Source organism: Sphingomonas sp. NFR04, from assembly GCF_900114095.1.
GTDB lineage: Bacteria > Pseudomonadota > Alphaproteobacteria > Sphingomonadales > Sphingomonadaceae > Sphingomonas.
Genome location: NZ_FORV01000001.1, coordinates 455,337 through 684,993, shown reverse-complemented (window position 1 = coordinate 684,993; position 229,657 = coordinate 455,337). Strand labels below are relative to the sequence as shown.

Below are 229,657 nucleotides of genomic sequence, written 5' to 3'. Positions count from 1 at the left end.
CGTTGGCAGCGCGAATCGTTGCGCATGCGCCGGACGTTCAACTGGTGGGCCTTGGCCGGGATCTGATCGAGTTCCAGCTCGCCGCCGCGCATGGCGAGGAAGCCACGGCGCGCTTGCGGTCGCTGCGACAGGCGCTCGACGCGCACCAGCGGGATGCCCTGCCCGAGGTGCGGCTGGAATTCGCGGTCGGGGCGGCCTGTGCCGCTGTTGAGGAAGGCGACACGCTGCGTCTGCTCGAGGTCGCCGAAATCGCTCTTGATCGCGCGGGCGAAGCCGGCGGGTTCGAGATGATCGACCTGTCGCTGGCCGACCACGCGGTCGATCGCCTGACGCTCATCGCCGATCTGCCGCGCGCGATCGCGGCGGGCGAGATGTTCCTTCACTACCAACCCAAGATCAATGTGCGCCAGCAACAGGTGTCGAGTGCCGAGGCACTGATCCGCTGGCAGCATCCCGAGCGCGGCCTGATCATGCCCGGCGACTTCATCGCGGCAGCGGAAGATTCGGGCCTGATCGGCCCGCTGACGCTGTGGACGCTGCGCCAGGTCATCGCCGACCAGCGCCGGCTCGCGGCACTCGGGCACGATATTCCGCTGTTCCTCAACATCTCGGGCATGCTGCTCGCGAATGCGGGCTTCATCGATGAGGTCTGCGAGATCATCACTGCCAATTCGGCGGCGAAGCTTGGTTTCGAGATCACCGAGACGGCCGTGATCCGCGACCCGGAGAGCGCCATCCGCCATCTGCAGCGGTTCGCAGACCACGGCGTGGTGCTGGCGATCGACGATTATGGCGCGGGCCTTTCCTCGCTTGCCTATCTCAAGCAGCTCCCGGCGAAGGAGCTGAAGATCGACAAGATGTTCATCACCCAGCTGACGTCGAGCCATCGCGATCCGCTGATCGTTCGCTCGACCATCGATCTTGCGCACGCCCTCGAGATGGAGGTTACCGCAGAGGGCGTGGAGACGCCGGCGGCGCTTGCCCTGCTGAGCGTGATGGGCTGCGATCTGGTGCAGGGCTATCTGATCTCGCGTCCCGTGCCGTTTCCGGCGCTGTGCACCTATCTGGGCGAGCAGGACCAGCTTGCCGAGACCATGGCGAACCGTCCCGTGTTTCTCCGGTCCGGAAGTTCGTGGACGCGCGCGTGAACCGCTCCGGGCGCCTGATCGCTCGCGCTGTCCCGCTACTTCTGATCGTCGCCTTGCCTGCAGCGCTGCATGCGCAGCAGTTGCCGTCCAACGTCGCGGGGCTCGTGGCACAGGCGCGCGATCGCATCGTCGATCAATCGGCAGATCCGAAGCCGCTGATCGACCGGATCAACACTGCCGCCGATCGAGCCTCCGACCCCAGCCAGCGCGCGCTCATCCGCGGCACCGCCCTTTGGCTGCGTGCGGAGCTGCAGCTGCGCTCCGACGACATCAATGCGGCCCGCGCTTCGATCGAGGAAGCGCAACGGGCGGTCGCGCCGATCGCCGCACCGGTACGGGTTAAGGGCGATCTGCTGCTCTCGCTCGGCAACCTGTACATGATGCGCGATCAGGCTGCCGAGGCGCTATCTGCATTCCAGCGCGCCTATCGCATCTTCGAACAATTGCACGAGGTGCGCAGCCAGGCACTGGCGCTTCAGTCGATCGGCTCCCTCTATGTGGTCGCGCACGACGATCACCGGGCCGAACGCTATTTCCGGCAGGCGTCCTTGCTCTATGGCGGAGACGACATTCTGTCGCTCAGCCTGCACAACAGTCGCGGCAACGTGCTGCTCATTCTGGAGCGCTACCGCGAAGCCGATGCCGAGTATACCGAAGCCGTGCGCCTGGCGCGGAAGCTCGGCAAGCCGGTGCTGGAAGCGCGCATCCTGGACAATTTGGCGCGAAGCCAGATCGAAGCGCGCGATCTGCGTGACGCGCATGCGACGCTGGATCGCGCGTTTGCGCTCGCCAAAGGGGTCGATGTGGGCGGCTTGGAGCGCCTGCTGAAGTCAACCGCCGCCAAGCTGGCGAAGGACGAGGGCAATCTCCCGCGCGCGGCGGCACTGATCGGGGAGACGTTCGAGGGTATCGACCTGAAGACGACCACCCAGGATTTTCGCACGCCGCACCTGTTCGCGTACCTTATCTATCGCAAGCTCGGCGAGGATCGGCTGGCGCTGCGGCACCTCGAGGCGCTCAAGCGGCTGAGCGACGAGGCGGCCAAGGTGGCGACCACCAACAGCGCCGCGCTGATGGCGGCCCGGTTCGACTATGCGAACCAGGAACTGACCATCCAGCGGCTCAAGACCGAGCAACTGCAAAAGGCCGCACATTTCCAGCGCGTGCTGTTCCTCTCGCTCGGTCTCGCCACCCTGGTGGTGATCCTGCTGCTCAGCGTCGGGCTGTTCACCATCCGGCGCAGCCGCAACCAGGTGCGCGCGGCCAACCGCGTGCTCGCCTCCACCAATGCCGCGCTCGAAAAGGCCCTGCGCGCCAAGACCGAGTTCCTGGCGACCACCAGCCACGAGATCCGCACGCCCCTGAACGGCATCCTCGGCATGACCCAGGTGATGCTGGCGGACGACGCCATCGCCGGAGACGTGCGCGAGCGGCTGGAAGTGGTGCAGGGCGCGGGGCTGACGATGCGGGCGCTGGTCGACGACATTCTCGATGTCGCCAAGATCGAGAGCGGCAATCTCAGCGTCGACCCCGTGCCGATGGACTTCCGCACCCTCGCCGAGGAAGTCGCGCGGCTGTGGACCGATCCGGCGCACGCCAAGGGGCTCGCCTTCGACGTCCAGCTGGACGGCGCGCCCGGCTGGATCGTCAGCGATCCCAGTCGGCTGCGGCAGCTGCTGTTCAACCTGCTGTCGAACGCGCTCAAATTCACTTCGGCCGGCGCGATCGGGCTGAAAGCGGAGGCGGTGCAGGGCGAAGGCGATGCCGGCGAACGCCTGCGGATCGCGGTCTCCGATACCGGCATCGGCATTCCGGCGGACAAGCTGGGCGAGATTTTCGAGAGCTTCCGCCAGGCGGATTCGAGCACCACGCGCCAATATGGCGGTACCGGGCTGGGCCTCACCATCTGCCGCAACCTCGCCGAGGCGCTGGGTGGCGTCATCCGCGTGGCGAGCACGCCGGGCGAGGGGTCGACCTTCACGCTGGACCTGCCGCTCCTCCGTGCCGAGCCGCCGACGGCGCTGCCCAGCGCTGCCGATGCAGGTACCGGCGTGCTCATCCTAGAGCGCAATCCGATCACCCGGGCGATGCTGCGGACCCTGTTCGAGGCCGAGGTCGATCGCGTCCGATTCGCCAAGGACGGCGATGAAGCCCTGCAGCTACTCGAATTGGAGCAGTTCGATGCGCTGGTGATTGACGAAGCCGCACTCGCCACCCCAACGCAAGATCTAGTGGAGGGGATTGCTATCCTGTGCAGGATACAGCCCAATCTGTGCACTACCTTGCTCTGGAGCGGTCAGGACGCCGAACAACATTCGCAATTTCTGGACGCCGGCCTAACACAGGTGATAGAAAAGCCGGTGGCTGGGACGGAATTGGTAACAGCGGCACTGCCCGCGTCCGCGCGGAAAAAGAACAAACTGGGGAACGACCCGCTTGTCTCGCAGGCGGCTTAGGGCGATAACACACCTAGACATGCACAACGTGGCCAGAACGCCGGTTTCTGCCCAGAAGGGCCAGTGTCGATGAACGTCCTGTTCATCGAGGACGATCCGATGAATCGGCGCGTCGTCAAGGACATGCTCGACGTAGCTGGCGCGACGATGGCCGAAGCCGCCTGGGCGGAAGAAGGTCTCGCCCGAATCGATGGCGAGACCTTCGATATCGTCCTGGTCGATCTGCGCATGCCCGGCACCGACGGGTTCGAGACGATTCGCCAGATCCGGGCGCGTCCCGATGCCAAGGCCGAGTTGCCGATCATCGTCGTGACCGCCGATACCGCGCTCGACCTGCGCGAACGCTGTCTGGCGACCGGTGCGGACGATGTGCTGTTCAAGCCGGTGGCGATGGACGCACTGTTCGACGCAATCGGCCGGGTGCTCGCAAAGCGCGGCGGCGCGATTCTCGCCTGAGCCTCAGTCCTCGGCGATGCGGCTGGTGCGGGCGGTGTCCCGCATCGTCGCATAGGTGACCAGCGAGATGCCGATCATTGCGGTGACATACCAGTAGAAGCCGCGCTCCCAGCCTTCCTGCTTGAACCATAGCGCCACCGAGGGCGCGGTGCCGCCGAAGATCGCGTTGGCCATGGCATAGGGCAGGGCAACGCCCAGCGTGCGGATATGCGCGGGGAACAGCTCCGCCTTCACCACCGCGTTGATCGCGGTGTAGCCGGTGACGATCAGCAGCGCCGCGGTCATCAGCCAGAAGGCCGAAAGCCCGTCGCGCACCCCCTCCATCGCCACGAAGATCGGGTAGGTGCAGCAGACGCCCAGCACCCCGAAGCCGATCATCAGCGGCTTGCGGCCGATCCGATCCGACAGCGCGCCGGCCAGCGGCTGGACCAGCATGAACACAAAGAGCGCCGCCGCATTCACCTGCGTCGCAGCCGCATCGGAGAAGCCGGCGGTCTTCTTGAGGAAGGTAATCGGGTAGATGGTGTAGGCGTAGAAGGCGAGGGTGCCGCCGGCGGTGAGCAGCAGCACCAGCATCGCCTCGCGCGGATGCTGGCGGAACAGGGCCAAGCCACCCGAGGCGGCCTTGCGGTCGCGCCTGGCGAAGCTCTCGGTCTCGGCAAGGCGGCGGCGGAGCCAGTAGACGAGCAGCGCCAGTGCGCCGCCCAGCGCGAAGGGCAGCCGCCAGCCCCATTCGCGCAGGCTCCCTTCGGGCAGCACCGCCTGCAGCGCGAGCAGCGCCACCAGCGCGGTAAGCTGGCCCGAGATCAGCGTGACATATTGGAAGCTGGAGAAGAAGCCGCGGTGCCGCCGGCCCGCCATCTCCGAGAGATAGGTGGCGCTGGCGCCATATTCGCCGCCGAGCGACAGGCCCTGCAGCAGCCGCGCGATCACCAGCGCCGCCGTCGCCGGCCAGCCGATCGCGCTGTAGCTCGGGGTTGCGGCGATCAGCAGCGAACCCGCGCACATCAGCGTCACCGACAGGCTCAGCCCTGCCTTGCGGCCGTGCCGGTCGCCATAGACGCCCATCAGCCAGCCGCCGATCGGGCGCATGAAAAAGCCGATGGCGAAGACGATCCAGGCGTTCAGATCCTGCGCGGTGCCGGGCGCGAAGAAATGCGGGGCGAGATAGCTCGCCAGCGCCGCATAGGCATACCAGTCATACCATTCGACGAGATTGCCCGCCGATCCGCCGAGGATTGAGCGAAGGCGGGTGCCGCGATCGAGCGGTGCATCGGGAGCATGGGCCATGCCCCGGTCTATAGCAAAGCGCCGCCAGCCGGAAAGGCGCATGCAGGGGGATGCTGCCCCTCGGCTGGCGGCGCAGATCGCGCGGCAAGCCTAGCGCGCGATTCCGATCACCGCGGTCGCGGTGTAGCCGGCGTCGATGCTGCCGCTCATTATGGGTGTCTGCTGGGCAATCTGAGCGGCACTGTTGTCGCCGAAGACATTGTCGCGGGCGATCGACACGCCCGACAGATTGCTCAGACTCGAGCTGTAGCCGGTTGCCGACGCGTAGACCGTGCTGCAGGTTTCAGCCGGCATCGCCAGCTGGGAGATCAGCGTGGCGTAGCGGCCGCTCGTGGCGGTCGCCAGGCTCGAGAACACCTCGAAATGGATGTGCGGCCAGCGGCCGGCATAGCAGCCGGGGAAGATGGTGGTGAAGCGCACCTGGCCGTTGGCGTCGGTCACGCCGACTCCGCGCAGATAGCTCTCGCTCGGCAGATCATAGAGCGAGTATTTTCCGTCCCGGTCGCAATGCCAGATGTACACCGCATAGCCTGCCAGCGGCGCGCAAGCCGTGTTCACGTCCACCACCGTCAAGGTAAGCGTCAGCTGGACGCCGGCGGCGACGGCCGTCGAACTGCCGATGAAGCTCGAACGAATGTCGCTGCGGACGACATTGCTCGCGGTCAGCGCGTTCGAGGTGAGCCCCGTGGCGGTGTTGGTGCCGTCGGCCGGGTAGGGGCCGTTCGTCTCGGTCGGGTCCACGACGCAGCTGCCGCTGCTCGAGGCGGACGGAGTCGGCGTGGGGGTAGGTGTGGGAGTCGGGGTTGGTGTCGGCGTCGGTGTGGCGCTGACACTGGTGGTGCCGGCGGCGTTGCTGCCGCCGTCGCATGCGGCCAGCACGGCCGCCGTGCCCGCGCCGGTGAACCAGCGAAGCGCGCGGCGCCTGCTGGCGAGTGCGTTCATGGCACGCAGATCCTGCGTGAGGCCGTGATCGTGTTGATCGGTATCGCTCAAAACCTGCCCTCCTGTCTGAAAGGATCAGGTGCCCGGGCTAAATCTCATGCCGATTTCACGCTGGTTTCATTGTTGCTTCATGTTGCAAGCGACAGCCATGGCATGATGCCCTCCGCCGGTTGAGGTGTCATGCGGGTTGGCGCTCCATGGGCTTGCTGGCGGATCCGCCGCAGCTGGATGCCGCGGCCAAGCGGGCCCGACACGACCAGGGGCCATCGGCCGGCTGTACGGCAAAGCTCCGCCCGCCGGAAAGGCACGCACAGGGGGCGGCGTGCCGCTCGGCAGGCGGAGTTGCGATCGCGCGGAAAGCCGTACGCGCGACGCGGAGCCGCCGTTGGGGCTGCGGCTTGGGCTTACCCTGGGGCAGGAACGTCGCCGGCCAATGTCGCGGCGTGACGGCGTGTTGCGGTCAGGTTGCCAGCGGCAGGCGGACCCGCACCCGACCACCGGCGCCGCTGGGCCGGTTGGCGAGCATCACCTCGCCTCCGTGGAGTTCGACGATCGAGCGCACGATTGCCAGGCCCAGCCCCGTGCCACCCGTCGCACGATTGCGCGAGCTTTCACCGCGCACGAATGGCGCGAACAGATTCTCGGCGCGCGAAAGATCGAACCCGGGACCCTCGTCATCGACGTGGATCTCGCCGTGCCCGCTCCGGATGCTCCAGTTGATCCGCGCGACATGGCCGTAGCGGACCGCGTTCTCGATCAGGTTGCCGAACAGCCGCCGCAGCGCCTGCGCGTCCCCGATCAGCACCATGCGCGGGCCGGGCTCCACCGTCACCGGTGTGCCCGCCGTCGCCAGGTCGTCGGCCAGGCTGTCGATCAGCGTGCCCAGGTCGAGCCGCACCATCTCGCCATGCGTGCGATCGTCGCGGGTGAAGCGCAGCGTCGCGGCAAGCATCGCGCGCATCTCGCCGATATCGGCCACCGCGCGTTCGCGGGCGGTATCGGGCAGCTGCTCGATCCAGAAGGCGAGGCGGGAGAGCGGCGTGCCGAGATCGTGGGCCATCGCTGCCAACATCACCGTGCGGTTCTCCGCCTGTTGGAGGATGCGGGCCTGCATCGCCTCCATGGCGCGGCCGAGTTCGCGAATCTCGCGCGGGCCGTCGAGCGGGATCGCCTCGGGTGCGCCGAGCCGCGCGCGCTTCGCCGCCTCTGCCAGCCGGCGGATCGGCCGAGAGATTCGCCGCGCCGCCGCCCAGGCGAGCAGCGACAGGATAGCCAGCGTGAGCAGCATCCATTGGAGGATCGCGACTCGCCAGCGCCCCAGCGTCGGTGCCCGGCTGACCGATGCGACCAGCCAGCCCTTGTCGGTGCGCCGCCCGATCGTGAAGCTGCCATGGATGTCTTGGTCGGGATCGCTGGTCGGCCATTCATAATAGCCGCGTACGCTGTCCGCCGGCGCAGGGATCAGCGCGGCGATCGCCTGGTCGCGCTCCGGAAAGGCGCGTTCGTCGCTGCGGCCGAAGCGATCGGTGTCGGCGAAATAGAGATGAATCGCCTCGCCATGGATGCGCGCAGGCGCGTGGCCGCTGCGCAGCGCATCGGCCACGCGCGCGATCGGGATCGGGCCGAAGCCGGGGGGCGGGCCGCGAAACACCATGGCGAACTGCACCAGCATCACCACCGCCGCCGAGGTGATGGCGAACAGCATCATCGGCACCACGATCGATGCCGGGCGTCCGATCACTTGGTGGAGACCTCGGCGACGAACATATAGCCTTCGTTGCGGATGGTGCGGATCAGCTCGTCGGCGTCGGAACGGGCGAGCTTCTTCCTCAGCCGGCTCATCTGCACGTCGATCGCGCGGTCGAAATGCTCGGCATGCGCGCCGCGCGAATAATCGAGCAGGGCGTCGCGGGTTAGTACCCGGCGCGGGCGCTCGACCAGCGCGAGCAGCAGCCGGAACTCCCCGTCCGAAAGGTTGATCAGCACGCCTTCGGGATCATAGAGCTGCCGGCCGACCGGATCGAGCCGCCAGCCGGCGAAGCGCAGGAAGCTGCGCTCCAGCGTGCCGGTCACGGCTGGCGTGGCGACGGCGCGACGCAGCACCGAGCGGATCCGCGCCAGCAGTTCGCGCGGGTTGGCGGGCTTGGCGATATAATCGTCGGCACCCATTTCCAGCCCGACGATGCGATCGATATCCTCGCTCAGCACCGAGTGGAGAATCACCGCGGGGCCTGCCTGGCGGTCCATGGTGCGCAGGATCGAGAGACCGTCCTCGCCAGGCATCATCAGGTCGAGCACCACCAGCGCATAGCTGTTGGCCGCGATCGCCGCGCGCATCGTGGTCGCGTCCTCGGCCGTGTCGACGGCATAGCCGTGCTGCGCAAGGAACGCGGCGGTGAGCTCGCGGATGCCGGGATCGTCGTCGACGATGAGGAGGCGGGTCTCTAGGTCCAATGCGGGGGCTGACTGCATCATGAAGTGGGTATTGCGACCCGAACCTATCGGCCGGGTTGCAGCGCTGCAATCTGCTGTAATCCGGTTTTCGGCGATGGGGCCAATCTATTCGTCGGACGGGCAGCCGCCACGCACGCTTTTGCTTGAAGAATCGAACAGGCGCTGATAGGAGGCCCGTTCGACGCCGTACCTTTGGTTTCGGCGGCCCCTTGCTATTGAGTTTGATCGGAGCTGTACGACTTTATGCAAATCATCGTTCGCGACAACAACGTCGACCAGGCGCTGCGGGCGCTCAAGAAGAAGCTGCAGCGTGAAGGCGTCTATCGCGAGATGAAGCTGCGCCGTCACTATGAAAAGCCGAGCGAGAAGCGCGCTCGCGAGCGTGCCGCCGCCGTGCGTCGCGCCCGCAAGCTGGAGCGCAAGCGCATGGAGCGCGACAGCGCCCGTTGAGGCCTGTCCGGCGCGCGTTGAATCAGCGCGCGCCGTTATTTCTGTTTCCTACATAAACGGGGATGCCTTCCCCGCCGGAGTCCGATCATGTCGGTGACCGCCGTTCCGCTCCAGCCCGTCAAGGGCAGCTACAAGCTCTGGATCTGGTTGGGGGTGCTGGCAGCGGCTGCTATCGCCGCCGCACTTGCCTGGACCGGCACGCGCACGCCCGCCGCGTCGCATCTCGATGCCGACGCGTTCATGGCGTGGCACAAGAACCAGTCGGGCATCCAGACCACCCCGTCGGGCCTGCAGTATCAGGTGATCGAGGCCGGAAGCGGCGCCACCCCTGCCGAGCAGGATGGTGTCGTCACCGAGATCCGCGGCGTGCTGCGCAGCGGCAAGGAATTCCAGCCGAAGACGCCGATGCGCTTCCAGATTGGCCAGCCGATGATCCCGGGCTTCACCGAGGGCGTGAAGCTGATGAAGAAGGGCGCCCATTATCGCTTCTGGCTCCCGCCGAAGCTGGGTTACGGCGCCGAGGGCGGCCAGCAGAACGAGCTGTCCGACCAGGTGCTGATCTTCGACGTCACCATGCAGGAACTGGTGCCTGCCGCGATCATCCGCCAGATGATGATGCAGCAGCAGCAGGGTGGCGGCATGCCGCAGGGCGCAGGCGAAGCGCCGGCCCAGTAAGCAGCTTCCGATTGCCGTAGTTCGAAAAGCCCGCGAGTGATCCTCGCGGGCTTTTTCGTGTGCGCGTCAGGCGGCGGTGGCGAGGAAGCGGCGCTCGGTGCCGTCAAGGCAGAGCGCAGTAAGCCGGCCGGTGGCGCTGGCCCCCGTGTCGATTGCGATTCGGTTCGGATGGATTTCGGGCTCGCCGACGACCGTGTGGCCATGGACGACGAGCACGCCATGATCGGCGGTGCTGCGTAGGAACGGCGCGCGGATCCAGCGCAGGTCCTGCGGGTCCTGCGCGTCCAGCGCAACGCCCGGCCGGATCCCGGCATGGACGAACAGCACGTCACCGACCCGGAGCGAGTCGGGCAGCGCGCGGAGCAGTGCCGCATGCGCGTCGGGAATCGCTGCCCGGAGCAGCCGCGGCGCTTCTGCGGGATCGGCGAGCAGCGCGATCGGATCGAGCCCGTAGCTGACGGCGCATTCCTCCCCGCCGAAGTGCAGCCAGCTTTCGAGATCGCGCAGATTGCCGTCGAGCATCGCGACCAGCATCGCCTCGTGATTGCCGCCGAGGATCGTCAGGCTCGGGTCTGCGGCTTGTCGTTCGAGCAGCAGGTCGAGCACGCCGCGCGAGTCCGGGCCGCGATCGATCAGGTCGCCGAGCAGGATCAGATGCTCGCGGGGGCGGGGATCGGCGGCCCGTTCCGCATCGATCCGCGCGAGCAACGCGTCGAGCAGGTCGCGCCGGCCGTGGGCATCGCCGATCGCATAGGCGCGGGTGTCGGCCGGCAGCGCATAGGCCGGCGGCTCGGCGCGGCGGAACAGCGCGGTGAGCCTGTTCACCCGGCGAGGCGCAGGCCGGCGGCGATGCTCTCCGGCGCGGGCTGGTCCGGCCAGATGCCGCGCGTGTCGTAGACCAGCTTGCCCGCGCGCTCGTCGATCGGCACCGACTTGAACAGGTCGTGATCCACCAGCACGATGAAGATCGGGCAGCTCTCGATCGCGCTGTCGATGTCGGTCAGCGATGCGCCCGTCGCGGCAAGGGCAGGGGGCAGCGCCTGCGCATAGGGCTCGACGATGCGGACGCGGGGGCCATGCCGCTCGGCGATCGCTTGCGCCACCTTGAGCGCGGGGCTCTCCCGGAAATCGTCGATATTGGCCTTGAAGGCGAGGCCCAGGCAAGCGATCGGCGCGCCCGGTAGCCGCGCGATCAGCGCATCGGCCCGGGCAATCGTGTGCATGACCTTGCCGTCGTTCACTTCGCGTGCGGTGCGGATCAGCGGGCTCTGCGCGGGATTCGAGTGGACCAGGAACCACGGGTCCACCGCGATGCAATGGCCGCCGACGCCCGGGCCGGGCGAGAGGATGTTGACGCGCGGGTGGCGGTTGGCGAGGCGGATCACCTCCCACACGTCGACGCCCATGCCCTCGGCCAGGATCGACAGTTCGTTGGCGAAGGCAATGTTGACGTCGCGGAACGCATTCTCGGTCAGCTTGGTCATCTCCGCCGCCCGCGCGGTGGTGGTGACGCAGGCACCGCGCACGAAGCGGCGGTAGAAATGCAGCGCCTTGCGTGCGCAGCGCGGGGTGATGCCGCCGATCACCCGGTCGTTGTCGATCAGCTCGACCAGGATGCGGCCGGGCAGCACCCGCTCCGGGCAATAGGCGATAGCGATGTCCGCGCTGCCGCTGCTCTGCCCGGGTATCTTGAGGTCGGGACGCAGCTGGGCGAGCAATTCGGCCACCTTCTCGGTGGTGCCGACGGGGGAGGTGGATTCGAGGATCACCACGTCGCCCGGCTTGAGCACCGTCGCGATGCTGGTCGCCGCCTGCAGGACATAGCCGATGTCCGGCGCATGGTTGGCGCCGAACGGCGTTGGCACCGCGATGACGAAGACGTCCGAAGGCTCGATCGCGAGCGCCGCGCGGAGATTGCCCCGCGCGACCACGCCCGAGACGAGGCCGTCAAGATCGATTTCCTCGATATGCACCCGGCCGGAGTTCACGGTCTCGACCACGCCCGCATCGACATCGATGCCGAGCACCTGCGCCCCGGTCCGCGCGATCACCGCTGCGGTGGGGAGCCCGATATAGCCGAGGCCGAGCACTGCGACTTTCGGCTCCGTGGTGACAAGCATCGCAAACTCCGCGCGAAATCAGGAGCCGCGACCATGGCAGAGAGGCGTTAAAATATCGGAAGACGGCTCAGGCGAGGCCGAACCCCGCGCGGATGATGTCGGCGATGCGGGCGGCGGCATGGCCGTCGCCGAACGGGTTGTGCGCGCGGGCCATCGCGGCATGGGTCTCGCGGTCGTCGAGCAGGCGGGAGACCTCCTCGACGATGCGATCGGCATCGGTGCCGACCAGCCGCGCGGTGCCGGCGGTGACGCCCTCGGGCCGCTCCGTGGTCTCGCGCATCACCAGCACCGGCTTGCCGAGCGCGGGGGCTTCTTCCTGTACCCCGCCCGAATCGCTGAGCACCAGATCGGCCATGCCCAGCGCGCGGATGAAATGGGGGTAATCGAGCGGATCGATCCGCGCGATGTTGGGCTGGTCGCCCAGCGCCGCATCCATCACCGCGACGACATTGGGATTGGGGTGCACCGGAAAAAGGATGGCGACGTCGGGTCGTGCTGCAATGCGGCGAAGTGCATCGGCGATCGCGGCCATGCCCCCGCCGAAATTCTCGCGGCGATGGGTGGTGACGAGCACGATTCGCTTGCCCGCGAAGCGCGTGGCGATCGGATCGAGGCCCGCGGCCATGTCGGGCGCAGCCGCGATCCGCTCTTGCGTAGCGAGCAGCGCGTCGATCACCGTGTTGCCGGTGACATGGATCGTGGTGGCGGGCACATTCTCGTCGCGCAGTGCGTTGGCCGCGGTCTCGGTCGGGGCGAAATGCTGGTCGGCGATCGGCGCGACGATCCGACGGTTCACTTCCTCCGGCCAGGGCTGGTAGATGTCGCCCGAGCGCAGCCCCGCCTCGACATGGCTGACGGGGATCTTGCGATAATAGGCGGCCAGCGCGCCTACCATCGCGGTGGCAGTGTCGCCCTGCACAATCACCCGGTCGGGCCGCACCGAATCGAGCGCGCCGCCGATGCCGGTCAGCAGCCGCACCGTCAGCGCGTCGAGCGACTGGCCCGGGGTCATCAGGTCGAGATCGATGTCCGGGGTGATCCCGGCGATCGCCAGCACCTGGTCGAGCAGGCCGCGATGCTGCGCGGTCACGCAGGTGACGACCTCGAATTCCGCTATGCTCTGCAGCGCGCGGATCACCGGGAACAGCTTGATGGCTTCGGGACGTGTGCCGAAGACGACGAACAGCTTTTTGCGGACCTGTGCCATTTTCATCGATTAGCGTAACTGCCTAACCGAACCATTACGGAACCCGCGCGTTTGCCACCCGCGCGGGATAAGGTTATGCCGCACTGCACCCAAAATTAACCACGAGGGGGGTTATGACGATCAAGCCGCTGCGTAAGGCCGTGTTCCCGGTTGCGGGTCTCGGCACCCGGTTCCTGCCCGCCACCAAGGCGATGCCGAAGGAGATGCTGCCGGTCGTCGACCGCCCGCTGATCCAGTACGCCGTCGACGAGGCGGTGGAAGCCGGCATCGAGCAGATGATCTTCGTCACCGGTCGCGGCAAGTCCGCGCTCGAGGACCATTTCGATATCGCCTATGAGCTGGAAGCGACCATGGCCGCGCGCGGCAAGTCGCTCGAGGTGCTGGACGGCACGCGGCTGAAGCCGGGCAACATCGCCTATGTCCGCCAGCAGGAGCCGATGGGCCTCGGCCACGCCGTGTGGTGCGCCCGCGACATCGTCGGCGACGAGCCCTTCGCGGTGTTGTTGCCCGACGACTTCATGTTCGGCCAGCCCGGCTGCCTGAAGCAGATGGTCGACGCCTATAACAAGGTCGGCGGCAACCTGATCTGCGCCGAGGAAGTGCCCGATGACCAGACCCACCGCTACGGCATCATCACGCCGGGCACCCAGGACGGTGCGCTCACCGAAGTGAAGGGCTTGGTCGAGAAGCCGGCGCCGGGCACCGCGCCGTCAAACCTGTCGGTGATCGGCCGCTATATTCTGCAGCCCGAGGTGATGCGCATCCTGGAGAACCAGGGCAAAGGCGCTGGCGGCGAGATTCAGCTGACCGACGCGATGCAGAAGATGATCGGCGACCAGCCGTTCCACGGCGTGACCTTCCAGGGGACCCGCTACGACTGCGGCGACAAGGCCGGCTTCATCCAGGCCAACCTCGCCGTCGCGCTGTCGCGTCCGGACCTCGAGCCGGCGGTCCGCGCCTTCGCGCAGAAGGCGCTGGGCTGAGTCTATCGGGCGGTGCGCCGGCCTGTCCGGCGTGCCGCCTCAGGCGCGGGCGATCTTCTCGCCGGTGACGCCCGCCTTGCCGCACGCGTTGCGCGTATCGATCACCAGCTTGGCTGACGCCACCAGCGCGGCATAGTCGACCGCGTCGTGATCCGTCGCGATCAGCACCGCGTCGTACCCGGCGATCGCCGCTTCGTCCCATGCCACCCCGTGCCGGAAGTTGAGCGTCGGATGCTCGCGCGTGCCATTGATCTGGGCGACGTGGGGGTCGTGGAAATCTGCCGTCGCCCCGCGCGCCTCGATCAGCTCCATCAGGCGGAGCGACGGGCTCTCGCGGATGTCGTCGACATTTTTCTTGTAGGCCACCCCCAGCACCAGGATGCGCGCGCCGCGCAGGCCGCGGCCGAAGCGAGCGTCGAGCGTGTCCGCCAGCACGCGGATGACGTGCTGCGGCATGTCGGCGTTGATCTGGCCGGCGAGCTCGATGAAGCGGGTGTGCTGGTTGTACTCGCGCGCCTTCCAGGTGAGGTAGAAGGGGTCGATCGGGATGCAGTGCCCGCCCAGGCCGGGGCCGGGATAGAAGGGCATGAAGCCGAAGGGCTTGGACTTGGCCGCCTCGATCACTTCCCACACATCGATGTCCATCGCGGTGAAGATCAGCTTGAGCTCGTTGACCAGCGCGATGTTGACCGCGCGGAACACATTCTCGGTGATCTTCACCGCCTCCGCCGTCGCCGCCGAGGAGACCTGGATCGCCTCTGGCACAATGTGGCCGTAGAGCGCCATCGCGAGCCCGGCCGAGGCCGGATCGTCGGCACCGACGACCTTGGGGATCTTGGTGGTCGAGAAGGTCGGGTTGCCGGGGTCCTCGCGCTCGGGCGAATAGGCGAGGAAGAAGTCCTTGCCGGCGGTCAGGCCGCCTTCCTCCAGGATCGGCTGCATCACCTCGCGCGTGGTGCCGGGATAGGTAGTCGATTCGAGGATCACCAGCTGGCCCTTGCGCAGGCTGTGGGCGATCGCGCGGGTGGTGTGCTCGACATATTTCAGGTCGGGTTCGAGGTGGCGGGTGAGCGGCGTCGGCACGCAGATCAGCAGCACATCGACTTCGCCCAGCCGGTCGAGATCGGCGGTGGCGGCGAGGCGCTTTTCGCCGACCAGGGGGGCGATGCGATCGCCGGGGATGTGCCTGATGTAGCTCTCGCCACGATTGAGCGCCACGACCTTCTCGGGGTCGAGATCGAAGCCGAGCACCGAGCAGCCCGCCTCGCCGAACGCCACCGCCAGCGGCAGGCCGACATAGCCCATGCCGATCACGCCGATCGTCGCCGCGCGCGTCTCGATCCGGGTCTGCAGCTTCAATCCGTGCGCCGGCCACTCGAAGGTCATCTTGTCCGCTCCAATCGGGAGCGGTTCTCATGCACCAGCGCGGGTTTCAGCTTCGATAATGCTCCAGATACCAGCGCACGAACCGCGCCACGCCTTCCTCGGGTGTGGTGGACGGCGCATAGCCGGTCAGGCGGCGCAGCAGCTCGGACGAAGCCTCGGTAGCAGGCACGTCGCCGGCCTGCATCGGCAGGAAGTTCTTGATCGCAGTGCGCCCCAGCGCCTTCTCCGCCGCGCCGATATAGTCCATCAGCGGGGTCGGGCGGCCCGCACCGATATTGACGATGCGGAAGGGGGCCGCGGGGGAGAGGCTGTCGCCTTCCACCGGCACGTCGCCCGGCACGGCGTCGACCAGCCGCACGATCGATTCGGCGAGATCGTCGATGAAAGTGAAGTCCCGCACCATCTCGCCGTTGTTGAACACGTCGATCGGCTCGCCGGCGAGGATGGCGCGGGTGAACTTGAACAACGCCATGTCGGGCCGACCCCACGGGCCATAGACCGTGAAGAAGCGGAAGAAGGTCATCGGCGTGCGGAACAGGTGGGCGTAGCTATGGCCCATCAGCTCGGTCGCGCCCTTGGTGGCGGCGTAGAGGCTCATCGGGGTGGCGGTGCGCTGGGTTTCGCCGAACGGCATGTCGGTATTGGCGCCGTAGACCGAGCTGGTCGAGGCGGCGAGGAAGTGGCGCACCGGCTGGTGCCGGGCGAGTTCGAGCAGGTTGAACGTGCCGACGATGTTCGCGCCGATATAGCTGGCGGGCTGCTCGATGCTGAAGCGTACGCCGGCCTGCGCGGCGAGGTGGATCACCACGTCGGGCTGGAACTCGGCCCAGGCGGCGGCAAGCGCGGGCTGGTCCTCGATCGACAGGCGCGCCACCCGGAAGTTCGGATGGTTGGACAGCATGTCGTTGCGCGCTTCCTTGAGCGCGACGTCATAGTAATCCGAGAAATTGTCGATGCCGAGCACCGTGGCGCCTGCCTGGAGCAGGCGGCTGGCGGTATGGGAGCCGATGAACCCCGCCGATCCGGTGACGAGCACGCGCGGCGGCTTGGCGGTGGGATCGGTCATCATGGCTCCTGTGCTGCGGGGTCGGTGCCGCTCCTAGGCCGCTTCTCCTTACCGGAGCGTTCCCGTGCCGCAAGCGGGGCAGCCGGAATCCTTGGGCAGCTGGAGGGTACGGAAGCGCAACGCCAGGGCGTCGACCAGCAGCAGCTTGCCGGCAGTGTCGTCGCCGAACGGCGTGATCGCGCGGATCACCTCCAGCGCGGCGAGGCTGCCGAGAATGCCGGTCAGCGCCCCCAGCACACCCTGTTCGGAGCAACTGATGCCCTCGCGCTCGGGATCGTGGCCGACGAAGCAGCGATAGCAGGGCTTGTCCGCCTCCCAGCCGCGGAAGGTGCCGAGCTGGCCCTCGAACTCGGCGACGGCCGAAGAGACGAGCGGCACGCGGGCGGCAAGCGCTGCGTCGGCAACGGCGAGGCGCGTGGCGAAATTGTCGGTGCCGTCGAGGACGACGTCGTGCCCGGCGATCAGCGCAGGAGCGTCGGCGGCGGAGAGCCTGCGGGCCTCGACTTGCACGGTCACGTTAGGATTGATCGCGGCGACGCGGGCGGCGGCGGTCTCCGCCTTGCCGGTGCCGATATCGTCCGTGCCGAACAGCACCTGCCGCTGAAGATTGGAGCGATCGACCACGTCGTCATCGACGATCGTCAGCGCGCCCACGCCTGCGGCGGCGAGATACTGGATGGCAGGGGCGCCGATGCCACCCGCGCCGATCACCAGCACCCGCGCAGCCTTGAGCTTCGCCTGACCCGCACCGCCTACTTCGCGCAGGATGATGTGACGGGCGTAGCGTTCCAGCTCCTCGTCGGTGAGGGTCATTTCGGCCAGGTGAAGGTGACGGTCGCGCGGTACCATTGGTCGGCATGGGCCATGCGCGGCAGCAGGTTCCCGCGCGCGGCCCCCGCGACCATCGCAGCGGCATATTGCTCCACGGTCGGGCACTGGATCGCGCGCGGCACGGTCGTGCGGATATTGTCCTGCGCGTCGACTAGCACGGCGACGTCGACGCTCAGCGTCAGGCCCGGGCCGACCGCCAGCGGGCATTTGCGCGTCGTCACCTCATTGGCGACGAAGGCGGCCATGTCGGGCGTGATCTGCGGCTCGGCACGATAGGGCAAGGGCGCAAGCGACGGCCAATCGATGCGCGGCGGCGTCGACTGCAGGGCCAGGGCCAGTGCGAAGGCAGCGATCATCGTCCGGTAGAGCCGAAGCCGCCGGCCCCCCGTGCCGTCTCGTCGAGGGTGGAAACTTCGTCCAGATCGGCGCGCTGGACCGGGGCGGGGACCAGCTGGGCGATGCGGTCACCCCGCGCGATGGGGAAATCCTCGCTGCCAAGATTGGCCAGGATCACCTTGATCTCGCCGCGATAATCGCTGTCGATCGTGCCGGGCGTGTTGAGGCAGGTGATGCCGTGCTTGAGCGCCAGGCCGGAGCGCGGGCGGACCTGCACCTCATAGCCGGCGGGAATCGCCATGGCGAAGCCGGTGGCGACGGCGTGGCGCGCGCCCGGGGCCAGCGTCAGGTCTTCGGCGGCGACCACGTCCATGCCCGCTGCACCGTCGGTGGCGTAGCGGGGGAGGGGCAGGTTCTCGCCATGGGGCAGGCGCTGGATCGCGATGCGGATCGGCGGCAGCAAGGTCAGCCTTTCGTGGGAAGCGCGGTCGCCAGCCGGGTGGTTGCCGCCAGCACTTCGGGATCGTTGAGCAGATCATGTCCCCGTCCGGGGACGATCCGGAGATCGGTAGCAATGCCGCGAAGTGCAAGGGCCTCGGCATAGGCACGCGACAGCGCAGGCGGCGTGATCTTGTCGTCGAGACCAACGAGCACGGCAGCGCGCATGCCGGGCATCACCCCGCCCGCGGTCTTGAGGGGGTCGAGGCTGGCGACCGGGGTCGCCCAGGCGGCACCGTGACGCTGCTTCTGCATGCCCTTGCGCCATTCGGGCAGCGCGCAGGGGCAGCCGACCAGCACCATCGCGTCGACCAGATCGGGGCGGATGCCGGCGATGTCGGCGGCGATCGCAGCGCCGCCCGAATCGCCGACCAGGATCAGCCGGGCGGACGCGAAGCGGCGGCGCAGGATGCCGAGCGACTCCGCGATCGCGTCGATCCGCTCCTGCGTATAGTCGTCGCCGAAGCCCAGCCCGGCCTGGCCCGGCGAGCGGTTACCCGCGGCATCGCCATAGCCCGGGCGGAGCAGCGCGACGGCGGCGCTGTCGGGGATGCTCTGCGTCGCGGCCTCGGCGAAGCGATAATGGTCGCTGCGCGATTCGGGGCCGCCGTCGCCGTGGAGGACGACGATCAGTGTGCGCACTGTGTCCGGCGTGGTGGCGCCGAAGTTGCGCGCGTGCAGGTTGAGCGCGGGTTCTACCTTGGCGACGGTGTGCGTTCTCGTTGCCACGGGCGCGGTGCAGCTGGCGAGCAGGGCGATTGGCGCCAAGACGGCAAGCGCAGCACGCTTCCGCGATCCTCCCCCGGAGGGGGAGGGGGACCGCCCGAAGGGCGGGGGAGGGGTGTCCCGGTGCGTGCGGAAGGGCTGCCCCCCCAGCGGAGACACCCCTCCGTCAGGCCTGCGGCCTGCCACCTCCCCTTGCAGGGGAGGATTGTGCGTGATCTCAAAGCGCATCGGCGATCCGTTCGGCGAGGCGGCGGGCGACGTCGGCCTTGGACGCGCGCTCCCAGCTTTCGATGCCCTCGGCGGTGACGAGATGGACGGCATTGGCTTCACCCCCCATCACATCGCCCGAAACATCGTTGGCGACAATCCAGTCCGCGTTCTTGCGCGTGCGTTTCGCGACGGCATGTTCGATCACTCGTTCGGTTTCCGCCGCAAAGCCCACCACGAGCCGCGGCCGGCGCGATCCCTGCGCCACCCCGGCGAGAATATCAGGATTCTGGGCGAGGTGCAGCAGCGGCGCGGCGTCGCCCTTCTTCAACTTCTGGCCGGCGGGTTCAACCTGCCAATCGGCTACGGCGGCAACCATCACGGCGGCGTCTGCGGGCAGCGCGGCGTCGACGGCCGCAGCCATTTCGCGCGCCGTCTCGACATCGACTCGCGTGACGCCCGGCGGGGTGGGGAGCGTCACCGGCCCGGCGACCAGCGTGACGCGCGCACCGAGCGCCGCGAGCGCACCGGCAATGGCGAAGCCCTGCTTCCCCGAGGAGCGGTTGGCGATGTAGCGCACCGGATCGATCGGCTCGTGGGTCGGGCCCGCGGTGACGAGGACATGCTTGCCGGCCAGCCGCGGCTCGATCGGCGAGAGCGCCTGCTGGATGGCGGCGAGGATCGCCTCGGGCTCGGGCAGGCGACCGGGGCCATATTCCCCGCAGGCCATCGGGCCCTCGTCGGGCTCCAGCACGGTCACGCCGTCGGCGCGGAGCTGCGCGACATTGCGACGGGTGGCGGCGTGGCTCCACATCCGCACATTCATCGCAGGTGCTGCGAGCACCGGCTTGTCGGTGGCGAGCAGCAGGGTGGTCGCAAGATCGCTGGCGATGCCGCCGGCCATGCGGGCGAGCAGATCGGCGGTGGCGGGCGCGACGACGACCAGATCGGCCTGGCGGCTGAGCTGGATATGGCCCATCTCCGCCTCGTCCTTCAGGTCCCACAGCGTGGTGTAGACCTGATTCTCGGACAAAGCCGCCAGGGTCATCGGTGTGACGAAATGCTGGCCGCCTTCGGTCAGCACGCAGGTCACGCCGATGCCGGCCTTGCGGCACAGGCGGACCAGCTCGCAGGCCTTATAGGCAGCGATGCCCCCGCCGACGATGAGCAGGATGCGCTTCATGGCGTCACCGTTGTAACCGTGATCCGGCGCCTGTCGAGCGCACGGTGCCACAGGTCGGCCAGCGCATCGGGGACGAACACCAGCCCGACCAGCGCGGCGGGGGCGATCATCAGCGCCCAGTAGAAATTGTCGAGCCGCGCGAAGATCGAGATCACCACGCCGTACGCGATCAGCAGCGCGAACATGCGCAGGCCGAGCGGCTCGTCCCAGCTCGCCCAGCCAAGCATCGCCAGGACGATCAGGATGGCACCGACCACCACCGGCAGGGCCTGGAGCGCGGTCGAGGTGACCAGCGCGCGAAGGAAGAAGCCGGGGCCGTTGAATGCCGACCAGCCCGGCGATGCGGCATCGAGCGGCCCGGTCACGCCCGCCACGGCATGGGCGTGCAGCGCCAACACGCCGGCGAAGACCAGCAGCGCCACGCCCCAGCCCAGCGCCTCGCGCCGCCGGCCCTCGCCCCAGGCGAAGAGCAGCATCACGATCGCGTAGAGCGCCGCGGTCTCGCGGATCAGCATCGCGGCCAGGCCGAGCGCGATCGCCTCCAGCGCGCGGCCGGGGCGGCGGAGCGCCAGCGACAGCGCGACGAGCAGCCCTGCCCAAACCTCATGGAACAGCACCAGCCCAGGCTGGAAAAAGGCCAGCATCGAGACCGCGAGCAGCAGCATCATCACCGCGCGCGGAAACAGCCCGTTCAGCGCGACGCCGACGCGCGATGCCCAGGCAAAGGCGGTCAGCGCGGCGAGCGCGAGCAGCAGTGCGATACTCGCCCAGCCGGGAATCAGCGCCTCGAATGCCGCCAGCGCGGGCAGGCGCATGGTGAAGAACGGGCGCAGCGGATAGCCGCCGGCGCGCATCGCATCGCTTGCCGCGACATAATAGGTGTCGCCGCCCTTCATCGCCGCCACGACGCGCTCGTACAGCCCGACATCGGTCATCCGGTCGGCGGTGGCGACGGAAGTGGCGCCATCGCCGGTGAGCGACGGCACCGCCAGCGCGGTCAGCGAGGCGAGCACCAGCAGCAGCACCGCCAGCCAGGCCAGCCGCGCGCGACCCCGCGACAGGGCGGCAAAGCGGCTCGGCTGGAGGGTCCAGAGGCGGCGCGTGCGCCCGATCATTTCAGCAGCAGCGTTCCGGCCACGCCGGCAAGCGCGGCGACGATGCTCACCAGCGCATAGCGCCACCCGCCGCCGACGCGCACGACCTGGATTTCGCGGAGCGGCGGCTCGGGCGGGGCGCCGCCAGGCGCGGGGAAGCGGCGCTCGATGTTGCGGACCAGCTCAGGGAGTCGGGCGAGGGTCCGCAGATCCTCGATCAGCCGGTCGGCGACCTTGGCCTCGGGCCCAAGCTCGGTGCGGATCCACTCGCGGACGAAGGGCGCCGAGACTTCCCACAGGTTGATGTCCGGATCGAGCCCGCGCGCGACGCCTTCCACCATCACCATCGTCTTCTGGAGCAGCAGCAGATGCGGCTGCGTCATCATGTCGAAGTCGCGGGTGATCGAGAACAGGCCGTCGAGCATGCCGCCGATCGACATCTCCTTCACCGGCAGGCCGCGCATCGGTTCGCCTACCGCACGCAGGGCCGTGGCGAACTCGGCGACATTGTGGTGGGCGGGGACATAGCCGGCCTCGAAATGGATCTCGGCGACGCGCTTATAGTCGCCGGTGATCAGGCCATAGAGGATCTCGGCGAGCCACACCCGCGCGCGCCGATCGATCCGGCCCATGATACCGAAATCGATCGCGGCGATGCGGCCATCGGGTAGGGCGAACAGATTGCCCTGGTGCATGTCCGCATGGAAAAAGCCCTCGGCGATCGCCTGGCGGAGGAAGGCCTTGATCAGCTTGCCGGCAAGGCCGGGCATGTCGTGCCCGGCGCGGACCAGCGCGTCGCGGTCGCTCAGCTTGATGCCGTCGATCCACTCCAGCGTCAGCACCTTGCCGGTGGTGCGCTGCCAGTCGATGGCGGGCACCATGAAGTCCGGCTCGGCGGTCATCGCCTCGGCGAGTTCGGAGGCCGAGGCGGCTTCGCGGCGGAAGTCGAGCTCGCGCACGGTCCAGCGCTTGAAGCTTTCGATCACCAGGCGTGGGCGGAGGCGGCGTGCCTCGCCGCCATAGGCCTCGAGCTGGGCGGCGGCCCATTCATAGGTGTCGATCGCGCGGGCGAAATCGCTTTCGATACCCGGGCGCAGGACCTTCACCGCGACGCGGCGGCCGTCGGTGGTCACCGCGCGGTGCACCTGCGCGATCGAGGCGGCGCCGATCGGGCGCTCCTCTACTTCCGCGAACATCGCGGAGAGCGGACGGCCATAGCTGGTCTCGATCCGCTCGCGGATGATGTCGAAGGGGACGGGGGGCAGCGCGTCCTGCAGCCGGAGCAGGTCGTGCGCGGCTTCCTCGCCGACGAGATCGGGGCGGGTGGCGAGCGTCTGGCCGAGCTTGATCGCGGCCGGGCCGATCGCCTGGAAGGCATCGGCATAGGCAGGCACGGCGGGGACGCGCGCGCCGAGTCGGGCGATGCGCGCGAGGCGGCGCACCGGACGCGGGGTGTTGGCGTCGCGCTCGATGCCGCGCAGCGCGCCGTGGCGCGCGAGGATGCGGCCCCATTTGAGCAGGCGCCAGAGATGGACGGCGGGTGCGGTCATGCTTCTAGCCCCTCCTCCTCGGAGGAGGGGTTGGGGGTGGAGGGATTCCAGAACGCCCGTTGGTCTCGGTGAGACACGGCCCCACCCCAAACCCCTCCCCTGAAGGGGAGGGGCTTACATGCGCGCGCCATCAAATCTTCCAGCCGCTGTGGATCGCGACGAGCCCGCCGAGCAGCGGCTCCACCTTGGTCTGCTGGAACCCCGCCTCCGCGATCATCCGCTCGAAGCTCGGCATGTCGGGGAAGCGGCGGATCGATTCGATCAGGTAGCGATAGCTGTCCTCGTCCTGCGCGAGCAGCTTGCCCAGCTTGGGGACCAGCTTGTGCGAATAGGCGTCGTAGATTTCGGCGAAGCCCGGCCACTGGGTGGTCGAGAATTCGAGCACGAAGAAGCGGCCGCCGCGCTTCAATACGCGGTGCGCCTCGCGGAGCGCCTTGGGGATGTCGGTCACGTTCCGGATGCCGAATGCGATGGTGTAGGCATCGAAGAAGCGATCGGGGAATTGCAGCGTCTCGGCATTGGCCTCGGTCCATACCAGCCCGTCGATGCCGCGCTGGGCGGCGCGCTCGACGCCGACGCTCAGCATTTCCGAGTTGATGTCGGCGACCGTGATCGCAGCACCCGTCTCCGCCATTCGGAAGGCGATGTCGCCCGTGCCGCCGGCCATGTCGAGGATGTGCTCGCCCGCGCGCGGCTTCACCCGGCGGACGAAGCGATCCTTCCACAGCCGGTGCATGCCGCCCGACATGGCGTCGTTCATCAGGTCGTAGTTGCGGGCGACATTCGAGAACACCTCGCCGACGCGGCGGGTCTTGTCCTCAGGGGCGACGTCTTCGTAACCGAAGGAGACGGTATCGGGCATGGGGGTGCCTTAGCGGCAGGCGGCGGCCAAACCAAGGGGGCTGAGGGGGCATCATCCAACTCCTCCCCGGCACGGGGAGGGGGACCGCGCGGCAGAGCCGCGTGGTGGAGGGGCTGCGCCGCAGGCGCGGTGCGGGCGGCGCGCGCGGGACGACCGCCGCTCGCGCGGCGGCCCCTCCACCATTCGCTGGCGCGAATGGTCCCCTTCCCGTGCCGGGGAGGATCTTGGGGGGTGGTGACATTCTGCCTGCCGCTTCCTAGCTGTAGCGCCAGATGCCTGAGCTTCCCGAAGTAGAAACCACCGTTCGCGGTCTCGCCCCCGTGCTGGAGGGGCAGCGGATCGAGCGCGTGCTGCTGAACCGCGCCGACCTGCGCCGCCCGTTCCCGGTCGATCTCGGCCAGCGGCTGACCGGGGCGACCGTCACCGGCCTGTCCCGCCGCGCCAAATATGGCCTTATAGATACGGACCGCGAGGACACGCTGGTCTTCCACCTCGGCATGTCCGGGCGCTGGCGGATCGATCCTTTGGAACTCGGCAAGCACGACCATGTCGTGATCGAGACGGCGCGGCACCGCTTGTCGCTCAACGATCCGCGGCGTTTCGGCTCGATGGATCTGGTCCCCACCGCCGAACTGGCCGAGTGGCCGGCGTTCAAGGCGCTGGGGCCGGAGCCGCTGGGGCCGGACTTCACCGCGGCCCATCTGGTGACGGCGTTCGCGGACCGAATCGCGCCGGTGAAGGCGCTGCTGCTCGACCAGCGAATCGTCGCCGGGCTCGGCAATATCTATGTGTGCGAGGCGCTGTTCCTCGCCGGCATTGCGCCGACCAAGCCGGCCGGGTCGATCGGCCGCGCCAAGCTGGAAAAGCTGGTCGATTCGGTGCGCGAGGTACTGGAGGCGGCGATTCGCGCCGGCGGCTCCACCTTGCGCGATTATGCCCGGCCAGACGGCGAACTCGGCTATTTCGCCAAGGAGTGGCGCGTCTATGGGCGGGAAGGGGAGCCATGCTCTTGCGGTCGCCCCGTGCAGCGTCGCGTGGATTCGGGGCGCTCCACCTTCTATTGTGGAAAATGCCAGCGCTGAAAGGATTGACCCGAATCGCTACAGCCGATAAAGGGCCCGTCTTTCCGGCGTGGGCTCGCTTCCGCGCCTCACCCATTTCGAGCAGGAACAAGACCGAATGGCGAATACGCCGCAAGCGAAGAAGCGCATCCGTCGCAACGACCGCCGCGCCGAAATCAACGGTGCACGCGTCGGCCGCATCCGTACCTTCGTGAAGAAGGTGGAAGCCGCCCTGACCGCCGGCGACAAGGCCGCTGCCACTGAAGCGCTCGCCGCTGCGCAGCCGGAAATCGCACGTGGCGTCGCCAAGGGCGTGCTTCACAAGAACACGGCAGCGCGCAAGTTCTCGCGCCTCAACAAGCGTCTTCAAGCGCTCGCCTAACCGTAACTATTCGGTAACGAAAAACCCTGCCGGACTCTGTCCGGCGGGGTTTTTCGCGTTTGCGCGGCAACAAATGGTTAAAATTTGAGCAATGCAAGCGAATCGCGCAAATCCACGAGTCGTATCGATTCGGTCTCCGATGACTCTGATTTTACCTTGTTAACTATCGGGAATATTTAGACAAATCCGGTGGCCCCACGGTTTTCCTAGGGGTTCGGGCTGTCAACAAAACTATTTCAGAAAGTTTACATGGCAGGCCCTTGCTCGACTCAGTTCGAGCTTCCTACAACAAGCGTCCCGGCCACGTTGCTGGTCGGGGACAACGAGTTCATCGCGCGTCTCCGGGGGCATGACCGGCTGCGATGGGCCTCATGATCCACAATGGTTTTAGAACGCGGGAATCGTGATTCCCGCGAAGGAAGGGTGCGTCACAGTGACTCAGGTTCAACCGCTGGAACGTGAGGAAGGCCGCGACGTCGCCAAGGCTTGGGCGCATGTGCGCACCAACCTGCGCCGCTCGGCCGGCCAGCGGCTGTTCGACCAGTGGCTGAAGCCGGTGGTGCTGGTCGAGGGAAGCGATTCGCTTGCCGTGCGTCTGGGCCTGCCGTCCCCCTTCCTCACCCAGTGGGTGAAGAATCACTACGCCGAGCGCCTGCTGCTCGAATTCCGCGCGGTGCTGCCGAACGTGCGCAGCGTCACGCTGGAGACGCTGCAGGACGCCGAGCAGCGCGTGCTCAGCGCCGAGCCGGCGCCCGCGCCGCGCAAGGAAACGCTGGTCGAGCCGGCCGAGCGCCCGACGTTCGATCCGCGCTTCACCTTCGATCGCTTCGTGACGAGCACGACCAACCGCGTCGCCTTCAACGCCGCGCGCACCGTCGCGCAGCCGGGCGTGCCGATGTTCAGCCCGCTCTACCTTCATGCCGGCACCGGCCAGGGCAAGACGCACCTGATGCACGCGATCGGCCACGCCTTTCTCGAAGCGAATCCGGGCGCGACCGCGATCTACTCGACCGGCGAGCGCTTCATGTTCGAGTTCGTGCAGGCGCTGCGCAACAAGGACACGCTGGCGTTCAAGACCCGGCTGCGCTCGGTCGACCTGCTGATGATCGACGATCTCCAGTTCATCGGCGGCAAGGACGCGACCCAGGAAGAATTCTTCCACACGGTCAACGAGTTCATGAGCGCCGGCAAGCGGCTGGTGATCGCCGCCGATCGCGCGCCCCAGGCGCTGGAAGGCTTCGAGCCGCGTCTGGTCGGTCGCCTCGGCGCCGGGCTGGTGGCGGATATCAAGCCTGCCGAGCTCGACCTGCGCCGCGCGATCGTCGAGCGCAAGCTGAAGGACATGCCCGCCGTCGACATGCCGGTGGAAGTGGCTGACCTGCTCGCCGCGCGGATCACCACCAATGTTCGCGAGCTGGAAGGCGCGCTGAACCGCCTCGTGGCCTATGCCAGCCTGTCGAACGAATCGATCACCATCGACTTCGCGACCAGCGTGCTCGGCGAAGTGCTGCGTACCAGCCAGCGCCGCATCACGATCGATGAGATCCAGCGTGCGGTCTCGACGCATTTCGAAGTGAAGCAGCTCGACCTGATTTCGGCCCGCCGCGCGGTGGCGATCGCGCGCCCGCGCCAGATCGCCATGTACCTCGCCAAGCGGCTGACCACGCGCTCGCTGCCCGAGATCGGCCGCAAGTTCGGCAACCGCGATCACTCGACGGTGATCCATGCGGTCAAGCGGATCGAGGATCTGCGCAGCAAGGATGTCGAGATCGACGGCGCGGTTCGCGCGCTGATGCGCACCCTGGAGGGGTGATCCCGGTGATTCGCCTCGCCGTGCCCGAAGACGGCGCGGCGATCTGGGCGATCCTCGAGCCGGTGCTCCGCGCCGGCGAGACCTACGCACTCGACCGTGACCTCTCGCGCGAGGCGGCGCTGGCCTATTGGCTGGGGCCCGATCGCGAGAGCTTCGTCGCGGAAGCGGAAGCGCGGGTGCTCGGCACCTATTATCTCCGTGCCAATCAGGCGGGCGGCGGCGCGCACGTCGCCAATTGCGGTTATGCGACGCATGAGGCCGCGCGGGGCCGCGGCATTGCACGGGCAATGGCCAAGCACAGCTTTGCCGAGGCGCGGGCGCGGGGCTTTCGCGCGATGCAGTTCAATTTCGTGGTGAGCAGCAATGCGCCTGCGGTGCGGCTCTGGCACGCGCTCGGCTTCGAGACGATCGGCAGGGCGCCCGAGGCGTTCGACCATCCAGCGCTTGGCATGGTGGACGCGCTGATTCTCTACCGCCGGCTTTGATCGCCAGGGCCCGTCGGTTGACCGCCGGGCCCTGGGTCACGTCACTTACACTTAACGTTGCCGCGGTCGATCTGGCGCCCGAGCAGCGCGCCGCCGCCCGCACCGAGCAGCGTTCCCAGCGTGCCGCCGCCGACCACATTGCCGAGGACGCCGCCGGCAACGCCGCCGATCACCAGGCCGGTCGTGCCGTCGGAGCGGCGGCAATAGGTCCGCCCGTCACGGCCGCGATAGATCCGGTCGTTCCGGCCGAGCCGGCGCGGAGCGTGCTTGGTATCGCGATAGGATTGGGCCGGATCCCAGTTCCGGTCTTCGTCGTGCCAGCGGTGATCACGCTGCTGCGCGGCGGTGGCGGGCGCGCCGACGGCAACCATGCCCATGCAGGCTACGGCGGCCAGGGCCGGGGTGAACATCATCTTCATTCGGTATCTCCTTGCATAGTGCCGGCGTCCGCAAGCGGCGCCGGGCTGGTGCCTCAGCGGCGGACCCAGACCGTGCGGCAATGCCGGATACGCTTGTGGTGCATGCCATGGCCGCGTTGCTCGACCTTGCAGACGCGCTTCTTCACCATGTGCCGCGGCGCGGCGACCGCCGGGGTGGCGACGATGGCGGCGGCGGCGAGCGCTGCGCAGATCGATCCGATTGCCTTGATCTTCATGTCGACTCCTCAAAGGACTGGAGGAGCAAGGAACACGGCAGCGCCGGCCGGGTTGCTTCGGCGGCCGCCTAACATTGTCGCAAATTGTCGCAGCGGCGAAGGTGTGGCGGGCGCCGCCCTGTCCCTTGGTACCTGGCGGCCAAAGCGGCGTCGGCGCGTTGTGCCCCTCCATTGGGAGAATGCGCATGGCCGATCAGAATGACGAACAGTGGATGCGGATGGCGATCGAGGTCGCGCGGTCGAAGGGATCGGACCCCTCCACCTCGCCGCTCGGCTGCGTGATCGTGCTCGACGGCAAGGTACTCGCGGCCGAGCGCAACCAGACGCACGAACTGCCCGACGCCACCGCCCATGCCGAGATGATGGCGATCCGCCGCGCTTGCGAGAGCACCGGCGAGCTCGAATTGCGCGGGGCGACGCTCTACTCGACGCTGCAGCCCTGCGGGATGTGCACGATGGCCTTGATCTGGTCGAAGGTCGGGCGCGTGGTCTACGGCGCGGGGCGCGACGACGTGCATCCGATGTATTTCGAGGCGCGGCATGTGGATACGCTGGGCTTCATCGGCGACGCCTATCGCGACGACATCGTGATTGAGGGCGGCTGTCTCGCCGCCGAATGCGGGACGCTCTATTATCCCCCCGATGCCGAGCTGCCGGTGGAGGAACAGGCCAATCTCTGAGCCCTAGCGCAGCAGCCCCACGAGGATGGCGAGCGCGCCCAGTACGGCCGCGCCGCGCGCGAGGCGGACGTCATAGGTCAAGCCGAGCAGGACGAGCGCGGCGCTGAACGGCAGCACGCCGCCCCAGGTCACCAGCGCGAGCGGCCAGTCGGATGCAGCCAGGGTGGCGGCGAGCGCTGCCGCCAAAAGGGCCCAGCCGCCGATGCGCAGCCGGGCGGCTGGCACGCGCCGCTCCCATGCCCCGAGCAGCGCCGGCGCGTGGCGGGGCATGGCTGCGGCGAGCGCGAACATGCCGAGCAGCGTCATCCCGGCGGCGATCATGCGAGCTGCTCGCGCGTGCGACGGCGCGTCGGCTTGGGACGGGGGCGCCATTGGCGCAGGCCGATCCAGCCGAAGCCGGCGGCGGCGGCGAGCAGGGTGAGGCTCACGCTCGCCTGGACGCTGTCCGCAAAGGCGCCGCCGAGCAGTGCCGCCGCCGCGCAGCCGAGCGCCAGCAGAGTCAGCAGCAGCGGCCAGCTCCGTTTCGGCGCAAGCATGGCGCCGAGCAGCAAGGCGGCGGCGGCGCTCCACAATGCTACCGAGACCTCGGCACCGGCGCGGTCGGCCATCCCGAGCGGCAATGCCCGGTTGGCCAGCAGAAAGGCGACGCAGCCGATCGGCACGCCTGCTAGGACGCCGGCGTTGAGCCGCCCGACGATGCGGTTGCCGAGGCTGAGCGGCGCGCGCTCGCGGCGCTTGACCACCCACAGCACCATGCCGCTCGCCACCGCCAGCGTCAGCATCGCGCCGCAGAGGAAGTAGAGCCAGCGCGTCGCCAGCGGGGCGAAGCGGGCGAGGTGGAGACCGTACGCCACGCCGTAGGTCTGGAGCGCGGGACGGTTCTCGGTGAAGTCGGCGAGGACGCGGCCAGTCGTGCCCTCGAAGCTCACGGCGCCTGCGGCATAGGCGATCTGGCGCGCATCGTCGCGGAACATGGTGACCACCGCCGCGGCATCGCCAGGATGCGCGATGGTGACGCGTCCCACCGGCTGGCCCAGCCGCCGCTCGGCCTCGGCCAGCATCGGGGCGAGGGGAGCGAGCGGCGCAGGCTTGCCGGCCGCGGGGCGGTCGATCTGGCCCGGCTGGAAGGCCTGGAACATCGCTGCCATGTCCTGCCCGTAATTGGCGTTGATCGCCCAGGGCATGTTGAGCGTCGCCAGGGTCAGCAGGCCGGTGAAGCTGATCATGACATGGAAGGGCAAGGCGAGGACGCCCACCGCATTGTGCCCGTCGAGCCAGGAGCGCTGGCCCTTGGCGGGGCGGAAGGTGAAGAAGTCCTTGAAGATGCGCCGATGCGCGATGATGCCGGTGATCAGCCCGAGCAGCAGCACCATCGCCGCGAGCGAGGCGAGCAGCCGACCCCAAGGGAAGGGCAACTGCAGTTCGAAATGCAGCCGGTAGAAGAACTCGCCGCCCAGCGTCTCGCGCGGGGCGGGCGCGCCGGAGACCGGATCGAGCGCGCGATAGACGAAGCCGGTGCCGGGGTCGTAGGTCGCCTCGGTCGTGTTCATGCGATCGTTCGGCAGCGTCAGGTACCAGCCGAAAGAGTTGGGCGCGTTCCTGCCGAGCCATGCGCCTGCGGCGGTCAGCGCGGTGGCGCGGTCGGCGGTGGCGGTGGTCTCGGGGCGCATCCACCGGCCGATCTCGGGCTTGAACACGCTCAGCGTGCCGGCGAGGCACATCACGAACAGCACCCAGCCGAGCAGCAACCCGGTCCAGCCGTGCAGCCACGCCATAGCCTGACGGGCGCCGTCGCGCACCGCGCTCATGCAGCGGGCATCCCGGCCGCCCAGGCGATTCCCGCGAGCAGCGCGGCGGCGGCAAGAATGCCGCCGAGTGCGCGGAGGGGACCGGGAGCGAGGAACGCCCAGATCGTCGCCACGGGGGCGACGAGGAAGGCGAGCATCGTCGCCGGCACGATCGCGTCGAGCCGGGGGAGGGGCAGGGTCCGCGCCGCCGCCGCGGCGAAGCACGCCGCGACCAGATAGGCACCGAGGCTTCCGGCCACCGCGCGCGTCGCGATGTTCGCCCGGTAGCCCCAGCCTCTGCGGAGATGCGCCCCCATGCCCTGCCTCAGTAGCTGAAGCTGATGCTGCCGAGCACGCTGCGCGGCGCCGCGTAGAAGGCCTGGCCCCACATGATGCTGCCAAGATACTTGCTGTCGGTCACGTTGCGGACGTTGATCGCCGCGCGGACATGATCGACCAGGCGGATGCTCGCCATCAGGTCGAGCACGGCATAGTCATCCTGCGTGACGGTGAAGTCCGGGCTGCGGATCTTGTTCTGCCAGCGCAGCTGGGTGCCCATCTTCAGGTCGCGCAGTTCGGGTACCGTGTAGGTGGTGGCGAGCTTCAGGCTCTTGGTCGGGATGAACACGCGGGCGGGGGTGCCGGCATCGTCGTGGATCTCCAGCCCAGTATAGCCGCCGCTGATCGTCCAGTTGTCGGTCACCTTGCCGGCCAGCTCGATCTCGAAGCCGCGCGAGGTGGTGTCGAGGCCGCTATAGTAATAGCTGCCGGGCTGGCCGGGATCGCCGACGCCGAACTGGCCTGCAGCAGTTGCAAGGTTCTTCTGCTTGGCGCGGAACAGCGAGGCGGTGGCGTAGAGCCGCCCGCCGAACCATTCGGTCTTGAGCCCGCCCTCGATGCTGGTGCCGGTCACCGGATCGAGCCGGCGGCCGGTCCGGTCCACCTCGATCTGCGGATTGAAGATGTCGGTATAGCTTGCGTAGACCGAAATGTTCTTGGTCAGGTCGTAGGTCAGCCCGGCATAGGGGCTGACGCGGCTGTTCTTGCGATACTGGTCGGCGCCGTAGGAGATGCCGCTGGACTTCAGCCAGGTTGCGCTGCCGCCGACCACGAGCTTCAGCTGGTCGGTGACGCTGAGGTGCGCGGCGCCATAGGCTCGGGTGACGTCGGTACGGCTGTCGGCTTGGAGCGTGATCGGCCCGGTACCCGGATCGGCGATCACCGCGCTCGAAAGGTTCGGCACCGCGGGATAGGCGATATAGCTCTTGCCGGTCCCCTCCCATTGGCGATTGTCGAGCCGGCCGGTCGAGACCCCGAACGCCAGCTGGTGCTCGCGCCCGAACAGGTGCAGCGGCCCCGAGGCGGTGAAATCGCCAAGATACTGGTCGGTCTCAGACGGATAGGCACCGACCTGGCCCTGGATGCCGAGGCCGGTCGCCTTGTCCGGCGCACCGAAGGCGTAGAGCAGCCGGGCCTGCTGCTTGTTGTTGGCATAGGTGAACACGCCCTTGGCCTGCCAGCCCTTGCCCAGGTCATAGGCGAGCTCGCCAAAGGCGCGCTGGTCGGTGGTGTCCCAATAGGTCCAGGGCGCCGAGGTGGTCGCCGAGCGCGCATAGGGGATGCGGCTGCCATCGGTATAGGTCAGCGGCAGCGCGCCCCACAGCACGCCGTCGGCATCATTGTCCTGGCGGCTATAGCCGACCGTGGCGGTGAGCTGCGGGGTCACCTTCCAGTCGGCGATCAGGCCGTACACGTTGCGGTTGACGTGGTTGTAGTCGAGATAGCTGTCGCGCTCCTCATGCGCATAGATTGCGCGGACGCCGACCGTGTCGGTGACCGGCACCGAGACATCGGCTTCGCCGCGCCAGCGGTTCCACGAGCCTGCCTGCGCGGTGGCGGTGGCCTGCAGCGTGTCGGTCGGGCGCTTGCGGACATAGTTGATCGTGGCCGAGGGATTGCCCACGCCGGTCATCAGCGCATTGGCGCCGCGGATCGCCTCCACCCGCTCGAACAGCGCCGTGTCTAGGTCGCCATATTGGATGCCATAGGGCAGCGGCAGCCCGATGCCGTCGACTTGGAAGCTGGTGATGTCGAAGCCGCGCGAGTTGTAATAGGTCCGGTCGCTCTCGACCCGTTCGACATTGATGCCGACGGTCTGGTCGAGCAGGTCGTTGATGTTGGTGAGCTGGAAATCCTCGATCCGCTGCTGGTCGATGATCGTGATCGATTGCGGCGTCTCGCGCGGGGTGAGCGTCAGCCCGGTCGCGCTGCGCGAGGGCTGGGTGGCGATGCCGGTGACGACGATCTGGCTCTGCTGGTCGTCGCTGTCGGCCGTGCCGTCCGGACCCGCGATGGCGACGCCCGGCAGGGCGAACAGCGCGGTGGTGAGCAAGGCGGTGCGCAGCGACAATTGCATGATCCAGCTAATCCCTTTGGGTCTCGTTATGTAGGCGAGCCTTTAGAGATGCTGTGTATTGCGAGTCAATCGCATTATCAAATTTGTGCGCGAGATTCGCCTCAGCGGAGGCCGCGTGCGATCCGCATGACGTAGCTGATCACCTCGGCCACGGCGGCGTAGTGCTCGACCGGGATCGGCTGGTCGAGCTCGGCGCTGGCGTAGAGCGCGCGGGCGAGGGGGCGGTTCTCGACAAGCGGGATGTTGTGCTCGGCGGCGATCTCGCGGATCTTGAGCGCGATCGTGTCGACGCCCTTGGCCACCACTACCGGCGCGCCCATGCTGCCATGGTCGTACTGGAGCGCGATGGCATAATGGGTCGGGTTGGTGATGACGACGCTGGCCTTGGGGACGTTGGACATCATCCGGCTGCGCGAGCGCTGCATCTGCATGCTGCGGATCTTGGCCTTGATCTTGGGGTCGCCCTCGCTCTGCTTATACTCGTCCTTCACTTCCTGAAGGCTCATCCGCATCCGCTTCATGAACGAGCGGCGCTGCCATACGAAGTCGAACAGCGCCAGCGCGCCCACCAGCGTCGCGATCGGGCGGAGCATGGCATGGACAATATCGCTCGCCGCCGCGCCGGTATCGACCAGGTCGGCACCGACCAGTCGGTCGATCGTCGCGGCATGCGGCCAGGCGACTGCCGCGCCGATGCCGCCGACCAGGCACAGCTTGGCGAAGGTCTTGAGGAACTCCACCATGGCCTGCTTGCCGAACAGGCGCTTGGCGCCGTTCATCGGGTTGAGCTTGTTCCACTTGGGCTTGACGCGCGACCAGCTGATCATCGGCCGGCCCTGGAGCACGCCGCCGAGGATCGCGAAGCAGAACAGCGCCCCGAGGATCGGCGCGAGCGTGGTGCCCACCGCGCCGAACAGGCCGGTGGCGAAGCTCTGCGCGCCGTCGGGCTCCATCCGGAAATCGTCGGCGCCGCCCCACAGGCGGACGAACAGATTGCCCATCTGCTGGACCGTATAGGTGCCGAGCCCGCCCATCACCACCAAGGCCGCGACGAACATCGCGGCATGGCGCATTTCCGGCGCCATCGGCACGTCGCCGCGCTTTCGCGCGTCCTCGAGCTTCTTGTCGGTAGGTTCCTGGGTCTTGTCGTCCGAATCGTCGCCGCCGCCCGCCATCACCAGCCCTTTTGCAGCACGTCGCCCATGGTCTGGGCGAAGAAGGTGAGCATGGTACCGAGGGTGGTGATCATCAGCGCGATGCCGAGCAGCAAGTTGAGCGGCTGGGCGATGAAGAAGACCTGGATGGCCGGGGCGACACGCGCGGCGAGGCCGAGCGCGACGTTGAAGACGATGCCGTAGACGAGGAAGGGGGCCGCCAGGCTGATGCCCAGCGTCATCGACCGCCCGATCGCCTCGACCGCCAGCTCGGCGAAATCGTGCATCGGCGGCATGCCGCCGATCGGGAAGGTCTGGTAGCTGTGGACGATCGCGCCGAGCCACAAATGATGCACCTGCATGCCCATGCACACCAGCGCAGCGACGATGCCGACCAGCTTCGACAGGATCGGCGCCTGGCCGGACTGCGAGGGATCGAAGATCACCGCCGAAGACAGGCCGATCTGGAGGCTCATCAGTGAACCCGCCATCGAGATCGAGAAGAACAGGATCTTGACGATCATCCCCATGGCGAGCCCGGTGATCAGTTCGGTCACCAGGATCGCGGGGAGCACGGCGCCGGCCTGCACCGCGGCGCGGGCAGGCTCGCCGATCAGGCAATAGATCGCGAACGACATGGCGAAGGCGATGAACAGCCGGATGCGGCCGGGGATCGCGTCTTCGCCGAAGACGGGGAGCAGCATCAGCACCGCCCCGACCCGCGCGAAGACGATGAAAAAGGCCGAGACCTGCAGCGCGAGATCGGGGGGGACGATCATCCGTGGATGATCATGTCGCTGATCTTGGCCATGAACTGGCCAAGGGCCTGGCCGATCGTGGGCAGCATCAGCAGGAACACCAGCCCCATCGCGACCAGCTTGGGCACGAAGGTGAGGGTGGTTTCCTGAATCTGGGTAAGGGCCTGGAGCAGGCCGACGAACACGCCGACGATCAGCGACGTCAGCAGCAGCGGCCCGACAACGGTGAGGATCAGCATCAGTGCGGATTCGGTGAGGCTGATCAGCTGCGCGGGCGACATGGTCGTGCGTGCCTTCGTCAGATCTGCATGCGCATGATGTCGGTATAGGCACCGACGACGCGGTCGCGCACGGCGACCATGGTGTCGAGCGCGGTCTCGGCAGCGCCGATCGCGGTGACGACGTCGATCAGGTCGCCCTTGCCGGCAACCTGCTTGGCCGAGGCGGCCTCCGCGCTGCGCAGCTTGTCCGCGGTGCCGCCGACCAGGTTCTCGACCATCGCGCCGAAGCCCGACTGCTGATCGTCACCGATCTCGCCGCCGCCGGCGGCCTTGCTGAGCGTGTTGCCGATCGACGCGGCGCGGCCATAGGCCTTGCTGGCGTCCAATGCTCCGATGGACATGATCCGAATTCCTTACTTGAGCAGATCGATGGTGCGCATCGTCAGGCTCTTGGCCGCTTCGATGGCGTTCAGATTGGCTTCGTAGCTGCGCTGCGCCGCCTTCATGTCGGCGCTTTCGATCAGGCTGTTGACGTTGGGGCGCAGCACATAGCCCTGCGCGTCCGCCGCCGGGTGGCCCGGCTGGTAGACCTTCACGAAATCCGACTGGTCGTTCTGGATCGACTTCACCTTCACGCCGGTGCCGCCATTGGCGCGGTCCACCGCTGCCTGGAAGCTCACAACCTTGCGGCGATAGGGATTGCCGCCCGGGGTATCGGCGACCGAATCCTGGTTCGCGAGATTTTCCGCGATGGTGCGCATCCGCAGCGACTGCGCGCGCAGACCCGAGGCGGAAACGCCCAGCGAAGCATCCAAATCCATTGTTGATCCTCCACGAGCCTGAAAGCGGCCCACGCCATCATTGTAGGCAAATTTTGCCGGGCTGGGCGCCGGGGGCGGAAAAAAGGTTCCTATAAGTCAGGGGGAAAGGGAGACGCATGTCCGTACTCGATGGAATCATGATCGAAATGTCGGTGGTGCTCGGTTCTACCGAAGTGCCGGTCCGGCAGATCCTGCAGATGAGCCGCGGGGCGATGATCCCGCTGGATTGCGGACAGGACGATCCCAGCATGGTCTATGTCAATGGCGAGCTGGTCGCGCTGGGGCGCATCCTTGTCGACGGCGAGGTCATGTCGCTCGAAATTTCCGAACTCGTGAAGAAGTCGCGTAACTGATGGATCTCTTGTCGATGCTGCGTACGCTGGGCGCTCTGGGCCTGGTGTTGGGGATGCTGGCAACGGCATTGTGGGTTGTTCGTCGCTATGATCTGAAGCTGCCGGGCCGCGTGACCGGTGGGGGGCGCAAGCGGGTGGAACTGGTCGAGCGGCTGGCGGTGGACGCCAAGCGCTCGGTCGCGCTGATCCGTCGCGACGGGTGCGAGCACCTGATCTTCATCGGCCCCGAGGGCCATGCCACGATCGAGACCGGCATCATCGCGCCGCCGCAGCCGGTGGCGGAAGCCACCGCGGCTGCCGAGGGTACTGCCAAGATCGAGGACGATCTGGCGGTGCTGAAGGCAGGCGTGGCCAAGCTGGCCGGCAAGCTCGACTTCAAGGCGATGGTGGATCGGGTGCGCCCCGACGCTTCGCCGGCGGCCGAGATCGCCCCGGAAGCGCCGGTGGAAGCTCCCATAGTCGCCGCTGCCGAGCCTGCAGCGAGCCTGCCGCTGGCAGCGAACGATGCGGAACCCGCCGCTGAAGCCGACGAAGGTGAGGAGGCCCAGGAGGCTGTTGCCGAGACCGCGCCGCGCGCCCGCAAGGCCCGGACTGCATCTGCGCGCACCCGTATCCCGCGCGACACCACGCGCTGGAACAAGCGCGCCGTGCGCGAGGCACTGAATGCGTAAACTGCTTGCCGCGGCCGCACTGCTGATCGTGCTGCCGGTCGCGGCGCACGCGCAAGCCGTTGCGCCCGCCGCCCAGGCGGCGGCGCAGGGCGCGACCATCAGCATCGGCGGCGAGGGGCCGCTTTCGGCCAAGGCCATCCAGCTGGTGCTGATGCTGACCGTGCTCAGCCTGGCCCCGGGCCTGCTGATGACGGTGACCAGCTTCACCCGCATGGTGGTGGCGCTGTCGCTGCTGCGCACCGGCATCGGTTCGCCCGGCGTGCCGCCGAACCCGGTGATCATCAGCCTTGCGCTGTTCCTCAGCTTCTTCGTGATGGCGCCAACCTTCGAGAAGGCGTGGAACGAGGGCGTCGAGCCCTATACCAAGGGCAAGCTGACCGAGGTCGCGGCGTTCGAGAAGACCAGCGAGCCTTTCCGCCAGTTCATGCTGGGGCAGGTGCGCGACAGCGACCTCAAGCTGTTCGCCGACCTCGCCAACAAGAAGATCGCGACGCGCGCCGATACGCCGCTGACCACGCTGGCGCCGGCCTTCATGATCTCCGAACTGCGCCGCGCGTTCGAGATCGGCTTCCTCTTGCTGCTGCCGTTCCTGGTGATCGACCTGGCAGTGTCCGCGGTGCTGATGGCGATGGGCATGATGATGCTGCCGCCGACGACGATCGCGCTGCCGATGAAGATCATCTTCTTCGTGCTGGTCGATGGCTGGGCGCTGGTCGCCGGCTCGCTGGTGAAGAGCTTCACGCATTGAGGTTCGTCCTCCCGCAAGGGGGAGGGGTAGGGGGAGGGTGTGTGCGGGAAGCAGAGCATGCGTCCAAAGAAGCGCACTGACCCGGACACGCTCCCTTTCCACGGATCGCCTGCGAACCTCACGCACCCTCCCCTAACCCCTCCCGCAAGCGGGAGGAGGATTTAGAAGAAGGGAAGGGGCGAGATCAGACCTGCAGGCCCACCGCCTGCTGCGCCGCCTTGAGCGTCGGCGCCGCCAGCGCGCTCGCCCGGCCGGCACCCTTGGCGAGCTTGGCGCCCACCTCGGCACGATCGTCGAGCAACGCGGTCAGCCGCTCGCGGATCGGGCCGAGCACCGAGATGGTCAGGTCCGCCAGCGCCGGCTTGAACGCGCCGAAGCCCTGGCCGGCATATTCCTCCACCACCGATTGCGGATCGCGGTCCGAAAGGGCGGCGAAGATCGTCACCAGGTTGCGCGCCTCGGGCCGCTCCGCCAGCGCGTCGAACGATTCCGGCAGCGGCTCGGGATCCGTCTTGGCCTTGCGGCACTTGGCGGCGATCGTGTCGTTGTCGTCGATCAGGTTGATGCGGCTCAGGTCCGAGGGATCGGACTTGGACATCTTCGCATTGCCGTCGCGCAGGCTCATGATCCGCGGCGCGGCCTTGCTGATCAGCGGCTCGGGCAGCGGGAACAGCTCGACGCCGAAATCCTGGTTGAACTTGGTTGCGATGTCGCGGGTGAGTTCCAGATGCTGCTTCTGGTCCTCGCCGACGGGGACGTGCGTCGCCTGGTAGACCAGGATGTCGGCGGCCTGGAGCACCGGATAGGTGAACAGCCCGACGCTGGCGCCGTCGCGGTTCTTGCCGGCCTTGTCCTTCCACTGGGTCATCCGGTTCAGCCAGCCCATTCGCGCGGTGCCCTGGAGGATCCAGCAGAGCTCGGCATGGGCGGAGACGCGCGCCTGGTTGAACAGGATCGAGCGATCGTCGATGCCCGCGGCGAACAGCGTGGCGGCCATCTCGATCGTCGAGTTGGCGAGCTCGGCCGGGGTGATGCTGCCGGTGAGGGCGTGGAGGTCGGCGAGGAAGAACAGGCATTCGCCCTGATCCTGCATCGCGACCCACTGCTTGATGGCGCCCAGATAATTGCCGAGGTGAAGGTTGCCGGTGGTCTGGATGCCCGAGACGACGCGCATTGATATTCACTCCGCACCCGGTTGACCGTTCGGCCGTTGGACCGGCCGCGGGTCCATGGCGGCGGGGGTGCTTGCGGCCGCGCGAATTGCCAGGACGCGGGCGCTCTACCGCGCGGTGCGGCGGCGGACCAGCGCCTTGATGTCCGAAAGCAGGAAGGCGCGGGTGGCGAAGCAGGCGGCGACATAGATCGCGCAGCCGGCGCCGACGAGGATCACGAGACCCGTGTAGCGTTCCCAGATCCGGCCGTTCAGCCAAGGGTCGAGAAGTCCAGCTCCGGCCCAGAGCGCCACGCCCATCAGGATCGCGGCGAGCGCGAGCCGCGGCACCCGGCGGGCGAGTTGACGATCGACGGTGAAGTGCCCGCGCTTGCGGAGGGTCAGGTAGAGCATCGTGACGTTGACGGTCGACGAAAGCGCGGTGGCGAGCGGCGGCCCGAGATGCGCGATCAGCGGGATCAGCGCGAGATTGGCGGCGATATTCACCGCGACCGATATCATCGCCAGCCGCACCGGCGTCTTGGTGTCCTGCCGGGCGTAGAAGCCGGGGGTCAGCACCTTGACCAGGATGTAGGAGGGCAGGCCGATCGAGAAGCCGGCCAGTGCCCAGGCGCATTTCACCGTGTCCTCGGGCGTGAAGTGGCCGTACTGGAACAGCCCGCGCACGATCGGCTCGGCCGAGACGATCAGCGCGACCATCGCGGGCAGGGTGAGGAACAGCGCCAGCTCCATGCCGCGGTTCTGCGTCTCCATCGCTTCCGCCTCCTTGCCCGCGCCGAGCAGCCGCGAGATGGTAGGCAGCAGGATGGTGCCGAGGCCGATGCCGATCATCCCCAGCGGCAGCTGGTTCAGCCGATCGGCATAATAGATGTACGAGATCGAGCCCTCGCCGAGCAGCTTGCCCGACAGCGCAGTGGAGATGACGAGGTTGAGCTGCACCGCGCCGGCGCCCACGGCGGCGGGCAGGATCAGCTTCATCAGCCGGCGCACATCCTCGTCGATCCGGGGCAGGCGCGGGCGCAGCGACACGCCCGAGGCGCGGCAGGCGAGCGCGAGCCAGCCGAGCTGGAGCAGTCCGCCCATCGGCACCGCGATCGCCTGCACCCGCGCGGTCTCCTCGGGCGTGCCGTGGAAGAAGAACAGGCCGGTGACCATCGCGATGTTGAGCAGGATGGGCGCTGCGGCGTTGACCCAGAACTTGTCGAGCGAGTTGAGGATACCGCCGAGCAGCGAGGCGAGGCAGATCAGCATCAGATAGGGAATGGTGATCCGCGACAGCTGCACCGCGAAGGCGAACTGGTCGCCCGTCGGGTGCTGCTTCTCGAACCCGCCCGAAAGCACGGCGGTGAGCGGCCAGGCGGCGGCGAGCGCCACCAGCGTCAGCACGAGCAGGATGAGGAAGAGGACGGAAAGCGTGCGCTCGGCGAAGTCATAGGCAGCGCCGCGCTCGCCGTTCACGCCCAGCTTCTGGTTGAACATCGGGATGAACGCCGATGCGAAGGCGCCTTCGGCGAAGAAGGCGCGGAACATGTTGGGCAGGCGGAAGGCGACGAGAAAGGCGTCCGACGCGAAATTGGCGCCGACATAGCGCGCCTGGAGCGAATCGCGGACCAGCGCGAGGACGCGACTGGCAAGCGTGAGACCGCCCACCGAACCCAGGCTGCGCACAAGCTTCATCGATATTTCGCCGTCATTTGCTGGAGCTTGCTGGCAAGATCCTCCCCCGGCTTGACGGGGGAGGGGGACCGCCGCCGAAGGCGGGGGTGGAGGGGCCGCGCCGCGAGGCGCGGTATGTTTGTGGCTTCAGGCGCTCCGCCGCGTTCGCGGCGGCCCCTCCACCACGCCGCTGCGCGGCGCGGTCCCCCTCCCCTGCACGGCAGGGGAGGAATGGACGCGCCGGCGGCGGTCATAGCCCGATTCAGGCGTGGCCGGCTTCTTCGAAGCCGATCGCGCCTTCCTGCTGGGCGCGCTGCTGCATGTAGATGCCGGCGAAGTCGATCGGCTCCAGCATCAGCGGCGGGAAGCCACCGTCGCGGACCTGGTCGGCCAGCACGCGGCGCGCGAAGGGGAACAGGATGCGCGGCGCTTCGCCGAGCAGGAACGGATCGAGCGCTTCCTGGGGAATGTTGCGGAGCGCGAACAGGCCCGCATAGGTGAGGTCGACGATGAACGCGACCTGCTCGCCGGCCTGGGCGCGAACTTCGATCTTCAGCGCGACTTCGTACACATCGTCGCCGACCTTGTTCGAACCGATGTTGAACTGCACGTCGATCGCCGGCGGCGTCTGCTGCTGGTAGATTGCCGGTGCGTTCGGATTCTCGAACGAGAGATCCTTCACATATTGCGACAGCACGCCCGCCTGGGGCGCATCGTCCGCGCCGCCTTCGGCGCCGATGCCGGCATAGGTGTCGTTCTCGGCCATCCAACTTTCCTCTTTATGCAGGAGAATTTCGCGCCCGTGGCGCGTTACGGGGCAAGCGACTAGCAGGCGTGTGCCGGTGGTGCAATCGCACGGCCCATCGTACGGTTTGAATCCCGGGGCACGAAGGCCTATGTACTAGAGACGGAGGCTTTGGAGGGCCAGTGTTCTACGTCATTCTGTTCGCGATGGTGGCCGGTTTCCTGGCGCTTCGGTTGTATGCGGTACTCGGCAAGCGTACCGGGCATGAGCAACCGCTGCCCAAGCCTGCCGAAGAGCGCCTCGCCGCGCCGCCCGTGACGCGGACGATCGAGGCGCTGCCCGAGGTCCGCGACTCGGCAAACCGTACGATCGACTCGGGTGCGGAGACCGGCCTGCGTGCCGTCGTCTCGGCCGATACGAGCTTCGATGTCGCCAAGTTCCTGGAAGGTGCCAAGTCGGCCTATCGCATGGTGCTCGAAGCCTTTTGGAAGGGCGACGAGGAAACCCTGCGATTCCTGGTCGACGACGAGGTGCGCGCCGCGTTCGAGCAGGCGATTGCCGCTCGCAAGGTGACCGGCGAAGTCCTCGACAACCGCCTCGTCGCGATCGAGCGTGCGACCATTTCCGAAGCCGGCGTGGAGAACAAGGTGGCCCGCGTCACCGTGCGCTTCGATGCCGATATCGTTGCGGTGACCCGCGATGCCGAGGGCAATGTGATCGCCGGCTCGCTGAGCGATGCGGTGACCACGCACGACGTCTGGACCTTCGCCCGCAAGCTGCGCAGCGACGATCCGAACTGGAAGCTGGTCGAGACCGACGAAGCCTGAGGGGCGGTATGCGTATCATCGGGGGATTGGCGCTTGCGGGGCTGCTCGGCGCGTGTTCGAGCGGCATCGTTCCCCCGGAGGCGGGCACGCGGCCCGCGCCGACGCGCCCAGTTCCCGTAAAGCCGGGACCTGCACCCGAGCGTCCGCGCCCGGGTGCCGCGCTGCCCGAGACGCCTGCCAATCTTCCCGCGCGCCAGCCGACTGCCGCGACTCCGCTGCCCGCAATGCCCGCGCCGCCGCCCATCGCCGGCGCGACGACCGCTGCTGCAACCGGGCTGGTCGCCGGCCCGGCGATCGAGACGCTGCCGATCACGTCCGACAACGCCAAGCGCGCGCTCGCCGCGTTCAAGCTCAGCTGTCCGGGGTTGTTGCGCCGTACCGACGCCTCGGGCCTCACCACCGGCACCGACTGGAGCAATGCCTGTGCCGCGGCGGCGAGCTGGTCGGGTAACGCTGAGCCCTTCTTCACCCAATGGTTCGAGACGGTGCAGGTCGGCAACGGCGCCGCCTTCGCCACCGGCTATTACGAGCCCGAGATCGCCGGCGTCCGCGCGCGTCGCTCGGGCTATGACGTGCCGGTCTACGGCGTGCCGGACAATCTGATCGAGGTCGATCTCGGCCTCTTCTCCGATGCGCTGAAGGGCAAGAAGATCCGCGGCCGGGTCGATGGCCGCCAGTTCGTGCCCTATTACGATCGCACTCAGATCGAGCAGGGCGCGCTGGAAGGCCATGCGCCGGTGGTCGCCTGGGCGGCCGATCCGATCGAGATGTTCTTCCTGCAGGTTCAGGGCTCCGGCCGGCTCAAGGGGCCGGACGGGCAGGTGCTGCGCATCGGCTATGCCGGGCAGAATGGCCGCGACTATACCGGCATCGGCAAGCTGATGAAGGATCGCGGGTTGCTCAGCCCCGGCCAAACTTCGATGCAGGGCATCGTCGCCTATTTGCGCGCGCATCCGGAAGAAGGCCGGGCGATCATGCGCGAGAACAAGAGCTTCGTGTTCTTCAAGGAACTGGACGGTGCGGGGCCGCTGGGCGCGATGGGCTATCCCGTCGCCGGCTGGACCAGCGTGGCGGCCGATCCGAAGTTCATTCCGCTGGGTGCACCCTTGTTCCTGTCGATGGACCGCACCGATGCCACCGGTCTGTGGGTGGCGCAGGATACCGGCGGCGCGATCAAGGGCGCCAACCGGGTCGACACCTTCTGGGGCGCGGGCGACGATGCGCGCGCGATCGCCGGTGGCATGGCCGCGCGCGGCACGGCTTGGCTGCTGCTGCCCAAGGGCACGCTCGCCCGGCTGAACGCGACCCAGCCGACCATGCCCCAGCCTACGATTCCCCAGCCCACGATTCCTCAGCCATGAGCGGGCGCGGGCGCCGCGATCTGGCGCCCGAGGAAGCGGCGCTGTGGCAGAAGGTGATCGCGAGCGTCACGCCGCTCCACGTCCGAACCGCGCCCAAGCGGCTGCCGCCCGAGCCTGCACCGGCACCGGTGCCGCAACCCGTTGCCCGGCCCGCCCGGACGCCGCTCGCCATACCGGTCGGCAAGCTCATGCCGACTCGGCCCGCCCGACCGGCGATCACCCTCTCGACGCCGATGCCCGACACGCACGAGCGCCGCACGCTCGACGCGAGCTGGGACCGGCGTCTGTCGCGCGGGCTGGTGGCGCCGGAGAGCTCGATCGACCTGCACGGGCACAATCTTCACGCGGCCTATGATCGACTTGACGCCGGCCTCGCCCAGGCAATCGCGCGCGGTGACCGCGTGTTGTTGCTGGTCACCGGCAAGCCGCCGCGCCCCGAGTCGGAGCGCCCGCATGCCCGCGGCGCAATCCGTGCCGCAGTGGGGGACTGGTTGGCGGCATCGCGCCATTCGGACAAAATTGCCGCGGTACGTCAGGCGCATCCGCGGCATGGTGGTGCGGGCGCGCTGTACATTGTGTTGCGGCGGCCACGGTCTTCGTAGAACACCGGAGTTTCTTAACTAATGCATGCGAAGTCTACGGCGGCGCCATCTACTGTCGGTGTCGCTGGGGAACTTTGGAGCGTCGATCGGCAATGCGCTGGGGGGAGCGAGGCATGGGAAGGGGAGTGGCGAGTGCCGCTGCGCTTGCAGCCTGCCTGCTCGTCGGCGCCGCATGGGCCGCGGGCGCGACGCTGAACGTGCTGGGCGTCGCGGTCGCGCTGGCCGTGCCGCTGGTCGTGCTCACCGTTCTCGCCGTGCTGGTCCTGCTCCAGCCGCGCCGCGACGCCGTGCTGACCGCGGCGGTGGATCGGCTGCATGCCGCCGCGCTGGGCGACCTCGAAAGCCCGCTGCCGACCGCGCTGGCACAAGGCGCCCCGCGCCTCGCCGAGTCGATGGACGAACTGTTCCTCAAGCTGCGCGGCAATCTGGAGAGCGTGCACCGGCTCGCCATGTTCGACACGGTGACCGGCCTCGCCAACCGCCCCCATTTTCGTCGCAGCGCCGAGCGGATGCTCGAGGATGCGCACGAAGAGGCGCGCGCGGTGCTGTTCTTCATCGATCTCGATCGCTTCAAGGCGGTCAACGACACGCTGGGCCATGCAGTGGGCGACGTGCTGCTCGGCATGGTCGCCAATCGACTGCGCGCGGTGGGCGACCAGTGCGCCGCGTTCAACCATGGCGAGACGCCGCTGATCGGCCGCCTCGCCGGCGACGAGTTCACCCTGTTCTTCGCCGACCTGCCCGATCCCCATGCCCGTGCGCGGGTGGGCGAGAAGGTGCTGGAGGCGCTGTGCGAGCCGTTCGATCTCGCCGGCCAGCAGGTCTGCATCGGCGCGTCGGTCGGGCTGGCGCTCTATCCCGATCACGGGGTGACGCTGCACGAGCTGATGGGCGCCGCCGATGCGGCGATGTACCAGGCCAAGACCCAGGGCCGCGGCCGGGTCGAGACGTTCAGCGACGGCCTCGCCGCGCAGATGATCGCGCGCGCCCGGCTGGAGACCGAGCTTCGCGCCGCGATCGAGCATGACGAATTCGCGCTGGTCTTCCAGCCGCAGGTTTCGGCGAGCAGCGGGGCGATCGTCGGCGCCGAGGCGCTGCTGCGCTGGCAGCATCCGGACGGCACCAAGCTGCCCGGCTCGTTCCTGCAGCGTGCCGAGGAGACCGGGCTGATCGTCGAGATCGGCGACTGGGTGGTGGCGACGGTGGCGAACACTATCGCGCGCTGGGCCCGGCTCGGGGTCGAGCAGCGGCTGGCGGTGAATGTCAGCCAGCGCCAGATCGACCATGCCAGCTTTTTCCGCCACCTGCGCGCCGCGATGCTGGCGGCGCAGGCACCGGCACGGCTGCTCGAGCTGGAGATCAGCGAGACGCTGGCGATGCATTGTTCGGAGGACGTGCTGCGCGCGATCGCGACGCTGCGCTCGGCCGGCGCAACGGTGGCGGTCGACGATTTCGGCACCGGCTATTCCAATCTCGCCCGGCTGCGGCGGCTGCCGATCGACCGGGTCAAACTCGACCGCAGCCTGATCGAGCATGTCGGTACCAATCCGGAGGCGCGCGCCGTCGCGCAGGCGGTGATCGGCCTCGTCCATGGCATCGGCTGCGAGGCGGTGGCCGAGGGCATCGAGAACGAGGCCCAGGCCGCGGTGCTGCGGGTGATCGGCTGCGACGTGCTGCAGGGCTATGCGATCGGCGCGCCGATGGGCGAGGCGGACTTCCTCGCCTGGGTCCAGGACATGGCGCCGCGCCGCGCGACGGCCTGAGCGGTCACACCCGGCGCAAGATCTCCGCATAAACGTCCGTCAGCGCGCGCAGATCGGCGAGCGCTACGGCCTCGTCGAGCTTGTGCATCGTCGCGTTGAGCAGGCCGAATTCTACCACCGGACAGATGCGCGAGAGGAAGCGCGCGTCCGAGGTGCCGCCGGTGGTCGACAGTTCGGCATCCACCCCCAGCACATCGCGGATCGCGCCGCTGACCAGCTCCGACAGCGGGCCCGGCTCGGTGAGGAAGGCCTCGCCATAGACGCGGCCGTGCACCTCGGCGTTGGGTGCGTGGCGCGCTACGACCTCCCTGATACGGTCGATCAGATCGGGGCCGCGCTGCTGGTCGTTGAAGCGGATGCTGATCCGGGCGGCGGCGCGGCCGGGGATTACGTTGGTCGCCTTGTTGCCCACCGCGAGATCGATCACCTCGATGTTCGAGGGCTGGAACCAGGCATTGCCTTCGTCCAGCACGATGGCGTCGATCTCGGCCAGCGCGCGGACGAGGCGGGGGACCGGATTGTCGGCGAGGTGCGGGTAGGCGACATGGCCCTGCCGCCCGATCACCGCGATGTCGATCACGGTCGATCCACGCCGGCCGATCTTGATCGTGTCGCCCAGCCGGTGGGCCGAGGTGGGCTCGCCGACCACGCAGCAATCCGGGACCAGGCGGCGCTCGGCCATGCGTTCGATCAGCCTGGGCGTGCCGTAGGTGGCGGGGCCTTCCTCGTCGCCGGTGATGATCAGGCTGGTGGTGCCGCGTTCCGGCACCTGTTCGGCGGCGGCAACGAAGGCGGCGATGGCGCCCTTCATGTCCACCGCGCCGCGGCCGTAGAGCAGGTCGCCGCGGATCTCGGGCGCGAAGGCGCCGCTGGTCCAGCCCTCGCCGGGGGGCACGACGTCGAGATGCCCGGCAAAGGCGAAGTGCGGCCCGCCGCTGCCGCGGACGGCGAGGAGGTTCTCTACCGGGCCATCGGGCGCCTCGCCCTCGACGAAGCGCTCGACGCGGAAGCCCAGGGGCAGGAGCGCCTGCTCCAGCACGTCGAACACGCTGCCGCGCGCGGGGGTGATGCTCTCGGCGCCGATCAGGGCCTTGGTGAGTTCGACGACGTCCGGCACACTACCTCCCAAACACAAGGGAGGCGACATTGCCCAAGCTGGACCTGGATACAATCCCGCAGACCAATGCCACCGGTTATCCGCCACCATTCGACGCGCCGGTGGCAGGGCGCTGGTATCGCCGGCTGGCGCCGCCGAGCGGGCTGACCGCGATGGGGGTGAGCCATGTCGTGCTCAAGCCCGGCGCCTGGTCGTCGCAGCGCCACTGGCACGACCAGGAGGACGAGTTCGTCGTGATGCTGGTGGGCGAGGCGGTGCTGGTGGAGAATGGCGGCGAGACGCTGCTGCGCGCCGGCGACTGCGCGGCGTTTCCGGCCGGGGTGGCGGACGGGCATCATCTGCAGAACCGTTCCGAGGCCGACGCCGTGTTCCTCGCGATCGGCGCGGGTCCGCGCGGGAGCGGGGAGTATCCCGACATCGACATGGTGTTCACGCCGGAGGGGTATTTCCGCAAGGACGGGACGCGGTATGAGACCGAGCGGTTGAAGTAGGGCCCTGTCTCGAGCCCCTCCCCTTCAGGGGAGGGGTTGGGGTGGGGCTGTGTCTCACAGAGCCCGACTAACTTTCTGGAATCCCTCCACCCCCAACCCCTCCTCCAAGGAGGAGGGGCTTAGATGGTTACGTCACACCACCGGCAGTTCGTACTTCTCGATCACCCATTCCTCTTCCTGCGCCCCGGCGATCCAGTCCTGCATAAAGGGGTGCTGGAGCACGGCGAGCATGTAGCTCTGGGCGAAGCGGGGAACGGGCAGCGAATAGGTGACGATCCGCGTCACCACCGGCGCGAACATGATGTCGGCCGCGCCGAACGCGCCGAACAGGAAGGGCTCCTCGCTGCCGTAGCGGGCGCGGGCCTGGGCCCAGAGCTCCATGATCCGCTCGAGATCGGCCGCCACATCCGTATCGACCGGCGCTGCAGGATAGACCTGGCGCACGTTCATGCTGTGCTTGCTGCGCAGCGCGGTGAAGCTGGAGTGCATCTCCGCCGCCATCGACCGCGCCATCGCGCGCGCGGCGGGGTCTTCGGGCCAGAACAGCGTGTTGCCGGTCTTGTCGTTGAGATATTCGACGATCGCCAGGCTGTCCCACACCACCGCATCGCCGTCCCACAGGATCGGCACCTTGCCCGAAGACGGGGCGAATTCCGCGCCCTGGCGGCGCTTGTCCCAATCCTGGTCGTACATCGGCACGACCGTCTCCTCGAAGGGGAGCCCGGAGAGCTTGCAGGCGAGCCAGCCGCGGAGCGACCAGGACGAATAGGCCTTGTTGCCGATGATGAGCTTCATGGGCATCGGGGATAGCCGGGGGTGGGGAGGACGGCAACCATCGCCATTGCGTGCGCCGAAAATCGGTCGCACCTTCCGGTTTGCGCGGCGGGGGCCGCGATTCGATGGGGGCGGACGATATGGCGAAGATCTGGGGTGCGCTTGCCGTGGCGACGGCGGCGGTGGCGTTGCTCGGAGCGCAGGCACAACCCCAGGCCTCCGTCGCGACGCCCGTGGCGCTGGACGCAGCGGTGTTCGCGGAGCTGCCGATGCTGACCCACCCGGCACTCTCGCCCGATGGCAAGCGCTTCGCCGCCCAGCTGGCGGTGCGGGGCCAGCAATATCTCGCGGTGGTGGCGATCGACGGCGGGGCGACCCAGCTGATCGCCACCGGCGATGCCGACCTCAACTGGTGGCGCTGGGTGAACGATGAATGGCTGGTGCTTGGCGTCAGCAAGGCCATCAGCTTCCGCGGCGACCAGATGTACATCACCCGCGCGATCGGCGTGCGCGCCGATGGCGGCAAGGTGGTGGCGCTCAACACGCACGAGACGGCACAGCTCGGCGGACAGCTGCTGTGGACTGCGCATGACGGGACGCCGCGGATCCTGCTCGCGGCGCAGACCTCGGTCTATACCAGCGAGCGCGGCTTCTGGCCGCAGGTCGACGAAGTCGATGTCTCGACCGGCAAGCACCGCATGGTACTGGGCGGTCGCGAAGGCGTGATGGACTGGTATGCCGATGGTGCCGGCGTGGTGCGCATGGGCATCGGCTCGACCGACGACGGCCGGCAGCGGCGTCTCCTCTACCGGGCGGACGGCCACAGCGACTTCCGTGTCGTCGATCGCGCCAAGGGCATTCATGACGACCTGCTGGTGCCGTCGCTGTTCCTGCCGGAAAGCGGCAAGGCGCTCGTCGTGCAGGATGACGACAAGGGTTTTGCCTCGCTCTGGGAGTTCGATCTCGCGACGATGCAGACCGGCAAGCGGCTGTTCGGCGCGCCCGGATATGACATTGCCGGGCCGATGGTCGATCCGGTGCGCTCGACGCTGCTCGGCGTGCAGGTAACCGAACACCGGACCGCCATCTATTGGTCCGATCCGGCGATGGCGGCGCTCAAGAAGAAGCTGGCTGGCATGGTCCAGGGCGCGCAAGTCGAAATCGCCAGCTTCAGCGCCGATCATTCCGTGGTGATCGCCAAGGTGGGCGACGCGAGCGCACCGGGCGCCTATTTCGTCTATCGCACGACCGATCAGCTCTTCCAGCCGCTGGCGATGAACAACCAGACGCTCAAGCTACGACGTCTCCACCCGGTGAAGACGATCCGCTACAAGGCGCGCGATGGGCTGGAGATGGAGGCGGTGCTGACGCTGCCGTCGGGCAGCACCGGCAAGAACCTGCCGCTGATCCTGATGCCCCATGGTGGCCCTTCGGCGCGCGATGACGAGGATTGGGACTGGTGGGCGCAGTTCGTGGCCGACCGCGGCTATGCGGTAATCCAGCCCAATTATCGCGGCTCGACCGGCTATGGCACGGCGTTCCTGCGCAAGGGCGAGGGCCAATGGGGCCTCGCGATGCAGGACGATCTCAACGACGCCGTGACCGCGCTGGCGGAGCAGGGCATCGCCGATCCGAAGCGCGTCTGCGTGGTGGGGGGATCCTATGGCGGCTATGCGGCACTGCGCGCCGCGCAACGTGACGGCAAGCTGTTCCGCTGCGCGGTATCGTTTGCGGGCGTGTCCGATCTCGGCCGGATGGTCGGCTATGACTCGCAATTTCTGTTCGGCGGGGCGGGCAAGGACTGGATGAAGGCGCAGGCACCGGACTTCAAGGCGGTATCTCCGCTTTACCATCCGGGCGACTTCTCCACCCCGGTGCTGCTCGTCCACGGCCGAAAGGATCGCCGCGTGCCGTTCCAGCAGAGCAAGCTGATGGCCGAGCGGCTGCAGGCCGAGGGTAAGAACGTCACCTTCATCGAACAGCCCGAAGGCGATCATTTCTTCACGCGGCAGGAGGATCGCTTGAGCTTCCTGAAGGCGCTCGAGGCGTTCCTGGCCAAGTACAACCCGGCGTGAGCGGCGGGAGGAACGTGGCTTCTCCTGTTGCGGTTCCGGCGCATGCCGGAACCGCTCAGGCCTTCAGATAGACCCAGGCATGGCTGCCGGAGGCGAGGGGCGTCCACACCCGGACATAGTTCTCGCTCTCGTAGACATCGGCTGCCGCCAGCTCTCGCGGCGTGAGCTGGAAGACCTTGCCCGGGATTGGCGGGCCGTCGCCGGGGATCAGCGCGAGGTGCGTCTCGATGCCGCTGGCGTCGAGTACGGCGGGGTCGCGGATCTGGATCTCGGTGATCACATAGCCGAGGAGCACATCGTCGGTGCCGTCGAGCAGCCGGCCAAACTGGCGGCGCTGTACCTGGTCGAGCTGGAGCGTGCCGTAGGAGAAGAGCGGCTCCATGCCCGCGCTCAGCCGATCGCTTCGAGCACCGCGGCACGCAGTTCGGGCAGGCCCATGCCCTTGTCGCTGGACGTCGCCAGGATCTCCGGGTGGGCGGCCGCGCGCTTGCGAGCCTCTTCCACCGTGCGGGCGGTGACTTCGGCCAGCTCGCTCGCTTTGATCTTGTCGGTCTTGGTGAGGACGATGCGGTAGCTGACGGCGGCGTCGTCGAGCATCTCCAGGATCTCGCGGTCGACATCCTTGATGCCGTGGCGCGAATCGATCAGCACCAGCGCGCGCTTCAGCTCCTGCCGGCCACGCAGATAGTCGTTCACCAGGTAGCGCCACTTGCGGACCATGTCCTTGGGCGCCTTGGCGAAGCCATAGCCGGGCATGTCGACCAGGCGGAAGCGCAGCGGCTCGCCGACGTCGAAGAAGTTGAGTTCCTGCGTCCGCCCCGGGGTGACCGAGGTGCGCGCCAGGCTGTTGCGGTTGGTCAGCGCGTTGATCAGCGACGACTTGCCGACGTTGGAGCGGCCGGCGAACGCAACCTCCGGCACCGTCGGCGCGGGCAAATGCTCCAGCGCGGGCGCGGACTTGAGGAAGGCGATGGGGCCGGCGAACAGCTTGCGCGCGGCTTCGATCTGGTCGGGGTCGAAGGACATCAGGAACTCAGCTGCCTCAGAGAATGAGGCCCTTTCAAATCCTCCCCTGCAAGGGGAGGTGTCGCGAAGCGACGGAGGGGTGTCGACGGTGCAATGATGGTCCTCCGACGCGAACGGGGACACCCCTCCGTCAGGCCAGCGGCCTGCCACCTCCCCTTGCAGGGGAGGATCGTGGAGGGGCGTGCCGTCGTCACTTGGCCTTGGCCGCGCCCGGCTTGGCCACCGGGACCTTCATCTCCGGATGGCGCGCGTAGAGCCATTGCTGCTGGAGCACGGTCAGCACGTTCGAGGTGATCCAGTAGATCTGCAGGCCGACGGCAAACGGCGCCATCAGGAACATCAGCATCCACGGCATGATCGCGAACATCTGCTTCTGCATCTCGTCCATCGGCGCCGGGTTCATCCGCATCTGGAAGAACATCGACACGCCGAGCAGCACCGGCACCACGCCGATGGCGAGGAAGCTGGGCAGGGTGAAGTGCAGATAGCCGAACAGGTTGAGGATCGTCGCAGGATCGGGCGCCGAGAGATCGCGGATCCACAGCACGAAGGGCTGGTGGCGCATCTCGATCGTGAGCAGCAGCACCTTGTACAGCGCGAACATGATCGGGATCTGCAGGATCATCGGTGCGCAGCCGGCGAGCGGATTGACCTTCTCCGCCTTGTACAGCTGCATGATCTCCTGCTGCTGGCGGGCCTTGTCGTCCTTGTAGCGCTCCTGGATCGCCTTCATCTTCGGCTGCACCTGGCGCATCTTCGCCATCGAGGCGAACTGCTTCTGGGCGATCGGGAACAGCAGGCCGCGGATGGTGATCGTCAGCAGGATGATCGCCACGCCGAAATTGCCGACCAGCTTGAACAGCCAGCTCAGGTAGGTGAAGATCGGGCGCTCGATGATCTCGAACCAGCCCCAGTCGATCGCGCGCTCAAATTTCGCGATGTCATACTGCTTCTGATAGGCATCGAGCAGCTTCACTTCCTTCGCCCCGGCGAAGAAGTGGCTGGTATAGGTCGCTTCCTTGCCCGGGCGGATCGCGATCGGCTGGGCGAGCGCGACATCGGCCTGGTACTGCTGGGCGGCGGTCCCGCGCTGCTGGATGTTCACCCCGCCGCGCTGGTCCGGGATCGCCGCAGTCAGCCAGTAATGGTCGCTGAAGCCGACCCAGCCCCCGGTGGTCGAGAACTGCTGGGGTGTGCTCTCGATGTCCTTCCAGTTGATATAGTGCGCCGCATCGTTGGTCGCGGCGACCGGGCCGACATGCGCGGCCCACTGGCTGGTATCGGTCGAGCGCTGCCCGCGCGAGATCAGCGTGTACGGGGTCACGGCCACCGGTGCCCCGCCGCGATTGGCAACGGTCTGGCGGACGGTGAACATGTAGTTCGAATCGACGCCAAGCTCGACCGTGAAGGTCTGGCCGGCGCTGTTGGTCGTCGTGAGCTTGACCGGCGATGCGGGCGTCAGCGTCTCGCCATCCGCCTTCCACACGGTGTTGCCGTCGGGCGCGCCCGCGCCCTGCCAGCCGAACTGCGCGAAATAGCTGCCCTCGGCACCGCTCGGCGAGAGCAGGCGGATCGGCGGCGAGTTCTTGGCAACGGTCTGGTCATACTGACGCAGGACGAGATCGTCGATGCGCAGGCCCTTGAGGTTGATCGAGCCTTTCAGCGCCGGGGTATCGATGGCGACGCGCGGCGTGTCCGCCAGCACCGCGTCACGGCCGCGAATCGTCTTCGGCGCGTTGGTCGCCGGATCGACGCCCGAATTGGGCACCGGCTGCAGCTTGCCGTCGACCATCTTCGCGGGGGCGGCCGGCTGCTGCGGGAAAAACCAGTGGCTGATCATCGGCCAGCCGAGCAGCACGAGCGCCGCGAACGCCGCGAAGAGGATGAAATTCTTCTGTTCTTCTTTCACCGATAATCCCCGGAAGGAAACTCAAGGAACGGGATCTGGGCCGTGCCCGCCCCATGGGTGGCAGCGCGCGATGCGCCGGAGCGCAAGCCAGCCGCCTTTCACCGCCCCATAGCGGCGAAGCGCCTCGATTGCATAGGCCGAACAGGAAGGCTGGTAGCGGCAGGTGGGCGGCAGGATCAGCGACGGCCCCAGCTGCCAGGCGCGCGCGAGCAGCATCAGCGCCCGCGCGATCACTGGTCTGCCTTGGGGCGTACGCGCCGAAGCGCCTTGGCGAGTTCCGCCTTCAGATCGGCATAGGGGCGTTCGATACCGCCGTTCCGGCCGATCAGCACATGGTCCGCGCCGGCTATCCCTGCCTCGGGCAGGATTTCGCGCGCGAGCATGCGAAAGCGCCGCTTCATCCGATTCCGGATAACGGCGTTGCCAACTTTCTTGGATACGGTAATGCCGATCCGCATCGACGGATCGGCATCGTTCCGTTCGCGCACCAGCAGGACGAAACCGGGCATCGGTGCCCGCTTTCCCCCGTTGGCGGCGAGATAGTCCTTGCGCTGCGTGAGCCGGTCGAGGCTCAGCAAGGGCGTGTCCGTGCTTACGCCGACAGCTTCTTGCGGCCGCGGGCGCGGCGGGCGCGGATCACATTGCGACCGCCCGGGGTCGCCATCCGTGCACGGAAGCCGTGCCGGCGCGCACGCACCAGGTTGCTCGGCTGAAAGGTCCGCTTCATCGCTCATCCTCGAGTATCTAGAACGTAAAAGGGCCGCCACAGGGGCGGCCGCGTGTCGAGCGCCATTACGGGCAAGTGGCGCAGGAGTCAACGCAGGATGCGGAGTTTGGCCGACTTCGGAGCACATAGCCGCGAAGATGGGAGAGGTGTGGTGGTTGTGCAATACGGCCGGTACGCGTCCGGTGAACGGAACGCTTCCGTAGCGGGCAAAAGCCTCTATGGTGCGAGGCCGGGGAGGGGGCTCTCTTGGTCGCCAGCGTCTCGACGGTAGCCTATCTGGGGTTGGAAGCGCGCGCGGTGGAGGTGCAATGCAACCTCGTCGCCGGGCTGCCCAAGTTCGTCGTGGTCGGGCTGCCCGACAAGGCGGTCGCGGAAAGTCGCGAGCGGGTGCGCGCCGCGATGGCCGCGATCGGGCTGGCGCTGCCGCCCAAGCATATCGTGCTCAACCTCTCGCCCGCCGACCTGCCCAAGGAAGGATCGCATTTCGACCTGCCGATCGCGCTGGCGCTGCTCGCGGCGATGGGCGTGGTCGATGCCGAGACGATCGCGGGCTATGTCGTGGTCGGCGAACTGGCGCTCGACGGACGGATCGCGCCGTCGCCGGGCGTGCTGCTCGCGGCGATGCATGCGGCCGAGGTAGGCAAGGGGCTGGTCTGCCCCGCCGCGCAGGGGCCCGAGGCAAGCTGGGCGGGGCAGGTGGAGGTGCTCGCCGCCCCAGACCTGATCAGCCTGCTCAACCACTTCAAGGGTAACCAGCTGCTTCCCGGCCCGGTGCCGGGCGAGGTCGATCCGCCGGGGGCGGGGCCGGATCTCGCCCAGGTGAAGGGGCAGGAGACCGCCAAGCGCGCGCTGGAGATCGCCGCGGCGGGCGGGCACAATTTGCTGTTCGTGGGGCCGCCGGGCGCGGGCAAGTCGCTGATGGCGGCGTGCCTGCCGGGCATCCTGCCGCCGCTGGAGGCAGCCGAGGCGCTGGAAGTGTCGATGGTCGCCTCGGTCGCAGGCACGCTGCAGGGCGGGCGGCTAACGCGGACCCGGCCCTTTCGCGCGCCGCATCACTCGGCGTCGATGGCGGCGCTGACCGGCGGCGGGCTCAAGGTGAAGCCGGGCGAGGTGAGCCTCGCCCATCTCGGCGTGCTGTTCCTCGACGAGCTGCCCGAGTTCCAGCGCGCCGTCCTCGATTCGCTCCGCCAGCCGCTGGAGGCGGGGGTGGTGAGCGTCGCCCGGGCCAATGCGCATGTCACCTTCCCGGCGCGGGTGCAGCTGATCGCGGCGATGAACCCGTGCCGCTGCGGCCATCTCGGCGACCCGGCGCTCGCCTGCGCCCGCGCTCCGCGCTGCGCGGCGGACTATCAGGCCAAGGTCTCCGGTCCCTTGCTCGACCGCATCGACCTGCATGTCGAGGTCCAGCCCGTCACCGCCGCCGATCTCGTCCTGCCGCCGCCGGCGGAGGGCTCGGCCGAGGTGGCGGTGCGGGTGGCCGCGGCGCGGCGGGTCCAGACGGCGCGCTATGCGGGCACCTCCACGCGCACCAATGCCGAGGCCGATGGCGAGCCGCTGATGGCGGTCGCCACGCCTGACGAGGCTGGCCGCAAGCTGCTCGCCCAGGCGGCCGAGGCGATGCGGCTGTCGGCGCGGGGCTATACAAGGGTGCTGCGCGTGGCCCGGACGATCGCCGATCTCGCGGGCGCCGAGGGGGTAGGGCGCATCCATGTGGCGGAGGCGCTGAGCTACCGCCGCCAGGCGCCGCGGAGCTGAGCGGGCGATGCTGATCGAGGCGATCCTGGAATATCTCGGCGCGATCGGAGGACCGGATCGCGGGACATGGAAGCTGTGGCTCGGGATCATGGCGGCTGGGATCATAGCCTGCGCGCTGCTTGCATCCCTTGCGTAGCGCGGCAGCTACCGCCCAATTGCGGACATTAGGCTAGCCGGGCCATCCTGCCGTTCGAGAAGTAGCCGACGGTTTTATCCGGCAGCTCGGCCTGCATTTTCAACCGCAGCGCAAGTCCCTCTTCGTCTAAGTTGGCTACCGCATCCCCGGGAAAACCGGCGAAGTGAGCATCCTCATATCTTCGTTGCCAATCAGCGACATCCGCAATCAACGAAGTCGAGAGTCCGATCGCCTCGGGGTGCAAGTAGCCACCCTCCACGGCATCTCGCACGCCTGTGCCCGACAGCATACCGTCGATTAGAAGATCAGTAGTCACGCGGCCAGCATAGCGGGTGGCTGGGAACCCTGCAAACGTCCGCTGTCCACCACTTCCAGCCATTCCTCCGCTCTGGTACGACCGGCAGCAACCTCCCGCCGACATCGACGTTGAGCGCAGGTGCAACAGCCCCGAAACGAAGCGCCCGATGGCGAAGAGCCCGATCTTCCCCCCGATGAGGAGGAGGATGTCCAGGAACGCGAGGCCGCATCCTCGCGCGTCATCCACGAGGTCATCCGCCGCCAGGGCGACGAGGAACTCGACCGGCCGGCGAGTTCGCTGTTCTTCTCCGGCGTGGTCGCTGGCGTGGCGATGGCGGCATCGGTGCTCGGGCGCGGGCTGATCGAGAGCCATCTGCCCGATACCGCGTGGCGGCTGCCGGTGGCGAGCATCGGCTATTGCCTGGGCTTCGTGATCGTCGTGCTCGGGCGACTGCAGCTGTTCACCGAAAGCACGCTGTCCGCGGTGATCCCCGTTGCGGCGAGCCCCACCTTCCGCAACTTCGCCCGGCTGGGGCGGCTATGGGGACTGGTGTTCGGCGCCAATCTCGTCGGTACGCTGCTGATCGCCTGGCTCGCGACCGCGGGCTGGGTAGGGACCGAAGCGAGCACCAAGGCGATGCTCGACACCTCGCGCAGCCTGCTCGAACTCACCGGCTGGGACGCGATGCGCGCGGGGGTGCCGGCGGGCTTCCTGATGGCGGGAATCGCCTGGTCGCTGCCGGGCGCGCGGCGGCAGGAATTCTTCGTGCTGGTGTTCTGCACCTATTTCATCTCGCTCGGCGAGTTCGCGCATGTCGTCGCCGGCGCGGTGGAGGCGTGGATGCTGTGGCTGGCGGGCGAGGCGAGCCTCGGCTGGGTGCTGGGCGGCTTCCTGGCGCCCGCGCTGCTCGGCAACATCCTCGGCGGATCGGTGCTGTTCGCATTGCTGGCACATGCGCAGGTGCGCGAAGAGACGTGAAGCGGGTTGCGGCGCGGCGAAGCTTCGTCTAGCCGTGCGCATCCTTCGCTGCCCCTGTGGCGAAATTGGTAGACGCATTCGACTCAAAATCGAACGCCGAAAGGCATGCTGGTTCGAGTCCGGCCAGGGGCACCAGTACATATTACCAATATCTGGAAACCCGCGGAAAATTGCGAAAAATTGCTGTTGCGCGGGTGCCCTGGAGCCCTCGGGCAAGCTGCTGGTGGAAACCGACATGACCGAGTCGGTGCGGGCACCTACACAAGCGTGGCGCAGACCGGGGCGGAAATGCCGGGGCGCAGCCACGCCTCCGGCCAACCTCCGCAAGCGTCTTGCTCCAAGCCAAAGGGCGCTGCGGATGCTGGCGCCGTCGCCCGCCGTGTCCTAAGCAGGCTGGAAGCCCAATATCCCTGGAGTTCTGATGGCGCTGGTGAAGAAATCGACCCTTGGCGCTCGCGCAAAGCGCCCGCGGGAAGAAACAACGGCGGCAGAGGCGAAGCCGGCAGCGGCACCTGGTCCGCAGGCACGGTCCATCCGCCGGGCGCGACGGCCCGCCAACGCCATCGAGGGGATGGACCAGGCCGTCCAGGAACTGGCTAGCGGGATCGCCCAGGCCTCCGCCGCAGCAAGCGAGTTGCAGCGGGCAATGGACAGCATCGCGAGCGGCGCCGAGGAAGCAGCCGGCGCGGCGCAGGAATCGCAGGGCCTGATTGCCTCGCTGAATGCCAATTTCAGGGATGCGAGCACGCGGGCCGAGGGTGCGCGTCGCCAGATCGACAGCGTCCAGAACGCCTTTGCCGAGGTGGGTGTCCAGATCGAGGTATCGGTCGTCGCGATCGAACTCAACGCCCAGCGCCAGCTCGCGACCGTCGCCGTGATCGACGCACTGGAGCAGGTGGCAGCGGAGATCGGTACGGTGGGCGTCAGCGTCGCCGATGTTGCCGACGAGACCAGCCTGCTTGCGCTCAACGCGACGATCGAGGCGGCGCGGGCAGGGGACGCCGGTAGCGGCTTTGCGGTGGTGGCGGACGAGGTCCGCGCGCTCTCCGAAAGCTCCGAAGCCAGCGCGGGCGAGATCCAGCAGCTGGCGGCGAACGTCGTCGGCGAGGTGAACCGCGTGGTGCAGCAGGTGCGCGCCGCCTCCGAGCTGGCGACGCGCGAGGCGCAGTCGGGCCGCGCCGTGGTCGTGCAGCTCAAGGAGGCGCGCGAGGAACTGGCGGCGCTGGGCGCGGGCACGGCGGCGATCGTTCAGGCCTCGGCGGAGGCCGAGGCTGCCGCCGCCGAGGCGGAGCAGGGCGCCGAACAGGTCGCAAGTGCCGCCGAGGAGCAATCGGCGGCCACCGCGCAGGCGCAGCAGGCGGTCGAACAGCAGGGCACCTCGCTGGAGGAAAGCCAGCGCACCGCTGAGATGCTGGGCGACCTGATCCAGGCGCTGCAGGGCGATGGCGCAAACCAGGGCGCGGTCGAGCAGATTGCCGCCGCCGCCGAGGAATTGTCGGCGACGGTGCAGGAGCTGTCGGGTGCTTCGGGCGAAATCCTGGTCGCGCTCGAACAAATTGCGCGCGGCACCCAGATCCAGGCGTCCGCGACCATGCAGGCCGATACGTCGATGGGGCAGATCGAGGGGCTGGCCGAACTGCTGCAGGCGCGCGCCTCGGCGGCTGCCGAGCGGATCGGTGCCATCGTCGAAGGCGTCGTGGTAAGCGGCGCAGCGATCGAACGGGTGGCGGGCGGCGTCGAGCACGGCCTGGCGGAGCTGCGCGCCGTGCTCGATCTGCTGGCGGTGCTGGCGGATACAGCGCGGGGCATCGACAAGATCATCGGCAAGCTCGCGCTGATCTCGGTGCAGACCAACATGCTGGCGGTGAGCGGTTCGGTGGAGGCAACGCGCGCGGGCGAGGCCGGACGCGGCTTCACCCTGGTGGCCGGTGACATCCGCAAGCTCGCGCAGGATTCGGCGACGCGCGCCGATCACGCCGCGGACATCGTGCGCACGATGCAGGAGCAGATCGCGACCGTGCGCCGGGACCTCGAACAGGTCATCGGCGCAGCGGAAGTCGAGATCGGCCGCAACCGCGCGTTCGTCGAGCGCTTCCGGGCGATGATCGAGGACCTCCAGGCGGCGCGCGGCGCGAATGACGCGATCCTTGCGGGCACGCAGGATATCCTGCGTTCGGTGCGCGAGATCCGCAGCGGCACCAACCAGATCGCCGAAGCGGCGGATCTTGCGAACGGCGCCGCGCGCGAGGCCGGCGCCGCTGCGCGCCAGCAGGCGCAGGGGGCCGAGCTGCTGGCCGCCGCGATCGAGGAAATCGCCCAGATCGCGACTGCCCTCGCCGCGCAGGCGGGCTGAGCGCGATGGGCAGCGAGGGCGCGGCGGGGCAGCGGGTGCTGACGGTGCAAGCCGGCGGCGAGCGGCTTGCCGTGCCCGCGCCGATCGTCCGCGAGGTCGCGCGGGTCCCGCGGCTGACGCGGGTGCCGCATGCGCCCAAGGCGCTGCTGGGGTTGGCCAATATCCGCGGGGCGGTGGTGCCGGTATTGTCGCTGGCCGATCTGGTGGAGCGCCCGGCCGGCACCGAGCGGCGGGTCGTGATTGTCGACGACGGCGCGCTGTTCGGGCTGGCGGTGGACGCTGTCGATACGCTGGCGGAGGACGGCGAGAGCAGCGCCCGCACGCTCGACCTGCCCGCGCTGATCGCGGCGCGCCTTGCCCCGGATGGCAGCCGCGCCGTCGGCCGCCCAGCTGCTGAGGAAGCGGCCGCCGAAACCGCCCAACACGCGGTTTTGCCGCTCGTCGTCTTCGCGATCGGCAGCCAGGAATTTGCGCTGCCGCTGGGCGCCGTCGAGAATGTGCTGCGGCTGCCAGATACGATCGCGGAAATGCCGCACGCCGACGCCGTGGTCGTCGGCAGCGCCACGGTGCGGGGTGCGCTGCTGCCGCTGCTCTCCCTCCGCGCGCTGCTCGCCATGCCCGCGGCGGCACCGACATCGCGTACGCGCGTCGTCGTCGCGTGGATCGGCGCGCACCGCGTGGGCCTGGTGGTCGACGCGATCCGCGGGGTCGAGCGCGTGCCCGAAGCCGCGATCGACGCAATCCCGCAGGTGCTCACCCGGGGGAGCGCCGAGGCGCGGATCCAGGCCATCTGCCGGCTGGAGGAGGGGCGGCGGCTGGTGTCGCTGCTCGCCGCCGAGCATCTGCTGCACGAGGATATCACTGCCCGGCTCACGCAAGCGAGCACCGCGGACGAGATCGAGGAAAGCGCAATGGACGCGACGAGCGAGCAGTTCCTTCTGTTCCGGATCGGCGAGAGCGACTTCGCGCTGCCGATCGCTGCGGTCGAGGAAGTCGCGCCGCTGCCGCGCAAGCTCACCCGCCTGCCCAAGGCCCCCGGCCTCGTGCAGGGCGTGATGAACCTGCGCGGCACGGTGGTGCCGGTGATCGACCAGGCCGAGCGCTTCGGCGCGGCCACGGTCGCGGGCGGCAAGCGTCGCGTGGTGGTGGTCCGCATCGGCGATCTGCAGGCCGGGTTCGTGGTCGATTCCGCCTCCGAGGTCCTGCGCATCGCCGCCGATGCAGTAGGCCCGGCACCCGATCTGGGCGGCGCGGAGACGCGCGTGTTCGAGCGCGTCGCCAATCTTCCCGATCAGGACCGGATCGTGCTGATCGTGTCGCCGCGCGAGCTGCTCGACCGTGCCGAACAGGATCTGCTGCGGGGAATGGCCGCCGCATCGTGATCAAGCTGCTCGTGGTCGACGATTCTCCGCTGATGCGGCGCCTGCTGGTCGACATCTTCACCGAGGCCGGCGGGTTCGATGTCGCGGTCGCGCGGGGCGCCGCCGAGGCGCTCGACCTGCTCGCCGAGGTCGCGCCCGACGTGATCACGCTCGACATCCACATGCCCGGCATGGACGGGCTGGCCTGTCTCGACCGGATCATGATCGAGCGGCCGTGTCCGGTGGTGATGGTCTCGGCGCTGACGGGCGAGGGCGCGGACGAGACACTGGAGGCGATCGAACTCGGTGCGGTGGACTTCATCGCCAAGCCGCGGGGGGCGCTGTCGCTTGAGATCGATTCCGTCGTTCCCGCGCTGGTCGAGAAGGTGCGGGCAGCGGCGGGCGCGCGGATCTCGCGAACGACGCGGCTGCGCGAGCGCGTTCGGGCAAAGGCAGCGGGTGCCGCCGAACCCAAGCCTGCTGCGCCGCGTCGCAGCGCGCCGGTCGCAGCGCCGCTGCCGCCCGAGGGGCTGGTGCTGGTCGGCTGCTCGACCGGGGGGCCCCCGGCGCTCGATGCGTTGCTCGGCAATCTTCCCGAGGACTTCCCCTGGCCGATCCTCGTCGCGCAGCACATGCCGGCGAGCTTCACCGGACCGCTCGCGCGGCGGCTCGATAAGCTGTGCGCGCTGCGCGTCCAGGAAGTGACGGGTACGGCGGTGCTTGTGCCGGGCAACGTCTATATCGGTCGTGGCGATGCCGATCTGGTCGTCACCCGCCGCGCCGGGGCGCTCGCCGCGGCCGCCGCGCCGAGCAGCGCCGAGTATTTCTGGCATCCCAGCGTCGATCGCCTCGTGGCGAGCGCGATGAAGGTCGTCGCACCCGAGCGGCTGGTTGGCGTGTTGATGACCGGCATGGGGAATGACGGAGCCGGCGCCATGACGGAATTGAAGGCGCTGGGCGGCACGACGCTGGCCGAATCTGCCGATAGCGCGGTGATCTGGGGCATGCCGGGGGCGTTGGTCGGTGCCGGCGGCGCCACGGTGGTCGCACCGCTCGATCAGCTTGCGACCGAGCTGCTCGCCTGCTTCGCACGGTGACCCGGGGCGTCACCCCTGCCAGCGCACCGCCGGTGATCCTGTCCGACGACGACGTCGCGCGGGTGGGCGCGCTGCTCTATCGCTGGACCGGCATGATCTTCGGCGCCAACAAGCGCTATTATATCGAACGCCGGATCGGTGCGGGAATGGCGCGCAGCGGCATGGCCGAGGTGGCACGCTATCTCGATCTTGTCGTGAGCAACCCGGCCGAGCGCGAGGCGCTGATCAACGCCTTCACGATCAATGAGACCTATTTCTACCGCGAGGAACACCAGTTCGCCGCGCTCGCGCGGCAGATCCTGCCCGAGCTGATCCGCACGCGGCGCCCCGGCGACCTGATCCGCATCTGGTCGATGCCCTGCTCGACGGGCGAGGAGGCCTATTCGATCGCGATCTGGCTGCTCGAGAACTGGCCGCTGGTCGACGCCTATCATATCGAGATCGTCGGTTCTGACCTCGATACCGCCGCGCTCGCCCAGGCGCAGGCGGGGCGCTACGCGGCGCGCGCGCTGGCCAGGCTGCCGGCGGACGTGGTCGAGCGCTATTTCGAGCCGGAGCGCGGCCACCGCCGCAAGATCATCGACGATCTGCGCGAATCGGTGCGCTTCACCCCCGCCAACATCGTGGATCGCGCGACGCTCACCGCGCTCGGCCGGTTCGACGTGATCCTGTGCCGCAACCTGCTGATCTATTTCGACGATGACTCGCGGCAGCGCGCCGCTTCCAACCTGTTCGAAAGCCTCAACGGGGGCGGCTTCGTCTGCCTCGGGCACAGCGAATCCATGGCGCGGATCACGGACAAGTTCACAATGGCTCGCCTTGAAGACGCAATCGTCTATCGTAAGCCGTGATGGACGAGCTGCTGGCGCAATTTCTGGTCGAGGGGCGCGACCTGGTCGCCCAGGCAGCGGCGGCGTTCGATGTGCTGGCGCGCGATCCCGGGAATGGCGCCGCGATCGATGATGCCTTTCGCGCGATCCATACGCTGAAGGGCTCGGTCGCGATCTTCCCGATGGCGGCGGCGGAGCGCACGCTCCACGCCGCCGAGGACGTGCTGGAGCGCGCTCGCAAGGGCGGCACGGCGCTCGAAGGCGCGGCGACGGAGGCGCTGATCGCCTGCCTCGACGGGGTCGACCGCTGGATCGACGCGGTGGAACTGCGGGGTGCGCTGGGCGAGGATGCGGACGGCATCGCGGCGGCGTTGATCGCCCGCCTGCCGGGACAGGTGTCCGCCCCGCCCGTGTCTCCGTCTGCTGCCACCCCGGACTGGGCCCGGCAGTTGGCCGACGGTGCCGAAGGCCCCGTGGTGGCGTTCCGCTACACGCCCGATCCCGATTGCTTCTTCCGTGGCGAGGACCCGCTGGCGATCGTCGCCGCGATCCCCGAATTGCTCCGGCTCGACATCCGCCCCGCCGAAGGCCGCTGGCCGTCGCTCGATGCGATCGAGCCGTTCCGCTGCATCTCGATCCTCGAAGGGCTGAGCGCCGCGTCGCCCGAAGCGGTTCGCGCCGCGTTCCGGATGATGCCGGACCAGATCGCGCTGCATCGCGTAGAGCCTGCCGGGGCGGCGCCGGCCACCGAAGTGCTCGCCGAAGCAGGGCCGGCGACGACCCTGCGGATCGATGCCGCACGTATCGATGCACTGGCGGACGGAATCGGCGAACTGCTGGTGGCGGTGAACGCGCTTGCGCCGCTCGCCGCGCGCGTCGAAGCCCAGGACCGCGCCCTGGCCGCTGCCATCCGCACGGTGCAGGCGGGCATCGAACGCAGCGCAGCCGAGCTTCGGCGCAGCGTCGCGGCGGTGCGGTTGGTGCCGCTCGCGCCGACGCTTCGACGTCTGCCGCGTCTCGCCCGCGAGATCGCCGCGACGCTCGGCAAGCCGATCGCCTTCGCGATCGAGGGCGACGGGCTGGAGGTCGACAAGCAGATCGCGGAAGGGCTGTCGGAGCCGCTGCTGCACCTGCTGCGCAATGCCATCGACCATGGCATCGAGGACGCGGCAACACGCGTCGCCGCCGGCAAGTCCGCCGAGGGCCGGGTAACCCTCACCGCGACGCGGGAGGGCGATGCGGTGGCGATCACCCTCGCCGATGACGGCGGCGGGATCGATCCGGCGCGGATCCGCGCGACCGCCACGGCGCGAGGCCTGCTGGACTCCGAGGCCGCCGACCAGCTGAGCGACGCTGCCGCGCTCCGCCTGATCTTCGCCCCAGGATTTTCGACCGCGGAGGCTGTCACCGGCGTGTCGGGGCGCGGGGTCGGCATGGATGCGGTACAGGCTGCGGTGGAGAAATTGCGCGGCACGATCGCGATCGACAGCACGCCCGGCCGCGGCACGCGCTTCCGGCTGCGCTTTCCCGCCAACGCGCTCACCACAAGACTGCTCGTCGTCGAGGCGGCCGGGGATCGCTACGGCGTGGCGCTCGATCAGGTGATCGAGACCGTCCGCGTCGAGCAATCGGCGCTGCTACCGGTCGGCGAGGGTATCGCCTGTGTCCTGCGCGGCCGCACCGTGCCGGTGCTCAGCCTCGCCCGCCTGCTAGGGGGTGCCGAGGTACCCGGCGTCCATGCCAGATTGCTCGTTACCAGCGCCGAGGGCGAGCGCGTCGCGCTGCGGGTCGACGATTTCGCCGATCGGATCGACGCCGTGGTGCGGCCGCCGAGCGGGCTGCTGGCGGGCGTTTCAGCTATCGGCGGGGCGACGTTGCTCGGCGATGGCGGGGTGCTGCTCGTCCTCGATCTGCCGGCGCTGATTGCATGACGGTCCGGATCGACGCCGATGCCATCCATCTGATCGGGCGATGCACGGCCGAGGATGCGGATACGTTGCTGGTCGCGTTGCAGGAAAATCCCGGGCGAACGGTCGATCTGGGCGCGGCGCAGCGGCTGCATCTTGCAGTGGCGCAGGTGCTGCTTGCCGCACGGCCACCGGTGCGCGGTGTGCCGGCCGGCGCGTTTCTGGCACGATACCTGCTTAATCTGCTGCAATGACATCGAGATGATTCACCGCTAGAACCGTTGCGCAGGCGAACCGCTTCGCGCTGCAGAGGTCTTGATCTGGAGTTCCGAATGCCGGTTACCGTTCTTATCGTCGATGACAGCAAACTTGCGCGCATCGTCGCCGGCAAGGCCCTCGCAGAGCTGCAGCCGGACTGGCAGAAGGCGGAGGCGGGCAGCGCGGCGCAGGCGCACGAGGTGATCGCCGCCCAGCCGGTGGATGTCGCGCTGATCGACTTCAACATGGCCGAGAAGGACGGGCTGGAACTCGCCGGCGAACTCCACGCGATGCGTCCGGACATGCCCATCGCCATCATCACCGCCAACATCCAGGACGAGATCATCGCCCGCGCCCGCGCGATCGGGGCCGCGTTCGTTCCCAAGCCGGTCAGCGCGGACAGCCTGGAGGCGTTTCTCTCTGGCGCCGCGCTCCGCCTGCGATCGGCGAAGGCGTGATCCGCGACAGCGTGATGCTCGGCGAACTCGAGCGCGACGCGCTGACCGAGATCGTCAATATCGGCGTCGGGCGCGCCGCCTCCAGCCTGCGCAAGATGATCGGCGACCAGGTGACCTTGTCCGTCCCCGCGATCGACATCGTCAGCCAGCGCCGGGCGGCCCGGCTGATCAGCGAGCGCGAGGCGGCCGATCTTGTCGCCGTGCGGCAGGATTTCGACGGCGCCTTTGCCGGCCGCGCGCTGCTCATCTTTCCCGAGAGCAACAGCCTGGAGCTGGTCCGCGCCGTCACCGGCGAGAGCCTCTCCGCCGCGGACCTGGCCGAGATGGAGCGCGAGGCGCTGACCGAAACCGGCAACGTCATCCTCAATTCCTGCCTCGCCACGATCGCCAACATGCTCAAGCGCTCGCTGGCGATGACCATTCCCGAGGTGCTGCACGGCAATAGCGCGACGCTGTTCGAGATCGACGATGCCGAGGATGAGGACGGGCTGGTGCTGTTCCTCTATATCGACTTCGCCGTGCGCAAGCGCGACATTCGCGGCTATATCGCCATGATCATGGATATCCCCTCGCTCGAAAAGCTGAAGGAGCTGCTCGACGAATTCATCGCCCGGGTGGTGGGGGACGATGCCTGAGAAAGGCGCCGAGCAGGTACGCTCGATCCTTGCCGCCGCCGGTGCGAGCGGCAGCTGGGACTGGGACATCGCGGCCGACGTCCTGCGCATCGATACGCGCTTCGCGGAGCTGTACGGGCTGGAAGCCGAGGCCGCGGCCGGCGACCTGCCAACGGCGACCTTCTTCGCCGCGATCCACCCGGCGGACCGACCGCGGATCCGCATCGCCGTGGCCGGCATGCTCGCCGGGGCCGAGCGCTTCTCCAAGGAGTTCCGGGTGCTCGCGCCCGACGGCTCGACCCTGTGGATGCACGGACGCGGCCAGGCGCATCTGGACGAGAATGACGAGCCGGTGCGCTTCACCGGGCTGCTCATCGACGTCACCGAACGCAAGCGGACCGAGGAGCGGCTGCGGATCGCCCAGTCGGCGGGCGGGGTCGGCACGTTCGAGTATGTCGACGGCTTCGCCACCGCCACCGTCTCCACCGAATTCTGCCAGCTGCTCGGCCTGCATCCCGCCGCGGTGCTGCCGGTGCGGACGATCAACAGCGTGCTGCGCGAGGGCGAGCCGCTGCTGCTGCCGCAACCCGGCAGCGATGCGATCGCGGAGACGCTGGATGCGGTATTCCGTGTCGTCCGCAATGACGATGGCAGCCATCGCTGGATCGCGCGTCGCGGCGAGGTCGTCCGCGAAGGATCGGGCTATCGCCTGATCGGCGTGATCTATGACGTCACTGCGGCCAAGGAGCAGGAAGCCAAGCTGCGCGAGCTGGCGGATACCCTGGAAATGCGCGTCCAGCAGGAAGTCGCCGAGCGCCGGGAGGCCGAGGAAGCGCTGCGCCAGGCCCAGAAGATGGAGGCCGTTGGCCAGCTGACCGGCGGGATCGCACACGACTTCAACAACCTGCTGACCGTCATCATCGGCAACATCGACACGGTCGTCCGCCGGATGGACATGGACCATGATCCCCGGATGCGGCGCTCGCTGGAGAATGCCCTGAAGGGGGCGGAGCGCGCAGCCTCGCTCACCCAGCGGCTCCTCGCCTTTTCCCGCCGCCAGCCGCTCGAACCCAAGACGATCGATATCGGCCGCGTGCTGACCGGCATGTCGGATCTTCTCACCCGTTCGATCACCGAAACGATCGCGATCCGGATCGCCACCGATGCCGAACTGTGGATGGTCGAGGTGGATCCGCATCAACTGGAAAACGCGATCCTCAATCTCGCGGTGAACGCGCGCGACGCGATGCCGAACGGTGGCGGCCTGACCATCGAGGCCCGCAACGTCGAGGTGCGGGATGCGCTCCCCGGCGGATGCCTGCCGGGCGCCTATGTCGTCATCTCGGTGATCGACAGCGGCACGGGCATGTCGCCAGAGACGGTGGCCAAGGTGTTCGACCCCTTCTTCACCACCAAGGAAGTCGGCAAGGGTACCGGGCTGGGCCTTTCGATGGTCTATGGCTTCGTGAAACAGTCCGGCGGGCACATCACCATCGATTCCACCGAAGGGCGCGGAACCGCCGTGCGGCTGTATCTGGCCCGCAAGCAGCAGGACGCCCGCTTGGAGATCGAGGAGCGACGCCCATCCGCGCGGATGGGTAGCGTCGACGAGACGATCCTGGTGGTGGAGGACGACGACGATGTCCGCGCCTATACCGTCGGCATACTGCGCGAACTGGGATATCAGGTGGTCGAAGCGCAGGACGGCGATGGCGCGCTGCGAATGCTCGGCGGCCACGGTGTCGGCGCGAAGATGCTGCTGACGGACGTCGTGATGCCGCGCATGTCGGGTCCCGAACTGGCCAGCCGTGCGAAGGCATTGCACCCGGAACTGCGGGTGCTCTTCACGTCCGGCTATACGCGCGATGCCATCATGCGGGACGATCGGCTCGACCCGGATGTCGACCTCCTATCCAAGCCTTTCACCTATGCCACGCTGGCTGCCAAGGTGCGTGAGTTGCTCGACCGGGTGTCTTGACCGGTGGGACGGCGGCCTCTGCCGTATATATCGCCCACCCGCACGGCTCGCCGATGGGAAAACCGGGCATGGATGCTCATCGGCCCAGCTCCGTCCGGCCGAGACTGACCGTCGCGCACCTGCGAAAGGCTGCTCCCGTCATCGCCTGATGCCGCGCGAACAGCGGAATGACGATCGCGCTTTTGTCAGCAGTCGACACATGCATCGTCGATTCACGGCCTCCTCGGTTCCTCACTGCGCTCCCGGAGCGGCGAACATACGACATCAGCCAAGAACCATCTGGGTTATCAGAACGCCATTCAACAGGATCACGACGGTTGTGACAAGGATCGCACCGGTTCGAATCAATCGGCCATTGGCGAAGCGCCCCATCAGCGCCCGGTCGCCGGTAAAGCGCACGAGAGGAACGACGGCGAAAGGAAGTTGCAGGCTCAATACCACCTGGCTCAGCACGAGGAGCTTCGCCACGCCGCCGTCCCCGTACATGCCCGCGACTGCAGCGGCAGGCACGATCGCGAGGCCGCGCGTGATCATCCGCCGCAGCCAATGCGGCAGCCGCAGGTCCAGAAAGCCCTCCATCACGATCTGCCCCGCAAGCGTGCCGGTGATCGTGGAGTTCTGACCGGATGCGAGCAGCGCCACTGCAAACAGCGTGCTCGCCACGCCCGCGCCCAGTGCCGGGGCCAGCAACGCATAGGCATCGCTGATTTCCGCTACTTGCGTCTTGCCCGCGCCGTGGAACGCCGCTGCGGCGAGAACCAGGATCGCGGCGTTGACGAACAGCGCGAGGCCGAGCGCCATCGTGCTGTCGATCGTAGCCAGCCGGATGGCTTCGCGCTTGCCGCTGTCGCTGCGGTCGAACGCGCGGGTCTGCACGATCGAGGAGTGAAGGTAGAGATTGTGCGGCATCACCGTCGCGCCGAGGATGCCGATCGCGACGTACAGCATGGCGGGATTGGTCACGATTTCCGGTGAGGGCACCAGCCCCGCGCCGATCGCCGCGAGGCTCGGCTGCGCCCAGACGAGCTCCACCGCGAAGCAGAGCGCGATGACGATCAGCAGCGCGACGATGAATGCCTCGAGTTGCCGGAATCCACGCCGCTGCAGCAGCAGGATCAACAAGACGTCGAGCGACGTGACCACGATGCCGGCCACCAGCGGCAGCCCGAACAGCAGCTTCAGCGCTACCGCCGTGCCGATCACCTCCGCCAGATCGCACGCGATGATCGCCAGTTCGCAGAGCAGCCAGAGGCACAGTCGGGGCACCAGCCCGTAGCGGGCGCGGCAGGCCTGGGCGAGATCCATGCCGGTGACGATGCCCAGCTTCGCCGACAGGCTCTGGAGCAGCATCGCCATCAGGTTCGAAAGCAGGATGACCGACAGCAGCGTATAGCCGAATGCCGACCCACCGGCGAGGCCGGTCGCCCAGTTGCCCGGGTCCATATAGCCGACGGCGACGAGATAGCCGGGCCCGGCGAAGGCACCCAGCTTGCGCCAGAACCCCGCGGCTGCAGGCACGGCGACGCTGCGGAACGCGCCGGGAAGGCTCGCCGCCTGGATCGCGGTCGAGCCCCCGGGAGCGCCCATTTCCCCCTCGAACGGTGGCATCAGCTGGCGGCGCTGAGCTTGATCGTACCGTTGACGCCGGTGGGAAAGAACCCGCCGCGATCCACCGAGGCCTTGTTGAGATAGGCGATGTTGAGCACCTGGCCGGCGGAGCGGCTGAACGCCACGCCGTTGGAATCGGTCGGCACGATGTTGGTGGCAGCGCCGATCGGGCGGATACCCTGGTCGAGGTCGCTCGATCCGTCCAGGCTATCGCGTGCGTTGGAAATGGCTTCGGTGGCATCGATGAGCGCGGGCGTCGTCAGCCCCTTGCGATACAGCGTCGTACGGATCAGCCCGGCGTGATAGGCCTCTGCGGCGAGGATACCGGCTGCCGCCTCGAGATAGGTCTTGTTGGTGATCAGCGGCGAGGCGCCCTTATAGGCGCTGACCCCGACATCCTCGAAGATGAAGGCCGCGAGCAGGAAATTCTCGTCGCTCGCATATGGGTCGAACGCCTGGTTGGCGCCGACCAGCCCGGCGGCGCGCGCCGCGGTCGAGAAGGCACCGTTCACATCGGTGGACAGATCCAGATTGGGCTGTGCGACCGCGACGCTGCCGAGAGCGCTGCGCAGGAAGGCGACGTGGGCCTGTTCGTCCCCGGCGATCTCCCGGGCATAGCGCGCCACCGCGGCATCCTTGAAGTCCACCTGCCGCGCGCCGTTCGGTGCGCCGGCCTGGCCCGTACCGGACAGCAGGCTGGCGGGCAGCGAAACGCCATTGGCAGCGAACGAGTAGAACTGCGCTTCGAGATATTCGAGGTTCAGCGCGAAGTTCAGCACGTCCTGATCGGAGAGCGCGCCCGACGGGCTGGGTGTGGGTGTCGGCGTCGGCGTAGGCGTGATCATCGATCCCGGCCCGTCGTCGTTGCTGCTGCACGCGGCGAGCATGGTAGCGCCGGCAACCGCAAAGCCGGCATTTTTCATGAAGGCCCGGCGCTCGGCGCGGCGCGCATCGCACGCGTCCAGGACCTGGAGAACGATATCGTGGTTCATGGCTGAATCCTCCCTGGAGCCGAGCGATCAGTTCGCTGCGCTGGTGACGATGGTGCCGTTGACGCCGTTGGGGAAAAATCCGCCGGCAGTGACGGCCGCCTTGTTCAGGTAGACGATGTTGAGGACCTGGCCCGTGGAGCGGCTATAGGCGAGGCCGTTGGCATCGAGGGGGGCGATGTTGCTGGACGTGCCGATCGCCCGAATGCCCTGGTCGTCGTCGCTCGGCCCATCGAGACTGTCGCGCGCGTTCGAGATCGCCTCGGTCGCGTCCACCAGGCTGGGGGCTGCGATCCCCTTGGCGTCGAGCGTCGTGCGGACGAGCGCGGCATGATAGGCCTCGACCGCGAGGATGCCTGCCGCGGCCTCGAGGAACACCTTGTTGGTGATCAGCGGCGAGGCGCCCTTGTAGGCGGTGACCCCGACATCCTCGAAGATGAACGCGCCGAGGAGGAAGTTCTCGTCGCTCGCATAAGGGTCGAAGGATTCGCCCGCGCCGATCAGCCCCGCGGCGCGGGCCGCGTTGGAGAAGGCGCTGGTCGGCGATACGCCGATGTCGATCTGGGGTTGTCCCACGGCGGTGGCGCCGATGGCGCTGCGTAGAAACGCGACATGGGCGCGTTCGTCCGCCGCGATTTCCTGGGCATAGGCGGCGACCGCGGGATCGTTGAAGGTCGCCTGGCGCGCGCCCACGGCCGCACCGATCTTGCCGGATCCGGTCAGCAGGTCGGCGGAAAGGCCGACGCCATTGGCCGCATAGGCATAGAATTGCGCCTCCAGATATTCGAGGTTCAGCGCGAAATTGAGGACGTCGCCATCGGTGAGCGTCGTCTGTGCGGCGGCGCGCTGGACGCTGGTCGCCATCGCCAGCCCGCCACCGGCCACGGCGGTAAGCGCGAACGCCTTGAAGAATTCCCGACGATCTTTTCGCCGCTGGGCTTGTTGCTCGAACGCTTCGATAAGCTCGACTTCCTGATTCATCGCGCACGCCTCCCTGATGGTAGCAGCGGTTCGAACCCCGCGCGTTTTCAAGCAGTTCCGGTTCGGCGCGGGCTGGGTACGGTGTCGTACAAAATCTCCCATGCACGGCGTTTTCTTGCATCCGTGGCGCCGCACGTTGCGAAGCTAACAGGCAACGAGGAGAGGAGCGGGTCGCGCCGATGTCGAAACCGAACGCCCACTATGCGCCGGACATCCGCGGCAATCTGCTTCTGCGATCGCTTCCGCAGAGCGATGCAGGGTTGCTGATCCCCCACCTATCCCGCCTTCACTTCTGCCGCGAGGACCGGGTGAGCCGAACGCCCTGCGGGGCGGTGCAATTGATCTTTCCCGAGACCGCGATCTTCTGTGTTCGTCAGGCGCTCCTTGGCGATCGTCAGCCGGCCTTGGGCCTGGTCGGCCATGAGGGCATGCTCGGCTGGTCGCTGCTGATGGGCGTGGAAGAGAGCTTCACCCTCGCAACCGTGGAGATGCAGGGCGGTACCGCCCTGTCCATTGCGGCTGGGCCCCTGCTGGAAGCGTGCGCGAAAAGCTCGACGCTCCGCGCCAATCTGCTGCGGTACGCGGACAATTTTCTGGAGCAGATGGCCTCGATGCTGGGCTCGAACACGATCGATGCCCTGGAACGCCGCGTTGCCCGCTGGATATTGATGCTCCATGATCGCAGCCACGGCGACACGCTGTTGTTGACCCATGACGAGGTCGCGCGCGCGCTTCACACGCGGCGGGCTAGCGTCACCGATTGCTTCCATGTGCTTGAGGGCGAGAAGATACTCCGGTGCGAGCGCGCCCGCCTTACTATTTGCGATCGCGAGCGCCTGACGATGCTGGCGGGATGTTCGTACGGCGCTGCCGAGGCGCGGTATGCGGCGGAAATAGCACCCTGGCCGCGGGGCGTGGCGCTTCCGCCGCCATCGACGCGTGACGTTCGCATCGCGCAGCGCGCCTTGGTGCCTTGAAGGCACCGGTGCGCCCGATTCGGTCTTCACCCTTCGTCATGGTGGCGCGGTGTGGCGCGCGAGGATGGGCGCGGCGTCCGGTCTAATGCTAGTTCCGGACGCCGCGAGTAATCATGCGGCGGCGGGCAGGGGCGGATAGTCGACATAGCCCCGCGCATCGCCGCCGAAGAAGCTGGCCGGATCGGGCGCGTTGAGCGGCGCGCCCAGCGCGAAGCGATGCGGCAGATCCGGATTGGCAATGAACAGCTTGCCGAAGGCGATGGCATCGCCGCGCCCCTCGGCAAGCGCGCGGGTGGCGCTGGCCTGATCATAGCCGCCGGCGAGCAGGAGCTTGCCCGGATAGAGCGCGCGCATCAGCCGGATGATGGCGTCCCAGCGGGGATCATAGGCGGTGTCGGTCTCGACGCCGAGCGTTGTCGGCTCGACGAGATGGAGGTAGGCGAGACCGCGGCTGCCCAACGCGCGGGCAACATGGCCGAAGGTCTGTTCGGGCGTATCGTCGCCCATGCCGATGAACCGGCCCATCGGAGTCAGGCGCACGCCGACCCGATCGGCGCCCACCGCGCCCGTCACGGCATCCACCACTTCGAACAGGAAGCGGGTGCGGTTCTCGATCGAGCCGCCATAGGCGTCCGTGCGGCGGTTGCTGTTGCTGTTGATGAACTGGTCGATCAGATATCCGTTGGCGGCGTGGATTTCGACGCCGTCCATGCCGGCGGCGATCGCATTGCGCGCGGCGTGCGCATAGTCGGCCACGATCGCGCGGACGCCGTCGAGGTCGAGCGCCTGCGGGCGCGGAATGTCCGCCCAGGCGCCATTGCCCTGCGCATCGATGATGAAGGTCTTGCCCGGCACGTCCATTTCGCTGGGCGCGACGGGCGCGGCCCCGCCCGGCTGGAATACCGGATGCGAGACCCGGCCGACATGCCAGAGCTGCATCACGATTCGCCCGCCTTCGGCATGCACGGCATCCGCGACCTTGCGCCAGCCGGCGACCTGCGCTGCGCTGTGGATGCCCGGCGTCCAGGCATAGCCCTGGCCCTGCTGCGAGATCTGGGTGGCTTCGGTGATGATCATCCCGGCACCGGCGCGCTGGCGGTAATAGTCGACACTCATGTCGGTCGGCACATTGCCGGCGCCAGCGCGCGAGCGGGTGAGCGGGGCCATCACGATGCGGTGGGGGAGGTCGATCCGGCCGAACGTGACCGGCGAAAAGAGCGTGGGGTGCATGATCCGGTTCCTTGACGTGGGAGAGGGCAAGGGGGTGGCCACGCCGTTCGCCGAGGGGGGAGGGGGCGAACGACGTGGGCGTGCAGCGCTCAGGCAGCCTTGCGGCGGCCGGTGAGCTGCAGGGCGGATGCGAGGAGGGCGAGGCCGATGCCGAGCGCCGAGACCGCGGTCCAGCCGCCGGCGTTCCAGGCCGCGGTGGAGGCAGCCGCACCGCCGGCACCGCCGAGGAACATCGAACCCATGAAGATCGTGTTCAGCCGCGAGCGGGCTTCGGGGCGGAGCGCGTAGACAATGTGCTGGTTGGAGACGAGCACGCTCTGCACCGCGAAGTCGAGCAGGATACAGCCGATCACCAGTCCGGCGACCGCATGCCACACACCGAACACGATCCACGAGACGACGGTGAGCAGCGTGCCGGCGAGGATCACCTTCTGCGGCCCGCGCTTGTCCGCATAGCGGCCGGCGATGGGGGCGGCGAGGATGCCGATCGCGCCGACGATGCCGAACAGTCCGGCGATCTCCGAGCCCAGCCCGAAGCGCGGCGTCTGCAGATAGAGCGCGAGGATCGACCAGAAGGCGGTGAATGCGCCGAACAGCAGCGCCTGGGTCACCGCGGCGAGGCGCAGCGCGCCGAACTCGCCCCACAGGTGCACGAGCGAACGGAGCAGGCTGGCATAGCTATGGTCGCTCGCCGGCTTGCTGTGCGGCAATGTCACCGCCATCAGGAGCGCGGCGGCGAGCGCCAGCGGCACGCCCAGCCAGAACATCGCCCGCCAGCCTTCCTGCGCGGCCACGAAGCCCGCCAGCGTGCGGCTGAGCAGGATGCCGCAAAGCACGCCTGACATCACCGTACCGACGGTGGCGCCGCGCTTCTCGGGCGAGGAAAGCTGCGCCGCGAAGGGCACGATCTGCTGCGCCACCGTCGCCGAGGCGCCGAGCAGCAGCGAAGCGACGAGCAGCATCGCGGAAGAGGGGGCGAGCGCGGCGCCGACCAGCCCGGCCGCGAGCACCAGGAACTGGACGACGATCAGCCGCCGCCGCTCGACCAGGTCGCCCAGCGGCACCAGCGCGAACAGGCCGAGCGCGTAGCCCAACTGGGTGGCGGTGGGGACGAGGCCGGTCAGCGTGCCGGGCATCTCGCCTTCGAGGATGCCGAGCATCGGCTGGTTGTAATAGATGTTGGCGACGGCGAGACCCGCCGCCACCGCCATGGCGAAGTTCAGCCCGCGGCCCAGTACGGGCGCGATCGGGCCGGCAGGATGCGTGGTGGCATGCATGCGATTGTCCTCACAAAATGCTTGCCGGCGCTGGCGCGATGTCGGTGTTCGGGCTGCCAAGTCGGCGGTTTCGATGCCGCGGATATGGCATTGTAACGGATATGGCGGTACTCGTCTGATCGGTTAGGGCAGCATAACGGAGTGTGATGTAATGGACCTCGCGGCGCTGGCGATCTTCGTGGAGGCGGTGCAGGCCGGCAGCATCGCAGGCGCCGCGCGTCAGCTGGGGATCGGCGCAATGGCGGCATCGCGCGGGTTGGCGGCGCTGGAGCAGGAGGTCGGCGCGCGGCTGGTCCATCGGACGACCCGTTCGCTTTCCCCGACCACCGCAGGCGAGGCGTTCCTGCCCCATGCCCGGGCCATGCTGGAGGCGCAGGCGAACGGCATTGCCGCGGTGCGGCCCAACGAGGCGGGGCTGACGGGCATGCTGCGCATCACGGCTTCGGCCGCCTTCGGCCGCAAGGTGGTGGCACCGATGATCCCCGGCTTCATGCGCGCGCACCCTGCGCTGCAGGTCGAGCTGCTGATGACCGACGAGCAGGTGGACATCGTCGCGCGCGGCATCGACATGGCGGTGCGGATCGCCAAGCTGCGCGACAACCATCTCGTCGCGCGCAAGCTGGCCGACAATCCCCGCCGCCTCGTCGCGTCGCCTGCCTATCTGGCGGAGCAGGGAACGCCGCAACGAGTCGAGGATCTGGCGGCGCATGCATGCCTGCTGCCGACCAACATGACGCACTGGGAGTTCGTGCGCGGCGGCAAGCGGATCCGCCAGCGGGTGGGCGGTGCGTTCAGCGCCAATTCGATCGAGGCAATTCACCAGGCGTGCCTGGGTGGGCTCGGGATCGCCAATCTGTCGAGCTGGGACGTGGATCCGGCGATCCGGAGCGGGGGGCTGGTCGAGATCGAACTGGCGGACGGCGTGCCCGATCCGCTCGCGATCTGGGCCGTCTACCCGACCGCGCAGCTCGTGCCTGCCAAGGTGCGTGCATTCATCGAGGCGCTGGATCGGGCGCTGCGCAAGGTCCTGTCCGACACGTAGCCGACCCCGATCTTCCGGAACGATGGCGCGTGGCATGCCCCGCCCAACGGCCCGGGCGTCTACCCTCCCAGCCCGATCGCCGCCCTCACCCGGTGGACGGTGATCGCGCCGGTCTCGCGTTTAACCTCGATCTCCAGCGCCAGCGCGCAACGGGCGGCGATATTCATTCATCGGGCGCAGGCCATGCCCCAGCCGCGCCGCCCGTCGCCCCGCTGTCAGAACCTGCCGATCGCTCAACGCGAAACCGTCTGGCTGCCCTGTGCACCAGCTTCGGATGGGAGAAGAAGCGCTATCTGACCGGCATCCTCCCCGCGAACAGGCTGCCTGTGCAGTGCTAATGCGAGGCTGTTGCAAAATGCGTGTTAGTTTTCTATCGCCCCCCGAAAGGGGAAGACGATGAAGCTCGCACTCGGCATGATCGCCGCAGCCACCATCTGGACGGGAAGCGCGAAGGCCCAGGCGGGCCAAGCCGATACCGATAACGCCAATGCCACGCGGGAAGACATTGTCGTGACGGCCGCGCGAACCAACCTGCCGGCGAGCGCGCTGCCGCTGACGGTGGACGTGATCGACCGCGAGACGCTGTCGCGCCAGGTCGCGGTCTCCGGCTCTACCGTCGATGCGGTCTCGGCGCTCCTGCCGTCCTTCTCGCCGACGCGCGAAAAGATCACCGGCTTCGGCGAGACGCTGCGCGGCCGGTCGCCGCTCTACGCGATCAACGGCATCCCGCAGACGACGCCGATCCGCGACGGCGCGCGCGACGGCTACACGATCGATCCCTTCTTCATCGACCGGGTGGAGGTGATCTATGGCTCCAACGCGCTGCAAGGCATCGGCGCTACCGGCGGCGTGGTCAATCAGGTCACCGTGACGGCGCCCAAGGCGAATGGCTGGAGCGGACGGACCCTGCTCCAGGGCAATAGCGGCGACGATTTCTCCGGCGCTTCGTTGGGCGGCAAGATCGCCGGCCTGGTCAATTTCCGCAGCGGCCGGTTCGATGCGACCGGCGGCGTCGCCTTCGAGCGGCGCGGCGTCTTCCTCGACGGGCGCGGGCGCCGCATCGGCCTCGACGGCAACCAGAGCGAAATCCAGGACACCGACAGCCTGTCCTTCTTCGGGCGGGCAGGGTTCGATCTCTCCGATAGCGCGCGCATCGAAGTGATCGCCAACCGCTTCCGGCTGGAAGGCAACAACCATTACCTGCCCGTCGACGGCAACCGGGCGCTCGGCATTCCCGCCACCAGCCGGCGCGGGAAGACGCCGGGCCAGCCCTCGACCGGCCTGGCCGAGATGGTGTCGGCCTCGCTCACCGACGGCGATCTGGCGGGCGGTGCGTTCACGCTGCAGGGCTTCTACAACCGCACCAGCGACACCTTCGCCGGCGGTATCCTGGCGACGTTCCAGGACGCGAGGATCGCGCCGGTGGGCACGCTGTTCGATCAGTCGCGCAACGTATCGCGCAAGATCGGCGGAAAGGTCAGCTACGAACGCGCCGTGCCGGGCTTCGAGGCGCTGACGCTGACCGCGGGGTTCGACGCGCTGATCGATCGCACCAAGCAGGATCTCGTCCAGACCGGCCGCGCCTGGGTGCCGCAGACCGATTTCCGCAGCCTGGCCCCGTTCGGGCAGGCCAATCTCAAGCTGTTCGACGGTATCGTGCGGCTCGCCGGCGGCGTGCGCTACGAAAACGTCCAGCTCGACATTCCCGACTATGTGACGCTGGCCAGCGCGAATGCGCGGGTGGTCACCGGCGGCAAGCCCTCGTTCGAGCGCGCCTTGTGGAACGGTGGCGTGGTGGTGGAGCCGATCAAGGGGATCCGCGCCTATGGCAGCTATGCGGAAGGCTATACGATCGCCGATATCGGGCGCGTGCTGCGCGGCATCACCCAGCCCAACATCCGCATCGCCGACTTCCTCGATCTGACGCCCGTCGTCTCGAACAACCGCGAGATCGGTGTCGAGGTCACGCAAGGTCCGCTCGAGGCCAGCGCCACCTATTACTGGTCGTCGAGCGATCTGGGCCAGGTGCTCGTCCGCGGCAGCGACGGCATCTTCAACGTGTCGCGCCAGCCGATCGACATCCAGGGCCTGGAAGTGAACCTCAGCGTCCGCCCGCCGCTGCCGGGGCTGAAGCTCGGCACCGGCTTCGCCCATGTCGACGGGCGCACGGACACCAACGGGGACGGCAGGATGGACGCCGATCTCGACGGTGCCAACATCTCGCCGGATCGGCTCAACCTGAACATCGACTATAGCCGCGGGCGGCTCAGCGCGCGCCTCCAGGGCCGCTACTATCTGTCGCGCCGGTTCGAGGGGCAGCCGATCGCCAACGATTTCGTCGGCTACCGGCTGTTCGATGCCTATGTCGCCTATGATTTGCCGGTGGGCCGCGTGATGCTGAGCGTTCAGAATCTCGGCAACACGGACTATGTCACCTATTACAGCGACACGCAGGGACCGACCGACAATGCGCGCTTCTACACGGGGCGCGGCCGGAACTTCACGCTGAGCTGGCAGGCCGGGTTCTGATGCACCTCCTCGCCCTGCTGCACCGCTGGATCGGTGCGATCGGCGGCCTGTTGCTCGCGCTGCTGGGCCTGACGGGTACGCTGCTCGTCTGGCGGGACAAACTGACCTTCGTGGCGCATGCGGGCGATCCCGTCCGGGCCGATCCGGCGTTGCTGGCAAGGGCCGTCGCCAGCCTATCGAGCGGACCGCAGCCGATCGACCGCATCACCTTCGCGGGCGAGGGGCTCGGCGTCCATCAGGTCATCTTCAGGGACGGCAGCGGCGCCTATCTCAGCCAGGCGGGCGAGACGGTCGCCCGCTGGTCCGCATCGTGGCAACGCCCCGAGCTATGGCTGTTCGACCTCCACCACCGCCTGCTGATCGGCGACACGGGGGAGGCGATCACCGGCGTTGCCGGGCTGGTCGGCCTGTTCTTCGTCGTGACGGGCGTCCTGCTGTGGTGGCGGACGCGGCGCCGCTTTCGCCTGCGGCCCTGGCCTGCGACGATGAAGTCCGGCGCGATCGTCCACCATCACCGTGACCTCGGCGTGGTGACCGCGCCCTTGCTGCTCGTGTCGCTGCTGACGGGCGTGCTGATGGTGTTCCCCGCCCTGGGCGGCGGCCTGCTTGCCGAAGCGCGGTCTCGGCCGCGGCGGGTCGAGGTCCGGGCGGCGCAGGCTAGCCGCGATCTGAGGCCGCTTTTCGAGGCTGCCGCGGCACGTTTCTCCGGTGCCGAGTTGCGCCGGCTGCAATGGCCGCGCAAGCCCGGTGCGCCCATCGTCCTGCGGCTTCGCCAGTCGTTCGAATGGACGCCGAATGGCCGGACCTTCGTCTATGCGGACCCGGTCACGCTGGCGATTGTCGGCCGTGCCGATCCGGCAACGGGCGGCGGTGCGGCATCGATCCGCGAGAAGCTCTACCCCATCCATGCCGCCAAGATCGGCGGGCCGGCCTGGAAATTGGCCATGAGCATGTCGGGTCTCGCGCTGGCGCTGCTCGGAAGCTTGGCCGTGTACGCGTTCTGGCGGACGCAGTGGCACATCCGCCAGGCCAAGCGACGGAAGCTAAAGGCAAGAGTCGAACGGGAGCGGGGCACACCGTCAGCGTCTCGCGGCTAGCCGATTGGCTGAGGCGGTGCTTGCCGCAGGATTATGGCTGAATCCGTCGCGGAGCCGTCGGTGCCGGCACCCGACCATGGCACCGCTGAAGAACAGGGTCGCGCTGGCGGTCATACCCGCCGGTCGCGCATTGCGTGATGAACGCCTGCACAAAACTGCACGGCGGGCGTGCAGTCATGGCCGTTCACGAACAAATTCAAGCGCCTAGATTGTCGTCATCGTCTGGAACGGGCCGAACGGATCCGAAGCGGTAGCAGCATGCCGCGGATCGCTCCGACGCTCGCGAACAAGGATGTTGAGGATGATCACGATGCTGGTGACCTATGCGGGGGACGAACGGACGCCGTTCGACCGCGACCATTGGATCGACGTGCACTTCCCGCTCGTGCGGGAAAGCTGGGGCCCCTATGGGCTCGTCAGTGCCGCCGGCTTTTTCCCGCAGGGCGATGGCGCCGGGCTGATCGCGGTCGGCGTCGTCCATTTCCGCGACGAGGCCGCCATGGAAGCGGCGCTGCAAGCGCCGGAAACCGCCCGGATCATGGCGGATGTCGCCATCGTCACTGCTGTCCAGCCGCAGCGCAGCGTCGTGCAGCCGCTCTGAGCGGTCGCGGGCAATCAACGGAGCGTATGTCATGAAAACCTGGCTTATCACCGGCTGCTCGAGCGGCTTCGGCCAGCGGCTCGCCCTTGCTGCCGCGCGGCGCGGCGATCGGGTCGTCGCGACGGCGCGCAATGTCGAGGCGATCGCGGCCATGGCCGAGCCCTTCGGCGGTCGGATGCTGACCGTGCCGCTCGACGTGACCGATGCGGCGGCGGCACGGGCAGCGGTCGCAACGGCGGTCGAGGCCTTTGGCGGCTTCGACGTGCTCGTCAACAATGCCGGCTACGCGCTGTTCGGCGCGATCGAGGAAGGCACGCCCGAGGAATATCGGCCGATGTTCGAGGTGAACGTCTTCGGGCTGATCGAGACCACCAGAGCCGCGCTGCCGGTTCTGCGACGTTCGGGAGGGACGATCGTCAACATGTCGTCCGGCGCGGGCATCGAGGGCAGGGGGGGCGGCGGCTATTACCATGCCGCCAAATTTGCGGTGGAAGGGATTTCCGAGGCGCTCGCCGATGAGCTGAAGCCGTTCGGCGTCCGGGTGCTGATCGTCGAACCCGGGCCGTTCCGCACCGATTTCCTGGGCCGCTCGATCGCCATGGCGGCCCACGAGATGCCCGAATACGCCGCGAGCTCGCGCAAGCCGTATCGCGAAACCGGCAACGGCAACCAGGCGGGCGATCCGGACAAGGCGGTCGCGGTGATCCTGCAGGCGGTCGACGCCGGAGACGCGCCGCTGCACCTGCCGCTCGGCCCGGCCGCGCACGCGATCGCCGAGCGGAAGCTCGCCGCCTTCCGCCGCGACATCGACGCCTGGCGTGCGCGCACGATCGCCACCGATTTCGATCCGGCCTGAGCGCGGGGGCCACGCCCCGTCGCAACCTCAATATCGTACTGGAGAGCGATCATGATCGCAGCGCGGCCGGGCTTTGCCCAGCAACTGGTGCCGGCCAACGGCGTCAAGATCAACGCGGTGATGGGAGGGGCTGGCCCGCCGATCCTGCTGCTCCACGGCTGGCCGGAAACCTGGTGGGAATGGCACCACGTCATGCCGCTGCTCGCCGAGCATTTCAGCGTGGTAGCGATCGACCTGCGCGGCGCAGGGTTCTCCGACTGCCCGCAGGCCGGCTATGACAAGGCGACGATGGCGCGCGACGCGCATGCCGTCATGGCTGCGCTTGGGCATGCACGCTACGCCGTGTGCGGGCATGATATCGGCGGCATGGTCGCCTTGGCGCAGGCAGCCCTTCACCGGGAGGCTGTCACCCATCTCGCCGTCCTCGACGTGCCGCTCCCCGGCTGGTCGCAATGGGAAGCGACGACGGCGAGGCTGTGGCATTTCGGCTTTCACGCCAGCCGGGACCTGCCCGAGCGCCTGCTGCATGGCCGTGAACAGGATTATCTCACGGCCTTCATGGCCGAGCGGTTCTACGACCATAGCCGCTTCGATCCGGCGGATGTCGAGATCTACGCCAGGGCCATGGCGCTGCCCGGCCGCACCCGCGGCGGCATGGAATGGTATCGCACGCTCGACGCCGACCACGCGGCGGCACTCGCGTACAAGGAGCAGCCGCTCGAGATGCCGGTGCTCGGCCTGGGTGGAGATCAGCGCTTCGGCGCGCAGATGGTGCCGATGCTCGAGGAGTTCGCCACCAAGGTGACCGGCGGCCCCATCGCGCGGTGCAGCCATTATGTCGCGGACGAGCGGCCGGACGAACTCGCAGCTGCCCTGATCGCGTTCCTCAACGCCGAGTGAAAACCGCATTCTTTGAAACCAGCACGAAGGAGACTGTCATGACCGCACCCGTCATTCGCGGCGTCAATCACATCGGCATCACCGTGCCCGATATCGAAGCCGCCAAGTCCTTCCTGGCCGACGCCTTTGGCGCCCAACTGATCTACCAGTCGTTCGGCCCGCAGGATCCGCCGCGGCAGGGCCCCGAGTTCGAGCGCGCCGTGGGCGCGTTCCCGGGCACGGTCGTGCGCGCGCAGGCGATGGTGAAGATCGGCACCGGACCCGATATCGAGCTCTTCGAAATGCACGGGCCCGAGCAGGCCCAGCCGATCCGCGCGAGCGACTTCGGCATCACCCATTTCGCGCTGTACACCGATGATATCGAGGCTTCGGTCGAACGTTTCGAGAAAGCAGGCGGTACCCCGCTGACGGCGCCGCGCGCCATCCCCTATGCAACCGAGAAGGGGCCCGGGAACAAGGTCTGCTATTGTCGCATGCCGTGGGGCACGACAATGGAATTCATCACCACGCCGGATCGCATGCCCTATCATGACCAGACGACTCTGCGCAGGTGGCAGGACGAAGACTGAGGAGGGCGGCAGCGAACGCGTTCGCTGCTGCATCGTACGATATAGAAACTCAACTATCGAGGTCGGCGCTAATGGATGAACAACCCTTCGGTGTGCGGGTGCCCGCCCGCGTGCTGCCTGCGCCCCGCTCCATCAGCGCGGACGCGCGCGCCGCGCTCGACCGGCTCGTGGATCCCGACGGCATGCCCGTCAACGCGAAGCACCCGATGCCCGCTCCCGAAGATCGCGAGGCCTGGGTCCTGATCAAGACGGCGGTGGACGCGCATTATGCCGCCAGCATCAAGGGGCTTGCCGGGACGCTGCGCGCCAGTGTCGAGACCGTCCAGGTCGGCGACACTGTCGTCCATGTCGCGACGCCCGAGACGAACACGGCGACCGGGGGCGCCTATCTCGATCTGCACGGTGGTGCCCTGGTGTTCGGTGGCGGGGAAGCGTGCAGGGTCGGCGCGCAGATGCAGGCGGATCTGCACGGCGTGCGCTGCTACGGCGTCGACTATCGAACGCCGCCCGAGCACCCCTATCCTGCGGCACTGGACGATACGCTGGCGGCCTATGTCCATGTGCTGGAGCGGCATGCGCCTTCGAGCGTGTTCGTCGGCGGAAGGTCCGCGGGGGGCAACCTGGCCGTCGCCATGCTGCTGCGCGCGCGCGACCAGGGACTTCCCATGCCCGCCGGCATGGTCCTGCTGTCCCCCGAGGTCGACCTGACCGAGTCCGGGGACAGCTTCGAGGTGAACCGCCTCGTCGACCTGATGTTGCCGCTGCCGCTGCGGTCGGCGAACCTGCTCTATGCCGATGGCGCGGACCTGTCCGATCCTGATTTATCGCCGCTGTTCGGTGACCTGACCGGCCTGCCGCCGACGCTGCTGCAATCCGGCACCCGCGATCTGTTCCTCTCCAACACCGTGCGCATGCATCGCGCCCTGCGGCGGGCAGGCGTGCCTGCCGAGCTTCACGTTTTCGAGGCGATGCCGCATGGCGGCTTCCTGGGTGGGACGCCGGAGGATCTGGAACTGAGTGGCGAACTCGCCCGGTTCGTGCGCACGTGCTTGCGCGGCGGCTGAGGCTCCGCCCCCAATGATCGACACCGAACGGCTCGTCCTGCGCCCCTATGAAGCCGGTGACGTGCCGTCGATCCTGGCCCTCGCGGCGGATCCGGCGGTGCGCAGGTTCATCGGCAATCTACCTGATTCCGAGGAGGCCGCATGGGCAAGGGTGCTGCGCTGTGCCGGCCATTGGAGCCTCTTCGGATTCGGGTCGCTCGCCGTCGTCGAGAGGGCGAGCGGCAGCATCGTGGGCGAGGTGGGCGCCGGCTTCTTCCGTCGCGCTGTCGATCCGGAGCTCGATAGCCTCCCCGAAGTCTCATGGCTCTTCTCTTCCGAAGTCGGCGGGCGGGGCCTGGCATTCGAGGCGATGGCGGGCCTCTTGCGCTGGCTGGAGGCGTCGACGCGCCACGATCGCGTCGCGTGCCTGATCGAGCCGATCAACCTTCCCTCGCTGAGGCTCGCTGAGAAGCTCGGCTTCTCTCCCGTCAGGCACGTCGCCTACCGAGAAAGGCCCTTCCTCCTGCTGACTAGCCAGACCACACCGCTCGCAGATGATCGTCCAGCACGCCGATGAACGCGCGCAGGCGCTGCAGATGCTTCAGATCGCGGTGATAGCCCATCCAGATGTCCCGGCTGGGCGGCGCCTCCGGCAGTCCGAGCAGGCGCAGTCCCGGGGTCTGGCTGCCGACCGCGCGGGGGAGCACGGCGATGCCGACACCCTGCCGGCACATCCGCGCCTGCACGTTCCGGTTGTTGGAGCGCAGGACCGTCGTCGCGTTGGGAAAGCTTTCCATCAGCCACGCGATGTCTGGGAAATGGCCGGTGGACGTATCATGGGTAATCAGCCGGAAACCGGTGCCGTCGCCGAATACGGGCTCGGGCGCGCCCGCGGCGATATAGACACCATAGTGCAGCGGACTCAGCCTGCGCTGCACGATGTCGGACGTGTCGAAGGGCACGATCCGGAAGGCGATGTCCGCCTCGCGCTGCGCAAGGCTGAACAGCCGCGTGCCCGTGAGGATCTCGATATCGACGTCTGGATGGGCAGCCGTATAGTCGGTGATGATCGGGGGCAGCACATAGGCGCCGAACCAGTCGGCCGAGGAGATGCGCAGGCAGCCGCGCAGATTCTGCTCCTGCCCGGCGAGCCGCCGCTCCATGGCCAGTGCGCCTTCCTCCATCTGCTCGGCCAGCGTCACGATGGCGCTTCCCTCCTCGGTGAGGATGAGCCCGTCGGCGGTGCGCTGGAACAGCGTCTGGCCCGTCGCTGCCTCGAGCGCGCGCAGGCGCCGGCCTATGGTTGGATGGCTGAGGCGCAGCGCGCGTGCTGCGCCGCCCAGCGTGCCGGCGCGCACCACGGCCAGGAAGATCCGGACATCGCTCCATTCCATGGCATGTCCTTACGCCTTGCCGCGGTCGGGTACACCCCGCGGCAGAAAAGTTCGACACGGCGTGACCGGCATCGCGTTGCAGGCGAATAAGCCATCATGCGCTCGGACTTTCTGTCGAGAATCATCTCAAGGCCGTCCCCGAGCGTGACGAGCGCCGCACGTGCGCGGCAATCCCGGAAGGCGTCCGATAGCTGGAGCGGCCTGATGGAAGCTGCCCAGAACGGGCATGGCGGTGCGTATCGGCGCCTGCTTGGAGAGACATCGGAATGGCTCAAGCGCTATTTCGAGCGGCGGCTGCCGCCCGGCGACGTCGACGATGCCGTTCAGGAAACGCTGCTCGCCATTCATCGGCGGCGGCACACCTATGATCCGCAATATCCCTTCGGGCCCTGGCTGGCGGCGATCGCCAAGAACAAGTGGGTCGACCAGCTGCGCAGCCTGGCGCGCCGACCGGCGGACGACCTGCCCGACGCGATCGCGATCGGCGATCACGAGGCGGCGGTGGTCAGCAGCTCCGTTCTGGCCAGCCTGCTCGACCAGCTTCGCCCGGCGCAGGCCCAGGCCATCCTGCTGGTCAAGGTGCAGGGCTACAGCATCGACGAAGCCTCGGCCCAGACGGGGCTCTCGCCATCGGCTGTGAAAATGAACATCCACCGTGGCCTAGCCCGCCTCATGGCATTGATCGAGAAGACCCCCGATGTCGAATGAAGCCTTGATTGCGGACCTGTCGTCCGATCTCGTGCCGGTACGGCGCCGCAGCATGGTGCGGGAAGGCGCGCTGCTCTTCGCGCTGTGCGGGCTGGAACTTGCCCTTGCCCCCGCCACGGGCCTGATGCGCGCCGACATGCACCACATGGGCGGATCGCCCTATCTGATGTGGAGGGTGGGAAGCCTTGGCCTCCTCGCCATCGCCGCCTGTGTGCTGGCGGTGCGATCCTTCTCGCCCACGGCACGGCCGCGGCACGGGCTGATGCTCGCCTGCGGACTCGCGGTGCTGGCCATTGTCGGCGGGGCCGCCGTCACGCCTGCTGGAATGGCCGACCGGGGGCTGCTGGATCGCATCAACCCGGCAAGCGGCATGATGTGTGCGACGTCGATCTTCGTGCTCTCGCTGCCGATCATGGCGTTGCTCGGGGCCTTGATGCGCAGGGCCGCGCCGACCCAGCCCCGACGTAGCGCGCTCGTCGCCGGCATCGCCGCCGGGACCTGCGGCGCCTTGATCTTCGCGTTCTGCTGCCCCTTCAACGACCCGCTCTACGTGGTGGTCTGGTATAGCGTCGGGTGCGCCGCCGTGGCGGCAGTAGCGCGATGGTGCCTGCCCCAGCGCTTCCGCCTCTAGCCGGAACCAACGCGGCCGATCACGCGCCGCTCCCCCTGAACAGCCGACGATCGACCAACCGGCTTGCCGGGCGGGAGACGCGCGCCTGCATTACGGAAAGGAACCATCTCATGAAGACCGACACCCACGCGAAGTCTCCCGATCGAGACTGGCTCAAGACCTATTATTATCTGCGCTTCGCGATTTCCGCGATCTGGGTCGCGCTCGCCTTCACGGTCGCCAAGGCGGTGCCGCCGCTGGCCGCGGTGATGCTCGTCGCCTATCCCGCCTGGGACGCGCTGGCCAACTATCTCGACGCCAGCCGGAGCGGGGGGCTGGCGAGCAACAAGAGCCAGATGCTCAACTTCATCGTCAGCATCGTGACAGCAGTCGCGGTCGCCGCGACCCTCCCGCACGGCATGCACGCGGTCCTCCAGATCTTCGGCGTGTGGGCGGTTCTGTCCGGGCTGTTCCAGCTGCTCACCGGAGTGCGGCGCTGGAAATCCTATGGTGCGCAATGGGCGATGATCCTGAGCGGTGCCCAGTCCGGTCTCGCCGGCGCACACATGCTCATCAAGGCGGCCGGAGCCGCGCCGGTGGGTATCGCCGACATCGCGCCCTATGCGGCGTTCGGCGCCTTCTACTTCCTGGTCTCGGCGGTTTCGCTGACGATCAGCGATGTGCGCCGCCGCGCCAAGGCCGTCGCGGCCTGACGGACTGCCAACTGCGCAGCACGGGCGGGGATCCAGGCAGTGTGGCTCCATCCCCGCCTCCGCGGAGGCGGTGCCCTCTGCACGGGATCGCCGCCGCCGGGCGTGCGCGCGGACCAGCGTTGATTTTACGGAGCTCCTATGATCGTTCCCCTCTCATTCCTCGCAAGTGCGATTACAGTCTTCGCCGCCGTGACTGCCGCTCCACCGTTGGCAGCCGCTCCGCCCATCGAGGCCGCGCTTGCGCGATGGGACATGGCGGAGGTGCGGGCGCTTGCGAAGGCGATGCCGAAAGGTGCCGAACGATGCGCGGTCGAAGGCGTGATCGCCAATCGCGACAACCGCCTCGATGTGGCGGCGAGATCGCTCCCGCACTGCCTGGCAGTGCTGGAGCGAACGGGGTCTCCCCGAGCGCAGCAAGCGTTCGAGACGCTGCTCGACACCTATCGCCGCCGGGGCGCGTTCGGGAAGGAATATGCGCTGATCGCGCGATGGCTCGGCGCGCATGCCGAGCATATGGAATCCGATGCGGTTGCCGATTTGCGCGACGAGCTCGGGATGGCAGGGGTCTTGCGCAACTTGCCGGGCCCGAGGGCGACAGGCAGCAGGACGGCCATCTTGCACAGCTATCGCAATGTGCTCGGCACGCACAATGTCGATCTGACGGTAGGCGGCGTCACGCTTTCGTGGAACATCGATACGGGCGCGAATTACTCGGTCGTGTCCGACAGTGCTGCCCGCCGGATGCACCTGGCAGTTCGCGATGTTCCCTTGCGCGCGGTGGGATTGACGGGCCATTCGGTTCGAACGCGGATCGCCGTTATCGACAGTCTCCCGGTGGGCGCCGTCCTCCTTCGACATATGGTGACGATCGTCGTACCGGATGAAGCATTGCACATCCGGTCCCCGCGGGCCGATTATCAGATCGAGGCGATCCTCGGCTGCCCCGCGCTCGCCCAGCTGGGCCGGTTTCGGATCGATGCCGACGGTACGTTCGCGATCGATCGGGACGGACCTTTGCTCACGTCGGGAGCGACGCTCTACATGAACCAGCTGACTCCGTTGGCCGAGGTGGAGATCGCGGGGCGCAAGGGCCTGGTGAGCATCGACACGGGTGCGAACCGAAGCAGTCTCTATGCAAGCTACGCTACCCGCTTCGCCGATCGTGCGCCCCTTTGGTCAAGGAAGCGGGACACCACCCTGGGTCTGGGTGGCGGCACCGAAGGCGATGTGGCGATCGAGCCGCACCTCACGATCACGGCAGGCGCAGCAACCGTCATCGAGCGCGATGTGGCCGTCACCTTGGAGGGAGACAAGGCAGCGCCGGTCCTTGGCAATCTCGGACAGCCCGCCTTGACTGCGAAGGGCAGCTACACCTTCGATTTCCGTTCGATGCGGCTGCTGCTCGGGGCAGAAGCTTCCAACGGATAGACTGCGTGCGCCCAGCCTGGGGCGCACGCACCGGCATCGACCTAGCGCCACGCATCCGACGGCATGTTGGCGAGCCTGCACGACTCCTCCCATAGTCGCGCTGCCGAGGCACCATCGAGAGCCCGGGCGGGGGGCTTTTCGAGCGCGGGATAGCCGCGCGTGCCGCCCAAGGCATGGGGACCGTAATAGCTGCCGTCCTGCGCGGACGGATCGGTGGCGGCGAAGAGCGTCGGCAGTGCGCCCTGCCAAGCCGGCTGAAACAGGAAGGGGAGGAACCGCCGCAGCCGACCGGGGGCGCTGTTCGGCCCGGCGCCGTTCGCGATCAGGTCCGTGCGCGTGATGCCGGGATGTGCTGCGATGCTCGCGACGCCCCAGCCGTGCCACTGGCTTTGCCGGCTGAGCTCGAGCGCGAACAACAGGCAGGCGAGTTTGGACTGGCTGTAGACCGGCATCGGCCGGTAGCCGTGCTCGGCCTGCAGGTCGTCGAAGTCGATCGCACCGCCGCGCGCCGCGACGCTGCTGAGCGTGACCACCCGCGGCTGGCGCCCCCGCTTGAGCAGGGGCAGCAACCCGGCGGTGAGCGCGAAATGGCCTAGATAGTTGGTGCCGAACTGCAGTTCGAAGCCGTCGCTGGTTACCAGCCGCGTTGGCGGTGCCATGACAGCGGCATTGTTGATCAGGATGTCCAGCCCCTCCTGCTGATCGGCCAGCCGCTGTGCGAACCGCGCCACCGATTCCAGGCTCGCAAGGTCCAGGATCTCGAACCGTACGGCCGCGCCCGGTGCCGCCGCCGCGACGGTAGCGACCGCGTGTGCGCCCTTTTCAGGGTTGCGGCCGGCGATCACCACCGCGGCACCTGCATGGGCGAGCGCCAGCGCGTTTTCCAGGGCCAAGCCCCCGGTGCCGGTGATGACGGCCGAACGGCCATGCTGCGTGGGAATGTCGGTGGCGGTCCAGCGGTTCATGTCCGTCCTCGGATCGAGTGCAACTGCCGCTGCAATAGCGGGGCGCCCGGCTCCCTGCTTGCCCGAAGCCCCGAAAAACCTGTCCGATCCTCGCTTTCGCAGCGGCGACTGCCCTATCGGCCGGAGACCGCCGCGATCAGCGCCTTGCGCTCCAGCACGTCGCGCTTCGGCGCGATGCCGAAGGTGCGACTATATTCGCGCGTGAACTGCGAGGTGCTCTCATAGCCGACCTGATAGGCCGCCGCAGTCACGTTCGCCGCATCGTCCAGCATCAGCCGGCGCGCCTCCATCAGTCGCAGCTGCTTCTGGAACTGGATCGGCGTCATCAGCGTCAGTGTCTTGAAATGCTGGTGGAAGGAGGAGGGGCTCATTCCCGCGGCGTCCGCGAGATCCTCGATCCGCAGCTTCTCGGCGAAGCGCTCGCGCAGCAGCCGGATCGCGCGGGTGATCCGCTCGAGATGCGTGTCGGCGATGAGCTGCTTGCAGATCTCGCCGCCCAGCGGCCCGGTCAGCAGCCAGTAATAGACCTCGCGCATCAGCGAGGGGAACAGGATGGGCACCGCCTCGGGCGTCTTGGTCAGCCGCAGCATGCGGACGAGGCAATCGGCGAGCCAGTCGGTTACCCCGGTCACGAAAATGCTCGGTCCGTCATGCTTGCCGGGCTTCGGCCGCTGCGCAAGCTGTTCGAGTACTTCGCGCAGCAGTTCGAGGTTGAAGTCGATCGTCATGCCGACGAACGGCTCCCCGGGCGTGGCACCGACGATGCGGCCCGAGGCCGGCATCTCCATGTTGACGATCAGGCACTCCATTGCGCCATATTCGAGCGAATCTTCGCCGAACTCGATCTGCTTCAGTCCTTCGACCACCACGCATAGCGACGGCCGATAAATCTGCCGGTTCGCGGGAACGTGACGCATCGCTCGGATGACGTGCACCTCCGGCATCGGCAGGGGGAACAGCCCCTCGCCACCGCCGCCCGCGTCGATATGTGCGCGCACCGCATCCCGCAGAGCGGCCGCTGCGCGATCGTCCGGCGGCGCGATCGGCTGTGCAAGCGCGGATACGCTGCGTGCGCCGCCATTTGGAGGAAAAGGCAAGATTTTCGCGGTTTCCGGCATTCTGGTCATCGAAGACACCCTCTAACTTGATCGCGCAAATAAGCCGAGGTGTTTCTTGAAAATGACAGAACCATCCATTTCGTCAAGTGAAAATTCGCAGAAATCCTCGACAGAAATCGTAAGCTATGAAAACCTTTACTTTCGCGGTTCCCGAGAAATCAGGTTCGTCGCGACAATTCTTCTAGTGAGTATTGTCTGCCAGGTCGACAGGATATAGCCGTTTATCTTGATCGAGCCAATGAAGCGTGATCTAGACCTGAGCGATGCGCAGATCGGCCTGGTAACGGGGGTGGCCTCAGCGCTTTGCTATGCACTTTTCTCGCTGCCGATCGCCCGCGCTGCCGATCGCGGCTCGCCAAGGCTGGTACTGCTCGGCTGCGTCCTGGTGTGGAGCGCCATGACGGGCCTGGGCGGGCTCGCCACGAGCTTCCTCGCACTGGCCGCGAGCCGTTTCGGTGTCGCGCTGGGCGAGGCCGGGGCGATCCCCGCCGGGCATGCATGGATCGCCCGCAGGATCGCGCCGGAGCGCCGCGGTCGCGCGCTCGGTCTGTTTTCGATGGGGATCCCCCTCGGGACGATGCTGGGCTTCGCGCTGGGCGGCGCCGTCGCCGACACGCATGGCTGGCGGACGGCGCTGCTCGGCGCCGGCATCGCGGGCGGCGTCCTGGCCATCCTGGTCGCCGGCCTTGGCCCGACCCCGCCGTTGCGGCAGCAGGGGGAAAGCGCCCCGTTCCTGAAGACGGGCAGGGTGTTGCTGGCGTCGCGCGCCTTTCGCTGGCTGCTTCTCGCGGCCGTCTGTGTCGGCTTTGCCTCCTCGCCTTTCTATGCCTTCGCGGCGAGCTTCCTGATCCGCGTCCACGGGTTCAGCGCCGCGCAGGCGGGTCTCGCCTTCGGGCTGCTCCAGGGCAGCATGGGGCTCATCGGGACGGTGCTCGGCGGACGCGACTTCGATCGGCGGCGCAGCGCGGGCAACCGTCGCCTGCTCGCCACGCCCGCGCTCTTGTTCCTCGTGGCGGGCGCCACCGCCAGCATCGCGCTGTTCGTGCCGGTCGGCTGGCTCTCGATCGCGCTGTTCGTGCCGACCATGCTGTCCTTCGCCTTCATCCTGCCGGGCGTCTTTGGCGCCGCCCATCTGGTTGCCGGCGCCGGGCATCAGGCGATGGCATCGAGCATGGTCCTGATCGCGTCGGGACTGCTCGGGCCGACGCTGGCGCCACTGCTGGTCGGCGCGGCGAGCGATGCCGCGGGCGAGGCATCCATCCGCCACGGCCTGCGGTTCGGCCTCCTGCTCGCGCCGACCGCCAGCGTGCTGACCGCCGCGGCCATGCTGGTCGCCAACCGCCACATCGCCGCCCTGGCCGGGAAACCGGCAATGGCCTGAGATCGGATCTGCGGCCCCCGACCGCAGGCCCGGCGAGGGGCCGCTCACCGCCGCCCCTGGGTGGTGGGCGATCCCTCGAACCGCCGCCGGAGGCACGCCTTGCCGCTGCCTCCGGCGGCTACCCCCATGACGAGGAGTTTCGACCATGCGTATTCTGCTGCTGCTTTCCTTTGCCTGGACCACTGCGCTAACCAGCGCGACCGCCTGTGCCCAGCAAGCCCCCGCCGAGGGCGGCGGCGCCCATGGCATGGTGGCGCTCGGTGCCGGGATCGTTCCCGAGTTCGACGGCGCCGGCGACGTGCGGCCATTCCCCTTCGCCACCGCTGACATCCGCTGGCGCGGCGTCAACTTCCAGCTCCGCGGCAATGGTGCGCGTGTCGATCTGGTGTCCGATCCGCGCTTCGCGGCCGGACCGGTGATCGGTCCGCGCCTGCCGATGCGGCGGGCGCCGCGGCGAGCGGGCTCGCGCCCTATCGCCCCGGATCCGGGCTGCGCGACATCGGCGGGGGGGTGACCGCAGGCTATTGGTTCGATCGCCATCTGGGCGTGATCGCCCATGCCAGTGCCGGCTATCTGGTGGGCGACGCTGCCGGCAGCCCGGTTACCCGCGAAGGCAGCCGCTGGCAGCCGATCGGCGGCCTGATGCTCGCCTATCGCTTCTGAATACGGTCCCGGCGCGCGCCATGGATGGCCAGCGCCGGGAACAGGCGACCGTCCCAGCGCCCGCCATGGCAGATATGTGAGATTGAACGCTACCGTCGATGCCGCCAGCTACTATAGCGGCGCGCGCGATGGCGGCGTCCCGGGGAGCATGGTTGGTGGAAATAGGGTTCGGCAGATTTTCCGTGTTGGGATGGGCATTCCTCTGTGCCGCGGGCGTCGCGGCGGCGCAGTCCGCCCAGGGGCCCGTGTATCGCGCACCGCAGGCGACCGTCCCGTCGCCAGTCGACCATGTCTTTCATGGGGTACTTCGCCTTCATGTCGACGCGACCGACGTCGCGCACCGCATCTTCACCGTGCAGGAGCATATTCCGGTGACGGGCGGATCCCGGGTGACGCTTCTGTACCCGCGATGGGAGGCCGCCAGCCACGGGCCGAGCCTGAGCGTCGTCGATCTGGCGGGGCTGGTGGTGGCGGTGGCAGGCCGGCCCGTCCGCTGGCAGCGCGATCCCTACGAGCCGCATGCCTTTCACGTCGACGTGCCTGCAGGCGCGAAGGCGATCGACGTCCAATTCCAGATGGTGGGGGGCGGGGACCTGCTGACGCCCGACATCGTCAGCGTCCCCTGGCAGCGGCTGGTCCTGTACCCGGCCGGATGGTATGCCCGCAACATCCGCACCGCTGCGTCGCTCACGCTGCCGGCGGGATTGCGTGCGTTCACCGCGTTGGGCACCGAGGCAAACGGCAGCCCCGCGCTGCACTTCGCGGAGACGACGCTCGAGGCGTTGCTCGACGCGCCCGTGCTCGCCGGCCGCTACACCAGGCAGATCCCCTTGACCGCGCCCGGAATGGGCAGCGTGTCGCTGGACCTCGTCGCCACGCGCCCGGACGATCTGGTCGTCCCGACCGACCGCGTGGCGGAGCTGCGCGAACTGATCGCCCAGATGAGGGCGGTGTTCGGCGCTACCCCCTTCGCACAGTACGATATCCTCGCTCGCCTGGGCGACGACGGCGCATCGGGCGGCACGGAGCATCGGACGTCGAGCGAGAACGGACTGCCCTCGTCGCTTTTCCGGGAGTGGCAGCCGCAGATTCTGTCCCGCGACCTCGTCGCCCACGAGATCGTTCACGCCTGGAACGGCTTCTACCGGACCCCGGCCGATCTGTGGGCGCCAACCCCCAACGTCCCCGTCTCGGGCAGCCTGTTGTGGGTGTATGAAGGCCAGACCGAGTTCTGGGGGCGAGTGCTGGCAACCCGAGCGGGGCAGTTCACGCCCACCGAACTGCGCGACCGGCTCGCAGTCGAGGCTGCCGAAATCGCCGCACGACCGGGACGTTCCTGGCGGCCGCTTTCCGACGACGTGAATTACCCCGCCTTCATGCTCCGCCAGCCGGTGCCCTGGCGCGACTGGCAGCGGCGGCGGGACTATTACTCGGAAGGCGTGCTGCTATGGCTGGCGGTCGATGGCGAACTGCGTGCGCGGACCAGGGGGCGCCGCGGCATCGACGATTTCGCCGGCACCTTCTTCGCCGGGGCAACCCCGAAGGCGCCCACGCGCACCTACACGTTCGCCGATATCTGCGACACGCTGCATGCAATCGCGCCCGGTGATTGGGCCGGATGGCTGCGGCGATGGATCGGTGGGCACGATGAACTCGACCCGACGATCGGGCTGCGCAGCCACGGCTGGCGCCTCCTCTTCACCGACACGCCGACCGCAGCGTTCCGCGCCGGGGAAGAGGAGGCCGGGGTCGCCGATCTCAGCTATTCGATCGGGCTCGCCGCGCGGGCGAACGGCGCGGTCCGCGCGGTAGCCTGGGGCAGCCCCGCCTTCCGCGCTGGACTGCGTCCGGGTGCCCGGATCGCTGCCGTCAACGGAGTCGCATTCGGCACGGAAGCGCTGCTCGCTGCGGTGCGGGATTCGGCGCGCCATCCTCTGGCGCTGACGATCGAACAGGATGGGGTCCGGTCGGATCGGCCGATTTCCTATGCGGGGCCGCTGCGCTATCCGCGGCTGGAGCGGATTGCGGACCGCCCCGACACGCTCAGTGACCTGCTCGCGCCGCGGGCGACGACGCCAAACGGTGGTACCCGTGGCGGGGCTGGCTAGGGAGCGGGGCTCGCCTCCGGTCCGCTGGCGGCCGCGATCTCGAGAAGGATGGAGCGCCGCCGCATAAGCCGGCCAGAGCGATGGTCGCGACCCGTCGCTTACGGAACCAGGGATTCGCGGGTGACGATATCGAGGAAATTCCGGCACGGCAGGCTCGCACCCGCTGAGAGGTGAATCAGCCAAATCGACGTGATCGAGTCCGGGTCCCTGAGCGGTTGATAGACCAGCTTGGCGGATTGTAGCGCACAGAGCGATTCAGCGACCACCGCGACGCCCACCCCCGCCGCCGCCATTCCGAGCAGCGTCGATACCTCGCGCACCCGATGCTCGATCCGCGGCTCGACGCCGACGCCGCGCAGCATGCCCAGCAACTCGTCGGTAAAGGTCGCGCCGTGTTCGCGGGCATAGACGATCATCGGTTCGCCAGCGAGATCCCGCAGCGTAAGCTCCTTTTCGGCAAGCGGGTGATCGGGCCGCAGCGCCACGAACAGGCGCTCGCGAAGGATCGGCGTCACGGCGATCCCGTCGCCCATCTCCGGCTTGCACCTGCTGCGGACGAAGCATGCGTCGAGCGCATGGTCGGCGAGGGCGGTCGACTGGGCCGAGCCGGCGACCTCGGTGAGATTGAGCTTCACATCGGGAAAAGCCTGACGAAAAGCGAAGATCGAGCGCGCGATCATCGGCACGAACGGCGCGGAAGCGTTGAAGCCGAGATTGAGCTCCCCGAGTTCGCCGCGTGCCGCGCGGTGGGCGATGTTGATTGCCCGTTCGGCCTGCTCCAGCGTCGCGCGGGCAGCCGGAAGGAAGGCTGCCCCGGCGCTGGTGAGCTGCACGCTGCGGCTGGTGCGCTCGAACAGCCGAACGCCCAGTTCGGCCTCGAGCTGGCCGATCTGCTGGCTGAGCGGCGGCTGGGAGATGCCGAGGCGCGCGGCTGCGCGAGCGAAATGCAGTTCCTCGGCGACGCCGACGAAATAGCGGAGATGCCGGAGCTCCATTTGTCGATACATAGGAGATATCGATCATGCTGCAAACGATATTGGACGCGGATGGTTAACCGGATGCAGGGAAATGTTGCGGCTGCGAACTGGGACGAGCGCCGTACTGTCAATCCGGAGTTTCCCTGATGTGCCTGGCTGCCCGCCACTTTGCCCCTTCGCCTGAGCGGAGCCGCTCTTGATCGGGATCGTTCGCGTCGCGCTGGCGCGGCCGCTCACCTTCATCGTCATGGCCATCCTGATCCTGATCCTCGGCGTCCTCGCCGCGATCCGGACACCGGTAGACATCTTTCCCGACATTCGCGTGCCGGTGATCGCCACCGCCTGGCAATATAGCGGCCTGTCGCCCGACGAGATGTCGGGGCGGATCATCACGCCGTTCGAGCGGGTGCTGACCACGACGGTCAACGACATCGACCATGTCGAAAGCCAGTCGATGCAGGGCATCGGCGTGGTGAAGATCTATTTCCAGCCGGGCGCCGACATCCGCACCGCCACCGCGCAGGTGACGTCGATCTCGCAGACCGTGCTGCGCCAGCTGCCGCCGGGCATCACCCCGCCGCTGATCCTCAACTACAATGCCTCGACCGTGCCGATCCTCCAGCTCGCCTTGTCGGGCAAGGGCATGTCCGAAGGCCAGCTGTTCGACACCGCGCAGAACCAGGTGCGGCCGCCGCTCGTCACCGTGCCGGGCGCCGCGATTCCCTATCCCTCCGGCGGGCGCCAGCGCCAGATCCAGATCGACCTCGATCCGCAGGCGCTGCAATCCAAGGGGCTCTCGGCGCAAGATGTCGGCAACGCGATCGCCGCGCAGAACCAGATCAATCCTGCCGGCTTCGCCAAGATCGGCGGCTATCAGTACAGCATCAAGCTCAACAACGCGCCGGGATCGATCGAGGAGCTGAACGCGCTGCCGGTCAAGGTGGTCAACGGCGCGACGATCTACATGCGCGACGTCGCCCATGTCCGCGACGGTTCCGCGCCGCAGACCAACGTCGTCCATGTCGATGGCGCGCGCTCGGTGCTGATGACCGTGCTCAAGAGCGGCGCGACCTCGACGCTGGCGATCGTGCAGGGGATCAAGGACGCGCTGCCCAAGGCCACGGCGACGCTGCCCGGCCTGAAAGTCGCGCCGATCGGCGACCAGTCGCTGTTCGTGAAGGCGGCGGTCGAGGGCGTGATCAAGGAAGGCGTGATCGCCGCCGGGCTCACCTCGCTGATGATCCTGCTGTTCCTCGGATCGTGGCGCTCGACCGTGATCATCGCGATCTCGATCCCGCTGGCGATCCTGGCGGCGATCATCGCGCTGTCGGCGACCGGCAACACGCTCAACATCATGACGCTGGGCGGGCTCAGCCTCGCGGTCGGCATCCTGGTCGACGATGCGACGGTGACGATCGAGAACATCAACTGGCACCTCGAGCAGGGCAAGTCGGTGAAGGACGCGATCCTCGACGGTGCCGCGCAGATCGTGACGCCGGCCTTCGTCTCGCTGCTCTGCATCTGCATCGTGTTCGTGCCGATGTTCTTCTTGCCCGGCATCGCCGGCTTCCTGTTCGTGCCGCTGGCGCTGTCGGTGGTGTTCGCGATGATCGCGTCGTTCCTGCTGTCGCGCACGCTGGTGCCGACCATGGCGATGTTCCTGCTCAAGCCGCACGCGCCGGGGCATGGTCATGAGGCCGGCACGCCGGGTTCGCGCAATCCGCTGGTGCGCTTCCAGCGCGGGTTCGAGCACCGCTTCGAGAAGATCCGCACCGGTTATGGCGGGCTGCTGGAAAGGGCGCTGGCCACGCCGCGGCCGTTCATCCTCGCCTTCATCCTCGTGATCGCGGTGACCTTGTTCCTGGTGCCGCTGCTCGGCCAGAACTTCTTCCCGAACGTCGACGCCGGCGCGATGGCGATCCATGTCCGCGCGCCGGTGGGCTCGCGGATCGAGGACACGTCGGCCGAGTTCGACCGGATCGCCCGCACCATTCGCGGCGTCATCCCCGCCGATGAACTGGTTTCGCTGGTCGACAATATCGGCCTGCCGGTCAGCTCGATCAACACGACCTACAACAACTCCGGCACCGTCGGCCCGCAGGACGGCGACATCCTGATCCAGCTGAGCAAGGATCATGCGCCCACCGCCGGCTATGTGAAGAAGCTGCGCGAGCTGCTCCCCAAGGTCTATCCGGGGACCCAGTTCGCCTTCCTGCCGGCGGACATCACCAGCCAGATCCTCAACTTCGGCGCGCCGGCACCGATCGACATCCAGGTCTCGGGCCGCGATGCCGATGCCAATGCCGCCTATGCCCGCAAGATCCTCCGCCGGATCAGCACGATCGGCGGCGTGGCGGATGCGCGCATCCAGCAGTCTTCGCGCTATCCGCAGCTCGACGTCAACGTCGATCGCAGCCGCATCGGCCAGTTCGGCCTGACCGAGCGCGACGTGACCACCAGTGTTGCCAGCTCGCTCGCCGGCACCTCGCAGACCGCGCCGGTCTTCTACCTGAACCCGGAGAACGGCGTGTCCTACGCGGTGGTCGCGCAGACGCCCGAATATCGCGTCGGTTCGATCAGCGATCTTGCGAACCTGCCCGTCACGGGCACGAGCGGCGGCACCAGCCAGGTGCTCGGCGGCATCGGCAATATCGAGCGCAGCAATGCCGCCGCAGTGATCTCGCACTACAATATCAATCCCGTGGTCGACATCTTCGCGACGCCGAACGGGCGCGATCTGGGTGCGGTCTCGGCGGACATCGGCAAGGTGCTGGAGGAGCTGAAGGGCGAGGCGCCCAAGGGCGTCACCGTCACCATGCGGGGCCAATATGCCACGATGAACAGCGCCTTTTACGGCCTGGGCTTCGGGCTGATCGGCGCGATCGTGCTGATCTATTTGCTTACCGTGGTGAACTTCCAGAGCTGGCTCGATCCGTTCGTGATCATCACCGCGCTGCCGGGCGCGATCGCCGGCATCATCTGGATGCTGTTCACCACCGGCACCACCCTGTCGGTGCCGGCGCTGACCGGCGCGATCATGTGCATGGGCGTGGCGACCGCCAACTCGATCCTCGTGGTCAGCTTCGCCCGCGAGCGGCTGGCCGAGCTCGGCGACGCCACCGCCGCCGCGATGGAGGCGGGCCTGGTCCGCTTCCGCCCGGTGCTGATGACCGCGCTGGCGATGATCATCGGCATGCTGCCCATGGCGATCGGCTTCGGCGAGGGCGGCGAGCAGAACGCACCGCTCGGTCGCGCGGTGATCGGCGGCCTGATCGTCGCCACCTTCGCGACGCTGATGTTCGTCCCCGTGATCTTCAGCCTAGTCCACAAGCGCAAGGCAGGCGTTGCCCCCGCCGGCGGCCGGCCCATTCCATTGGAGGAATCTCATGTCTGAGAACGGCAACAGCCGGCTCAAAATCACCGCGGCCGTCGCGGGGTTCGTCGCGATCGGTGCGGTCGCCACCGGCATCGTGACCCGGGCCAATTCCGAGCGCAACCTCGCCGCCTGGACCGCCGAGCAGGCGGTGCCCAGCGTCAGCGTGATCCACCCCACGCTTGCCGCCTCGGGCGATGCGCTGCGGCTGCCGGCGAACCTGCAGGCGCTCAACAGCGCGCCGATCTATGCCCGCACCACCGGCTATGTCCGCCGCTGGCTGGTCGATCTGGGCGATCCCGTGCGGCGCGGCCAGGTGCTGGCGATCCTCGACGCCCCTGATGTCGAGCAGCAGCTCGCCGCCGCCCGCGCCGACCTGCAGACCGCCCGCGCCAACCAGCAGCTCGCGCAGACGACGGCGACGCGGTGGAGCGCGATGCTCGCCAAGGATGCCGTGTCGAAGCAGGAAGCCGACGAGAAGCAGGGCGATCTGGCCGCCAAGAGCGCACTCACCAGCGCGGCGCGCGCCAATGTCGCTCGCCTCCAGGCGCTGACCGGCTTCACCCGGCTGGTCGCGCCGTTCGATGGCGTCGTCACCAGTCGCGCAACCCAGATCGGCGCACTGGTGGTGGCGGGCAACGCCAGTTCGACGCCGCTCTTCACCGTCGCCGATGTCAGCCGGATCCGCGCCTATGTGAAGGTCCCCCAGGCCTATTCGGGGCAGATCCACCCCGGCATGGAGGTAAGCCTGACCCTCCCGGAATATCCCGATCGGACCTTCAAGGCGACGCTGACCCGCACCGCCGACGCCATCGATCCTGCATCGGGCACGGTGCTGGTCGAGGTGCAGGCTCCCAATGGGGATCATGCGCTCAAGCCAGGATCCTATGCGCAGGCAAGCTTCCCGTTGAAGGGCAGCGGCAACGCCGTCACCCTGCCGCCCAGCGCGCTGATCATCGGGTCGAAGGGGACGCAGGTCGCCGTGCTGGGCAGCGATGGCAAGGCGCAGCTCCGCACCGTCACGCTCGGCCGCGACGAGGGCAAGGTGGTCGAGGTGATCGCCGGCCTGTCACCCAGCGACCGGGTGATCGACAATCCGCCGGACTCGCTGCAGACCGGCGACCCGGTCAAGGTACTCGCCAATGCGCGTCACTAAGGGCGCCCTGGTCGCGGCCACGGCGCTGGGCCTGTCCGCCTGCTCGATGGCCCCCGACTATCACCGGCCCGAGGTCGTCGCCGCGCCCGCCTACAAGGAAGGCGGCGCGTGGCAGACGGCCGGATCGAACGTCCCGGCCGCGGGCAGATGGTGGGAGATTTTCGACGATACCACGCTGAATGGGCTGGAGCAGCGGATCGAGGCGGGCAGCCCCAATCTCGCCGCCGCCGTCGCCCGCTATGACCAGGCCCAGGCGCTGGTGCGTCGAAGCCGGGCGGAGCTACTGCCCGAAATCGGCATCGGCACCAATATCGAGCGGGACCGCGTCTCGGCCGCTCGCCCGGCGTCGCAGGGAAGGGCGGCGACCTATACCAACGCGCAGATCGGCGCCTCGCTCAGCTACGAGCTGGACCTGTTCGGCCGCATTCGCAACACGGTGCGTGCGAACCAGGCGACCGCGCAGGCCAGCGCCTCGGATGTCGCGGGCGTGCGTCTCGGGCTGCAGGCCCAACTCGCCAGCCTCTATTTCGACATGCGCGGGCTCGACGCGCGGGTCGTGCTGCTGCGGGAGACCGTGGCAGCGTTCCAGCGCGCCTATGATCTTACCGATACGCGGCACAGCGGCGGCATCGCCTCCGGCATCGACGTCAGCCGTGCGCAGAGCCAGCTGGCCAGCGCCAAGGCCGAGCTCGACGCGGTGGCCGCCGATCGTGCCAGCGACGAGCACGCCATCGCGGTGCTGATCGGCGAAAGCCCGTCCGCCTTTTCGCTGCCGGTGGTCGACACGCTGATCGCCCCGCCGGCCATCCCGGCTTCGCTGCCCTCGACCCTGCTCGAACGGCGCCCCGACATCGCCGCCGCCGAGCGCCGGGTCGCCGCCGCCAACGCGCAGATCGGCGTGGCCCGGGCGGCGCTGTTCCCGACGGTGACGCTGGGTGGCGCCGGTGGGTTCGAAGCGGCGAGCGGCAGCCTGCTGCGCAGCGACAACAGCTTCTGGGCGCTCGGCCCGCTATCGGCGGCGCTGTCGATCTTCGATGGCGGCGCGCGGCGCGCCAATGTCCGCATTTCGCGCGCGCAATATGACGAGGCCGCGGCCAACTATCGCGAAACGGTGCTGACCGCCTTTCGCGAGGTGGAGGATGATCTCGCCGCCGGGCGCCACCTGATCGACCAGGAGCGCAACCAGCGTGACGCCGCCGCTGCCGCGGAGCGCACGCGGGATCTGGCGATGACACGATATCGGGATGGTGCCGCCGATTTCCTCGAGGTGACGATCGCCCAGACCGCTGCGCTGGATGCGGAGCGGTCGCTGCTAGCGGTACGCGCAAGGCAGCTCAGCGTTGCCACCGACACGGTGCGGGCCCTGGGTGGCCTGTACTGAGCCGCGACGACTTGTGAACGACGGGATCAACGCGTGCGCGCCCACCCTTGGCTCGCGAAGGTAGCTATTTCCTCTCGCCTTTCCCGCTACCTGCCGGGCGCTCCTGCTCCCAAAGCGGTCTGGCCATCGTCGCGAACGCCTCCGCCGGTGCCTTGGCGACGGCGCGGTCATAGGTAAGCAGCCCGTTGATCTCGCCCTCGACATCGGTCGTCTGGGTATAGACCGAGGCGCTGAGGCCATGGACCTTGGCCTGGCGCACGATCTCCTCGAACTTGCGCCGGTAGCGGGCGAGATAGTCCGCGGAGTCGTTGGTCACCTGGTAGCTCCAGCGCTTGTCGTTCCGCCACAGATGTCCCTCGATCGGCTGGCCGACGCCGCCATATTCGCCGATCACGATGGCGCGGTCGCTCTGCCGGGTGGGGACGTGCGGCACGTCCTCATAGGTGTGGATGTCGAACACATCGGAGGCGCCCGGCGCGACGTCCAGCCAGCCGCTATCGGCATTGACCAGCCGGCTCGGGTCCATGCCCTTCACGAAGCGCGCGAGGGTGGCGGAGTCATACTGGCCCCAGCCTTCGTTGTTCACCACCCACAGCACGATCGAGGGGAAGGCGCGCAGATGGCCGATCATCCGCGACAGCTCGACCTGCTGCTGCGCCATCACGTCCGACGAGAGCACCGCCTGGCTCTGGCTGGAGCCGGTGACAAACTGGTCCTCGCCGCCGCCCGAAGGCATGTCCTGCCAGATCAGCATGCCCAGGTGGTCGGCGTCGTAATAGTAGCGCGCGGGCTCGACCTTGATGTGCTTGCGGACCATGTTGAAGCCCGCCTGCTTCAGGAACTCCAGATCGTAGCGCATCGCGACTTCGCTCGGCGGGGTGAGCAGCCCATCGGGCCACCAGCCCTGGTCGAGCACGCCGTTCTGGAAATAGGGCTTGTTGTTGAGCAGCAGCGCCGGCTGACCGGGCACGGTGCCGGGCCCGACCGAGATCTTGCGCATCGCGAAATAGGCATTCACCCGGTCGCGCGGGGCGCCGGTCACCTCGGCGGCGGCATAGGTGTCGAGCTCGCCCTTGGTGAAGCGGGCATCATAGGCGCGGCGATCCCGTTCGGGCTGGCCGGCATAGGGGTCGCGCACCGTCACCAGCTCGGCGACGACATCGTAGAGGAACGGATCTTCGGGCGACCAGAGATGCGCGTTCGGCACGGCTATGCTGGCGCGGCGATTGGCGCGGACGATGGTCGACGCGATGGTCCTGCCGCCGGAACGGACGCTGAGCCGCACCGCATCGGTATCCGCGGCGCTGGCGCTAAGCGCGACATCGACATCGACCTTGCCGGTATCGATATTGGGCGTGGCCCGGATGTCGGCGATGTGCAGCGCGGGCACCGGCTCCAGCCAAACCGTCTGCCAGATGCCGCTGACGGCGGTGTACCAGATGCCGTCGGGCTCGAGGATCTGCTTGCCGCGCGGCTGGCTGCCGGCGCTGGTGGGATCGGCGACCTGCACCACCAGCTCGTTCGCGCCGGGCTTCAGGAACGGCGTGATGTCGAAGCCGAAGCTGTCGAACCCGCCCTGGTGCGCGCCGACCATTGCGCCGTTCACCCAGAGGCGCGCGTCGTGATCGACCGCGCCGAAGTTGAGCATCACATGCTGCCCGGCCCAGTCCTTCGGCACGGTGAAGCTGCGGCGATACCAGATGCGATCGTCCGGCGTGACCTTGCGCGCGACCCGCGAGAGCCGCGATTCGACCGGGAAGGGGACGAGGATCTGCCCGTCCATCCGCACCGGCTGGGGCGCGGCGGCGGGGGTGATCGCATAGTCCCACAGTCCGTTGAGGTTTTGCCATTCGGTGCGCTGGAATTGCGGCCGCGGATAGCTGCGCCAGGCATTGTCAGGCGTCACCGCCTTGCCCCAGCGGGTGGTGATGGCGCCGGTATAGACCGCGTCGGACCGCGGCGCCGACGCGGGCTGAGCGAGGGCGTGGGCGGGCAGGGCCGCCAAGGCGAGGGCGTAGATCAGGCTGCGCATAAGGCGGCTCCTCAAGGGCGCGAGAGCGAGGGCGGGGCGTCGGCGGGGCTGCTGCCCCAGGCGGGGTTCGGCTTGGGGCCCATGGTCAGCACCAGCCGCGCGCCGTTCGCGACATCGGCATGGCGGAACCAGGGCCTGGTCCAGGGGCGACCGTTCAGCGTCGCCGACTGGATGTAGCGATTGGCGGCGGAGTTGTTCCGGGCGACGATCTCCAGCACCTTTCCGTTCCCCATCTTCAGCGTCGACTGATCGAAGATCGGGCTGCCCAGCACATAGACATCGCTCGACGGATCGACCGGATAGAAGCCCAGCGCGCTCATCACATACCAGGACGAAGTCGCGCCCTGATCGTCCATGCCGGGATAGCCATAGCCGCTCGCATCGCTGCCATAGAGTTGCTCGAGCACCTGACGAACCAGCGCCTGCGTCTTCCAGGGCTGGCCGCTCCAGGCGTAGAGATAGGGGGCATGCTGGTCGGGCTGGTTGCCCTGGACGAACTGGCCGATCACGCCGGTGCAGTCGCGGCAGATGCCCTTGGGCGCGTAGGGCGTCGCAAAGAAGGCATCGAGCTTCGCGTTAAATGCGGCGCGGCCGCCGAGCTCGTTGATCATCCCCTGTACGTCCTGCGGCGCCAGCCAAAGCGTCGACCAGCCCGAGGCCTCCTTCATCATGAAGTTGTAATAGGGCTCGGCCGGGTCGAAGCGCGTGATCCACTTGCCGTCGGCAGTGCGGCCGCGAACGAAGCCGATCGTCGGATCGAACACGTTGCGATAGTTCAGCGCGCGCCTGGCGAAGCGCGCCGCATCGTCCTTGTGGCCGAGCCGCGCGGCGAGATCGGCCATCGCGGCATCGTCCCAGGCATATTCCAGCGTGGTCGCTGCGCCGGCCTTGCCCCCGGCGTAAGGCGGGCTGGGATTGCCCGGCGGCACCTCGTCGGCAATCCAGCCCTGCCGGTCATATTCCGCCAGATAGTCGCGTGGGCCCTTGGGGTCGGTCGCGTTCCGGCGGAGATATTCGTAGGCGGCCGCATAGTCGAAGGCGATGCCGCGCTTCATCGCGCCGAGGTACAGGAACACGGCATTGTCGCCGTGGAACGAGGTGTTCATGAAGCCGCGTTCGCGCGCCATGTCGAGCTCGGAGCGCATGATGTCCTGCACCACCTCCGGCTCCATCAGTTCCAGCAGCACGATCTGGTTGCGGCCGGTATCCCAGAAGGGCACCGGGCCGTAGCGGTCATAGCCGGCGGCCTGCACCTGCCCCTTGGCGTCGGTGAAGCGCTCGCCCTTGCGCGCGACCAGGCGCGGGCTGGCGAAGGACTGGAACAGCGTCGAGTAGAACAGCATCTGCTGCTTGGGCGTCCCGCCGCTCACCTGCACCCGATCGAGCAGGCCCGCCCAAGCGGCACGTGCGTTTGCCCGCACGCCGTCGAAATCCCAGCCCGGGCTTTCGGCACGCAGCCGCTGCTCGGCCTCGGCATAGCTGGTGCCGTGCGCCATCTTGACCAGCACGGCCTCGCCCTTGCGCGTCGCGAAGTCGAGATAGGCACCGGCGAATTGGCCCTCGATCCGCTCCGCGCCGGGCTGGACGTCCTTGTCGCCGATGCCGTAGCCGCGATTGGTGCCGGGCGCCTTGCGGAAGGTGCCATGGGTGGCGAAGGGCCTGGAGAATTCGGCGACGAAATAGCGGCCGTCGCGCACATCCTCCTCGCGCGGCCCTGCCGCCATGCCGCGCACGACGTGATCGCCGACGATCTCCACCGTGCCGCCGCGTCCGGACAGGTTGAGGATCAGGTGCGCGCGCCTGGTCTCCGGGAAGGTGAACCGCATCAGGCTGGTCCACTGCGTCGCAGTCAGCTCGGCCCTAGTCTGGAAACTGTTGAGGAAGACCGAGTAATAGCCGGGGGAGGCGGTCTCCTGCGCCTTGTCGTAATATGCCTCGGTGTAGACCGGCGGCACTGTCCAGTCGCCGACCACCGGCATGAGGATCGGCTGGGCCCGTGCGCCATAGGTTGGGCCGCCGCCGCCGGTAAAGCCGATCATCGTCGGGTTGGTGTAGTAATAGGGGGTGGGGACGCCCCACGGATAGCTCAGCTCGACATTGACGTTGACCGGCGCCGCCTCGACCGAACTGTGCGGCAGGCGCGCGCCTGGCGAGGTCATGCCCGAATAGAGCGGCTCACCGGCAGGGGGTGCGTTGCCGATCCATTCCGGTCGATCGAGCGGGGCGGTGCCTACCAGCGGATTGGCGCGGTCTACCGGGGCCTGCGCCCGGGCGGCGGGCGTCCACGCCGCCAGGGCAATGATGCCGATCGACGTCATGTGCGTAGCATGCCGGCATGCGGCGATTTTCCAGTGGGTGCAATCCATTCCCCAGGCCTCTCCTTGCTGCCTCACTGCGGAACGATGCCCATTCTTTTGAATGTGACGGTTCGCCCGCTGGCGCATGGCTTGATCAAATAAATAAACCATTTTGTCAATTAACGCATTGCGCAAGCCGGGTTGAGGAACCTGTCGCAAGTTATTGGTGGCTCTGTGATGTTCGCGCGCGGCTGCCATGGTGCACCCGCAGCTCGCGAGACTGGACGGCGCGCCCGGTCTCTCCCTTGGCTGGACGATCGCTCCACCGACGCTCCGGAACCCCGGAGCCACGCCGACGTTTGACAACATGCTGTCAAATAGGTGTCACATTGTCGAATCCGGATCAGGAAACAGAGGTACGCGAGCTCGCGCTTGCCGTGTTCGCGACCAGTGGACGGCTGATCGGCACGGGGAACGAACTCGTCGCCCATCTCGGCCTCACCAGCGCCTGGTGGCAGGTGCTGGGCGCCCTGCGCTATGCGCCGGTGCCGCTTCCCACCGCGTCGATCGCCCGCAACATGGGCCTGACCCGCCAGTCGGTGCAGCGCATCGTCGATCTGCTGGCCGAACGCGGGATGGTGACGTTCCAGGACAATCCGCACCATCTCCGCGCCAAGCTCGTCGTCCTCACCGAGGCGGGTATCGCGGCGGTGACCGGCGCCGAACAGGCGGCCGCTCCGCTGGACCGCGAAATCGCCGACAGGGTGGGCCGCGACCGCATCCGGGACGCCATCGCCACCCTCGAGGCGATGAATACCGTCCTCACCGCGTGGCTCGACCGCACAACCGCATCCAACCCTACATCCCAGAAGGAATCGTCATCATGATCCTCGTATCAGGCGCCACCGGCGGCATCGGTGGCGAAGTGTGCCGCGTGCTCAAGGAGGCGGGAACCCCGTTCCGCGCGCTGTGCCGGAAGCAGGAACAGGTCGAAGATCTGGCCAAAAAGGGGATAGACGCCGTGCGCGGCGATTTCGATCGGCCGGAAACGCTGGCCGCGGCGATGGAGGGCATCGAGACGATGTTCCTCATCACCCCGCAGAGTCAGCAGCAGGTGACGCAGGAAACAGCCGCGATCGATGCCGCCAAGGCGGCCGGCATCAGCCGGATCGTCAAGCTATCCGCCTCCGACGGCAATGTGCGTTCGCCAGTACCGTGGGCGAGGGCGCACGCGCTGATCGATCATCATCTGCGCGCCTCGGGCATCGGCTGGACGATCCTGAAGCCCACTGCGTTCATGCAGAACTTCCTGTGGTTCAAGGACCCTATCGCGCGAGGATACCTGCCGCAGGTCGCCGGCAAGGGATCGGTCTCCTGGGTCGATACGCGCGACGTGGCCCGCGTGGCGGCGACGGTGCTGACGAAGGACGGCCATGAAGGCGCGACCTATTTCCTCACCGGGCCGGAGACGCTGGACATGAAGGAGGCCGCGCGCCGCATGTCGAAGGTGCTGGGGCACAAGGTCCGCTATCTCGATCTGCCATCGCCGCTGTTCTGGGCGTTGCTGCGCCTGACCGGCAATTCAGGCTGGACGGCCAGAGGGCTGGTCGTGCAGTTCGCCGACGTCGTCGCCGGACATCACGACATCGACCCGACCTTCGAGATCGAGCGGCTCACCGGCACGCCGCCGCACGATTTCACCGATTTTCTCCTCCTGCACCGGCAGCAATTTTCCCGGTAACCGCCACGCCAGGTCGCGCGTTGTCGCGCGACGTTCTGCCCATCTGCGCATCCCTGGAGACACGCCATGCAGCCGACCAATGCTTCCCTCGCGGGTCACGCCGCGATCGTCACCGGTGCGAGTTCGGGCATCGGCCTGGCGGTGGCCGAGGCGGTGGCGGCCGCCGGTGCCGCGGTGGCGGTGAACTATCACGCCCAGGCCGAGCCTGCGGAGGAGCTGGTCGGGCGGATCACTGCCCAGGGCGGCCGCGCGATCGCGGTACAGGCCGATGTATCGCAGGAGGCGGAGGTGATCCGCCTGTTCGACGAAGCCGCCGCCGCGTTCGGCCGGATCGACCTGCTCGTCTCCAATTCGGGCGTGCAGAAGGATGCTGCGATCGGCGACATGACGCTGGAGGACTGGAACACCGTCATCGGCATCAACCTTACCGGCCAGTTCCTGTGCGCGCGCGAAGCGGTGAAGCGCTTCCGCGCGCAGCCCGAGCAGGGGCGGCCCGCCCGCAGCGCCGGCGTGATCGTGGCGATGAGCTCGGTGCACGAGATCATCCCGTGGGCGGGGCACGTCAACTATGCCTCGGCCAAGGGCGGCGTGCGGATGCTGACCCGCTCGCTGGCACAGGAAGTCGCCGGCGACGGCATCCGGGTGAACGCCGTCGCGCCGGGCGCGATCCGCACGCCGATCAACAAGGAAGCCTGGGACAGCGAGGAGGCGCTGTCCAAGCTGCTGCGGCTGATCCCCTATGGCCGCATCGGCGAACCCGAGGACGTCGCCCGCGCGGTCGTCTGGCTGGCCTCGGATGAGGCCGACTATGTCACCGGCACCACGCTGTTCGTGGACGGCGGCATGTCGCTCTACCCGGAATTCCGCGACAATGGGTAAGCCTCGCCGGACGATCGGCGAGCATGGCATTGTCGGCGACATGGAGACGGCGGCGCTGGTCGCGCGCGACGGCACGATCGACTATTGCTGCTGGCCCGCGCTCGACAGCCCGACGATCTTCGCGGACCTGCTGGACGGCGAACGGGGCGGCGCGTTCGAGATCGAGCCGGAACTCGATCGGCCCCGCCACCTCCAGCTCTACATCCCCGACACCAATGTGCTGCTGACCCGGTGGATGGCGGAGCACGGGAGCGCGGAAGTCGTCGATCTGATGCCGCAGGCGGAGGCGCGCCACCGCGCCGGGGATGGCGCGCGCTGCCTGATCCGCCGGGTCACCGTCACCAGCGGCACGGTGGCCTTCACGATGCGCTGTACGCCCCGTTTCGACTATGCGCGGGAGGTGCCCATGGCAGCCGCGGTGGAGGGCGGCGTCCGCTTTTCCGGCCGGGATCTGTCGCTCTGCCTCTTCGCCTCGGTCCCGCTGGATCCCGCCGACGGCAGCGCCAGCGCGCGGTTCACGCTGTCGAAGGGGGAAAGCGCCTGGTTCGTTCTCGGCGACGCGGCAATGGCGTGCCCGGACGACGCCGCCGTCCTGGCCTGTATCGACGCGACGACGGAGGCGTGGCGGTCCTGGCTCGGGCGGTCGACCTACAAGGGGCGCTGGCGCGAGCAGGTGCTTCGCTCGGCTTTGACGCTCAAGCTGCTCACCTCCGCCCGTCACGGCTCGATCGCAGCGGCCGCCACCTTCTCGCTGCCCGAGGCGATCGGTTCGGAGCGCAACTGGGATTATCGCGCGACCTGGATCCGCGACGCTTCGTTCACCGTCTATGCCTTCCTCCGTCTCGGCTTTGTCGCGGAGGCCGAGCAGTTCAACCAATGGGTGCGCGGGCGCGTGATGGCGTCCGACGACGGCAACCCGTTGCGCATCCTGTACGCGCTCGACGGCGGTGCCCCGGCCGCGGAACGCGAGCTCGCCCATCTCGCCGGCTATGCGGACAGTCGCCCCGTGCGGATCGGCAACGCGGCGAGCGAACAGATCCAGTTGGACATATTCGGCGAGCTTCTCGACAGCGCCTATCTCTCCAACAAATACGGCACGGCGATCCACCACGAAGGCTGGCAGCACGTTTGCGGTCTTGTCGACCATGTCATCGCGCACTGGAACGCGCCCGACGCCGGCATCTGGGAAATGCGGTCGGCGCCGCGCCATTTCCTGCATTCGCGCGTGATGTGCTGGGTCGCCCTCGATCGCGCCATCCGGCTTGCCAAGAAGCGCTCGCTCCCGGCGCCGCTCGTCGCCTGGGCCGAAGCGCGCGATGCGATCGTCGACGACGTCTGGACGAATTTCCGGCACCCGGAGCATGGCTATTTCGTGCAGGAACGCGGCGGCACCGAGCTGGATGCGGCATTGCTGATGCTGCCGCTGGTGCGCTTCGTCTCCTCGACCGACCCGGTCTGGCTCAGCACGCTGGACGCGATCGGCGCGCAGCTGTGCGACGACGGGCTGGTCTACCGCTATCGCGGCGACGATGGTCTGGAGGGGGAGGAGGGTGCTTTCACCACCTGCACCTTCTGGTATGCGGAGTGCCTTGCCCGCGCGGGGCGGCTGGACGAGGCGCAGATGATCCTGGCCAAGGGGATCGCCTATGCCAACCCCCTCGGCCTGTTTGCCGAGGAGACCGACGGACGCGGCCTGCCGCTGGGCAATTTCCCGCAGGCGCTGACCCATCTCGCGTTCATCAGCGCTGCTTATTTCCTCGATCGGCAGCTCGACCCCGCCTACCGGCCGATATGGCAGCCTTGATGCGGCAGTGGCCGCGCCGAGCGCGCAAATCAGAAGGTCACCTGGACGTTGGCCTCGAGGAAACGGATGGTGGAGTCGGTGGGCGATAGCGCTCCGGGCGCATCCTTGAGGAATGCGCCTTTCGCCAGCAGCGCGAAATTGGATTCGAGCCGCAGATGCTCGGGGATCAACCAATAGCGGACGCGGCCTTCCACCTGATGCCCGGCAAAGCTGCCCGATCGTCCGCTGGCATCGATCACGCCGGCGAAGCGGTCGTAGCGCGAGGCGAGCCAGATCGGACGATAATCCACCAGCCCCTCGAAGCGCTTGCCCGGCTTCACCTCGGCACGGACGCCCGGCGCGCTGATGTTTTCCCGCGCCACCATGGCGTAGCTGCCGGAAGGACCGAGATCGTCGCGGCGGCTGCCGAACAGCGTGTCGAACCGGCCGAAGCGGCCGCCCGGCCGATCGCCGCTGGCATAATCGTAGAACAGCCCCAGGCGCAGCTTGAGCGGCGTGTCGAAGCTGTAGCCGATCGCGCCATGGGCAAAGCCGGCGGATACGCGGGCAGCGGACTTTTCTGGCTCGGTGCCCGAACTGGCCCGACCGAACTGATAGACCGCCTCCACGTCGTAATCGACCGTACCCGGCTTGGGCTCGCGGGCCAGCCGTGCGTCGAGATAATGGAGGTGGCGGTCGGCGGTGGGACGGCCGGGTGTGTCCCGTTCGGCCAGTCGATAATAAGCGAGCTCTCCGGTTGCGCCGCGGATCAGTTTCTTGCGCTGGGCGTGAAGGCCGAACAGTACCCGGTCGAAGCTCTCGCGATCCCAGGCCACCTTGTTGCGGCGCACATCGTCGGCGTCGCTGGGCAGATGCTCCTGCGGCAGCACGTAGAAGAAGGCGAACTCGGTATTCGCGTCCGGCTCGAGATCGACGCGGAGGCCGGTGAAGCCATTCACCGTGTTGCGATATTCATCGGTGGCGATCAGCCGGCCGGACCCCAGATTGAGCAGGAACCGGCCCGCCTCCGCGGCGATCTTGCCGCCGGGCCCCAGCGCGCCGTCAAGCTTCAGCTTGATATAGGCCTGGGGCAGTTCGACCGCATTGATGTCGTTGCGGCCGATATAGCTGCGCCGGTCCAGCCCATAGGCGCGGCTGTCGATCAGTTCGCCGCCGATCGCCACCGGGCCGGGGCCATATTCGATCGCCACGCCGGTGCGCAGCAGGAAGGCGTCCTCCGAGGTCGCATAGCCTGGCCGCGGTCGCCCGCGGACGGTCTCGTAGCGGGCGCGGCTGGCCAGCGAGAGCATAAGGCCCGTCTCGTCCTGCTTGGGCGCGGTTTCCTCCTTGCCCGGCCTCTCCGTCGAGGAGGCGGGCGAGGCGGGCGGCGACTGGGCCCAGGCGGTCGCCGGCAGCAGCGCGCCGGCCAGCGCGAGGAGCGTGGTCCGTAGATGCGTCATCCCGTCACCAGATGCGTGAGCCAGTAGACGAGTGCCGCCACGCCCGCCGCAGCGGGCAGGGTCAGCACCCAGGCGAACACCATCTCGCCCGCGATCGGCCAGCGCACCGCCGAACTGCTCTTCATTGTGCCCACGCCCGCGATCGCACCGGCGATGGTATGCGTGGTGGAGATCGGCGTACCGAAGCCGATCGCCGCGAAGATGGTCAGCGCGCCGCCCAGTTCGGCGGAGAAGCCCTGGAATGGCTTCAGCGAGGTGATCCGCATGCCCATCGTCCGGATGATCCGCCAGCCGCCGATCATCGTGCCCAGCGCCATCGCTGCGTGGCAGGCGAGCACCACCCAGAGCGGTACATGGAAGCCGCCCTTCAGATAGCCTTGGGTGAACAGCAGCGCGGCGATGATCCCCATCGTCTTCTGCGCATCATTGCCGCCATGGCCGAGCGAATAGAGCGAGGCCGAGCAGAATTGCAGCACGCGAAAGCCGCGATCGACCTTGTAGGGATTGAAGCGCCGCACCACCCAGGTGGTGATTGCGGTCAGCACGACGGCCAGCGCGAACCCGACCAGCGGCGAGAGGATGATCGCCACGACCGTCTTGAGCACGCCGCCCCAGACGATCGCCGCCGTGCCGCCCTTGGCGAGCCCCGCGCCGACCATGCCGCCGACCAGCGCGTGCGACGAACTGGATGGCATTGCCCACCACCAGGTGATCGCATCCCACACGATCGCGCCGATCAGCGCGCCGAACAGGACCGTTACGTCGATCGCTTTCTCGGAAACGATGCCGGTGCCCATCGTCTTCGCCACCGCCAGCCCGAAGACGAGGAAGGCGACGAAGTTGAAGAACGCCGCCCACACCACCGCCGCGCGCGGCGACAGCACGTTGGTGGACACGATGGTGGCGATCGAGTTGGCCGCGTCATGCAGCCCGTTCATCATGTCGAACAGGAGCGCGATCGCGATCAGCGCGATCAGCAGGGCGAAGGGGAGCTGTCCCGCGTCCATCTGTCCGCCCTCAGACGTAGTCGAGCACGAGGTCGTCGATCCGATCGGCGACGGCATCGAGACGTTCGGCGACCAGGGTCACGCGCTCCAACAGGCGCACACCGGCGAGCATCGCCACCGGATCGCTGCCGCCGTCGAACAGCTGCATCATCGCCGCGTCGCGCTGCTCGACCAGCGCCGCATGGCCGTCGCCGATCCGCTGGCAGAGCTGATGCAATTGCTCGGTATGCCGGTCCAGGCCTTCCAGCAACGGCACCGCCTGCCGCACGTCGCCGGCCAGCGCGACGATGCGCTCGCCGAACGGCGGGAGCACCGCCGCGACTCCGTCCAGCCGCGGCGAGCGGCGAGCCGTCGCTGCGCCCATCATCGCCTTCAGCGCCGCCTGCATCGCCACGGTCATCTCCTTGATGTCCGCGCGATCGAACGGCACCACGAAGGAGGCGCGCAACCGCTCCAGCACCTGGCGGCTGATCTTGTCGCCTTCCTCGATCGTGCGATCGAGCTGATCGAAGGGGGCGGGCTCTCCCGGATTTTCCAGGATGGCCTGCAATTGCGTCGCGCCCCGTTCTATTAGCTCGCCATGGGCGTCGAACAAGGGGAAGAACTTCTCTTCCCGCGGCAAGATGGAACGAAGCCAGTTGGTCATGAGGACTTCCGAAGCTCCCGAGCACGTTGTCGATTCGACACGTGATTTCGGAGCAAGAAGTCGCCTCAAGCCCTTCGGTTCCTTGGTTTTATTTTATCTGATTGTCATGATGTTGTAACATCAACGCATTCACTCGATCGGTCATAGGCAACAGCGGCGTCTGCGAATGCCCGCTCATGCGCCAGCGCCCAGGAACAAAGCGCTTCAAACGGTTCGCGAAGCGAGTGGCCGAGCGGCGTGATCGTGTATTCGACGCCGATCGGGCTTGTCGGCAGCACGGTGCGGGTGATCAGCCCGTGGCGTTCCAGGCGCTTCAGCGCGTCGGCGAGCGACTTGTGGGTGATGCCGTCCAGCCGCCGCTTGATCGCATTGAAGCGCGCCGGCTGCGGGCACAGCACGGTCAGGATCAGGATCGTCCATTTGTCCGCGATCTTGTCGAGCACGGGGCGGATGCGGGGTACGTCCATCATCGCCTTGCACGACAACGCCTCGAGATCGGTATCGACAGCCATATCTACGCTACTCCAGGTGCGTTCTTGATAGCAGATATGCCTCGTATATCTGGTTGCCCGTCTCCAATGGAAGGACGGACGATGACACGCATGAAAAACAAGGTCGCGCTGGTGGTCGGCGGGGCGAAGGGAATCGGGCTCGCGACCGCACGCGCCCTGGCAGAGGAGGGCGCCTCCGTCATCCTGACGGGGCGCAGAGAGGCTGAAGTTCTGGCTGCAGCGGAAGCTATCGGTGCGTCGGCGCAGGGCGTTGTGGCGGATGCGGCCTCCCAGGCGGATCTGGCGCAGGTGGTGGGCGACGTCCATCGCCGCCACGGCCGCATCGACGCGCTCGTCCTGAATGCCGGCTTGTCGGAGCCGGCAACGATCGCAGAGGAAACCGCCGAGCATTTCGACCGCCACTTTGCGGTCAACGTGCGCGGCGCGCTGTTCGGCATCCAGGCGGCACTGCCGGTGCTGCACGACGGCGCATCGGTCGTGCTGATCGGCTCGATCGCCGACACGATGGGGGTGACGCCCTTCAGTACCTATGCTGCCACCAAGGCGGCGCTGCGCTCGTACGCGCGGAGCTGGGCGGCGGAGCTTGCACCGCGATCCATTCGGGTCAACGTCGTCGCGCCGGGGCCGACGGACACCGACATGATGGCCGCAGTATCCGATGAGATGCGGCAGATGCTCATTGCCCCGATTCCGATGGGGCGCATGGCGCGCGCCGAGGAAGTCGCGGCCGCGGCGGTGTTTCTCCTCAGCGATGCCGCCAGCTTCGTGACGGGCGCCGAGCTGTGCGTCGATGGCGGCATGCGGCAGGTGTAGCAGGACCCGCGCTGGCGAGGTCGTGCACGCCAGAGCCGGCTGCAACGTGGCGGCCGTTCTGATGGGGCGGGTGGGGGGCGTGGGACGTGGCGCATCTCCACCTGCCGCCGAAGCGCGGCGGCCTTCGGCAAAGAGCAAGGCGCGGGCCTATGCCGGCCCGCCCTCGCTAAGCTCGACGATCTCGAACGCGAAGGATTGCCAGCCCCGCTGCTTGGCGGCTTCCGCCGCCGCCGCTTTCTTGCCGGTCGCTTCCTTGGCCGACTTGCTATGCCCCCAGAAAACCTCGGTCTTCCCGTTTTCCAGGACCGCCACGATGCGCCAGAAGTGCGTGAACGGCGCGGCCGTGGGCCCGATCGTCTTGACGTATCCGTCGGCCATGGTTGCGGTCAGGTAGCGTTTCTTCCTCGCCATTCGGCGCTGATACCGCCCCATTGTCCGACGGTCACGTCTCGATACGCCTGCGCCTTGCGTTTCCCCTCGATCGCGAAGACCGCTCAGCCAGACGCCCGGGAGGCCAAGCATTGGCGGTAGCCTGCAGCATGGGGGATCGCCGCATCTCTTGCGGCGACCCCTTTTCTCGTTGCCGCGATCAGAATTTCGCGCGGATGCCGACATTCACCGTGCGGCCGAAGGTATGGATCTCGCTGAACTCCTTCTCGGTGCCCGCGAACGATACCTGGCGCTGGTCGAGCAGGTTCACCACCTGGCCGAACAGCTCGACATTGGGCTTCACGCGGAAGCTGGTGCCCAGATCGACGATGCCGAAGCCCTTCTGGTAGAAGGCGACGACGTCCTGCGGCGTCGGCAGCGAGGTGACCAGCGCGCCGGAATCGGTGATATAGTCGCTGCGATAGGTGTAGCTGACGTTGATCTCGAACGGGCCGGTCTCGAAGAACGGCGTGATCGAGTAGCTGACGTCGGACACGCCCTGGATGCCGGCGGTCTGCAGGCCGACGCCGGTGCGGGCGAGTTCGAGCTTGGTCGTCGCGAAGGTGGCCGTGGCGGTCACGCCCAGGCCGAAGGGCAGCTTGTCGGTGAAGCCGAACTCGACGCCCGAGATCTTGGCATCGCCGACATTGGCCGGGGTCGCGACGAGGATGTCCGCCGGCAGCGTCGATCCGTCCTTCACCGCGAAGGCGAGCTTGCGGGTCTGGAAGTCGGACGCGACATAGTCCTTGATGTCCTTGTGGAAGGCCGCGACGGTGAACGCGCCGAACTTGTTGAAATACCACTCGAACGACGCGTCGAAGTTCCACGCGGTATAGGGCCGCAGATCGGGGTTGCCGGCGGTCGCCTGCAGGTTGATCGTCGGATCGGCGAGCGCCGCGGCACCCTGGTTGTAGATGCTCGTCACGGTGACGCTGTTGGTGTTGATCGAGTTGCGCAACTCGGAGAGCGACGGGCGCGTCATCGTCTTGGCGATGCCGAGACGCAGCTGGACGTTGTCGAGGAACTTGAGCGTCGCATTGGCGCTGGGCAGCCATTCGTCATAGCTTGCGCGTGTCGTCACCGGGGTGACGGTGGTGGTCACGCCGCCCTTGCCGTCGGAGACCGGCGACACGGTGGTGCCGCGCACGTCGGTGCGGGTGCGGACATAGCGCACGCCCAGATTGCCGGTGAGCGGCACGCCGCCCAGATCCGCCGCGAAGTCGACCCGGCCATAGCCGGCGGCCACCTTCTCGCCGATGCGATAGGAATTCTGCAGATCGGCGGCGGTGGGCGTCAGGTCATAGGCGCTGGGGCTCACCCCGTCATATTCGCTGCCCAGCGTGTAGTTCTGGTTGAACAGCCCCCAGTCGACATTGGACCAGGGCTGGCGCTTGGCGATCGACTGGTCGAAGGCGTTGGTCGGCACCGGATAGCCGAGATACGCCGCCGTGCGCGTGGCGCCCGGGCGCAGCACCGCGGCGTTGCGGTCGCGGCGCTGATAGTCGCGGAAGCGGTCCGAATATTGCCCGCCGAAGCGCAGGCCGGTGAAGCGCAGGCCGGCGACGCCGATGTCGAGATCGCGCCCGACGTTGAGCACCCCGGTCTTGTCCTCGTCCTTCGAGTTGATCGGGCGCACCGCGAAGCTCTCGAAGAGCATGTTCGACCCGTTGGTCAGGTCGAGATCGGTGAACAGCGCGTTGACCTTGGCATCGTTCACCACGTCGTTGCTGAAATCGAAGGTGAGGTTGCCGCCGGCCTTGTCCGCAGTGCGATATTGCACGCGCTGGATCGGCGTATCGAGGTCGCTGGTCGCCCGCGCATAGCTGAAGCGCGGCTCGATCCGCCAGCCCGACAGATCGACCTTCAAGGTGCCGTTCAGCTGCAGGTTGCGGTGCGACTGGTCCATATATTCGGCATAGTTGCGGATGCGCGCGCCGCGGATCGTGCCCGCGACCAGCCGCCCGTCGCGCACCACCGCGGTCGCCGGATCCAGCCGCGCGATCTGGCTGGGGATGTAATAGGTCAGGCGACGCTCGGTGGTCTCGTTGTTGAACTGCGAGAAGAGGCCGTCAAGCTTCACTTCCACGTTGGCCGCGGGCCGCCATTGCAAGCCCGCCACCGCGCTGATCCGCTCGCGATTCTCGAACTCGAGATAGGGCTGGGCGTCGCCGGGCGCGCGGATCGTGCCGAAGCCCGGAACCGCGGTGTCCTGCCAGCCGACGCGCAGGCGGTCGAACTGCACGTTGCGCTTGGTGTAGGACAGGCCGGCGAGCACACCGAAGGTGTGGGCATCGTTGCGCCACCCCGCCGAGATCGCACCGTTGGGCTGGAGCTTGTCGGTGCGTTCCTCATAGCCGCCATAGGCGCTGACCGCGAGGAACGGGCTGCGATCCAGCGGCTTGATCAGCCGGATGTCGACCGAGGAGCCGATGCCGCTTTCCACCAGATCGGCGGTGGGGGACTTGGTGACGACGACGCTGTCGATCAGCTGCGCGGGCAGCACCTGCAGGCGGAACTGCCGGCCGGACTGGCCGGAGTTGCGGATATTCTCGTTATACGCCAGCGGCATGCCATCGAAGGTCACCGCCTGGAAATTGGGGCCGAGGCCGCGCACGCTGATGAACTGGCCTTCGCCGGCTTCGCGCACGATCGTGACGCCCGGCACACGCTGCAGCGCCTCCGCCACGTTGAACGCTGGGAGCTTGCCGATGTCCGCCGCGACGACGGCGTCCGATATCGAGTCCGCGTTGCGCTTCACATCCAGCGCGCGTTCGACGCCGTCGGAAAAGTTGGCGGTGACGACGATCTCCTCCGCCGGAGCCGCCGTTTCGGCCGCGCTCGTCTGGGTCGGCCGTCCGGCTGCCGTGGCGGCCCGCACGATCAGCGTGCCCGAACGCTCGCGGACCACGGTGAGCGGCGTGCCGGCGATCAGGCGGCGCACCGCGGTTTCGGCGTCGAACTCGCCCGAAAGTGCCGGCGCCTTGTACTGCGCCACCGCGTCGCGGGTGAACAGGATGTCGCTGCCGCTCTGGCGGGCGAGCTGTTCCAGTGCGCGATCCATCGGCTGTGCGGCGATGGCGAGACGCGCACGGCGCACGGTGCCCTGCGCCTCCGCGGCGGTCGCCATGGCGAGGGTGGAGAGCGTGAGTGCGAGCGCCGCCGACCGGCAAAGCTGCCGCTTCAAGTTCTGCATGAATCTGTTTCCCCTGTCGCGCCCCTGGCGAGCGCCCGATCCCTCGACGAGCGGAGTGGATTTTTCCCCACCCCCCGCCGCGAAAAAATCAGCGATCGGCGGAGGAAATGCGGATCGACTGGCCGTCGCTGGCGACGCGGACCGGCAGCAGCAGCGCGAGCGAGCGGGCAAAGGCCTCGGAATCGCCGACACGGTAGACGCCGCTCAGCCGCAGCGCGGCGGCGCGCGGATCGGCGATCACCAGCGCATGGGTGGAATAGCGGTTCATCTCCGCCGCGGCATTGGCGAGCGTCTCGTCGCGAAAGGCGAGCCGACCGCTCTGCCAGGCGATCAGATCGTCGAGCTCGGGCTGGTCGATCCGGTCCGCGCGCCCGGCTGCCATCGCGATGCGATTGCCCGGGGCGAGCGACACCGCCGCGCCCGCGGTGTCCACGCGAGCGTTGCCCTGGATCGCGGTCACCGCCACGGCGTCGCCCTCGCGGCGCAGATCGAGCCGGCCGGCCCGCGCCGTCGCCCGCCGCGCGCCCATGTCGATGACGAAGGGACGGGGATCGGCGGCGATGTCGAGGTCGATCCGCCCCGATCCGAGCGCGAGAGTACGCACCGCGTTGCGGACGAAAAAGCGGATGCGGGTGTCGGTATCGAGCATCACCCGGCTGCCGTCTTCCAGCACCAGCCGGCGCTGCTCGCCGATTCCGGTGCTGTACACGCCGGCATAGGCTTGCCGCCAGCCGAGTGTCAGCCCGCCGGCGAGCACGACGGCCCCGCCGCCTGCGAGCACCAGCCGACGCGAAAGCTGGGCGGGCGGGGGAGGTGCGAAATCGGTTGCGGACAGGCCGGGCACCGCATCCCAGACCATCGTGGCCCGCTCGAACGCGTCCTGATGCGACGGATCGGCATCGAGCCAGGCGCGGAACGCCGCGTCATCCTCCGGCACCCGGTCGTCCGCGTGCAGTCGCGCCAGCCACTCTCCCGCCTGCCGGTTGGCATGTTCCGGCTCGCTGCGGAAGATCACGTCACCAATGCTCCATCCAATCGGTAAGATGCGCCATTGCCCTGGCGATGTGCTTCTCGACCGCGCTCTGGCTGATCCCGAGGTCCTGCGCAATCTCCCGATATTTACGGCCGTCCAGACGGTGCATCAAGAAAATCTCGCGGGTGCGCGGGCTGAGCCGGGCAACGCCCAGCCGCAGCCTTTCGAGGCGATGGCGCGCGATCAGCATCTCGTCCTGCAGCGGCTGGAGGTCCGCAATCGTCTCCGGGACACAAATTGCATCGGTGCCCGGCATCGCGGCGATGCGACGCTCCCGCCGATAGGCGTCGATGCCGCGATTGGCGGCGCTGCGCGCGAGCAGTGCCGCGGCATTGGCGGCCTCGACCTGCCGCTCGGCGATCCCGATCCACGCCTCGTGGAGCAGATCCTCGGCATCCTCGCGCCGGGTCATGCGCGCAATCTGGTCACGCAGCCTGGCCCAGCCCGTCTCCAGCACAGTTTCGAAGGCGCCCTTTTTCGCTCCCATGGCGTCTCCGGTAGAAAGCCGCGGATACGGTTTGATGACAGCGCATGGTCGCAGCGATGACATCGCCGTGGAGGATTGCAGCGCTAGCCGCGCTGGTTCAGCCATTCGGTTGCGCGCCGCATGACCGGGTCGCGACCCGCTGCCACATCCGCGACGGATGTCGCGACGGCGATATCCGGCGCAATGCCCGTATCCGGCTCCGGCCGCAGCCGGAAATAGCCGATCAGCGGCAGGTCGAACTCGATCCCGCTCGCGGGTAGCCGGACGAAGAAGAAGCACCCGCCGTTGATCCCCCGCCGGTTGCCGCCGGTGGTAGCGCCGAACAACCGCACCCGGCCGCTCCGCCGCGCATTCTCGGCGAACTGGAAGGTTGCCGAGCTGTTGACCGGGCCGATCAGCGCGGCGACCGGTAGATCGAGCGGGCGGCCGGCAGGCTGGATCGAGCTATCGGCATGCGCGCCTTGCAGAACATAGAAGCCGTTCACACCCGGGCGCGCATCGACCCCCAGCATGCGGAAGCTGTCGTCCCAGGTATCGAGATAGGGGTTCAGCGAGGCCGGCGTGCGCCGGAACCGCACCCGGCGCTCGGCCAGCGGGGTCACGACGGGCGCGCGGATCAGGCGGGCGAGAATGCGGTCGCCGCAATCCTCTCCGCCCTCGTTGCCGCGCAGATCGATGACCAGGCCTTTCGCACCGGCCAGGCTGTCGAGCCGGTCGTCGAGCCATCCCTGCCAGTCCCATTTGCTGTCATACAGCGCCCAGCTTGGCATGGTCAGCACCGCGATCCCGTCCGATCGCAGGCTCCAGTCCCACACCGGATCGCCGCCGCGATAATCGCGCTCGATCCGTTGCGCGCGTCGCTGGTCGAGATCGATGGCGGGCAGGGCAGCGGCAACCCGCTTTCCGTCGGGGCGGCGTGCCGTAATGCGATGCAGGCTCCCCGGCGGCGCGCCGAAGGCCAGCCCGTGGAACACGTCGAAGAACTCGATGTCATCGTCGCCGCGGACTTCGAGCAGCGAGACGCGCTTGGCATCATTATGTCCGTCGGCGCGCGCATAGGGCAGAAGCTGCGCCAGCATGTCGCGCGGCGCGACGCCGTTGATCGCCAGCACCTCCGATCCGCGCGGCAGATCGCTGCCGCCATGCTCGGTCACGATCATCGCGCCGCCGATCCAGCGGAAATGGAAGGGCAATCGGGTCGAGCGGGCGAAGAGGGCGGTCGTCACCGGCTTTTTCTGGTTGAAGAAATTGCAATAGCTGTGCCCGCAGCGGATCGTCGCGAGAAAGCGCGACAGCAGCAGGTACCGCGTCTCGAGCCGCGATGCGGCAACGAACGCGGCCTCGAACTGCGCAAGCCGCGCCTCGATCTGCGCGGGGCTGTTGTAGCGGTAGAGCCCCGGGTGCAGCGCCAAGGCTTCGCGCAGGATGGCGACATCGCCCTTCAGGTCGGCGGCGGTCGGCCCGTCCACCGCGCGTGCGGCAAAGGGCAGGGTGGCGGCAGCGGCGGTGGCGCTGAGGCGAGCGAGCATCTGGCGGCGGTCGATCATGGCAGCTGCTTTCTCCGAATTGCGCCGCGGGGCGCGCCTCAGAATCGGGTTCGCACGGATTATTCCTGTTTTGCGACGTGCCGCCGATAGGCGGACGGCGTCTGCCCGTAGGTTGCGAGGAAGGCGCGATTGAAGCTGGCCTTGGAGCTGAACCCCGCCTCGAGCGCGAGATCGAGAAGGTCTGCCCTGTTTCCCTCGCGGAGCGCTGCGGCGACCGTTTCCGCCCGCATCCGGCCGATGAAGCTCGAAAAATTGAGGCCGAGCCCCTCGTTCACCGCGCGGGACAGATGGTTGGTATTGGTGCCCAGGCGCTGTGCCAGCGCCGCCAGCGACAGATCGGGGTCGCAGTGCCAGCGTTCGGCGGCCACCTTCGCTGCCCAGCGTTCCGCCTGGCCACGCCAGTCGCGTGGCGGCGGCGCGGGGTCGGGCAGGTCGACAGGGTCGAGGTGCGGAAACGGCAGGGTGGCATGGCGCCATCCCTCGATACCGAGGTACAGCGCAAAGGCGGCGATCGCGACATAGAGCCCCATCAGGCCGACATAGCCGATCGGGGCGACGGCATCCCACAGGGCATAGGCCGCCCAGATCGGCAACAGCAGCAACGTCGCGGCCATGGCCCGGCTGAGCCAGCGTGCGGCAAAGCGCTGATCGTCGCTGCGTTGGCCGGCAAGCCGCGCGCGATAGCGACGGAGCAGCCGCAGCCCCGCAATGCCATAGCAGGCCAGCCCGGCAAGGGTGGCGAGATCGGTCGCGACGGAATAGGCATGGTGGACGAGGTCCGACCAGCGCATCTTGAGGGACATCGGCAGGAGGAAGCTCGCGCTCAGGAACGTCGCCTGGGCGACGGCGGGCAGCAAGTGTCGCCAGCCCCTTGCCGGCCAGCTGCCGGTCACGAGCGCATGCGCGTACAGCCAGATGAGCGGTGCCACGGCGAGCGTGATCTGGAACGGTGCGAACGTAAGCCAGCGCCAGCGATCATAGAAGCCGGCGAACCCGATCAGCCAGGGCGACAGGATACCGACCAGGACGATCAGCAGCATGGCCAGCGTCCGGTTCGCCACGCGATTGGCCAACACGCGGGTGAGCCCGATCGCGATCGCCAGCAGCTGCACCGCGGCGACGGTGAGCACCGCCGTCCGCCAGCCAAAGGTCAGCCCCTCGAACATCGCGCATCCATGCGGCAATGCTAGTCCGAAATCCTGCCCGAGCAACGTCTCCCGTTCGCCCGCGTCAGAAGCAGAAATCGCTGAGGCCGGGATGATCGTCCGGCCGGCGGCCGAGCGGCCAGTGGAACTTGCGATCGGCCTCGGCGATCGGGTGCTCGTTGATGTTGGCCAGCCGGCGCGCCATCAGCCCGTCGGCATCGAATTCCCAATTCTCGTTGCCATAGGCGCGATACCAGTTGCCGCTGTCGTCGCGATATTCATAGGCGAAGCGCACCGCGATGCGGTTGCCGCTATGCGCCCAGACTTCCTTGATCAGCCTGTAGTCGAGCTCGCGCGTCCACTTCCGGGCGAGGAACGCCTCGATCTCGGCGCGGCCGGTGATGAACTCGGCGCGGTTCCGCCACCGGCTGTCGGGCGTATAGGCCTGGGCGACGCGGGCAGGATCGCGGCTGTTCCAGCCATCTTCGGCCAGGCGCGCCTTTTCGGCAGCGGTTTCGTCGGTGAAGGGCGGTAGAGGGGGACGGCTCATGATGTTTCTCCTTGCGATGAAATGCGGGTGCGAAGGGTTGCATTTTCGGCTTCGAGCTCGGCGATGCGCGCCTCCAGCCGGGCGAGCGCGCTGGTCACGTCGGCGGCATCGATCTTCTGCTGGATGTGCTGGGGGCAGTTGATGTCCCAGGCATCGACGTGGAACAGGATCGCCTGGTCGGCCTGGGCGCGGTAGCCCTCGGGCTTCAACCGGGCGACCAGTGCGGGGTCGTCGCGCACGAGGCGGGCATGGCCCCACAGCTTGATCCGCCGCCGCGTCGCGAAATCGATCAGGATCAGGAAGGCGCGATCGTTCTCCGCGAGGTTGCCGGCCGAGATATATTGCCGGTTGCCAGCAAAGTCGGCGAAGGCGAGCGTGTGGTCGTCGAGCACGCGGATGAAACCCTTCGGCCCGCCGCGATGCTGGGCATAGGGTCGTCCCTCGGCGCTTGCCGTAGCGAGGAAGGCGGTATCGACGTCCGCCAGGAACGGCGCGAGCTCGGCCACCGTGTCCGTCTGGTAGCCGAGCCGCGCCGGCTGCCGGGCATAGTGGTCGCGCGATCCCTTCTCGGCCTGGATCGCCTTCACGCTGGGCGAGAAGGCGAGGTGCGGAACCCGGTCCGTGTCGATGAGCGGCGGGATGTCGGGCATTGCGGAAGCTCCTCGGCAGCATCGGCCCGCGCACGGCGGGCCGATGTCTTGCGATATCGTGCTCAGGCGGCCTGCTGCAGGTCGACCTGCGGGAAATCGATCACCGTGCCGGCGACCTCGTTCAGATAATTGGTGAAGGTGTTCGCCGCGACATGGACGACGATCTCGACGATCTGCGCATCGCTGTACCCGGCCGCCCGCACCGCCGCGACATCGGCATCGTCGACATGGCCGCGCTCGCGCGCGACGGTGGCGGCGAACCGCACTGCCGCATCGGCGAAGGGATCGTTGGAGGCGCCGTTGCGGTTGGCGGTAATCTCGGCGTCGTCGAGCTTGGCCGCGGCCTTGCCGAAGAAGGTATGCGCCGAGAGGCAATAGCCGCAACCATTCACCTGGGCGACGGCGAGCGCGATCCGCTCGCGGGTCGCGGCCGGCAGGCTGCCCTTGGCGAGTGCGCCGGTGAGTGCGAGATGGCCCTCCGCCGCGGCGGCGCTGTTGGCGAGCGTGGCGAAGAAATTGGGCAGGCGGCCAATCTGCTTCTGCACGGCTTCGAGCTGCGGACGCGCCGTTTCGGGAGCAGTCTCGATGGTGAGAGCGGCGAGGCGGGACATGGTTGCATTCTCCTTGCGCGTACCGGCGGATCCGGCTGGCCAGTAGGTAGGCCCTTCCCGATTGCTGGAGCAGCCGCTATGTTTTGGAACTAGCCTCTCGTTTTTTGGAAGGAAGCATGGACCGCTTCGAAGCGCTGCAGAGCCTGGTCGCTGCCGTCGACCATGGCAGCCTTTCCGCCGCCGCGCGTGCAACCGCCACGCCGCTGGCGACGATCAGCCGGCGCGTCGCGGACCTGGAGGCGCATCTCGGCGCGCAACTGCTGATCCGTACCAGCCGCAAGCTGGTGCCGACCGAAGTGGGGGAGGCGTTCGTCGCCACCGCGCGCAAGCTGCTCGAGGACCTGGGCGATGCCGAGCGCCTTGCCGCCGGCGAATATCGCGCGCCGCGCGGGGAGCTGGTGGTCACCGCACCGATCGGGCTTGGCAAGCTCCATGTGGCGCCGATCGTCCATGCCTTCCTTGCCGCGTATCCCGAGGTGTCGGTGCGACTGGTGCTCAGCGACACGCTGCTCGATCTGGTCGATGCGCATGTCGACGTGGCGGTGCGGGTGGGCCATCTGCCGGACAGCGGGCTGCGCGCGCGCAAGGCCGGGCAGGTGCGCTGGATGCTGGCGGCCAGCCCCGACTATCTTGCGCGCAAGGGGCTTCCGCAGACCCTCGACGATCTCGCGGCGCTGGAGGGTATCGCCCTGGAGGGGCTGCCAGACCCGCGATTATGGCCGCTGCTTGACGCTGGCAGGCCGGCCACCGTCCGCATCCGTCCGCGGCTGTCGGTCAACACGGCGGAGGCCGCGGTCGAGGCGGCCATCGCCGGCGTGGGCGTCGTGCGCGCGGTTTCGTACCAGGCGGCGCGCGCGATCGAAGACGGGCGGCTGGTGCCGATCCTGCGCGACGCCTGGCCTGCGCCGATGCCGGTCCAGCTCGTGCATGGCGATCGCCGCCAGCCACTCAAGCAGACAGCGTTCCTGGATTTCGTCTTGCCCCGGCTGCGGAACGCATTGGAACATGCCGCGCGCATCGTCGCCTGATAGGGCCGACCTACCTTCAACCGCCGGTTGCGGCGCGGCAAAGGGAAAGGGTGGGGCCGCAGATCCGCAGCATCTGCAGCGGAAATAGGCTGACGCCATCGTGTGCGCCGCGTTCAAGGCAGCATGGCTCCGTTCAATGCTCCTGCGGGCCATTGCCGTACAAGACGCGTAGACTTCGATGAGGATCGTATGACACGCCGTACGTCGCGCGCACCCACTGTTCCGTTCTCCGCCGTGATCGCCAAGCGCAGTTTCGCCGACAAGGTTCGGGCTAGATGCGGAGCGGCGTGGCGCGCCGTTGCTACCGTGTGGCTGGCCAGCGCCGCCGCGCTTCCCGCCGCGGCACAAACCGCTCCGTCCATGCCGCCTCCCGCACCGCCCCAAGCCTCGCCGGGCAGAATCTGGGCGCCGCGCCAGGCACCGGGCTATTACCGCTTCGAACTGGGCGACTTCGAGGTCATCGCCCTGCTCGACGGCACGCATCCGTTCCCGGCGACCGAGCTGGCCGTGGGCGCCAGGCCTGGTGAAGTGGCGGAGTTGCTGGCGCAGAATTTCCTGACCTCGCCCGTGGAGGGTGGGTTCAGCGCGTTCCTGATTCGCATGCCCAGCAAGCTGGTGCTGATCGATACGGGGGCCGGGGATCTCTACGGCCGCGACGGCGGGCTGCTGGTCGCCAATCTGCGCGCGGCAGGCATCGCGCCCGAGCAGATCGACGAGATCTATCTTACCCATCTTCACCGCGATCATGTCGGCGGCCTGCTGATGCGCGGGAAGATCGTCTTTCCGCGCGCCATCGTGCGGGTTGCGCAGGTCGAGGCCGACTTCTGGCTGAACGACGCCAATCGCACCAAGGTGCCGGCGTTCCTCGGCTCGATGTTCGACGGCGCGCAGCAATGCCTGAAGCCCTATATCGCCCAGGGCCGCTTCAGGCCCTATGCCGAGGGCGAGGCGCTGGTGCCGGGGATCACCGCCATTGCTGCGCCGGGGCATACCCCCGGGCATCACCAGTATCTGGTCGAGAGCCGTGGCAAGGCGCTGCTGGTCTGGGGCGACACCGTGCATGTCGCGCCGGTGCAGCTGCCCGATCCGCACGTCGCAATGAAATATGATACCGATCCGGCCGCAGCGGTGCGCTCCCGCGAAACGGCCTTTGCCGCGGCGGCCGGCAAGGGCTGGTGGGTGGCGGGGGCACATCTCTCCTTCCCTGGCCTCGGCCATGTCCGGCATGCCGCGCCCGGCAGCTATGCCTGGATTCCCGCCAACTATGCCCTCAACCGCATGCCGCAATGAGCTGGAGCGAGACGCCGATGACCCGCCTGCCACCAATTCCCCCGACCGAGCTGACCGAGGCGCAGCGCCCGCTGTTCGATGCGATGACGGCAGGCGTCGCTGCCAAATATCAGAACTTTACCACGGTGCGGGAGGACGGCGCATTGCTGGGGCCGTGGAACGCCTGGCTGCACGACCCGGCGATCGGCACGGCCTATTGGAGCTTCACCCAGGCGCTTACCGTCGCCAAGCGCATCCCGGATCACGCCCGGCAGGTCGCCATTTTGGTGGTGGGCGCGCATTTCGGTGCGGCGTACGAGATCTATGCGCATGGCGCGGTGGCGGCGAGCGCGCACGGTATGTCCGCGCGCCGGATCGCGACCCTGGCCGCCGGCGAGCGCCCGGAGGATCTCGACGACGACGAAGCCATCGCGCATGACGTCGCCAAGGCGCTGCTGCGCGGCGGCGTGCTCGCCGATCCGCTCTACGCCCGGGCGCTCGCGCGGTTCGGGCAGGCAGGCGCCAACGAGCTGATCTATCTCGTCGGCCATTACTGCTTCGTCTCGATGACGCTGAACGGCTTCGCCATTCCCGTGCCGTGAACGACGCTGGCGCGCGGCCGCCTGACGCCCGCCATCCATGACGCTGCCGTGCGGCGCATGATGCGCGGAACATGATCCACCCCTGAAACGGCGCCTGCGACGCGCTATTCGTAGCGCAGCGCGCGCGCCGGCTCCGCGCGCGCCACGCGCCACGACTGGCCGAGCACGGTCAGTACGGCGATGGCCACCGCCAGCGCCGAGGCACCCAGGAAATACCAGGGTGTCAGCGCGATCCTGTCGTCGAAGCCGGCGAGCCAGCGCTGCATCGCCACCCAGGCGAGCGGCCAAGCGATCAGGTTGGCGATCAGCACCGGCCGCAGGAACCTGGCGACCAGCAGCTGCAGCACGTCGCGGGTCGAGGCGCCGAGCGCCTTGCGGATGCCGATCTCCTTGATCCGCCGCTCGGTATCGAAGGCGGCAAGGCCGTAGAGACCGATACAGCCGATCAGCACCGCCAGCGCGGCACCGGCGGTGAACAGGCGGGCGCGCTCCAGATCCGCGCGGATATAGGTTTCGTAGAGCTGCTGGTCGACGGTCTGCACCTTGAGCGGTACGGCCGAGGCGTGGCGGCGCCACACCGTCTCGACCCTGTCGAGCAGGGCGCGGGTATCGTCACCAGTGTAGCGCAGGCTGAGCACGGGTGCCGGGAGGCCGCTGGTCTGCAGCGCATAGGCCTGCGCTTCCACCGGCTGGATCGGCCCCATCAGGCGCAGGTCGTCGATCACGCCGATGATCGTCTGCCGTTCCTGTCCTCCGACCACCGCCTTGCCGATGGCAGCGGCGGGGCTGGCGAAGCCGAGCCGGACGATCGCGGTGCGGTTGAGCAGGACAGCATGGACCTTCCCGCCAGCCGCATCGTCGCTCGCGAAGCCGCGAGGGTCGAACCAGCGCCCGGCGAGCAGATGCGCGCCGTAGAGCTGGAAGAAGCCGGGCCCGACTGCGGCCTGGATGACCGATACCTTGTCGCCGCCGATGCCCTCGCGCTGCGCCTCCATGATGCCGTAGCTGCCGCCCCCCGGCGCGATGGCGGATTGGGCCGTCCCGGTGACGCCGGGCAGCGCCGCGACGGCGGCCGCGATGTCGTGCCGCTGTGCGGCGTCGAGCCCCGGGTCACCGAAGGAGGAGAGCATCGCCAGCCCATGCCGCTGAAAGCCGAGGTCGGCGGTCTGAGTGTGGTGCACCTGGGCGAGCAGTACGCCGGTACCGATCATCAGCACGATCGCGATGGCGAATTGCAGCACCACCAGCGTCGCGCGCAGCACCCGGCCGCTGCGTCCGCCGCCGGTCGCGCCCGCGCTCGCTAGCACCGCGGCGGGGCGGAAGCGGGAAAGGACGAAAGCGGGATACGCGCCGGCGATGAGCCCGACGCCGAGGATCAGGGCGAGTAGCGCTGGCAAGATCGTCCCGCTGCCCCAATAGCGCAGGTGCAGGTCCGTGCCGCCGATCGCGTTGACCATCGGCAGCGCTACTTCGACCACCGCCAAGCCCAGAAGAGCGGCCAGCGCAGTCGTGGCGATCGACTCCGCAAGGAACTGGCCGATCAGCGCGCCGCGGGTCGCACCGAGCGTCTTGCGCATCGCCACTTCGCGAGCGCGCAGGCCGGCGCGCGCGGTCGTGAGGTTCACATAATTGCCGATCGCGACGAGCAGCGCGAGCAGCCCGACGAGCCCCAGCGTCGCGACCACGATCCGGTCGCGGGCGGCCCGCAGGTGCAGCGCGCCGAGCGGGATCAGGCCGGTCTCGACGCGAATGCCCTTGGGAGCGCTGGCGAAGCTGGGATCGGGATGCCGCTGGTCGAACCCCGCAACCCGCTGCTGCAGGGCGCCTGCTTCGGCCGGATCGATGCGCAACAGGGTCTGCAGGCCCTGGCTGCCTTTGGCGAACAGGTCGGCGTCGGCGGGCAGGCGTAGGAAGATGTCACCGGGCTGGGTCATCGCTTTGCTGAGCCGCACCACGGCGCCGACGCGGACCAGCCGCGGCTTGCCGCCGAGCGTCAGCTTCAGCATCCGGCCGACGGCCGAGCCGCCCGGCAGATAGGTTTGCGCCAGCCGTTCGGTGATGACGGCACCGTCCGGCGTGGCCAGCGTCGCCGTCGGGTCGCCGGCGACGACCGGGAAAGGGAAGAGCCGGAAGAAATTGGCGTCGACCTGGCCCACGGTCGTCTGGGTGCTGCCGGTGCCCAGCTGGAGCGCAGCATCGCCCGGCAACAAGCGCGCACCCTGCAAACCCGCATGTTCGGCCTGCAACTGCGCCAGCATCTCGCGCCGCGACGGGATGTTCACCTGGTTCGCACCAGGGAATTGCAGCTTGCGCTCGACGATCCAGGTTCGATCCCAGCCGGGGACCTCGTGATCAAAGCTCGTCTCGTACCGGACGAACAGATAGAGGATCAGGAACACGGCGATTCCCAGCGCCAGCCCGCCGATATTGACGAGCGTGAACAGCTTGTGCCGCGTGAACGATCGATAGAGGGCGAGCCAGGCGAGGCGATGCATGGGCGATCCTATTCGTAGCGCAGCGCGCGGGCGGGTTCGGCGCGGGCGACGCGCCAGGACTGGCCGATGACGGTGGCCACCGCGATCAGCACGGCGACGGCGGAGGCGAGGAGGAAGTAGAGCGGCGACAGGCCGATCCGATCGTCGAAGGTGGAGAGCCAGCGTTGCATCGCCACCCAGGCCAGCGGCCAGGCGATCAGATTGGCGAGCAGCACCGGCCGCAGGAACTTGGTGACCAGCAGCTGGAGCACGTCGCGGGTGGAGGCGCCGAGCGCCTTGCGGATGCCGATCTCCTTGATCCGCCGCGTCGTGTCGAAGGCGGCGAGGCCGTACAGGCCGATGCAACCGATCCCGATCGCCAGCACCGCACCCATGGTGAACAGGCGGCCGCGGCGCGTGTCCTCCTCATAATAGGCCTTGTAAAGATTTTCCTCGATCGTGCGGCCGCCGAACGGCTCGGTCGGCACGATCCGCTTCCACGTGGCTTCGACGGCGTCGGCCATCTTCTGCGGGTCGCCGCTATACCGCATCGTAATATAGGCATCGTTCAGGGGTCGGGTGTCCAGGCGATAGAAGGTCCCGCTGATCGTGCGGCGCGGGCCGAGGAAGCGCAGATCGTCGATCACGCCGATGATCGTCATCGAGGCATCGCCTTCGATCTGCTTGCCGATCGCCGCCTGCGGGCTGGCGAAGCCGAGCAGGCCCGCCGCCATGCGATTGATCACCACGTTGAAGGGCGCGGTGCTGCCGTCGGCGCGGAGTGCCCGATCATCGGCGGGGCGCGAGCGGTCGAACAGGCGCCCAGCGACCAATCGCGCGCCGAAGGTATCGAAATAATGATCGCCGACGCGCACATCCATCAGCGAGGGTGCACGAATGCCCTGCATCCCCGGCTGGTACATCGTCGAGAAATTGGTGAGACTCTGATCGCCCGGCGCGTTCTGCGCCATGGTGACGTCGCTGACACCGGGCAATGCCGCGAAGGCGCGCATCAGGGCGGTCTTCTGCTCGGGCAGCACCGACCCGCTGTTCAGCGAGCGCACGACATAGAGACCGTCGCGACGGAAGCCGAGATCGGCGTTGCGCACGTGCGCCGCCTGGGCGAGCATCACCGTCGTACCGATCGCGAAGGCGATCGCGATCGAGAACTGAACGACGACAAGCCCGGCGCGGACCCGTGCGCCGGCACGGCCGCCACCCGGCGCCCGGGCGGCTGCGAGCACCGCGGCGGGGCGGAAGCCCGCCAGCACCGCCGCCGGGTACAGGCCTGCCACCGCGCCGACCACCAGCACCAGCGGCACGAGCAGCAGCAGCACGCTGTCGGCCCCCAGATAGTCGATCCTGAGCGCCATGCCGCCCAGCGTGTTGATCAGCGGCAGCGCGATTTCAGCCAGCGCGAGCCCGATCACCGCGGACAGGATGACGGTCAGCATCGCTTCGGTCAGGAACTGGCGGGTCAGCGCCCGACGCGTACCGCCGAGCACCTTGCGTACCGCCACCTCCCGCGCACGGAGCCCGGCGCGTGCGGTGGCGAGGTTGATGTAGTTCACGATCGCGATCAGCAGGGTCAGCACGCCGACCGCACCAAGCGTCGTGACCACGGCGCGATCGGACGGCGCATAGAGGTGGTTGTCGACCAGCGGGCGCAGGCTCTGCTCCCATTGCCCCTTTTTGAGGTTGTCGCCGAACACGCGGCGATCCGCGAAGCCCGCCAGCTCGCCTTCGAACTGGCGGGCCGCGGCGCGATCGGGAAAGCGCAGCAAGGTCACCAGCGAGGTGCTGCCCCAATGGTCGAACCATTCGCTGGCGAAGCGGGGCGCGACCAGCGGTACGAACAGCTCCGACGTGTAGCTCATGTCCTTGCGCATGTCGGCGATCACCGCGCCCACCCGGTAGGTATAGGGCGTGCCATTGGCCACGATGGTAAGGGTTCGGCCGATCGGCGATTGCTGGCCGAAATAGCTGGTGGCGGCGCGCTGGGTGATCACGATCCCATCGGGATCGGCCAGCGTCCGGGTCGGGTCGCCGGCCACGACGGGCAGGCGTTGCAACTGGAAGAAATTGGGATCGACCGCGGCCATTGCTTCGCGGGTATTCACCGTGCCCTGCCGGACGGTAGCGTCCATCTGGGCGATCCGCGTGCCCTGCAGCTGCGGATAGTCCGCGCGCAGCTGGAGCAGCTCGTTGCCCATGGTGTAGGGGTTCGGCGTCTCCGGATAGCCCGGCATGTGGTAGTGTTCCTGGATGATGTAGAGCTGGTCCGCGCCAGCGATCCAGCGATCGAACCCGGTCTCGAACCGCACGAACAGGCTCAGCACCAGGAACACCGCGATGCCGAGCGCGAGTCCGCCGATGTTCAGCGCGGCGAACAATTTGTGGCGGGTCAGCGATCGGTAGAAGCTGGTCAGCGCGGAGGTCATGGGGTCACTCCCGGTTCGCGGGTGGCGGAGAGATGGCGGAGCAGGGCGACGGCGAGGAGCAGCAGCACCAGCACCGTCAGCGCGCGGTCGAGCTTCACGCCGCCCGCCGCACCGCGGAGAGGATCCGCCCGTCGAGCATGTGCACCGTGCGCTTGGCGATATCGGCATGCGCCGGCGAGTGGGTAACCATCACGATCGTCGCGCCATCCGCGTTCAGCCGGGTGAGGATGTCCATCACCTGCGCGCCGTTCTCCGTGTCGAGGTTGCCGGTCGGCTCGTCGGCGAGGATCAGCTTCGGCTCGCTTACGATCGCCCGGGCGATCGCGGCGCGCTGCTGCTGGCCGCCGGAGAGCTGGTGCGGATGGTGGTTGCGGCGATGCGCGATGCCGACCCGGTCCATCGCCGCGTCCACCCGCTCGCGCTTCTCGCGCGCGGGCATCGACCGATAGGCGAGCGCCAGCGCGACATTCTCGGCGATGGTCAGCTCGTCGATGAGGTTGAAGCTCTGGAACACGAAGCCCAGCCGGTCGCGGCGGAGCCTGGCCAACTGTGCCTCGGGCACTTTGGCGATGTCCTCGCCCTCGAACAGATAGGCGCCGCTGGTCGGCCGGTCGATCGTGCCCAGGATGTTGAGCAGCGTCGACTTGCCGCAGCCCGAGGGGCCCATGATCGCAAGGAATTCACCCGCCTGCACGGTCAGGTCGATCTCGGCGAGCGCGGTCGTCTCGACTTCGTCGGAGCGATAGGCGCGGTGGATGGCGTTGAGCTGGATCATGGCGGGCTCCTAGTGAATGAGCAGGGTCTGGTAGGGGGCGTAGGTGCCGAGGGGCGTGGTGACGATGCGGTCGCCGGGGGAGAGGCCGCTGGTCACTTCGACCTGATCGGGATTGCGGCGGCCGGTGGTGATTGCCCGGCGCACGGCGCGGCTGTCGCTTGTCAGCACGAAGGCGGTGGTGCCGCCCGCATCGAGCCAGCCGCCCGATGGCGCGACCACGGCGGGACGATCGGCGCCGAGGACGAGGCGCACGTCGAGCGTCTGCCCGCGGTTCAGCCCTGCGGGCGCGGTGCCGCGGAAGCCTAGCTCTACACGAAATCGCCCTTCGGTGACTTGTGGCAGGACCTTGATGACGGTGAGCGGCAGGCTGCGCCCGTCCAGATCGGCGACGGCGCTGAGGCCGGTATGGACGCGGCCGAGATAGAATTGGTCGACATCCGCCGTTAGCTTCCAGGCGCGTTCGGAATCGACCTGGCCAACGGCGTCGCCGGGCTTGATCATCTGGCCCGGCTGCAGCGTGAAGGCGGTCAGCCGCCCGGCGACCGGGGCGCGCACGATAAGCGCGGCGAGGCCGGCGCGGGTCATGGCGAGGCTCTCGCGCAGCTCGCCGGCGGTGGCGTTGACGCCCGAGGACTGGTCGGCAAGCATCCGGCCGGCCTCGGCGGCGCTGCGGGTGAGGGCGGTGAGGCGCGCGCGCTGGTAGGTCACTTCCTCGCGCAGCGGGGTGACGGCAGCGGCGGTGACGATCTGCTTGTCGAACAGGATCTGCTTCTGGCGGAGCAGCGCCTCGGCCTTGGCAAGTTCGTTGCGGGCGGCGGCGATGTCGCGCTCGGTCTGCTCGCGGCTCTGCTGGATCGACAGGCGCTGGCCGCTGATCGAACTGAGCTGCCCAGCGATGTTGGCCGAGCGACTGGCGACGTCGAGCGCCAGGGTGGGGTTGGCAAGCCGGGCGAGCGGGGCGCCGGCGGCGACCGACTGGCCGTCGCTGGCGATCAGCGCCTCCACCTGCCCGCCGCTGATCGCGGTGACATAGACGGTCTGGAGCGGCGCGACCTGCGCGCGCAGCGGCACATAATCGGCAAAGGCGGCGCGGGTGACCGGCGCGATTCGGATCGTCGCGGCATCCACCGCGAGGCTGCCCGAGCTCGGCAGGAACCACCAGAGCGCGGCGGCCGCGGCGACGACGGCCAGGCCGAGGCCGATGCGTACCGCCAGCTTGCGGCGGCGCGCATGCGGGCGCTCGATCCGTCGATCCATCCCGGCGCCGTTGGTATGAAGAGGCGTAACGTCCATGGCGGCCAGTGTACGGTACGCCAGCGTACGGGCCTAAAGTACTGACATTGATGGTGTATTTGGAAAGGACTGGCGCTTCGAGCGAACAGTGTCCAAGCTAGTGTCCGATTCCGAACACGTGTCAGGAGCGGTCAAGCCAGTGCCTACCGAATCGCCGACCATCCTGGTTATCGACGACGATCCCGACATCGTCCGCGCGGCGACGCTGCTGCTGGAGCGAAGCGGCATGCGGGTTCTCGGCGCGCCCGATCCCGATGCCGCCTGGGTGCGGCTGGCGGAGGGGCAGGTCGACGCGATCCTGCTCGACCTCAATTTCGCGCGCGGACGCACCTCAGGGGAGGAGGGGTTTCGCATGCTCGACCGGCTGGTCGCGGCCGATCGCAACGCGATTGTGGTGGTGGTCACCGGCCATAGCGGGATCGCGGTGGCGGTGCAGGCGATGCGCGGCGGGGCGAGCGACTTCGTGATTAAGCCTTGGAGCAACGAGCGGCTGCTCGCCACCGTCCAGCGGGCGCTGGCGCTGCGCCGGGCGAAGCTGGCGGCCGCCCCGGCACCGACGGGCGAGGAGGCGCTGCTGCTGCTTGGCGAGGCGCCCGCGATCGAGGCCGCACGCGGGCTGATCGCGCGGGTGGGGCCAACCGATGCGGCGGTATTGCTCACCGGCCCCGCGGGAAGCGGAAAGACGCTGGCGGCACAGATGCTCCACCGCGCCTCGGCGCGCGCCGAGCGGCCGCTGGTCACGCTGGATGCGGCGGTCGCGGATCTGGCGATGATCGAGGCGCGGGTCGTCGCCGCCGCGGGCGCGACGCTGCTGATCGAGGCGGTGGACCAGCTGGCGCCCACGCTGCAGCCCGAGCTGGCGCGGCGCCTGGGTGGGCTGCGCGTGCTTGCCACCAGCCGGCGTGATCGGGCGGGGACGCGCGCGGCGCTGAGTGACGACCTTCGCTTCCGGCTCAACACGGTGGAAATCGACCTGCCGCCGCTCGCGGAGCGCGGGGGGGATGCGCTGCTGCTCGCGCGGCATTTCTGCGCCCTGTACGCCGGGCGCCACGCTCAGCCGCTGCGCCCGCTGACCGACGAGGCAGCGCGAGCGATCGCGGCCGATTCCTGGCCCGATGGCGTCCATGGCCTGCGCCAGGCGATCGAGCGCGCGGTGCTGCTCGGCGGCGGGGAGGCGATCGATGTCCCCGCACTGGGACTTAGCCTGCCCGAGGACACGCTCGAGCCGCGCGCTATCAAGGCGGACCTCAACCTGGGGCGAACCGAAGCGGCGCTGGTATCGGCGGCGCTCAAGCGACATGCGTTCAACGTCAGCCGCGCGGCAGCGGAATTGGGGCTGACGCGCGCCGCGCTCTACCGGCGGATGGCGAAATATGGGCTTTGAGGTGCAGGATCTTGCAAGCGGCGCGCGCTTTTCTCCCCTCCCGCTTGCGGGAGGGGCAGGGGGAAGGTGTGTGCGGAAAGCCGAGCGAGGTGCTGGAAGATGCAGGATGGAAGGCTTCAGCGCGTTTGCGACGTCCGCCTTTGCTCGCCTAACACACCCTCCCCTAACCCCTCCCGCAGGCGGGAGGGGGATTTGCAGGGGAAGGCGGTCATGACCTCAAGAGGCTGGTCCGCACTGCTGAGGGGCATGTTGCTGCTGCTGGCGGGCGGCGCGTTCGCGCTGGCGTGGAGCGCAGGGCTCTATGCCAGTGCGCTGGTGTCGGCGCTGGCGGCGCTCTGGGGGCTGGTCACTGGCATCGTCGAGGCGCAGCGGCCCAAGCTGGTGCCGGTGGCGGCACCCATGCCCGCGCCGGATCCCGCGCATCGCGAGCGACGGCTGACCGCGCTGCTCGATCTTTCCCCCGCACCGATCGTCACGCTCGACGGCGAAGGGCGGCTGACCGCGATCAACCGCGCGGCGCGGCGGCTGTTCGGGGCGGCGGACCTCGTCGCCGATCCGCCGGCGCTGCTGATCGAGGCGATCGGCGATGCCGCGGGCCGCGCTGCCACGGTGGCGATCGGCGGGCGCAGCTATGCGCTCACCACCAGCGAGTTCGCGCTCGGCGGCGCGCAGAGCCGACTCGCCGCGCTGATCGACATCGACGCCGAGCTGAAGGCGGCCGAAGCGGCGACGCTGCGCGACCTCGTCCAAGTGCTGAGCCATGAGATCGTCAATGCGCTCACCCCGATCGCCTCGCTCAGCCGCACCGCCGCGGACATGCTGGAAGAGCCCGCACCCTCGATCCCGGCGGTCCGCGATGCGGTGGGCACCGTCGCGCGGCGCGCCGAGGGGCTGCAGCGGTTCGGCGAGGCCTATCGCTCGCTGGCGCGGCTGCCGGCGCCGCGCCTTGCGCCGCTCGACCTGCGCGAGGGGGCGGAGGATCTGGCGCGCCTGTTCGCCACGCGCTGGCCGGGCCTGCCGCTGGCCTTCGAAGCGACAGCGCCGGTACGCCTCCAAGGGGATGCGGACCAGTTGAGCGCCGCGCTCTGGGCGCTGCTCCAGAATGCCGCTGAGGCGGTGGGCGAGGGGAAAAGTGGGCAGGTGGGCCTGTCGCTGTGGCGAGACGAGCGCGCCGCCTATTGGGAGGTCTGGGACAATGGTCCGGGCGTCGCTGAGGCGGACCGCACGGCGATCTTCCGCCCGTTCTTCACCACCAAGCCGCAGGGCAGCGGGGTGGGGCTGGCGCTTGCCCGGCAGATCCTGCTCGCCCATGGCGGCGACCTGACGCTGCTCGCGGGCAAGGGTGGCGCCCGCTTCGAAGCGATGCTGCCGATCGTCCCGCAGGGCTGAGAAAACGGACCCGCGCCGCCCCGGAAGGCGACGCGGGCCAGGCACCGCAAACCTCAGGCCATCAGCACCTTGTCGACGGCGATCCGGAACTTCTCCATGTCCGCCGCCGAGCCGACGGTGACCCGCGACATCGCCGGATAGGCGGTCCAGGAGCGGCCGATCTGGACGTTCTGGGCGAGCAGCGCCGCCATCATCTCCTTGGGCGCGCGGCCCTTCCACTCCGTCATGAACATGTTGGCATGGCTGCCCGGCAGCACCTTCAGGCCACGGCTCTGGAGATGCTCGATGGTCTTCTCGCGCACCGCGATCATCTCGTCGCGCCTCGCCTTGATCTCGCTGGCGAGCGGGATCGAGGCGGTGCCGCAGGCGACCGCGGTCATCGGCAGCATGTTGGTCACCTGGAAGCCGTCATAGCGCATCATCTTGTCGTGCAGCGCCGGTGACGCGAAGGTGAGGCCCAGCCGCATGCCGGCCATGCCGAACAGCTTGGAGAAGGTGCGCATCACCAGCACGTCGTCGCGGCTCGCCACGAGCTTGGCGGCGTTGGGCGCGTCGGCGAAGTGGATATAGGCCTCGTCGACGATCAGCACCGCATCCTTGGGCTTGTTCTCGGCCAGCCACAGGATGTCGGCGATCGGGGTAAGCGTGCCGGTCGGGTTGTTGGGCGAGCAGACATAATAGAGCCCGGCGTTCGGATCGGCGGCCAGCATCGCCTTGACGTCGTGCTGGTACTGCGGGCCGAGTGGGGCCTTGGTCACCTTGGCGCCGATCCAGGCGGCGGTGCGCCAGATCTGCTCATAGGTCGGATCGGCGGTGACGATGCCGCGCGTCGGCGAGGCGAAGGTGACCGCGGCGCGGTTGAGCGGGTCGCTCGAACCCGGCCAGGCCTTGATATGCGTGGCGGGCAGGCCCTCGACCGCCGAGACGGCGGCGAACAGCTGCTCGTGCTCGCCATTGGGCTCGTAGCGATTGCCTTCGGTGACGATCTTCATCGCCGCTGCCGCACCGGCGGGCAGGGGGCCGGTCCAGCATTCGTTGGAGCCGATGCGCACCGCACCGATCACCGCCTTGGCCGATTGCTGGGCGAAGGCGGGCGCGGCGCGGCCCAGCGCGACGGTGCCGCCGAGCAGTGCGGCGATCCGCCCCATGTCACGGCGCGAATAGCCGCGACCGCGCAGGTCCTCGGTAATTTCGGGCTTCTTGAGCGTTTCGAACATGGTCATGTCGAGGGTCTCCCTGTTTCGATCGAGACGCGCGTCAGAACTTCAGCGCGTTGTGGAACATCACCAGCGCGATGACGATGAGGTAAATGCCGAATACCCGTTTCAGCATGGCTGGTTGTAAGGCGTGGGCAGCTGCGACCCCGAGCGGGGCGGTGAGCATCGACATCGAGGCGATGGCGAGGGTCGCCGGCAGGTTGACGAAGCCGAGCGAGCCCCAGGGCAGCCCGGGTTCATGCATGCCGATCAGCGCAAAGCCGATCGCGCTGGGAATGGCGATCAGCGTGCCGATGCCGCTGGCGGTGCCTACCGCGCGGTGGATCGAGCGGCCGCACAAGGTCATCACCATGATCGCGATTGTGCCGCCGCCGATGCCGAGCAGCGACGAGAAGGTGCCCAGCCCCCCGGCGATGGCGACGCGGGTGACGCCCCCCGGCATCTGGTCGCTGATCACCCGGTTGCCGAGCTTGGGCACCAGGAAGTTGATCGACATCAGCAGCACGCCGGTGGCGAACACCATGGTCAGCACCCGGCCGTCGACATGGCTGGCGAGCAGCACGCCGATGCCGTCGCCCAGCACCACCCAGGGCGCCCAGGTCTTGAGGATCTCGAAGTCGACCGAGCCGCGCTTGTGGTGGCTGAGCACCGATCGGATCGAGGTGATGATGATCGTCGCCGCGGAGGTACCGATGGCGACATGGGCATATTGGCTATGCTCGCCGCCGAGCAGCGGCAGCATCAGCAGCAGCGCGGGGACGACGACGAAGCCGCCGCCAATGCCGAACACGCCGCCGGCGAAACCGGCAGCGAGCCCGGCGACCAGCAGGCCCAGAAGGGGGATCAGCCAGTCCATGGAAGAGGTAAGCAAAGGACATCACTCCCGAGTTATGTTCTTGCACGCGACAGGGCCGGCCGAGGGCACGCGCCCCCGGCCGGCAAAGCTTCAGAATTTCAGGCTGATCCGGCCGTAATAATAACCGCCGTTGATCCCGTAGGGCGAAATCGTGGGATAGAGGTTCGACGAGTAACCACGCGAACCGGCGGCTAGCTGCGCCGAGCGGATATTCTCGAACGAGCGCTCGGTCGGATAATGGTTGAACAGGTTGTTCGCGCCGACCGACAGCTTGAGGCCTTCGGTGATCTTCACGCTGCCTTCGAGATCGGTGATGAAGGCGGCGTTGACCGGCACCTGGAGATCGGCGCCCTTGAGCGGGCTGTTGCCCGGCGTCGACTCCAGCGCATAAACCTTGGAGTAGTAGCTCTCGCGGAAGTTGAGGCTGAACCGGCCCGATTCCCAGAAGGCGCCCAGCGTCGCCCGGAACTTCGGCGTGCTGTTCTCCAGCTCGATGATCGAATAATTGTTGATCAGCGCCGACAGCGCCGGATTGGCCTTGTTGACGTAGAGCGCCGAGGGCAGGGCGGCGATGTTCTTCACCTTGTTGTCGTTATAATTGGCCGACAGCGTCCAGTTCACCTTCCCGATCGGGCTGCTCATGTCGTAGCTGGCGACGAAGTCGATGCCGCGGGTGCGCATCTTGGCGCCGTTGACGAAGGTCTGGACCGAGACGGTACCGTCGATGTTGCGCTCGCCGTTCACGTCGGTGAGCACATAGCTGGGGATGGTGCCGCCCAGCGCGGTGGCGACGGCGTTGTAGACCGACTGCTGGTTGTAGGTGTTGAACGTATCGGCGTTGTAGACGACGCAGTTCGCCTTGTTGGATCCGGCATAGCCCTGCGGGCAATATTTGCCGTTGAAGCCGTAGAAGGTGCTCGAGATCAGGATGCGGTCGCGGATCTCGATCCAATAGGCGTCGAGCGTGACGTTGATGTGCGGGCTGGGGGTGAAGACGAAGCCGGCGCTGAAGTTGGTCGACTTCTCCGGCTTGAGGCCGCCAAAGCCCAGCGCCTTGGCACCCGGCGAGTTGGCCGGCAGCACGCCCGAGACGCTGTTCGGGCCGACATTGATGCCCGAATAGAAGCCCTCGGCCAGCGTCGGCGCGCGGAAGCCGGTGGAGACGGTGCCGCGGATCGCGATCGCCTTGGTGATGTCGTAGCGGCTGGTCAGCTTGAAGACGGTGGTGTCGCCGAAGTCGCTGTAATGTTCGTGGCGGACCGCGCCGTCGACCAGCCAGGCCTCGACCGGCTTCACGCTGATATCGAGATATTGCGAGAAGTTGGTGCGGTTGTGGTTGCCGGCATCGTTCGGGCTGTAGCCGAAGAAGGACTGGGCGCCGGAGCCGTAATAGGAGGCCGGATCGCCCGAGACGATGCCATAGGTCTCGCGGCGATATTCGAGGCCGCCGGCGACGTTGAGCGGCTCGGCCAGGCCGATGTCGAAGGGGTGGGTGAGATCGAGCGTGCTCGTCCACTGGCTGGCCTTGAAGTCGCCATTGTGGAACTCGGTGGGCGTGAAGCCGGTGTCCTTGTAGAGCGCGGCATTGGCCGAGTTCTGGACATAGACGCCGACGAAATCGTCGCCATAGGTGGAGGCGATGTCGAAGGTGGTGGCGCCGATGCTGCCCCGGAAGCCGCCGGTGACGGCATAGTCGGTCTCGGAGATCGCCTCGAGCGGCTGGAAGCCGTTCGGGTAGAAGGGCGTGCCCGCCTTGCTGGTGACTACGTCCGGCGTGCGCACATTCTCATAGGCGCGGGCGTTCTTGTGGCCGTAGCTGCCGAAGGTGTAGAATTCGAACCCGCCGAAATCATAGCCGGCATTGACCATCACCGAAGTCTGATCGACTTCCGGGTCGCCGAGGATGCGGTTGGTGTAGGGGTAATAGGGCAGGTTCTTGATGCCGGGATACAGCGTCAGATATTTGGTGGCGTTGGCGTTGTTGCCATAGACCTGCGGGTTGACGTCGCCGCGGAAGCTGAAGCCCTTGTGCTTCTTCTCGGCGGTGATGTTCACATAGGCATTCTCGATCGGCGCGAAGCCGACATTGCCGGAGAAGGCATAGGTCTTGCCGCCCTGGTCGTAATAGCGGCCGCCGGTGACGTCGATCACGCCGCCGTGATCGGCCTTCTTCTGGATGATGTTGATCACGCCCGCGATCGCATCGGTGCCGTATTGCGCCGCCGCGCCGTCCTGCAGCACTTCGATATGGTCGATCGAGTCCGGCAGGATGAAGCTGATGTCGGGCGCGGCGCTGCCGCCATAGGGGCCGCCGGCGACCGAGACATTGGCGGTGCCGTGGCGGCGCTTGCCGTTGAGCAGGATCAGCGTGTGGTTGGGGCTAAGGCCGCGCAGCTTCATCTGCAGGTTGTGCGCCTGGAGGTCGCTGCCGAACGCCTGGGCCTGCACGCTCGGCAGGTTCTGGGCGAGCGCCTGGATCAGGTCCGGCTGGCCGGTGCGGGAGAGGTCCGCCGCGCTCAGCAACTGGATCGGCGCGGGGCTGTCCGCGGCGCGCAGGCCGGTGACGCGGGTGCCGGTGACGATGATGTCGTCCCCTTGCGGGGCCGGGGCCGCGCTGTCCTGCGCGAAGGCCGGTGTGGCGGCGAGCGCCAGAGTGATGGCCAGAACCGTGAACGATGCCGTTTCGCGAAATTGCATTCGATCGTGCCCCCCGAAGGCTGATGGTTGTCGTTCGTTCCTCGTTGCGGTCTGTTCTTCTTTCTCGTTCTCGTTGGTCGGCCCCGATGAGGGCATGACGGTCCCTTCCCGAAAGCGCGGTTTCGCGAACGGGATCGGCAGTGCCGGCATTGGGTACGCAGTTGCGGCATCCCCTAGAGGCGCGGCCGCACGTCCTCGTCCCGTGCTCCGGTGGGGGAGCGCGGCGTCGTTACGTCTACACAGGTTCGAACTGGGCCCGCGCAAGCCGCCGGACCAAAAAATAGGAAGACAGGGGGAAATCATCGCCGCTGTCGACCTAAGCACATCGCGTCGAGCGCCGCCGATGAACCCGGATCGCCTATGATCCTGGTGGAGCGTCGTTCGAATTACTCGATAGGAGGCAAGCTGTCCGAGACACGAAGCCGTGACTCTCTCCGCAGTGCCATCTGCACGCACGGCGCCGAAGCGCCAGCTGGAAATCGATAGTCGGTCATTTGATCGCCCTGTTCTTGATCAAAGCACCGATTCGGACATCCGACCCCTGGTATTTTCTTTCTTGCACTCAGGATGCTATCCCCGGGGCGCACGGTGTCAATGCGCGAATGACGTATGTCGTAACCTTTCTGACGCATATACGACACATAGCCCGCTCCATCGCTGGAACGGGCTATCCGTCTCTACCGTCAGGCAAAGCTCTAGTGCGCGGCGCTGGTATCCACCTTGCCGCGCGGGCGCGGGGTGAACCAGATGATCCCGGCCGCGAAGACGAAGATGATCGCCGACAGCAGGAACACATGGGTGGTCGCCAGGGTCAGGCTCTCCTGGTTGACGATCCGCTCCACGGCGGCGCGCACCTGGCCGATCGAAAAGCCCTGCGCCGTCAGCGCGTTCATCGTCGGCTCGGTGTTCAGCCGCGAGACGATTTCGCTGCGGGCGATGCGCGAGCTGTCGTCCCAGATGCTCGTCGATACCGACGTGCCGATCGCACCCGCCATCGTCCGCAGGAAGCTCATCACGCCCGCTGCCGAGGCGGTCTCCTCCGGCCGAACCGAACCCAGCGCCAGCGTGGTCAGCGGAATGAAGAAGAAGGGCATGCCGAAGCCCTGCAGGAACTGCGGGAAGGCGAAGGTCCAGAACCCGGCCTGGCTGTTCCAATAGACGCGGATCAGCGCGGAAATCCCCAGCCAGAGAATGCCGAACGACACCAGCAGCCGAGGATCGACCTTGTTCGAGAGCTTGGCGACCACGGGGGACATGAACACCGCCGCCACGCCGGAGAAGGCCGTGGCATAGCCCGCATAGGTAGCGGTGTAGCCCTGGCTCGACTGGAGCCATTGCGGGATGATCACGGCCGAGGCGAAGAAGGTGGCGAAGGCAAAGGATAGCGACAGCACCGACACCGTGAAGCCGCGATGGCGGAACACCCGCAGGTCGACAACGGGATCCTTCGCGGTGATCTCCCAGGCGAGGAAGACGAGGAAGCCGATCGCGGCGACCACGCCCAGCCAGACGATCGTCGGGTCGTTGAACCAGTCATGCTCGCGGCCGAGATCGAGCATGATCTGCAGCGCGCCGATCCACAGCACCAGCAGTGCCAGCCCGCCCTTGTCGACGCTGAGCTTCTGCGTCGGAGTCTCGGCCTTGGTGAGCAGCCGCATCGCCCCGAAGGCGCAGAGCGCGGCGACGGGAATATTGATGAAGAAGATCCAGTGCCACGACCAATTGTCGCTGATCGTGCCGCCCGCGATCGGCCCGAGGATCGGCGCGACGACCGTGGTCATCGCCCACAAACCCATCGCCTGGGCGTGCTGTTCGGGCTTGAAGATGCGCAGCAGCAGCGTCTGGGTGAGCGGCATCAGCGGTCCGCCGCACAGCCCCTGGCCGATACGGCAGGCGACCAGCATGCCGAGCGTCGTCGACATGCCGCACAGCACCGAGAAGATGCCGAAGCCGATCACGCCGAGGATGAACACGCGCACGACGCCGAACCGGCCGGCGAGCCAGCCGGTCAGCGGCACGCACACTGCCTCCGCCACCGCATAGGAGGTGATGATCCAGGTACCCTGGCTCGACGAAATGCCCAGGCTGCCGGCGATGTGCGGCACCGAGACATTGGCGATGGTGGTGTCGAGCACCACCATGAAGTTGGTCAACGCCAGCACCACGCCGGCGAGGATCAGCGAGGGCCCCTCCAGGAAGCCCCCGCGCTGCATCTGGCCGCTCATGGCAGGCAATCCTTACTTGGCCGAGGTATCGATCTCGGCATCCATCGACAGGCCGACGCGGAGCGGATGCTGCTGCAGCTCCTTCGGATCGAGCGCCACGCGCACCGGCAGGCGCTGGACCACCTTGATCCAGTTGCCGGTTGCATTCTGCGCCGGGATCAGCGCGAAGGACGAGCCGGTGCCGCCCGAGAAGCCGATCACGCGCCCGTGATACTTCACGTCGCCGCCATACAGGTCCGACTTCAGCTCGACCGGTTGGCCGACCTTCACGCGGGTCAGCTGGCCTTCCTTGAAGTTGGCGTCGACATAGAGCTGGTTGAGCGGGACGATCAGCATCAGCTGGGCGCCCGGCGCGACGCGCTGGCCGACCTGGACGTTGCGCCGCGTGACCACGCCGTCGAACGGCGCGCGGATCGTGGTGCGGGCGAGATCGAGCTTGGCCTGATCGACCTTGGCACGCGCGGCAAGCACTTCCGGCGCGGTCGTCGCGGTGGCGCCGTTGACCAGCGCCTGGTTCGCCGCCAGCTGCCCGCTGGCCGCCACGCGGGTCGAGGTCGCCTGGGCGAGACCGGCCTTGGCCAGTTCGAGATTGGCGCGTGCCGCAGCAAAGGCGTTGGTCGCCGACGTCAGCTCCTCGCCCGAAACGGCGCCGTTGGGCGCGAGCTTCTGACGGCGGGACAGATCGATACGGGCCTTTTCGAAATCGGCCTGCGCAGCGGTAACCTGCGCGCGGGCGCGGGCGATGTCCGCCTGGCGAGCCTGGACCTGCGCGGCCAGCGCTTCGCTGGTCGCCGAGGTCTGGCCGAACTGGCGGGTGGCGCGGGCGAGGTCCGCCTCCGCCTGTGCCAGCGCGATCTTCGCGTCGCTGTCGTCGATCTGGACGAGCACGTCGCCCTTCTTCACCGACTGGGTGTCGGAAACGGCGACGCGCAGCACCTGGCCGCCGGTCATCGGGGTGATGCTGGCACTGTCGGCACCGACATAGGCGTTGTCGGTGCTCACATAATGGCTGCCGACAACCATGTAATAGGCGCCATAGCCCAGCCCGGCGACCAGCACGAGGCCGCCGATGCCGAGCATCAGCCGCTTGCGCAGGTTCTTGCGACGGCCGGCGTCCATGTCCGTGCTGGCGGGCGCCTGCGAGGGCTCGTTGCGTTCGGCGGCGTCGCCGCGCGCGGAATGGATGGCGGGTTCTGCATCAGCCATGGGTCTTGACCTCGGAAGCGGCGGCGGCGGCCGCGTTGTTGGTGGAAAAGCCTCCGCCGAGCGCGCGGACGAGCTGGACGTCGAGCGTGAACGCGCGCGCCTCCAGTTCGGCAACGATCTGGCGGTTCTGCAACACCCTCTCCTCGGCGGTCAGAACATCGAGAAAGCGCGACAGCCCGCCTTGATAGCGTTGCTGCGCGATCGAATAGGCCTGTTCGGAATCATCCAGCGCCTGCCGGCTCTGGGCCAAGCGCGTGGCCAGCGCCTTCTGGCTGGTCACTGCGTCCGCCACGTCATGATAGGCGGTGGTGACGCTGTTGTCGTAATTGGCGACCGCCTCGTCATAGGTGGCGCGGGCGCGGGCATATTGGCCACGCAGCTCGCCGCCGTGGAAGATCGGCAGGCTGATCGCGGGGCCGGCCTGGAACACCGAGGCGCCATTGCCTTTGACAAGGTTGTCAAGGCCGAGCGCGCCATAGCCTGCCAATGCGCTCAAGCGGATCGACGGGTAGAAGTCGGCGCGGGCGGCCTTGATCCGGCTGGCGGCGGCTTCGACGCGTGCGCGGGCGGCGGCAATATCGGGGCGGCGTCCGATCAGATCGGTCGTCACGTCGGCCGGGATGCCGCGCGCCTCGGTCGGTGCCGCGGGCAGGGCGATGCTCAGGCCGCGATCGGGACCCTGGCCGAGCAGCGCAGCGATGCGGTTGCGGGTGAGGCCGATATCCTCGTCGATCGCGGCAAGCTGCGCGCGGGCGGCGGGAACGGCCGAGGCCGCCTGCTTCTCTTCGGCGCGCGTCTCGAGGCCGTTGGTCACGCGGTCCGTGACCAGCTTCTGCGTCGCAAGGCGGACCTCCAGCGCGCGCTCCTGCACCCGGCGATCGGCCGCGAGGCGGGCGAGATCGGCATAGGCGGCGGCGATGTTGGTCGAAAGCGCGAGCCGCGCCTGTTCCAGTTCGAGCCGCGCGGCCTCCGCCTCCGAGGTGGCGGCGGCGAGCTGGGCGCGGTTCTTGCCCCAGAGGTCGAGGTCGAAGGCGAGGTTCAGCGTGCCGTAGCCAATCGTCTGGACGTTCGAGCCGATCTCGATCGGCAGGCCGTCGCCGACGTTGATCTGGTTGGCCGCGGCCGAGGCGGAGGCATCGACGCGCGGCAGGCGGGCGGCGCCGACCTGGACGGCATAGGCCTGGGCCGAGCGCAGCCGGGCGGCGGCTGCCGCGAGATTGGGCGCGCCGCGGAGGGCCTCGTCCATCAATGCGTTGAGCTGCGGATCGTTATAGGCGGTCCACCAGTTGGTGACAGGCCATTGCGCCTGCGTCTGCGCGGCACCGGCAAGCGACTGGCTGGCGGCATAGCTGTCCGCCGCGCGCACTTCCGGGCGAGCGCCGAGATTCGGCACCGGCGCGCACGCGGCCAGCGCCGAAGCGGCAGCAGCGGACAGCAACAAGGGCCTTGTTGGGAAACGACTCATCATGGTCTGGAAAAACCGTACTATTGGGTACGAGTTCCAGATGGAGAGCGGTTCCGCCCTTGTCAATAGAAAATCGTACTCTATAGTACGGTTATGGAAATCGTAACCCCCAAATGCCTCGGCAAGCGCGAGGCGCGGAAGCAGGATCGGCGTGCCGCCATCCTCGCCATCGCCAAGCGCCACTTCATGGAGCAAGGCTATGCCGGCGTTTCCATGTCGGCGATCGCGGCGGAGCTGGGCGGCTCCAAGGGCACGTTGTGGAGCTATTTCGCGTCCAAGGAAGAACTGTTCGACGCGTGCCTGGATGCGGTGACCCGCGAGTATCGCGAGCAGGTGATGCAGCTGCTGGTGCCCTCGGACAATCTGAAGGCCACGTTGTGCGCGTTCATCCGCAGCCTGTTGCGCAAGGTGACGTCGACGGATGCGATCCGGCTGCACCGGGTAATCCACGCCGAGGTCGAGCGCTCGCCGGAAATGGGCGAGATCTTCTTCCGCCGTGGGCCGCAGCGCACCCGAGAACTCGTTGCGGCGCATCTCGAAGATGCGATGCACAAGGGCCAGCTTCGCAAGTCCGATCCGCTCAAGGCGGCGTTCGCGCTGACCAGCCTGTGCATGGGCTCGCAGCAGCGGGCCATGCTGGGGCACCAGTTCAGCGACGCCGAGATGGAAGAGGAGACCGATTATATCGTCGATCTCTTTCTGCGGGCGTTTGCGCCCGAGCCGACAGCCGCCTAGGCTTCCCGAAGGGGGACAGGTGCATGTGGGCGCTGGATACTCATCATCGCCGCGCGGTACGCGCAGGAGCCGCGGTTGCGGCGCTGCTGATCGCCGCGTGTAGCGCTGATCCGTCGGCACCGCCGCCGCCCTCGCTCGCCTATGCGGGCCTGCCGGTAAGCGGCAGCCTTGCGGATGCCAAGCGCGCCGGCTTCGACAATTGCCTGGAGATAGACGGCTACCATGTGCGCTGCCGCCGCTCGGGCGTGATGCTGCTGGGCGAGGGCCCGTACGAGGCGGCGCTGGACCTCACCGGCGCTGGCGGCGCGAGCGGCTTCCGCCAGATCACCCTGTGGGATGATCGCGACCAGTCGGCGGTGCTCAAGGTCGGCGAAGCGCTGAAGAAGCAGGGCTGGGCGTTCAGCTATACCGGCGAAGGCGGCCGCGGCGACCAGATGATCCTCACCCACAAGAGCGCGCCGGTGCATTTCTCGATAGACCTCAGCTATTGGGGCAAGCGCCGGGTGCGTCTCCTGCCCGAATAGGATATCCTGCCGGCGCATCGCTTCGGCGCGAAACGATTGTCGCCTCGTCGGCAGCGTAATAACCGGCCGGCATGAAGATCCCGTCCTTCCGCATCGCCTTGCTCGCCGCGCTGCTGCCGGCATCCGCCCTCGCCGCCCCGGCGCAGGACGACGATGTCGACCCCGCCAAGATCGACCTGCGCGACGCGATTGCCTGCCGCCTCGACGTGCCGACCTATAACGGCTTCGCCATGGCCGTGGCCGGTGACGACAAGATTGCCGCCAAGCTCGGGTGGAAGCCGGTGAAGTCGAGCAACTTCCTGCTCAAGGAATATGATCTGCCCGCCCCGATCGTCGTGGCAGGTGAATACAGCACGCGCCGTGTCGCCTTCACCTCCACCGGCATGCTGGCGATCCTCGACGAGCCCGATCCGGCAGCCGTTGCGCGCAAGGAGAAGATCGAGAACGGCATGCCCATCGAAGGGCTCATCGATACGCTGGTCGCCTCGGGCAAGCTGACGCGGGCGCAGGCGGAAGCGGAGATCAAGTTCCGCAAGTTCATCGGCGAGCGCGTGATCAGCGACGTGACCGATCCGCCCGATGGCGACCATTTCCGCGCGCGCACCCGGATCGCCTTGAATGTGTCCAACGTCGCGACGCACCCGGGCAAGACGCTGTACGGCTGCTCGTACAGGATCGACATGCTCGACAAGGACGGCAATCCGCTGTGATCGGCATGCTGATCGCGCTCGCCGCTGGTGCGATGCCGGTGCAGGAAGGCGCCGACGTCTTCATCGGCACGGTGGAGCTGGACGGCACCGCCCTCATCCTGCGGCGCTGCGACCTCGCCGAGAACCGCTATGCGCTCGTCGATGCGCCGGGCGGGCATGTGCTGGACGCGCTCCGCAAGGCGAGGCTGCCCGCCTTTGGTGAGGTGATCGGGCGCTATGTCGAGGGGAAGGATGGCGGCTCGATCCTGCAGGTCGACCGCGTCGAGGAACTGACGCCGGGCAAGAACTGCCATCTCGCGGATGCGCTCGGCGGATAGCAACGGCGCGGATCCTGCTGGCGCCGCGCAATCGGTTATTGTTGAATGCAATCTGGACATTAGTGCCGACGCCTGCGACCTTCGGCCCGTCGTTCTCGACAGGAGTCCGGATATGTTGATGGACCGTCGGTTTTTCGTGTCGGGGGCGGCAGCCGGGCTGGCATCGCAAGGTGCGAGGGCTGCATCGCCTCCCTATCGCATTCCGATCGAGGTCACCGACAAGCGCGTCCTGGTGGCGTGCACGATCGCTTCCCGGGGACCTTTCGGCTGGTGCTGGATACCGGTGGAACGATCGGTCTCATCCGGTTGGAACTGGCGCGGCAACTGCAGCTGAAACAGCTCGGAACCGCCCGGCTGAACCTGCTGCAGGGGCACAAGCAATACCCCATCTTCGTGGTGCCCGATCTCACCTTCGCGAACCAGGTGCGACAGCCCGTCTCCACGATCGCTGGGGTGGACAATGTGCGTTTCCTCGACGGCGCAGTCGGATCGATCGCGGCCGGTGCGCTCACTGCCGGGAACTGCGAACTCGATTTCGATGCCGGAGAGTGGCGGATCTATCGCGATGGCCCGCCGGACCGAACGGGCTGGGCCCGCTATCCTGACGGTATCTTCAAATACGGCAACGCCAACGGCTCCGCCTTCCTTGCGGCCGACGCTACCTTGGGCGGCAGGCCGTTCCGCTTCGGGCTCGACACCGGCATGCCCAGCAGGATGCGGGTCTATCGCAAGGCGGCGGAGGCCGCGGGCTTGTGGGATGCGCCGCGATGGGCGCCGACCGCGCCGGAGGGGAAGGGGCGCCTGGTGCGTACGTCCTTGCGGCTGGCGAATGCGACGGTCGAAGATGTGCTGGTAACGCTCGTCAACGAACCGGACTGGGGCGCCTTTCCGAACGGCGTGATCGGGCTGCCGGTGCTGCGGCTGTTCAACATCGCGACCAACGCCAGCGAGAAGACGGTGTTTCTGAAGCGCAACGCGCGCGCGCCCGAACCACAATCCTATAATCGTGCCGGGCTGTGGATCGATCGCGCCGGGTCGGCGGTAACGATCGGCGTGGTCGGGGCCGGCAGCCCGGCGGTAAAAGCGGGACTGGCGGCCGGCGATCGACTGATCGGTGCCGATTTCGACTCGCTGCTTCGGCAATTTTCCGACGCGGCGGGGACCGAGATCATGCTGAATGTCGAGCGTGCCGGCGTTCGTCGCGAGGTGCGGTTGGTTCTGGAAGATTTCCTGTAACCTAGGGCCGCCGCGATTGGCCACGCTTGGCGGCGCGGTTCAGCTCTTTCGGGGCATCCATCCGCCTGCCCAGAGCGCCCACCAGCAGAGGAGCGGCTGCAGGAACAGCCGCGGTGCATGATAGGCCCATCCCAGCCCGGTGCCGGTCGAAAGGTCTTGCACCGCGTGCTGGAGGTTCGCCGGGAACACGCACAGCGCGTAGAGGGCCAGCATCACGCCCGCGAGCTTGCGCAGCCGCACGGTCAGCAGCGCCAGCGCCCCCGCGATCTCGCAGAGCCCGGTGCCCGCGATCACCAGCGCGGGGTAGGGTACCCAAGCCGGCGTGATGTGCAGGAACGGGCGCGGCACCAGCAGGTGCAGCACGCCCGCCAGCAGATAGAGGCAAGCCAGCGTGATTCGCGCCCGGCGGCGCCACGGCGTCTCGTCCGGCGTGCCCATGGCCTCAGGCCTGCTGGAGCAGGCGTTCCTTGGCGATCTTCTCGCGCCACACCAGCGGGCCGGTGTGGTGGACGCTCTCGCCCGTCGCATCCACGGCGACCGTCACCGGCATGTCCTTCACGTCGAACTCGTAGATCGCCTCCATGCCGAGATCCTCGAAGCCGACGACGCGCGCGCCCTTGATCGCGCGGGCGACGAGATAGGCCGCACCGCCCACCGCCATCAGATAGGCAGCCTTGTGGTTGCGGATCGCCTCGATCGCCACCGGACCACGCTCGGCCTTGCCGACCATCGCGATCAGCCCGGTCTGGGCGAGCATCATCTCGGTGAACTTGTCCATCCGCGTCGCGGTGGTGGGGCCGGCGGGGCCGACCACTTCGTCGCGTACCGGATCGACCGGGCCGACATAATAGATCACCCGGCCCTTGAAATCGACCGGCAGTTCCTCGCCGCGGCTGAGCATGTCCTGGATGCGCTTGTGCGCGGCGTCACGGCCGGTGAGCATCTTGCCGTTGAGCAGCAGCCGGTCGCCCGGCTTCCAGCTCGCCACCACTTCCGGCGTGAGCGTGTCGAGATCGACGCGAATCGATTCCTTCGAAGGCGTCCATTCCACCTTGGGCCATTCGTCGAGGCTCGGCGGGTCGAGATAGACCGGGCCGCTGCCATCGAGGCTGAAATGCGCGTGGCGGGTGGCGGCGCAGTTGGGGATCATCGCGATCGGCTTGGACGCGGCATGGGTAGGATAATCGAGGATCTTCACGTCGAGGATTGTCGCCAGGCCGCCCAGGCCCTGCGCGCCGATGCCGAGCGCGTTGACCTTGTCGAAGATCTCGATGCGGAGCCGCTCGATATCGTTCTGGGGCCCGCGCTGCTTGAGCTGGGCCATGTCGATATCACCCATCAGCGACTTTTTGGCGAGCGTTACCGCCTTCTCGGCGGTGCCGCCGATGCCGATGCCGAGCATGCCCGGCGGGCACCAGCCGGCGCCCATCTTCGGGACCATCTCTAGCACCCAGTCGACGATGGAGTCGCTCGGGTTCAGCATCGCGAACTTGGACTTGTTCTCGGAGCCGCCGCCCTTGGCCGCCAGCTCGACATGGACATGGTCGCCGGGGACCATCTCGACGTTGAGCACGCAAGGGGTATTGTCTTTGGTATTGACGCGGCTGAACGCGGGATCACGCAGGATCGAGGCGCGCAGGCGGTTCTCGGGGTGGAGATAGGCGCGGCGGACACCTTCATCGACCACGTCCTGCAGCGAGCGCTCGCTGTCCAGCACGCACTTTTGGCCCCACTGGATGAAGACGGTGACGATGCCGGTATCCTGGCAGATCGGGCGATGCCCTTCGGCGCACATCCGGCTGTTGGTCAGGATCTGGGCGATGGCGTCCTTGGCGGCGGGGCCTTGCTCGGCTTCATAGGCGTCGCCCAGCGCGCGGATATAATCCATCGGGTGGTAGTAGGAGATGTACTGGAGCGCGTCGGCGACGCTCTCGATCAGATCGGCTTCCTTGATGAGGACGGTCATGGATCCTGCCTGCAGAAAATGGGGCCCGGTGCGGGCGTCACCGTTCCTCTATAGGCCAAGTTGCGGGAGCACTAGGCCCCCAGGCTAATCCCTGGGAGCGCGCCCAGCGCCGGCCGGGCATACCAATAGCCTTGGTGGTAGCGCACCCCCAGGCCACGCAGCACGGCCGCCTCTTCCGCCGTCTCGATCCCCTCGGCGATCAGCAGCGTGTCGAGCTCGTTGCACATGCCCACCATCGCGCGGACGATCGCCTGCCGGCGCGGCTCGCGATCGATGCCGCGGACCAGTGCCATGTCGAGCTTCACTTCGTCGGGCGCGAAGCGCGCGAACAGGTCCAGCCCCGAATGGCCCGCTCCGAAATCGTCGACCGCGACCTTGAAGCCGATCTGCTTGTAGGATTCGATGATCGTCGCGACATGGTCCGGGTCGGCGATCAACTGGTTCTCGGTGAATTCGAAGATCAGCCGGTCGAGCGGCATCGCCACGCCGCGGGCGGTCTGCAGCGTCAGCTGGATGCAGGCGACGGGAGAGTAGACCGCGTTGGGCAGGAAGTTGATCGAGAGCCGCGCGTCGGTCTTCATCAGCCCGGCCGCCATCGCGGTCTCGATCGCCTTGACGCGGCACGCCTGGTCGAAGGCATAGCGGTTCGCGTCGGTGACCTGCGACAGCACGCCCAGCGCGCCCGATCCGTCGACGCCGCGGACCAGCGCCTCATAGGCGAAGGGCTGGCCGGTGTCGGTGTCGACAATCGGCTGGAAGGCCATCGCGAACGGGATGTCGAAATCGGTGCCGTCGCGGCACCCCTGACAGATTTTCCGCATTTCCATATGCCCGCCCTACATCGATATGGCTAACATAATCCGAAGATGCCTTGGAATACCTAATTGATTTTCAACGCATTATTGCGCGCCTGTGCATGTCTTTGGCAACTCAGGTAAAGATCCTAGTGACACCGGCCCCAAATCTTCGCCATCAAGCAGGCTGATGATCGAGGATCCTACGCCGCTGGATTTCGAAAAGCAGGTCACGCTGCGCCAGCTGCGCTACCTAGTGACCCTGGGTGCTGAGGGCAGCTTCACCCGCGCCGCCGCCCGCTGTGGCGTCAGCCAGCCCTCGCTTTCGCAGGCGATCCGCCAACTCGAGGATGCGCTGGGCGCTCCATTGGTCGAGCGCGGCGCCCGGGCCTTCCTCACGCCGCTCGGTCGCGAAGTCGCGAGCCGGGCGCAGCGCATCCTGCTCGAGGTGCGCGATCTCGGTGAACTGGCGGGTGCGGCCGACACCGCGTTGCTCGGCACGATCCGGCTGGGCGTTACCCCCACGGTCGGTGCGTATCTGCTCCCGCGGCTGGTCGCGCGGCTGCACCAGCAATTCCACGACCTGCGTGTCCATGTGCGCGAAAACCCGCCGGCGCAGCTGGTGGAGGGGCTGGCGGTCGGCACGCACGACGTGATCCTGGTGCAGCTGCCGCTTCGGGCACCCGGCGCCCACGCCGAACGGCTGTTCCGCGAACCGCTCCACCTCGCCATGGCGGCCGACCATCCGCTGGCGGCGCGTGCGGCGATCGCTGCCGAGGATCTCGCCGGGCAGGATCTGCTCACCCTCCAGCGCGGTTACCGCCTCGCCGAGCAGACCATCGCCATCGCCGAGGAGGCGGGCGCCCGGGTCCGCGAGGAATATGAAGGTACCAGCCTCGACGCGATCCGCCAGATGGCGGGCATGGGAATGGGATTGGCGGTGCTGCCCGAACTCTATGTGCGGCAGGAGATCCGCCCGGGCGACGATGTCGTCGCGCGGCCCTTTCGCGGCGGCCGGCACTATCGCGAGCTCGGCCTGCTGTGGCGAAGCGGGGTAGCGCGCGCAGCGACCTATCAGCGCCTCGCCGGCGAGCTGGTGGCGTGTGTCGAGGACATAGGCATTTCCTATCGATGATATAGCCGTACCGCCATTGTGCTTATGGCGTGCGGCCCGCACTTCATCGATCCGGAAGGGAGATGGTGGAGCGATGGCGAAACAGAAGATCGGCTGGGCGCAGGTGCGCGGCTGGCTGGGCGAGGTGATCGGCCCCGATGGCGGCTATCTGCGGCTGGCGATGGTGTACGGGATCGCGATCAGCCTGCTCTCGCTGGCGACGCCCATCTCGGTGCAGCTGCTGATCAACAGCGTCGCCAAGATCGCGCTGCCCGCGCCGCTGATCACGCTCTCGGCGCTGCTGTTCACGCTGCTGCTGATCGTGGTGATCCTCTCGGCGCTCCGCGTCCACATCATGGCGCTGTTCGAGCGGCGGCTGTTCGCGCGGACCATGGCGGAAATCACCATCCGCGCGGTGCACGCCCGCAATCCCTTCTTCGCCGATGCCCGCCGCGTCGACCTGTTCAACCGCTATTTCGACCTTATGACGGTGCAGAAGAGCGTGCCGAGCCTCGTCATCGGCGGCTTCACCATCCTGCTGCAATCGGTGGTGGGGCTGGTTGTGACGAGCTTCTACCACCCGTTCTTCCTCGGCTTTAACGTCATCCTGATCGCGCTGGTCTGGCTGATCTGGCAGCTCTGGTCGCCGGGCGCGATCCGCTCGGCGGTGGCGCTCAGCCATGCCAAGCACGATGCTGCGCGCTGGCTGGAGGGGCTGGGCACCTCGAACGGCTTCTACAAGTCCAGCCGCCATCTCGATTTCGCGATGGACGGGTCAGAGTCGATGACCGCGGCCTATGTCGCCGCGCATCGCCGCCACTTCCGCTTCAGCTTCACCCAGACCTGCGCCTATCTGCTGCTCTATGCTACCGCCAGCGCCGCACTGCTGGCGATGGGCGGCTGGCTGATCCTGCAGGGGCAGCTGTCGATCGGCCAGTTGGTCGCCGCCGAGCTGATCCTGTCGGGCGTCTTCTACGGGCTCGGCCAGCTCGGCACCTATCTCGACGCCTTTTACGACATGGTCGCAGCGGCCGAGGAAGTGTCGCTGCTCTACGCGATCCCGCACGAGACCCATAGCCGCAGCAGCGAAGCGCCGGGCAATGGCGAGGTGCGGCTGCGCGAGGTGCAGGCCGGTGATGCCAGCATCGACCTGACCATCCCCGCGGCCACCCAACTGGTGGTGGTGGGTGCCCCGACGATGGACAGCCGTCTGGCCATGCTGCTCAAGCGCAACCTGCAGCCCGATCGCGGGCTGGTGATGGTGGGCGGCGTCGATCTCGAGGCGCTCGATGTATACCGCCTCCGCTCGGACGTGATCGTGCTCGATCGGCCGACCATCGTCGAGATCAGCATCCGCGATTATCTGGGGCTGGCTGGGGCCGGCATTCCGGCGGGCAAGGTGCTCGACGCGCTGGCACTGGTCGGGCTTGATGCCCGCATCGGCCAGTTGCCCGAGGGCATGGAGACCCCGCTCGCCGCCTCCGGCTACCCGCTCTCGATCGGCGAGCTGATGGCGCTCAAGCTCGCCAATGCGCTGCTGGCGCGGCCGAAGGTGCTGCTGCTCGGGCCGCTCTACGACCTGATCCCGCCGCAGCGGCTGACCGCCGCGCTCGATGCGCTCCGCGAGGCGGGGACCACCGTGCTCCTCTTCACCGGCCGCCCCGAGGCCATCCGCCGCGACGGCTATCTGTGGCTGGGCAGGGCCGCCCAGACGCGCTTCGAGACGCTCGATCAGCTCCGTGCCACCCTCACCGCGCAGGAGGCAGGCAATGCCCTTCAGGCCTGACCATATCGGCCATTTCCCGACGCTGGCCGCCATGCGCCCGCCGCGCATTGCCCGGGCGATCGCCTGGATGATCGTGATCGCCGTCGCGCTGATCGGCGTCACCATGGTCTATGTCCCCTGGGTGCAGACTGCGCCGGGGCGGGGGCAGGTGGTCGCCCTCGACCCGCACGATCGCGTGCAGTCGGTCACGGCGCTCGTGCCCGGCCGGGTCGAGCGCTGGTTCGTCACCGACGGCCAGGCGGTGAAGAAGGGCGATCCGATCGCCAAGATCTCGGACAACGACCCCGCGCTGCTGGAGCGCCTCGCCGCCGAGCGCGACCAGGTACATGCCGAGATCGCCTCGCTGGAAAGCGCGCGTGCCGTCGCCTCGATCGACGTCAACCGCGCCCGCACGCTGTTCAACGAGGGGCTGGCGGCACGCCGCGACTATGAACAGGCGCAGATCCGCGTCGCCGATCAGGGCGCCAAGCTCGCGGAATCGCGGGCCAAGCTCAACCGGATCGAAGTGTCGCTCAACCGTCAGGCGGTGCAGATCGTCCGCGCCCCGCGCGACGGCCGCATCCAGACGCTCAACGCCGCTGCGGGCGCGACGTTGGTCAGCGCGGGCACCGAGCTGGCGACGCTGGCGCCCGAAGGCGGCACCGAGCGTGTCGTCGAGCTGATGGTCGACGGGCGCGACATCGCGCTGGTTCGCCCTGGCCGTCGCGTGCGGCTGGAGTTCGAGGGCTGGCCGGCAATCCAGCTGAGCGGCTGGCCGTCGATGGCCTGGGGGCTGTTTGACGGGCGGGTGCGATCGGTCGACCCCTCGGCGATGCCCGACGGCCTGTTCCGCGTGCTGATCGAGCCGATGCCCGGCACGCTCGCCTGGCCGGGCGATCGCTTTGTCCGCCTAGGCGCCAAGGTGCGCGGCTGGGTGCAGGGCGAGACGGTGCCGGTCGGCTATGAACTCTGGCGTCAGCTCAATGACTTCCCGCTCGAATTCGGCGCTGCGTCCGACAAGTCGGGCGAGGAGAAGAGCATGGACGTCTACAAGAAGAAAAAGAAATGATCCGGCTGCTGCTCGCTCTTTGCGCCTTGGTGTTCGCGGTGCCCGCCGCCGCGCAGGGGCCGCTGACGCTCGACCAGGTGCTGCGCTCCTCGGCGCAGAACGCCCCCCAGATCATCGAGGCGCTGGCCAAGCAGCGCCAGGCCGAGGGCAAGGCGCTGAGCGCCGAGGGCGCGTTCGACGTGGTGTTCGACGTCGACGCACAGGCGCGGCCGTTCGGCTATTATGATGGATCGGTGGTCGAGGCGAAGGCCAGCCGCGCCTTGGACGCCAATGGCGGTGGTCTGTACGCGGGCTACCGTGTCTCGCGGGGTAAGTTCCCGGTCTATGAGGACAAGGCCTACACCAATCAGCTCGGCGAGTTCAAAGTCGGTGCGGTCTTCTCGCTGCTGCGCGACCGGGTGACGGACGAGCGCCGCACCAGGCTGCGTCTTGCCGACCAGGATGTCGACGTCGCCCGGCTGGAGCGCGAGATGGTGGCGATCGGCGTGCAGCGTCGTGCGATGGGCGCCTACCAGGCCTGGGCGATCGCGGGCTTGCGGCTGAAGGCGTATCGCGACCTGCTGGCGCTCTCCGAGAAGCGGCGATCGCAGCTCGCGCGGCAGGTGCAGCTCGGCGCGCGGCCACAGATCCTGATCACCGAGAACGACCAGAACCTCGCCCGCCGGCGCTCGCTCGTCGCGCAGGCCGAGCAGAAGCTGGCGGAAACCGCCAACGCGCTGTCCTTCTTCTGGCGCGACGCGAACGGAGCGCCGCTGGTGCCCGAGACCGAGCAGCTGCCCGATGCGCTGCCCGAGCTGGCGATCGCACCGCGCAAGGCGGGCCCAATTTTGCGGCCGGACCTGAAGACGGTGCTGGTGCGGATGGACCAGTCGCTGGCGCGGCTCGACCTCGCCGAGAACGACCTGAAACCGCGGCTCGATGCCCGGGCGGAGCTGGGCAAGGACGTGGGCGCGATCGGACTCGGCGGTCCCTCGCGCACGCCTGCCGAGGCGATCGTCGGGGTAAAATTCTCGGTGCCGCTGGAACGGCGGAGCGCCCGCGGCCGCATCGCCGAGGCCAAGGCAGAGATCGACGGCCTGCGCACCCGGCACCGGATGCTCGAAGAGCAGATCGCCATCGAAGTGAAGGGCATCGCGATCGGCATCGAAGGCGCCGACAAGGTCGCCGACCTCGCTGCGCAGGAGGCCGAGCTGGCGGGCAAGATGGCGGTCGCCGAACAACGCCGCTTCGACATGGGCGCCAGCGACTTCTTCCTGATCAACCAGCGCGAGGAAAGCGCCACCGACGCCCGGCTGCGCGCGCTCGACGCCCGCTACCAAGCGCTGGTGGCGCGCGCCGATCTCGCCGCGGCGACGGCGGACCGGGCGGTGCTGGGGCTGTGACTAGCCCGTGATCTCCTTCGCGATCTGCCGCACCGTCTCCTTGATCACCCCGCCGCGCCCCGCATCACCCTTGAGCATCGACGACATAAAGCCTTTGGCCTGGGCGAAGGTGAGGTGCGGCGGGAAGGGCGCGACGTCGGGATCGGTCTTTACCTCCAGCACCACCGGGCGATCGGCACGCAGGGCCGCATCCCAGGCGTCGCCCAGTGCCTCCGGCGTGTCGACATGGATGCCCTGCAGTCCGATCAGCTCGGCGAAACGGGCATAGGGCACGTCCGGGATATCCTGCGTGGTCGGGAAGCGCGGATTGCCCTCCATCACCCGCTGCTCCCAGGTGACTTCGTTCAGGTCCTGGTTGTTGAAGACGCAGACGATGAAGCGCGGATCGGCCCAGCGCTGCCAATATTTGGCGACGGTGATCAGCTCGGCCATGTTGTTCATCTGCATGGCCCCGTCGCCGACCAGCGCCACAACCGGCCGATCGGAATGGGCGAACTTGGCGCCGATCGCATAGGGCACCGCCGCGCCCATCGAGGCGAGCCCGCCCGACAGCGAGGCGCGCTGCCCGGCCTTCACCCGATAGTCGCGCGCATACCAGTTGGCGCAGGAGCCCGAGTCCGAGGTGACGATGGCGTTCGAGGGCAGGCGCGGCGACATTTCCCACACGACGCGCTGCGGGTTGACCGGGTTCGCCTCGGCCATCGCCCGCTCCTCGATCGTCTTCCACCACTTGGTGACTTCGTGGGCGATGCCTTCCTGCCAGCTGCGGTCTTCCTTGCGCTTGAGCAGCGGGAGCAGCGCCTTCAGCGTCTCCAGTGCGCCGCCGTGCAGGTTGCATTCCACCGGGTAGCGCAGGCCGAGCATCGCCGGATCGATATCGATCTGCACCGCGCGCGCCTGGCCCTCCTTGGGCAGGAACTCGGCCCAGGGGAAGCCGGTGCCGATCATCAGCAGCGTGTCGCAGCCCGCCATCATGTCCGACGAGGGCTTGGTGCCGAGCAGGCCGATCGCGCCGGTGACGAAGGGCAGGTCGTCGGCCAGCACGTCCTTGCCGAGCAGCGCCTTGGCGACGCCCGCGCCGAGCCGCTCGGCGATCTCGATCACCTCCGCCTCGGCACCGCGCGCGCCCGCGCCGATCAGGATCGCGACCTTCTGTCCGGCATCGAGGATCTCGGCGGCCTGCGCCAGCGCGCTGGCGGGCGGCACGATCTGCGGGCGGACATAGCCGGGGCCGGAGCGGGTGAAGCCGTGCTGGAGCGGCGGATCCTGATAGGGCTCGTCCTGCACATCCTTGGGCAGCACGATCGCGGTGACGTCGCGGTTGGCGATGGCGATGCGGATCGCGCGATCGGTGACGTGGCGCAGCTGGGCAGGCGCGGAGACCTCCTGCACATAGCCGCATACGTCCGAGAACAGCCGGTCGAGGTTCAGCTCCTGCTGGTAGTTCGCGCCGCGCACGGTGGTTTCGGCCTGACCCGCGATCGCAAGCAGCGGGACATGGTCGAGCTTGGCGTCGTACATGCCGGTGACGAGGTGCGTCGCGCCCGGCCCTCCGGTCGAGAGGCACACGCCCAGCTCGCCGGTGAACTTGGCGTGCGCGGAGGCCATGAACGCGGCCATTTCCTCGTGGCGGACCTGGATGAACTCGATGCCCGCGCCTTCCGCCTCCGCCCGCTGCAGCGCGCCGAGCACGCCGTTGATGCCGTCGCCCGAATAGCCATAGATCCGCGTCAAGCCCCAGGCCTTGAGCCGCTCCACGAAAAAGTCGCTCGTCTGCTTCGCCATCTGCCGTCTCCTGAAGTGTTCGGGGTAACCGATGGGGAAGGGGATGGTTCAGGGAATATCGATCCTCCCCTGCAAGGGGAGGGGGACCGCCGGCGGAGGCGGTGGTGGAGGGGTGTACCCGCTGCAGTGATGCCAGACATGTAGGCGTTGACACCCCTCCGTCGCGCTGCGCGCGCCACCTCCCCTTCCAGGGGAGGATCTGGGAGGGCGGGGTTGCAGCGGCGGGGCAAAGCCGGGTACCTTCTTCCCCTCCTATCCCTTTGAGATTTCATATGTCGCCCAGCCAGCGCAGCCGAAAGCCCTCGCTCCCCCTATATGCGGGTCTCGCCGCCCTGCTGGTGCTGCCGTTCGGCGCCGACACCGTGCTGCCGCTCGGCACTGCGACCTGGGCGGGCTATCTGCTGCCGACAGTGATCGCCTATGTCGCGAGGCGCCCGGTGGTGCCGTTGGTCGTCGCCGCGCTGGCCACCCTGCTCAACTTCGCCGGCTTCACGCTCGCCCCGCCGGGGGTCGACCCGCAGGTGGTGCTGGTCAACCGCATCCTCGGCACCGCGATCATCTGGATTCTCGCGGGTATTGGTTTCGCCTTCGTCCGCAACCGGCTGGCGATCCGGCGCGAGGAATGGCTGCAATCCGGCCAGGTCGGGCTCGCCAAAGCGGTCGCCGGCGAGCTGCCGCTAGACGAGCTCGCCACCGCCGCGCTGCGCTTCCTCGCCGACTATAGCGGCGCGCAGGCCGGCGCGATCTTCGTCCGTGATCCCAGCGGCGCCGGCTTCCGCCGTCGCGGCACCTATGCCGTGCCCGCCGACGCCCCGCTGCCCGAATGGGTAAAGCCGGGCGAGGGCCTGCTCGGCCAGGCGATCGCCGATCGTCGCCAGTTTGTGCTGGAGCAGGTACCCGAAGGCTACCTCTATTATGGATCCGGCCTTGGCCAGGCGCAGCCGCGCACCTTGGTAATCGGTGTCACCGAAGCCGATGGCGAGATCAACGGCGTGCTCGAACTCGGCTTCCCCGGCGCCATCGACTCGCAGGTGCAGGCGCTGCTGGAGCGGATCAGCGGACAGCTCGGCGTATCGATCCGCTCGGGCAAGTACCGCGCCCGGCTGCGCGCGCTGCTCGAGGAGACGCAGAAGCAGGCCGAGGAGCTGCAGGTGCAGAGCGAGGAGCTGCGCACCAACAATGACGAGCTGGAGACGCAGAGCCGCCAGCTGCAGGACACCGCCGCCCGGCTGGAGGCGCAGCAGTCCGCGCTCGAGCAGAGCAATGCCGAGCTCGAGGCGCAGACCCGCGCGCTGGAGCTGCAGCGCGACGAGCTCGCCCGCGCGCAGGGCTCGCTGGAGCAGCAGGCCGCCGATCTGGAGCAGGCGAGCCGCTACAAGTCCGAATTCCTCGCCAATATGAGCCACGAGCTGCGCACCCCGCTCAACTCGCTGTTGATCATGGCACGGCTGCTGGCGGAGAATCGCGCGGGCAATCTCAGCGCGGAGCAGGTCCGCCACGCCGAGACGATCGAGACCTCGGGCAACGACCTGCTCACGCTGATCAACGACATTCTCGACATTTCGAAGATCGAGGCCGGCAAGCTGGAGCTCCAGCCGCGCCGCGTCCGGATCACGCCGGTGCTGGACAAGCTCAAGGCGGTGTTCGGCGCCTCGGCGACCAGCAAGGGGCTGGCCTTCCGCATCGAGCAGGGGCCCGATGCGCCGGGCGAGATCGAGACGGATCCGCAGCGGCTGGAGCAGGTGCTCAAGAACTTCCTGTCCAACGCGATCAAGTTCACGGCGAAAGGCGAAGTGGCGCTCGGCGTGTCGCGGCGGCCGGACGGGCGGGTTGCCTTCACGGTGCGCGATACCGGTGTCGGCATCCCGGCCGAGCAGCAGCAGGTGATCTTCGAGGCCTTCCGCCAGGCGGACGGGACGGTCAGCCGCAAATATGGCGGTACCGGCCTCGGCCTGTCGATCTCGCGCGAGCTGGCGCGGCTGCTCGGCGGCGAAGTGATGGTCGAAAGCACGCCGGGCGAGGGCAGTGCCTTTGCGCTGGTGCTGCCCGAGGCCTATGATCCTGCGCTGGTCCAGGCGCCGGTGCCCGCGCCGAGCCCCAGTCCTGCGCCGGTCAAGCCGCAGCCGTCCAACCCCAAGCCCGGCCGCCGCCGCAGCGCCGAGCCGTGCGAGGACGATCGCGAAAAGCTGTCGGGCGATTCCCGGGTGATCCTGATCGTCGAGGACGATCCCGTCTTCGCGCGCATCCTGTGCGAGATCGCCCATGACCTCGGCTTCCAGTGCCTGATCGCGGGCACGGCGGACGAGGGGGCGCTGCTGGCGCGCCAGTACGTGCCGAACGCGGTGATCCTCGACATGAACCTGCCGGACCATACCGGCCTGTCGGTGCTCGATCGCATCAAGCGCGACGTGCGCACCCGGCATATCCCCGTGCACGTCGTCTCGGTGGACGACGACAGCCAGGCGGCGCTGTCGAGCGGCGCGGTCGGCTATCTGTTCAAGCCGGTGAAACGCGAGCAACTGGTCGACATGCTGGAGGGGCTGGAAGCCCGCATGTCGCAGCGGATGCGCCGCGTGCTGGTGGTAGAGGACGATGCGCAGCAAGCGGAGAGCGTCAAGGCGCTGCTCGCCTCCCGCGAGGTGGAGACGGTGCAGGCGCACTCCGCCGCGGAGACCTTCGAGCGGCTCGGCCAGGAGACGTTCGACTGCATGGTGCTCGATCTCAATCTGCCCGATGCCTCGGGGCTCGACCTGCTCGATCGGCTGAGCGAGGATGACAGCGTCGGCTTCCCGCCGGTGATCGTCTATACCGGCCGCGATCTCAGCCAGGACGAAGAGCTGCGGCTTCGCAAATATTCCAAGTCGATCATCGTCAAGGGCGCCAAGTCGCCCGAGCGGCTGCTCGACGAGGTGACCCTGTTCCTCCACCAGGTCGTCTCCGAGCTGCCCGAGCCGCAGCAGGCGTTGATCGCCAAGGCGCTGGGCCGTGACGCCGCGCTGGAAGGGCGTTCGATCCTGGTGGTCGAGGACGACATCCGGAACGTTTATGCGCTGACGAGCATTTTCGAGCCCCATGGGGTCAAGGTCCGCATCGCCCGCAACGGCCGCGAGGCGCTGCACGCGCTTGACGAATCCGCGCGCCATCTCACCGATCCGGTCGATCTCGTGCTGATGGACGTGATGATGCCCGAGATGGACGGCCTGACCGCCACGCGCGAGATCCGCAAGCAGCCCTGGGGCAAGACGCTGCCGATCCTGATGCTTACCGCCAAGGCAATGACGCGCGACCAGCAGGAATGCCTCGACGCCGGCGCCAACGATTATCTCGCCAAGCCGCTCGACATCGACAAGCTGCTCAGTCTGGTGCGGGTGTGGATGCCGCGGTGATCGACGACATCGTTCCGGCGCACGAGGAGATTGAGCTGGACCTGCTGCTCGAAGCGATTTGGCGGCAGTATCAGTATGACTTTCGCGGCTATTCGCGCAGCTCGCTGCACAAGCGGATGGAGCGGGCGTGCCAGCGCTTCGGCTGCGAGGGCTTCTCGCAGCTCCAACACCGGCTGCTGCGCGAACCGGCGGTGTTCGCCGAGCTGATGGGCTTCCTCACCATCCAGGTGAGCGAGATGTTCCGCGATCCCAGCTATTTCCGCGCGCTGCGCGAGAAGGTGGTGCCGCATCTGCGCACCTGGCCCTCTCTCAAGATTTGGATTGCGGGCTGCGCCAATGGCGAGGAATTCTACTCGCTCGCCATCCTCTTCCGCGAGGAGGGGCTGGAGGACCGCACGATCTTCTACTGCACCGACATCAGCCCGGCAGCGCTGGCCAAGGCCGAGGCGGGGGTTTTCGATCTCGCGCGGATTCCCCAATTCACTGAGAATCACCGGCTATCTGGCGGACATAGTTCGCTTTCCGATTACTACACGGCGGCCTATGGTGGCGCGGTGTTCGACAAGAGTCTCCGCGCCCGCGCCGTCTTCGCGGAACATAGCCTCGCCACCGACCAGGTGTTTGCCGAGGCGCATCTCGTGTCGAGCCGCAACGTGCTGATCTATTTCGATCGCGACCTGCAGGACCGTGCGCTCGGCCTGTTCGGGGACTCGCTGGTGCGCGGCGGCTTCCTGGGGCTCGGGGCGCGCGAGACGCTGCGCTTCTCGCGCCATGCCGAGGCCTTCGCCGATTTCGACGCGGGCGAGCGCCTCTACCGGCGCACCAATGTCGGGCTGCGGACGATGGCCGATGCGTGATCCGGTGAAGGTTCTCGCCGTCGACGACGTGCCCGAAAACCTGATTGCGCTGCAGGCATTGCTGGCGGAGCAGGAGGGGCTGGAACTGCTCACCGCCGCCTCGGGCATGGAGGCGCTGGAACTGCTGCTGGTGCACGATGTCGCGCTGGCGCTGCTCGACGTCCAGATGCCCGGCATGGACGGGTTCGAATTGGCCGAGCTGATGCGCGGCACCGAGCGCACCCGCCGCGTGCCGATCATCTTCCTCACCGCGGTCGCCACCGACGAGCGCCGCCGATTCCACGGCTATGAGACCGGGGCGGTGGATTATCTGCTCAAGCCGGTCGATCCGCAGATCGTGCGCAACAAGGTGGAGATCTTCGTCGAGCTGGCGGCGCAGCGGCAGGAGATTGCCCGCCAGCGCGACCGCCATGCCGCGGCGCTTGCCCGGCTGAAGGCGCATCGCGACAATTCGCCGCTGGCGATCGTGGAATTCGATGCCGAGCAGCGGATCATCGCCTGGTCGGCGGGTGCCGAGCGGATGTTCGGTTGGCGCGCGGTCGAGGTTTCCGGCCTGCGCCCGTCCGAACTCGAATGGCTGGATGCCGAACACGCTGCACGGTTCGACACGATGATCGGCGGCATGATCGCCGGCGAGCATGTCCGCGACATGCGGCCGCTGCGCATGCGCACCGCCGTGGGCGTGACGCTCGACTGCGAAGTCTATGGCTCGGCCTTGCTGGGGGTGGATGGATCGCTGCTCTCGGTCAACACCCAGATCCTCGACGTCACCGACCGGGTACGTGCGGAGGAAACGCAGCGGCTGCTGATCGGCGAGCTCAACCATCGGGTGAAGAACACGCTGGCTTCGGTGCAGGCGATCGCGACCCAGACGCTGCGCCATTCCTCCGGGGCGTCGGACTTCGCGCCGACCTTCATCGGCCGCATCCATGCGCTGGCGCGGGCGCATTCGCTGCTCAGCAGCACTACCTGGCAGGGCGCGAGCCTGCAGGAACTGGTCGAAGGGCAGCTGCAGACTGGCACGATCGATCCGGAACGGTTTGATACCGGTGGACCGCTGGTCGAGCTGGCGCCCGAGCCGGCGCTGCATCTCGCGCTCGTGCTCCACGAACTTGCGACCAACGCACACAAATATGGTGCACTGTCGGTGCCCGAGGGGCGGGTGGCACTGCATTGGGGCGTGCGTGGCGGCATGCTCGAGCTCGACTGGAAGGAGAATGGCGGCCCTGCTGCGGCACCGCCGGCGCGGCGCGGCTTCGGCACCGCGCTGATCGAACGCAGCCTGAAGGCCGAGGGCGGCAGCGCGGTGCCCAGCTATGGCGAGGGCGGCGTCGCCTGGAAGCTCTCGATCCCCTATGCCAGCGCGGTGCGATTGCGGGAGGAGCCGCGCGCTGCCCGCAGGGCGATGCCGGTGCTGCCTGCCGGCGGCGGCGCGGCGCTGGTCGGCAAACGGGTGCTGATCGTCGAGGACGAGCCGCTGGTCGCGCTCGAACTCGCGACGATCCTTCACGATGCCGGCATGGTGGTGGCGGGCGTCGTCGCCACGGCGAGCGATGCGATGGCGGCGATCGCCGACACGGCAATCGATGCCGTGCTGCTAGACGGCAATCTCCAGGGCGCGCTGGTCGACGATGTCGCGGCGGCGCTGGTCGCGCGCGACATCCCGTTCCTGTTCGTCAGCGGCTACGGCCGGGATCACCTGCCGATCGGGCTCGATTCGGTCACCGTGATCGAGAAGCCGTTCGACGCCCGTACGATCGCCGCGGCGCTCCACCAGCTGCTGGTGCGTGCTGCCGTGACCGACGCAGCCTAGGCAGAATTGCGGACGATCAGTTCGGGCAACATCGCCACCGAGCCGACATTCTGCCCGGCGATCCGCGCCAGCAGCAGCTCGACCAGCAGATTGGCGCCGTAGACCACGTCCTGGCGAATGGTGGTGAGGGCGGGCGAGGTATAGCCGGCGAGCAGGATGTCGTCATAGCCGATCACCGCCACGTCCTCGGGCACCCGCAGCCCGCGATCGGCGAGCGCGCGCATCGCGCTCATCGCGATCACGTCGGAGGCGGCGAGGATGCCGTCCGGTGCCGGGTTGGCGGCGAGATACGCGGTCATCTCGCGATAGGCGTCTTCCATCGTCAGATGGATCGGCACCACCGTGTCGCTCACGCCATGCGCCTCGGCAATGGCCGCACGGAAGCCCTTGTGGCGATCGGAGAATTCCGGCGCCTCGGGATTGCCGAGAAAGGCGAGGTTCTTGCACCCCCGTGCGATCAGGTGGCGCGCGGCGAGTTCACCCCCGGTGACATTGTCGGTGCCGACGGTGATCTGGTTCGAGCCCAGGCGCGCGGCACCCCACACCACCATGCGTTCATAGCTGCCGGCGACGCGCTCGATTGCGTCGAGCTGGTCCGACTGGCCGATCAGGATGATGCCGTCGACTCGACCCGAGGCGATGATGTCGTCCAGCCAGCGCGGCCCGCTTGGCACCACGCGCGACAGGAACAGGTCGTAGCCGCGCTTGGTCAGCGCGTCGGCCAACCCGCCCAGCAGGCCCATGAAGAACGGATCGGACAGCGCTTGGTCGACCTCGTGACCCAGCGGCACCACCACCCCGATCGCACCGGTCCGTTGCTTGCGCAGCGCACTGGCGGTCTGGTTGAGACGAAAACCATGTTCCTGCGCGAGCGCGACGATGCGCTCGCGGGTACCGCGCGCTACGCGGGGATGGTTGGAAAGCGCCCTGGAGGCAGTCGAAACCGACACGCCTGCGATCTTCGCCAGCTCGACCAAGCCCACTGACTTCAACTGTCCCGCCCCCCAACGCATTCTTCTGTCAGCGCTGACAGTATCGCGTCCTAATCGATTTGGGAAACCTTAACATTGGTAAATGGAGGTTCGGACCAACCATCGCTGCCATTTTCGATCCTTCCGGCGAGGCGACGACGGTAACCGGGGTCAGCGGGATCCGTGAGCACGAGGTCGTACCAGCCACCGGTAACCGTTAGCGCTACCTTCGATTCGCCGGCGCCAACGGGGCGAAGTTGCGGATGGCGCGGCCATTCCGACGAGAGTCCCTCCGCTGCATTGATCAGCAGCGACGGCGCCGTGCCGCGGCGCTGCTGCCAGCGCACCATCCCGGCATGGGCAGTACCCTGGCCGGCGAAATGGCGGTGGAAGCCGTTCGGGCCCAGCAGCCAGAGGTCGTAGCGCCCCTCGGAGTCGAGCGGCCACTCCGCTTCGATCGTGCCGCCCTGCTTCAGCGTGTAGCGACGCGGCACGGCGTCGAGGTGCAGCCGGTCATAGACATGCACCACCGCGGGCACCCCGGGGCACTCGAAGCGCAGCGCGATCCGATTCGAATCGAGGCCGGCTTCGCTTACCTCCAGCACATAGGGCAGGGCGCGGGCGCGGCGGATGCCGGGCTCCTGCGCCGGAGTCTGGCCAGCCGCCGCCGGCGCGCTCGGCTCGGGCTGGCTGGGCAGCGCGGCGGCACGGGTGGCGAGGTCGCGCGGATCGGGCAGCACCGGCCCGATCTTGCGGTTGGGGCTGCGGAAGTCGAAGGCGCTGGTCAGGTCGCCGCAGATCGCACGTCTCCAGGCGGAGATATTGGGTTCCTGCACGCCGAAACGCGTTTCGAGAAAGCGGATGACCGAGGTGTGATCAAAGACTTGCGAGTTCACCCAGCCGCCGCGGCTCCACGGCGAGACGACATAGCAGGGCACGCGCGGGCCCAGGCCATAGGGCCGGCCAATCAGCTCGGGCCGTTCGGCTTTGTCGTCGGCGACGCTGGGGATCTGGTGATAGTCGTTGGACGTGTCGATTTGCGAGGCACCGAGGAAGCCGCCGACCACCGAAGGATCGCGCGACGGCGGCCCGGGCGGGGGGACGTGGTCGAAGAAGCCATCATTCTCGTCGAAATTGACGATCAGCACCGTTCGCGCCCAGACCTCCGGGCTGGCGGTCAGCGCATCGATCACCGCCGCCGTGTACGCCGCACCCTGCGCAGGGCTGGAGGGGGCGGGGTGCTCGCTGCCCTTGGCATCGGCGATGATCCACGAGACCTGCGGCAACTTGCCGGCGAGGACGTCGGCACGGAGCTGGTCCAGCCCGTGGGTGGTCAGCGCGCGATCGTGCAGCGGGGAGCCTGGCTGCGCCTCGCGATAGGCGGCGAAGCCGACCAGGGGGTTGTCGGTGAAATTGTCCGCCATGTCCTGGTAGATGCGCCAGTCGATCCCGGCCGCCTGCAGCCGTTCGGGATAGGTGGTCCAGCGATAGGAATCGGGGTGGCCGCCCTTGATCGCGAGCTCGTCGTGCGAGTTGCCGATCGACGGGCCGCCCATCGTGCCGCTGGGATCGTTGGTGCCGGTCCACAGGAACAAGCGGTTGGTATTGGTGCCGGTATGGACCGCGCAGTGATAGGCGTCGCAGATCGTGAAACTCTCGGCGAGCGCGAACTGGAATTCGAGGTCCTCGCGGGTGAAATAGCCCATCGCGCGCTCGGTCTTGGCGGCGGCCCAGCGCTGCATGCGCCCCTGGTCCCAGGCGGCCTGCGCGTCGGGCCAGCTATGCGGCGTGCTCGCCACCCGCATCAGCTCGAAATGCTCCTTGGTGGAGAGATGGAAGGGCGCGACCAGCCGGCCATCGGCGGCTTCCTGCGCGAACACGCTGCGCCCGCCCGGCAGCGGCACCGTCAGCGGATTGCCGAAGCCACGCACGCCCTTCAGCGTGCCAAAATAATGGTCGAAGCTGCGATTCTCCTGCATCAGGATCACGACATGCGCGACATCGGCGATGGTGCCGCTGCGCACGTCCGCCGGGATCGACGCCGCCCGTGCGATCGAAGCGGGCAGCGCCGAAGCTACCGCCGCCTGCGCGCCCGCTGCCAGGAACCGCCGCCGCGTCGTGCCCCCGTTCGTCATTGCGACCCCAACTCCCATGCCACCAAATAATATCTGCGGGCGGGTGCAGCAGCGCGATGACGAATTGATGACGGTTTTCAGGTAGCCGGCAGGAAAAGATCGTCCAGTGCCCGATCGTGCGTGTCGGTCTCGTAGCCATGCGCCGCGCGCCACCCCGCATCGAAGCAGGTGGAGCCATAGCGGCGGCCGTCGTCGCACAGCAGCGTGACGATCGAGCCCGTCTGGCCCGCCGCGCGCATCTCGCGGATCAGCGTCGCGCAGGCCCAGATGTTGGTGCCGGTCGAAACGCCACACGGCCGCCCGAGCACCCGGCTGATCCGTAGCGCGCCCGCGAGGCTCGCCGCGTCGGGCACGGTGATCATCCGGTCGATCACGTCGGGCAGGAAGGAGGGTTCGAGCTGGAGCCGGCCGATGCCCTCCACGCAGGACGGCGCGCCGTCGACGGTGGTGATGCCGCGGTCGACATAGTGGCGGTGGAACACCGACGCCTCGGGATCGGCGACGCACAGCCGTGTCACCAGCCGGCGATAGCGCAGATAGCGGCCGATCGTGGCCGAGGTGCCGCCGGTGCCCGCACCGCAGACGATGTGGGTGGGAATCGGATGCGCTTCCTGCGCCATCTGCTCGAAGATCGACTGGGCGATATTGTTGTTGCCGCGCCAGTCGGTCGCGCGCTCGGCATAGGTGAACTGGTCCATGAAATGGCCGCCCAATTCGGTGGCGAGCCGCTGTGCCTCGGCGCGGACCGAGCGGGGATCGGCCACTTCATGGCAGCGGCCGCCATGGAATTCGATCGCCTCGATCTTCTCGGGCGAGGTGCCGCGCGGCAGTACCGCAACGAAGGGCAGGCCGATCATCCTGGCGAAATAGGCCTCGGAGACTGCAGTCGAGCCGCTCGAGGCCTCGACGATCGTCGTCTTGGGGCCGATCCAGCCGTTGCACAGCGCGTAGAGGAACAGCGATCGGCCGAGCCGGTGCTTGAGGCTGCCGGTCGGGTGGCTCGATTCGTCCTTCAGGTACAGCGTGATGCCCGGTGCGCCCGGCAGCTCGACGCGGACTAGATGGGTGTCGGCGGAGCGGTTGAACTCGGCATCGATGGTGCGGACGGCATCGTCCACCCAGGCGCGGTCGCAGCGGGTAAGGCGGGGCAGGGCAGCGGCGGTCATGGGGGGCGCCTTTAGCCGCCCGATCGTGCGCGCGTCGACTCCAGAAGCGCCGCTTGTCCGGCGTTGTCCTGATCTACACGAAGGCGCGCAGCATCAAAGTAGGTGTAGCTTCCTCCTGAGCAACGGAGTGCTGTCCATGCCAAGTCCCGATGATCGCAGCTATTTCCAGCGTCGCGCGCGTGCCGAACTGGCCATCGCGTCCATTTGCGAGGACAATGCGGCCGCGCTCGCCCATTTCCGGCTCGCCGATGAATATGAGCGGCGCGTGCGTGCCATGGCCCCGCAGATGCCGTCGGCGGCGGTCGGGTCGCTTCGCGGCTGAGCTACCCGGCGAGCAGCGCCTTGCGGAGCGCGGGGATCGCGCTTTCCGGCAGCGGGCGCCCGCGCGGAACCATGCTTGTCCCGGTTTGGCGGAGGCGAACGGCGCCCCCTCGCCATTCGAGCACACCATCGCGCCGCATCGCCTGGAGCGTACGGTTCACATGCACGCTGGTGAGGCCAAGCGCGTCGGCCAGCATTTCCTGGGTCAGCGGCATCGGGAAGCTTTCCGGACCCGCACGGCCGGCGAGCGACAGCCGCTCATGGGCTTCGGACAGCCAGTCCTGAATGCGTTCATAGGCGCTCATCCGGCCGAGCCGGGCGATCTGACGCAGCAGATGGATCTCGTCGAGCGCGGCGCTGGCGGCATAGGCTTCGCGCAGTCCTTCCTCTTCTGCCGGCGGCGCAGGGCACAGGACCGCATCGCACAGCGCCGTGATCGTGCTTGGCGCCACGGGCTGGAAGGTATGAGCATCCTGAATGACGTCCCCCGGCAGCAGGAAGCTGAGGATCTGGCGTCGACCGTCGCTGAACAACTGCACGCGCCCCAACCAGCCGTCGAGGACGAGCAGCGGTCCCGGCGTTCGCTGCCCTGCCAGGATCACGTCGCGTGTCGCTCGAACCCGCTGGGGAAACTCCGCCGCCTGCCGGAGGGCACGACGCTCGGCATCGCTGAGCGATGCAAGCGCGCCAAGTCGGCTGGACGCAGAAGCGTCCGCCGCCTGAGATGAGGCAGTAAGCATAATCTTTGGCAACGCGCGGATCGCGCGCAAGGTTCAGGACAAACTTGCTAACAAGGATCAGTAAACCACTGCTTGCGCGGGCATGGTCATCGTGCATTCCACCCCACCGGGAAGTAAGCGGAAGCTCGGCTGGGTGCCGCAATAAGCAGCAACGACATGCTCGATCAATTGTCTTCCGAAGCCCATCCGCGGCCTTTCTGCGGGTCCCAGAATGGCGACGCCACGCTCTCTCCATTCGACAACGACGCCGCGCGCCGTGTACTTCCATCCGACCTGGAGCGTCTGGCGGGGCACCGCGTACCCCAGGGCGCCAAACTTGATCGCGTTGGTGGTGAGTTCGTGGAGCACGAGCGTCAGCAGTTGCGCGGCTGCCGGTCGAATCAATACGCCGGGGCCGGCGATGGCAATGCCAGGCGTCTCGCCGAACTGAAAGGGGCGCAGCGCGTCGCGAACCAGCAGTTCCAGGTCGGCGGCATCGCCCGCGATCCCGATCGCCGCCGCGCTCTGCAACGCATCGTTCCGACCAGCATGGTGCGCGCGAGCCTCGGCGGCCGCCGCGTCCTCGCAAGGGAGTCCGGCATAGTGGCCGTCGACCAGCGCGTGCAGCGTCGCAAGCACCGCTTCGGGTGTAGCGGTCGGGCTCAGTGCCTTTGCGGGCGCATTGCAGTCGAAACCTCGCTGGACGGGTCGGTGGTCAACTGCAAGGCGTGTGTGCGGCTGCGTCACCCGATATCGTTCCTCTCGCCAGGCATAAGGCCGCGCCGGTGCCGCGTCCCGAGGGCGCGCGGCAGGGTGGGGCGCGGCGTTTCCATATATCCGCCGCAAACTGGCGAAAGGAACTACGGCCTTAGGGGCAGGGCGGATGCACGATAAACGCGGAACCCATTGATTTTATTCGGCGGCTACTTCGAGAGCCGCGGTCTGCGGAAGGGGCACGTCCATTGCCTGCGCGAACCAGGCGCAGGTCCGCTCGAGCCCCTCTGCCAACGAAACGCGCGGTTCCCAGCCGAGCAGTGCGAGCGCACGCGCGATATCGGGTTTGCGCCGACGAGGATCATCCGTGGGTAGCGGATGATATTCAATAGCAGCGCTGCTGCCGGTGAAGCTTGCGATAATCTCCGCCAGCGCTTCGACCGTGATTTCATGGGGATTACCGAGATTTATCGGCTCCATACCGGTGATATCGCTATTCATTAGCAGGATAAGGCCCCGTACCAGGTCCGAAACATAGCAGAAGCTTCGGGTCTGGCTCCCGTCACCGTAGAGCGTGAGCGGCTTGCCGGAAAGTGCTTGGACGATCAGGTTCGAGACGACGCGCCCATCGTCGAAGTGCATGTGCGGGCCATAGGTGTTGAAGATCCGCGCCACCCGCACTTCCGCCCTTCCGCTGCGGCAGAAATCATAGGTCAGCGCCTCGGCGGCGCGCTTGCCTTCGTCATAGCAGGCGCGCGGGCCGGTGCAGCTTACCCAGCCGCGATACTCCTCGCGCTGCGGATGCATCTCCGGATCGCCATAGACCTCCGAGGTGGAGGTTAGCAGGAACCGTGCACCTGCCTCGGAGGCGAGCCGCAGCAGGCGATCGGTACCAACCACGTTGGTTAGCATCGTATGCTCGGGATCGACCTGATATTGCGGCGGCGAGGCGGCGCAGGCGAGGTTGTAGATTTGCTTGAAGCGATGCGCACGTTCCAGGATGGTTGCCGGCAGTTCGTCGACAATGTCGCCGCGGACGAATTCGAAGCCGGGGCGGCCCTCCAGCCCGCGCAGGTTGGACAGGTTCGAGGTCTGGAGGCTGTCGAGGCAAACCACCTGCTCGCCGCGGTCGAGCAGCTCGGCGCAGAGGTGCGAGCCGATAAAGCCCGCGCCCCCGGCGACCAGGATCAGCGACTTCTCAGTATCGGTGTTCATCGGGGCATTCCTCTCGGGGCGCGTGCCGCGAGGCCGCGCTCTTGCTTCGTTGAGATGGGCTTCGAGCTCGGCGGCGCGGTGCGCCGCGTCATGGCCTTCGAACAGGCGGCGGCGCGCGGCCGTGCCGATCGCTTCGGCATCGCGGTTCAGAGCGGCGATCGCGTCCTGGGTGGTGTCGGCGAGCAGGATCTCGTCGCCGGGAACGAACAGGCTCTCAATGCCTTCCCAGCGATCCGACAGGATCGGCGTGCCGCACGCCGCCGCCTCGAACAGCCGCACCGAGGGCGACCAGCCGGCCGCTATCATGTCGGCGCGGGTGACGTTCAGCGTCATCCGCGAGGCGGAATAGAAGCCGGGATGCTCGGCCGGCGGGAGATGCTCGATCCGCTCGACATTGGCCGGCCAGTCGATCTCGTCCGGATATTGCGGGCCTGCGACGGCGAAGCGCTTCTCCGGGCAGCGGCGCGCGGGTTCGAGCAGCAGCTTCTCCAGCGTCGGCTGGCGATCGGGGCTGTAGGTGCCGAGATAGGTGAGATCCCACCGCTTGGCGACATCGAGCGGGCGATAGGCGTCGGTGTCGACCGAGCAATAGAGCGCGCGGGCGGTGGGGCTGCCGAGCTCGCGTTCGATCCGGTCGAGCGTCGGGCCCCCGGTGAAGCTGAGATAGACGTCGTAGCCGGGGATCAGCGCCTGGGTGAGATACTCGAACTCGCCGCGCGCCAGCTTGGCGAGGGTGACCGGCGTGTCGATGTCGTAAAAGGCAGTAACGCCCTTCGCGGTGCCCTGGACGAACGCGCCGACCTCCACACCGTCCGGCACATAGGAGCCGACGATTACCGCATCGGCCTCCGCGATCGCATCGCGCCAGGCGTCGAGATCCGCGAGCGTGCGGTAATATTCGAGCCGGCAGAAATCGGGATCGACCAGATCGCGGTGCGCGCCGGCGTACCAGGGCACCTCGCGCTCCAGGAACAGCACGTCATGTCCCCGTGCGGAGAACGCGCGGAGCAGGGCGCGGAAGGTGGTGGCATGGCCATTGCCCCAGGAGGAGCCGAGGCTGAGGCCGAGGACGATCAGCTTCATGCCGCTTTCCTTTCGCGGGGCTTGTGGGACTTGAGGATCGCGTCGACCTGCGCGCCGCGGAGGTCGTAGCTGTGCTCGGCAAGCACGCGGGCCTTGGCGGCTTGGCCGATGGCGCGGGCGCGTTCGGGGGTGAGCGCGGCGAGATGCTCGGCCACGTCCTGCCCGTCGCGGGCGACCAGCACTTCGGCATCGGGCTTGAGGAACAGCTCGATCCCTTCCCACGCATCGGTGATCAGGCAGGCAGCGGCGCCAGCGGCCTCGAACACGCGGGTAGCGGGGGAGAAGCCGATAGCCGCCATCGAATCGCGGGCGACGTTGAGCACCGCCTGCGGCGTGCAGTTGAAGGCATTGTGGTCGGCGGTACCGACATGGCCGATCGCGCGGACGTTCCCCGGCATGTCCTTGTCGTGCCAGCCATTGCCGCCGAGCAGGAAGCGGCGATCGGGCGCGAGCGCAGCGGCGCGGAGGAAGAACTCCTCGATCCGCGCCTCGCGATCGGGCAGCCGGTTGGCGAGCAGCGCGAGGTCGGCGGTGAAGCGCGGATCGGCGGGGGCGGGGTGGTGCGTCTCGGGGTCGAGCGCATTGTACACCGGGATGCACTCGCGCGCGCCCATCGCGGTATAGGCGTCGATTACCGGCGGCCCGCCGCCATAGGTGAGGACCAGGTCGATGTCGGGGAGCGTGGCGCGGACGGGATGGGCGGGATCACCGCGCATCTCGTCGAGCGTGGCGGCGGCATCGACATCCCAGAAGATGCGGAGCGCATCGGGGCGCGGCGCGGTGCGCATCGCTTCGATCAGCTCGCGATCGAACACGCCGACGCCGCTGGCCTTCACCACCACATCGGCCTTGTGGGCCTCGGCAAGGACGCTGCGTAGACCCTCGTCGCTCGCCGGATAGACCACGACCTTGGCCCAGGACGGCGGATCGATATCGCGGTGCTGCTGGCGCTCGAACGCGTCCGGTTCGTAGAAGGTGATGTCGTAACCGCGGGCGGCCAATGCCTTGAGGATGCCGCGATAATAGGTCGCGGCGCCGTTCCAGTAGGAGGAGAGCAGGCTGGATCCGTAGAATGCGATCTTCATGCGGCGTCCTTGGTATTGAGGTGTCCGGCGCTAATCGTCTGCGCTCCCCTCCCGCTCGCGGGAGGGGTCGGGGGAGGGGAGAGCGGCTGGGCGTGCGGCGACGTGCGGGATAGAGCCCCCACGTCAGTCCCTCCCCCAACCCCTCCCGCAAGCGGGAGGGGAGATTTCAGGCCTGCAACGATGGCGAGCAGTTCGTCGACGCGGTGCGCGCAGCTGTGGCGGGTGCGGATCGTCTCCAGGCCGTTGGCGACCAGCGAGGCGCGGAGGTCGGGATCGTCACGAAGCGCGGTAAGGTGGCGGGTCATCTCCGCACCGTCGCGCGCGACCAGATAGTCGGTGCCGGGGCGGAACAGGTGCTCGGCATCGTCCCAGGGGGCGGAGACCAGCGGGATGCCGCAGGCCAGCGCCTCGAACACGCGGATCGTGGGGATGCCCGGCAGGATCGTCGCATAATAGCGCCGCGGCACGTGCACGGTCGCGAGGTGTCGGGCGAAGATCTCCGGCGCGCGGGCATTGGGCGCCCAGCCATGATAGCGCGCGCCGTGCCGGGCGAGCATCGCCTTGGCCTCGTCCGGGTAGCGGACGCCGAAGATGTCGAGCGGCAGGCGGGCCTCGGCGGCGGGCTGGAACAGGAAGCGCTCGAGCTCCTCGGTGCGCTCGCCATCGCCCCAGTTTCCGATCCAGACCAGGCCCTCGCGCATGCCCTCCCGCGCGGGCGGCTGGAAGCGCCGCAGATCGGCGGCCTCGTGCCACACCCAGACGCGATTGCCCCAGCCCCAGCCGCGATAGACCTCGGCCAGCGTCTGCCCGAAGGCGAGCACGCCGTCGTAATCGTTGAGGTCATAGGCCTGCATCGCGGCAGGCTCGCTGACGGCGCGGTGGTGGGTGTCGTGGAACAACAGGGTGAACTTGCCACCCATCGCCCGCGCATGGCCAATGCGGGAAACCAGCTTGGGATCATTCCATTCGTGAACGATCACCAGATCGGCGTCTCCGATCATCTCCGCCGGCGTGCACATCGGCGTATAGGTGTGGGAATTCAGTTCGGGATAGGCGTCGCGATAGGGCGCCAGACCAGCCTGGCCATGATCGGCGAGCAGGTTGGTGAGGCTCCAGGCGTCCTCCGGCTCCCAGACCTTCACGTCATGGCCGCGCGCGATCAGCTCGCTGAGCACGCCGCGCAGGAAATGGGCATTGCCATGGTTCCAGCACGAGGCGAGCGAATGGGTAAAATAGACGATCTTCATGCCGCGACCTTTCCGGCGGGCGCGCGCTCGGCGAGGAGCTGGCGGTAGAGGGGGAGCATGGCGTCGGCCATGCGGGTGGGCGTGTAGCGGCGCGCGCGCTCGGCAGCGCCGTCGCCCAGGCTGCGGCGCAAAGCGAGATCACCGATCAGCTGCTCGATGGCTGCGTGGTAGGCGATGGCGTCGCGGGGCGGCACGAACAGGGCGGCGCCTTCCCACAGCTCGCGAAAGACGGGGATGTCGGCCAGCACCAGCGCGCATCCGGCAGCCGCTGCTTCGAGCACGGCAAGTCCGAACGGCTCGAAACAGGCGGCGGAAACGAAGACCGGGCGGGCGGCGAGGCGCTTGGCGAGTGCTGCACTGTCCAGCTGGCCGAGCAGATGCAGGTTCTCCAGCCGAACGGTTTCGCCGTGGGGGCCGGTCGCGGCACCGGCGGCATGGAAGGGCACCGAGAGTTGCCCCGCCACCATGTCCAGCAATTCGGCGCCCTTTACCGAATCCCACAGCCTACCGACGGTCAGCACGCAGTCCTGCGCGGGTTCGTGCTGGGGCGTCACCAGCGGGGCGCGGCCGTTGTGCACCACCGTCGGCGGGACGGGCAGGCCGTAATAGTCCTGCACGACCTGGGCATAACCGGCAGACGGAGCGACGACCCGATCGGCCGCGCGCAGGCCTTGTTCGGTCAGCGCCCGGTGCCAGGCGAAGCTCGGGTCGAGCGGCAAGCCCGGCCGGCCGTGTTGCCACCAGGTGGAGACGCAGCCATGGGTCACCGCCAGCACCGGCACGCCGGGATCCGCCGAAGCTCCCAGCGTGGGCATGTTGAGCTGCACGAGATCGACGCCGTGCAGCCGTGCCAGGCCGCCGATCTCCGCGCCCGCCGCAAGCACCGGGGCAGGGCCGTTGCTCAGCCAATCGAGCGGCAGTCCCGTCTCCAGGAACGTGACCTTGGGGATGGCCTGCGCCTCTGCCCGCTGCGCATCGTTGGGCGCGGGCCCAAGCTGGACCAGCACCGTTTCGACGCCGTGTTCAGCCAGCGCGCCGGCAAGATCGATGCTGTACTGCCACACGCCACCGACCGTGTCGGTGGTGAGCAGCAGTCGCAGCGGCACAGCCATGGTCACAGCGCGGCCGTCGCCATGCGCTCGCGCTGCAGTGGACGCCCGATCGTCAGGCCGCGCTCTTCGCCGAGCCAGCGGGCGAGGGCGGTGACGCCGTCCTGCCAGCCGGTTGGCGTACCGAGCCCCAGCGCCGCGCGTGCCTTGCTGGTATCCGCAACGAAATAGCGCTGGTCGCCCGCGCGCCAATCGTCGAAGTGGAGGTCGAGCGGGCGGCCGGTGATCGTCTCGACATGCGCGAGCAGCGTGCGCAGGCTTACCGCATTGGCGGGGCCGCCGCCGAGGTTGAAGGCCTGGCCCGACACCCGATCGATCTGTCGCCACGCGGCGAGATACGCGTCAACGGCGTTCGACACATCGAGAATGTCGCGCACCTGATGGCCATCGCCGTACAGCGTGATCGGCGCGCCTTCGAGCGCGCGGATCAGGAAATGCGCGACCCAGCCCTGGTCCTCGGTGCCCATCTGGCGCTGGCCGTAGATGCAGCTCATCCGCAGCACCGCGGTCGGCAGGCCGTAGCTGCGGGCATAGTCGAGCACATATTGGTCGGCCGCGCCCTTGGAGCAGCCATAGGGTGTGTGGAAGTCGAGCGGCCGCGCCTCGCCGATGCCGCTGGCATGCACGTCGCGGTCGACGGGCTGATAGCCGTTGTCGCCCAACTCGAACTCCAGGTCGGCGAGATCGCCATAGACCTTGTTGGTCGAAGCGAAGATCACCGGCGGCGGGGCGGCGGCGGTGCGGGCCGCTTCGAGCAGCGCGAAGGTCGAGGCGATGTTGACCTCGAAATCGGCGGTCGGATCGGTGAGGCTGGTGGTCACCGCCACCTGCGCGGCGAAGTGGAACACCGCGCGGGCGGAGCGCACCGCCTCGACCAGCTTGGTCGTTTCGCGGATGTCGGCGATCAGCGGGCGGATCTTGTCCCCGTGCCGCGCCTGCAGCCAGGCGAGGTTCCGCTCGACGCCGGGGCGGCGCAGCGCGTCATAGATCACCACCGTCTCGCCCTGGCGCGCCAGCCGGTCGGCAAGGTTCGATCCGATGAAGCCGGCGCCGCCGGTGATCAGGATCGGCCGTTCGTCCCCGCCGTTCATGCGACCAGGCCCCGCTTCTCGAGCTCGGCACGCGCCTGGCCGACACGGTCCTCGGCAGTCTGCTGCTGCACCCAGTCGGCAAGCTCGGCGAGGCCGGTCTCGAAATCCTGCCGCGCTTCGAAGCCGAGCTTCTCGCGGGCGAGGCTGGTATCGCAGAAACAGTGGCGGATATCGCCAACGCGCGTCTTGCCGACGATCTCCGGCGCAGCATCGTTGCGGCCCATCGCACGGGCAAGCGCTTCGGCGACCTGCGTCACCGAGCGATCGTCGCCCGAGCCGATGTTGAAGGTCTGGCCGGCGGCCTGGGGCAAGGTGAGCGCGTCGGCAAAGGCGCGGGCGACGTCGCTGACATGGACAAAGTCGCGGCGCTGCTCGCCATCCTCGAAGATCATCGGGCGCTGGCCGTTGAGCAGCCGCGAGGCGAAGATCGCCAGCACGCCGGTATAGGGGTTCGACAGCGCCTGGCCGGGGCCATAGACGTTGAACAGGCGCAGGCACGCGGTCTCGATGCCATAAGGGGCGCCCATGATATGGGTGGTGCGCTCCTGCACATATTTGTTGAGCGCGTAGATCGAGGCGAGGCTCGGGCGCTTCCACTCGGGCGTGGCGACCGGCTCCAGCGGGCGGCCCTGCGCGTCGAGCGGGTTCCACTGCTGCTGGCCGTCGCGAACGATGCCGCGCTCGGCATTCTCGACGAGCTTGCCGTCGGCATCGCGGTAGAGGCCCTCGCCATAGATGCTCATCGACGAGGCGGTGACCACACGGCGCACGGGGGTATCGATCAGCCGCTCGAACAGCACCGCGGTGCCGACATCGTTGGTGGAGGTATAGCGCTCGACTTCGTACATCGACTGGCCGACGCCGACTTCCGCGGCGAGGTGGATGACGCTGTCGACGCCCTGCAGCGCGCGGGCGACGGCATCGCCGTCGCGCACATCGGCGCGGATCAGTTCGACGTCGGAGTCCAGTGCTTCGGGCCGTTCGCGGTCACCATGGACCTGCTCCAGCATGGAATCGAGCACGCGAACCTGATGGCCTCTTCGCAGAAGCTCGGCCGAAACCTGGCACCCGATAAACCCCGCACCGCCCGTTACGAGCACCTTTTCCGCCATGTCGATGCTTTCCTGCCTTTGAAACTAACCTAGGTAAGTCGTGACAAAATGATGACTTGGTAGAGAAACCATTCGCCGATGAAGCAAACAGCTTCTTCTTCATCTTTGTTCCCGATGATCGTGACGTAACGATTAGATTTAACCTGTTGAATATGCGAAGATGATTTAGGTTAAGTGGAACCATTAAGGCAGAGCAGTTGTTTCGGTAGCATCTAAGTTGATGCTGATAGGCTGCAAACCTTCTGATGACTGCAAAAGTACATTTGATCCGGCACGGCGCGCATGACGATGTCGGTCAGGTGCTGAGCGGCCGCAGCGCGCGATCGCCCCTCTCCGCGGCGGGGCATTCACAGGCACAATGGCTTGCCGCGCATTTTGGCCGCGAGGAGCCGATCGCGGCGATCCACACCAGCCCGCGCGAGCGCACCCGCGCTACCGCAGAAATCATCGGTGGGCGCATCGGCGTGCGGGCGCAGGTGGTGGAAGCGCTTGACGAGGTCGATTTCGGCGCCTGGACCGGTCGCAGCTTCGACGAACTAGAGCGCGACCCGGCGTGGCGCGAGTGGAACCGTCAGCGGTCCGCGGTTCGCCCGCCCGATGGCGAGAAGATGGCGGAGGCCACCGCCCGTGCCGTCGGCCATCTGGATGCGCTGGTGCAGCGCGGATGGAATGGAACGCTGCTCTGCGTCAGCCACTGCGACATCATTCGGGGCGTGATCGCCCATTATCTCGGGCTGGGCCTCGATCGCCTGCTCGCCTTCGACGTCGATCCCGGCTCGGTCAGCACGCTGCTGATCGGCAATTGGGGCGCGCGTCTGCTCAAGCTCAACGGGGGACAGGAATGAAGAACATTGCAGCCGCGCGGTCCGCGCCGGCGGACGATTTGCGCGCGCGGATCGATTCGCTGGGGCCCTGGTTCCAGAACATCCGCATCCAGGGCGTGGAGACCGCACCGGAGCATTTTCTCGGCGATTACCCGGCCTTCAAGTTCGCGCGCTTCGCCGATGCGCTGCCGGCCGACCTGGAAGGGCGATCGGTGCTCGATATCGGCTGCAATGCCGGCTTCTATTCGTTCGAGATGAAGCGGCGCGGGGCGGGCGAGGTGCTCGGCATCGACAGCGATGACCGCTATCTGGCGCAGGCCCGTTTCGCGGCCGAGGCGCTGGGGTTCGACGATGTGAGCTTCGAGAACCGCTCGGTCTACGACGTGGCGGCGCTCGGCCGGCGCTTCGACATCGTGATCTTCATGGGCGTGCTCTACCATCTGCGCCACCCGCTGTTGGCGCTCGACCTGATCCGCGAACATGTCGCGGGCGAGTTCATGCTGTTCCAGACGATGCAGCAGGGATCCGACAGCGTCACGCAAGTGCCGGAGGATCACCCGTTCCACGTGCCCGGCACCTTCGATCCGCCGGCCTATTTCAACGATTCGGGTTACCCCAAGCTTCACTTCATCGAGCGCCAGTTCGCCAACGACTGGACCAACTGGTGGGCGCCGAACGCCGCTGCAAGCCAGGCGATGCTGCGCGCTGCAGGCTTTACGATCGAGGCGAACCCGGAATCGGAAGTCTATTGGTGCCGCGTCGCCGACGTGCCCTATGCACAATATGGGTCGGCTGCGGTCTACCCGGCCAAGGGAGATGCCGCATGATCGAAGCGGCGATGCTCTGGAACGAGCCCAACAACAAGTCGCACTGGGATCCCGCGATCGATCCCGATTGGTCGCTGTTTGCCCAGCATGTGATCGCGGCAGGCAACGCCATCCGCGCGGTGAACCCGGATCTGCCGCGCGTGCTCGGCGGCATGTCGCCGATCGATCCGCACTGGCTGCGGCGGATGGAGGCGCATGGCGCGCTCGACGCGGTGGATGTGGTGGCGGTGCACGGCTTCCCGCTCGACTGGAATCTGTGGCCGCTCTCCGCCTGGCCGGACAAGATCGCCGAGATCCAGGCGGTTACGGACAAGCCCGTGTGGGTGACCGAGGTCGGCGTCAGCTCGTTCGGCGCCGAGGAAGTGCAGGAATTCGGCCTGCGCCGCACGGTGGAGCTTCTCCGCGGCAAGGCCGAGCGCGTCTTCTGGTATTCGCTGTTCGACCTGCCGACCAGCTGGGGCGCCGAAACCCGCCACCGCGAGGCCGAAGGCTCCTCCTATTACCGCCATTTCTACCTGGGCCTGATCCGCGAGGACGGCACGCCCAAGCCCGCGCTCGACGTCTATGCCGAACATGCCGCCGAAGTGGGGCTGATGCAGTGGTTCCACTTCCACGATCCCCGGCTGGACGAAGCGGTGGCGTGGATGAAGCGCCTGGGCACGCGGCGCATCCGCACCGGGCTCAGCTGGGCGGACAGCTTCCGCGAGAATGCGGTCGACTGGTTCGATCGGCAGATGGAGGCGCTGGCGGACTTCGACGTCACCGTCACCTTCTGCTTCACGCCCGAGCATCTCGGCATCGCCCCGCACCACACCAGCCCGGCGCGCGATCCGCAGGCATTCGCCGATTTCTGCGCCTGGATGATCGATCGCTATGCTGGCACCGCCACGGTGGCGCCGCCCGCCGCACCCGTGACGCTGGCGACCAGCCGGCCCGAGCTCAACCCTTTGCTGTTCAACCGCGACGAGCGTCTCGCCGCCGAGAGAAAGTCCGCCTGATGCTGTCTCCAGACCGCCATGCCATCAATGTCGCGCTCGTGGGCGTCGGCAACTGCGCCAGCTCGCTCGTGCAGGGCATCGAGCATTACCGCGCCGGCGCCAACGACATGGTCGGGCTGATGCATCCGGAGCTGGGCGGCTATGCCCCCAGCGACATCCGCGTTGTCGCCGCCTGGGACGTCGACAGCCGCAAGGTGGGGCAGGACGTCGCGGAGGCGATCTTCGCCAAGCCCAATTGCACCGCGGTGTTCTGCGAGGAGGTGCGGCATACCGGCGCCAAGGTGCGGATGGGCAAGGTGCTCGACGGTGTCGCCGACCATATGGCGGACTATGCGCCAGAGCGGACCTTCCTGCTTGGCGACAGCGCGGAGCCGAGCAAGGAGGAGGTCGTCCAGGCATTGCGCGAGAGCAACGCGCATGTGCTGATGAACTATCTGCCGGTCGGCTCGCAGGCGGCGACCGAATTCTATGCGGAATGCGCGCTTGAGGCCGGGGTGGCGTTCGTCAACAACATCCCGGTGTTCATCGCCAGCAATCCCGAATGGGCGGCGCGGTTCGAGGCAGCGGGCGTGCCGATCATCGGCGACGACATCAAGGCGCAGCTGGGCGCGACCATCGTTCACCGCGTGCTGACCGACCTGTTCCGCAAGCGCGGCGTCAAGCTGGAGCGGACCTATCAGCTGAACACGGGCGGCAATACCGACTTCCTCAACATGCTCAACCGCTCGCGGCTGGCCTCGAAGAAGGAGTCCAAGACCGAGGCGGTGCAGTCGGTGGCCGAGACGCGGCTGGAGGATGAGAACATCCATGTCGGCCCCAGCGACTATGTCGCCTGGCAGAACGACAACAAGATCTGCTTCCTGCGCATGGAAGGCCAGATGTTCGGCGGCGTGCCGATGAACCTCGAGCTGCGGCTGTCGGTGGAAGACAGCCCGAACAGCGCCGGCGTCGCCATCGACATGATCCGCTGCGCCAAGCTCGCGCAGGACCGCGGACTGGGCGGTGCGATCCTCCCGGCCGCGGCCTGGTTCTGCAAGCACCCGCCCGAGCAGATGCCGGACGACGACGCGTATGAGGCGGTGGAAGCGTTCATCGCCGGGAAGTGAGGGTGGAAGCTGCACGAATTCCTCCCCGGAACGGGGAGGGGGACCGCGCTGCGCAGCAGCGTGGTGGAGGGGCCGCCGCGCGAGCGGCGGAATGTCCTGCAGGTTCAGCCGAACCGCGCCTGCGGCGCGGCCCCTCCACCATCCGCTGTGCGGATGGTCCCCCTCCCCGTGCCGGGGAGGAATTTGGGGATTCAATCGATCCCCTTTTCCTTGCGGCTTTCGTCCAGCGCGTCGAGCACCTGGACCGGCTCCACATCGGCGTGGATCTCCGCAAATCCCGGATCGTCGGCCGAGACGTCCAGCTTCGTCGCGATCCGCTCGACCAGCCCGGCCAGCTTGGTCAGCTCATGCTCGGTGAGCAGGCTGACATGCAAGTCGAGGTCGGCACGCCGGTCCGCCACCGCTGCCATGCGGTTCTGGCTGATCAGCACGAAGGTCGAGAGGAAGATCGCCTCCACCGATGCGACCATCGCCAGCGCGACGAAGGTGGGATCGAAGCGCGGCACCACCGGCAGCACCCCCAGATTTATCGAAATCCAGAGCCCGAAGAGGACCAGATGCAGCACCACGAACGTCATCGATCCCGTGAAGCGGGTGATCCGATCCGCCACCTTGTCACTGAGCGGTGCGCGCAAGGCGTCCTCCCGCTGCCGCGCCGTGAGGTCTTCGATGTTCTGGCGGAGCGTGGCGCCCATGCCCTGGCGTGGTTCGATCATCGTCCGACAACATCAAGCAAACTCAATTGGTTGCATGGAGAAAACGCATGATGCGCGCGGCGATCCTCGAAGGCCCGGAGCAGATCCGGATCGAGACGGCGACGCTCCCCACGCCGGGCCCGGGCGAGGTGCGCATCCGCCTGGAAGGCTGCGGCGTCTGCGCATCAAATGTCGAGCCCTGGCAGGGCCAGCCCTGGAGCCAGTTTCCGGGCGATCCGGGCGGTCTCGGCCATGAGGGCTGGGGGGAGATCGACGTGGTCGGCGAGGGCGTCGAGGGCCTGCTGCCGGGCGACCGGGTTGCGTCGCTCTCCTTCCGCAGCTTCGCCGACTACGACGTGGCCAAGGCCGAGATGGTGGTGAAGCTGCCCGACAGCCTGTCCGGGCAGCCCTTTCCGGGCGAGCCGTTGGGCTGCGCGTTCAACATCTTCCGTCGCAGCGACATTCGCGCAGGTCAGACGGTGGCGATCATCGGCATCGGCTTTCTCGGCGCGGTGCTGACCAAGCTGGCGACCGACGCCGGCGCGCGGGTGATCGCAATTTCGCGGCGGCAGGAGTCGCTCGACCTCGCCAAGCACTATGGCGCCGCCGAGACGATCCCGATGCACGATCACTATGCCATCATCGATGCGGTGAAGGCGCTGACCGACGAGGCGATGTGCGCGCGGGTGATCGAGGCGGTCGGCAAGCAATGGCCGCTTGATCTGGCGGGCGAACTGGTCGGCTTCGGCGGCAAGCTGGTGGTGGCGGGCTATCACCAGGACGGGCCGCGGCAGGTGAACATGCAGGGCTGGAACTGGAAGGGCATCGACGTGATCAACGCGCATGAGCGCGATCCCGAAGTGCAGATGCAGGGCCTGCGCGAGGCCGTGGAGGCGGTGGCAAGCGGACGGCTCGACCCAACGCCGCTCTATACCCACCGCTATGCGCTGGAGGAGCTAGGGGAAGCGATCGCTGCGACCCGCGACAAGCCCGAGCATTTCGTCAAGGCACTGGTGATGCTGCGATGAGGCCGCGGGTAGGATTTCTCGGCACCGGCTGGATCGGTCGCCACCGGATGGAGGCGATGCTCGCCACCGGTGCGATCGAGGCGGCCGCCTTCGCCGACCCGTCCCCCGAGGGTGCCGAGCAGGCGCGGGCGCTGGCGCCGGACGCACAGGCGGTCGACGGGCTGGAGGCGATGCTGGCGCTGGGGCTCGACGGCATCGTCGTCGCCACGCCTAGCGCTCTCCATGCCGAACAGAGCATCCGCGCGCTGGAGGCGGGCGTCGCGGTGTTCTGCCAGAAGCCGCTCGGCCGCACCGCTGCCGAGGTGGAGGCCGTGATCGCCGCGGCGCGCACCGCCGATCGGCTGCTCGGCGTCGATCTCTCGTACCGGTACACCGAGGGCATGCGCGCCATTGCCGAACTGGTGCGGAGCGGGGCGCTCGGCCATGTCTTCGCGGTCGATCTGGTGTTCCACAATGCATACGGGCCCGACAAGCCGTGGTTCTATGATCCCGCGCAGTCGGGCGGCGGCTGCGTGATCGATCTGGGCGTGCATCTGGTCGACCTGGCGCTCTGGACGCTCGGCTTTCCCAAGACAGAGGGTGTCACCGCGTCGCTGCGGGCCCAGGGGCAGCCGCTCGGCGCGAACCAGGTGGAGGACTATGCCACCGCCGCCTTCCGGGCGGGCGACACCGATGTCCGGCTCGCCTGCTCGTGGCGGGTGCATGCTGGCATAGATGCGGAGATCTCGGCAGTGTTCTACGGCGCCGAAGGCGGCGCGGCGCTGCGCAATGTCGGCGGCAGCTTCTACGACTTCGTCGCGGAACGGTTCACGGGTACCTCCAAGACGGTGCTGGCGAGCCCGCCGGACGCATGGGGCGGCCGTGCCGCCGCGGCCTGGGCGGAGCAATTGGCGCGTTCGCCGCGCTTCGATCCGGAGGCGGAGCATTTCGCGCGCTCCGCGGAGGTGCTGGATCGGATCTACGGGCGGTAAAAAATCCCCCTCCCGCAAGCGGGAGGGGGCATCTGCCGAACCCGACCTAACCCACGTTACCTCCAACAAAATTTGCAACCCGCGCCCGCCCCGGGGGTTACCTTCTGCACCTCCCCCAAGTGCAGGAGACTGGATCATGGCTACCCCGCCGAACGATCCCGAGGTGCGCGACGAGCAGCGCGACCCCGGCTCGACCGAGACCAACCCCGCCGGCACGTCCACCCCGGCGCCCGCCGAAGGCGACGACGACCTTCCCCCGAAACTGCCCGGCTCGCCGCAGGGCTGAACCCTCAACGGAGGCTTTATGGCCGACACGATGAACCGCGCGTCGCACGACGACGCGCCGCTGAGCACTGCCAACAACGAACGCCAAGCGATCGACGAGGCCACGGACGGCCTGATCGTCCAGCGCGGCGACAAGCTCGTCGCGCGCGCGGTGACGATCAATCGACCCCGCGCCGAGCTTTACGCCTTCTGGCGTGATTTCAGCAACCTGCCGCCGATCCTCGACAATGTCGTGCGGATCGACGTGCTGGACCGCGAGCGCAGCCACTGGGTGGTGAAGGCCCCCGGCGGCAGCACGGTCGAGTGGGATGCCCGCATCACCGAGGACCGCGAGGGCGAACTGATCGCCTGGGCTTCCGAGGAGGGTGCCGACATTCCGAACAGCGGCCGCATCGAGTTCCGCGATGCCGGCCAGCGCGGCACCGTGGTGGTGGCGACGATCAACTATGACCAGCCCTTCGGCACGCTCGGCCGCGTCCTTTCGCGGATCTTCCAGCGCGAGCCGAAGATGCAGGCGCAGCGCGATCTTCGCCGCTTCAAGCAACTCATGGAAACGGGCGAGATCGCAACCTCGTCCCGCACCAAGCAACAGCTCGAGGAGGAGCGGAACTGATGCGCGCACTCACCTGGCACGGCAAGCACGACGTCCGCGTGGACTCGGTGCCCGACCCCGAGATCCTCAATCCGCGCGACGCGATCATCAAGATCACCTCGACCGCGATCTGCGGATCGGACCTCCACCTCTATGACGGCTTCATCCCGACGATGATGGCCGGCGACATTCTCGGCCATGAGTTCATGGGCGAAGTGGTCGAAACGGGATCGGGCTCGACCCTGAAGAAGGGCCAGCGCGTGGTGGTGCCGTTCACCATCGCCTGCGGCTCCTGCTATCATTGCGGCAAGCACCAATATTCGGGCTGCGAGAACGGGCTGCCCGCCGACAACCAGGATATCGGCCAGGAAATGTACGGCCAGCCGATGGCCGGGCTGTTCGGCTATAGCCATCTCACCGGCGGCTATGCCGGCGGCCAGGCGGAATATGTTCGCGTGCCGTTCAGCGATGTCGGCCCGATCGTGATCCCGGACGGGATCGAGGACGAAAAGGTGCTGTTCCTCTCCGACATCCTGCCCACCGGCTGGATGGCGGCGGAAAATGCCGAGATCGAGCCCGGCGACACGGTTGCCGTGTGGGGCTGCGGCCCGGTAGGCCTGTTCGCAGTGCAGTCGGCTTTCCTGATGGGCGCCGAGCGCGTCATCGCGATCGACCATTTCCCGCGTCGCCTCGAACTCGCCCGCCGCTTCGGCGCTGAGACGATCAACTTCGAGGAAACCGACACGGCCGCCGCGCTGTTCGAGATGACCGGTGGCATTGGCCCCGATGCGGTGATCGACAGCGTCGGGCTGGAGGCGCACGGCTTCTTCGTCGACAATGTGATCGACCAGATCAAGAAGTCGACCTTCCTCGGCACCGATCGCATCCACTCGATCCGCCAGGCGATCCTCGCCTGCCGCAAGGGCGGCCGCGTCTCGATGCCGGCAGTCTATGGCGGGTTCGTCGACAAGTTCCCGCTCGGCGCGCTGATGGAGAAGGGGCTGACGCTCAAGACGGGCCAGACCCATGTCCAGCATTACATGCCCGGTCTGCTCAACGCGATCCTGGAAGAGAAGATCGATACGACCTTCCTGATCAGCCACACGCTGCCGCTGGAGCAGGCGCCGCAAGGCTACAAGATGTTCCACGACAACCAGAACGAAGTGACCAAGGTCGTGCTGAAGCCCGGCATGGCGCTGGCGGCCGAATAAGGAGGCACGGAATATGGCGAACAAATTTGCGATCGTGACCGGTGCCTCGAGCGGCATCGGCCTGGAACTGGCGCGGCTCGCGGCGCGCGACGGCTATGACCTGCTGGTGGTGGCGGACACCCCGCTGGTCGATGCTGCCGCGGCGCTGAAGGGTGAGGGCGTCGAGGTGCAGTCGGTCGAGACCGACCTGTCGACCATCGAGGGCGTAGACCGGCTGCTGTCGGCTGCAGGCGGCCGCCGGGTCGACCTGCTCTGCGCCAATGCTGGCCACGGGCTGGGCGGCGGCTTCCTCGATCAGGAAGTCTCCGAATGGCGACACGTGATCGACACCAATATCACCGGCACCGTCTATCTGCTGCAGAAGGTGCTGCGGCAGATGCGCGATGCGGGCGAGGGCAAGGTGCTGATCACCGGCTCGATCGCCGGCTGGATCCCGGGCAGCTTCCAGGCGGTCTATAACGGCTCCAAGGCGTTCGTGGACAATTTCGCCGCGGCGATCCGCAACGAGCTCAAGGAGGTGAAGGGCATCACCATCACCACCCTGCTGCCCGGCCCGGTCGAGACCGAGTTCTTCGAACGCGCCGGCATGATGGACACCAAGGTCGGCCAGAGCGAGAGCAAGTCCGACCCCGCCGATGTCGCCAAGGATGGCTGGACGGCGCTGATGAAGGGCACCGACAATATCGTGTCGGGCATCTCGAACAAGCTGCAGGTCGCCGGCGCCGGCGTGCTGCCGCAGTCGGTGACTGCCGAGCAGCACCGCAAGATCGCCGAGCCCGGCAGCGGCGAGTGAACCGTACGGCCGGGCAGTTGCCAGCCCGGCCCCGATGATGCCATGGCATCCCTCTCGAAAAGGGAGAGGGGTGCCATGCGTCTTAGGTCGCTGTTGTTCGTGCCGGGCGATCGGCCCGAGCGCTTTGCCAAGGCCGCGGCGAGCGGCGCCGATGCGCTGATCCTCGACCTTGAGGATTCGGTGCTGCCCGGGCGCAAGGATCTCGCCCGCGAGGCCATTGCCGAATGGCTCGCCGAGGCGCCCGCCACGCCCTGTTTCGTGCGGGTCAATCCGCTGGGCACGCCGGCCATCGCCGACGACCTGGCCGCCATCGCGGCGTCCCGCCCGGCGGGGCTGGTACTGCCCAAGGCCGATGGTGCCGCCCCGATCCGCACGCTGGTGGCGCTGGTCGCCCAGGCGGGCGCGGCGTGCCCGCCGATTCTTCCCATCGCCACCGAGACGCCCGCGGCGCTGTTCCACCTGGGCAGCTATGGCGAGGTTGCCGCCCATCTTGCCGGCCTCACCTGGGGCGCGGAGGATCTGCCCGCTGCGATCGGCGCGGCCAGCGCGCGGGAGGACGATGGTGCCTACACCGCCCCCTTCGCCATGGTTCGCTCGCTGGCACTGTTCGCCGCGCACGCCGCGGGGGTGGCGGCGATCGAGACGGTCTATCCCGACATCGCCGATATCGAGGGACTTTCGGGCTATGTCGCGCGCGGTCGCCGCGACGGATTCACCGGCATGCTGGCGATTCACCCGGCGCAGATCGAGGCGATCAACAGCGGCTTCACCCCGAGTGAGGCCGAAATCGCCGCAGCCGAGGAAATCGTGCAGGCATTTCTCGCGCACCCGGAGGCGGGAGCATTACGCCTCAACGGGCGGATGATTGACCGCCCCCATCTCGAACAGGCGCGCCGCCTGTTAGCGCGCGCGGAATAGCGCCTCGGTCGCAGAACCGCCAATGTAACCCGTTTCAGTCCGACAACTTGTTGCACCGCACGACTGTGCGAAAACGTGTTGCACTAGTGAAAGCTAATTACAGGCTGTAACCTCGAAAACACACCAACAGACAAAATCAAACCTGTCCGACAGCTTTGTGTTTCCAACGTTGACAATGTTGTGACCGATGGTAGCGATATCGCCGTCGCGAAAGCATCGGGGCATTCGCAACAAAAACGGTTTCCGACGATCAAAGTCGGCAGAGGAGGGGACATGAAGAGCGTATCGCGTTCGACTATATGGTCGCGCTCGGCTTCCATGATGGCAGTGGCTGCTTGCATGGTATTGCCAACGATTGCACAAGCACAGACCGACAACGTTGCCAAGGCAGCGGCGCCGCAAGAAGGTGGACAGGGCGAAGAAATCGTCGTCACCGGTATTCGCGCGTCGCTGGAACGGTCGATCGCGATCAAGCGCGAAGCGCCGGGTATCGTCGACGCGATCTCGGCGGAAGACATCGGCAAGTTCCCGGATACCAACCTGGCGGAGTCGCTGCAGCGTATTCCGGGCGTGTCGATCAACCGCACCAACGGTGAAGGTTCGCAGGTCACGGTTCGCGGCTTCGGCCCGCAGTACAATCTCGTCACCCTGAACGGCCGCCAGCTCGCCTCCGCCGCGATCTCGGTGGTCGGCGGCGACCAGAATGCCGATGGCGCGCAGGGGACCACCCGTTCGTTCGACTTCTCGAATCTCGCCTCCGAAGGCGTGCGGGCGCTCGAAGTGTACAAGACCGGCCGCGCCGCGGTGCCGTCGGGCGGCATCGGCGCGACGATCAACGTCGTCACCCGTCGCCCGCTGGACAGCGGCAGCAAGCCGGGCTTCAACGGCAGCGTCGGTGCCAAGGCCGTGTACGACACCAGTGTCGACGGCTGCCTGGACTGCGGCGCGAAGGTCACGCCGGAATTCTCCGGCGTGGTCGGCTGGAGCGATGCGGACCAGCGCTTCGGTGTCGAGCTGTTCGGCAGCTATCAGAAGCGCAACTTCACGTCGATCGCGGCAACGTCGAACGACTGGAACATCGTTCCGTACAGCAGCTTCGTCACCGGCGGCTTCACCCGCAACAACACGGTATGCCTGGCCAGCCAGACGACGCTCAGCGCGAACTGCACCATCGTCAAGGGCGTACCCAGCAACACCAGCCAGCTGGTCGCGATCCCGAACGACAGCCGCTACCACTATGCCGAGGGCAGCCGCGAACGCATCAACGGCCAGGCCGTGGTGCAGTTCAAGCCGACCGACGCCCTGACCCTTACCGCCGACGGGCTCTATGCGCAGAACCGGCAGCGTGAGACCCGGTCGGACCTGTCCAACTGGTTCAGCCGTCCGTTCGATGAAGTGCACTTCGACGGCAACACCACCGTCGCCACCGCCAACTATCTCCACGAGACGATCAACGGCTTCAAGGACGAGGGCTTCGAGGCCCAGTCGCGCGCGCAGAAGAACCGGCTGACCGACTTCGGCCTCAATGCCGATTGGCAGCTCGCCGGCAACCTCAACCTGCGCCTCGACGGGCACATCTCCAAGTCGTCGAGCCTGCCGGACAACCCGAACGGCGTCAGCTCGACGCTGGTCGGCATGGGCGCCAACGTCGTTGCCGCGCACTCGGTCGATTACAGCGGTGCCGGCATTCCGAAGCAGGACATCACGCTCGGTTCGGTTCCGCTCGACCTGAACTCGTTCGGCAGCCAGATCGGCCGCACCAACAAGTCGACCCAGGAGCAGGTGGTCCGCGAAGCGCGTGCCGACTTCGGCTGGGATCTGGGCGGCGACAGCAAGTTCGAGTTCGGCGCCAACTATCGCAAGACCGACATGCGCCAGACCTTCGTCAGCACCCAGCAGACGCTGGGCGACTGGGGCATCGCCAATCCGGGTGACGTCCAGCGGCTGGCGCCGGGCCTGGTCCAGTCGTTCTGCCTCGAGTGCAAGTTCGACAAGTACGACCCCGGCTCGGATCCGGATTCGAAGATCGCCTTCCGCGGCGATGCCGCGAAGCTCTATCCGATCCTGTCGTCCTATTATGCCGGCCGCGGCAATTCGATCGGCATCACCGGCAACAACAACAATCGCGTCAAGGAAGACATCTGGGCGGCCTATGGCCAGCTGACCTGGAAGGGCGAAGTGGGCAATGCGCCGGCACGCCTGGTCGCCGGCATCCGCTACGAGCATACCAAGTCGCGCTCGATCTCGCAGGTGGCGGTGCCATCCGCGGTGGACTGGGTATCGGACAACGACTTCACCGTGGTGGTGTCGCTGAGCAACACCACCCAGTTCGACGAATCGCATTCCTATGACAACATCCTGCCGCAGGTCGACTTCCAGCTCGAACTGCAGCGCAACTTGCTCGCCCGCTTGTCGTACAGCAAGACGATCTCGCGGCCGAACTACAACAACCTGTTCACCGCGACGACGGTGGGCGGTCCGCCGCGCCCGACCAACAATGGCGGCATCCCCAGCGCTTCGGTGGGCAATGCTTCGCTGTCGCCGCTGATCTCGGACAATTTCGACGCCTCGCTGGAATGGTATTTCAAGCCGGACAGCTATGTCTCGGTGGCCTTCTTCGACAAGCGGGTGCACAACTTCGTCGGTAACGGCCAGTTCACCTCGCCGCTGTTCGGGCTGCGCGACCCTAGCTCGGGCGCGGCGGGCAGCCGTTCGGGCCAGGCGCTGAGTGCGCTCAATACGCTGGGCGCGGACGTCAGCGACGTGAATCTGTTCGTCATGTCGGCGCTGATCGCCAACCGCGGCTCGGTCGCGGCGGCGACCACCGAGTTCCAGGCGAATTACAACAACTCGACCCGCGCGCTGGACGACAATTACGTCAAGGCGATCAACAACCAGTACGACCTGCGCGGCAACTCGGCCGATCCGCTGTACCAGTTCCAGGTAACGCAGCCGATCAACAACAAGGACGCCGAGATCTACGGCGTAGAGCTGGCCGGCCAGTACTTCCTCGGCAACACCGGCTTCGGCGTTTCCGCGGCGTACACGCTGGTGCGCGGCGATGTGGGCTTCAACCTGGGTGCCGACCCGGGTCAGGACCAGTTCGCCCTGCTCGGCCTGAGCGACACGTTCAGCACCACGCTGATCTATGACAAGAACGGCATCTCCGCCCGTGTTGCCTATAACTGGCGCGACAAGTATCTGTCGGGGATCAACCGCCAGGGCTCGCGTAACCCCGAGTTCACCGCGCCCTTCGGTCAGCTCGACATGAATGTGAGCTACGAAATCACGCCGCAGATCGCGCTCTCGCTGGAAGGCATCAACCTGACCAAGGCGAGCGTGCGGACCTATGCCCGCGACATCAGCGAGCTGTGGTTCGCGCAGGAACTCGATCGCCGCTTCCTGGCAGGCGTGCGCTTCAAGTTCTGAGCTACCGCGCATCCGCGCGAGTGGAGAGGGAGGGTCGCTGCCGAGGGCAGCGGCCCTTTCCTTTGCCCGCAGCGAATGCGGATGGTTGAGGGCGCCGTGGCTTTACGCCATGGTCGGGCAGAACCGGGCGCGACGCCCGGAAAGATGGATATATTCGAATGACGAACCCGGTCGCGCTGGACAATGTGCTCCACCAGGACCTGCGCGTCGCCTTCCGCCACGGCGCGGAATTCGGCGATGCCGCCAACCAGATCCTCATTTTCCCCACCGAGTTCGAGGCCGTGCAGCGCGAATTCCCGATCCTGTTCCGCGAGGCGGAAGGCGAGGGGCTGCAGGCGGTGGCGCTCACCGGCTTCGACCTCGACGAGAACCTGTTCTTCGACGGCGCACGCTGGACCAGCCGCTACATCCCCGCGCTCCAGCAGCGCGGCCCCTTCTCGATCGGCATTCCGGGCGACGGGCTCGATCCCGAGGAGGGGCCGACGGTGCATGTCGATCTCGACGATCCGCGGGTCGGCACCGAGCAGGGCGAAATGCTGTTCCTGCCCCAGGGCGGCGCAAGCCGCTATCTCGAGCATGTCTCGCGCGTGCTGGGGCGGATCCATGGCGGAATCGGCGCGGCGGCGCCGGTCTATGCGCTGTTCCAGGAGTTTGACCTGCTCGAGAGCAACGTCATTGAAGTGACGCTGCACGACGAGCAACGCTACCGGATCGACGGCTTCCAGATGCTGTCGCGCGATCGGCTGGCGGCGCTGACGCCCGACGCGATCGAGCGGCTGCACCGCGCGAACGTGCTGGGTCTGGCCTATCTGGTCGCCGCCTCGCTCGGCAACATCAGCGCGCTGATCGAGCGCAAGAATGCGGGTACCCCGCGGTGAACGTGCTGGCGGGCACGGCACCCGCGGTGCGGGTGATCGAGGGCATCGCCCCCGACGCCATCCCGTTCGGCCGGTTGATGGCCGATCAGGCGCCGGTGATCCTCAAGGGCATCGCCGCCGACTGGCCGCTGGTGCGTGCCGGCCGCACCTCGGCCGACGCGGCGATGGATCTGCTGCAGCGCTTCGACTCCGGTCGCCCGGTGGTGACCTTCACGGGGGCCCCGGAAATCCGAGGCCGCTTCTTCTACGACGAGAGCGTCACCGGGCTGAACTTCACCGGCCGTCGTGAGCCGCTGACGCCGCTGCTCGACGCGATGCGCCCCACCATCGGCGATCCGGACGCGCCGAGCGTCTATGTCGGCTCGACCGATCTCGACGAATATCTGCCAGGCTTCCGTGCCGAAAACGACCTGGTGCTCGATCATCCGATGTTCGCCCAGCATCTCGCGAGCATCTGGATCGGCACCCGCACCACCGCGACCTGCCATTACGACATGTCGCACAATCTGGCGGTGTGCGCAGTCGGTCGGCGCCGCTTCACCCTGTTCCCGCCCGACCAGATCGCCAATCTCTATCCCGGCCCGCTCGAGCCGACGCCAGGCGGGCAGGTGGTGAGCATGGTCGATTTCGCCACCCCCGATTTCGATCGGCACCCGGGCTTCCGCGAGGCGATGGCGGCCGCGCAGGTGGCGGAGATGGAGGCAGGCGACCTGCTCTTCTATCCGGCGATGTGGTGGCATCATGTCGAGGCGCTGGCGCCATTCAACGTGCTGGTGAACTATTGGTGGAACACCAGCCCCACCTGGCTGGATACGCCGCAGCTCACGCTGCTCCACGGCCTGCTGAGCTTGCGCGATCGCCCGGCGCCCGAGAAGCAAGCATGGAAGGCGCTGTTCGACTATTATGTGTTCGGCGATGCCGAGCAGCCAGCGGCGCATCTGCCCGAAGCGGCGCGCGGGCCATTGGCGCCGATCGATGCCTTGGCCGCTCGCCGACTGCGCGCCCAACTGCTCCACCGCCTCAATCGCTGAGATTCCTGCCTTCCTGCGCAGGTGGTCGATGGAATCCGGCAGCCTGCCGCGAAATGGTTAATTTTTCGGTTAAGCCGATAGGTTACCACGACAAATCGATGGAACCGGCTACGCGCGCGCACGGTTCGGGGGCTGCCATGATGCGGGCATGATCCATGCCGCCGCTTCCTGGCGTGTTGTACCCTGTTCAGGAGGATTTGCGGATGATTAAAGGCGCTTTGAGCGCGGCGGCCCTGGTTGCGGGCCTGTCGCTTACCCCCGTTGCGGCCCAGGCCGCCACTGTCATCGGCGGCGCGACCGCCATCGACCTCACCGCGACCAGCACCTTCAATTCGCTTGGCTACAAGGTTGCCACCTACGGCACCGCCAGCGCCTTCAAGATCGGCAACGACCTCGTCGCCGCCTTCCTCATCACCGGCGGCTCGCGCAATGACACCACCGGCGCGACGATCATCGATCACGCCGGCTCGGGCCTGAAATTCTCGCTGGGCGGCAACACGCTGAGCATCGGCAATTTCCAGATCGATACGGCAGCCGGCCTCGTTCGCGGCAGCGCCTCGGCCAACGGCTTCACCCTCGGCGACAATATCTCGCTGTTCAACCTCGGCGCCGGCTCGGTGCTGACGCTGACCAACGAGGCGGCCGCCGCATTCCAGACGACGCTGGGCACCGCCGGCCTCGCCGGTGCGACGATCGGCACGGCGACCCCGGTCGCGGTGTTCGGCCCGAGCGGTGTGCCCGAGCCAGCCAGCTGGGGCCTGATGATCGCTGGCGTGGGCTTTGTCGGCGCGTCGCTGCGCCGCCGTGCCCGCAGCGCGGCGCGCCTCGCCGCCGCCTGAGCATCGACGCACGAAATGGAAACGGCCGGGAGATCGCTCTCCCGGCCGTTCTCTTTTGCGCTTTGCGCGGACTTAGAAGTTCGCCCAGTCGTCCGCGTCGGCCCCTGCCATCGCGGCAGCGGGGAGGGGCTTCACTGGCGAGACATAGCCGCCGCCGTTGCTGCGCGGCGCCTGTCGCTTGGGCTGCGGCTGCGGCATCTGCCGCGACGGTGCCGCACGCTGGCCGCCCACCTCGAACTGGTGCGCGGAATCGCTGAGGCTGGTGACCTCGGCATTGAGGTTGCGCGCGGCGGCGGAGGTCTGCTCCACCATCGCGGCGTTCTGCTGGGTGCTGTGGTCCATCGTCTGCACCGCTGCGGCGATCTGCGAGATCGCGGTAGCCTGGGCCTGGTTGTCGGTCGCCATCGCGCTGACCAGCTGGTGGACCTCGGCGGTCGCGGTCGAGATGGTGTCGAGCGCACCTTCGACCTGCTGGACGGTCTGCACCGCCTCGACGATGTCCTTCTGCGTCGCGCTCAGCTGGTCGCGGGCACGGCTGGCTTCCTCTTCCGAGCGCATCGCCAGCTGCGACACGAGATCGGCGACCACGGCGAAGCCGCGGCCGGCTTCGCCCGCACGACCGGCTTCCACGGCGGCGTTCATCGCGAGAACGCGGGTCTGGAACGCGATCTTGTCCAGGCCCTCGATCACGCTGTCGATGCCCTTGGCGCCTTCGGAAACGCGGGTCATCGCCTGGACCGCGGTATCGGTGATCACGCGCCCGTCGTTGACCGTCTGGATCGCGCCGTTGGTGCGCTGGACGGTCGTGTCCGCGGCGCGGGCGGTCGCCTTCAGCCGCTGGTCCATCTGGGTGACCGCCGCGGCGGTCTGCTCCAGGCTGGCGGCATTGGCTTCGGTGCGCTTGGCCAGGTCTTCCGAGGCGGTGGCGATCTCGCTCGATCCGGTGCGGATCGTCGTGGCGCTTTCGAGCACCTGGGCGATCAGTGCGCGCAGATTGGCGACGGCGCGGTTGAAGTTGGACTTCACCGGTTCGAATTCCGGCGCCACCGCGATGTCGATTGTTGCGGTGAGGTTGCCGTGCGACAGCGCGTCGAGCCGGCTGTCGAGCGCATCGAGCAGGCGAGCCTGCTCGGCATCGGCGGCGGCCTTGGCCTGCTGGGTCGACTGCAACCCGATCGCGTTCTCGCGGAACACCTCGACGGTACGCGCCATGGTGCCGAGCTCGTCGCCACGATCGGTGCCCGGCACGGTGCGGCGAATGTCGCCGCCGGCAACTGCCTGCATCGCGGCCTGCAGCGCGTTGAGCGGATCGGTGATGCCGACGCGCGCGACGAGATAGCCGGTGCCCATCGCGACGAGCAGCGAGATGACGTTGATCACCACCAGCGTCCACACGGTCGAGTCACCGGCGGCCTGCAGGTTGCGCGACGTTTCCGCAGCAGCCTTCACGCGCTCGTTGTTGAAGCTGGTCAGGTGCTGCGAGATGGTCTGGACCTCCGGGTCCACCTCGCGCAGCAGCGCCAGCGCGGCAGCGTCCTCGTTGCGCAGCCCGTGCTGGATGGCGGCCTGGGTCTTGTCCTGCAGAGTCTCGATCTTGGCGCGGACCTCGTCGAGCACGGTCTTGGCCGACGGGTCTTCCTTTTCGATCTGGCCCAGCAGCGCCTTGGCCTGGGCGTAGTTGTCCTTTTCCTCGCCCTCGGTTTCGCGCGCCATGGTGCTGTTGCCGTCATAGGCGACGGCGCGATAGCCGGCATAGGCCATCGCTTCGAGCAGGCGGTTGAGCCGGGCGGTGTGGGTGGTGCCGGGCAGCTTGCCCAGCGTGAGTTCGGAATAATCGCGATTGGCACGATTGAGGCTGCTGGCGCTGATGGCGCTGACGATCAGCGTCACCATGCTGATCAAGGCGATCACCGCCAGGATTTTGACCGGCACGCGCACGCGCGCGAGTAACTGTTTCATCCCTAGAATCCCCCATGCACCGGCGTTGGATGCACCGGCGGCAAGTACCCCATTATAGAATCCGCGCGCCTGGGCGTGGTGCTCCGGCACCATAAATGTGTGCGGTAACATGCAGGCGAGAAGACGAACTTCGATTACCCCGTGCCGGACGGATCAACGGGGTTCGCGCCAAACGCCCACCGCATCGCCTATAATGCCCAGCGAGGCGCCACATCGGCGTCGGGGGAAGGTGCACGTGGTCCGACTGGCTTTGGTGATGATCGCCCGGAACGAGGCGCGCGCGATTGCGCGGGCGCTCGACAGCGTGCGTCCCCATGTCGACCGCATGATCGTGCTCGACACCGGCTCGACCGACGATACCGTGGCGATCGCCGAGCGCCGCGGCGCGACGGTTCACAGCTTCGCCTGGTGCGACGATTTCGCCGCAGCCCGCAACGCCGCGCTCGACCATTCCGATGCCGACTGGAACCTGGTGCTCGATGCCGATGAATGGCTCGAAGGCGGGTTCGAGGCTCTGTCGCCCGCTGCGCTGCCGCCCGCGACCAAGGCGCCAGCCGCGTTCATCGGTTGTGCGAAGCTGCGTAACGAGGGGGTCGCCGGCACCGTTGCACGGCGCTTTCTGCCACGTATTCTGCCGCGCGGCGTCCGCTATGCCGGCCGGATCCATGAACAGCCGATGTCGCCGCTGCCGCTGGTGCCGGGTGCGCTATGCATCGGCCATGACGGCTATGCGGAGGCGCAGCTCGCGGCCAAGCACGGTCGCAACCTCGCGCTGCTGCAGGCGGCACTCGCCGAGGCGCGGGAGGATTGCTACCTCTGGTACCAGCTCGGGCGCGAGCATCTCGTCCGTGGTGCCGCCGAGGCCGCGGTCGAACCACTCCAGACAGCCTATCGCCTGACGCCGCCCGGCGCGGCCTATCGCCACGCGGTGGTGCTGTCGAACATCCGCGCGCTGAAGGAAGCGGGCCGGCTGCACGACGCGCTGGCGCTGGTCGATGCCGAGCAGGCCGCCTGGCCGGCATCGCCCGACTTCTACTTCGCCGTCGCGGACCTCTATCTCGAATGGGCGAGCCATGCGCCGGAACTCGCCATCGACGAGCTGTTGCCGGTGGTGGAGGGGGCTTGGCTGCGCTGTCTGGAAATTGGCGAGCAGCCGTTGCTCGACGGATCGGTGGTCGGGTGTGGCAGCTACCTCGCGGCCGGCAATCTCGCGATGTTTTACGAGCGGCTCGGAATCCTGGACGAGGCCGAACGCTATGCCGCGCTCGAACGCGAGCTGCTCGCTGCGGCCTGATCCAGGAGATCGCCAAAGCCTTCCGGCGCAGTCAGCGTCGTTGATCGCCCACTTTGATACCGGTATCAGCTCTGCCCGCCGGACTGGCCGGCGCAAGACGGGGGAATCAAGGCGATGGCGGAGCAAGCGGCAGTCGATCAAATCGCCGAAGCGTTTGTGGCTGCGCGCCGCGCGTGCGTGGGCTTTGCCGACTATCCGGGGCCGATGCCGGAGACGCTAGACGAGGCCTATGCCATCCAGACGCGTGCCATCGAACTGTTCGACAAGCCGGTCGCGGGGTGGAAGGTCGGCCGCGTGCCCGACGCGCTGATCGCGCGCCATGGCGGAGTCGATCGTCTGGCGGGGCCGATCTTCGCCGACAGCGTGGTCTGGGCCAAGCAGGACGAAACGCCGGAAATGCCCGTGTTCCGCAACGGCTTCGGCGCGGCGGAGGCGGAGTATCTGCTGCGGCTCGGGTCGCTGCCCGACCGCTTCGACCGCTCCTGGACCAACGAGGCGGTGCTGCCGTTCATCGACGAGGTGCGGGTGGGCATCGAGATCGCCGGATCGCCCTTCGAAGGCATCAACCGCCACGGCCCCGCGGTCACCATTTCCGACTTCGGCAACAATAATGGTCTTCTGATCGGATACCGTATATCTTCTAGGGAGGATTTCCTTCGCTGGCCGGTGTCGCTAACGATTGACGAGGAGGTCGCTGGAACCGGCACCGCGAGCGCCATGCTCGACGGACCGATCGGAGCGGTGCGCTTCCTGTTCGAACGCGCGGCCCAGGGGCTGCCCCTGGCGGCAGGCCAGTGGCTATCGACCGGCGCCGTCACAGGCGTCCACCCGGTCAAGCCGGGGCAGAAGGTCGAGGCGCGGTTCGGGCCGGCGCTGTGCGTGCAGTGCTCGATCGGGATCGCCTGATCCCGGGACGGCGGAGTGGGATTGGAGAGTTGATGGCGAGCAAGGGCGAAGCCGCGGTAAGCGGCGCCGTGGAACGGGTGGGGCGGTATCGCTGGGTGATTTGCGGGCTGCTGTTCGCGGCCACCATCATCAATTACATCGATCGCCAGATGATCGGCGTGCTCAAGCCCACGCTGATGGCCGACCTGCACTGGACCGAGCAGGACTTTGCCGGCGTCATCATCTGGTTCCAGTTCGCCTATGCCGTCGGTTACATCCTGTTCGGCAAGATCGTCGACCAAGTCGGCGCGCGGGTCGGCTACACCATCGCCTTCATCGTCTGGCAGGTGGCGCACATCTTCCACGGCGCGGCCCACAACATCACCCAGTTCGCCATCGCCCGCTTCGCGCTGGGCATCGGCGAGTCCGGCAACTTCCCCGCGGGCATCAAGGCGGTGACCGAGTGGTTCCCGGCCAAGGAGCGCGCCTTCGCGATCGGCGTGTTCAATGCCGGCGCGAACATCGGCGCGGTGCTCACGCCGCTGGTCATCCCGTATATGGTGATCGCCTGGGGCTGGCGCTCGGCCTTCGTCATCACCGGCGTGGTCAGCTTCGTCTGGCTGATCGCCTGGTGGATGCTCTACCGCAGCCCGCGCGAGCACCCCAAGGTCACCGAGGGGGAACTCGCCTGGATCGAGCAGGACCCCGCCGACAAGGTGCAGAAGCTCGGCTATGGCTCGGTGCTCCTCCGCCGCGAGACCTGGGCCTATGCGCTCGGCAAGTTCTTCATCGATCCCGTCTGGTGGTTCTTCCTGTTCTGGCTGCCGGGCTATCTGTTCGAGCGCTACCAGCTCGACCTCAAGACTTTCGGCCTGCCGCTCGCTGCGATCTATCTCGTGTCCGACATGGGCAGCGTCGCCGGCGGCTGGCTCTCCTCGCGGCTGATGCGCGCCGGCTATACCGCCAACGTCGCGCGCAAGCTGACGATGCTGGTCTGCGCCTTCGCCGTGCTGCCGGTGCTGTTCGCGGAATCGCTGAGCAGCGTGTGGATGGCGGTCGCCGTGATCGGCATCGCGACCGCCGCGCACCAGGCCTTCTCGGCGAACCTCTATGCGCTGCCGGCGGACATGTTCCCGCGCGGCGCGGTGGGCTCGGTGATCGGCATCGGCGGCACCGTCGGCGCCGTGGGGGGCATCCTGATGTCCTTCTATGCCGGCGAAGTGCTGGCACGGATCGGCAGCTACTGGCCGCTCTTCGCGGTGGCCGGCAGCGCCTATTTCGTCGCGCTCGCCTGCGTGCACTTCCTGTCGCCGCGGCTCGCCCGCGTCGACATGGATGCCTGATTTTCCTCTGACCTACCCGGAGTCTCCGATGGCCAAGCCGCTCAAGCTCGATCCCGACCGGCTATTGCCGGCCGAGGGGCGCACCCGTGAAATTGCGCGCGAACTGTATCGTGAGGTGGCGGAGCTGCCGATCATCAGCCCGCACGGCCATACCGATGCGAGCTGGTTCTCGACCAACGCCAACTGGTCCAACGCGACCGAGCTGCTGCTCTCGCCCGACCATTATATCTATCGCATGCTCTACTCGCAGGGGGTGTCGCTCGATGCGCTGTGCGTGCCGAGCAAGGCCGGCATGCCCGCCACCGATCCGCGCGCGGCGTGGCGCACCTTTGCCGAGCATCTCTATCTGTTCCGCGGCACGCCCTCGGCGATGTGGCTGGGCCATGTGTTCGGCGAGGTGTTCGGCTTCGACGTGGCGCTCGAGGGCGAGACGGCGGATTTCTACTACGACACGATCAACGCCAAGCTGGCGAGCGACGATTTCCGCCCGCGCGCGCTGTTCGACCGCTTCAACATCGAGTTCCTCGCCACCACCGAGGGCCCGCAGGACGATCTGTCCGCGCACCATGCCGTGCAGGCCTCGGGCTGGCCGGGCCGCGTCGTCACCACCTATCGCCCCGACGCGGTGATCGACGTCGAGCATGAGCAGTTCCACGGCGCGCTCAAGATCTTCGCCGAGAAGACCGGCGAGGACGTGTATAGCTGGGACGGCTATCTCGCCGCGCACCGCAAGCGTCGCGCCGACTTCCGGGCGGCGGGCGCTACCGCGACCGACCATGGCCACCCCACCGCGCGCACCGCGAACCTGAGCAAGGCCGAGGCCGCCGCGCTGTTCGCGCGTGTCCTCGGCAGCGACTGGACCGCGGCCGATGCCGAGCTGTTCCGCGCGCAGATGCTCACCGAAATGGCGGCGATGAGCGTCGAGGACGGGATGGTGATGCAGATCCACCCGGGCAGCTTCCGCAACCATAATGGCGGCCTGTTCGCCAGCCATGGCCGCGACAAGGGCGCCGACATCCCGATGGCGACCGACTATGTCCACGGCCTGAAGCCGTTGCTCGATCGCTTCGGCACCTCGACCGCGCTGTCGATCATCCTCTTCACGCTCGACGAGACGGTCTATTCGCGCGAACTCGCGCCGCTGGCCGGCCATTATCCGTGCCTGAAGCTGGGCCCGGCCTGGTGGTTCCACGACAGCCCCGAGGGCATGCGCCGCTTCCGCGAGCAGGTTACCGAGACGGCAGGCTTCTACAACACCGTCGGCTTCAACGACGACACCCGCGCGTTCCTCTCGATCCCGGCGCGGCACGACGTCGCGCGGCGGATCGACTGCGGCTTCCTGGCGCAGCTGGTCGCCGAGGGTCGGCTGCTCGACTGGGAGGCGGCGGAACTGGCGTTCGAGCTCACCAACGGGCTTGTCCGCAAGGCCTACAAGCTCAATAGAGCCTGATAGACACCGGTGGCATAAGCACCGCGCGAGGGAGATACAGGATGTTCGACCGGACCTATTACGCCACGCATCCGGACATGATGGACTGCGTGTCGAACGAGGAACTGCGCGACCGCTATCTGATCTCCGGTCTGTTCCGGGAAGGTGAATGCGTGCTCAACTACACCCATGCCGATCGCTTCGTGATCGGCGGGGTGCAGGTGGGCGGCAGTCCGGTAAAGCTGCCCGCGCAGACCGAGCCTCCCTCGGCTGCCGGGCATCCCTTCCTCGAGCGGCGCGAACTCGCGATCGTCAATGTCGGTGCGGTCGAAGGCACGGTGACGGTCGACGGCGAGGTCTTCACGCTGGGCAACAAGGACTGCCTCTACGTGACGATGGGCGCGAAGGACGTAACCTTCGCCGGCGAGGGCGCGCGCTACTATCTGGCGTCCTGCCCGGCGCACAAGGCGTTCACTACGCGCAAGCTCGGCATCGCCGATGCCAACGCGCTGGAGCGCGGTAGCCTCGCGGAATCGAACGAGCGTACGATCTACCAGCTCGTCATTCCCGGCGTGTGCGACAGCGCGCAGCTGGTGATGGGCCTCACCGTGCTCAAGCCCGGCAGCGTGTGGAACACCATGCCCCCGCACGTCCATGAGCGCCGCAGCGAGATCTATTTCTACTTCGAGCTCGACGATCTGGAGAAGGATCGGGTGATGCACTTCATGGGCGAGGGCGAGGCTACCCGCCACATCGTCATGGCCAATGAGGAAGCGGTGATCAGCCCCCCCTGGTCGATCCATATGGGCGCCGGCACCAAGTCCTATGCCTTCATCTGGGCGATGGCGGGCGAGAACCAGGATTATACCGACATGCAGGTGCTGGATATCTGCCAGCTGGCGTGAGCACGCCTTGAAACCCTCCCGCTCCCTTCTGCGCTCCCCTCCCGCTTGCGGGAGGGGCTGGGGGAGGGGAAAGCGAAGTTCGACGTTCCACTTTCAGGCCCTCCCCCGACCCCTCCCGCAAGCGGGAGGGGAGCGCAAGGGGAGGGGGCTGGAGATTGCATCGTGACCAACCCGTTCGACCTTACCGGCCAGGTGGCCGTCATCACCGGCGCGAACACCGGCATCGGCCAGGGCATCGCGCTGGCGCTCGCCGCAGCCGGCGCGGACATCGCCGCGGTCGGCCGCACCCCGGCCGAGGAAACCGTGCGCAAGGCGCGCGCGCTGGGCCGCCGTGCCGAGATGATTTCCGCCGACCTCTCCACGATCGGCCCTGTGGGCAGGATTGTGGACGAAGCTGTGGATAAGCTGGGGAAAATCGATATCCTGGTGAACAATGCCGGGATCATCCGTCGCGCCGACAGTCTCGATTTCACCGAGGCGGATTGGGACGCGGTGGTCGATACCAATCTCAAGTCAGTGTTCTTCCTCTGCCAGGCCGCGGGCAAGTTCATGGTCCGCCGCTTCGGCGAGACGGGCGAGCGGGGGCGGATCATCAACATCGCCTCGATGCTCAGCTTCCAGGGCGGCATCCGCGTGCCGAGCTACACCGCGTCCAAATCGGGCATTGCCGGGCTGACAAAGCTGCTGGCCAACGAATGGGCGGGCAAGGGCGTGAACGTCAACGCGATCGCCCCGGGCTATGTCGCCACCAACAACACGTCGGCGCTGCAGGCCGACGAGACCCGCAACCGCCAGATCCTCGAGCGCATCCCGGCGGGGCGCTGGGGCGATCCGGAGGATCTGGGGGGCGCCGCGGTCTTCCTTGCATCGCGCGCTTCGGATTATGTGCAGGGGCATATTCTCGCCGTTGACGGAGGCTGGCTGGCACGATGACATTCGCATTCTTTGGGGAAATGATGCTGCGGCTGTCGCCGCCGGGCCGCGAGCTGCTGCTGCAGACGCCCAAGCTCGACGTGGCGATCGCGGGGGCCGAGGCGAATGTCGCGACCGGCCTCGCCTGCCTGGGGCATGATGTGGCGATGATCAGCGCGGTGGCAGACAATCCGCTGGGCGCGGCGGCGGTGGGCGAACTGCGCCGGCGCGGAGTCGATACGCGGCGCGTGCAGGCCGGGGCGGGCCGGATGGGGCTCTACTTCCTCACGCCCGGCGCGGGATTGCGGTCGTCGGAGATCGTCTACGACCGTGCGAACTCGGTGTTTGCGACGCGGCCCGCGGAAAGCTGGGACTGGGACGCGCTGCTCGACGGCGCGACCCGGCTGCATCTCTCGGGCATCACGCCCGCGCTGGGGCCGAACACCGCCGCCGCCGCCATCGCCGCGGCCGAGGCGGCGAGCGCGCGCGGGATCGCGCTGTCGTTCGATGGCAACTACCGCGCCAAGCTGTGGGAGGCCTGGGACAGCGATCCGCGCGGCGTGCTGACCCAGCTGATTCGCCATGCCGACGTGCTGTTCGGCAACCACCGCGACATCTCGCTGCTGCTCGGCGAGCACTTCCCGGGCGACGGCGCCGATCGCCGCCGCGAAGCGTCCGAGGCGGCGTTCGCGGCCTTCCCCAAGCTCCAGCTGATCGCCTCGACTGCGCGCCACGTTGACGATGTCGACAGCCACCGCATCGCCGCGCGCGTCGACACCCGCGAAGGCGGGCACCAGACCGAGGAACTGCGCGTCAGCGGCATCGTCGACCGGATCGGCGGCGGCGACGCCTTTGCGGCAGGCGTGCTCCACGGGCTGCTCGAGGGCGGCGACGCCCGCGCCATGGCCGAGGCCGGGCTGGCGCTGACCGCGCTAAAGCACTCGCTGCCGGGCGACGCCAGCCTGTTCACCCGGGCCGACCTCGCCGCTTTTGCGGAGGGTGGGCTCGACGTACGGCGGTAATGCACCGCGCGCGGTGTCGGCGGGCGATGTCGCGCCCGAATGGCACCGCGCGTTTGGCCCGCCTGCTGTGTCGATTTGGGCAGCTGGACGTCGTTGTCCACCCGGTATCCGGCGAGTCGTTCGCCTATCGCCATCGCTGCCGCCGCCGTATAGCATGACGGCATGGAGAAGACGGGCAAGCCCACCATCAACGACGTCGCCCGCATCGCCGGCGTTTCCAAGAAAACCGTCAGCCGGGTCATCAATCGCTCGCCGCTCCTGAACCAGGACACCCGCGCCAAGGTGGAGGCGGTGATCGCCGATCTGGGCTATATCCCCAATGTCCAGGCGCGCGCCCTGGCGCTGCGGCACAATTTCCTGCTCGGGCTGATCCACGACAACCCCAATGCGCAGATGGTGATGAACGTCCAGGCGGGCATCCTGGAAGCGATCCGCGACACCGAGTTCGAGCTGATCGTCCGCCCGATCGATCGCGGGTCCTCGACGATGCTGGCGGACGTGCGCGCCTTTCTCGAGCGGCAGCGGCTGTACGGCGTGCTGATCCTGCCCCCGGTTTCCGAGAACGATATGCTGGCCGAGCTCTGCCAGAGCCTGGGTACCCGCTATGTCCGCATGGGGTCGACGACGCTCGACACGCCCGAGCACATGGTCGCTTCCAACGATTGCGAGGTGGTGGTGGAGGCGGTGCAGCACCTGATCACGCTCGGCCATCGCCGGATCGGGCTGATCGCGGGCCCGCACGGCTTCCGCTCGGCGCGCGAACGGCGCAAGGGCTTCGAGCAGGCGCTGCGCGAGGCCGGCATCAAGCTGCCGCGCAGCATGATCGCCGAGGGTACCTATACGTTCGAGAGCGGGCTGGCCGCCGCCGACCGGCTGCTGGACCTCTCGCCGCGCCCCACCGCCATCTTCTCCTGCAACGACGAGATGGCCGCGGCAACGCTCCACGCGGCACGGCGGCGCGGAATGAGCGTGCCCGAGGACCTGTCGATCATCGGCTTCGATGACACCGCGATCGCCGCGCATATCTGGCCGCCGCTGACGACGGTGCACTGGCCGATCGTCTCGATGGGGCGATCGGCGGCGCTCAAGCTGCTGGCCGATTTCTTCGGCGACGAGCAGGGGGTGGAAGAACCGTCGCTGTTTCCCTCGACCCTGGTCCACCGCGCCTCGGTAGCGCCGCCGCGGCCGGGGAGCGACTGAGCGGGCCGCATTCGTCGAGCGCCGGCAAACCGTAGATCATGGCGGGGCCCTTGCGCGCGCCACTTCGGCGGCATGGGCGACGTTGAACAAATCGGACCAGAATGACGCGAACAGTTCGGCGCTGCGATCGGCTGCACGGAACTGCCGAGCCTGCGCCATGGGCTGCAGGATCGCCTGCTTCAGCCACGCCGCTCGGCGCTTCCGATCTCCGAATCACCAGTTCAAGCACCACAACGGGCATGGTACGTACAGATGCAGAACTGGATGAATAATAGCGTTCAATATGAACCTGCGCGACAGCTATGTGGTCGCGAAAGGGTAGATGTTGATCTGTCATCATTCATATTGAAGTAAGATGCCATTGCTCCGCTCGACGGCCGCATCATATCACGCGCCAAACAAAACAGGGTGCGCGACATGATTGAAGTGCATGACAAGGGAGAGAGAAGAATGGCACAGATAAACATCGTGATGGTGTTCGATGCGCAGGCAGTTCTGAGCGCTGGCTCGCCGAGCAGCAGTCCAACCCAGCCGACGGGCCTGGCGCATCCACCTTCGCCGCCATATTTCGCCTACATGATCACGGAGCAGCAATATCTTGCGCAACCGGTCCAGAACGCAGGTAATGCGACGCCGAACCTGGTCATCAATGCAACGGTGGGGGATACCGTTAACTGGTACGCTGTCACCCTCTCGGGGGATCAGCCGACCTACTGCATCCCCTACAATATCGCGCAATTTTCCGGCAACACCGTCATGACGACGCCCGTCGGCCTCACCGCGCAACCGACGGTGCCGGTGCCGCCGCCGCAGCAGAGCACGACCAACCCGACGTGGACGCCGACGCAGCAATATCAATATTTCATGACATCAAACGTGCTGGCGCCGGGGACGGAAGGATATCAGGTCTGGTTCCAGGTCGTGCAGATGAGCACCAGCGGCAGCCTCGCGACGCTGGGCTATTATTACTGGGACCCCACGGTCCAGGTTCTCGGATAACCGAAGAAAGAGGGGCGGCCGCCTGCACGGCCGCCCCCAATATCGCGCGTCAGAAGCTGCCGCGCAGGCCGACCAGGAACTGGCGACCGGGCTTGTACGAGGTGAACGTCGCGTTCGGGAACTGGAAGTAGGAACGCAGCGTCGCGTTGGTGAAGTTCGACACGTTGATCGTCAGCTGCGGCGCCTTCTTCACGCCGAAGATCTTGTCGAGATCGAAGGCCGAGGAGAAGTCCCAGGTGGTGTAGTCGGAATTGAACAGCGCCGCTGCCGGGATGCTGTTCTGCGAATTGCCGCTGCTCTGCGAGCCCTCGCGCGAGGTGGTCGAGACGCGCAGCATCACACCGTTCCGCTCATAATAGCCGGTGATGTTGTAGGTGAACGGCGCCACGCCGAACGCCTGTGCGGGACCGTCGCTGGTCTGGTCGACGATCGTGGCATTGGCGTTGAAGCCGAAGCCGCGGAAGCCGAGCTTCTCGGTGAGGAAGTCGAGCGGCTGGACCCACTGGAATTCCAGGCCGTTGATCTTCAGCTTGTTCGGCACGTTGACCTGGCTGGTAACCAGCACCGTCGCCTGGGTCGGTCCGCCACGCGAATTGAGCGCGATTTGCTGGGTCGGGTTCAGCGTGTCGTAGGTGATGCCATACTGCGCCAGCGCAGAGAACGGCACCGTGGTGTTGGAGTTGTTGGTGAAGCCCTTGATCGACTTGCGGAAGGCGTTGAAGCTGATGACGCCATCGCGCCCGGTATAATATTCGAAGCCCAGGTCGATATTGGTCGAGATATAGGGCTGCAGCGCCGGGTTGCCGATCGTCGCCTGGTCGGCCGAAGGCGCGCCGAAGCTCACGCCCGGCAGCTGTGCCGAGGGATCCGGACGAGTCATCGTCTTCGACGCGGCGAGGCGAACCACCGCGTGCTGACTGACGTCATAGGCGACCGTCGCTGCCGGCAGCCACTTGGTATAGTTGTTGCGGGTGGAGACGATGGTGACCAGGTTCGGATAGCGGCTGCCGTCGGGGATCTGGGTGCCGGCCGCAGTGCTGTTGCGCGGATCGGCGACCGAGACGCGGCCTTCGATCGTCTGGATCGTGTTCACGTACCGCAGGCCGACATTGAACCGCAGCATGTTGCCGCCGACTTCCTGCTCGCCATTCACCGTCGCGAAGGCCGACTTGACGACTTCGCGGATCAGGCCGCCGCTGGCGCCGGTGTTCGAACCGCCGCTTTCCGGCGTGTTGTCGTGGAAATAGTCATAGTTGCTGGCCTTGCGGAACGCATCCCAGTCGACCGTCACGAAACCGGCGGGGCCGGGCTTCAGATAGCTCGGGAAGGCGGCGTTCGGGATCAGCGAGCCGGCATAGGTGATCGGCCCGCTCTGCCCGGCGGTATAGCCGGTGCCATAGCCCGGATAGGTCGGGTAGCCGGCCGGTGCGGCGCCCGGCTGGTTCAGGCCCTCGCAGGGCGGCTGGCCGTTGGGGCTCGGCAGGTTGACGCTCGGGTTGTTGCCGCAAACCGCGTTCTGCCAAGCCTGGCTGTTGTCATAGCCGCGGATCCGGCGCGAGACGTCGTCATATGCGCCGCCGACCTTCAGGCTCAGCGCGCGATCGCCCCAGGTGAGGTCGCCGCGCACACCCTTGTTCTTGTTGAGCCGGCGCTCGTCCTGCATGTTGAGGCGCGCACCGGTGTACCAGCCGAAATTGGCCGGGTTATTGAGATCCAGGCTGCTCTTGATGTCCGGGATGCCGCCATTGTTGGTATAGGTGACGGTGCCGCCCTGGCCGAGCGGGGTCATGCCGCCCACGGTCGGGCTCTCGCGGTGGAAGGTCGAGCGGGCGTAATTGCCCTGCAGCGTTGCCTTCAGCTTGTCGTTGATCTCCCATTCGGCGCCCGGATTGACGCTCCACAGCTCCGTGGTCTCGTAATAGGGGCGGAATTCGTCGAAGAACTGGGTGTTGGCGAAGGTACCGCTGGTGACCGTGCAGCCCGCGCTGCAGTCCGACTTGTCGAACTTCAGGTTGGTGGGGATGGAGGCGCCGTTGCGGCCCACCCACGCCATGTCCTCGCGGATCAGCTCGTTGTGCTTATAGCCGTACAGGCCGTCGATGTAGAAATGCAGCGTGTCGGACGGGCGATACTCGGCGCTGAGGATCGCGTTGATCCGGTCGCGCGGGCCCCGGATGTCGGCGATGCGGCCGAGACGCGGGATCAGGCCGTTGTCGATCTGCTGGATCGTCGCGCCGGGATTGTTGGCGAGCAGGAAGGCGCGATCAATCGTCGTCCCAGCCACCAGCCCTGCGCCAGCGCCCGCAGGCACCACCGCCGGGATCGTCCAGTTGCCGCCACCGGTAGCGTTGCAGGTGTTGCCCGCGCCGCACTGCGCGGCAGTGAGCGCCGGGTTGGTATAGCCGATCGTCTCGAAGCCCTTGGTACGGGTGAACAGCCGCTGCGCCGAGACGCCGGCGAGGATGCCGATCGTGTCGTTGTGCCAGCTGCCGATCAGCGAGCCGCGGCCGCCGATCTGCTTCGCCGGCTCCTGGTTCGAGCCCTGGATATTGTAGGCGAGGAACGAGTCCGCGCGATCGAACGGGCGTGCCGAGCGCAGGTCGACGTTACCCGCCGCGCCGCCCTCGAGCAGGTCGGCGGTATAGCTCTTGTTGACGGTCAGCTTGGTGAACAGGTCGGTCGGGAAGAAGCTGAGGTCGACCGAGCGATCGGTGCCCTGCGCGTCGGTACCGCCCGACGAGGCGACCGCGATCGGCGCGCCGTTCAGGGTGACGTTGGTGAAGTTCGAGCCGAGGCCGCGGATCGCGACGTTGACGCCTTCGCCGGTCACGTCGCGGGTGATGGTGATGCCCGGGATGCGGTTGAATGATTCGGCGATGTTGGTGTCGGGGAACTTGCCGATGTCCTCGGCGAAGATCGAGTCGGTGAAACCGGTGGCATCACGCTTGGCGTTGACCGCCTTGGCCAGCGACGAGCGATAGCCGGTGACGACGATTTCCTGCTCGCTGCCGCCGATCACCGGCGCTTCGCCCGACTGGGGCGAGACGGAGGGTGCGTCCGGCGCGGTCTCCCCGGCGGGCGGCGTGCTCTGCGCCCAGGCGGTGGAGGCGCAGGTGGCGCTCAGGATGGTGGCGCACAGCAGGGCGGTGCGGGCAGGGCGGAAACTGCGGGAAATATTGGTCATGTTCAGGTCCCCTCGAAGCGGTCCGGCGCGCGGCCGGTCCTTTCCTTCAACGTGTCTATCGTCGCGGACGATATGCTCCGACAGCGGACGCACGGAGTGGCCGCAGGGAGGAGGTTCGTTCGCGCTGTTGGTTCAGAAGTGCCGGGTCAGGGTGGATCGGCGCCGCCTGCAACGCCGGCCCTTGCGATCCATTCGCTCGGCATCACATGCGTTGATCGGCTCATCCATCCTCTTCCCGGGTCCGCGCCGACTTATTCTGCCAGCGTCATGTTAGCGGTATCTTCCACGCTTTGGTCTGGCCGTCAATGGGCCGTTGGTCAGGCCATGCGGTTTGACGCCATGCGAGGTTTTGCAGCAACACCTCTGTGGGCGCGGAACAATTGTGTCGCGCGCGGCGGCGTGCCAGACCATGGAATCACTGGGAGGGACCATCGCATGCACGCACTTCGTCTTGGGCTTCTGCTCGCCACCGCGGCCATTCTGCCTGCCGCCGCGCAGACGCAGAAGGCGGAGCTAATGACGCCGCCCGCGGGCGCGCGGCACTTCACCATCACCTCGACGGCCGGGAAGCATGGTGACGTGTGGGCTTGGACCCTGGCCGACGGGCGGATCGCCTATCGCATGTCGATGTCGCTGCGCGGCTGGATCACCGAAACCGACGAGGTGGTGAAGCTGGGGCCAGACCAGCGGCCGGTCGATCTCGCCGTGCGCGGCTTTACCGACAGCGGCGATGCGACCGAGACCTTCACCGTCGATGCCGGAGGCGTCGCGCGCTGGAAGACGGCCGTCGATTCGGGCGAGAAGCCGTTCGGCAAGGCGCGCTACAGCAGCTATGGTGGCCCTTGGCTGGCGTTCGAGAACAACGTCAACGCGCTGGTCGCGGCGGGGTCGGCGGGGATCGACCTGCTGCCGAGCGGCCATGCCAGCATCAGCATCGGCAAGGCGGTGGAGATTGACGGGCCGGGCGGCAAGAAGACGCTGAAGCTCGCCTATGTCACCGGCACCGGCTTCTCGCCCTCGCCGGTGTGGCTCGATGCGCAGAACCGTTTCTTCGGGATGGCCGGCGGCATGTCGCTGCTCCCCGAGGGCTATGAGGCGGCGGGCCCGAAGCTGAAGGAAGTGCAGGACAGGGAAGCGGCGGAGATGGTGCGCGGCGTGGCGCACCGCTTCCTCGTGCCGGCGAACCGCACGCCGACGCTGGTAGACCATGTGCTGCTGTTCGACTCGGTTGCCGGGACCTATGTGCCCGACCAGGCCGTGCTGATCACCGACGGCAAGGTGGCGAAGGTCGGGCCGGCGGGCAGCATCGCGGCACCGGCGGGGGCTACGGTGCTCGACGGAAAGGGCCGTACGCTGCTGCCCGGCCTGTGGGATTCGCACCAGCATGTCGGCGACGACTGGAACCTGCTGCAGAACGTCGCCACCGGCATGACCAATTATCGCAGCCCCGGCTCGTCGATCGAGGACGCGCAGAGCATCTTCAAGCGTCGCGCCGCCGGCGACCTGCTCGCGCCCGACGGCAAGGTCTCGGTGATCATCGACAAGAAGGATCCGCTGGCGGCGCAGGGCGCGCTGACCGTCTCGTCGGCGGCTGAGGCGGTCGCGGCGGTCGACAAGATCAAGGCGGCGGGCATGTGGGGGGTGAAGTTCTACACCTCGATGGACCCGGCCTGGATCGCGCCTGCCGCGGCCGAGGCGCACAAGCTGGGGCTGCACGTCCACGGCCATGTGCCCGCGCATATGCGGCCGCTCGATGCGGTGCGCGCGGGCTATGACGAGGTCACCCACATCAACTTCATCCTCATGCAGGCGATGCCGCAGGACGTGGTCGACAAGGCCAACACCGCCGCGCGGCTGGAGGGGCCGGCCAAGTACGGCAAGGACCTCGACCTCGACTCTCCCGAGCTGCGCGCCTTCTATGCCGAGCTCGCCAAGCGCAAGACGATCATCGACCCGACGCTGACCGTGTGGGAGCCGCTGATGACCTCGGACGGCAGCACGGTGCCGCCCGAATATGCCGCCTATGTCGACGTCGCGCCGCCTGCGGTTGCGCGCGGCTGGAAGATCGGCGGCTATCCGCTGTTCGGCGGTCTGACCCGCGCCGATTTCCGCAAGAGCTTCGACAAGATGGTCGAAGTGGTCGGACGTCTGCACAAGGCGGGCGTGCCGATCGTCGCCGGCACCGACGGCTATGGCCTCGAACTGGTCCGCGAACTCGAGCTGTACCAGCAGGCTGGTCTTACCAATGTCGAGGCGCTGCAGACCGCGACCATCGTGCCTGCGCGGATGGTGGGGATGGACGACCGCGTCGGCGCGATCGCGCCGGGCAAGACGGCGGACATCATCCTCGTCGAAGGCGATGTCTCCAAGGACATCGGCGACCTGCGCCATGTGCGGACCGTGTTCCTCGACGGCTATCGCCTCGACGGCGACGCGCTGCGCAAGGCGAGCGGGCTGACGGGCATGCCCAAGTAACATTTCGTTACGGCACCATCGCGCGATCCCTGCGTTGATCGCGGGATGGGCCGTTCCTTCACCTCCATGCCCGATCTGGGCACCAGCCGGCGCTTCGCGCTTCCGGTGGCGGTGTGGACTTTCGTGCTGGCGCTACTGTTCGGCGCGGTGGCCCCGCTCGGCCCGCCCGACACGCTGGTGCATGGCCCGGCGTTCAACCCCGCGACGACCAGCGTGGCGATCGCCGCCAAGCGCAGCGACCAGACCGCAGGCCTGTGGCAGAGCGTCCGCGGCGTGCGCCACGACGGCGCTGCGGGCGGCGGAGCCATGCTCGCCCTGGCGCCGACGCTGGCGTCGATCCTTCTCCTCTTCGTTCTGCTCACCGCGTGCACGCCGGCCAAGGTGCTGCGCCCGGTCCGCTGCGGCGCGCGTGGCGCACGGTCGCCACCGACGCCTCGCTGCTAAGGCGCAAGGCGCGCCTTCACGCCTGAACTTCGTCTTCGCTGCCCCGTGGCGGAAGAGGAGGACACTATGCGTACAAGAAGAGGCAAGCGGCCTCCGAAATGGTTCGCCATCGCCGTCTGGTCCGGCATTGCCGGGGCCGCGGCCGTGTTGGCAACCGCGATCGGCGTGGCCCAGTCCTGACCTGCATCGACACCGGTCGCCTTCAGGCGCGACCGGTGTCGAACCAGTTATTCATTCCAAGGAGAATCGATGCCGCATCATGCGCCCCTGATCGCCACCATCGTCGCCGGCCTCGTCGTCGCCTTCATCTTCGGGGCGATCGCGCACCGGGTCAAAGTCTCGCCGATCGCCGGCTATCTGCTTGCCGGCGTCGCGGTGGGGCCGTTCACGCCCGGCTTCGTCGCCAATTCGGGGCTCGCCAACGAACTCGCCGAGATCGGCGTGATCCTGCTGATGTTCGGCGTCGGGCTGCACTTCTCGCTCCGCGATCTGATGTCGGTGCGCAGGATCGCGGTGCCCGGCGCGATCGCGCAGATCGCCGCGGCGACCGCGATGGGGGTCGGCCTCGCTTATGTCGCCGGTTGGGGACTGCAGGCGGGCATCGTCTTCGGCCTGGCGTTGTCGGTGGCGAGCACGGTGGTGCTGCTGCGCGCGCTGCAGGGGCACGACATCGTCCAGACCGAGCGCGGCCGGATCGCGGTCGGCTGGCTGATCGTCGAGGATCTGGCGATGGTCGTGGCGCTGGTGCTGCTGCCGGTACTCGGCGAAGTGATGAGCGGCGAGGGCGGCGGGTCGCTGCTCCAGCCCTTGCTCTCCACCTTCCTCAAGGTCGCAGGCTTCGTCGCGCTGATGCTGGTGGTGGGCCGCCGGGTGATCCCGTGGACGCTGCAATGGGTGGTCGGCACCGGATCGCAGGAGCTGTTCCGGCTGGCGGTGCTGGCGATCGCGCTGGGCGTGGCGTTCGGCGCGGCGCTGGCGTTCGACGTCTCGTTCGCGCTCGGCGCCTTCTTCGCCGGCATGATCCTGGGCGAGACGTCGCTCAGCCGCCGCGCCACCGAGGAGACGCTGCCGCTGCGCGACGCCTTCGCCGTGCTGTTCTTCGTCTCGGTGGGGATGCTGTTCAATCCGTCGGTGCTGGTCGAGCAGCCGCTGGTGCTGCTGGCGGCGGTCGCGATCATCCTCGTTGGCAAGTCGCTCGCGGCCTACGGCATCGTCCGGCTGTTCGGCTATTCGAACCATACCGGGCTCACCGTCGCGGTCAGCCTCGCGCAGATCGGCGAGTTCTCGTTCATTCTCGCTGGGCTGGGCACCGATCTGGGCCTGATGCCGGCGGCGGCGCGCGACGTGATCCTGGCGGCGGCGATGCTGTCGATCTTCCTCAACCCGTTCCTGTTCGCCTGGGTCGCCAAGCGCTACGAGGTGGCGGAAGCCGACCGCGAGGCGGTCGCGCCGGTCGATCTGCCCAAGGGGCATGTGATCCTGATCGGCTATGGCCGGGTGGGCAAGATGATCGCCGAGGATCTCCAGCAGCACGGCAAGGCCTTCGCGCTGATCGAGGACCAGAACGACATGGCCGAGCAGGCGCGCAAGGCCGGCATCACCGTGGTGGCAGGCAATGCCGTCGATGTGCGGACGCTGGTCGCCGCGCAGATCGGCCAGGCGAGCAAGCTGCTGATCGCCATCCCCGCCGGGTTCGAGGGCGGGGCGATCCTCCAGCATGCCCGACAGCTCGCGCCGGGCGTGCCGGTGGTGGTGCGCGCCCATTCCGCCGACGAGGTTGCGCACCTCGAAGGCCTGGGGGCCGACGAGGTGGTGATGGGCGAGCGCGAGACCGCCAACCGGATGATCGAACTCGCTCGCGGCATGCCCGCGGGATCGGATCAGCCGGCGATCAGCCCCGCATAGGCCGGCAGGTGGTGGAGCGTCGCGCCGTTCAGCGCCTCCACCACTGCCAACCCGTCGATCAGGGCAGGGGGCAGGTCCACCGGGTCCGCCGAGAGGTTGAAGGCGCAGACCAGGCGCGCGTCGCCGACGGTGCGGGCGAAGACCAGCAGCGCGTCGTCGGCATGCAGCACCGCCATTGCGCCTTCCACCAGTGCCGCGTGCTGCTTGCGCAGGTCGATCAGCCGACGGGTGAGGCGAAGCAGCGAGGCGGGGTCGGCCTCCTGCACGTCCACTGCGCGGCCGAGATGATCCGGACCCAGCGGCAGCCAGGGGCGGGCAATCGAGAAACCGGCATTGGGTGCGTCCGCTACCCACGGCATCGGCGTCCGCGCGCCGTCGCGGCTGAGGGTGAGCGGCCAGTTGGCGATCGCCTCGGGGTCCTGCAGGTCCTCGAAGCCGATCTCGACCTGGGTGAGCCCCAGTTCCTCGCCATAATAGAGGATCGCATTGCCGCGAAGGCTGAGCAGCAGCAGCATCTTGAGCGCGGCGAAGGCGGCACGGTGCTCGGGCGCGACCCAGCGCGAAATGGCGCGGGGCGCGTCGTGGTTCTCGAACGCCCAGCTCGGCCAGCCCACGCCCGGCGCCTCGGGCCATTCGGCGACGGCGTCGCGCACCAGCGTCGGCGTCAGGCGGTCAGCGTAGAGGAAGTTGAAGCCATAGGCGCTGTTCAGCCGCGTGCTCCCGGCGGTGAACAGGTGCATCTCCGCCTCGGGCGAGGGACCACCGACCTCGGCGACGGTGAAGCGGCCCGGGTAGCCATCCGCCAGCGCGCGCAGCTTCTCGAGCAGCAGCGGAATGTCGGCATGGCTTTGGTTGAAGATGTGCTGCTGGAAGTCGAAGGGGCGGGTGCGCGGGAGCCCCGTGTCCGGCGCGGGCGGATTATCGCGCAGCTCCGGATCGTGCATCGTGAAGTTGATCGCATCGAGGCGGAAGCCGTCGACGCCGCGATCGAGCCAGAACTTGGCGGTGGCGAGGGTGGCGGCCTGCACCTCCGGATTGTGGAAATTGAGGTCGGGCTGCTCGCGCAGGAAATTGTGGAGATAGTACTGCCCGCGCCGCGCGTCCCAGGTCCAGGCCGGGCCGCCGAACACCGACTGCCAGTTGTTGGGCGGGCTGCCGTCGGGCTTCGCATCGGCCCAGACATACCAGTCGGCGCGCGGGTTGGTGCGGCTGGTGCGGCTCTCCTGGAACCACGGATGCTCGTCCGAGCTGTGCGAATAGACCTGATCGATCAGCACCTTGAGGCCCAGCGCATGGGCGCGGGCGACCAGCGCGTCGAAGTCCGCAAGCGTGCCGAACACGGGATCTACGCCGCAGAAATCGGCGATGTCATAGCCGAAGTCCCGCATCGGTGATGTGAAGAAGGGCGAGATCCAGACCGCATCCACGCCCAGCGCCGCGACATGATCGAGCCGCGCGGTGATGCCGGGCAGGTCGCCGACGCCGTCGCCGTTCGAGTCCGCGAAACTGCGCGGGTAGATCTGGTAGATCACCGCGCCGCGCCACCAGGGACGGGTGTCGGTGGAAAGGGCGTGCATCGACATCAGGTTCACTTGGAGGCTCCGGCCGCGCAGACGGCATAGCCGAATGCGGGAAGGGAAAGGGTGAGGCTGCCGGGAGCAGCGGCGCTGGCGGGGCAGGCGCCCGCCAGGGTGCGGAAGCTGGTGGAGCCGGTCTCGACCTGGATGTTGCCGGTCCAGACCTCGGGGCTGGTGTTGAAGGCGATCACGGTCTCGGCGCCGGTCCTGGGATCGAAGCGCGAGACGGCGAACAGGCCGGGCTTGTCGCTGGCGAAGCGGGTGACCTGGCGCCCGCGGGTGAGGGCCGGGTGGCTGGTGCGCAGCCGGGCAAGCATGGCGATCTCGCGGAACAGCGGGTGACCGGCGTTGAAGCTCGGCGTGGCGGTGGTTGCGTCGGTGCCGAGCAGCTTGTTGTCGTTGTAGCTCGCCACCTTGCTGCCGAACATGTCCTCGCGGGCATCCTGGTCGTTGCCGTCGCTGACGAAGCCCTGCTCGTCACCCGAATAGATGGTCGGCACGCCGCGCAGCAGCAGCAGCATCGCCTGGGCGAGCTGCACGCGCTGCAGCAATTCGGCCTGACCGATCTTCGGATTGGCCTGCCGGATGAAGGTGGCAGCGCGGCCGGCGTCATGGTTGCTGACGAACGTAGGCAAGCGATGCGCGGTCTTTTCGCCGCCCTCGTACAGCACGTCCGCCGCGAAGACCTTGGCGAGGCGGTCCGTACCCTTGCCGCCGGCAACGTCGATCACCGCCTGGTTGAAGGCGAAGTCGAGCACCGCCGGGAACTTGTCGACGCGGGTATGCTGGGCGAGCGCCGCCACCTCGGGATCGGCGACCTCGCCGAAGATGTGGAAGTTCGGGATGCCCCTCGCCTTGGCGCGGGCGAGCATGGCCGGGACAAAGGCCTGCCAGAATTCCGGGTTCACATGGCGCGCGGTGTCAATGCGGAAGCCATCGACGCCGAAGCGATCGATCCAGCCGCCAAAGATGTCGATCATGCCGGTGACGACGCGCGGATGTTCGGTCATCAGGTCGTCGAGCCCGACAAAGTCGCCCATGGTCGAGCTCTCGCCCGCGAAGGTCGAGTTGCCGCGATTGTGGTAGTAGATCGGGTCGTTGAGCCAGGCGGGCACCTTCACGTTCCGCTCCGCCTCGGGGACGATGGGCGTGTAGGCATAGTCTGGCCGGGTGAGCTTCGCGAAGTTCGCGGCGCTATGATCGCCATCGCCCGCGAAGCCGGGGTTGATCGCTGCCCCGGCGACGCCGCCCTTGCGGCTGTACGGATAGTCGGCGCGGCTGCGATAGCTACAGTCGCCGCACTCCTTGAACTGGATCACGTCCGCAGTGTGGTTCACCACGATGTCCATATAGACCTTGATGCCGCGCTTGTGCGCCGCGTCCACGAGTGCCTTGAACTCGGTGTTGGTGCCGAAATGCGGATCGACCTGGGTGAAATCGGTGATCCAATAGCCGTGATAGCCGGCCGATTCCTGCCCCTTCGGCCCTTGCACCGGCTTGTTCTTGAAGATCGGCCCGACCCAGATCGCGGTGGCGCCCAGCGCCTGGATATAGTCGAGCCGGTTCAGCACGCCCTTCAGGTCGCCGCCATGGTAGAAGCCCTTGGACGCGGGATCGAAGCCGGTCACGAGCCGGTCGCCGGTCAGCCCGCCGCGATCATTGGCGGTGTCGCCATTGTCGAAGCGATCGGGGAGGAGGAAGTAGAGCACCTCGTCCTCGGGCAGGCGGTCGCGATAGGTCTGCGCCATGGCCGGCGTCGCGGCTAGCGCGGCGGCGAGCAGGGTGAGGGCAGTCGAACGGATCATGCGGCAATCTCCGCGTCCGCAGCGCCGTGCGCGCGGACGAAGTCGCTATGGGGGAGCATCTGCGCGACTTCGCGCGCATTCAGCTTGGCGAGAAGGTCGAGATATTCGGCGATCTGCGCGCGCGGCGGCTGATCGGCGAGCGGGTGATATCCCCGTGCGGTGACGCCCTGGCCGACCAGCACCTGCAGCCAGGCGACGTCGCTGAACAGGTCGCCCTCTTCGCGGACGATCTCGCCGGTGCCGCGCCAAAGCGCGATCTTCTCGGCAAGGCCGTCGGGCAGAGGAACCTCGCGCCGTTCGCGCCAGAAGGGCGCGTCCCGGTCGTTGGCCCAGTAATGGAGGATCAGGAAATCGCGGATGCGCTCAGCCTCGTGCGCGGCCTGCAGATTGTAGCTGTCGCGAAGCGGCGCGATTGGGCGGCGGCCGGGGAGCAGCTTGAGAACGCGCTCCACGGCGGACTGAATCATGTGGATGCTGGTCGATTCCAGCGGCTCCAGGAAACCACTGGCGAGGCCCAGCGCGATGACATTGCCTGCCCATGCCGCGTCGCGCCGCCCGGTGCGGAAGCGGATCGGGCGCGGATCGGCGAGCGCGGGTTCGTCCAGCGCGGCGAGCAGCCGGGCGGCGGCTTCGTCGTCCGAGAGGTGTCGGCTGGAATAGACGATGCCGTTGCCGGTGCGGTGCTGGAGCGGGATCCGCCACTGCCAACCTGCGTCGTGGGCGGTGGCGCGGGTATAGGGGGTAAAATCGCGGGCGCGCGCGCTCGGCACCGCGAGCGCGCGGTCGCAGGGCAGCCAGTGCGACCAGTCCTGATAGCCGACGCCCATCGCCTCGCCGATCAGCCGCGCGTGGAAGCCGGTGCAGTCGAGGAACAGGTCGCCCTCGATGCGGCGGTCGCCGTCGAGGTGGAGCGCCGCCACGTCGCCGTCCTCGCCGTTGCGGATGACGGCTTCGATCCGCCCCTCGTGCCGCACCACGCCGCGCGCTTCGGAATAGGTGCGCAGGAAGCGGGCATAGAGGCCGGCGTCGAAGTGGAAGGCATAGGGCATTTCCGGCAGTACCCGGGCGGTGCGGGCAGGGCCGCGCTGCATGCGGTTGGCAAGCGCGGCGACATTGTTGAGCGCATAGGCGGCCAGCGGCTCGGCCACGCCTTCAGCCATCCCGCGCAGCCAGGTGTGGCGGAAGGCGAGCAGGCCGTTGTCGCGGCCGACATCGCCAAAGGCGTGCATGTAGCGGCCGCCCTTGGTCCAGCCGACGAACTCGATCGCCAGCTTGTAGCTCGCCTGGGTGGCCGCGACAAAGGCGTCCTCGTCGATGCCGAGGCTGGCGTTGAACATCCGGATCTGCGGGATGGTCGCCTCGCCGACCCCAACCGTCCCGATCGCGTCGGATTCGACGAGCGTGATCGTGAAGCCGGGGCCGAGGAAGCGGACCAGCGCCGCCGCGGCCATCCATCCGGCCGTGCCGCCGCCGGCGACGACGATGCGATATGGTGCTGCGACTGCCATGGCGCTCCCCCTCCGGTGCCGATGGATCGGCCCGGTCTCCGCGAAGAGACCGGGCCGCCGAACATCAGAACTTGTACGTGATGCCGAGATAATAATCGCGGCCATAGCGCTGATATTCGCGCACCAGGCGAGTATCGCCCGCCTCGGTGGTGATGAACGGCGCGTCGGTGAGGTTCTTGGCTTGCGCCAGGATCGCCAGACCCTTCAGCGGACCGGTCTGGAACTCATAGCCGATCTGGGCATCCAGCACGCCTTCGGACTTGCCGGTGCGGAACTCCGGATTGGCCGAGAGACCCGCCAGCTCCGCCAGGAAGCTGTCACGCCAGCGATAGGTGGCGCGCGCCTGGAAGCCGTTCTTCTCGTAATAGGCGGTGCCGGTGGCGATCCACTTTGACTGGCCGGGCAGGGTGACGGGCGTGTTCGGGTTGCTGCCATAGACGACGCGGCTGTCGACATAGGAGCCGCTGGCGAAGACGCCGAACCCGTCGAGCGCCTGTGCGAACATGCTGAACGGCACCGACGCGGTGGCCTCCACGCCGAGGATGTCGCCGCGGCCGGTATTGTCCGGGGTCTTCACCAGGCCGAACTGCGCGTTCTGCGCCCGCACGATCGCCTGGGCCGCAGGCGGCAGGGCGTTGAGCAGCGCCGAGAAGTCGTACAGGGTGCTGTTGTTCGGATCGACGAAGTCGGTCAGGTGCTTGTAGAAGCCGGCCACCGAGAGATAGCCGCCGCCGCGCAGATACTTTTCCAGCGAGATGTCGATGTTGGTCGACTGGTAGGGACGCAGGCGGAAATTGCCGCCGTCCGAGCTGAACGGGCTGTTCTGCGGCAGGCTGCCCAGGCCGAGCTTCGACAGGTCGACATTCACCGCTTGGGTGATGCGCTCCTGGTCGAGGCGCGGACGCACCATCGTCTGCGCCGCACCCATCTTGACGTAGAAGGTGGGGACGAGTTCGAGGCTGAACGTCGCCGAGGGCAGGAAGTTGGTGTACTTGGTGTTGTCCGCGACCGGCGCCACGGTCACCACGCCGCCGTTCAGCGCGGCGATCGCGCCCGACGAGCCCTGGTCGGTGTGCACCACCTGCAGGCCGAGCGAGCCCTTGAGCGCCTTGCCACCGACGGTGCCGTCGATCGTCAGCTTGGCATAGCCGGTATAGACCTTCTCGGTGACGGTGTTGTCGCGCACCAGCGAGCCGGGACGATTGTCGAACACCGGCCGCAGCAGGCCATAGACCTTGAGCGGATCATAGGTCAGCATCTTCGGCACGCCGAGATAGGCGAGCGCCACCTGCTGCCCAAGCACCGCGTCCGAAGGCACTGCGAAGCTGGTCGGCGTGCCGCTGGCGATCGTGCAGCCGGTGCCGGCGCCCGGCGGGCAGAGGAAGTAGGAGGTGTAGCGGCTCTGCTTCTCGCGACGGCTGAAATTGCCGCCGACTTCCCAGCTCTTGACGATGCTGCCGCTGAACTCGCCGTTGAAGCTGGCGCGCAGCGACTTGAGGTCGTCCTCGAAGTCCGGACGGTTGAGGAAACCGGCCTGCACCACCGACTGGGTGCCGTTATAGCCCCAGCCACGCGGATCGGTAAGGCTGATCACGCCCGTGTTGGTATAGTCCAGCGTCGGCACGATGCTGTAGGTGCCGTTCGCATTCTGGTTGATCTTGATCGTGTCCTTGACGCCGGACTGGTTGTAGCCGGTGCCCGAATAGGTCTCGAGCAGGAAGTCGGTACGGGTGGCGTGGCTCCAGCTGGCATCGACGACGAAGTGGATGCTGTCGCTCAGCTTGAAGTCGTTGTTCCAGCCCAGCGAGATGTTCTCCGCCTTGCGCTGGTTATAGTCGTTGCGCTGCACGGCGACGACATCGGAGATCGTCGCGGCAGTCACCAGGCCGTTCTGGACGGTGTAGCCCGGCTGGATCGTGGCATTGGAGCCATAGGCCGGCGCAATCGGGAACTCGATGCCGCGCAGGCGCTGGGTTTCCTCGAAACGCGAATAGAGGCCGTCGAAGGTCGAGTGGAAATTCTCGCTCGGCTCCCACTCTACCGTCGCAACGCCGCCATAGCGCTTGAGCAGGTTCGACTGCACATAGGGCTTGGCGCCGCCGAGGAAGAGGTTGTTGCCGGCGTTGGATTCGGCCGGGAAGCCCCAGGCGGCGTAGCGCTCGATCTGGGTGGGCGTGTTCTGCGCGGAGAGCCCGATCGCGATGCCCAGCGTGTCGTTCGCGAACTTGTCGACATAGGTCGCCGAGGCGCGATAGCCGTAGCGGGTGCCGTCCGGATTGAGCTTCTTCTGCTCGTTCATCTGGCCGCGCGCGGCGACAACGAAGGTGCGCTGCGACTGGGCGAGCGGGCGCAGCATGCGCAGGTCGACCGTGCCGGCGATACCGGCCGCAATCAGCGAGGCGTCCGCCGACTTGTAGACGTTGACGTTCTTGAAGAATTCCGACGGATACTGGTCGAACTCGACGCCGCGATTGTCGCCGACGGTAACCTGTTCACGGCCGTTGAGCAGCGTGGTGGAGAAGTCGGGGCCGAGGCCGCGGATCGACAGGCGCTGGTCGCGGCCCTCGAGGCGCTGCGCGGTGACGCCCGGAATGCGCGCGAGCGAGTCCGCGATCGAGACGTCGGGAAGCTTGCCGATGTCTTCGGACGAGACCGAGTCCACGATCATCGTGTTGTTGCGCTTGATGTTCGCCGAGCTGGCGAGCGCGGCGCGGAAGCCGGTGACGACGATCTCGCCGGGGCCGTTATCCTGCGCGTCGGCGGCGGGGGTGCCGCTGTCCTGCGCGAAGGCGGCGGTGGTGAAGCTGAAGGCAATCGCGGCGGCGCTGGCGCCGAGAGCGATGCGAGCGGCGCGACGGCCGCGGAAGTGGCTGAGCAACGTGTCTCTCCCCAATCTTTGTCTCTACCCCGGCTCGTGGGTGGCCGGATGGATGCCCGCCCCATGCGGGATGCGCCGGATCTGCGCAGTGCTGCATTCAATCTTGCAAAAGGGGGTATGGAGGCCAGCCGCTCACATACGTATTCAGCCCCGTTTCGGACCCGCTATGGCCTTTTGGCACCAGTCGCCCGATTGACGGGCCGGTCCTGCTGCGCTCATGCATAATATGCGATGCGGGGAAGACGCCCGCACGCCGTGGAGGGACCAGAATGGGCATGCAGCGCAAGCCTACATCGTTCGACATCGCCCAGCTCGCGGGCGTCTCGCAGCCGACCGTGTCGCGCGCGCTGCGCGGCGAGGCGGGGGTGAACCCTGCGACGCGGCTACGTATCGAGTCGATTGCCAAGCAGTTGAACTACCGGGTCGACAAGGCAGCCTCCAATCTCCGGACCCGGCATTCGCAGACGCTGGCGCTACTCTTCTTCGAGGATCCGACCTCCGACGACTCGCTGATCAATCCCTTCTTCCACTCGATGCTGGGCTCGATCATCCGAACCTGTGCCGAGCATAATCACGACTTGCTGATCAGCTTCCAGCAGCTCTCCAGCGATTGGCACACCGATTACGAGGATGCGCGCAAGGCCGATGGGCTGATCCTGCTCGGCTATGGCGATTTCGAGCTGTACCGCGCGCGGCTCAAGGCGCTGCAGGACGCCGGCACCCATTTCGTCCGCTGGGGATCGGTCCTTGCCGAGGGCGCCGGGCTGACCATCGGCTGCGACAATCGCGGCGGCGGGGCGGAGGCGACGCGGCACCTGCTCGGGCTCGGTCGCAGGCGCATTGCATTTTTGGGTACGGCGTCGAGCCACTATCCCGAGTTTCACGAGCGCTATCGCGGCCATGCCGAAGCGCTGGCCGGGGCGGGGTTTGTCGCCGACCCGGCGCTGCAGATCGACGCGATCACCACGGAGGAGTCCGGGGCGGCCGCAGCACAGGCGCTGCTCGATAGCGGCGCGGATTTCGACGCGATCCTCGCGGCGAGCGACCTGATCGCGATCGGCGCGATGCGGGTGCTCCAGGCCGCGGGCAAGCGCATTCCAGAGGATGTTTCGGTGATCGGTTTCGACGATATTCCCGCGGCGAGCTCGGCGAGCCCGCCGCTCACCACCGTCATGCAGGATGCCCGGCTCGCGGGCCGCACGCTGGTGGAGACGCTGATCGGGCGGATCCGCGAGCGGCCGGTGGGTCCGGCGCTGCTCCCCACCAAGCTGATCGTCCGCAAGTCGTGCGGGGCATGAGGGTGGAGAAGCCGCGCCAGTCCTTCGCGGGCCTGTGGAACATCAGCTTCGGCTTTTTCGGCATCCAGATCGGCTTCGCGCTGCAGAATGCGAACATGAGCCGGATCTTCCAGTCGCTGGGTACGCGGCTGGACGACTTGCCGGCCTTGTGGGTGGCGGCGCCGCTCACCGGGCTGCTGGTCCAGCCGATCATCGGGCACCTCAGCGACAAGACCTGGCTGGGGCGGCTCGGGCGCCGGCGCCCCTATTTTCTCGGCGGCGCGATTCTCGCGGCGCTCGCGCTGCTGCTGATGCCGGAGAGCCCGGCCTTGTGGTTTGCCGCGGGGCTGCTCTGGGTGCTCGACGCCTCGCTCAACATCTCGATGGAGCCGTTCCGCGCCTTCGTCGGCGACATGCTGCGCAAGGACCAGCACAGCGCCGGCTATGCGGTGCAGACCGCCTTCATCGGCATGGGCGCGGTACTGGGGTCGATCTTCCCCTGGGCGCTCGAGCATCTCGGCGTCTCGAATGCGGCGGTGGCGCACGGCGTGCCCGATACGGTGCGCTACGCCTTCTGGTTCGGTGGTGCGGCGCTGTTCTGCTCGGTGCTGTGGACGGTGCTGACCACCCGCGAATACAGCCCGGCGGAGATGGCGGCCTTCGACGGTCCGGCGGTCGAGGATCATGACGCGGCGGTGCGGCTGCTCGCGGCACGCCGTCCGACGGCGGGGCTGTCGTGGATCGTTCTGGGCGCGCTGGTGGTGATCGGCGTCTGGCGGTTCGCGCTGGAGAAGGAAGTCTATCTGCTGGGCGGCCTGCTGGCTGCCTATGGCCTGGCGCAGATCGTCGCGGTCCTGCGGTCGCGGGCGGGTAGGGCGAGCATGCTCGGCCATATCGTCGGCGATTTTGCCGGCATGCCGGTGCTGATGAAGCGGCTGGCGGTGGCGCAGTTCTTCAGCTGGTCGGCGCTGTTCATCATGTGGATCAACACCACCCCGATCGTAGCGGGTGCCTTTTACGGTTCGCCCGATCCCAAGAGCGCCGGCTATCAGGAAGGCGCCAACTGGGTGGACGTGCTGTTCGCCACCTATAACGGCGTCGCGGCGGTGGCGGCGCTGACGCTGCTGCCGCTGCTCTCGACGCGCTTCGGCAAGGCGCGCACGCATATCTTCGGGCTGCTGTGCGGCGCGGCGGGCTATGCGAGCTTCTTCCTGGTGCGCGACCCCCAATGGCTGATCGCCAGCGAGATCGGCATCGGCATCGCCTGGGCGTCGATCCTCGCCATGCCCTATGCGATTCTCGCCTCCAGCCTGCCCCAGGCCAAGCTGGGCATCTATATGGGGCTGTTCAACGTCTTCGTGGTCGTGCCGCAGCTGCTCGTGGCGACGGTGATGGGTTCGATCATGAACCGCTTCTTCCCCGGGGAGCCGATCTGGACCATGGCATTCGCCAGCGGAACGCTGCTGCTGGCGGCGCTGGCGATGTTGCGGGTGGCGGCGCTGTCGCGGGAGTGAGGGCAACTGCCGTCGTGCCTGGTTCCGGGTGGACGGTCCCAGCCACGACGGCAGCGATCTGCAGTTTCGTCCGCAAGGCCGGCGCCGCTCGAGACGCGGCAGGCGCGCCCCGAAATCACCGCATCCGAGCGGCGGCGAGAGGGCAGCATCCGCAGCAGCCTCCTCCCGCCTACGCCGGCATGCGATGAAATCCCGCACGCGACGATGATGCTCAAGCAATCCGGCGGATGGACGCCCAGGTGAACGCGGCTCTAAACAGACCCTTCCGTTGAGGATTCAGGCCTCCGGCACATCAGGCACACGCGGACCGCATCTTTTCGCTGCGGCGACGGCGCAAGGCTGCACCGGCGATACCAGCGCCGGCGATCATCATCGCCCAACTGGCCGGTTCGGGTACAGCACCCGACTCGGTGCCAAAGAACACCAAGTGTGAAGCTTCGCGGGGGTTGCTCTCGTACGGAATATCCATCGTGCTCCAGCTTCCGCTGCTGGTTGGAGCGATCTTGTAGAGGACGAAATTGGGCCCGGCGCCGACCGCGACATAGTCCACCAGGAAGCCGGGCGTCGACCATGACCCGAATGCCTTGCCGGTAAACAGGCCGGGCGTCGTTCTCGTATCGAAAAGGAAGGAAAGCGCGATGTCGGGAGTTCCGCTTCCCATCGCGTGAAGGAAAGCATTATATGCGTTCTGAGCGTTGATGTAGCTCTTCGCGTTCATTGCATCAGGATCGCTCGTGATGTCGCCTTCGAATAGGCAGCCCGACGAAGAGGACACGGACACGCATTTCTGCGAGATAACCGTGGAAGCGCTCGCGATGCTAGGGGTGGCAATTAGTGCAACGGCGGCTGCCGCTGCCCGCATATATGAAGAGTTCATACCGTCCGCTCCCTGGAAATTATCCATCTCAGGCTGCGATGTTAGCCGAACCGCATTTTTCTCAACAAGGCGAGCAAAGGGGGTAACCCGTGCCGAACGCCGTCATCGCAAAGCGGCTACGCGCCGGACCGGCAGGGCCGATGGCTACCCCGAAATGGCGAAGTTCCCCAGGATGCGGGGCGCTTGGGTGAAGGCAATGCCGTGGAACATGCCTAGCAATGAGCGCCGCGATAGAAATCGATGATGCTGTCGGGATCGACAGTGACGAGGGAGCGCCTTCCTAGAAAATAGACCCCGCTTGCCGCGTCCGAGGCATAGCTCGGGGGTATGAACTGGTCGAACAAGCGTAGCCAGGCGAAAGCCAGCTTGCACATTTTGCCTGCCAATCTCGAGCGGAACAAGGAGCGGGCGAAATAGTCCAGAGACCAGATGAGCTGCGTTCCCGGTCCGCCACTGACGCCCGAATCGATCATCTCGAATTGCTTGAACAGATAGCGGTGGCCGCTTTCCGTGAAGCGGGTGAAGTCATAGGCGCCCTCGTGCACCTGCTGCAGAAACGGTGTTTCGGCGTAAACGAGGCCATTCGGCTTCAGCACGCGCCAGATTTCCTGGACGACCCGCTGCGGCTCCAGCACATGTTCCAGCACCGCCTGAATCACCACGGCGTCGCAGGAAGACTCGGCCAGCGGAATCTGGTGTGCATCGGCGACGAACTGGACGTTGGGCGAGGCGTACAGGTCGAAGGCGATCACCCGAAGGTCGGGATCGTCGTAGAGCGCGCCTAGGCCTTGTCCGATCGTCCCGCCGCCAATGACGAGCACCGTTGCCCCGCCACGACGCGGCAACGCATGGATCAGGCGATCGATGTTTCGCCTGGTCGACTCTTTCTCCGGCGAAACCAGGCGTTTGACGTGGTGAAGAACGCCGCGATGGCTGGGGCGCGCGATCGCGCTTTGGGCAGCCTGTGCAAGCAGTTCTTCTCGCTTTCGGACCGAACACCGGAAATCGATCAATACCGGGGTGCCGCCGACCTCAGGATAGCATTGGGCGCCGGCGTGGCTGCGCAGCACATCGCCGTCGCGGACCAGCGGGTGCAAGCTGACCGGGCAGCGCAGGATCGATTCCAAGTCACAAAGTTGCGCCAGCATCTTCCTCACCAATGCAAACGCGCCGATCGCTTCGGGCGCGGGCACGTTTGTAGGCCAGGAACGGCGCCGACAAATCTATCGCGGGATATACCTCTTGGGAGGCAGTTGGCCCGATGTGGCTAGTCGCGATATTGCGCCCGGACGCCGGGTCGCCTGCTCGCGGCGATGGCAAGCGCTGTGCGGTTGTCGACCTGAAGTTTCGCATAGATGCTGTGCAGGTGAATCTTGACGGTCCCTTGCGCCAGGCCAAGTTGGTCGGCCACCTCCCG

Annotated in this window: 204 protein-coding genes and 1 tRNA gene (2 of these 205 only partly in view); 106 read left to right on the top strand and 99 right to left on the bottom strand. The window is 67.6% G+C overall.

Annotated elements, in window-relative coordinates; genetic code table 11:
- From BM009_RS03065 to BM009_RS03055, 3 genes are all read left to right on the top strand, one after another.
- Nucleotides 1-1,148: the 3' portion of a putative bifunctional diguanylate cyclase/phosphodiesterase gene (locus tag BM009_RS03065; RefSeq protein WP_254772125.1), read on the top strand. 100 nt of this gene lie to the left of the window's left edge; only the last 1,148 of its 1,248 coding nucleotides appear in the window; its start codon lies off the left edge, out of view; the stop codon is at nt 1,146-1,148.
- Nucleotides 1,145-3,604 (top strand): ATP-binding protein, encoded by a 2,460-nt coding sequence (locus BM009_RS03060; RefSeq protein ID WP_139216515.1) that lies wholly within the window; start codon nt 1,145-1,147, stop codon nt 3,602-3,604. The genes BM009_RS03065 and BM009_RS03060 overlap by 4 nt, the downstream gene beginning before the upstream one ends.
- 69 nt (nt 3,605-3,673) lie before the next feature.
- Nucleotides 3,674-4,060, top strand: a complete 387-nt coding sequence (locus BM009_RS03055) for a response regulator (protein WP_093293659.1) — start codon at nt 3,674-3,676, stop codon at nt 4,058-4,060.
- A gap of 3 nt (nt 4,061-4,063) precedes the next feature.
- On the opposite strand, the gene BM009_RS03050 is transcribed toward BM009_RS03055, so the two are convergent.
- Both BM009_RS03050 and BM009_RS03045 read right to left on the bottom strand, forming a co-directional pair.
- Nucleotides 4,064-5,350 carry an MFS transporter gene (locus BM009_RS03050; protein ID WP_093293656.1) on the bottom strand — a complete coding sequence of 429 codons (1,287 nt, stop codon included), beginning with the start codon at nt 5,348-5,350 and terminating at the stop codon, nt 4,064-4,066.
- A 90-nt stretch (nt 5,351-5,440) separates the two neighbouring features.
- Nucleotides 5,441-6,292 (bottom strand): intradiol ring-cleavage dioxygenase, encoded by an 852-nt coding sequence (locus BM009_RS03045; RefSeq protein WP_093294601.1) that lies wholly within the window; start codon nt 6,290-6,292, stop codon nt 5,441-5,443.
- A 24-nt stretch (nt 6,293-6,316) separates the two neighbouring features.
- Here BM009_RS03045 and BM009_RS22475 point away from each other — a divergent pair, with 24 nt between their 5' ends.
- Nucleotides 6,317-6,466, top strand: a complete 150-nt coding sequence (locus BM009_RS22475) for a hypothetical protein (RefSeq protein WP_175487870.1) — start codon at nt 6,317-6,319, stop codon at nt 6,464-6,466.
- Between the two features lie 286 nt (nt 6,467-6,752).
- On the opposite strand, the gene BM009_RS03040 is transcribed toward BM009_RS22475, so the two are convergent.
- Nucleotides 6,753-8,033 (bottom strand): ATP-binding protein, encoded by a 1,281-nt coding sequence (locus tag BM009_RS03040; RefSeq protein ID WP_254772124.1) that lies wholly within the window; start codon nt 8,031-8,033, stop codon nt 6,753-6,755.
- On the bottom strand, nt 8,030-8,767 hold the full coding sequence (locus BM009_RS03035; protein ID WP_093293654.1) for a response regulator: 738 nt from the start codon (nt 8,765-8,767) through the stop codon (nt 8,030-8,032). The genes BM009_RS03040 and BM009_RS03035 overlap by 4 nt, the downstream gene beginning before the upstream one ends.
- A gap of 222 nt (nt 8,768-8,989) precedes the next feature.
- On the opposite strand from BM009_RS03035, the gene rpsU reads away from it, so the two are divergent.
- The gene (gene rpsU, locus BM009_RS03030) at nt 8,990-9,196 is read left to right on the top strand and encodes a 30S ribosomal protein S21 (RefSeq protein ID WP_010545388.1); all 207 of its coding nucleotides are present in this window, start codon (nt 8,990-8,992) and stop codon (nt 9,194-9,196) included.
- Between the two features lie 87 nt (nt 9,197-9,283).
- Nucleotides 9,284-9,871 carry an FKBP-type peptidyl-prolyl cis-trans isomerase gene (locus BM009_RS03025; RefSeq protein WP_093293651.1) on the top strand — a complete coding sequence of 196 codons (588 nt, stop codon included), beginning with the start codon at nt 9,284-9,286 and terminating at the stop codon, nt 9,869-9,871.
- A gap of 66 nt (nt 9,872-9,937) precedes the next feature.
- On the opposite strand, the gene BM009_RS03020 is transcribed toward BM009_RS03025, so the two are convergent.
- The 3 genes from BM009_RS03020 to wecB all read right to left on the bottom strand — a co-directional run bounded on the left by BM009_RS03020 (nt 9,938) and on the right by wecB (nt 13,198).
- A complete protein-coding gene (locus tag BM009_RS03020; RefSeq protein WP_093293649.1) occupies nt 9,938-10,696 on the bottom strand; it encodes a metallophosphoesterase family protein in 759 nt (252 codons plus the stop codon).
- Nucleotides 10,693-11,991 carry a UDP-N-acetyl-D-mannosamine dehydrogenase gene (gene wecC, locus BM009_RS03015; protein ID WP_093293647.1) on the bottom strand — a complete coding sequence of 433 codons (1,299 nt, stop codon included), beginning with the start codon at nt 11,989-11,991 and terminating at the stop codon, nt 10,693-10,695. The genes BM009_RS03020 and wecC overlap by 4 nt, the downstream gene beginning before the upstream one ends.
- A gap of 67 nt (nt 11,992-12,058) precedes the next feature.
- Nucleotides 12,059-13,198 carry a non-hydrolyzing UDP-N-acetylglucosamine 2-epimerase gene (gene wecB, locus BM009_RS03010; RefSeq protein ID WP_093294598.1) on the bottom strand — a complete coding sequence of 380 codons (1,140 nt, stop codon included), beginning with the start codon at nt 13,196-13,198 and terminating at the stop codon, nt 12,059-12,061.
- Nucleotides 13,199-13,311: 113 nt separating this feature from the next.
- Between wecB and galU the strand changes: the two genes are divergently transcribed.
- Nucleotides 13,312-14,181: a UTP--glucose-1-phosphate uridylyltransferase GalU gene (galU, locus tag BM009_RS03005; protein WP_093293644.1), complete on the top strand. Its 870-nt coding sequence runs from the start codon at nt 13,312-13,314 to the stop codon at nt 14,179-14,181.
- 39 nt (nt 14,182-14,220) lie between these two features.
- Here galU and BM009_RS03000 read toward each other — a convergent pair whose 3' ends face one another.
- The 10 genes from BM009_RS03000 to ubiE all read right to left on the bottom strand — a co-directional run bounded on the left by BM009_RS03000 (nt 14,221) and on the right by ubiE (nt 23,920).
- Nucleotides 14,221-15,567 carry a nucleotide sugar dehydrogenase gene (locus tag BM009_RS03000; RefSeq protein WP_093293641.1) on the bottom strand — a complete coding sequence of 449 codons (1,347 nt, stop codon included), beginning with the start codon at nt 15,565-15,567 and terminating at the stop codon, nt 14,221-14,223.
- A 46-nt stretch (nt 15,568-15,613) separates the two neighbouring features.
- Nucleotides 15,614-16,633: an NAD-dependent epimerase/dehydratase family protein gene (locus BM009_RS02995; protein ID WP_093294597.1), complete on the bottom strand. Its 1,020-nt coding sequence runs from the start codon at nt 16,631-16,633 to the stop codon at nt 15,614-15,616.
- A gap of 48 nt (nt 16,634-16,681) precedes the next feature.
- The gene (locus BM009_RS02990; protein ID WP_093293638.1) at nt 16,682-17,446 is read right to left on the bottom strand and encodes a HesA/MoeB/ThiF family protein; all 765 of its coding nucleotides are present in this window, start codon (nt 17,444-17,446) and stop codon (nt 16,682-16,684) included.
- Nucleotides 17,443-17,820 (bottom strand): hypothetical protein, encoded by a 378-nt coding sequence (locus BM009_RS02985; RefSeq protein ID WP_093293635.1) that lies wholly within the window; start codon nt 17,818-17,820, stop codon nt 17,443-17,445. The genes BM009_RS02990 and BM009_RS02985 overlap by 4 nt, the downstream gene beginning before the upstream one ends.
- Entirely contained in the window at nt 17,817-18,263 is a 447-nt protein-coding gene (gene dut / locus BM009_RS02980; RefSeq protein ID WP_093293632.1) for a dUTP diphosphatase, read from the bottom strand. Before dut ends, BM009_RS02985 begins: the two co-directional genes overlap by 4 nt.
- 2 nt (nt 18,264-18,265) lie before the next feature.
- Complete coding sequence (locus BM009_RS02975) at nt 18,266-19,027, bottom strand: alpha/beta hydrolase (protein WP_254772123.1); 762 nt, start codon at nt 19,025-19,027, stop codon at nt 18,266-18,268.
- A 214-nt stretch (nt 19,028-19,241) separates the two neighbouring features.
- Nucleotides 19,242-20,414, bottom strand: a complete 1,173-nt coding sequence (coaBC, locus tag BM009_RS02970; protein WP_093293629.1) for a bifunctional phosphopantothenoylcysteine decarboxylase/phosphopantothenate--cysteine ligase CoaBC — start codon at nt 20,412-20,414, stop codon at nt 19,242-19,244.
- Nucleotides 20,411-21,529, bottom strand: a complete 1,119-nt coding sequence (locus tag BM009_RS02965; RefSeq protein ID WP_093293626.1) for a hypothetical protein — start codon at nt 21,527-21,529, stop codon at nt 20,411-20,413. Before BM009_RS02965 ends, coaBC begins: the two co-directional genes overlap by 4 nt.
- A complete protein-coding gene (gene ubiB / locus BM009_RS02960; protein ID WP_093293623.1) occupies nt 21,526-23,058 on the bottom strand; it encodes a 2-polyprenylphenol 6-hydroxylase in 1,533 nt (510 codons plus the stop codon). The genes BM009_RS02965 and ubiB overlap by 4 nt, the downstream gene beginning before the upstream one ends.
- A gap of 130 nt (nt 23,059-23,188) precedes the next feature.
- Nucleotides 23,189-23,920 (bottom strand): bifunctional demethylmenaquinone methyltransferase/2-methoxy-6-polyprenyl-1,4-benzoquinol methylase UbiE, encoded by a 732-nt coding sequence (gene ubiE / locus BM009_RS02955; RefSeq protein WP_093293620.1) that lies wholly within the window; start codon nt 23,918-23,920, stop codon nt 23,189-23,191.
- Between the two features lie 272 nt (nt 23,921-24,192).
- Here ubiE and mutM point away from each other — a divergent pair, with 272 nt between their 5' ends.
- The 4 genes from mutM (at nt 24,193) to BM009_RS02935 (ending at nt 27,661) form a co-directional block, all read left to right on the top strand.
- Complete coding sequence (gene mutM / locus BM009_RS02950) at nt 24,193-25,002, top strand: bifunctional DNA-formamidopyrimidine glycosylase/DNA-(apurinic or apyrimidinic site) lyase (protein ID WP_093293618.1); 810 nt, start codon at nt 24,193-24,195, stop codon at nt 25,000-25,002.
- Between the two features lie 97 nt (nt 25,003-25,099).
- Nucleotides 25,100-25,363 (top strand): 30S ribosomal protein S20, encoded by a 264-nt coding sequence (gene rpsT, locus BM009_RS02945; RefSeq protein ID WP_010545371.1) that lies wholly within the window; start codon nt 25,100-25,102, stop codon nt 25,361-25,363.
- A 433-nt stretch (nt 25,364-25,796) separates the two neighbouring features.
- Complete coding sequence (gene dnaA, locus BM009_RS02940) at nt 25,797-27,176, top strand: chromosomal replication initiator protein DnaA (protein WP_093293615.1); 1,380 nt, start codon at nt 25,797-25,799, stop codon at nt 27,174-27,176.
- Nucleotides 27,173-27,661: a GNAT family N-acetyltransferase gene (locus tag BM009_RS02935; RefSeq protein WP_093293612.1), complete on the top strand. Its 489-nt coding sequence runs from the start codon at nt 27,173-27,175 to the stop codon at nt 27,659-27,661. The genes dnaA and BM009_RS02935 overlap by 4 nt, the downstream gene beginning before the upstream one ends.
- A 41-nt stretch (nt 27,662-27,702) precedes the next feature.
- Here the strand turns inward: BM009_RS02935 and BM009_RS02930 are convergent, their stop codons facing one another.
- Nucleotides 27,703-28,080: a glycine zipper 2TM domain-containing protein gene (locus BM009_RS02930; RefSeq protein ID WP_093293609.1), complete on the bottom strand. Its 378-nt coding sequence runs from the start codon at nt 28,078-28,080 to the stop codon at nt 27,703-27,705.
- A 53-nt stretch (nt 28,081-28,133) separates the two neighbouring features.
- Nucleotides 28,134-28,316 carry a hypothetical protein gene (locus tag BM009_RS02925; protein ID WP_093293606.1) on the bottom strand — a complete coding sequence of 61 codons (183 nt, stop codon included), beginning with the start codon at nt 28,314-28,316 and terminating at the stop codon, nt 28,134-28,136.
- Nucleotides 28,317-28,501: 185 nt separating this feature from the next.
- On the opposite strand from BM009_RS02925, the gene BM009_RS02920 reads away from it, so the two are divergent.
- Nucleotides 28,502-28,996, top strand: coding sequence for a nucleoside deaminase (locus BM009_RS02920; RefSeq protein WP_093293603.1), 495 nt, complete (start codon nt 28,502-28,504; stop codon nt 28,994-28,996).
- Between the two features lie 3 nt (nt 28,997-28,999).
- Here the strand turns inward: BM009_RS02920 and BM009_RS02915 are convergent, their stop codons facing one another.
- From BM009_RS02915 to flgC, 9 genes are all read right to left on the bottom strand, one after another.
- On the bottom strand, nt 29,000-29,317 hold the full coding sequence (locus BM009_RS02915) for a DUF3325 family protein (protein WP_093293600.1): 318 nt from the start codon (nt 29,315-29,317) through the stop codon (nt 29,000-29,002).
- Nucleotides 29,314-30,804: a PepSY-associated TM helix domain-containing protein gene (locus BM009_RS02910; RefSeq protein ID WP_093293597.1), complete on the bottom strand. Its 1,491-nt coding sequence runs from the start codon at nt 30,802-30,804 to the stop codon at nt 29,314-29,316. Before BM009_RS02910 ends, BM009_RS02915 begins: the two co-directional genes overlap by 4 nt.
- The gene (locus tag BM009_RS02905; RefSeq protein WP_093293594.1) at nt 30,801-31,100 is read right to left on the bottom strand and encodes a ketohydroxyglutarate aldolase; all 300 of its coding nucleotides are present in this window, start codon (nt 31,098-31,100) and stop codon (nt 30,801-30,803) included. Before BM009_RS02905 ends, BM009_RS02910 begins: the two co-directional genes overlap by 4 nt.
- Before the next feature lie 8 nt (nt 31,101-31,108).
- A complete protein-coding gene (locus tag BM009_RS02900) occupies nt 31,109-33,199 on the bottom strand; it encodes a TonB-dependent siderophore receptor (RefSeq protein ID WP_093293591.1) in 2,091 nt (696 codons plus the stop codon).
- A gap of 101 nt (nt 33,200-33,300) precedes the next feature.
- Nucleotides 33,301-34,374: a flagellar biosynthesis protein FlhB gene (gene flhB, locus BM009_RS02895; RefSeq protein WP_093293589.1), complete on the bottom strand. Its 1,074-nt coding sequence runs from the start codon at nt 34,372-34,374 to the stop codon at nt 33,301-33,303.
- Nucleotides 34,374-35,132, bottom strand: coding sequence for a flagellar biosynthetic protein FliR (gene fliR / locus BM009_RS02890; RefSeq protein ID WP_093293586.1), 759 nt, complete (start codon nt 35,130-35,132; stop codon nt 34,374-34,376). The genes flhB and fliR overlap by 1 nt, the downstream gene beginning before the upstream one ends.
- Nucleotides 35,129-35,392, bottom strand: coding sequence for a flagellar biosynthetic protein FliQ (locus tag BM009_RS02885; RefSeq protein WP_093293584.1), 264 nt, complete (start codon nt 35,390-35,392; stop codon nt 35,129-35,131). The genes fliR and BM009_RS02885 overlap by 4 nt, the downstream gene beginning before the upstream one ends.
- A 17-nt stretch (nt 35,393-35,409) precedes the next feature.
- Nucleotides 35,410-35,733, bottom strand: a complete 324-nt coding sequence (locus BM009_RS02880) for a flagellar hook-basal body complex protein FliE (RefSeq protein WP_093293581.1) — start codon at nt 35,731-35,733, stop codon at nt 35,410-35,412.
- A 12-nt stretch (nt 35,734-35,745) separates the two neighbouring features.
- A complete protein-coding gene (gene flgC, locus BM009_RS02875) occupies nt 35,746-36,153 on the bottom strand; it encodes a flagellar basal body rod protein FlgC (RefSeq protein ID WP_093293579.1) in 408 nt (135 codons plus the stop codon).
- Between the two features lie 116 nt (nt 36,154-36,269).
- Here flgC and BM009_RS02870 point away from each other — a divergent pair, with 116 nt between their 5' ends.
- Genes BM009_RS02870 through fliP form a run of 3 tightly spaced genes read left to right on the top strand, consistent with a single transcriptional unit; the run spans nt 36,270 to nt 37,925 of the window.
- Nucleotides 36,270-36,506, top strand: coding sequence for a FliM/FliN family flagellar motor switch protein (locus tag BM009_RS02870; protein ID WP_010545357.1), 237 nt, complete (start codon nt 36,270-36,272; stop codon nt 36,504-36,506).
- Nucleotides 36,507-36,520: 14 nt separating this feature from the next.
- Nucleotides 36,521-37,177 (top strand): flagellar biosynthetic protein FliO, encoded by a 657-nt coding sequence (locus BM009_RS02865; RefSeq protein ID WP_254772122.1) that lies wholly within the window; start codon nt 36,521-36,523, stop codon nt 37,175-37,177.
- On the top strand, nt 37,170-37,925 hold the full coding sequence (fliP, locus tag BM009_RS02860) for a flagellar type III secretion system pore protein FliP (RefSeq protein WP_093293575.1): 756 nt from the start codon (nt 37,170-37,172) through the stop codon (nt 37,923-37,925). The genes BM009_RS02865 and fliP overlap by 8 nt, the downstream gene beginning before the upstream one ends.
- Nucleotides 37,926-38,109: 184 nt before the next feature.
- Here fliP and trpS read toward each other — a convergent pair whose 3' ends face one another.
- From trpS to secB, 3 genes are all read right to left on the bottom strand, one after another.
- Complete coding sequence (gene trpS, locus BM009_RS02855; protein WP_093293573.1) at nt 38,110-39,099, bottom strand: tryptophan--tRNA ligase; 990 nt, start codon at nt 39,097-39,099, stop codon at nt 38,110-38,112.
- A 105-nt stretch (nt 39,100-39,204) separates the two neighbouring features.
- Nucleotides 39,205-40,773, bottom strand: coding sequence for a murein biosynthesis integral membrane protein MurJ (murJ, locus tag BM009_RS02850; RefSeq protein ID WP_093293570.1), 1,569 nt, complete (start codon nt 40,771-40,773; stop codon nt 39,205-39,207).
- 241 nt (nt 40,774-41,014) lie between these two features.
- Nucleotides 41,015-41,518, bottom strand: a complete 504-nt coding sequence (gene secB / locus BM009_RS02845; RefSeq protein WP_093293568.1) for a protein-export chaperone SecB — start codon at nt 41,516-41,518, stop codon at nt 41,015-41,017.
- A 161-nt stretch (nt 41,519-41,679) separates the two neighbouring features.
- Between secB and BM009_RS02840 the strand changes: the two genes are divergently transcribed.
- The 4 genes from BM009_RS02840 to BM009_RS02825 all read left to right on the top strand — a co-directional run bounded on the left by BM009_RS02840 (nt 41,680) and on the right by BM009_RS02825 (nt 46,050).
- Nucleotides 41,680-42,324: a Tim44/TimA family putative adaptor protein gene (locus BM009_RS02840; RefSeq protein ID WP_093293565.1), complete on the top strand. Its 645-nt coding sequence runs from the start codon at nt 41,680-41,682 to the stop codon at nt 42,322-42,324.
- Nucleotides 42,325-42,332: 8 nt separating this feature from the next.
- Entirely contained in the window at nt 42,333-43,685 is a 1,353-nt protein-coding gene (locus BM009_RS02835) for a murein transglycosylase A (protein ID WP_093293563.1), read from the top strand.
- A complete protein-coding gene (locus BM009_RS02830) occupies nt 43,682-44,287 on the top strand; it encodes a Smr/MutS family protein (protein ID WP_093293560.1) in 606 nt (201 codons plus the stop codon). Before BM009_RS02835 ends, BM009_RS02830 begins: the two co-directional genes overlap by 4 nt.
- 125 nt (nt 44,288-44,412) lie before the next feature.
- Complete coding sequence (locus BM009_RS02825; RefSeq protein ID WP_254772121.1) at nt 44,413-46,050, top strand: putative bifunctional diguanylate cyclase/phosphodiesterase; 1,638 nt, start codon at nt 44,413-44,415, stop codon at nt 46,048-46,050.
- Nucleotides 46,051-46,054: 4 nt separating this feature from the next.
- Here the strand turns inward: BM009_RS02825 and dapE are convergent, their stop codons facing one another.
- The gene (gene dapE / locus BM009_RS02820) at nt 46,055-47,197 is read right to left on the bottom strand and encodes a succinyl-diaminopimelate desuccinylase (protein WP_093293555.1); all 1,143 of its coding nucleotides are present in this window, start codon (nt 47,195-47,197) and stop codon (nt 46,055-46,057) included.
- Here dapE and BM009_RS02815 point away from each other — a divergent pair.
- Nucleotides 47,197-47,658, top strand: coding sequence for a cupin domain-containing protein (locus tag BM009_RS02815; protein ID WP_093293552.1), 462 nt, complete (start codon nt 47,197-47,199; stop codon nt 47,656-47,658). The two genes, dapE and BM009_RS02815, sit on opposite strands and share 1 nt — an antisense overlap.
- A 132-nt stretch (nt 47,659-47,790) precedes the next feature.
- On the opposite strand, the gene BM009_RS02810 is transcribed toward BM009_RS02815, so the two are convergent.
- Entirely contained in the window at nt 47,791-48,453 is a 663-nt protein-coding gene (locus tag BM009_RS02810; RefSeq protein WP_093293550.1) for a glutathione S-transferase family protein, read from the bottom strand.
- 119 nt (nt 48,454-48,572) lie between these two features.
- On the opposite strand from BM009_RS02810, the gene BM009_RS02805 reads away from it, so the two are divergent.
- On the top strand, nt 48,573-50,507 hold the full coding sequence (locus BM009_RS02805) for a S9 family peptidase (protein ID WP_254772120.1): 1,935 nt from the start codon (nt 48,573-48,575) through the stop codon (nt 50,505-50,507).
- 55 nt (nt 50,508-50,562) lie between these two features.
- Here the strand turns inward: BM009_RS02805 and BM009_RS02800 are convergent, their stop codons facing one another.
- The 6 genes from BM009_RS02800 to rpmH all read right to left on the bottom strand — a co-directional run bounded on the left by BM009_RS02800 (nt 50,563) and on the right by rpmH (nt 54,169).
- A complete protein-coding gene (locus tag BM009_RS02800; RefSeq protein WP_093293547.1) occupies nt 50,563-50,889 on the bottom strand; it encodes a gamma-glutamylcyclotransferase family protein in 327 nt (108 codons plus the stop codon).
- Nucleotides 50,890-50,897: 8 nt separating this feature from the next.
- A complete protein-coding gene (yihA, locus tag BM009_RS02795) occupies nt 50,898-51,533 on the bottom strand; it encodes a ribosome biogenesis GTP-binding protein YihA/YsxC (protein WP_093293544.1) in 636 nt (211 codons plus the stop codon).
- Between the two features lie 190 nt (nt 51,534-51,723).
- Nucleotides 51,724-53,442, bottom strand: coding sequence for a membrane protein insertase YidC (gene yidC / locus BM009_RS02790; protein WP_093293542.1), 1,719 nt, complete (start codon nt 53,440-53,442; stop codon nt 51,724-51,726).
- Between the two features lie 21 nt (nt 53,443-53,463).
- Nucleotides 53,464-53,676, bottom strand: coding sequence for a membrane protein insertion efficiency factor YidD (gene yidD, locus BM009_RS02785; RefSeq protein ID WP_066722546.1), 213 nt, complete (start codon nt 53,674-53,676; stop codon nt 53,464-53,466).
- On the bottom strand, nt 53,673-54,020 hold the full coding sequence (gene rnpA, locus BM009_RS02780; protein ID WP_093293539.1) for a ribonuclease P protein component: 348 nt from the start codon (nt 54,018-54,020) through the stop codon (nt 53,673-53,675). Before rnpA ends, yidD begins: the two co-directional genes overlap by 4 nt.
- A 14-nt stretch (nt 54,021-54,034) precedes the next feature.
- Nucleotides 54,035-54,169, bottom strand: coding sequence for a 50S ribosomal protein L34 (gene rpmH, locus BM009_RS02775; protein ID WP_010545931.1), 135 nt, complete (start codon nt 54,167-54,169; stop codon nt 54,035-54,037).
- A 246-nt stretch (nt 54,170-54,415) separates the two neighbouring features.
- On the opposite strand from rpmH, the gene BM009_RS02770 reads away from it, so the two are divergent.
- A complete protein-coding gene (locus BM009_RS02770) occupies nt 54,416-55,924 on the top strand; it encodes a YifB family Mg chelatase-like AAA ATPase (RefSeq protein WP_093293538.1) in 1,509 nt (502 codons plus the stop codon).
- Nucleotides 55,925-56,088: 164 nt separating this feature from the next.
- On the opposite strand, the gene BM009_RS02765 is transcribed toward BM009_RS02770, so the two are convergent.
- Entirely contained in the window at nt 56,089-56,376 is a 288-nt protein-coding gene (locus BM009_RS02765; protein ID WP_093293535.1) for a hypothetical protein, read from the bottom strand.
- A gap of 120 nt (nt 56,377-56,496) precedes the next feature.
- Between BM009_RS02765 and BM009_RS02760 the strand changes: the two genes are divergently transcribed.
- From BM009_RS02760 to BM009_RS02710, 11 genes are all read left to right on the top strand, one after another.
- The gene (locus BM009_RS02760; protein WP_093293533.1) at nt 56,497-57,336 is read left to right on the top strand and encodes a formate/nitrite transporter family protein; all 840 of its coding nucleotides are present in this window, start codon (nt 56,497-56,499) and stop codon (nt 57,334-57,336) included.
- Between the two features lie 50 nt (nt 57,337-57,386).
- Nucleotides 57,387-57,471 (top strand) — tRNA-Leu (locus BM009_RS02755).
- A gap of 436 nt (nt 57,472-57,907) precedes the next feature.
- Nucleotides 57,908-59,689, top strand: a complete 1,782-nt coding sequence (locus tag BM009_RS02750; RefSeq protein WP_368085917.1) for a methyl-accepting chemotaxis protein — start codon at nt 57,908-57,910, stop codon at nt 59,687-59,689.
- Between the two features lie 5 nt (nt 59,690-59,694).
- Nucleotides 59,695-61,071 carry a chemotaxis protein CheW gene (locus tag BM009_RS02745; RefSeq protein WP_093293528.1) on the top strand — a complete coding sequence of 459 codons (1,377 nt, stop codon included), beginning with the start codon at nt 59,695-59,697 and terminating at the stop codon, nt 61,069-61,071.
- On the top strand, nt 61,068-62,147 hold the full coding sequence (gene cheB, locus BM009_RS02740; RefSeq protein WP_093293525.1) for a chemotaxis-specific protein-glutamate methyltransferase CheB: 1,080 nt from the start codon (nt 61,068-61,070) through the stop codon (nt 62,145-62,147). The genes BM009_RS02745 and cheB overlap by 4 nt, the downstream gene beginning before the upstream one ends.
- Nucleotides 62,144-62,998 carry a CheR family methyltransferase gene (locus BM009_RS02735; RefSeq protein WP_093293523.1) on the top strand — a complete coding sequence of 285 codons (855 nt, stop codon included), beginning with the start codon at nt 62,144-62,146 and terminating at the stop codon, nt 62,996-62,998. The genes cheB and BM009_RS02735 overlap by 4 nt, the downstream gene beginning before the upstream one ends.
- Nucleotides 62,998-64,908, top strand: coding sequence for a chemotaxis protein CheA (locus tag BM009_RS02730; RefSeq protein ID WP_093293520.1), 1,911 nt, complete (start codon nt 62,998-63,000; stop codon nt 64,906-64,908). The genes BM009_RS02735 and BM009_RS02730 overlap by 1 nt, the downstream gene beginning before the upstream one ends.
- A complete protein-coding gene (locus BM009_RS02725) occupies nt 64,905-65,138 on the top strand; it encodes a hypothetical protein (RefSeq protein WP_093293518.1) in 234 nt (77 codons plus the stop codon). Before BM009_RS02730 ends, BM009_RS02725 begins: the two co-directional genes overlap by 4 nt.
- Before the next feature lie 78 nt (nt 65,139-65,216).
- Nucleotides 65,217-65,600 (top strand): response regulator, encoded by a 384-nt coding sequence (locus BM009_RS02720; RefSeq protein WP_093293515.1) that lies wholly within the window; start codon nt 65,217-65,219, stop codon nt 65,598-65,600.
- Entirely contained in the window at nt 65,597-66,235 is a 639-nt protein-coding gene (locus tag BM009_RS02715; RefSeq protein WP_175487869.1) for a chemotaxis protein CheX, read from the top strand. The genes BM009_RS02720 and BM009_RS02715 overlap by 4 nt, the downstream gene beginning before the upstream one ends.
- Nucleotides 66,228-68,192, top strand: coding sequence for a hybrid sensor histidine kinase/response regulator (locus tag BM009_RS02710; RefSeq protein WP_093293513.1), 1,965 nt, complete (start codon nt 66,228-66,230; stop codon nt 68,190-68,192). Before BM009_RS02715 ends, BM009_RS02710 begins: the two co-directional genes overlap by 8 nt.
- A 264-nt stretch (nt 68,193-68,456) precedes the next feature.
- On the opposite strand, the gene BM009_RS02705 is transcribed toward BM009_RS02710, so the two are convergent.
- The 3 genes from BM009_RS02705 to BM009_RS02695 are packed head-to-tail and all read right to left on the bottom strand — an operon-like array spanning nt 68,457 to nt 71,770.
- The gene (locus tag BM009_RS02705; protein ID WP_093294591.1) at nt 68,457-69,779 is read right to left on the bottom strand and encodes an Nramp family divalent metal transporter; all 1,323 of its coding nucleotides are present in this window, start codon (nt 69,777-69,779) and stop codon (nt 68,457-68,459) included.
- A gap of 20 nt (nt 69,780-69,799) precedes the next feature.
- Nucleotides 69,800-70,792 carry a ferritin-like domain-containing protein gene (locus BM009_RS02700; RefSeq protein ID WP_093293510.1) on the bottom strand — a complete coding sequence of 331 codons (993 nt, stop codon included), beginning with the start codon at nt 70,790-70,792 and terminating at the stop codon, nt 69,800-69,802.
- Nucleotides 70,793-70,819: 27 nt separating this feature from the next.
- Entirely contained in the window at nt 70,820-71,770 is a 951-nt protein-coding gene (locus BM009_RS02695) for a ferritin-like domain-containing protein (protein WP_093293507.1), read from the bottom strand.
- Between the two features lie 179 nt (nt 71,771-71,949).
- Between BM009_RS02695 and BM009_RS02690 the strand changes: the two genes are divergently transcribed.
- Nucleotides 71,950-72,747: a Crp/Fnr family transcriptional regulator gene (locus BM009_RS02690; RefSeq protein ID WP_093293505.1), complete on the top strand. Its 798-nt coding sequence runs from the start codon at nt 71,950-71,952 to the stop codon at nt 72,745-72,747.
- Between the two features lie 111 nt (nt 72,748-72,858).
- Here the strand turns inward: BM009_RS02690 and BM009_RS02685 are convergent, their stop codons facing one another.
- Both BM009_RS02685 and BM009_RS02680 read right to left on the bottom strand, forming a co-directional pair.
- Nucleotides 72,859-73,977, bottom strand: a complete 1,119-nt coding sequence (locus BM009_RS02685; RefSeq protein WP_093293502.1) for an alkene reductase — start codon at nt 73,975-73,977, stop codon at nt 72,859-72,861.
- A gap of 89 nt (nt 73,978-74,066) precedes the next feature.
- The gene (locus tag BM009_RS02680) at nt 74,067-75,254 is read right to left on the bottom strand and encodes an MFS transporter (protein WP_093293499.1); all 1,188 of its coding nucleotides are present in this window, start codon (nt 75,252-75,254) and stop codon (nt 74,067-74,069) included.
- A gap of 151 nt (nt 75,255-75,405) precedes the next feature.
- On the opposite strand from BM009_RS02680, the gene BM009_RS02675 reads away from it, so the two are divergent.
- The 9 genes from BM009_RS02675 (at nt 75,406) to BM009_RS02635 (ending at nt 84,468) form a co-directional block, all read left to right on the top strand.
- Entirely contained in the window at nt 75,406-76,296 is an 891-nt protein-coding gene (locus BM009_RS02675; RefSeq protein ID WP_093293497.1) for a LysR family transcriptional regulator, read from the top strand.
- A 396-nt stretch (nt 76,297-76,692) separates the two neighbouring features.
- Complete coding sequence (locus tag BM009_RS02670) at nt 76,693-78,825, top strand: TonB-dependent receptor (RefSeq protein WP_093293494.1); 2,133 nt, start codon at nt 76,693-76,695, stop codon at nt 78,823-78,825.
- Nucleotides 78,825-79,922 (top strand): PepSY-associated TM helix domain-containing protein, encoded by a 1,098-nt coding sequence (locus tag BM009_RS02665; protein WP_093293490.1) that lies wholly within the window; start codon nt 78,825-78,827, stop codon nt 79,920-79,922. Before BM009_RS02670 ends, BM009_RS02665 begins: the two co-directional genes overlap by 1 nt.
- A 301-nt stretch (nt 79,923-80,223) precedes the next feature.
- Nucleotides 80,224-80,523 carry an EthD family reductase gene (locus tag BM009_RS02660; protein ID WP_093293488.1) on the top strand — a complete coding sequence of 100 codons (300 nt, stop codon included), beginning with the start codon at nt 80,224-80,226 and terminating at the stop codon, nt 80,521-80,523.
- Between the two features lie 31 nt (nt 80,524-80,554).
- On the top strand, nt 80,555-81,379 hold the full coding sequence (locus BM009_RS02655) for an oxidoreductase (RefSeq protein WP_093293485.1): 825 nt from the start codon (nt 80,555-80,557) through the stop codon (nt 81,377-81,379).
- 51 nt (nt 81,380-81,430) lie between these two features.
- On the top strand, nt 81,431-82,279 hold the full coding sequence (locus BM009_RS02650; RefSeq protein WP_093293483.1) for an alpha/beta fold hydrolase: 849 nt from the start codon (nt 81,431-81,433) through the stop codon (nt 82,277-82,279).
- A 38-nt stretch (nt 82,280-82,317) separates the two neighbouring features.
- On the top strand, nt 82,318-82,848 hold the full coding sequence (locus BM009_RS02645) for a VOC family protein (RefSeq protein WP_093293480.1): 531 nt from the start codon (nt 82,318-82,320) through the stop codon (nt 82,846-82,848).
- 71 nt (nt 82,849-82,919) lie between these two features.
- The gene (locus tag BM009_RS02640) at nt 82,920-83,912 is read left to right on the top strand and encodes an alpha/beta hydrolase (protein ID WP_093293477.1); all 993 of its coding nucleotides are present in this window, start codon (nt 82,920-82,922) and stop codon (nt 83,910-83,912) included.
- A gap of 13 nt (nt 83,913-83,925) precedes the next feature.
- Nucleotides 83,926-84,468 (top strand): GNAT family N-acetyltransferase, encoded by a 543-nt coding sequence (locus BM009_RS02635; protein WP_093293473.1) that lies wholly within the window; start codon nt 83,926-83,928, stop codon nt 84,466-84,468.
- On the opposite strand, the gene BM009_RS02630 is transcribed toward BM009_RS02635, so the two are convergent.
- Entirely contained in the window at nt 84,422-85,285 is an 864-nt protein-coding gene (locus tag BM009_RS02630) for a LysR family transcriptional regulator (protein WP_093293470.1), read from the bottom strand. The genes BM009_RS02635 and BM009_RS02630 overlap by 47 nt on opposite strands.
- A gap of 204 nt (nt 85,286-85,489) precedes the next feature.
- Between BM009_RS02630 and BM009_RS02625 the strand changes: the two genes are divergently transcribed.
- The 4 genes from BM009_RS02625 (at nt 85,490) to BM009_RS02610 (ending at nt 88,744) form a co-directional block, all read left to right on the top strand.
- Nucleotides 85,490-85,993 carry a sigma-70 family RNA polymerase sigma factor gene (locus BM009_RS02625; protein WP_254772119.1) on the top strand — a complete coding sequence of 168 codons (504 nt, stop codon included), beginning with the start codon at nt 85,490-85,492 and terminating at the stop codon, nt 85,991-85,993.
- Complete coding sequence (locus tag BM009_RS02620; protein ID WP_093293465.1) at nt 85,983-86,624, top strand: NrsF family protein; 642 nt, start codon at nt 85,983-85,985, stop codon at nt 86,622-86,624. The genes BM009_RS02625 and BM009_RS02620 overlap by 11 nt, the downstream gene beginning before the upstream one ends.
- 110 nt (nt 86,625-86,734) lie before the next feature.
- Entirely contained in the window at nt 86,735-87,316 is a 582-nt protein-coding gene (locus BM009_RS02615) for a DUF308 domain-containing protein (protein ID WP_093293462.1), read from the top strand.
- A gap of 138 nt (nt 87,317-87,454) precedes the next feature.
- The gene (locus BM009_RS02610) at nt 87,455-88,744 is read left to right on the top strand and encodes an aspartyl protease family protein (RefSeq protein ID WP_093293460.1); all 1,290 of its coding nucleotides are present in this window, start codon (nt 87,455-87,457) and stop codon (nt 88,742-88,744) included.
- Between the two features lie 41 nt (nt 88,745-88,785).
- Here the strand turns inward: BM009_RS02610 and BM009_RS02605 are convergent, their stop codons facing one another.
- Nucleotides 88,786-89,709, bottom strand: coding sequence for an SDR family oxidoreductase (locus tag BM009_RS02605; RefSeq protein WP_093293457.1), 924 nt, complete (start codon nt 89,707-89,709; stop codon nt 88,786-88,788).
- Between the two features lie 113 nt (nt 89,710-89,822).
- A complete protein-coding gene (locus BM009_RS02600; RefSeq protein ID WP_254772118.1) occupies nt 89,823-90,707 on the bottom strand; it encodes an AraC family transcriptional regulator in 885 nt (294 codons plus the stop codon).
- 358 nt (nt 90,708-91,065) lie between these two features.
- Here BM009_RS02600 and BM009_RS02595 point away from each other — a divergent pair, with 358 nt between their 5' ends.
- The 4 genes from BM009_RS02595 to BM009_RS02585 all read left to right on the top strand — a co-directional run bounded on the left by BM009_RS02595 (nt 91,066) and on the right by BM009_RS02585 (nt 94,979).
- Nucleotides 91,066-92,208 (top strand): MFS transporter, encoded by a 1,143-nt coding sequence (locus BM009_RS02595; protein WP_175487867.1) that lies wholly within the window; start codon nt 91,066-91,068, stop codon nt 92,206-92,208.
- A gap of 145 nt (nt 92,209-92,353) precedes the next feature.
- On the top strand, nt 92,354-92,722 hold the full coding sequence (locus tag BM009_RS02590; RefSeq protein WP_254772117.1) for a hypothetical protein: 369 nt from the start codon (nt 92,354-92,356) through the stop codon (nt 92,720-92,722).
- Nucleotides 92,698-92,871 (top strand): MipA/OmpV family protein, encoded by a 174-nt coding sequence (locus BM009_RS22865; protein ID WP_368085921.1) that lies wholly within the window; start codon nt 92,698-92,700, stop codon nt 92,869-92,871. Before BM009_RS02590 ends, BM009_RS22865 begins: the two co-directional genes overlap by 25 nt.
- A gap of 182 nt (nt 92,872-93,053) precedes the next feature.
- On the top strand, nt 93,054-94,979 hold the full coding sequence (locus BM009_RS02585; protein WP_217644159.1) for a M61 family metallopeptidase: 1,926 nt from the start codon (nt 93,054-93,056) through the stop codon (nt 94,977-94,979).
- A 98-nt stretch (nt 94,980-95,077) separates the two neighbouring features.
- Here the strand turns inward: BM009_RS02585 and BM009_RS02580 are convergent, their stop codons facing one another.
- Nucleotides 95,078-95,974 carry a LysR family transcriptional regulator gene (locus BM009_RS02580; protein WP_093293448.1) on the bottom strand — a complete coding sequence of 299 codons (897 nt, stop codon included), beginning with the start codon at nt 95,972-95,974 and terminating at the stop codon, nt 95,078-95,080.
- Nucleotides 95,975-96,152: 178 nt separating this feature from the next.
- Between BM009_RS02580 and BM009_RS02575 the strand changes: the two genes are divergently transcribed.
- The 3 genes from BM009_RS02575 to BM009_RS02565 are packed head-to-tail and all read left to right on the top strand — an operon-like array spanning nt 96,153 to nt 101,866.
- Nucleotides 96,153-99,350 (top strand): efflux RND transporter permease subunit, encoded by a 3,198-nt coding sequence (locus tag BM009_RS02575; RefSeq protein ID WP_093293446.1) that lies wholly within the window; start codon nt 96,153-96,155, stop codon nt 99,348-99,350.
- A complete protein-coding gene (locus tag BM009_RS02570) occupies nt 99,343-100,485 on the top strand; it encodes an efflux RND transporter periplasmic adaptor subunit (RefSeq protein ID WP_093293443.1) in 1,143 nt (380 codons plus the stop codon). Before BM009_RS02575 ends, BM009_RS02570 begins: the two co-directional genes overlap by 8 nt.
- A complete protein-coding gene (locus tag BM009_RS02565) occupies nt 100,472-101,866 on the top strand; it encodes an efflux transporter outer membrane subunit (protein ID WP_093293441.1) in 1,395 nt (464 codons plus the stop codon). Before BM009_RS02570 ends, BM009_RS02565 begins: the two co-directional genes overlap by 14 nt.
- A gap of 64 nt (nt 101,867-101,930) precedes the next feature.
- Here the strand turns inward: BM009_RS02565 and BM009_RS02560 are convergent, their stop codons facing one another.
- Both BM009_RS02560 and BM009_RS02555 read right to left on the bottom strand, forming a co-directional pair.
- A complete protein-coding gene (locus BM009_RS02560) occupies nt 101,931-103,898 on the bottom strand; it encodes a glycoside hydrolase family 2 protein (RefSeq protein ID WP_093293438.1) in 1,968 nt (655 codons plus the stop codon).
- An 11-nt stretch (nt 103,899-103,909) separates the two neighbouring features.
- A complete protein-coding gene (locus tag BM009_RS02555) occupies nt 103,910-106,216 on the bottom strand; it encodes a GH92 family glycosyl hydrolase (protein WP_093293436.1) in 2,307 nt (768 codons plus the stop codon).
- Nucleotides 106,217-106,584: 368 nt separating this feature from the next.
- Between BM009_RS02555 and BM009_RS22760 the strand changes: the two genes are divergently transcribed.
- The 4 genes from BM009_RS22760 to BM009_RS02535 all read left to right on the top strand — a co-directional run bounded on the left by BM009_RS22760 (nt 106,585) and on the right by BM009_RS02535 (nt 110,619).
- Nucleotides 106,585-107,082, top strand: coding sequence for a MarR family winged helix-turn-helix transcriptional regulator (locus BM009_RS22760; RefSeq protein ID WP_217644157.1), 498 nt, complete (start codon nt 106,585-106,587; stop codon nt 107,080-107,082).
- Nucleotides 107,079-107,936, top strand: coding sequence for an SDR family oxidoreductase (locus tag BM009_RS02545; RefSeq protein ID WP_093293431.1), 858 nt, complete (start codon nt 107,079-107,081; stop codon nt 107,934-107,936). Before BM009_RS22760 ends, BM009_RS02545 begins: the two co-directional genes overlap by 4 nt.
- A 66-nt stretch (nt 107,937-108,002) precedes the next feature.
- Complete coding sequence (locus BM009_RS02540; RefSeq protein ID WP_093293428.1) at nt 108,003-108,815, top strand: glucose 1-dehydrogenase; 813 nt, start codon at nt 108,003-108,005, stop codon at nt 108,813-108,815.
- Nucleotides 108,808-110,619, top strand: coding sequence for a glycoside hydrolase family 15 protein (locus BM009_RS02535; RefSeq protein ID WP_093293426.1), 1,812 nt, complete (start codon nt 108,808-108,810; stop codon nt 110,617-110,619). Before BM009_RS02540 ends, BM009_RS02535 begins: the two co-directional genes overlap by 8 nt.
- 29 nt (nt 110,620-110,648) lie before the next feature.
- Here the strand turns inward: BM009_RS02535 and BM009_RS02530 are convergent, their stop codons facing one another.
- The 4 genes from BM009_RS02530 to BM009_RS02515 all read right to left on the bottom strand — a co-directional run bounded on the left by BM009_RS02530 (nt 110,649) and on the right by BM009_RS02515 (nt 114,223).
- Nucleotides 110,649-112,058 carry an alginate export family protein gene (locus tag BM009_RS02530; RefSeq protein WP_093293423.1) on the bottom strand — a complete coding sequence of 470 codons (1,410 nt, stop codon included), beginning with the start codon at nt 112,056-112,058 and terminating at the stop codon, nt 110,649-110,651.
- Nucleotides 112,055-113,065 carry an inorganic phosphate transporter gene (locus BM009_RS02525; RefSeq protein WP_093293420.1) on the bottom strand — a complete coding sequence of 337 codons (1,011 nt, stop codon included), beginning with the start codon at nt 113,063-113,065 and terminating at the stop codon, nt 112,055-112,057. The genes BM009_RS02530 and BM009_RS02525 overlap by 4 nt, the downstream gene beginning before the upstream one ends.
- A 10-nt stretch (nt 113,066-113,075) precedes the next feature.
- Nucleotides 113,076-113,711 (bottom strand): DUF47 domain-containing protein, encoded by a 636-nt coding sequence (locus tag BM009_RS02520; protein WP_093293418.1) that lies wholly within the window; start codon nt 113,709-113,711, stop codon nt 113,076-113,078.
- Between the two features lie 104 nt (nt 113,712-113,815).
- The gene (locus BM009_RS02515) at nt 113,816-114,223 is read right to left on the bottom strand and encodes a winged helix-turn-helix transcriptional regulator (RefSeq protein ID WP_093293415.1); all 408 of its coding nucleotides are present in this window, start codon (nt 114,221-114,223) and stop codon (nt 113,816-113,818) included.
- Nucleotides 114,224-114,313: 90 nt separating this feature from the next.
- Between BM009_RS02515 and BM009_RS02510 the strand changes: the two genes are divergently transcribed.
- On the top strand, nt 114,314-115,036 hold the full coding sequence (locus BM009_RS02510) for an SDR family NAD(P)-dependent oxidoreductase (protein ID WP_217644156.1): 723 nt from the start codon (nt 114,314-114,316) through the stop codon (nt 115,034-115,036).
- Between the two features lie 147 nt (nt 115,037-115,183).
- Here BM009_RS02510 and BM009_RS02505 read toward each other — a convergent pair whose 3' ends face one another.
- The 9 genes from BM009_RS02505 to BM009_RS02465 all read right to left on the bottom strand — a co-directional run bounded on the left by BM009_RS02505 (nt 115,184) and on the right by BM009_RS02465 (nt 124,681).
- Complete coding sequence (locus BM009_RS02505) at nt 115,184-115,447, bottom strand: hypothetical protein (protein WP_093293411.1); 264 nt, start codon at nt 115,445-115,447, stop codon at nt 115,184-115,186.
- Nucleotides 115,448-115,625: 178 nt separating this feature from the next.
- A complete protein-coding gene (locus BM009_RS02500; RefSeq protein WP_093293409.1) occupies nt 115,626-118,658 on the bottom strand; it encodes a TonB-dependent receptor in 3,033 nt (1,010 codons plus the stop codon).
- A gap of 88 nt (nt 118,659-118,746) precedes the next feature.
- Nucleotides 118,747-119,673 carry a FecR family protein gene (locus BM009_RS02495; protein WP_139216514.1) on the bottom strand — a complete coding sequence of 309 codons (927 nt, stop codon included), beginning with the start codon at nt 119,671-119,673 and terminating at the stop codon, nt 118,747-118,749.
- Nucleotide 119,674: 1 nt separating this feature from the next.
- Nucleotides 119,675-120,178 (bottom strand): RNA polymerase sigma factor, encoded by a 504-nt coding sequence (locus BM009_RS02490; protein ID WP_139216513.1) that lies wholly within the window; start codon nt 120,176-120,178, stop codon nt 119,675-119,677.
- Nucleotides 120,179-120,261: 83 nt separating this feature from the next.
- On the bottom strand, nt 120,262-121,725 hold the full coding sequence (locus BM009_RS02485; protein WP_217644155.1) for a S41 family peptidase: 1,464 nt from the start codon (nt 121,723-121,725) through the stop codon (nt 120,262-120,264).
- 59 nt (nt 121,726-121,784) lie between these two features.
- Nucleotides 121,785-122,891 (bottom strand): AraC family transcriptional regulator, encoded by a 1,107-nt coding sequence (locus BM009_RS02480; RefSeq protein WP_093293405.1) that lies wholly within the window; start codon nt 122,889-122,891, stop codon nt 121,785-121,787.
- Between the two features lie 64 nt (nt 122,892-122,955).
- Nucleotides 122,956-123,420 (bottom strand): nuclear transport factor 2 family protein, encoded by a 465-nt coding sequence (locus BM009_RS02475; RefSeq protein WP_093293403.1) that lies wholly within the window; start codon nt 123,418-123,420, stop codon nt 122,956-122,958.
- The gene (locus BM009_RS02470; protein ID WP_093293401.1) at nt 123,417-124,070 is read right to left on the bottom strand and encodes a pyridoxamine 5'-phosphate oxidase family protein; all 654 of its coding nucleotides are present in this window, start codon (nt 124,068-124,070) and stop codon (nt 123,417-123,419) included. Before BM009_RS02470 ends, BM009_RS02475 begins: the two co-directional genes overlap by 4 nt.
- Before the next feature lie 62 nt (nt 124,071-124,132).
- The gene (locus BM009_RS02465) at nt 124,133-124,681 is read right to left on the bottom strand and encodes a carboxymuconolactone decarboxylase family protein (protein WP_093293399.1); all 549 of its coding nucleotides are present in this window, start codon (nt 124,679-124,681) and stop codon (nt 124,133-124,135) included.
- 116 nt (nt 124,682-124,797) lie between these two features.
- Between BM009_RS02465 and BM009_RS02460 the strand changes: the two genes are divergently transcribed.
- From BM009_RS02460 to BM009_RS02450, 3 genes are all read left to right on the top strand, one after another.
- The gene (locus tag BM009_RS02460) at nt 124,798-125,709 is read left to right on the top strand and encodes a LysR family transcriptional regulator (RefSeq protein ID WP_093293397.1); all 912 of its coding nucleotides are present in this window, start codon (nt 124,798-124,800) and stop codon (nt 125,707-125,709) included.
- Between the two features lie 360 nt (nt 125,710-126,069).
- On the top strand, nt 126,070-126,999 hold the full coding sequence (locus tag BM009_RS02455; RefSeq protein ID WP_175487866.1) for an MBL fold metallo-hydrolase: 930 nt from the start codon (nt 126,070-126,072) through the stop codon (nt 126,997-126,999).
- On the top strand, nt 126,996-127,580 hold the full coding sequence (locus tag BM009_RS02450; protein ID WP_254772116.1) for a carboxymuconolactone decarboxylase family protein: 585 nt from the start codon (nt 126,996-126,998) through the stop codon (nt 127,578-127,580). The genes BM009_RS02455 and BM009_RS02450 overlap by 4 nt, the downstream gene beginning before the upstream one ends.
- A 104-nt stretch (nt 127,581-127,684) precedes the next feature.
- Here the strand turns inward: BM009_RS02450 and BM009_RS02445 are convergent, their stop codons facing one another.
- The 4 genes from BM009_RS02445 to BM009_RS02430 form a co-directional block, all read right to left on the bottom strand.
- The gene (locus BM009_RS02445; RefSeq protein WP_093293393.1) at nt 127,685-130,075 is read right to left on the bottom strand and encodes an FtsX-like permease family protein; all 2,391 of its coding nucleotides are present in this window, start codon (nt 130,073-130,075) and stop codon (nt 127,685-127,687) included.
- Nucleotides 130,076-130,083: 8 nt separating this feature from the next.
- Entirely contained in the window at nt 130,084-132,495 is a 2,412-nt protein-coding gene (locus BM009_RS02440; RefSeq protein ID WP_093293391.1) for an ABC transporter permease, read from the bottom strand.
- Between the two features lie 94 nt (nt 132,496-132,589).
- A complete protein-coding gene (locus BM009_RS02435; protein ID WP_093293389.1) occupies nt 132,590-133,270 on the bottom strand; it encodes an ABC transporter ATP-binding protein in 681 nt (226 codons plus the stop codon).
- Between the two features lie 9 nt (nt 133,271-133,279).
- Nucleotides 133,280-134,527, bottom strand: coding sequence for an efflux RND transporter periplasmic adaptor subunit (locus tag BM009_RS02430; RefSeq protein ID WP_093293387.1), 1,248 nt, complete (start codon nt 134,525-134,527; stop codon nt 133,280-133,282).
- Between the two features lie 175 nt (nt 134,528-134,702).
- On the opposite strand from BM009_RS02430, the gene BM009_RS02425 reads away from it, so the two are divergent.
- Entirely contained in the window at nt 134,703-135,947 is a 1,245-nt protein-coding gene (locus tag BM009_RS02425) for a sigma-54-dependent transcriptional regulator (protein ID WP_093293385.1), read from the top strand.
- A 210-nt stretch (nt 135,948-136,157) separates the two neighbouring features.
- Nucleotides 136,158-137,336 (top strand): sensor histidine kinase, encoded by a 1,179-nt coding sequence (locus BM009_RS02420; protein WP_093293383.1) that lies wholly within the window; start codon nt 136,158-136,160, stop codon nt 137,334-137,336.
- A 53-nt stretch (nt 137,337-137,389) separates the two neighbouring features.
- On the opposite strand, the gene BM009_RS02415 is transcribed toward BM009_RS02420, so the two are convergent.
- The 6 genes from BM009_RS02415 to BM009_RS02390 form a co-directional block, all read right to left on the bottom strand.
- Nucleotides 137,390-138,559, bottom strand: a complete 1,170-nt coding sequence (locus tag BM009_RS02415; protein WP_093293381.1) for a pyridoxal phosphate-dependent aminotransferase — start codon at nt 138,557-138,559, stop codon at nt 137,390-137,392.
- 34 nt (nt 138,560-138,593) lie between these two features.
- Nucleotides 138,594-139,409 carry a sulfite exporter TauE/SafE family protein gene (locus BM009_RS02410; protein ID WP_093293379.1) on the bottom strand — a complete coding sequence of 272 codons (816 nt, stop codon included), beginning with the start codon at nt 139,407-139,409 and terminating at the stop codon, nt 138,594-138,596.
- A 90-nt stretch (nt 139,410-139,499) separates the two neighbouring features.
- Entirely contained in the window at nt 139,500-142,106 is a 2,607-nt protein-coding gene (locus BM009_RS02405; protein ID WP_093293377.1) for a TonB-dependent receptor plug domain-containing protein, read from the bottom strand.
- 695 nt (nt 142,107-142,801) lie between these two features.
- Nucleotides 142,802-144,331 (bottom strand): DHA2 family efflux MFS transporter permease subunit, encoded by a 1,530-nt coding sequence (locus tag BM009_RS02400; RefSeq protein WP_093293375.1) that lies wholly within the window; start codon nt 144,329-144,331, stop codon nt 142,802-142,804.
- Nucleotides 144,332-144,343: 12 nt separating this feature from the next.
- Nucleotides 144,344-145,411, bottom strand: coding sequence for an HlyD family secretion protein (locus tag BM009_RS02395; protein WP_254772167.1), 1,068 nt, complete (start codon nt 145,409-145,411; stop codon nt 144,344-144,346).
- 118 nt (nt 145,412-145,529) lie between these two features.
- Nucleotides 145,530-146,978 carry an efflux transporter outer membrane subunit gene (locus BM009_RS02390; protein ID WP_254772115.1) on the bottom strand — a complete coding sequence of 483 codons (1,449 nt, stop codon included), beginning with the start codon at nt 146,976-146,978 and terminating at the stop codon, nt 145,530-145,532.
- A gap of 117 nt (nt 146,979-147,095) precedes the next feature.
- Between BM009_RS02390 and BM009_RS02385 the strand changes: the two genes are divergently transcribed.
- The 5 genes from BM009_RS02385 to BM009_RS02365 all read left to right on the top strand — a co-directional run bounded on the left by BM009_RS02385 (nt 147,096) and on the right by BM009_RS02365 (nt 150,524).
- The gene (locus tag BM009_RS02385) at nt 147,096-147,737 is read left to right on the top strand and encodes a TetR/AcrR family transcriptional regulator (RefSeq protein ID WP_093293371.1); all 642 of its coding nucleotides are present in this window, start codon (nt 147,096-147,098) and stop codon (nt 147,735-147,737) included.
- Between the two features lie 23 nt (nt 147,738-147,760).
- The gene (locus BM009_RS02380; protein ID WP_093293369.1) at nt 147,761-148,261 is read left to right on the top strand and encodes a hypothetical protein; all 501 of its coding nucleotides are present in this window, start codon (nt 147,761-147,763) and stop codon (nt 148,259-148,261) included.
- A gap of 71 nt (nt 148,262-148,332) precedes the next feature.
- Nucleotides 148,333-148,971, top strand: a complete 639-nt coding sequence (locus BM009_RS02375; protein WP_093293367.1) for a hypothetical protein — start codon at nt 148,333-148,335, stop codon at nt 148,969-148,971.
- On the top strand, nt 148,968-149,288 hold the full coding sequence (locus tag BM009_RS02370) for a hypothetical protein (protein ID WP_093293365.1): 321 nt from the start codon (nt 148,968-148,970) through the stop codon (nt 149,286-149,288). The genes BM009_RS02375 and BM009_RS02370 overlap by 4 nt, the downstream gene beginning before the upstream one ends.
- Before the next feature lie 237 nt (nt 149,289-149,525).
- Nucleotides 149,526-150,524 carry a retropepsin-like aspartic protease gene (locus BM009_RS02365; protein WP_093293363.1) on the top strand — a complete coding sequence of 333 codons (999 nt, stop codon included), beginning with the start codon at nt 149,526-149,528 and terminating at the stop codon, nt 150,522-150,524.
- A gap of 39 nt (nt 150,525-150,563) precedes the next feature.
- Here the strand turns inward: BM009_RS02365 and BM009_RS02360 are convergent, their stop codons facing one another.
- The 3 genes from BM009_RS02360 to BM009_RS02350 form a co-directional block, all read right to left on the bottom strand.
- Nucleotides 150,564-150,962 (bottom strand): DoxX family protein, encoded by a 399-nt coding sequence (locus BM009_RS02360; RefSeq protein WP_093293361.1) that lies wholly within the window; start codon nt 150,960-150,962, stop codon nt 150,564-150,566.
- A 4-nt stretch (nt 150,963-150,966) separates the two neighbouring features.
- Nucleotides 150,967-152,490: a fumarate hydratase gene (locus BM009_RS02355; protein ID WP_093293359.1), complete on the bottom strand. Its 1,524-nt coding sequence runs from the start codon at nt 152,488-152,490 to the stop codon at nt 150,967-150,969.
- 71 nt (nt 152,491-152,561) lie between these two features.
- Nucleotides 152,562-153,311, bottom strand: coding sequence for an EAL domain-containing protein (locus BM009_RS02350; protein ID WP_175487906.1), 750 nt, complete (start codon nt 153,309-153,311; stop codon nt 152,562-152,564).
- 163 nt (nt 153,312-153,474) lie between these two features.
- Between BM009_RS02350 and BM009_RS02345 the strand changes: the two genes are divergently transcribed.
- From BM009_RS02345 to BM009_RS02330, 4 genes are all read left to right on the top strand, one after another.
- Nucleotides 153,475-154,419: a hydrogen peroxide-inducible genes activator gene (locus BM009_RS02345; RefSeq protein WP_093293357.1), complete on the top strand. Its 945-nt coding sequence runs from the start codon at nt 153,475-153,477 to the stop codon at nt 154,417-154,419.
- Nucleotides 154,420-154,492: 73 nt separating this feature from the next.
- On the top strand, nt 154,493-156,184 hold the full coding sequence (locus tag BM009_RS02340) for an ATP-binding cassette domain-containing protein (RefSeq protein WP_093293355.1): 1,692 nt from the start codon (nt 154,493-154,495) through the stop codon (nt 156,182-156,184).
- On the top strand, nt 156,168-157,232 hold the full coding sequence (locus tag BM009_RS02335; RefSeq protein WP_093293353.1) for an HlyD family secretion protein: 1,065 nt from the start codon (nt 156,168-156,170) through the stop codon (nt 157,230-157,232). Before BM009_RS02340 ends, BM009_RS02335 begins: the two co-directional genes overlap by 17 nt.
- On the top strand, nt 157,229-158,614 hold the full coding sequence (locus BM009_RS02330) for a TolC family protein (RefSeq protein ID WP_093293351.1): 1,386 nt from the start codon (nt 157,229-157,231) through the stop codon (nt 158,612-158,614). Before BM009_RS02335 ends, BM009_RS02330 begins: the two co-directional genes overlap by 4 nt.
- On the opposite strand, the gene BM009_RS02325 is transcribed toward BM009_RS02330, so the two are convergent.
- A complete protein-coding gene (locus BM009_RS02325; protein WP_093293349.1) occupies nt 158,615-160,399 on the bottom strand; it encodes a thiamine pyrophosphate-requiring protein in 1,785 nt (594 codons plus the stop codon).
- 272 nt (nt 160,400-160,671) lie between these two features.
- On the opposite strand from BM009_RS02325, the gene BM009_RS02320 reads away from it, so the two are divergent.
- The 3 genes from BM009_RS02320 to BM009_RS02310 are packed head-to-tail and all read left to right on the top strand — an operon-like array spanning nt 160,672 to nt 166,455.
- The gene (locus BM009_RS02320) at nt 160,672-163,785 is read left to right on the top strand and encodes a response regulator (protein ID WP_093293347.1); all 3,114 of its coding nucleotides are present in this window, start codon (nt 160,672-160,674) and stop codon (nt 163,783-163,785) included.
- The gene (locus BM009_RS02315; protein WP_093293345.1) at nt 163,770-164,642 is read left to right on the top strand and encodes a CheR family methyltransferase; all 873 of its coding nucleotides are present in this window, start codon (nt 163,770-163,772) and stop codon (nt 164,640-164,642) included. The genes BM009_RS02320 and BM009_RS02315 overlap by 16 nt, the downstream gene beginning before the upstream one ends.
- Nucleotides 164,635-166,455, top strand: a complete 1,821-nt coding sequence (locus BM009_RS02310; protein ID WP_093293343.1) for a response regulator — start codon at nt 164,635-164,637, stop codon at nt 166,453-166,455. The genes BM009_RS02315 and BM009_RS02310 overlap by 8 nt, the downstream gene beginning before the upstream one ends.
- Here BM009_RS02310 and BM009_RS02305 read toward each other — a convergent pair.
- The 3 genes from BM009_RS02305 to BM009_RS02295 form a co-directional block, all read right to left on the bottom strand.
- A complete protein-coding gene (locus BM009_RS02305; protein WP_254772166.1) occupies nt 166,452-167,438 on the bottom strand; it encodes a LacI family DNA-binding transcriptional regulator in 987 nt (328 codons plus the stop codon). The two genes, BM009_RS02310 and BM009_RS02305, sit on opposite strands and share 4 nt — an antisense overlap.
- Before the next feature lie 59 nt (nt 167,439-167,497).
- Nucleotides 167,498-169,561, bottom strand: a complete 2,064-nt coding sequence (locus BM009_RS02300) for a phosphocholine-specific phospholipase C (protein WP_093293339.1) — start codon at nt 169,559-169,561, stop codon at nt 167,498-167,500.
- Between the two features lie 77 nt (nt 169,562-169,638).
- Entirely contained in the window at nt 169,639-170,727 is a 1,089-nt protein-coding gene (locus BM009_RS02295) for a PLP-dependent cysteine synthase family protein (RefSeq protein WP_093293337.1), read from the bottom strand.
- A gap of 136 nt (nt 170,728-170,863) precedes the next feature.
- Between BM009_RS02295 and BM009_RS02290 the strand changes: the two genes are divergently transcribed.
- Nucleotides 170,864-171,049 (top strand): hypothetical protein, encoded by a 186-nt coding sequence (locus BM009_RS02290; RefSeq protein WP_093293335.1) that lies wholly within the window; start codon nt 170,864-170,866, stop codon nt 171,047-171,049.
- Nucleotide 171,050: 1 nt separating this feature from the next.
- On the opposite strand, the gene BM009_RS02285 is transcribed toward BM009_RS02290, so the two are convergent.
- The 8 genes from BM009_RS02285 to BM009_RS02245 form a co-directional block, all read right to left on the bottom strand.
- Entirely contained in the window at nt 171,051-171,788 is a 738-nt protein-coding gene (locus BM009_RS02285) for a Crp/Fnr family transcriptional regulator (RefSeq protein WP_093293333.1), read from the bottom strand.
- Nucleotides 171,789-171,845: 57 nt separating this feature from the next.
- Nucleotides 171,846-172,514, bottom strand: a complete 669-nt coding sequence (locus BM009_RS02280) for a sensor histidine kinase family protein (protein WP_175487864.1) — start codon at nt 172,512-172,514, stop codon at nt 171,846-171,848.
- Nucleotides 172,515-172,679: 165 nt separating this feature from the next.
- Nucleotides 172,680-174,779, bottom strand: coding sequence for a bifunctional glycosyltransferase/UDP-glucuronate decarboxylase (locus BM009_RS23205; protein ID WP_368085916.1), 2,100 nt, complete (start codon nt 174,777-174,779; stop codon nt 172,680-172,682).
- Nucleotides 174,776-175,864, bottom strand: coding sequence for a CgeB family protein (locus tag BM009_RS02265; RefSeq protein WP_093293329.1), 1,089 nt, complete (start codon nt 175,862-175,864; stop codon nt 174,776-174,778). Before BM009_RS02265 ends, BM009_RS23205 begins: the two co-directional genes overlap by 4 nt.
- Nucleotides 175,861-177,111, bottom strand: coding sequence for a CgeB family protein (locus tag BM009_RS02260; RefSeq protein WP_254772113.1), 1,251 nt, complete (start codon nt 177,109-177,111; stop codon nt 175,861-175,863). The genes BM009_RS02265 and BM009_RS02260 overlap by 4 nt, the downstream gene beginning before the upstream one ends.
- Nucleotides 177,108-178,223, bottom strand: a complete 1,116-nt coding sequence (locus tag BM009_RS02255) for a glycosyltransferase family 4 protein (RefSeq protein ID WP_093293327.1) — start codon at nt 178,221-178,223, stop codon at nt 177,108-177,110. Before BM009_RS02255 ends, BM009_RS02260 begins: the two co-directional genes overlap by 4 nt.
- Before the next feature lie 2 nt (nt 178,224-178,225).
- A complete protein-coding gene (locus BM009_RS02250) occupies nt 178,226-179,311 on the bottom strand; it encodes an SDR family NAD(P)-dependent oxidoreductase (protein WP_093293325.1) in 1,086 nt (361 codons plus the stop codon).
- On the bottom strand, nt 179,308-180,423 hold the full coding sequence (locus tag BM009_RS02245) for an NAD-dependent epimerase/dehydratase family protein (RefSeq protein ID WP_093293323.1): 1,116 nt from the start codon (nt 180,421-180,423) through the stop codon (nt 179,308-179,310). The genes BM009_RS02250 and BM009_RS02245 overlap by 4 nt, the downstream gene beginning before the upstream one ends.
- 245 nt (nt 180,424-180,668) lie before the next feature.
- Here BM009_RS02245 and BM009_RS02240 point away from each other — a divergent pair, with 245 nt between their 5' ends.
- The 4 genes from BM009_RS02240 to BM009_RS02225 are packed head-to-tail and all read left to right on the top strand — an operon-like array spanning nt 180,669 to nt 184,178.
- Nucleotides 180,669-181,268, top strand: a complete 600-nt coding sequence (locus BM009_RS02240) for a histidine phosphatase family protein (protein ID WP_093293321.1) — start codon at nt 180,669-180,671, stop codon at nt 181,266-181,268.
- Nucleotides 181,265-182,074 carry a TIGR04290 family methyltransferase gene (locus BM009_RS02235; protein ID WP_093293319.1) on the top strand — a complete coding sequence of 270 codons (810 nt, stop codon included), beginning with the start codon at nt 181,265-181,267 and terminating at the stop codon, nt 182,072-182,074. The genes BM009_RS02240 and BM009_RS02235 overlap by 4 nt, the downstream gene beginning before the upstream one ends.
- Complete coding sequence (locus BM009_RS02230; protein ID WP_093293317.1) at nt 182,071-183,072, top strand: glycosyl hydrolase; 1,002 nt, start codon at nt 182,071-182,073, stop codon at nt 183,070-183,072. The genes BM009_RS02235 and BM009_RS02230 overlap by 4 nt, the downstream gene beginning before the upstream one ends.
- Complete coding sequence (locus tag BM009_RS02225; RefSeq protein ID WP_093293315.1) at nt 183,072-184,178, top strand: inositol-3-phosphate synthase; 1,107 nt, start codon at nt 183,072-183,074, stop codon at nt 184,176-184,178. Before BM009_RS02230 ends, BM009_RS02225 begins: the two co-directional genes overlap by 1 nt.
- 191 nt (nt 184,179-184,369) lie before the next feature.
- Here the strand turns inward: BM009_RS02225 and BM009_RS02220 are convergent, their stop codons facing one another.
- Nucleotides 184,370-184,894 carry a DUF1003 domain-containing protein gene (locus BM009_RS02220; RefSeq protein WP_093293313.1) on the bottom strand — a complete coding sequence of 175 codons (525 nt, stop codon included), beginning with the start codon at nt 184,892-184,894 and terminating at the stop codon, nt 184,370-184,372.
- A gap of 47 nt (nt 184,895-184,941) precedes the next feature.
- On the opposite strand from BM009_RS02220, the gene BM009_RS02215 reads away from it, so the two are divergent.
- From BM009_RS02215 to BM009_RS02170, 11 genes are all read left to right on the top strand, one after another.
- Nucleotides 184,942-185,901, top strand: a complete 960-nt coding sequence (locus BM009_RS02215; RefSeq protein ID WP_093293311.1) for an MDR/zinc-dependent alcohol dehydrogenase-like family protein — start codon at nt 184,942-184,944, stop codon at nt 185,899-185,901.
- Entirely contained in the window at nt 185,898-186,872 is a 975-nt protein-coding gene (locus BM009_RS02210) for a Gfo/Idh/MocA family protein (protein WP_093293309.1), read from the top strand. The genes BM009_RS02215 and BM009_RS02210 overlap by 4 nt, the downstream gene beginning before the upstream one ends.
- A gap of 136 nt (nt 186,873-187,008) precedes the next feature.
- The gene (locus BM009_RS22470; protein ID WP_175487863.1) at nt 187,009-187,158 is read left to right on the top strand and encodes a hypothetical protein; all 150 of its coding nucleotides are present in this window, start codon (nt 187,009-187,011) and stop codon (nt 187,156-187,158) included.
- A gap of 30 nt (nt 187,159-187,188) precedes the next feature.
- The gene (locus BM009_RS02205) at nt 187,189-187,770 is read left to right on the top strand and encodes an SRPBCC family protein (protein ID WP_093294582.1); all 582 of its coding nucleotides are present in this window, start codon (nt 187,189-187,191) and stop codon (nt 187,768-187,770) included.
- Nucleotides 187,770-188,960, top strand: coding sequence for a zinc-dependent alcohol dehydrogenase (locus BM009_RS02200; RefSeq protein WP_093293307.1), 1,191 nt, complete (start codon nt 187,770-187,772; stop codon nt 188,958-188,960). The genes BM009_RS02205 and BM009_RS02200 overlap by 1 nt, the downstream gene beginning before the upstream one ends.
- Nucleotides 188,961-188,973: 13 nt before the next feature.
- Complete coding sequence (locus BM009_RS02195) at nt 188,974-189,753, top strand: SDR family NAD(P)-dependent oxidoreductase (RefSeq protein ID WP_093293305.1); 780 nt, start codon at nt 188,974-188,976, stop codon at nt 189,751-189,753.
- A 75-nt stretch (nt 189,754-189,828) separates the two neighbouring features.
- Nucleotides 189,829-190,671, top strand: coding sequence for an HpcH/HpaI aldolase/citrate lyase family protein (locus BM009_RS02190; RefSeq protein ID WP_093293303.1), 843 nt, complete (start codon nt 189,829-189,831; stop codon nt 190,669-190,671).
- A gap of 339 nt (nt 190,672-191,010) precedes the next feature.
- The gene (locus BM009_RS02185; protein WP_368085915.1) at nt 191,011-194,100 is read left to right on the top strand and encodes a TonB-dependent receptor; all 3,090 of its coding nucleotides are present in this window, start codon (nt 191,011-191,013) and stop codon (nt 194,098-194,100) included.
- A 158-nt stretch (nt 194,101-194,258) separates the two neighbouring features.
- Nucleotides 194,259-194,978, top strand: coding sequence for a SapC family protein (locus tag BM009_RS02180; RefSeq protein ID WP_093293299.1), 720 nt, complete (start codon nt 194,259-194,261; stop codon nt 194,976-194,978).
- A complete protein-coding gene (locus tag BM009_RS02175) occupies nt 194,975-196,009 on the top strand; it encodes a cupin-like domain-containing protein (protein WP_254772112.1) in 1,035 nt (344 codons plus the stop codon). Before BM009_RS02180 ends, BM009_RS02175 begins: the two co-directional genes overlap by 4 nt.
- Nucleotides 196,010-196,212: 203 nt before the next feature.
- Entirely contained in the window at nt 196,213-196,848 is a 636-nt protein-coding gene (locus BM009_RS02170) for a PEPxxWA-CTERM sorting domain-containing protein (RefSeq protein WP_093293297.1), read from the top strand.
- 72 nt (nt 196,849-196,920) lie between these two features.
- Here BM009_RS02170 and BM009_RS02165 read toward each other — a convergent pair whose 3' ends face one another.
- Nucleotides 196,921-198,807 carry a methyl-accepting chemotaxis protein gene (locus BM009_RS02165; protein ID WP_175487862.1) on the bottom strand — a complete coding sequence of 629 codons (1,887 nt, stop codon included), beginning with the start codon at nt 198,805-198,807 and terminating at the stop codon, nt 196,921-196,923.
- A 235-nt stretch (nt 198,808-199,042) separates the two neighbouring features.
- Here BM009_RS02165 and BM009_RS02160 point away from each other — a divergent pair, with 235 nt between their 5' ends.
- The 9 genes from BM009_RS02160 (at nt 199,043) to BM009_RS02120 (ending at nt 208,796) form a co-directional block, all read left to right on the top strand.
- Entirely contained in the window at nt 199,043-200,101 is a 1,059-nt protein-coding gene (locus BM009_RS02160) for a glycosyltransferase family 2 protein (protein WP_254772111.1), read from the top strand.
- 114 nt (nt 200,102-200,215) lie between these two features.
- Nucleotides 200,216-201,007, top strand: a complete 792-nt coding sequence (locus BM009_RS02155; protein ID WP_093293293.1) for a 2-keto-4-pentenoate hydratase — start codon at nt 200,216-200,218, stop codon at nt 201,005-201,007.
- 32 nt (nt 201,008-201,039) lie between these two features.
- Complete coding sequence (locus tag BM009_RS02150) at nt 201,040-202,329, top strand: MFS transporter (RefSeq protein ID WP_093293291.1); 1,290 nt, start codon at nt 201,040-201,042, stop codon at nt 202,327-202,329.
- 28 nt (nt 202,330-202,357) lie between these two features.
- The gene (gene uxaC, locus BM009_RS02145) at nt 202,358-203,779 is read left to right on the top strand and encodes a glucuronate isomerase (RefSeq protein ID WP_093293288.1); all 1,422 of its coding nucleotides are present in this window, start codon (nt 202,358-202,360) and stop codon (nt 203,777-203,779) included.
- A 41-nt stretch (nt 203,780-203,820) separates the two neighbouring features.
- A complete protein-coding gene (gene kduI, locus BM009_RS02140) occupies nt 203,821-204,663 on the top strand; it encodes a 5-dehydro-4-deoxy-D-glucuronate isomerase (protein WP_093293286.1) in 843 nt (280 codons plus the stop codon).
- 162 nt (nt 204,664-204,825) lie between these two features.
- Nucleotides 204,826-205,596: a 2-dehydro-3-deoxy-D-gluconate 5-dehydrogenase KduD gene (gene kduD / locus BM009_RS02135; protein WP_093293284.1), complete on the top strand. Its 771-nt coding sequence runs from the start codon at nt 204,826-204,828 to the stop codon at nt 205,594-205,596.
- Nucleotides 205,593-206,597, top strand: coding sequence for a sugar kinase (locus tag BM009_RS02130; protein ID WP_093293282.1), 1,005 nt, complete (start codon nt 205,593-205,595; stop codon nt 206,595-206,597). The genes kduD and BM009_RS02130 overlap by 4 nt, the downstream gene beginning before the upstream one ends.
- 162 nt (nt 206,598-206,759) lie before the next feature.
- Complete coding sequence (locus BM009_RS02125; RefSeq protein ID WP_093293280.1) at nt 206,760-207,797, top strand: LacI family DNA-binding transcriptional regulator; 1,038 nt, start codon at nt 206,760-206,762, stop codon at nt 207,795-207,797.
- Between the two features lie 417 nt (nt 207,798-208,214).
- On the top strand, nt 208,215-208,796 hold the full coding sequence (locus tag BM009_RS02120; protein WP_093293277.1) for an AidA/PixA family protein: 582 nt from the start codon (nt 208,215-208,217) through the stop codon (nt 208,794-208,796).
- 49 nt (nt 208,797-208,845) lie between these two features.
- On the opposite strand, the gene BM009_RS02115 is transcribed toward BM009_RS02120, so the two are convergent.
- Nucleotides 208,846-211,980: a TonB-dependent receptor gene (locus tag BM009_RS02115; protein ID WP_093293275.1), complete on the bottom strand. Its 3,135-nt coding sequence runs from the start codon at nt 211,978-211,980 to the stop codon at nt 208,846-208,848.
- A gap of 435 nt (nt 211,981-212,415) precedes the next feature.
- Here BM009_RS02115 and BM009_RS02110 point away from each other — a divergent pair, with 435 nt between their 5' ends.
- The 3 genes from BM009_RS02110 (at nt 212,416) to ybaL (ending at nt 216,804) form a co-directional block, all read left to right on the top strand.
- Nucleotides 212,416-214,455: an amidohydrolase family protein gene (locus tag BM009_RS02110; protein ID WP_093293273.1), complete on the top strand. Its 2,040-nt coding sequence runs from the start codon at nt 212,416-212,418 to the stop codon at nt 214,453-214,455.
- Between the two features lie 45 nt (nt 214,456-214,500).
- Entirely contained in the window at nt 214,501-214,899 is a 399-nt protein-coding gene (locus BM009_RS02105) for a hypothetical protein (RefSeq protein ID WP_093293271.1), read from the top strand.
- A 249-nt stretch (nt 214,900-215,148) separates the two neighbouring features.
- Complete coding sequence (gene ybaL, locus BM009_RS02100; protein WP_093293268.1) at nt 215,149-216,804, top strand: cation:proton antiporter domain-containing protein; 1,656 nt, start codon at nt 215,149-215,151, stop codon at nt 216,802-216,804.
- Here the strand turns inward: ybaL and BM009_RS02095 are convergent.
- The 4 genes from BM009_RS02095 to BM009_RS02080 all read right to left on the bottom strand — a co-directional run bounded on the left by BM009_RS02095 (nt 216,780) and on the right by BM009_RS02080 (nt 224,536).
- Nucleotides 216,780-218,387 (bottom strand): alpha-glucosidase, encoded by a 1,608-nt coding sequence (locus tag BM009_RS02095; protein ID WP_093294578.1) that lies wholly within the window; start codon nt 218,385-218,387, stop codon nt 216,780-216,782. The two genes, ybaL and BM009_RS02095, sit on opposite strands and share 25 nt — an antisense overlap.
- A gap of 5 nt (nt 218,388-218,392) precedes the next feature.
- Complete coding sequence (locus BM009_RS02090; RefSeq protein WP_093293265.1) at nt 218,393-220,186, bottom strand: alpha-amylase family glycosyl hydrolase; 1,794 nt, start codon at nt 220,184-220,186, stop codon at nt 218,393-218,395.
- A complete protein-coding gene (locus tag BM009_RS02085; RefSeq protein ID WP_093293263.1) occupies nt 220,183-221,694 on the bottom strand; it encodes a tryptophan halogenase family protein in 1,512 nt (503 codons plus the stop codon). The genes BM009_RS02090 and BM009_RS02085 overlap by 4 nt, the downstream gene beginning before the upstream one ends.
- A gap of 64 nt (nt 221,695-221,758) precedes the next feature.
- On the bottom strand, nt 221,759-224,536 hold the full coding sequence (locus BM009_RS02080; RefSeq protein ID WP_254772165.1) for a TonB-dependent receptor: 2,778 nt from the start codon (nt 224,534-224,536) through the stop codon (nt 221,759-221,761).
- Between the two features lie 305 nt (nt 224,537-224,841).
- Here BM009_RS02080 and BM009_RS02075 point away from each other — a divergent pair, with 305 nt between their 5' ends.
- Nucleotides 224,842-225,870 carry a LacI family DNA-binding transcriptional regulator gene (locus BM009_RS02075; RefSeq protein WP_093293258.1) on the top strand — a complete coding sequence of 343 codons (1,029 nt, stop codon included), beginning with the start codon at nt 224,842-224,844 and terminating at the stop codon, nt 225,868-225,870.
- Entirely contained in the window at nt 225,867-227,363 is a 1,497-nt protein-coding gene (locus tag BM009_RS02070) for an MFS transporter (RefSeq protein WP_093293256.1), read from the top strand. Before BM009_RS02075 ends, BM009_RS02070 begins: the two co-directional genes overlap by 4 nt.
- 292 nt (nt 227,364-227,655) lie before the next feature.
- Here the strand turns inward: BM009_RS02070 and BM009_RS02065 are convergent, their stop codons facing one another.
- From BM009_RS02065 to BM009_RS02055, 3 genes are all read right to left on the bottom strand, one after another.
- A complete protein-coding gene (locus BM009_RS02065; protein ID WP_254772110.1) occupies nt 227,656-228,267 on the bottom strand; it encodes a PEPxxWA-CTERM sorting domain-containing protein in 612 nt (203 codons plus the stop codon).
- Between the two features lie 185 nt (nt 228,268-228,452).
- Nucleotides 228,453-229,433 (bottom strand): class I SAM-dependent methyltransferase, encoded by a 981-nt coding sequence (locus tag BM009_RS02060; RefSeq protein WP_217644153.1) that lies wholly within the window; start codon nt 229,431-229,433, stop codon nt 228,453-228,455.
- A 74-nt stretch (nt 229,434-229,507) separates the two neighbouring features.
- Nucleotides 229,508-229,657 carry the 3' end of a response regulator gene (locus BM009_RS02055; protein WP_093293254.1) on the bottom strand. The gene runs 501 nt beyond the window's last position, so the window shows 150 of its 651 coding nt (coding positions 502-651); the start codon falls outside the window, past its right edge — the gene reads right to left on this strand; its stop codon occupies nt 229,508-229,510.

Coding starts and splice junctions, on each gene's coding strand:
- BM009_RS03055 (WP_093293659.1), top strand. CDS start 3,674: ATGAACGTCCTGTTCATCGAGGACGATCCGATGAATCGGCGCGTCGTC.
- BM009_RS03050 (WP_093293656.1), bottom strand. CDS start 5,350: ATGGCCCATGCTCCCGATGCACCGCTCGATCGCGGCACCCGCCTTCGC.
- BM009_RS03045 (WP_093294601.1), bottom strand. CDS start 6,292: ATGAACGCACTCGCCAGCAGGCGCCGCGCGCTTCGCTGGTTCACCGGC.
- BM009_RS03035 (WP_093293654.1), bottom strand. CDS start 8,767: ATGATGCAGTCAGCCCCCGCATTGGACCTAGAGACCCGCCTCCTCATC.
- rpsU (WP_010545388.1), top strand. CDS start 8,990: ATGCAAATCATCGTTCGCGACAACAACGTCGACCAGGCGCTGCGGGCG.
- BM009_RS03025 (WP_093293651.1), top strand. CDS start 9,284: ATGTCGGTGACCGCCGTTCCGCTCCAGCCCGTCAAGGGCAGCTACAAG.
- wecC (WP_093293647.1), bottom strand. CDS start 11,991: ATGCTTGTCACCACGGAGCCGAAAGTCGCAGTGCTCGGCCTCGGCTAT.
- wecB (WP_093294598.1), bottom strand. CDS start 13,198: ATGGCACAGGTCCGCAAAAAGCTGTTCGTCGTCTTCGGCACACGTCCC.
- galU (WP_093293644.1), top strand. CDS start 13,312: ATGACGATCAAGCCGCTGCGTAAGGCCGTGTTCCCGGTTGCGGGTCTC.
- BM009_RS03000 (WP_093293641.1), bottom strand. CDS start 15,567: ATGACCTTCGAGTGGCCGGCGCACGGATTGAAGCTGCAGACCCGGATC.
- BM009_RS02995 (WP_093294597.1), bottom strand. CDS start 16,633: ATGACCGATCCCACCGCCAAGCCGCCGCGCGTGCTCGTCACCGGATCG.
- BM009_RS02990 (WP_093293638.1), bottom strand. CDS start 17,446: ATGACCCTCACCGACGAGGAGCTGGAACGCTACGCCCGTCACATCATC.
- BM009_RS02985 (WP_093293635.1), bottom strand. CDS start 17,820: ATGATCGCTGCCTTCGCACTGGCCCTGGCCCTGCAGTCGACGCCGCCG.
- coaBC (WP_093293629.1), bottom strand. CDS start 20,414: ATGAAGCGCATCCTGCTCATCGTCGGCGGGGGCATCGCTGCCTATAAG.
- BM009_RS02965 (WP_093293626.1), bottom strand. CDS start 21,529: ATGATCGGGCGCACGCGCCGCCTCTGGACCCTCCAGCCGAGCCGCTTT.
- ubiB (WP_093293623.1), bottom strand. CDS start 23,058: ATGACCGCACCCGCCGTCCATCTCTGGCGCCTGCTCAAATGGGGCCGC.
- ubiE (WP_093293620.1), bottom strand. CDS start 23,920: ATGCCCGATACCGTCTCCTTCGGTTACGAAGACGTCGCCCCTGAGGAC.
- mutM (WP_093293618.1), top strand. CDS start 24,193: ATGCCTGAGCTTCCCGAAGTAGAAACCACCGTTCGCGGTCTCGCCCCC.
- rpsT (WP_010545371.1), top strand. CDS start 25,100: ATGGCGAATACGCCGCAAGCGAAGAAGCGCATCCGTCGCAACGACCGC.
- BM009_RS02930 (WP_093293609.1), bottom strand. CDS start 28,080: ATGAAGATGATGTTCACCCCGGCCCTGGCCGCCGTAGCCTGCATGGGC.
- BM009_RS02925 (WP_093293606.1), bottom strand. CDS start 28,316: ATGAAGATCAAGGCAATCGGATCGATCTGCGCAGCGCTCGCCGCCGCC.
- BM009_RS02920 (WP_093293603.1), top strand. CDS start 28,502: ATGGCCGATCAGAATGACGAACAGTGGATGCGGATGGCGATCGAGGTC.
- BM009_RS02915 (WP_093293600.1), bottom strand. CDS start 29,317: ATGATCGCCGCCGGGATGACGCTGCTCGGCATGTTCGCGCTCGCCGCA.
- BM009_RS02910 (WP_093293597.1), bottom strand. CDS start 30,804: ATGAGCGCGGTGCGCGACGGCGCCCGTCAGGCTATGGCGTGGCTGCAC.
- BM009_RS02905 (WP_093293594.1), bottom strand. CDS start 31,100: ATGGGGGCGCATCTCCGCAGAGGCTGGGGCTACCGGGCGAACATCGCG.
- BM009_RS02900 (WP_093293591.1), bottom strand. CDS start 33,199: ATGCAATTGTCGCTGCGCACCGCCTTGCTCACCACCGCGCTGTTCGCC.
- flhB (WP_093293589.1), bottom strand. CDS start 34,374: ATGGCGGGCGGCGGCGACGATTCGGACGACAAGACCCAGGAACCTACC.
- fliR (WP_093293586.1), bottom strand. CDS start 35,132: ATGATCGTCCCCCCCGATCTCGCGCTGCAGGTCTCGGCCTTTTTCATC.
- BM009_RS02885 (WP_093293584.1), bottom strand. CDS start 35,392: ATGTCGCCCGCGCAGCTGATCAGCCTCACCGAATCCGCACTGATGCTG.
- BM009_RS02880 (WP_093293581.1), bottom strand. CDS start 35,733: ATGTCCATCGGAGCATTGGACGCCAGCAAGGCCTATGGCCGCGCCGCG.
- flgC (WP_093293579.1), bottom strand. CDS start 36,153: ATGGATTTGGATGCTTCGCTGGGCGTTTCCGCCTCGGGTCTGCGCGCG.
- BM009_RS02870 (WP_010545357.1), top strand. CDS start 36,270: ATGTCCGTACTCGATGGAATCATGATCGAAATGTCGGTGGTGCTCGGT.
- BM009_RS02865 (WP_254772122.1), top strand. CDS start 36,521: ATGCTGCGTACGCTGGGCGCTCTGGGCCTGGTGTTGGGGATGCTGGCA.
- fliP (WP_093293575.1), top strand. CDS start 37,170: ATGCGTAAACTGCTTGCCGCGGCCGCACTGCTGATCGTGCTGCCGGTC.
- trpS (WP_093293573.1), bottom strand. CDS start 39,099: ATGCGCGTCGTCTCGGGCATCCAGACCACCGGCAACCTTCACCTCGGC.
- murJ (WP_093293570.1), bottom strand. CDS start 40,773: ATGAAGCTTGTGCGCAGCCTGGGTTCGGTGGGCGGTCTCACGCTTGCC.
- secB (WP_093293568.1), bottom strand. CDS start 41,518: ATGGCCGAGAACGACACCTATGCCGGCATCGGCGCCGAAGGCGGCGCG.
- BM009_RS02835 (WP_093293563.1), top strand. CDS start 42,333: ATGCGTATCATCGGGGGATTGGCGCTTGCGGGGCTGCTCGGCGCGTGT.
- BM009_RS02830 (WP_093293560.1), top strand. CDS start 43,682: ATGAGCGGGCGCGGGCGCCGCGATCTGGCGCCCGAGGAAGCGGCGCTG.
- dapE (WP_093293555.1), bottom strand. CDS start 47,197: ATGTCGCCTCCCTTGTGTTTGGGAGGTAGTGTGCCGGACGTCGTCGAA.
- BM009_RS02810 (WP_093293550.1), bottom strand. CDS start 48,453: ATGAAGCTCATCATCGGCAACAAGGCCTATTCGTCCTGGTCGCTCCGC.
- BM009_RS02805 (WP_254772120.1), top strand. CDS start 48,573: ATGGCGAAGATCTGGGGTGCGCTTGCCGTGGCGACGGCGGCGGTGGCG.
- BM009_RS02800 (WP_093293547.1), bottom strand. CDS start 50,889: ATGGAGCCGCTCTTCTCCTACGGCACGCTCCAGCTCGACCAGGTACAG.
- yihA (WP_093293544.1), bottom strand. CDS start 51,533: ATGTCCTTCGACCCCGACCAGATCGAAGCCGCGCGCAAGCTGTTCGCC.
- rpmH (WP_010545931.1), bottom strand. CDS start 54,169: ATGAAGCGGACCTTTCAGCCGAGCAACCTGGTGCGTGCGCGCCGGCAC.
- BM009_RS02750 (WP_368085917.1), top strand. CDS start 57,908: ATGGACCAGGCCGTCCAGGAACTGGCTAGCGGGATCGCCCAGGCCTCC.
- BM009_RS02745 (WP_093293528.1), top strand. CDS start 59,695: ATGGGCAGCGAGGGCGCGGCGGGGCAGCGGGTGCTGACGGTGCAAGCC.
- BM009_RS02730 (WP_093293520.1), top strand. CDS start 62,998: ATGGACGAGCTGCTGGCGCAATTTCTGGTCGAGGGGCGCGACCTGGTC.
- BM009_RS02725 (WP_093293518.1), top strand. CDS start 64,905: ATGACGGTCCGGATCGACGCCGATGCCATCCATCTGATCGGGCGATGC.
- BM009_RS02720 (WP_093293515.1), top strand. CDS start 65,217: ATGCCGGTTACCGTTCTTATCGTCGATGACAGCAAACTTGCGCGCATC.
- BM009_RS02710 (WP_093293513.1), top strand. CDS start 66,228: ATGCCTGAGAAAGGCGCCGAGCAGGTACGCTCGATCCTTGCCGCCGCC.
- BM009_RS02705 (WP_093294591.1), bottom strand. CDS start 69,779: ATGGGCGCTCCCGGGGGCTCGACCGCGATCCAGGCGGCGAGCCTTCCC.
- BM009_RS02700 (WP_093293510.1), bottom strand. CDS start 70,792: ATGAACCACGATATCGTTCTCCAGGTCCTGGACGCGTGCGATGCGCGC.
- BM009_RS02695 (WP_093293507.1), bottom strand. CDS start 71,770: ATGAATCAGGAAGTCGAGCTTATCGAAGCGTTCGAGCAACAAGCCCAG.
- BM009_RS02690 (WP_093293505.1), top strand. CDS start 71,950: ATGTCGAAACCGAACGCCCACTATGCGCCGGACATCCGCGGCAATCTG.
- BM009_RS02685 (WP_093293502.1), bottom strand. CDS start 73,977: ATGCACCCCACGCTCTTTTCGCCGGTCACGTTCGGCCGGATCGACCTC.
- BM009_RS02680 (WP_093293499.1), bottom strand. CDS start 75,254: ATGCATGCCACCACGCATCCTGCCGGCCCGATCGCGCCCGTACTGGGC.
- BM009_RS02675 (WP_093293497.1), top strand. CDS start 75,406: ATGGACCTCGCGGCGCTGGCGATCTTCGTGGAGGCGGTGCAGGCCGGC.
- BM009_RS02670 (WP_093293494.1), top strand. CDS start 76,693: ATGAAGCTCGCACTCGGCATGATCGCCGCAGCCACCATCTGGACGGGA.
- BM009_RS02665 (WP_093293490.1), top strand. CDS start 78,825: ATGCACCTCCTCGCCCTGCTGCACCGCTGGATCGGTGCGATCGGCGGC.
- BM009_RS02660 (WP_093293488.1), top strand. CDS start 80,224: ATGATCACGATGCTGGTGACCTATGCGGGGGACGAACGGACGCCGTTC.
- BM009_RS02655 (WP_093293485.1), top strand. CDS start 80,555: ATGAAAACCTGGCTTATCACCGGCTGCTCGAGCGGCTTCGGCCAGCGG.
- BM009_RS02650 (WP_093293483.1), top strand. CDS start 81,431: ATGATCGCAGCGCGGCCGGGCTTTGCCCAGCAACTGGTGCCGGCCAAC.
- BM009_RS02645 (WP_093293480.1), top strand. CDS start 82,318: ATGACCGCACCCGTCATTCGCGGCGTCAATCACATCGGCATCACCGTG.
- BM009_RS02640 (WP_093293477.1), top strand. CDS start 82,920: ATGGATGAACAACCCTTCGGTGTGCGGGTGCCCGCCCGCGTGCTGCCT.
- BM009_RS02635 (WP_093293473.1), top strand. CDS start 83,926: ATGATCGACACCGAACGGCTCGTCCTGCGCCCCTATGAAGCCGGTGAC.
- BM009_RS02630 (WP_093293470.1), bottom strand. CDS start 85,285: ATGGAATGGAGCGATGTCCGGATCTTCCTGGCCGTGGTGCGCGCCGGC.
- BM009_RS02625 (WP_254772119.1), top strand. CDS start 85,490: ATGGAAGCTGCCCAGAACGGGCATGGCGGTGCGTATCGGCGCCTGCTT.
- BM009_RS02620 (WP_093293465.1), top strand. CDS start 85,983: ATGTCGAATGAAGCCTTGATTGCGGACCTGTCGTCCGATCTCGTGCCG.
- BM009_RS02615 (WP_093293462.1), top strand. CDS start 86,735: ATGAAGACCGACACCCACGCGAAGTCTCCCGATCGAGACTGGCTCAAG.
- BM009_RS02610 (WP_093293460.1), top strand. CDS start 87,455: ATGATCGTTCCCCTCTCATTCCTCGCAAGTGCGATTACAGTCTTCGCC.
- BM009_RS02605 (WP_093293457.1), bottom strand. CDS start 89,709: ATGAACCGCTGGACCGCCACCGACATTCCCACGCAGCATGGCCGTTCG.
- BM009_RS02595 (WP_175487867.1), top strand. CDS start 91,066: ATGAAGCGTGATCTAGACCTGAGCGATGCGCAGATCGGCCTGGTAACG.
- BM009_RS02590 (WP_254772117.1), top strand. CDS start 92,354: ATGCGTATTCTGCTGCTGCTTTCCTTTGCCTGGACCACTGCGCTAACC.
- BM009_RS02580 (WP_093293448.1), bottom strand. CDS start 95,974: ATGGAGCTCCGGCATCTCCGCTATTTCGTCGGCGTCGCCGAGGAACTG.
- BM009_RS02570 (WP_093293443.1), top strand. CDS start 99,343: ATGTCTGAGAACGGCAACAGCCGGCTCAAAATCACCGCGGCCGTCGCG.
- BM009_RS02565 (WP_093293441.1), top strand. CDS start 100,472: ATGCGCGTCACTAAGGGCGCCCTGGTCGCGGCCACGGCGCTGGGCCTG.
- BM009_RS02560 (WP_093293438.1), bottom strand. CDS start 103,898: ATGCGCAGCCTGATCTACGCCCTCGCCTTGGCGGCCCTGCCCGCCCAC.
- BM009_RS02555 (WP_093293436.1), bottom strand. CDS start 106,216: ATGACGTCGATCGGCATCATTGCCCTGGCGGCGTGGACGCCCGCCGCC.
- BM009_RS02545 (WP_093293431.1), top strand. CDS start 107,079: ATGATCCTCGTATCAGGCGCCACCGGCGGCATCGGTGGCGAAGTGTGC.
- BM009_RS02540 (WP_093293428.1), top strand. CDS start 108,003: ATGCAGCCGACCAATGCTTCCCTCGCGGGTCACGCCGCGATCGTCACC.
- BM009_RS02535 (WP_093293426.1), top strand. CDS start 108,808: ATGGGTAAGCCTCGCCGGACGATCGGCGAGCATGGCATTGTCGGCGAC.
- BM009_RS02530 (WP_093293423.1), bottom strand. CDS start 112,058: ATGACGCATCTACGGACCACGCTCCTCGCGCTGGCCGGCGCGCTGCTG.
- BM009_RS02525 (WP_093293420.1), bottom strand. CDS start 113,065: ATGGACGCGGGACAGCTCCCCTTCGCCCTGCTGATCGCGCTGATCGCG.
- BM009_RS02520 (WP_093293418.1), bottom strand. CDS start 113,711: ATGACCAACTGGCTTCGTTCCATCTTGCCGCGGGAAGAGAAGTTCTTC.
- BM009_RS02515 (WP_093293415.1), bottom strand. CDS start 114,223: ATGGCTGTCGATACCGATCTCGAGGCGTTGTCGTGCAAGGCGATGATG.
- BM009_RS02510 (WP_217644156.1), top strand. CDS start 114,314: ATGAAAAACAAGGTCGCGCTGGTGGTCGGCGGGGCGAAGGGAATCGGG.
- BM009_RS02505 (WP_093293411.1), bottom strand. CDS start 115,447: ATGGCGAGGAAGAAACGCTACCTGACCGCAACCATGGCCGACGGATAC.
- BM009_RS02500 (WP_093293409.1), bottom strand. CDS start 118,658: ATGCAGAACTTGAAGCGGCAGCTTTGCCGGTCGGCGGCGCTCGCACTC.
- BM009_RS02490 (WP_139216513.1), bottom strand. CDS start 120,178: ATGGGAGCGAAAAAGGGCGCCTTCGAAACTGTGCTGGAGACGGGCTGG.
- BM009_RS02485 (WP_217644155.1), bottom strand. CDS start 121,725: ATGATCGACCGCCGCCAGATGCTCGCTCGCCTCAGCGCCACCGCCGCT.
- BM009_RS02480 (WP_093293405.1), bottom strand. CDS start 122,891: ATGTTCGAGGGGCTGACCTTTGGCTGGCGGACGGCGGTGCTCACCGTC.
- BM009_RS02475 (WP_093293403.1), bottom strand. CDS start 123,420: ATGAGCCGTCCCCCTCTACCGCCCTTCACCGACGAAACCGCTGCCGAA.
- BM009_RS02470 (WP_093293401.1), bottom strand. CDS start 124,070: ATGCCCGACATCCCGCCGCTCATCGACACGGACCGGGTTCCGCACCTC.
- BM009_RS02465 (WP_093293399.1), bottom strand. CDS start 124,681: ATGTCCCGCCTCGCCGCTCTCACCATCGAGACTGCTCCCGAAACGGCG.
- BM009_RS02460 (WP_093293397.1), top strand. CDS start 124,798: ATGGACCGCTTCGAAGCGCTGCAGAGCCTGGTCGCTGCCGTCGACCAT.
- BM009_RS02455 (WP_175487866.1), top strand. CDS start 126,070: ATGCCGCCTCCCGCACCGCCCCAAGCCTCGCCGGGCAGAATCTGGGCG.
- BM009_RS02450 (WP_254772116.1), top strand. CDS start 126,996: ATGAGCTGGAGCGAGACGCCGATGACCCGCCTGCCACCAATTCCCCCG.
- BM009_RS02445 (WP_093293393.1), bottom strand. CDS start 130,075: ATGCATCGCCTCGCCTGGCTCGCCCTCTATCGATCGTTCACGCGGCAC.
- BM009_RS02440 (WP_093293391.1), bottom strand. CDS start 132,495: ATGACCTCCGCGCTGACCAGCTTCTACCGATCGCTGACCCGCCACAAA.
- BM009_RS02435 (WP_093293389.1), bottom strand. CDS start 133,270: ATGATCCAGCTCAACGCCATCCACCGCGCCTATCGCTCCGACGAAGTC.
- BM009_RS02430 (WP_093293387.1), bottom strand. CDS start 134,527: ATGGATCGACGGATCGAGCGCCCGCATGCGCGCCGCCGCAAGCTGGCG.
- BM009_RS02420 (WP_093293383.1), top strand. CDS start 136,158: ATGACCTCAAGAGGCTGGTCCGCACTGCTGAGGGGCATGTTGCTGCTG.
- BM009_RS02415 (WP_093293381.1), bottom strand. CDS start 138,559: ATGACCATGTTCGAAACGCTCAAGAAGCCCGAAATTACCGAGGACCTG.
- BM009_RS02410 (WP_093293379.1), bottom strand. CDS start 139,409: ATGGACTGGCTGATCCCCCTTCTGGGCCTGCTGGTCGCCGGGCTCGCT.
- BM009_RS02405 (WP_093293377.1), bottom strand. CDS start 142,106: ATGCAATTTCGCGAAACGGCATCGTTCACGGTTCTGGCCATCACTCTG.
- BM009_RS02400 (WP_093293375.1), bottom strand. CDS start 144,331: ATGAGCGGCCAGATGCAGCGCGGGGGCTTCCTGGAGGGGCCCTCGCTG.
- BM009_RS02395 (WP_254772167.1), bottom strand. CDS start 145,411: ATGCTCGGCATCGGCGGCCTCGTGCTGGTCGCCGGGCTGGGCTATGGC.
- BM009_RS02385 (WP_093293371.1), top strand. CDS start 147,096: ATGGAAATCGTAACCCCCAAATGCCTCGGCAAGCGCGAGGCGCGGAAG.
- BM009_RS02380 (WP_093293369.1), top strand. CDS start 147,761: ATGTGGGCGCTGGATACTCATCATCGCCGCGCGGTACGCGCAGGAGCC.
- BM009_RS02375 (WP_093293367.1), top strand. CDS start 148,333: ATGAAGATCCCGTCCTTCCGCATCGCCTTGCTCGCCGCGCTGCTGCCG.
- BM009_RS02360 (WP_093293361.1), bottom strand. CDS start 150,962: ATGGGCACGCCGGACGAGACGCCGTGGCGCCGCCGGGCGCGAATCACG.
- BM009_RS02355 (WP_093293359.1), bottom strand. CDS start 152,490: ATGACCGTCCTCATCAAGGAAGCCGATCTGATCGAGAGCGTCGCCGAC.
- BM009_RS02350 (WP_175487906.1), bottom strand. CDS start 153,311: ATGCGGAAAATCTGTCAGGGGTGCCGCGACGGCACCGATTTCGACATC.
- BM009_RS02345 (WP_093293357.1), top strand. CDS start 153,475: ATGATCGAGGATCCTACGCCGCTGGATTTCGAAAAGCAGGTCACGCTG.
- BM009_RS02340 (WP_093293355.1), top strand. CDS start 154,493: ATGGCGAAACAGAAGATCGGCTGGGCGCAGGTGCGCGGCTGGCTGGGC.
- BM009_RS02335 (WP_093293353.1), top strand. CDS start 156,168: ATGCCCTTCAGGCCTGACCATATCGGCCATTTCCCGACGCTGGCCGCC.
- BM009_RS02330 (WP_093293351.1), top strand. CDS start 157,229: ATGATCCGGCTGCTGCTCGCTCTTTGCGCCTTGGTGTTCGCGGTGCCC.
- BM009_RS02325 (WP_093293349.1), bottom strand. CDS start 160,399: ATGGCGAAGCAGACGAGCGACTTTTTCGTGGAGCGGCTCAAGGCCTGG.
- BM009_RS02320 (WP_093293347.1), top strand. CDS start 160,672: ATGTCGCCCAGCCAGCGCAGCCGAAAGCCCTCGCTCCCCCTATATGCG.
- BM009_RS02310 (WP_093293343.1), top strand. CDS start 164,635: ATGCGTGATCCGGTGAAGGTTCTCGCCGTCGACGACGTGCCCGAAAAC.
- BM009_RS02300 (WP_093293339.1), bottom strand. CDS start 169,561: ATGACGAACGGGGGCACGACGCGGCGGCGGTTCCTGGCAGCGGGCGCG.
- BM009_RS02295 (WP_093293337.1), bottom strand. CDS start 170,727: ATGACCGCCGCTGCCCTGCCCCGCCTTACCCGCTGCGACCGCGCCTGG.
- BM009_RS02290 (WP_093293335.1), top strand. CDS start 170,864: ATGCCAAGTCCCGATGATCGCAGCTATTTCCAGCGTCGCGCGCGTGCC.
- BM009_RS02285 (WP_093293333.1), bottom strand. CDS start 171,788: ATGCTTACTGCCTCATCTCAGGCGGCGGACGCTTCTGCGTCCAGCCGA.
- BM009_RS23205 (WP_368085916.1), bottom strand. CDS start 174,779: ATGAAGCTGATCGTCCTCGGCCTCAGCCTCGGCTCCTCCTGGGGCAAT.
- BM009_RS02265 (WP_093293329.1), bottom strand. CDS start 175,864: ATGAAGATCGCATTCTACGGATCCAGCCTGCTCTCCTCCTACTGGAAC.
- BM009_RS02260 (WP_254772113.1), bottom strand. CDS start 177,111: ATGAAGATCGTCTATTTTACCCATTCGCTCGCCTCGTGCTGGAACCAT.
- BM009_RS02255 (WP_093293327.1), bottom strand. CDS start 178,223: ATGGCTGTGCCGCTGCGACTGCTGCTCACCACCGACACGGTCGGTGGC.
- BM009_RS02250 (WP_093293325.1), bottom strand. CDS start 179,311: ATGAACGGCGGGGACGAACGGCCGATCCTGATCACCGGCGGCGCCGGC.
- BM009_RS02245 (WP_093293323.1), bottom strand. CDS start 180,423: ATGGCGGAAAAGGTGCTCGTAACGGGCGGTGCGGGGTTTATCGGGTGC.
- BM009_RS02240 (WP_093293321.1), top strand. CDS start 180,669: ATGACTGCAAAAGTACATTTGATCCGGCACGGCGCGCATGACGATGTC.
- BM009_RS02235 (WP_093293319.1), top strand. CDS start 181,265: ATGAAGAACATTGCAGCCGCGCGGTCCGCGCCGGCGGACGATTTGCGC.
- BM009_RS02230 (WP_093293317.1), top strand. CDS start 182,071: ATGATCGAAGCGGCGATGCTCTGGAACGAGCCCAACAACAAGTCGCAC.
- BM009_RS02225 (WP_093293315.1), top strand. CDS start 183,072: ATGCTGTCTCCAGACCGCCATGCCATCAATGTCGCGCTCGTGGGCGTC.
- BM009_RS02220 (WP_093293313.1), bottom strand. CDS start 184,894: ATGATCGAACCACGCCAGGGCATGGGCGCCACGCTCCGCCAGAACATC.
- BM009_RS02215 (WP_093293311.1), top strand. CDS start 184,942: ATGATGCGCGCGGCGATCCTCGAAGGCCCGGAGCAGATCCGGATCGAG.
- BM009_RS02210 (WP_093293309.1), top strand. CDS start 185,898: ATGAGGCCGCGGGTAGGATTTCTCGGCACCGGCTGGATCGGTCGCCAC.
- BM009_RS22470 (WP_175487863.1), top strand. CDS start 187,009: ATGGCTACCCCGCCGAACGATCCCGAGGTGCGCGACGAGCAGCGCGAC.
- BM009_RS02205 (WP_093294582.1), top strand. CDS start 187,189: ATGAACCGCGCGTCGCACGACGACGCGCCGCTGAGCACTGCCAACAAC.
- BM009_RS02200 (WP_093293307.1), top strand. CDS start 187,770: ATGCGCGCACTCACCTGGCACGGCAAGCACGACGTCCGCGTGGACTCG.
- BM009_RS02195 (WP_093293305.1), top strand. CDS start 188,974: ATGGCGAACAAATTTGCGATCGTGACCGGTGCCTCGAGCGGCATCGGC.
- BM009_RS02190 (WP_093293303.1), top strand. CDS start 189,829: ATGCGTCTTAGGTCGCTGTTGTTCGTGCCGGGCGATCGGCCCGAGCGC.
- BM009_RS02185 (WP_368085915.1), top strand. CDS start 191,011: ATGGTATTGCCAACGATTGCACAAGCACAGACCGACAACGTTGCCAAG.
- BM009_RS02180 (WP_093293299.1), top strand. CDS start 194,259: ATGACGAACCCGGTCGCGCTGGACAATGTGCTCCACCAGGACCTGCGC.
- BM009_RS02170 (WP_093293297.1), top strand. CDS start 196,213: ATGATTAAAGGCGCTTTGAGCGCGGCGGCCCTGGTTGCGGGCCTGTCG.
- BM009_RS02165 (WP_175487862.1), bottom strand. CDS start 198,807: ATGAAACAGTTACTCGCGCGCGTGCGCGTGCCGGTCAAAATCCTGGCG.
- BM009_RS02155 (WP_093293293.1), top strand. CDS start 200,216: ATGGCGGAGCAAGCGGCAGTCGATCAAATCGCCGAAGCGTTTGTGGCT.
- BM009_RS02150 (WP_093293291.1), top strand. CDS start 201,040: ATGGCGAGCAAGGGCGAAGCCGCGGTAAGCGGCGCCGTGGAACGGGTG.
- uxaC (WP_093293288.1), top strand. CDS start 202,358: ATGGCCAAGCCGCTCAAGCTCGATCCCGACCGGCTATTGCCGGCCGAG.
- kduI (WP_093293286.1), top strand. CDS start 203,821: ATGTTCGACCGGACCTATTACGCCACGCATCCGGACATGATGGACTGC.
- BM009_RS02130 (WP_093293282.1), top strand. CDS start 205,593: ATGACATTCGCATTCTTTGGGGAAATGATGCTGCGGCTGTCGCCGCCG.
- BM009_RS02125 (WP_093293280.1), top strand. CDS start 206,760: ATGGAGAAGACGGGCAAGCCCACCATCAACGACGTCGCCCGCATCGCC.
- BM009_RS02120 (WP_093293277.1), top strand. CDS start 208,215: ATGATTGAAGTGCATGACAAGGGAGAGAGAAGAATGGCACAGATAAAC.
- BM009_RS02115 (WP_093293275.1), bottom strand. CDS start 211,980: ATGACCAATATTTCCCGCAGTTTCCGCCCTGCCCGCACCGCCCTGCTG.
- BM009_RS02110 (WP_093293273.1), top strand. CDS start 212,416: ATGCACGCACTTCGTCTTGGGCTTCTGCTCGCCACCGCGGCCATTCTG.
- BM009_RS02105 (WP_093293271.1), top strand. CDS start 214,501: ATGGGCCGTTCCTTCACCTCCATGCCCGATCTGGGCACCAGCCGGCGC.
- ybaL (WP_093293268.1), top strand. CDS start 215,149: ATGCCGCATCATGCGCCCCTGATCGCCACCATCGTCGCCGGCCTCGTC.
- BM009_RS02095 (WP_093294578.1), bottom strand. CDS start 218,387: ATGTCGATGCACGCCCTTTCCACCGACACCCGTCCCTGGTGGCGCGGC.
- BM009_RS02090 (WP_093293265.1), bottom strand. CDS start 220,186: ATGATCCGTTCGACTGCCCTCACCCTGCTCGCCGCCGCGCTAGCCGCG.
- BM009_RS02085 (WP_093293263.1), bottom strand. CDS start 221,694: ATGGCAGTCGCAGCACCATATCGCATCGTCGTCGCCGGCGGCGGCACG.
- BM009_RS02075 (WP_093293258.1), top strand. CDS start 224,842: ATGGGCATGCAGCGCAAGCCTACATCGTTCGACATCGCCCAGCTCGCG.
- BM009_RS02070 (WP_093293256.1), top strand. CDS start 225,867: ATGAGGGTGGAGAAGCCGCGCCAGTCCTTCGCGGGCCTGTGGAACATC.
- BM009_RS02065 (WP_254772110.1), bottom strand. CDS start 228,267: ATGGATAATTTCCAGGGAGCGGACGGTATGAACTCTTCATATATGCGG.